Source organism: Streptomyces sp. S4.7, assembly GCF_010384365.1.
GTDB lineage: Bacteria > Actinomycetota > Actinomycetes > Streptomycetales > Streptomycetaceae > Streptomyces.
The window spans coordinates 5941888-6171960 of the sequence record NZ_CP048397.1; the positions used below are offsets into that span (position 1 = coordinate 5941888).

Annotated in this window: 200 protein-coding genes, 21 pseudogenes and 1 riboswitch (2 of these 222 cut by a window edge); of the genes and pseudogenes, 122 read left to right on the plus strand and 99 right to left on the minus strand. The window is 69.8% G+C overall.

Annotated elements, in window-relative coordinates; translation table 11 throughout:
* The 4 genes from SSPS47_RS26490 to SSPS47_RS26505 all read left to right on the plus strand — a co-directional run.
* Positions 1-647: the end of a DNA/RNA non-specific endonuclease gene (locus tag SSPS47_RS26490; RefSeq protein ID WP_164253146.1), read on the plus strand. It extends 3304 nt beyond the left edge of the window; the window shows 647 of its 3951 coding nt (coding positions 3305-3951); the start codon falls outside the window, past its left edge; its stop codon occupies positions 645-647.
* A 235-nt stretch (positions 648-882) separates the two neighbouring features.
* Positions 883-1185: a hypothetical protein gene (locus tag SSPS47_RS26495; RefSeq protein ID WP_164253147.1), complete on the plus strand. Its 303-nt coding sequence runs from the start codon at positions 883-885 to the stop codon at positions 1183-1185.
* 264 nt (positions 1186-1449) lie between these two features.
* Positions 1450-1737, plus strand: coding sequence for a hypothetical protein (locus SSPS47_RS26500; protein ID WP_164253148.1), 288 nt, complete (start codon positions 1450-1452; stop codon positions 1735-1737).
* Positions 1738-1796: 59 nt separating this feature from the next.
* Positions 1797-2129, plus strand: coding sequence for a DNA-binding protein (locus tag SSPS47_RS26505; protein WP_239065338.1), 333 nt, complete (start codon positions 1797-1799; stop codon positions 2127-2129).
* A gap of 304 nt (positions 2130-2433) precedes the next feature.
* Here the strand turns inward: SSPS47_RS26505 and SSPS47_RS26510 are convergent, their stop codons facing one another.
* The 4 genes from SSPS47_RS26510 to SSPS47_RS26525 form a co-directional block, all read right to left on the minus strand.
* Entirely contained in the window at positions 2434-4473 is a 2040-nt protein-coding gene (locus SSPS47_RS26510) for an ATP-binding protein (RefSeq protein ID WP_164253150.1), read from the minus strand.
* Entirely contained in the window at positions 4470-5192 is a 723-nt protein-coding gene (locus SSPS47_RS26515; protein WP_164253151.1) for a DUF4255 domain-containing protein, read from the minus strand. Before SSPS47_RS26515 ends, SSPS47_RS26510 begins: the two co-directional genes overlap by 4 nt.
* 16 nt (positions 5193-5208) lie before the next feature.
* Positions 5209-7350: a VWA domain-containing protein gene (locus SSPS47_RS26520; RefSeq protein ID WP_239065056.1), complete on the minus strand. Its 2142-nt coding sequence runs from the start codon at positions 7348-7350 to the stop codon at positions 5209-5211.
* A 156-nt stretch (positions 7351-7506) separates the two neighbouring features.
* Positions 7507-8133: a response regulator transcription factor gene (locus tag SSPS47_RS26525; RefSeq protein WP_147875222.1), complete on the minus strand. Its 627-nt coding sequence runs from the start codon at positions 8131-8133 to the stop codon at positions 7507-7509.
* A 212-nt stretch (positions 8134-8345) separates the two neighbouring features.
* On the opposite strand from SSPS47_RS26525, the gene SSPS47_RS26530 reads away from it, so the two are divergent.
* Positions 8346-9683, plus strand: a complete 1338-nt coding sequence (locus SSPS47_RS26530; protein ID WP_164253152.1) for a hypothetical protein — start codon at positions 8346-8348, stop codon at positions 9681-9683.
* 48 nt (positions 9684-9731) lie between these two features.
* On the opposite strand, the gene SSPS47_RS26535 is transcribed toward SSPS47_RS26530, so the two are convergent.
* From SSPS47_RS26535 to SSPS47_RS26555, 5 genes are all read right to left on the minus strand, one after another.
* Entirely contained in the window at positions 9732-10604 is an 873-nt protein-coding gene (locus SSPS47_RS26535) for a DUF4157 domain-containing protein (protein ID WP_164253153.1), read from the minus strand.
* 217 nt (positions 10605-10821) lie between these two features.
* Positions 10822-11397 (minus strand): TerD family protein, encoded by a 576-nt coding sequence (locus SSPS47_RS26540; RefSeq protein WP_164253154.1) that lies wholly within the window; start codon positions 11395-11397, stop codon positions 10822-10824.
* Between the two features lie 251 nt (positions 11398-11648).
* The gene (locus SSPS47_RS26545; RefSeq protein WP_164253155.1) at positions 11649-12236 is read right to left on the minus strand and encodes a TetR family transcriptional regulator; all 588 of its coding nucleotides are present in this window, start codon (positions 12234-12236) and stop codon (positions 11649-11651) included.
* Positions 12237-12245: 9 nt separating this feature from the next.
* Positions 12246-13373 (minus strand): NAD(P)-dependent alcohol dehydrogenase, encoded by a 1128-nt coding sequence (locus tag SSPS47_RS26550; protein WP_164253156.1) that lies wholly within the window; start codon positions 13371-13373, stop codon positions 12246-12248.
* Positions 13374-13491: 118 nt separating this feature from the next.
* A complete protein-coding gene (locus SSPS47_RS26555) occupies positions 13492-14901 on the minus strand; it encodes a VWA domain-containing protein (protein WP_164253157.1) in 1410 nt (469 codons plus the stop codon).
* A 163-nt stretch (positions 14902-15064) separates the two neighbouring features.
* Between SSPS47_RS26555 and SSPS47_RS26560 the strand changes: the two genes are divergently transcribed.
* Positions 15065-15331, plus strand: a complete 267-nt coding sequence (locus SSPS47_RS26560) for a UBP-type zinc finger domain-containing protein (RefSeq protein WP_164253158.1) — start codon at positions 15065-15067, stop codon at positions 15329-15331.
* Here SSPS47_RS26560 and SSPS47_RS26565 read toward each other — a convergent pair.
* The 3 genes and pseudogenes from SSPS47_RS26565 to SSPS47_RS26575 all read right to left on the minus strand — a co-directional run.
* Positions 15316-15621: pseudogene (locus SSPS47_RS26565) on the minus strand (ATP-binding protein); the annotation flags it as partial. The gene SSPS47_RS26560 and the pseudogene SSPS47_RS26565 sit on opposite strands and share 16 nt — an antisense overlap.
* Before the next feature lie 173 nt (positions 15622-15794).
* Positions 15795-17696: a Dyp-type peroxidase gene (locus SSPS47_RS26570; RefSeq protein ID WP_239065057.1), complete on the minus strand. Its 1902-nt coding sequence runs from the start codon at positions 17694-17696 to the stop codon at positions 15795-15797.
* Positions 17660-19525 (minus strand): galactose oxidase early set domain-containing protein, encoded by a 1866-nt coding sequence (locus tag SSPS47_RS26575; RefSeq protein WP_164253160.1) that lies wholly within the window; start codon positions 19523-19525, stop codon positions 17660-17662. The genes SSPS47_RS26570 and SSPS47_RS26575 overlap by 37 nt, the downstream gene beginning before the upstream one ends.
* Before the next feature lie 452 nt (positions 19526-19977).
* Between SSPS47_RS26575 and SSPS47_RS26580 the strand changes: the two are divergent.
* A pseudogene (locus tag SSPS47_RS26580) lies at positions 19978-21898 on the plus strand (glycosyl hydrolase family 28-related protein).
* A 443-nt stretch (positions 21899-22341) separates the two neighbouring features.
* Positions 22342-22502, plus strand: a riboswitch (cyclic di-AMP (ydaO/yuaA leader).
* 4 nt (positions 22503-22506) lie between these two features.
* Complete coding sequence (locus tag SSPS47_RS26585; protein WP_164253161.1) at positions 22507-23250, plus strand: LysM peptidoglycan-binding domain-containing protein; 744 nt, start codon at positions 22507-22509, stop codon at positions 23248-23250.
* Positions 23251-23405: 155 nt separating this feature from the next.
* Here SSPS47_RS26585 and SSPS47_RS26590 read toward each other — a convergent pair whose 3' ends face one another.
* From SSPS47_RS26590 to SSPS47_RS26605, 4 genes are read right to left on the minus strand one after another with little or no spacing between them, the layout of a single operon-like run.
* Entirely contained in the window at positions 23406-24305 is a 900-nt protein-coding gene (locus SSPS47_RS26590) for an SRPBCC family protein (RefSeq protein WP_164253162.1), read from the minus strand.
* Positions 24302-24619 carry a metalloregulator ArsR/SmtB family transcription factor gene (locus tag SSPS47_RS26595; RefSeq protein WP_164253163.1) on the minus strand — a complete coding sequence of 106 codons (318 nt, stop codon included), beginning with the start codon at positions 24617-24619 and terminating at the stop codon, positions 24302-24304. Before SSPS47_RS26595 ends, SSPS47_RS26590 begins: the two co-directional genes overlap by 4 nt.
* 56 nt (positions 24620-24675) lie before the next feature.
* Entirely contained in the window at positions 24676-25521 is an 846-nt protein-coding gene (locus tag SSPS47_RS26600) for an alpha/beta hydrolase (protein ID WP_164253164.1), read from the minus strand.
* A gap of 32 nt (positions 25522-25553) precedes the next feature.
* Positions 25554-26831 carry a YeeE/YedE family protein gene (locus SSPS47_RS26605; protein WP_164253165.1) on the minus strand — a complete coding sequence of 426 codons (1278 nt, stop codon included), beginning with the start codon at positions 26829-26831 and terminating at the stop codon, positions 25554-25556.
* A gap of 437 nt (positions 26832-27268) precedes the next feature.
* On the opposite strand from SSPS47_RS26605, the gene SSPS47_RS26610 reads away from it, so the two are divergent.
* Positions 27269-27712, plus strand: coding sequence for an ATP-binding protein (locus tag SSPS47_RS26610; RefSeq protein ID WP_203557932.1), 444 nt, complete (start codon positions 27269-27271; stop codon positions 27710-27712).
* Between the two features lie 28 nt (positions 27713-27740).
* Here SSPS47_RS26610 and SSPS47_RS26615 read toward each other — a convergent pair whose 3' ends face one another.
* Positions 27741-28520, minus strand: coding sequence for a DUF899 domain-containing protein (locus SSPS47_RS26615; RefSeq protein WP_164253166.1), 780 nt, complete (start codon positions 28518-28520; stop codon positions 27741-27743).
* A 431-nt stretch (positions 28521-28951) separates the two neighbouring features.
* Here SSPS47_RS26615 and SSPS47_RS26620 point away from each other — a divergent pair, with 431 nt between their 5' ends.
* From SSPS47_RS26620 to mmuM, 6 genes are all read left to right on the plus strand, one after another.
* Positions 28952-31357, plus strand: coding sequence for an excinuclease ABC subunit UvrA (locus tag SSPS47_RS26620; RefSeq protein ID WP_164253167.1), 2406 nt, complete (start codon positions 28952-28954; stop codon positions 31355-31357).
* Positions 31358-31481: 124 nt separating this feature from the next.
* Entirely contained in the window at positions 31482-31883 is a 402-nt protein-coding gene (locus tag SSPS47_RS26625) for a cell division protein SepF (RefSeq protein ID WP_164253168.1), read from the plus strand.
* 61 nt (positions 31884-31944) lie between these two features.
* Positions 31945-32316, plus strand: a complete 372-nt coding sequence (locus tag SSPS47_RS26630; RefSeq protein ID WP_164253169.1) for a nucleotide pyrophosphohydrolase — start codon at positions 31945-31947, stop codon at positions 32314-32316.
* A 178-nt stretch (positions 32317-32494) separates the two neighbouring features.
* The gene (locus SSPS47_RS26635; RefSeq protein WP_147875199.1) at positions 32495-32980 is read left to right on the plus strand and encodes a DUF6099 family protein; all 486 of its coding nucleotides are present in this window, start codon (positions 32495-32497) and stop codon (positions 32978-32980) included.
* A 97-nt stretch (positions 32981-33077) separates the two neighbouring features.
* Positions 33078-34028 (plus strand): LLM class F420-dependent oxidoreductase, encoded by a 951-nt coding sequence (locus SSPS47_RS26640; protein ID WP_164253170.1) that lies wholly within the window; start codon positions 33078-33080, stop codon positions 34026-34028.
* A gap of 37 nt (positions 34029-34065) precedes the next feature.
* Positions 34066-35040, plus strand: coding sequence for a homocysteine S-methyltransferase (gene mmuM / locus SSPS47_RS26645; RefSeq protein WP_164253171.1), 975 nt, complete (start codon positions 34066-34068; stop codon positions 35038-35040).
* 361 nt (positions 35041-35401) lie between these two features.
* Here the strand turns inward: mmuM and SSPS47_RS26650 are convergent.
* A pseudogene (locus SSPS47_RS26650) lies at positions 35402-35899 on the minus strand (FAD-dependent oxidoreductase); the annotation flags it as partial.
* Here SSPS47_RS26650 and SSPS47_RS26655 point away from each other — a divergent pair.
* Positions 35841-37172, plus strand: a pseudogene (locus SSPS47_RS26655) (SulP family inorganic anion transporter). The pseudogenes SSPS47_RS26650 and SSPS47_RS26655 sit on opposite strands and share 59 nt — an antisense overlap.
* 333 nt (positions 37173-37505) lie before the next feature.
* Here the strand turns inward: SSPS47_RS26655 and SSPS47_RS26660 are convergent.
* Both SSPS47_RS26660 and SSPS47_RS35595 read right to left on the minus strand, forming a co-directional pair.
* Positions 37506-37769 (minus strand): annotated as a pseudogene (locus SSPS47_RS26660) (MFS transporter); the annotation flags it as partial.
* A gap of 32 nt (positions 37770-37801) precedes the next feature.
* A complete protein-coding gene (locus SSPS47_RS35595) occupies positions 37802-38326 on the minus strand; it encodes a transposase (RefSeq protein ID WP_239065058.1) in 525 nt (174 codons plus the stop codon).
* A gap of 161 nt (positions 38327-38487) precedes the next feature.
* Between SSPS47_RS35595 and SSPS47_RS35600 the strand changes: the two genes are divergently transcribed.
* A complete protein-coding gene (locus SSPS47_RS35600) occupies positions 38488-38655 on the plus strand; it encodes a hypothetical protein (protein WP_239065059.1) in 168 nt (55 codons plus the stop codon).
* On the opposite strand, the pseudogene SSPS47_RS35605 reads toward SSPS47_RS35600, so the two are convergent.
* Positions 38595-38897 (minus strand): annotated as a pseudogene (locus SSPS47_RS35605) (helix-turn-helix domain-containing protein); the annotation flags it as partial. The gene SSPS47_RS35600 and the pseudogene SSPS47_RS35605 sit on opposite strands and share 61 nt — an antisense overlap.
* Between SSPS47_RS35605 and SSPS47_RS26670 the strand changes: the two are divergent.
* Positions 38838-39047, plus strand: coding sequence for a hypothetical protein (locus tag SSPS47_RS26670; RefSeq protein WP_164247433.1), 210 nt, complete (start codon positions 38838-38840; stop codon positions 39045-39047). The pseudogene SSPS47_RS35605 and the gene SSPS47_RS26670 overlap by 60 nt on opposite strands.
* Before the next feature lie 156 nt (positions 39048-39203).
* On the opposite strand, the gene SSPS47_RS26675 is transcribed toward SSPS47_RS26670, so the two are convergent.
* Positions 39204-39578 carry a cupin domain-containing protein gene (locus SSPS47_RS26675; RefSeq protein WP_164253172.1) on the minus strand — a complete coding sequence of 125 codons (375 nt, stop codon included), beginning with the start codon at positions 39576-39578 and terminating at the stop codon, positions 39204-39206.
* A gap of 68 nt (positions 39579-39646) precedes the next feature.
* On the opposite strand from SSPS47_RS26675, the gene SSPS47_RS26680 reads away from it, so the two are divergent.
* The 4 genes and pseudogenes from SSPS47_RS26680 to SSPS47_RS26695 form a co-directional block, all read left to right on the plus strand.
* Positions 39647-40102: a MarR family winged helix-turn-helix transcriptional regulator gene (locus SSPS47_RS26680; RefSeq protein ID WP_164253173.1), complete on the plus strand. Its 456-nt coding sequence runs from the start codon at positions 39647-39649 to the stop codon at positions 40100-40102.
* Between the two features lie 261 nt (positions 40103-40363).
* Positions 40364-41419, plus strand: coding sequence for a TerC family protein (locus tag SSPS47_RS26685; RefSeq protein ID WP_164253174.1), 1056 nt, complete (start codon positions 40364-40366; stop codon positions 41417-41419).
* 139 nt (positions 41420-41558) lie between these two features.
* On the plus strand, positions 41559-41834 hold the full coding sequence (locus SSPS47_RS26690; protein ID WP_164247435.1) for a hypothetical protein: 276 nt from the start codon (positions 41559-41561) through the stop codon (positions 41832-41834).
* 154 nt (positions 41835-41988) lie between these two features.
* Positions 41989-42489: pseudogene (locus SSPS47_RS26695) on the plus strand (hypothetical protein); the annotation flags it as partial.
* Here SSPS47_RS26695 and SSPS47_RS35610 read toward each other — a convergent pair.
* Positions 42465-42884 (minus strand): annotated as a pseudogene (locus SSPS47_RS35610) (IS5/IS1182 family transposase); the annotation flags it as partial. The pseudogenes SSPS47_RS26695 and SSPS47_RS35610 sit on opposite strands and share 25 nt — an antisense overlap.
* A gap of 62 nt (positions 42885-42946) precedes the next feature.
* Positions 42947-43642, minus strand: a complete 696-nt coding sequence (locus SSPS47_RS26700; RefSeq protein WP_164253176.1) for a helix-turn-helix domain-containing protein — start codon at positions 43640-43642, stop codon at positions 42947-42949.
* Between the two features lie 99 nt (positions 43643-43741).
* Between SSPS47_RS26700 and SSPS47_RS26705 the strand changes: the two genes are divergently transcribed.
* Positions 43742-44668 carry an alpha/beta hydrolase gene (locus SSPS47_RS26705; RefSeq protein ID WP_164253177.1) on the plus strand — a complete coding sequence of 309 codons (927 nt, stop codon included), beginning with the start codon at positions 43742-43744 and terminating at the stop codon, positions 44666-44668.
* A gap of 266 nt (positions 44669-44934) precedes the next feature.
* Positions 44935-45663 (plus strand): SDR family oxidoreductase, encoded by a 729-nt coding sequence (locus SSPS47_RS26710; RefSeq protein ID WP_164253178.1) that lies wholly within the window; start codon positions 44935-44937, stop codon positions 45661-45663.
* A 549-nt stretch (positions 45664-46212) separates the two neighbouring features.
* Here SSPS47_RS26710 and SSPS47_RS26715 read toward each other — a convergent pair.
* Together SSPS47_RS26715 and SSPS47_RS26720 are read right to left on the minus strand one after the other, a co-directional pair.
* Positions 46213-48027: an ABC transporter ATP-binding protein gene (locus SSPS47_RS26715; RefSeq protein ID WP_164253179.1), complete on the minus strand. Its 1815-nt coding sequence runs from the start codon at positions 48025-48027 to the stop codon at positions 46213-46215.
* Entirely contained in the window at positions 48024-49808 is a 1785-nt protein-coding gene (locus SSPS47_RS26720) for an ABC transporter ATP-binding protein (RefSeq protein WP_164253180.1), read from the minus strand. The genes SSPS47_RS26715 and SSPS47_RS26720 overlap by 4 nt, the downstream gene beginning before the upstream one ends.
* 433 nt (positions 49809-50241) lie before the next feature.
* Between SSPS47_RS26720 and SSPS47_RS26725 the strand changes: the two genes are divergently transcribed.
* Both SSPS47_RS26725 and SSPS47_RS36045 read left to right on the plus strand, forming a co-directional pair.
* Positions 50242-51252 carry a MerR family transcriptional regulator gene (locus tag SSPS47_RS26725; RefSeq protein WP_164255037.1) on the plus strand — a complete coding sequence of 337 codons (1011 nt, stop codon included), beginning with the start codon at positions 50242-50244 and terminating at the stop codon, positions 51250-51252.
* 562 nt (positions 51253-51814) lie between these two features.
* Positions 51815-51990 (plus strand): annotated as a pseudogene (locus tag SSPS47_RS36045) (leucine zipper domain-containing protein); the annotation flags it as partial.
* A 354-nt stretch (positions 51991-52344) separates the two neighbouring features.
* Here the strand turns inward: SSPS47_RS36045 and SSPS47_RS35615 are convergent.
* From SSPS47_RS35615 to SSPS47_RS26755, 6 genes and pseudogenes are all read right to left on the minus strand, one after another.
* Positions 52345-52731: a DUF3159 domain-containing protein gene (locus SSPS47_RS35615; protein ID WP_239065060.1), complete on the minus strand. Its 387-nt coding sequence runs from the start codon at positions 52729-52731 to the stop codon at positions 52345-52347.
* A gap of 68 nt (positions 52732-52799) precedes the next feature.
* A pseudogene (locus SSPS47_RS36300) lies at positions 52800-53165 on the minus strand (DUF3159 domain-containing protein); the annotation flags it as partial.
* On the minus strand, positions 53162-53434 hold the full coding sequence (locus SSPS47_RS26740; protein ID WP_164253181.1) for a hypothetical protein: 273 nt from the start codon (positions 53432-53434) through the stop codon (positions 53162-53164). The gene SSPS47_RS26740 and the pseudogene SSPS47_RS36300, both read right to left, overlap by 4 nt.
* The gene (gene nhaA / locus SSPS47_RS26745; RefSeq protein ID WP_239065339.1) at positions 53431-54621 is read right to left on the minus strand and encodes a Na+/H+ antiporter NhaA; all 1191 of its coding nucleotides are present in this window, start codon (positions 54619-54621) and stop codon (positions 53431-53433) included. The genes SSPS47_RS26740 and nhaA overlap by 4 nt, the downstream gene beginning before the upstream one ends.
* Complete coding sequence (locus SSPS47_RS26750; RefSeq protein ID WP_164253183.1) at positions 54605-55189, minus strand: MarR family transcriptional regulator; 585 nt, start codon at positions 55187-55189, stop codon at positions 54605-54607. The genes nhaA and SSPS47_RS26750 overlap by 17 nt, the downstream gene beginning before the upstream one ends.
* A 52-nt stretch (positions 55190-55241) precedes the next feature.
* The gene (locus SSPS47_RS26755; protein WP_164253184.1) at positions 55242-56306 is read right to left on the minus strand and encodes a PP2C family protein-serine/threonine phosphatase; all 1065 of its coding nucleotides are present in this window, start codon (positions 56304-56306) and stop codon (positions 55242-55244) included.
* Positions 56307-56471: 165 nt separating this feature from the next.
* On the opposite strand from SSPS47_RS26755, the gene SSPS47_RS26760 reads away from it, so the two are divergent.
* The gene (locus tag SSPS47_RS26760) at positions 56472-56987 is read left to right on the plus strand and encodes a nitroreductase family deazaflavin-dependent oxidoreductase (RefSeq protein ID WP_164253185.1); all 516 of its coding nucleotides are present in this window, start codon (positions 56472-56474) and stop codon (positions 56985-56987) included.
* A 233-nt stretch (positions 56988-57220) separates the two neighbouring features.
* Here the strand turns inward: SSPS47_RS26760 and SSPS47_RS35630 are convergent.
* A pseudogene (locus SSPS47_RS35630) lies at positions 57221-57334 on the minus strand (ABC transporter substrate-binding protein); the annotation flags it as partial.
* Between SSPS47_RS35630 and SSPS47_RS26765 the strand changes: the two are divergent.
* Positions 57322-57695, plus strand: a pseudogene (locus SSPS47_RS26765) (DJ-1/PfpI family protein); the annotation flags it as partial. The pseudogenes SSPS47_RS35630 and SSPS47_RS26765 sit on opposite strands and share 13 nt — an antisense overlap.
* A gap of 533 nt (positions 57696-58228) precedes the next feature.
* On the opposite strand, the gene SSPS47_RS26770 reads toward SSPS47_RS26765, so the two are convergent.
* The 4 genes from SSPS47_RS26770 to SSPS47_RS26785 all read right to left on the minus strand — a co-directional run bounded on the left by SSPS47_RS26770 (position 58229) and on the right by SSPS47_RS26785 (position 62465).
* A complete protein-coding gene (locus SSPS47_RS26770; protein WP_203557933.1) occupies positions 58229-59386 on the minus strand; it encodes an acyl-CoA dehydrogenase family protein in 1158 nt (385 codons plus the stop codon).
* Positions 59383-60603: an MFS transporter gene (locus tag SSPS47_RS26775; RefSeq protein WP_164253186.1), complete on the minus strand. Its 1221-nt coding sequence runs from the start codon at positions 60601-60603 to the stop codon at positions 59383-59385. Before SSPS47_RS26775 ends, SSPS47_RS26770 begins: the two co-directional genes overlap by 4 nt.
* Entirely contained in the window at positions 60600-61346 is a 747-nt protein-coding gene (locus SSPS47_RS26780; protein WP_164253187.1) for a class I SAM-dependent methyltransferase, read from the minus strand. Before SSPS47_RS26780 ends, SSPS47_RS26775 begins: the two co-directional genes overlap by 4 nt.
* Before the next feature lie 84 nt (positions 61347-61430).
* Positions 61431-62465, minus strand: coding sequence for a dipeptide epimerase (locus tag SSPS47_RS26785; protein ID WP_164253188.1), 1035 nt, complete (start codon positions 62463-62465; stop codon positions 61431-61433).
* Between the two features lie 99 nt (positions 62466-62564).
* Here SSPS47_RS26785 and SSPS47_RS26790 point away from each other — a divergent pair, with 99 nt between their 5' ends.
* Positions 62565-63314, plus strand: coding sequence for a class I SAM-dependent methyltransferase (locus SSPS47_RS26790; RefSeq protein ID WP_164253189.1), 750 nt, complete (start codon positions 62565-62567; stop codon positions 63312-63314).
* Here SSPS47_RS26790 and SSPS47_RS26795 read toward each other — a convergent pair.
* From SSPS47_RS26795 to SSPS47_RS26840, 10 genes are all read right to left on the minus strand, one after another.
* Entirely contained in the window at positions 63311-64534 is a 1224-nt protein-coding gene (locus SSPS47_RS26795) for an ATP-grasp domain-containing protein (protein WP_164255042.1), read from the minus strand. The two genes, SSPS47_RS26790 and SSPS47_RS26795, sit on opposite strands and share 4 nt — an antisense overlap.
* A gap of 99 nt (positions 64535-64633) precedes the next feature.
* Entirely contained in the window at positions 64634-65419 is a 786-nt protein-coding gene (locus SSPS47_RS26800; protein WP_164253190.1) for an ATP-binding cassette domain-containing protein, read from the minus strand.
* The gene (locus SSPS47_RS26805; protein ID WP_164253191.1) at positions 65413-67404 is read right to left on the minus strand and encodes a dipeptide/oligopeptide/nickel ABC transporter permease/ATP-binding protein; all 1992 of its coding nucleotides are present in this window, start codon (positions 67402-67404) and stop codon (positions 65413-65415) included. Before SSPS47_RS26805 ends, SSPS47_RS26800 begins: the two co-directional genes overlap by 7 nt.
* Positions 67401-68477: an ABC transporter permease gene (locus SSPS47_RS26810; RefSeq protein WP_164253192.1), complete on the minus strand. Its 1077-nt coding sequence runs from the start codon at positions 68475-68477 to the stop codon at positions 67401-67403. Before SSPS47_RS26810 ends, SSPS47_RS26805 begins: the two co-directional genes overlap by 4 nt.
* Positions 68474-70033 (minus strand): ABC transporter substrate-binding protein, encoded by a 1560-nt coding sequence (locus tag SSPS47_RS26815; RefSeq protein WP_164253193.1) that lies wholly within the window; start codon positions 70031-70033, stop codon positions 68474-68476. Before SSPS47_RS26815 ends, SSPS47_RS26810 begins: the two co-directional genes overlap by 4 nt.
* A gap of 212 nt (positions 70034-70245) precedes the next feature.
* Positions 70246-71049 (minus strand): ABC transporter ATP-binding protein, encoded by an 804-nt coding sequence (locus SSPS47_RS26820; protein WP_164253194.1) that lies wholly within the window; start codon positions 71047-71049, stop codon positions 70246-70248.
* On the minus strand, positions 71046-72014 hold the full coding sequence (locus SSPS47_RS26825; RefSeq protein WP_164255045.1) for an iron ABC transporter permease: 969 nt from the start codon (positions 72012-72014) through the stop codon (positions 71046-71048). The genes SSPS47_RS26820 and SSPS47_RS26825 overlap by 4 nt, the downstream gene beginning before the upstream one ends.
* Before the next feature lie 56 nt (positions 72015-72070).
* Positions 72071-73102, minus strand: a complete 1032-nt coding sequence (locus tag SSPS47_RS26830) for an ABC transporter substrate-binding protein (RefSeq protein WP_164253195.1) — start codon at positions 73100-73102, stop codon at positions 72071-72073.
* 83 nt (positions 73103-73185) lie between these two features.
* Positions 73186-73863, minus strand: coding sequence for a sigma-70 family RNA polymerase sigma factor (locus tag SSPS47_RS26835; protein ID WP_164253196.1), 678 nt, complete (start codon positions 73861-73863; stop codon positions 73186-73188).
* A gap of 139 nt (positions 73864-74002) precedes the next feature.
* Positions 74003-74683, minus strand: coding sequence for a hypothetical protein (locus tag SSPS47_RS26840; RefSeq protein ID WP_164253197.1), 681 nt, complete (start codon positions 74681-74683; stop codon positions 74003-74005).
* A gap of 524 nt (positions 74684-75207) precedes the next feature.
* Here SSPS47_RS26840 and SSPS47_RS26845 point away from each other — a divergent pair.
* From SSPS47_RS26845 to SSPS47_RS26855, 3 genes are read left to right on the plus strand one after another with little or no spacing between them, the layout of a single operon-like run.
* A complete protein-coding gene (locus tag SSPS47_RS26845; protein WP_164253198.1) occupies positions 75208-75477 on the plus strand; it encodes a hypothetical protein in 270 nt (89 codons plus the stop codon).
* Between the two features lie 53 nt (positions 75478-75530).
* Positions 75531-77786 (plus strand): heavy metal translocating P-type ATPase, encoded by a 2256-nt coding sequence (locus tag SSPS47_RS26850; RefSeq protein WP_164255047.1) that lies wholly within the window; start codon positions 75531-75533, stop codon positions 77784-77786.
* The gene (locus SSPS47_RS26855) at positions 77783-78316 is read left to right on the plus strand and encodes a copper chaperone PCu(A)C (RefSeq protein WP_164253199.1); all 534 of its coding nucleotides are present in this window, start codon (positions 77783-77785) and stop codon (positions 78314-78316) included. The genes SSPS47_RS26850 and SSPS47_RS26855 overlap by 4 nt, the downstream gene beginning before the upstream one ends.
* 121 nt (positions 78317-78437) lie before the next feature.
* Here the strand turns inward: SSPS47_RS26855 and SSPS47_RS26860 are convergent.
* Both SSPS47_RS26860 and SSPS47_RS26865 read right to left on the minus strand, forming a co-directional pair.
* Positions 78438-79483, minus strand: a pseudogene (locus tag SSPS47_RS26860) (IS3 family transposase).
* A 103-nt stretch (positions 79484-79586) separates the two neighbouring features.
* On the minus strand, positions 79587-80057 hold the full coding sequence (locus SSPS47_RS26865; protein WP_164253200.1) for a DUF6194 family protein: 471 nt from the start codon (positions 80055-80057) through the stop codon (positions 79587-79589).
* 63 nt (positions 80058-80120) lie between these two features.
* Between SSPS47_RS26865 and SSPS47_RS26870 the strand changes: the two genes are divergently transcribed.
* Positions 80121-80840 carry a MerR family transcriptional regulator gene (locus tag SSPS47_RS26870; RefSeq protein WP_164253201.1) on the plus strand — a complete coding sequence of 240 codons (720 nt, stop codon included), beginning with the start codon at positions 80121-80123 and terminating at the stop codon, positions 80838-80840.
* Between the two features lie 45 nt (positions 80841-80885).
* Positions 80886-82196: pseudogene (locus tag SSPS47_RS26875) on the plus strand (metallophosphoesterase); the annotation flags it as partial.
* Here SSPS47_RS26875 and SSPS47_RS26880 read toward each other — a convergent pair.
* Positions 82197-82496, minus strand: a pseudogene (locus SSPS47_RS26880) (polynucleotide kinase-phosphatase); the annotation flags it as partial. It abuts the pseudogene before it with no gap.
* A 132-nt stretch (positions 82497-82628) separates the two neighbouring features.
* On the opposite strand from SSPS47_RS26880, the gene SSPS47_RS26885 reads away from it, so the two are divergent.
* Both SSPS47_RS26885 and argF read left to right on the plus strand, forming a co-directional pair.
* Positions 82629-83861 carry an arginine deiminase gene (locus SSPS47_RS26885; protein ID WP_164253202.1) on the plus strand — a complete coding sequence of 411 codons (1233 nt, stop codon included), beginning with the start codon at positions 82629-82631 and terminating at the stop codon, positions 83859-83861.
* A 170-nt stretch (positions 83862-84031) separates the two neighbouring features.
* A complete protein-coding gene (gene argF / locus SSPS47_RS26890; RefSeq protein ID WP_147875193.1) occupies positions 84032-85063 on the plus strand; it encodes an ornithine carbamoyltransferase in 1032 nt (343 codons plus the stop codon).
* Here the strand turns inward: argF and SSPS47_RS26895 are convergent.
* Positions 85052-85468 (minus strand): ATP-binding protein, encoded by a 417-nt coding sequence (locus tag SSPS47_RS26895; protein WP_239065061.1) that lies wholly within the window; start codon positions 85466-85468, stop codon positions 85052-85054. The two genes, argF and SSPS47_RS26895, sit on opposite strands and share 12 nt — an antisense overlap.
* A 318-nt stretch (positions 85469-85786) precedes the next feature.
* Here SSPS47_RS26895 and SSPS47_RS26900 point away from each other — a divergent pair, with 318 nt between their 5' ends.
* Both SSPS47_RS26900 and SSPS47_RS26905 read left to right on the plus strand, forming a co-directional pair.
* Positions 85787-86614, plus strand: a complete 828-nt coding sequence (locus SSPS47_RS26900) for an enoyl-CoA hydratase family protein (RefSeq protein WP_164253203.1) — start codon at positions 85787-85789, stop codon at positions 86612-86614.
* A gap of 56 nt (positions 86615-86670) precedes the next feature.
* The gene (locus tag SSPS47_RS26905; protein WP_239065340.1) at positions 86671-88968 is read left to right on the plus strand and encodes a bifunctional salicylyl-CoA 5-hydroxylase/oxidoreductase; all 2298 of its coding nucleotides are present in this window, start codon (positions 86671-86673) and stop codon (positions 88966-88968) included.
* A gap of 86 nt (positions 88969-89054) precedes the next feature.
* Here SSPS47_RS26905 and SSPS47_RS26910 read toward each other — a convergent pair whose 3' ends face one another.
* Both SSPS47_RS26910 and SSPS47_RS26915 read right to left on the minus strand, forming a co-directional pair.
* Positions 89055-89879, minus strand: a complete 825-nt coding sequence (locus SSPS47_RS26910) for a PaaX family transcriptional regulator C-terminal domain-containing protein (protein ID WP_164253204.1) — start codon at positions 89877-89879, stop codon at positions 89055-89057.
* 101 nt (positions 89880-89980) lie between these two features.
* Positions 89981-91624 carry an AMP-binding protein gene (locus tag SSPS47_RS26915; RefSeq protein WP_164253205.1) on the minus strand — a complete coding sequence of 548 codons (1644 nt, stop codon included), beginning with the start codon at positions 91622-91624 and terminating at the stop codon, positions 89981-89983.
* A 106-nt stretch (positions 91625-91730) separates the two neighbouring features.
* Here SSPS47_RS26915 and SSPS47_RS26920 point away from each other — a divergent pair, with 106 nt between their 5' ends.
* From SSPS47_RS26920 to SSPS47_RS26945, 6 genes are all read left to right on the plus strand, one after another.
* A complete protein-coding gene (locus SSPS47_RS26920; RefSeq protein ID WP_164253206.1) occupies positions 91731-92867 on the plus strand; it encodes an acyl-CoA dehydrogenase family protein in 1137 nt (378 codons plus the stop codon).
* Complete coding sequence (locus SSPS47_RS26925; RefSeq protein WP_164253207.1) at positions 92864-93268, plus strand: RidA family protein; 405 nt, start codon at positions 92864-92866, stop codon at positions 93266-93268. Before SSPS47_RS26920 ends, SSPS47_RS26925 begins: the two co-directional genes overlap by 4 nt.
* A 145-nt stretch (positions 93269-93413) precedes the next feature.
* Complete coding sequence (locus tag SSPS47_RS26930; protein ID WP_164253208.1) at positions 93414-95879, plus strand: glycoside hydrolase family 2 protein; 2466 nt, start codon at positions 93414-93416, stop codon at positions 95877-95879.
* Positions 95880-95896: 17 nt separating this feature from the next.
* A complete protein-coding gene (locus SSPS47_RS26935) occupies positions 95897-96919 on the plus strand; it encodes a LacI family DNA-binding transcriptional regulator (protein WP_203558112.1) in 1023 nt (340 codons plus the stop codon).
* Positions 96920-96985: 66 nt separating this feature from the next.
* Entirely contained in the window at positions 96986-98020 is a 1035-nt protein-coding gene (locus SSPS47_RS26940; RefSeq protein ID WP_164253210.1) for a glycosyl hydrolase, read from the plus strand.
* 41 nt (positions 98021-98061) lie between these two features.
* Entirely contained in the window at positions 98062-98475 is a 414-nt protein-coding gene (locus tag SSPS47_RS26945; RefSeq protein ID WP_164253211.1) for a nuclear transport factor 2 family protein, read from the plus strand.
* Positions 98476-98541: 66 nt separating this feature from the next.
* Here SSPS47_RS26945 and SSPS47_RS26950 read toward each other — a convergent pair whose 3' ends face one another.
* Complete coding sequence (locus tag SSPS47_RS26950; RefSeq protein ID WP_164253212.1) at positions 98542-98937, minus strand: nitroreductase/quinone reductase family protein; 396 nt, start codon at positions 98935-98937, stop codon at positions 98542-98544.
* Between the two features lie 144 nt (positions 98938-99081).
* Here SSPS47_RS26950 and SSPS47_RS26955 point away from each other — a divergent pair, with 144 nt between their 5' ends.
* The 6 genes and pseudogenes from SSPS47_RS26955 (at position 99082) to SSPS47_RS26980 (ending at position 107430) form a co-directional block, all read left to right on the plus strand.
* On the plus strand, positions 99082-100533 hold the full coding sequence (locus SSPS47_RS26955) for an ABC transporter permease (RefSeq protein ID WP_164253213.1): 1452 nt from the start codon (positions 99082-99084) through the stop codon (positions 100531-100533).
* A 65-nt stretch (positions 100534-100598) separates the two neighbouring features.
* The gene (locus SSPS47_RS26960) at positions 100599-101279 is read left to right on the plus strand and encodes an ABC transporter ATP-binding protein (RefSeq protein ID WP_164253214.1); all 681 of its coding nucleotides are present in this window, start codon (positions 100599-100601) and stop codon (positions 101277-101279) included.
* Between the two features lie 192 nt (positions 101280-101471).
* The gene (locus tag SSPS47_RS26965; RefSeq protein WP_164253215.1) at positions 101472-102953 is read left to right on the plus strand and encodes an MFS transporter; all 1482 of its coding nucleotides are present in this window, start codon (positions 101472-101474) and stop codon (positions 102951-102953) included.
* Positions 102954-103044: 91 nt separating this feature from the next.
* The gene (locus SSPS47_RS26970; protein WP_164253216.1) at positions 103045-104475 is read left to right on the plus strand and encodes a DUF2252 domain-containing protein; all 1431 of its coding nucleotides are present in this window, start codon (positions 103045-103047) and stop codon (positions 104473-104475) included.
* Between the two features lie 951 nt (positions 104476-105426).
* Positions 105427-105561: pseudogene (locus tag SSPS47_RS36050) on the plus strand (histidine kinase); the annotation flags it as partial.
* Positions 105562-106431: 870 nt separating this feature from the next.
* Entirely contained in the window at positions 106432-107430 is a 999-nt protein-coding gene (locus SSPS47_RS26980; RefSeq protein WP_275405195.1) for an aldo/keto reductase, read from the plus strand.
* 53 nt (positions 107431-107483) lie between these two features.
* On the opposite strand, the gene SSPS47_RS26985 is transcribed toward SSPS47_RS26980, so the two are convergent.
* The gene (locus SSPS47_RS26985; protein WP_164253217.1) at positions 107484-108101 is read right to left on the minus strand and encodes a fasciclin domain-containing protein; all 618 of its coding nucleotides are present in this window, start codon (positions 108099-108101) and stop codon (positions 107484-107486) included.
* Between the two features lie 397 nt (positions 108102-108498).
* Between SSPS47_RS26985 and SSPS47_RS26990 the strand changes: the two genes are divergently transcribed.
* The 5 genes from SSPS47_RS26990 (at position 108499) to SSPS47_RS27010 (ending at position 116621) form a co-directional block, all read left to right on the plus strand.
* Positions 108499-109632 carry a MerR family transcriptional regulator gene (locus SSPS47_RS26990; RefSeq protein ID WP_239065062.1) on the plus strand — a complete coding sequence of 378 codons (1134 nt, stop codon included), beginning with the start codon at positions 108499-108501 and terminating at the stop codon, positions 109630-109632.
* Positions 109633-109712: 80 nt separating this feature from the next.
* Positions 109713-110954, plus strand: a complete 1242-nt coding sequence (locus SSPS47_RS26995) for an NAD(P)/FAD-dependent oxidoreductase (protein WP_164253218.1) — start codon at positions 109713-109715, stop codon at positions 110952-110954.
* Between the two features lie 307 nt (positions 110955-111261).
* Entirely contained in the window at positions 111262-112110 is an 849-nt protein-coding gene (locus SSPS47_RS27000) for a hypothetical protein (RefSeq protein WP_239065063.1), read from the plus strand.
* The gene (locus SSPS47_RS27005) at positions 112107-114389 is read left to right on the plus strand and encodes a bifunctional serine/threonine-protein kinase/ABC transporter substrate-binding protein (protein ID WP_164253219.1); all 2283 of its coding nucleotides are present in this window, start codon (positions 112107-112109) and stop codon (positions 114387-114389) included. Before SSPS47_RS27000 ends, SSPS47_RS27005 begins: the two co-directional genes overlap by 4 nt.
* Positions 114390-114392: 3 nt before the next feature.
* Positions 114393-116621, plus strand: coding sequence for a bifunctional serine/threonine-protein kinase/ABC transporter substrate-binding protein (locus SSPS47_RS27010; protein ID WP_239065064.1), 2229 nt, complete (start codon positions 114393-114395; stop codon positions 116619-116621).
* Here the strand turns inward: SSPS47_RS27010 and SSPS47_RS27015 are convergent.
* Positions 116603-116761: a hypothetical protein gene (locus tag SSPS47_RS27015; RefSeq protein ID WP_164253220.1), complete on the minus strand. Its 159-nt coding sequence runs from the start codon at positions 116759-116761 to the stop codon at positions 116603-116605. The two genes, SSPS47_RS27010 and SSPS47_RS27015, sit on opposite strands and share 19 nt — an antisense overlap.
* Positions 116762-116935: 174 nt before the next feature.
* On the opposite strand from SSPS47_RS27015, the gene SSPS47_RS27020 reads away from it, so the two are divergent.
* Positions 116936-118621 (plus strand): GAF domain-containing protein, encoded by a 1686-nt coding sequence (locus SSPS47_RS27020; RefSeq protein WP_164255058.1) that lies wholly within the window; start codon positions 116936-116938, stop codon positions 118619-118621.
* Positions 118622-118653: 32 nt separating this feature from the next.
* On the opposite strand, the gene SSPS47_RS27025 is transcribed toward SSPS47_RS27020, so the two are convergent.
* Entirely contained in the window at positions 118654-119136 is a 483-nt protein-coding gene (locus tag SSPS47_RS27025) for a pyridoxamine 5'-phosphate oxidase family protein (RefSeq protein ID WP_164253221.1), read from the minus strand.
* A gap of 299 nt (positions 119137-119435) precedes the next feature.
* Here SSPS47_RS27025 and SSPS47_RS27030 point away from each other — a divergent pair, with 299 nt between their 5' ends.
* Together SSPS47_RS27030 and SSPS47_RS27035 are read left to right on the plus strand one after the other, a co-directional pair.
* A complete protein-coding gene (locus SSPS47_RS27030; RefSeq protein WP_164253222.1) occupies positions 119436-120128 on the plus strand; it encodes a response regulator transcription factor in 693 nt (230 codons plus the stop codon).
* A gap of 240 nt (positions 120129-120368) precedes the next feature.
* The gene (locus SSPS47_RS27035; protein ID WP_164253223.1) at positions 120369-120983 is read left to right on the plus strand and encodes a DoxX family protein; all 615 of its coding nucleotides are present in this window, start codon (positions 120369-120371) and stop codon (positions 120981-120983) included.
* 301 nt (positions 120984-121284) lie between these two features.
* Here the strand turns inward: SSPS47_RS27035 and SSPS47_RS27040 are convergent, their stop codons facing one another.
* Together SSPS47_RS27040 and SSPS47_RS27045 are read right to left on the minus strand one after the other, a co-directional pair.
* On the minus strand, positions 121285-121953 hold the full coding sequence (locus SSPS47_RS27040) for a hypothetical protein (protein WP_164253224.1): 669 nt from the start codon (positions 121951-121953) through the stop codon (positions 121285-121287).
* A gap of 690 nt (positions 121954-122643) precedes the next feature.
* Positions 122644-123582: a S1 family peptidase gene (locus SSPS47_RS27045; RefSeq protein WP_164253225.1), complete on the minus strand. Its 939-nt coding sequence runs from the start codon at positions 123580-123582 to the stop codon at positions 122644-122646.
* 265 nt (positions 123583-123847) lie between these two features.
* On the opposite strand from SSPS47_RS27045, the gene SSPS47_RS27050 reads away from it, so the two are divergent.
* Positions 123848-124381, plus strand: coding sequence for a DUF6328 family protein (locus tag SSPS47_RS27050; RefSeq protein ID WP_164253226.1), 534 nt, complete (start codon positions 123848-123850; stop codon positions 124379-124381).
* Between the two features lie 52 nt (positions 124382-124433).
* On the opposite strand, the gene SSPS47_RS27055 is transcribed toward SSPS47_RS27050, so the two are convergent.
* A complete protein-coding gene (locus SSPS47_RS27055) occupies positions 124434-125096 on the minus strand; it encodes a type III effector protein (RefSeq protein ID WP_164253227.1) in 663 nt (220 codons plus the stop codon).
* 127 nt (positions 125097-125223) lie between these two features.
* Between SSPS47_RS27055 and SSPS47_RS27060 the strand changes: the two genes are divergently transcribed.
* The 5 genes from SSPS47_RS27060 (at position 125224) to SSPS47_RS27080 (ending at position 129827) form a co-directional block, all read left to right on the plus strand.
* On the plus strand, positions 125224-125658 hold the full coding sequence (locus SSPS47_RS27060) for an Hsp20/alpha crystallin family protein (RefSeq protein WP_164253228.1): 435 nt from the start codon (positions 125224-125226) through the stop codon (positions 125656-125658).
* Between the two features lie 35 nt (positions 125659-125693).
* Positions 125694-126149 (plus strand): DUF2267 domain-containing protein, encoded by a 456-nt coding sequence (locus SSPS47_RS27065; protein ID WP_239065065.1) that lies wholly within the window; start codon positions 125694-125696, stop codon positions 126147-126149.
* 611 nt (positions 126150-126760) lie between these two features.
* Positions 126761-127192 (plus strand): hypothetical protein, encoded by a 432-nt coding sequence (locus SSPS47_RS35640; protein ID WP_239065066.1) that lies wholly within the window; start codon positions 126761-126763, stop codon positions 127190-127192.
* Positions 127147-127842, plus strand: a complete 696-nt coding sequence (locus SSPS47_RS27075) for a sulfatase/phosphatase domain-containing protein (protein WP_164253229.1) — start codon at positions 127147-127149, stop codon at positions 127840-127842. Before SSPS47_RS35640 ends, SSPS47_RS27075 begins: the two co-directional genes overlap by 46 nt.
* 1019 nt (positions 127843-128861) lie before the next feature.
* Positions 128862-129827: a formylglycine-generating enzyme family protein gene (locus tag SSPS47_RS27080; protein ID WP_164253230.1), complete on the plus strand. Its 966-nt coding sequence runs from the start codon at positions 128862-128864 to the stop codon at positions 129825-129827.
* A gap of 53 nt (positions 129828-129880) precedes the next feature.
* On the opposite strand, the gene SSPS47_RS27085 is transcribed toward SSPS47_RS27080, so the two are convergent.
* The gene (locus SSPS47_RS27085) at positions 129881-130900 is read right to left on the minus strand and encodes an SGNH/GDSL hydrolase family protein (protein ID WP_164253231.1); all 1020 of its coding nucleotides are present in this window, start codon (positions 130898-130900) and stop codon (positions 129881-129883) included.
* A 791-nt stretch (positions 130901-131691) separates the two neighbouring features.
* Here SSPS47_RS27085 and SSPS47_RS27090 point away from each other — a divergent pair.
* From SSPS47_RS27090 to SSPS47_RS27155, 15 genes and pseudogenes are all read left to right on the plus strand, one after another.
* Positions 131692-132756 carry a LacI family DNA-binding transcriptional regulator gene (locus SSPS47_RS27090; protein WP_164253232.1) on the plus strand — a complete coding sequence of 355 codons (1065 nt, stop codon included), beginning with the start codon at positions 131692-131694 and terminating at the stop codon, positions 132754-132756.
* Between the two features lie 34 nt (positions 132757-132790).
* A complete protein-coding gene (locus SSPS47_RS27095; protein ID WP_164253233.1) occupies positions 132791-133720 on the plus strand; it encodes an ABC transporter permease in 930 nt (309 codons plus the stop codon).
* The gene (locus SSPS47_RS27100) at positions 133717-134592 is read left to right on the plus strand and encodes an ABC transporter permease (RefSeq protein ID WP_164253234.1); all 876 of its coding nucleotides are present in this window, start codon (positions 133717-133719) and stop codon (positions 134590-134592) included. Before SSPS47_RS27095 ends, SSPS47_RS27100 begins: the two co-directional genes overlap by 4 nt.
* A 303-nt stretch (positions 134593-134895) precedes the next feature.
* Entirely contained in the window at positions 134896-136410 is a 1515-nt protein-coding gene (locus tag SSPS47_RS27105) for an ABC transporter substrate-binding protein (RefSeq protein ID WP_164253235.1), read from the plus strand.
* A 28-nt stretch (positions 136411-136438) separates the two neighbouring features.
* A complete protein-coding gene (locus SSPS47_RS27110) occupies positions 136439-137434 on the plus strand; it encodes an ABC transporter ATP-binding protein (protein WP_239065067.1) in 996 nt (331 codons plus the stop codon).
* Positions 137431-138270 carry an ATP-binding cassette domain-containing protein gene (locus SSPS47_RS27115; RefSeq protein ID WP_164253237.1) on the plus strand — a complete coding sequence of 280 codons (840 nt, stop codon included), beginning with the start codon at positions 137431-137433 and terminating at the stop codon, positions 138268-138270. The genes SSPS47_RS27110 and SSPS47_RS27115 overlap by 4 nt, the downstream gene beginning before the upstream one ends.
* 14 nt (positions 138271-138284) lie before the next feature.
* On the plus strand, positions 138285-139880 hold the full coding sequence (locus SSPS47_RS27120; RefSeq protein ID WP_164255062.1) for an FAD-dependent oxidoreductase: 1596 nt from the start codon (positions 138285-138287) through the stop codon (positions 139878-139880).
* Positions 139880-140803 carry a dihydrodipicolinate synthase family protein gene (locus tag SSPS47_RS27125; protein ID WP_164253238.1) on the plus strand — a complete coding sequence of 308 codons (924 nt, stop codon included), beginning with the start codon at positions 139880-139882 and terminating at the stop codon, positions 140801-140803. The genes SSPS47_RS27120 and SSPS47_RS27125 overlap by 1 nt, the downstream gene beginning before the upstream one ends.
* Before the next feature lie 4 nt (positions 140804-140807).
* Positions 140808-142640 carry a glycosyl hydrolase family 28-related protein gene (locus SSPS47_RS27130; RefSeq protein WP_164253239.1) on the plus strand — a complete coding sequence of 611 codons (1833 nt, stop codon included), beginning with the start codon at positions 140808-140810 and terminating at the stop codon, positions 142638-142640.
* Between the two features lie 37 nt (positions 142641-142677).
* Positions 142678-144546: a fumarylacetoacetate hydrolase family protein gene (locus tag SSPS47_RS27135; protein ID WP_164253240.1), complete on the plus strand. Its 1869-nt coding sequence runs from the start codon at positions 142678-142680 to the stop codon at positions 144544-144546.
* Positions 144533-146335, plus strand: coding sequence for a sulfatase (locus tag SSPS47_RS27140; protein WP_164253241.1), 1803 nt, complete (start codon positions 144533-144535; stop codon positions 146333-146335). Before SSPS47_RS27135 ends, SSPS47_RS27140 begins: the two co-directional genes overlap by 14 nt.
* 314 nt (positions 146336-146649) lie before the next feature.
* Positions 146650-146999 (plus strand): annotated as a pseudogene (locus SSPS47_RS35645) (site-specific integrase); the annotation flags it as partial.
* A gap of 208 nt (positions 147000-147207) precedes the next feature.
* Positions 147208-147366: pseudogene (locus SSPS47_RS27145) on the plus strand (IS5/IS1182 family transposase); the annotation flags it as partial.
* A gap of 542 nt (positions 147367-147908) precedes the next feature.
* Positions 147909-148280, plus strand: coding sequence for a helix-turn-helix domain-containing protein (locus tag SSPS47_RS35650; RefSeq protein ID WP_239065068.1), 372 nt, complete (start codon positions 147909-147911; stop codon positions 148278-148280).
* A 59-nt stretch (positions 148281-148339) separates the two neighbouring features.
* Positions 148340-149581 (plus strand): tyrosine-type recombinase/integrase, encoded by a 1242-nt coding sequence (locus SSPS47_RS27155; RefSeq protein ID WP_239065069.1) that lies wholly within the window; start codon positions 148340-148342, stop codon positions 149579-149581.
* A gap of 204 nt (positions 149582-149785) precedes the next feature.
* Here the strand turns inward: SSPS47_RS27155 and SSPS47_RS27160 are convergent, their stop codons facing one another.
* Positions 149786-151060, minus strand: a complete 1275-nt coding sequence (locus SSPS47_RS27160; RefSeq protein WP_164253242.1) for a tyrosine-type recombinase/integrase — start codon at positions 151058-151060, stop codon at positions 149786-149788.
* A 475-nt stretch (positions 151061-151535) separates the two neighbouring features.
* On the opposite strand from SSPS47_RS27160, the gene SSPS47_RS27165 reads away from it, so the two are divergent.
* The 8 genes from SSPS47_RS27165 (at position 151536) to cutA (ending at position 157799) form a co-directional block, all read left to right on the plus strand.
* Positions 151536-151706 carry a helix-turn-helix domain-containing protein gene (locus SSPS47_RS27165; protein WP_343234907.1) on the plus strand — a complete coding sequence of 57 codons (171 nt, stop codon included), beginning with the start codon at positions 151536-151538 and terminating at the stop codon, positions 151704-151706.
* A gap of 389 nt (positions 151707-152095) precedes the next feature.
* Entirely contained in the window at positions 152096-153037 is a 942-nt protein-coding gene (locus SSPS47_RS27170; RefSeq protein WP_164253244.1) for a hypothetical protein, read from the plus strand.
* A gap of 66 nt (positions 153038-153103) precedes the next feature.
* Positions 153104-154018: a hypothetical protein gene (locus SSPS47_RS27175; RefSeq protein WP_164253245.1), complete on the plus strand. Its 915-nt coding sequence runs from the start codon at positions 153104-153106 to the stop codon at positions 154016-154018.
* Complete coding sequence (locus tag SSPS47_RS27180) at positions 154018-155043, plus strand: ImmA/IrrE family metallo-endopeptidase (protein ID WP_239065341.1); 1026 nt, start codon at positions 154018-154020, stop codon at positions 155041-155043. The genes SSPS47_RS27175 and SSPS47_RS27180 overlap by 1 nt, the downstream gene beginning before the upstream one ends.
* A gap of 151 nt (positions 155044-155194) precedes the next feature.
* Positions 155195-156199, plus strand: a complete 1005-nt coding sequence (locus SSPS47_RS27185; RefSeq protein ID WP_164253247.1) for a nucleotidyltransferase — start codon at positions 155195-155197, stop codon at positions 156197-156199.
* Entirely contained in the window at positions 156184-156729 is a 546-nt protein-coding gene (locus tag SSPS47_RS27190; protein ID WP_164247437.1) for a hypothetical protein, read from the plus strand. The genes SSPS47_RS27185 and SSPS47_RS27190 overlap by 16 nt, the downstream gene beginning before the upstream one ends.
* Entirely contained in the window at positions 156726-157250 is a 525-nt protein-coding gene (locus SSPS47_RS27195; protein WP_164253248.1) for a hypothetical protein, read from the plus strand. The genes SSPS47_RS27190 and SSPS47_RS27195 overlap by 4 nt, the downstream gene beginning before the upstream one ends.
* A gap of 222 nt (positions 157251-157472) precedes the next feature.
* Entirely contained in the window at positions 157473-157799 is a 327-nt protein-coding gene (cutA, locus tag SSPS47_RS27200; protein ID WP_004921029.1) for a divalent-cation tolerance protein CutA, read from the plus strand.
* 51 nt (positions 157800-157850) lie between these two features.
* On the opposite strand, the gene SSPS47_RS27205 is transcribed toward cutA, so the two are convergent.
* Positions 157851-159098, minus strand: a complete 1248-nt coding sequence (locus SSPS47_RS27205; RefSeq protein WP_164253249.1) for a helix-turn-helix transcriptional regulator — start codon at positions 159096-159098, stop codon at positions 157851-157853.
* 248 nt (positions 159099-159346) lie between these two features.
* Between SSPS47_RS27205 and SSPS47_RS27210 the strand changes: the two genes are divergently transcribed.
* The 18 genes from SSPS47_RS27210 (at position 159347) to SSPS47_RS27295 (ending at position 174846) form a co-directional block, all read left to right on the plus strand.
* Positions 159347-159748 carry an ATP-binding protein gene (locus tag SSPS47_RS27210; RefSeq protein WP_239065342.1) on the plus strand — a complete coding sequence of 134 codons (402 nt, stop codon included), beginning with the start codon at positions 159347-159349 and terminating at the stop codon, positions 159746-159748.
* Between the two features lie 98 nt (positions 159749-159846).
* Positions 159847-160314, plus strand: a complete 468-nt coding sequence (locus SSPS47_RS27215) for a hypothetical protein (RefSeq protein WP_239065070.1) — start codon at positions 159847-159849, stop codon at positions 160312-160314.
* A gap of 130 nt (positions 160315-160444) precedes the next feature.
* Positions 160445-160699, plus strand: coding sequence for a hypothetical protein (locus SSPS47_RS27220; RefSeq protein ID WP_164253252.1), 255 nt, complete (start codon positions 160445-160447; stop codon positions 160697-160699).
* Positions 160700-160793: 94 nt separating this feature from the next.
* Positions 160794-161276: a DUF6082 family protein gene (locus tag SSPS47_RS27225; protein ID WP_164253253.1), complete on the plus strand. Its 483-nt coding sequence runs from the start codon at positions 160794-160796 to the stop codon at positions 161274-161276.
* A 31-nt stretch (positions 161277-161307) separates the two neighbouring features.
* Positions 161308-162003: an HAD family hydrolase gene (locus tag SSPS47_RS27230; RefSeq protein ID WP_164253254.1), complete on the plus strand. Its 696-nt coding sequence runs from the start codon at positions 161308-161310 to the stop codon at positions 162001-162003.
* On the plus strand, positions 162000-163847 hold the full coding sequence (locus SSPS47_RS27235; protein ID WP_164253255.1) for a hypothetical protein: 1848 nt from the start codon (positions 162000-162002) through the stop codon (positions 163845-163847). The genes SSPS47_RS27230 and SSPS47_RS27235 overlap by 4 nt, the downstream gene beginning before the upstream one ends.
* Complete coding sequence (locus tag SSPS47_RS27240; protein WP_164253256.1) at positions 163844-164794, plus strand: thymidylate synthase; 951 nt, start codon at positions 163844-163846, stop codon at positions 164792-164794. The genes SSPS47_RS27235 and SSPS47_RS27240 overlap by 4 nt, the downstream gene beginning before the upstream one ends.
* A gap of 8 nt (positions 164795-164802) precedes the next feature.
* A complete protein-coding gene (locus tag SSPS47_RS27245; protein ID WP_164253257.1) occupies positions 164803-166521 on the plus strand; it encodes a carbamoyltransferase C-terminal domain-containing protein in 1719 nt (572 codons plus the stop codon).
* On the plus strand, positions 166518-167570 hold the full coding sequence (locus SSPS47_RS27250; RefSeq protein WP_203557934.1) for a hypothetical protein: 1053 nt from the start codon (positions 166518-166520) through the stop codon (positions 167568-167570). The genes SSPS47_RS27245 and SSPS47_RS27250 overlap by 4 nt, the downstream gene beginning before the upstream one ends.
* Positions 167571-167666: 96 nt before the next feature.
* On the plus strand, positions 167667-168176 hold the full coding sequence (locus SSPS47_RS27255; RefSeq protein ID WP_164253259.1) for a topology modulation protein: 510 nt from the start codon (positions 167667-167669) through the stop codon (positions 168174-168176).
* 31 nt (positions 168177-168207) lie between these two features.
* Positions 168208-169059 (plus strand): class I SAM-dependent methyltransferase, encoded by an 852-nt coding sequence (locus SSPS47_RS27260; RefSeq protein WP_164253260.1) that lies wholly within the window; start codon positions 168208-168210, stop codon positions 169057-169059.
* Positions 169056-169814, plus strand: a complete 759-nt coding sequence (locus SSPS47_RS27265) for a phosphotransferase (RefSeq protein WP_164253261.1) — start codon at positions 169056-169058, stop codon at positions 169812-169814. The genes SSPS47_RS27260 and SSPS47_RS27265 overlap by 4 nt, the downstream gene beginning before the upstream one ends.
* Complete coding sequence (locus SSPS47_RS27270; protein WP_164253262.1) at positions 169811-170467, plus strand: histidine phosphatase family protein; 657 nt, start codon at positions 169811-169813, stop codon at positions 170465-170467. The genes SSPS47_RS27265 and SSPS47_RS27270 overlap by 4 nt, the downstream gene beginning before the upstream one ends.
* Positions 170464-171300: an aminoglycoside phosphotransferase gene (locus SSPS47_RS27275; protein WP_164253263.1), complete on the plus strand. Its 837-nt coding sequence runs from the start codon at positions 170464-170466 to the stop codon at positions 171298-171300. The genes SSPS47_RS27270 and SSPS47_RS27275 overlap by 4 nt, the downstream gene beginning before the upstream one ends.
* 35 nt (positions 171301-171335) lie before the next feature.
* The gene (locus SSPS47_RS27280) at positions 171336-172334 is read left to right on the plus strand and encodes an NAD-dependent epimerase/dehydratase family protein (RefSeq protein WP_239065071.1); all 999 of its coding nucleotides are present in this window, start codon (positions 171336-171338) and stop codon (positions 172332-172334) included.
* A gap of 31 nt (positions 172335-172365) precedes the next feature.
* Entirely contained in the window at positions 172366-173487 is a 1122-nt protein-coding gene (locus SSPS47_RS27285) for an adenosylhomocysteinase (protein WP_164253264.1), read from the plus strand.
* Positions 173484-174044 carry an NUDIX domain-containing protein gene (locus tag SSPS47_RS27290; protein ID WP_164253265.1) on the plus strand — a complete coding sequence of 187 codons (561 nt, stop codon included), beginning with the start codon at positions 173484-173486 and terminating at the stop codon, positions 174042-174044. The genes SSPS47_RS27285 and SSPS47_RS27290 overlap by 4 nt, the downstream gene beginning before the upstream one ends.
* A 31-nt stretch (positions 174045-174075) precedes the next feature.
* Positions 174076-174846 (plus strand): 3-deoxy-manno-octulosonate cytidylyltransferase, encoded by a 771-nt coding sequence (locus SSPS47_RS27295; RefSeq protein ID WP_164253266.1) that lies wholly within the window; start codon positions 174076-174078, stop codon positions 174844-174846.
* A gap of 17 nt (positions 174847-174863) precedes the next feature.
* Here the strand turns inward: SSPS47_RS27295 and SSPS47_RS27300 are convergent, their stop codons facing one another.
* The 3 genes from SSPS47_RS27300 to SSPS47_RS27310 form a co-directional block, all read right to left on the minus strand.
* Positions 174864-176042: a cytochrome P450 gene (locus tag SSPS47_RS27300; protein ID WP_164253267.1), complete on the minus strand. Its 1179-nt coding sequence runs from the start codon at positions 176040-176042 to the stop codon at positions 174864-174866.
* Between the two features lie 4 nt (positions 176043-176046).
* Positions 176047-177222 carry an MAB_1171c family putative transporter gene (locus tag SSPS47_RS27305; protein ID WP_164253268.1) on the minus strand — a complete coding sequence of 392 codons (1176 nt, stop codon included), beginning with the start codon at positions 177220-177222 and terminating at the stop codon, positions 176047-176049.
* Between the two features lie 246 nt (positions 177223-177468).
* Positions 177469-178404, minus strand: coding sequence for a transposase family protein (locus tag SSPS47_RS27310; RefSeq protein WP_203557751.1), 936 nt, complete (start codon positions 178402-178404; stop codon positions 177469-177471).
* 119 nt (positions 178405-178523) lie between these two features.
* Here SSPS47_RS27310 and SSPS47_RS27315 point away from each other — a divergent pair, with 119 nt between their 5' ends.
* Together SSPS47_RS27315 and SSPS47_RS27320 are read left to right on the plus strand one after the other, a co-directional pair.
* Positions 178524-178748 carry a hypothetical protein gene (locus SSPS47_RS27315; RefSeq protein WP_164253269.1) on the plus strand — a complete coding sequence of 75 codons (225 nt, stop codon included), beginning with the start codon at positions 178524-178526 and terminating at the stop codon, positions 178746-178748.
* Between the two features lie 423 nt (positions 178749-179171).
* On the plus strand, positions 179172-180017 hold the full coding sequence (locus SSPS47_RS27320; RefSeq protein WP_164253270.1) for a helix-turn-helix domain-containing protein: 846 nt from the start codon (positions 179172-179174) through the stop codon (positions 180015-180017).
* Between the two features lie 43 nt (positions 180018-180060).
* Here SSPS47_RS27320 and SSPS47_RS27325 read toward each other — a convergent pair whose 3' ends face one another.
* Entirely contained in the window at positions 180061-180507 is a 447-nt protein-coding gene (locus SSPS47_RS27325) for a Secondary metabolite protein (protein WP_164253271.1), read from the minus strand.
* Positions 180508-180938: 431 nt separating this feature from the next.
* Here SSPS47_RS27325 and SSPS47_RS27330 point away from each other — a divergent pair, with 431 nt between their 5' ends.
* The 9 genes and pseudogenes from SSPS47_RS27330 to SSPS47_RS27370 all read left to right on the plus strand — a co-directional run bounded on the left by SSPS47_RS27330 (position 180939) and on the right by SSPS47_RS27370 (position 187989).
* Positions 180939-181256, plus strand: a complete 318-nt coding sequence (locus SSPS47_RS27330) for a transcriptional regulator (protein WP_164253272.1) — start codon at positions 180939-180941, stop codon at positions 181254-181256.
* A 1-nt stretch (position 181257) separates the two neighbouring features.
* Positions 181258-182266: pseudogene (locus SSPS47_RS27335) on the plus strand (hypothetical protein).
* Positions 182266-182973, plus strand: coding sequence for an ATP-binding protein (locus SSPS47_RS27340; protein ID WP_164253273.1), 708 nt, complete (start codon positions 182266-182268; stop codon positions 182971-182973). Before SSPS47_RS27335 ends, SSPS47_RS27340 begins: the two are co-directional and overlap by 1 nt.
* A 115-nt stretch (positions 182974-183088) precedes the next feature.
* A complete protein-coding gene (locus SSPS47_RS27345) occupies positions 183089-183655 on the plus strand; it encodes a WhiB family transcriptional regulator (RefSeq protein ID WP_164253274.1) in 567 nt (188 codons plus the stop codon).
* Positions 183652-184719, plus strand: a complete 1068-nt coding sequence (locus tag SSPS47_RS27350) for a DUF2637 domain-containing protein (RefSeq protein WP_164253275.1) — start codon at positions 183652-183654, stop codon at positions 184717-184719. Before SSPS47_RS27345 ends, SSPS47_RS27350 begins: the two co-directional genes overlap by 4 nt.
* A gap of 102 nt (positions 184720-184821) precedes the next feature.
* A complete protein-coding gene (locus tag SSPS47_RS27355; protein WP_164253276.1) occupies positions 184822-185046 on the plus strand; it encodes a hypothetical protein in 225 nt (74 codons plus the stop codon).
* The gene (gene mobC, locus SSPS47_RS27360) at positions 185043-185708 is read left to right on the plus strand and encodes a plasmid mobilization relaxosome protein MobC (protein ID WP_164253277.1); all 666 of its coding nucleotides are present in this window, start codon (positions 185043-185045) and stop codon (positions 185706-185708) included. Before SSPS47_RS27355 ends, mobC begins: the two co-directional genes overlap by 4 nt.
* Entirely contained in the window at positions 185708-187480 is a 1773-nt protein-coding gene (locus tag SSPS47_RS27365) for a relaxase/mobilization nuclease domain-containing protein (RefSeq protein WP_164253278.1), read from the plus strand. The genes mobC and SSPS47_RS27365 overlap by 1 nt, the downstream gene beginning before the upstream one ends.
* A 104-nt stretch (positions 187481-187584) precedes the next feature.
* The gene (locus SSPS47_RS27370; protein WP_164253279.1) at positions 187585-187989 is read left to right on the plus strand and encodes a hypothetical protein; all 405 of its coding nucleotides are present in this window, start codon (positions 187585-187587) and stop codon (positions 187987-187989) included.
* Positions 187990-188117: 128 nt separating this feature from the next.
* On the opposite strand, the gene SSPS47_RS27375 is transcribed toward SSPS47_RS27370, so the two are convergent.
* From SSPS47_RS27375 to SSPS47_RS27395, 5 genes are all read right to left on the minus strand, one after another.
* The gene (locus tag SSPS47_RS27375; RefSeq protein ID WP_164253280.1) at positions 188118-189299 is read right to left on the minus strand and encodes a Shedu anti-phage system protein SduA domain-containing protein; all 1182 of its coding nucleotides are present in this window, start codon (positions 189297-189299) and stop codon (positions 188118-188120) included.
* 309 nt (positions 189300-189608) lie between these two features.
* Entirely contained in the window at positions 189609-189845 is a 237-nt protein-coding gene (locus tag SSPS47_RS27380; RefSeq protein ID WP_164253281.1) for a MarR family transcriptional regulator, read from the minus strand.
* Between the two features lie 102 nt (positions 189846-189947).
* Positions 189948-190265: an esterase gene (locus tag SSPS47_RS27385; protein WP_239065072.1), complete on the minus strand. Its 318-nt coding sequence runs from the start codon at positions 190263-190265 to the stop codon at positions 189948-189950.
* 100 nt (positions 190266-190365) lie between these two features.
* On the minus strand, positions 190366-190578 hold the full coding sequence (locus SSPS47_RS27390) for a hypothetical protein (protein ID WP_164253283.1): 213 nt from the start codon (positions 190576-190578) through the stop codon (positions 190366-190368).
* A 90-nt stretch (positions 190579-190668) separates the two neighbouring features.
* Positions 190669-191016 carry a DUF317 domain-containing protein gene (locus SSPS47_RS27395; RefSeq protein ID WP_164253284.1) on the minus strand — a complete coding sequence of 116 codons (348 nt, stop codon included), beginning with the start codon at positions 191014-191016 and terminating at the stop codon, positions 190669-190671.
* A 218-nt stretch (positions 191017-191234) separates the two neighbouring features.
* Between SSPS47_RS27395 and SSPS47_RS27400 the strand changes: the two genes are divergently transcribed.
* Positions 191235-191498, plus strand: a complete 264-nt coding sequence (locus SSPS47_RS27400; protein WP_164253285.1) for a hypothetical protein — start codon at positions 191235-191237, stop codon at positions 191496-191498.
* Positions 191499-191502: 4 nt separating this feature from the next.
* Here SSPS47_RS27400 and SSPS47_RS27405 read toward each other — a convergent pair whose 3' ends face one another.
* The 26 genes and pseudogenes from SSPS47_RS27405 to SSPS47_RS27530 all read right to left on the minus strand — a co-directional run bounded on the left by SSPS47_RS27405 (position 191503) and on the right by SSPS47_RS27530 (position 213659).
* Entirely contained in the window at positions 191503-191991 is a 489-nt protein-coding gene (locus SSPS47_RS27405) for a hypothetical protein (protein ID WP_164253286.1), read from the minus strand.
* Between the two features lie 56 nt (positions 191992-192047).
* Complete coding sequence (locus SSPS47_RS27410) at positions 192048-192998, minus strand: DUF317 domain-containing protein (RefSeq protein WP_164253287.1); 951 nt, start codon at positions 192996-192998, stop codon at positions 192048-192050.
* Between the two features lie 115 nt (positions 192999-193113).
* Positions 193114-194817: a winged helix-turn-helix transcriptional regulator gene (locus SSPS47_RS35655; protein ID WP_239065073.1), complete on the minus strand. Its 1704-nt coding sequence runs from the start codon at positions 194815-194817 to the stop codon at positions 193114-193116.
* Positions 194814-195479, minus strand: a complete 666-nt coding sequence (locus SSPS47_RS27425; RefSeq protein WP_164253288.1) for a hypothetical protein — start codon at positions 195477-195479, stop codon at positions 194814-194816. The genes SSPS47_RS35655 and SSPS47_RS27425 overlap by 4 nt, the downstream gene beginning before the upstream one ends.
* Entirely contained in the window at positions 195476-195952 is a 477-nt protein-coding gene (locus SSPS47_RS27430; RefSeq protein WP_164253289.1) for a hypothetical protein, read from the minus strand. The genes SSPS47_RS27425 and SSPS47_RS27430 overlap by 4 nt, the downstream gene beginning before the upstream one ends.
* Positions 195949-196728, minus strand: a complete 780-nt coding sequence (locus SSPS47_RS27435) for a glycosyl hydrolase (RefSeq protein ID WP_164253290.1) — start codon at positions 196726-196728, stop codon at positions 195949-195951. Before SSPS47_RS27435 ends, SSPS47_RS27430 begins: the two co-directional genes overlap by 4 nt.
* The gene (locus SSPS47_RS27440) at positions 196725-197324 is read right to left on the minus strand and encodes a DUF4913 domain-containing protein (RefSeq protein ID WP_164253291.1); all 600 of its coding nucleotides are present in this window, start codon (positions 197322-197324) and stop codon (positions 196725-196727) included. Before SSPS47_RS27440 ends, SSPS47_RS27435 begins: the two co-directional genes overlap by 4 nt.
* Positions 197325-197417: 93 nt before the next feature.
* Positions 197418-197588 carry a hypothetical protein gene (locus SSPS47_RS35660; protein WP_239065376.1) on the minus strand — a complete coding sequence of 57 codons (171 nt, stop codon included), beginning with the start codon at positions 197586-197588 and terminating at the stop codon, positions 197418-197420.
* 282 nt (positions 197589-197870) lie between these two features.
* Positions 197871-198323: pseudogene (locus tag SSPS47_RS35665) on the minus strand (DNA cytosine methyltransferase); the annotation flags it as partial.
* A 100-nt stretch (positions 198324-198423) separates the two neighbouring features.
* Positions 198424-198591: a DNA cytosine methyltransferase gene (locus tag SSPS47_RS36055; protein ID WP_275405174.1), complete on the minus strand. Its 168-nt coding sequence runs from the start codon at positions 198589-198591 to the stop codon at positions 198424-198426.
* Between the two features lie 120 nt (positions 198592-198711).
* On the minus strand, positions 198712-199884 hold the full coding sequence (locus SSPS47_RS27450; protein WP_164253292.1) for a DnaB-like helicase N-terminal domain-containing protein: 1173 nt from the start codon (positions 199882-199884) through the stop codon (positions 198712-198714).
* Entirely contained in the window at positions 199881-200111 is a 231-nt protein-coding gene (locus SSPS47_RS27455; protein WP_164253293.1) for a hypothetical protein, read from the minus strand. Before SSPS47_RS27455 ends, SSPS47_RS27450 begins: the two co-directional genes overlap by 4 nt.
* Positions 200108-201896: pseudogene (locus SSPS47_RS27460) on the minus strand (TraM recognition domain-containing protein). The gene SSPS47_RS27455 and the pseudogene SSPS47_RS27460 overlap by 4 nt, the downstream one beginning before the upstream one ends.
* Before the next feature lie 95 nt (positions 201897-201991).
* Entirely contained in the window at positions 201992-202657 is a 666-nt protein-coding gene (locus tag SSPS47_RS27470; RefSeq protein WP_164253296.1) for a hypothetical protein, read from the minus strand.
* 90 nt (positions 202658-202747) lie between these two features.
* Entirely contained in the window at positions 202748-203458 is a 711-nt protein-coding gene (locus SSPS47_RS27475; RefSeq protein WP_164253297.1) for a hypothetical protein, read from the minus strand.
* Positions 203459-203599: 141 nt separating this feature from the next.
* Positions 203600-204097: a hypothetical protein gene (locus tag SSPS47_RS27480; RefSeq protein WP_164253298.1), complete on the minus strand. Its 498-nt coding sequence runs from the start codon at positions 204095-204097 to the stop codon at positions 203600-203602.
* Between the two features lie 19 nt (positions 204098-204116).
* Positions 204117-204878, minus strand: a complete 762-nt coding sequence (locus SSPS47_RS27485; protein ID WP_164253299.1) for a hypothetical protein — start codon at positions 204876-204878, stop codon at positions 204117-204119.
* Between the two features lie 97 nt (positions 204879-204975).
* The gene (locus tag SSPS47_RS27490; RefSeq protein ID WP_164253300.1) at positions 204976-205539 is read right to left on the minus strand and encodes a hypothetical protein; all 564 of its coding nucleotides are present in this window, start codon (positions 205537-205539) and stop codon (positions 204976-204978) included.
* A 129-nt stretch (positions 205540-205668) separates the two neighbouring features.
* A complete protein-coding gene (locus SSPS47_RS27495) occupies positions 205669-206364 on the minus strand; it encodes a hypothetical protein (RefSeq protein WP_239065074.1) in 696 nt (231 codons plus the stop codon).
* Between the two features lie 32 nt (positions 206365-206396).
* On the minus strand, positions 206397-207902 hold the full coding sequence (locus tag SSPS47_RS27500) for an ATP-binding protein (protein ID WP_164253301.1): 1506 nt from the start codon (positions 207900-207902) through the stop codon (positions 206397-206399).
* A 25-nt stretch (positions 207903-207927) separates the two neighbouring features.
* Entirely contained in the window at positions 207928-208380 is a 453-nt protein-coding gene (locus SSPS47_RS27505; protein ID WP_164253302.1) for a DUF6238 family protein, read from the minus strand.
* 25 nt (positions 208381-208405) lie between these two features.
* Positions 208406-209872 (minus strand): SCO6880 family protein, encoded by a 1467-nt coding sequence (locus SSPS47_RS27510; protein WP_164253303.1) that lies wholly within the window; start codon positions 209870-209872, stop codon positions 208406-208408.
* A 132-nt stretch (positions 209873-210004) separates the two neighbouring features.
* Positions 210005-211408 (minus strand): ATP-binding protein, encoded by a 1404-nt coding sequence (locus SSPS47_RS27515; protein WP_164253304.1) that lies wholly within the window; start codon positions 211406-211408, stop codon positions 210005-210007.
* 28 nt (positions 211409-211436) lie between these two features.
* The gene (locus SSPS47_RS27520) at positions 211437-212117 is read right to left on the minus strand and encodes a hypothetical protein (RefSeq protein ID WP_164253305.1); all 681 of its coding nucleotides are present in this window, start codon (positions 212115-212117) and stop codon (positions 211437-211439) included.
* Complete coding sequence (locus tag SSPS47_RS27525) at positions 212117-212425, minus strand: DUF6112 family protein (RefSeq protein WP_023421641.1); 309 nt, start codon at positions 212423-212425, stop codon at positions 212117-212119. The genes SSPS47_RS27520 and SSPS47_RS27525 overlap by 1 nt, the downstream gene beginning before the upstream one ends.
* 88 nt (positions 212426-212513) lie before the next feature.
* The gene (locus SSPS47_RS27530) at positions 212514-213659 is read right to left on the minus strand and encodes a C40 family peptidase (protein WP_164253306.1); all 1146 of its coding nucleotides are present in this window, start codon (positions 213657-213659) and stop codon (positions 212514-212516) included.
* 580 nt (positions 213660-214239) lie between these two features.
* On the opposite strand from SSPS47_RS27530, the gene SSPS47_RS27535 reads away from it, so the two are divergent.
* Positions 214240-214986 carry a site-specific DNA-methyltransferase gene (locus SSPS47_RS27535; RefSeq protein ID WP_030882221.1) on the plus strand — a complete coding sequence of 249 codons (747 nt, stop codon included), beginning with the start codon at positions 214240-214242 and terminating at the stop codon, positions 214984-214986.
* Between the two features lie 98 nt (positions 214987-215084).
* Here SSPS47_RS27535 and SSPS47_RS27540 read toward each other — a convergent pair whose 3' ends face one another.
* Entirely contained in the window at positions 215085-216020 is a 936-nt protein-coding gene (locus SSPS47_RS27540) for a DUF5655 domain-containing protein (RefSeq protein ID WP_164253307.1), read from the minus strand.
* Positions 216021-216400: 380 nt separating this feature from the next.
* On the opposite strand from SSPS47_RS27540, the gene SSPS47_RS27545 reads away from it, so the two are divergent.
* From SSPS47_RS27545 to SSPS47_RS27560, 4 genes are all read left to right on the plus strand, one after another.
* Positions 216401-217576, plus strand: a complete 1176-nt coding sequence (locus SSPS47_RS27545; protein ID WP_239065075.1) for a serine/threonine-protein kinase — start codon at positions 216401-216403, stop codon at positions 217574-217576.
* A 106-nt stretch (positions 217577-217682) separates the two neighbouring features.
* Complete coding sequence (locus SSPS47_RS27550) at positions 217683-220859, plus strand: DEAD/DEAH box helicase (protein ID WP_164253309.1); 3177 nt, start codon at positions 217683-217685, stop codon at positions 220857-220859.
* Positions 220856-226354: a hypothetical protein gene (locus SSPS47_RS27555; RefSeq protein ID WP_164253310.1), complete on the plus strand. Its 5499-nt coding sequence runs from the start codon at positions 220856-220858 to the stop codon at positions 226352-226354. The genes SSPS47_RS27550 and SSPS47_RS27555 overlap by 4 nt, the downstream gene beginning before the upstream one ends.
* A protein-coding gene (locus SSPS47_RS27560) for a DEAD/DEAH box helicase (RefSeq protein ID WP_164253311.1) crosses the window boundary here: on the plus strand, positions 226351-230073 show its 5' portion. The gene runs 2991 nt beyond the window's last position; only the first 3723 of its 6714 coding nucleotides appear in the window; the start codon lies at positions 226351-226353; its stop codon lies off the right edge, out of view. Before SSPS47_RS27555 ends, SSPS47_RS27560 begins: the two co-directional genes overlap by 4 nt.

Genomic DNA, 230073 nt, shown 5'->3' on the forward strand with positions numbered 1-230073 from the left:
ATAATGGAACAATGCGAATAACAACTTATACTACGGTTGATGGAAAAAGCTTCATCGTCACAGAAACCGATCCGCAGCGAAGCGCGACGCTCGAAGTAACCGGGACGGACTTGAGGCTCAAAACGGGTGGCGGGCCACGTGGTGTGACGAGGGATTCACCCGGATTCATCACTGGAAGGAATCTGAATCGCGCCCACGTCATCGGGGACATGTTCGGCGGCTCCGGGTACCAAGAGGCCCGCAATCTCGTCACAACTAGCAAAGAATACAACCAGATCGAGATGAGCAGGGCAGAACGGGTGATCGCAGCGGACGTTGTCGCCTTTGCCGGAAGTCGACAGACTGCGGGCGAGGTGTCCCTCGACCTGACAGTTACGGTCACCTTCGGCGAGCTATTGCGGGACGTCTACGAGGCAAAGATGAGAAACATTCCTGACTTTCCCAGGAACGACGCGGAGGCGGAACGGAAACTGACGAAATTGCTGGACGATCTCTTCTCTGACCCGGTAAAGCGAGTAACCGAAACCAGCTACGCGTGGACTGTCTCATTGGGCGGACGCAGGCGTAGCGAACCTGGAAGCTTCGAAATCGGCATCGATAAATGGCTCTTCATCGAACGAGAGGCAAGTAGCGGTGGAAATCAGTGAGGTAGCAGAGTTCTTAAACTCGTACTTGGATGCGGAGTACGATGCCGCTGTTGCTGCACGCACAGAGGTGGACAGTGTGCTGGACGAACGCACAGAGGTCGTTGAAAGTTTCTTGCATGCAACCCCAGGTTCCGTTATGTCTCCCACAGTGAGTCGGGGTCGGGGCTGGACTGCTGACAGGTTGGCGAAATCTGCACTTACGGTGGGCCACGTAGCAAGACGTAGCCTGTTCCTGGTGGCCCGGTACAACCATCCGGAATGGCACCCTCTGTTCGCCGGGTATGCCAGCGGACCAACTCCGCTGACCACTGGCTCCTATGGGCAGCTTCTGTATGTCACAGAATTCGACGGAGCGCCAAAAATTATTTCCGAGTATTTCCCGGAGATCCTTGAGCCCGCCCCACCCATGTTGTGGAGTCACGCGCAGGGAGCGGAGATCAACGGGATCGGAAATCCAAATGAGGTTCGCGCGCTTACTGCCCCGACGTTCGGGGAACACCTTGACGATTGGAACGAAATCAAGATCTCTTCCTCCTGATGTACCCCGCATGTGTCAGTCAGGTGGCCCTTCCATCGGTCGATGTGCGGAGCCGTTGGCTACGGCGTTCTGTCGGCCGCCATGGTGTTCCCGTTCTGCGGCACGAAGATCACGTCGAACAGAGGGCTGATTGAGTCGCCGGGTCGGGTTGGTCGGCGTGTCATGTCATCTTCATATGGACGTTGCGCACTGCGTGTGTTGCGGGGCTGACGGCCTCCCTACCGCCACCACACGCTGTCATAGAACTTTTGTTTGAGTTGATTCGTGACGATCTCTTCCTATGCTCCCGGTGAGGGGCCCACCAAATCCGACTCCGTGTCCGTCCACGAGGGCACCATCGAGGCCGTGCGCTCCCGCGTCGGCAAGCGTGGGATCTCCGGATACGTCGAGGCCGCCATACAGCGCCAGATCGAACGCGACGACCTTGCCGAGTTGATCGCCGCGAACGAGGAGATCCACGGCCCGCTGACCCCCGAGGACATCCACGCCGCCGAGGAGAAGCTGTTCGGTCCCACCGACAAGGGAACCGGCACCGCTGAGGCCGCGGCGTGAGCGGTACGTGGGTACTTGGCAGCGAGGCCCTGTCCCTCTATCTGCGTGCCGACAAGGGGATGACGGCGCTCTTGGCCGTGGCGGCCAAACGCGACGTGCGGGTCATCGTCAGCGCGCTCACTCTGGTGGAGGCTGACCCCAGCGGTGCTCACAAGGCACGCATGTCCTGGGCTCTCTCCCGGCTCGTCGTCGAGCCTGTGACGAAGGAGACTGCATCCCGCGCCGTTGAGATCCTCCGGGATGCCGGCGGGCTCGCAGGCCATAAGTACGCCATCGACGCGGTGGTCGCGGCCACCGCTCTCCGTGAACCAGGACCGGTAACCGTCCTCACCTCCGACACCGAGGACATGCTTATGCTGTGTGGCACGGCTGTAGCCGTCGTTGAGGTCTGACCCGCCGGACCTGCTGGCGCCTATCCCTCAGCCGTACCGCCTCGCTTCGCTGTGCCGAGACGACGCACTCGCCCGAACAGCCACGGTCGACACTCCAAGGTCGGCGTCGGCCGCCGTAAACGACGATCGAGCGAATGCTGCGGCGGAGCCCGTCGGATGACAGCCGAGTCCTGAACCCACCCATTGGTAGATGTGCAAGGGACTCGGGCCGGCACGGAGCGACATGGCTGAGCGCCTGCTCGTGAAGCAGGAACGTGTCTGCCACCGGACGTTGTCGCACGACCCTGCCAAGGGCGCTCGCCGCCTACCCCTGCACCAGCCCCAGATACGGCCCGAACTCCGACGCCAGGGTCAGGCGGCCCAGCTTCTGGTACTCCCGTTGGATCGCGTGGATCAGCGTCTCCATCGTCACCGCGCCCCCCGTGTCCGCCGCCAGGTACGCCGAAGTCACCGCTATCGAGCGGATGTTGCCGCCCGCCAGTTCGAAGTTGGACGCGCAGAAGTCCAGGTCCAGGTCCGTGCCGCGGGGGAGGAGCGGGCCCAGGCAGCGTTCCCAGAGCTGGAGGCGTTGGGGTGGGTCCGGGAGGGGGAAGTCGATGACCAGGTCCAGGCGGCGGGTGAAGGCGTCGTCCAGGTTGGCGCGGAGGTTGGTCGCCAGGATGGCCAGGCCGTCGAAGGACTCCATCCGCTGGAGCAGATACGCGCTCTCCACGTTCGCGTAACGGTCGTGCGCGTCCTTCACGTCCGAGCGTTTGCCGAAGATCGCGTCCGCCTCGTCGAAGAGCAGGACGCCGTTCACGCCCGCCGCCTCCGTGAAGATGCGCTCCAGGTTCTTCTCGGTCTCGCCCACGTACTTGTCGATCACCGTCGCCAGATCGACCGTGTAGAGGTCCAGGCCCAGATCCGCCGCGATCACCTCCGCCGACATCGTCTTGCCGGTCCCCGAGTCGCCTGCGAACAGGGCCGATACGCCTCGGCCCCTGCCACCCCCCGGCCGCATCCCCCACTCGCCCAGTACCCGGTCACGGTGGCGCGCGCGGGCCGTGAGTTCGCGGAGTTGGGCGTGGGTGTCGGGTGGGAGGACCAGGTCGTCCCAGGTCACCGTGGGTTCGATGCGGCGGGCGAGGCGGTCCAGGCCCGCCGCGTTCTGGGCGCGGGCTCCCCGGCGTACGTGGTCGGCGGTGAGTGCGCCGCCCGACAGATGGGCCGTCTGGGCCGCGCTACGGGCCGCGGCCGTGACCTGTTCCGGGGTGAGGAGGAACGGGGCCAGCAGATGGTCCGCGTCGACCTCGGGCGGCGGCGGGGCCGGGGACCACTGCTTGTACGCGTCCGTCCACAGGGCCCCGCGCGCCGACGGCTCCACGCGCGGAGCGTGCAGGAGCAGCGGGGGAACGGTGGACCACGACGCGTCCCAGGGCGCTCGGCCCACCAGGATCGTCGGCACCGGGGTGGCGGTCAGGAGCCTGAGCAGGTGCGGGTGTTCACGGCAGATCGCGTCCAACGGGGCGCAGACCAGACCCGCGTTCGTGAGGCGGGCCTCGCGGACCAGGGCGCGTACCGCGTCCGCCGGTGAGGGATCTTCCGCCAGCCGTGCCAGGTCCAGGCCCAGCACACCGAGGCCCGCCGCCGTCAGCGCCGACGCGGCCAGCGCCGTACCCGCGCCGCCCTGGTCCTCACTGAGGTAGACCAGCTGGACGCCGTCGGACAGGACCCCGGCGAGCGGCGCCGGGTCGCCGACGCCCCGTACCGCGCGCCACGGTGCCAGCAGATCCGCGAGCCGTGGGTCGGGGGTGTCGTCGCCCAGGAGATGGGCCGCGACCCGGTCCGGTACGCGCAGCGCGCGGCTCAGGAACGGGCGGTCCAGGTCCTCGACCAGGAGCAGTCCACCGGCCCGCAGTGGCGACCGGGCCGCCAGTCGGGCACGGGCCTCCTGATCCGCCGGCGTCGAGCCGCACAGGCCGAGGGCCAGGCCGACGGACGGGCGCCGGCGGGTCACGTCGTCGTTCAAGTAGCCGTAGAACGCCTCGAACCGGTCGTCCAGATCCGGTACGAGCGCGATGAGCAGGATCTCGGTGTCGAGTGGGGTGAGGGTGAACTCCCCTGCCAGGAAAGTGAGTCGGGAGTCCGAGGAGCCTTCGAGCGGCTTTTCGTCAGGGGGCGGGTACGAACGCGCCCCCTCCTCGTCCAGCAGCCTCGCGACGTTCTCCTCCGTCAGATACAGGCCCCGGAACGCGTCGTCCGGGTCCGGATCGGTGGCCCGCCTCGCCTCGACCGCCCGGCGGACCCGCTGCTCCACCGCGACCGCCCGCGCCAGCAGGTATCGCAGGTTCGAGGCTGCCTTCATACGTCCTCCGGCGTCGTGCCGCGCGTCTCCGTGATGCGGACGGCGCCGGGCGGTCGCCGGGGCGCCGGTTCCCGTTGCGGCCTGCCGGGCCGCGACCCGTACACCGGCTGTCCCGCGCCCTCAACCCGCTCCCGCTCCCGCGCCGGCACGTCCCCGAACCGCGCCCGCAGACCCTCGTCACCTACCGGCGGACCCGCCTCGTAGATCGGCGACGACGTGACCGGAACGCTGATCACCAGGTCCAGCGACGGCTTCAACTCACCGCCCAGCGCGCTCCACACGTCCGCGAACGAGCGGTCCTCCGGTGGCGGCAGTGCGATCGACATCGGCACCGCCGCGCCGATCTCCGCCAGGGATCCCGCCAGCCGTTCCGGCGGCAGCGCCTCGTACCGCAACAGGCACGCCAACAGCGAGGAGAGCAGCCGGTGTTCGTCCTCGGGGCGCTTGGTCCATGCCGTGATCAGATACGACAACTTGAAGTAGCGCGGAGGGCGGCGACGCGCGACGATGGCGCCGCGCTCGTCGTACTCGTTGTGCAGACCGCGCTCCCGTCGCCGCATGTCCTCGCGGATGTCGTAGAGGTAGAGGTTGACCATCGGCGAGTTGACCTTGGCCGCCCACTCCCTCGTCGGCGCGTCGAAGACGACCGCGATCGGGCCGCCTTCGAGGACCTCCGCGCGGATCAGAGCCCGTAGGACGTCGTCCACCTCGTGGATCATTCAGCTACCTCGCCCGTCACGAGCGACCCTTGAAGTCCGGTGGCTGGAGGTTGCGTTGCACCACCAGGACCGGTTTTTGGAGCCGGGGCAGGTCGGTGGCGTCCGCCCGCAGCACGCGCGGGCCGAGCGTGTCCTTGCGCAGCACCAGCATCTGCACCTCGAAGGTGCCGTCACGGCCCACCCGTATGCCCGACCTGTCGGCCGTGATGCCGAGGGACCAGGTCAGACGTACGGTCTTGCCCGGCGGGTAGTCCTTGCCCCGCGCCAGCACGGGCTGCCCCGGCTTGGCGACCAGCGGCGTCACTTCGAGCGAGGGCTTGAGGACGCGCAGCCGGTCCGTGTCGCGGTTGTTCGCCGCACGGCGGTCGGGCAGTGTCCCGCGGACGGTGGCCCGTACGTCACCGGTGATCGCCGCGCGATACGTCGCCGTCTGTGCCACCTCGATACGGCCCCCGGCGGGGATCGTGCACGGCCGGGCGGCCGTGCAGCGGTTCAGCGCCGGCAGGGTCCGGTCACCCGCGCGGGACGGCGCCGGCCAGGCCGCCGAGAGGACCACACCCCTCGCCGCGTCCGGTCCCGCGTTGGTGACCGTGAACTCGGCGCGGGCCGGGCGGCCGATGTACGTACGGTCCGGGCTGACGTCCACCCGTACCGCGATGTCCGACGAAGGCGGCACGGGAGGCTCCAGCACCTCGAACTCCGCTGTGTCCGTACCGGTGTTGCCCGCCGAGTCCGTGGCCGAACAGGTGACGGCCGTCGTGCCGACCGGGAAGAGCGCGCCCGACGCGGGATCGCAGGTGACGGGCAGCTCACCGTCCTGGGCGTCCGTGGCCGTGGGCGTGAATCTGATACGCGCGCCGTCGTCGTCCTCCGCCCTCACCGTGCGGTCGTCCACGGTGACGACCGGGTCGTTGACGTCGTTCACGGTGATGCTGATCTTCTGCTGGAAGTCGGGATCGGGAACGGCGGCGGGGCCGAGCGCGTCCGTCCCCGGTACCTGGGCGCCGAGCTGGAGGAACTGGACCGTACAGGTCAGGGTCGTGCCCTGGGGGGCGTCGGCCGACACGTCGACGGTCTCCGTGAACCGGGCCGTCTGGCCGCTGATGAGCCGCCTCGTCGGCGGGTCCAGGGCGACGGTGAGATGCGGGTCGCAGTCGTCGAGCTGATGACCGACAGAGGTGGGCAGATTGTCGAAGCCGGCGATGATCGCCTCGGCCGTCTCGTCCGGCTGGATGCCCTCCAGCAGGCGGCCACCGGTGGCGTCGATGATCCGTGTGGCCTGGCCGCGGGTGGTCGGCGGATCTTCGATCTGGCCGGGGAAATCAGGGTTGTTGGCGTTCCCGTTGCCGTTCAGGCCGTCCCCGCGGTCGCTGTCCACCTCGACGCCGATCACCCGGACCCCCTTGTCCTGGAGGTCGGCGATCGTGTCGTCGATGGTGTGGCCGTTGCTCGGCGCGTGACTGGAGGCATCGCTGACCAGAACGACGACCGGGCTCGCGCCCTCACGGAACTCCGTCTGGCCCCCGGCGCCGTTGGCGATCTCCCACAGACCGTTGATCCAGTCCTCCGACGGGCCCATGCTGAAGCCGCCGAGGTCCGTCCGCAGCCCGTTGACACCGATCTGGACCAGGCCCATGTCGTTCGTCAGGCCCTGGAGAACCCGGAATCCCGCGTTCGGTTCGTCGACCTCCTGGTCGCCGAACGTGGCGACCGCGAAGCGCGACTCGGGCTCCGCGGCCAGGATCTTGTCGGTGATGGCGGGCAGATTGGTCCGGACGCTGTCGATCGGATCCTTCATGCTGGCCGTGCCGTCCACGTCCTGCATGCTGGCCGTGCCGTCCACGAGCAGGACGACGTCCGGGCTCGGCGGGATCGCGGGCGTCCGCACCTGCTTGGCCACCCCCGTCGAACCGCCCGGGTCGAGCGCCTCGTCAAGCGTGGCCGGCGTGACCCATGGGTCCGGCGGTACGGGGACGTGTATCGCCGCAGGTGTATCCGTCACCGGCGCCGTGTCCGCCACCGCCGACGCGGGCGTCAGACCGGCGCCCAGCAGGAGCAGGACGAGCGCCGCCGCGCGCCGCGCGCCGCCCCGCCGGGGCCGTACGCGCCCGGCCCGCCCACGCGCATGTTCTCCCTGCTCCGGCCGAATCCACGCCACCTGTTCCTCCCCCGTCCCCTGACATGCCCCTGCGCCCCGGACATGCCGCAGCGCCTGTACGGTCCCGTAGAACTCCGTTGCGTACAGCGGAAGTCGAGCCACTGCCACGGGTAAGCACGATTGCCCTTTGGTGCAATCTCAGGGCATTCGCTGACGTCAGATAAGACCTTGGCGCATCGCGTAAGCCACCGCGTGCGAGCGATTGCGCAATTGCAGCCGGGTCATCACGGAATGCAGAACGTTCTTGATCGTGCGCTCGGAATACGCCAGCTTCGTCGCGATATCCGCTGTGTCATAACCTTCGGCGACCAGCCGCAGCACATCGACTTCTCGCGCCGCCAGCCCGGTGAAGTGCAGCCCGCGCGGACCGAGCACCTGGCCCTGGAGTCTGCCGACCTCTTCGAGGAGACGGCCGAGCAGGTCGGAGGGCAGATGTCCCTCGCCCCGCGCCACCGTCCCGATCACCTGGACCAGGTGCTCCGGCGTCGACTCGGAGCGTCTGACCACACCCGCGACGCCGCACTCCGCCGCGCTCACGAGCTTCTGCTCGTCGATGTCCGTGGTGACCAGAACCGTGCGGCAGGTGCTCGTGCGCTGGATGTGGCGCAGTGTTCGCAGCGCCTCCTCGTCGACCGTGTCCACGACGATGACCACGACCTGGGGCGAGACGTCCTCGGCGTCCCATTCCATGACGCTGACCTCTGGACGTGCTCTTAATTGACTGGCGACCCCGGCCCGCGATATCGGATCTTGGGCTCGTAACGCGACAGTGGTGCGTTCCATGCGAATGCTCCCCCTGGGCGACAGCCTGAAGCGTCACAGCAATGCACAAGCCTCACAGCTGCATGTGATTGCCCCATCCGTTGTGAGGCGGACTGAAGATTCCCGCCTTCACCGACAAGGAAACTGAAACGTTGTGGCGGGCATCGAATCTGCCCGAAAGTGTTCCTTCGCGGCCGATGTGACACCGGGTCACCGACCTTACGGTCCCGGGTATGAGTCTCACCGCCAGTCTGGACGAATCGTCCGTCGCCGCCGCACCGGGCGAGGAGACGGCCCTTCCGTTACAGGTCCTGAACTCCGGCCGGACCGTGGAGGAGTACCGCTTCGAGGTGGTCGGCGCGTGCGCCGCCTGGTCGGCGGTGGAGCCCTCGGTCCTGTCCCTCTATCCCGGCGACTCCGGGACCGTGTCGCTCGTGCTGCGCCCGCCCCGCGACTCGACGGTGCCGGCGGGCGAGACAACGTTCGGCGTCCGGGTGGTGCCGACGAGCGAAGAGAGCGGGACGGTGGTGCCCGAGGGCCGGGTGACCGTCCTGCCGTTCACCGAGACGACGGCCGAGCTGGTCCCGCGCAGCTCGCACGGGTCACGGAGCGGACAGCACCGGCTCGCCGTCGACAACCGGGGCAACACACCGGTCACCGTGAAGCTCGGAGCCCAGCCCGGTACGGAGCTGGCGCGGGTCGTCTTCGCCGTTCCCGAGCTCCGCATCGAGCCGGACCGCGCCGAGTTCGGGAAGCTGCGCGTGCGGCCGGCCAAGCGGATGTGGCGCGGTACGCCGGTGACGCACCCCTTCCAGGTGTTCGCCACCCCGCAGGCCGCCGAGGACCAAGAGCCCCTGGAACCAGTCCTGTTGGACGGCTCCTACCAGCAGGAAACGATACTGCCCGGCTGGTTGCCACGGGCGCTCGTCGTCGCCGCCGTGGTACTGATCGCGCTGGTCGGCCTCTGGTACGCGCTGCTGCGCCCGGCGGTGAAGTCGGCGGCCCGGGAGGCGGTCACGCCCGACGCGGTACGGTCGGCCGTCGAGGCCGACAAGAGCGCGTCACCGGACGGGCAGGACCCCGACGGGGGCGGCCCGGCCGGTGCCGGTTCCGCCGGTGGCGACTCCACGGGCTCGGGCGACGGTACGCCGGGATCCAGCGAGTCACCCAGCCCCGGTTCCTCGGCGGACGCCGCGGCGACCACCCCGACCAGCGCGCAGGTGCGGGTCAGTGACTCCGTCGGGGGCGGGGCGAACACGGGGACGGCCCTGCGGGTACCGGCCGGGCAGACCTTCGAGCTGACCGACATCGTCGTGCAGAACCCGCAGGGCGACGCGGGAACGGTCGTCGTCTCGGCCGGGCCGGAGACGCGCGTGCTCAGCCTCGGGCTGGAGAACTTCCGCGACTCCGACTACCACTTCGTGACGCCGATCCTGGTGCCTGCGGGAGGCACGGTCACGATGACCATCGACTGCCGCAGGGTCGGCAGACCGGTGGGCGCGCCGGCGCCGTCGCGCTGCACGGAGTCGCTGTTTCTCGGTGGCAACATGCGCCCTGCCCAGTCGAGTTGAGGGACCATCAGTTAGATCGGCCAACGCCTGAGTTCGCGCCGTACGGGCTCAGGCGGGGGGCGCTTCCTCCTCCTCCTCGGGGCCACCCGTCGCGGCCCGCTGGACGAACGAGCCCTGTACGTCCGCGGGTTGCTCCTCCTCGTCCTCCGTCGCCTCCCGCTGTACGGAGGCGGCGGCGGTCGCCGGAGCCGGGACTGACGCGCCGTCAGATACGTTCGCGGGGGCGGCCGGTACCGGGTCGGCCAGCACGCGGTCCGCGTTCGCGACGGCCTCCCGCTCGAAGCGGTCCGAGGGGTCGCTGACACGGATGCCGCCGGGCGCCTCCGTCCCCTCCACCGGTCCTTCCCGCTGCTGGATCACATGTGTCAGCTCATGCGCGAGGGTGGTGCGGCCCTGCGGCGACGAGGGGTCGTAGGCGTCGCGTTGGAAGACCACGCTGTTGCCCACGGTGTACGCGTGCGCGCCGACGCCCTTCGCCGACTCGTGGGCTGCGGCGTCGTTGTGGACGCGTACGTCGGAGAAGTCCGCGCCCATCCGGTTCTCCATGTCCGCCCGGGTGTCGGCGTCCAGCGGGGAGCCGCCCGACGACACGACCTCGTGGACCGGCGAACGCCGCTCCTCCTCGGCCTCGGCCCGGTCCGGCGAACCGCTCCGTGAGCGCTGGATCATCGGGCCGAGCGCGCTGTTGCCCACGGCGCGCTGGAGAGCGCCCATCCCGGCGACGCCGATCACATCGGCCCGCCCTCCGGCCGCCGCGCGGTAGAGGTGATGAGCCCGCTCGGAGACCTGTCCGGAATCACGTGCGTGGCCATGCCGGCCGTCCTCGTGATCAGCCACTTGCTCACGGTCGTGGCCGTGATCGTGGTCGTGGTCGTGGTGGTGTTCATGGCCGTGATCGAGGTCGTGTGCGTTCATCGTCATCTCCCCTGACCGCACCGGTCGTTCGGCTGCCGGGCCGGGGTCCGCGCCGCGGCGTTCCCCACACTCCACCCTTTGCCGCCGACGCCGTCCCGGTCCAGGCCGCGCACCGGCCCGGCCGGGGCACCCGGCGATGCCCCATCGGGCAACCCGGAAAGCGCGACGCCGCCGGACCCGGAAGCCTGACGGCTGCTCCGGGTCCGGCGGCGCGGTGTTCGGCTCAGACGCCGACGCCGAAGTCGGTGGCGATGCCGGAGAGGCCGGAGGCGTAACCCTGGCCCACGGCGCGGAACTTCCACTCGGCGCCGTTGCGGTACAGCTCGCCGAAGACCATGGCGGTCTCCGTCGAGGCGTCCTCGGTGAGGTCGTAGCGCGCGAGTTCGGCGCCGCCGTCCTGGTTCACCACGCGGATGAACGCGTTGCGGACCTGGCCGAAGCTCTGGCTGCGCGACTCGGCCTCGTGGATGGAGACCGGGAAGACGATCTTGTCGACATCGGCGGGGACACCGGCGAGGTCGACCTTCAGCGACTCGTCGTCGCCCTCGCCCTCACCGGTGAGGTTGTCACCAGTGTGCTCGACCGAACCGTCGGGGCTCTTCAGGTTGTTGTAGAAGATGAAGTGCTGGTCGGAGGGGACCTTGCCGGCCGCGTTGACCAGCAGCGCGCTCGCGTCGAGGTCGAAGTCGGCGCCGGTGGTGCTGCGCGCGTCCCAGCCCAGGCCGACGAGCACCGCCGTCAGGCCCGGCGCTTCCTTGCTGAGCGAAACGTTGCCGCCTTTGGAGAGGGAAACTCCCACGATCTTCTCCTGGTGCTCGAAGGTATGGACTGAGTAAAATCTACAACACTGTAGAAATTGTGAGCGGCGCAGGGGGAGTGGTGCGCGGGCGGGCGGGCGGTTGTGCGGACGGATGGTCGGACGGACGGACGGACGGAGCGGTGCGGGGGGTACGCCCCGCCCCCCGCACCGCCGACTGTCGGCCGTAGCGCTTGCTTCTACAGCACTGTAGAAACTAACAGCACGGGTACGGCGGCACACACCGGACAGCCCTACGGTGTGAACGCCCGCCGCACCGTGAGTGCGAGCGCCGCGCGGCGGCGGTCGTGGGCCGACTCCGGTTCGTCGTCGCTCGCGGCGTACATGACGCTGGCCGGCGACCAGGTCATCGACATGGCCGTGACCATGGCGAGCACTTCTGTCGCCGGGATCGACGGGTCGACGACGCCCTGCGCCTGTGCGTCGGTGATCGACCGCAGTTTCTCGGTGTCGTGCCCCGGCATGAAGTGGAACAGGTCACCGGTGGGGGTGCGTTCGAGGCGGGCCCAGGTGGCCAGGCGGACGAGTTCGGGATGGACGAGGTAGGCGTCGTACAGCCGGACCGCGTAGCCGGGAAGATCGTCGCCCGTGGCGGGGACAGTGCCCACGATCAGGTCCAGGTGCTCGGCGAAGACGGCGTCGAACAGCTTGTCCTTGTTGCCGAAGTACGCGTAGAGCTGCGCCTTGTTGACCTGGGCGGCGGCGGAGATCCGGTCGACGCGCGCCCCCGCGATGCCGTACGCGGCGAACTCCGCCGTCGCGGCGTCGAGCAGCCGCCGCCGGGACGCCTGGCCCGCGCTCGTGATCTGTCCCGTCTTCATGGCTAAAGGCTAAACCAACTGGTTTGTCGCTTTGTCGGCACTGCCGGTGGCACCGGCGCCGGCAGTGGCGCGGACAGTGGCACCGGGACCGGCACCGTCGCCGCCACCCGCCGCCATGTCCAGGACGAACCGGTATCGGACATCGTTGCGTGCGAGCCGGTCCAGCGCCTCGTTGACCTGGTCCGGGCGCATGACCTCCACGTCGGCGACGATGCCGTGCTCGGCGCAGAAGTCGAGCATCTCCCGCGTCTCGGTGGTCCCGCCGCTCCCCGTGCCCGCCAGTGTCTTCGCTCCCACGATCAGGCTCAGCGGGCTGACCGTGAGGTCCTCCGGCGGGATGCCCACCACGCACAGCGTGCCGTCCATCGCGAGCGCGGACATGTACGGCTCCAGCGAATGCGCGGCGCCGACCGTGTCGAGGATGAGGTCGAAGCGGCCGGTCTGCGCGGCCATCTCCTTCTCGTCCGTCGACAGGACGACATCGTCGGCGCCGAGCGCACGCGCCTCGTCCGCCTTTCCGGCCGTGCGCGTGAACTGGACGACCTCGGCGCCCATGTGGTGGGCGATCTTCAGCGCGAGATGTCCCAGTCCGCCCATGCCGACGATGCCGACCGTCCGGCCGGGCGCCGCTCCCCACCGCTTCAGCGGTGCGTACGTGGTGATGCCCGCGCACATCAGCGGCGCGGCGGCGGCCGGGTCGAGCCCCTCGGGCAGGTGGTAGGTGAACTTCTCGGGCAGTACGTACTCCGACGAGTAGCCGCCCCGGGTCGTGAGGCCGTCCTTCGGGTCGGTGCTGCCGTAGGTCAGCGTCGGATACCGCAGGCACCAGTTCTCCCGGCCGGCCAGGCAGGGCGGGCAGGCGCCGCAGGAGTCGATGATGTTGCCCACCGCGACCTTGTCGCCGACCCGGAAGCGCGTCACGGCGTCGCCGGTCGAGATGATCTCGCCGACCATCTCGTGGCCGGGTACGACCGGGAACTCGCCGCCGTGGCTGACGGTCGAGGTGTCGGTGGCGCAGACACCGCGGTACTCCACCCGCACGGCGACGTCGTCGCCGAGCAGATCGCGGCGGGTGAATTCCCAGGGCTCCAGCGGGCCGCCCGCTCGGTGGGCGGCCCATCCGGTGACGTTCCTCATGGCGGATGCTTCCCTTTCACAGGTAACTAACTAGTTTGTTGTCTCATTGGGCAACGCACTCCCCAAGCTTCCGACCGTCAAAAAAACTAGTTTGTTTATTCCCTTCGGTGCGACCGGCTCAGCGCAGGATCCCCGCCTGCCGTGCCTCCCGCAGCCATGACGGGAACTCCGACAGGAGCCGGTCGTACAGCTCCGGATCCGAGACCCGCTCGATGTCGTCCACGGCGAAGAAGCCGACGTTGTCGACGCGGCGGCCCGCCATTGTGTCGAAGCGTTGCAGCACCCCGTAGTTGGCCCTGCCGAGTCCGACGAACTGCCAGAACACCGACTCCTCCACGGCCGCGCGCAGCTCCCGCTCGATCTCGGCGTCGCGGTACACGCCGCCGTCGGAGAAGAACAGGACCAGGGTCGGCGCGGGCACGGGGTTCTCGCGCACGTACGCCCGCACCTCGGCGATGGCCTTCTGCTCCTCGTTCTGGAAACCGACCGCCCGCATGTCGACCTGTCCCGCCACCAGGCCCTTCTGCGGCTTCTTACGGCCGAAGAGACTCATCTGCCCCACCCGCACATGCAGGCTCAGCCACTCGGGCAGCTCGCCGATCACCAGATCGGGCAGCCGGGCCGGGTTGGTGGCGAACGTCCACGCCTGCATCTCGCCGTCGTCGTCGAGCTGCGCCGCGACGGCCGCCATCCGCTCGGCGACGTTCTTCACCACGCCGCGTGTGTAGAGCGCGCTCATCGAACCCGAGGCGTCGAGGACGAGAATGACGCGCGCGACCACACCGGTGACGCCGTGCTTGTCCAGGCTGACTGCGACCTGTTCCTTGCGCAGCGAGAGGCGCTTGCGCATGTCGACGGGAAGCCGCTCCTCACCCTTGGTGAGACGGGCGCCGGGCCCGCCGGACGCGGGAGCGGCGGGGGAGGGGACGGGGGGAGCCGGGGGCAGGACCGGCGCCCGGGGCGGTACCGGCGCCGGGGCGGGAGGCGGCACCGGCGCCGCGACCGGAGGCGGCTCCTCGTCGACCGTGATACCGAAGTCCGTCGCCAGCCCCGCCAGCCCGCTCACGTACCCCTGCCCGACCGCCCGGAACTTCCACGCCCCGCCCCGCCGGTACAGCTCACCGCTCACATACGCGGTCTCCGAGCCGGCCTCCATGTCGAAACGCGCCAGCTCCGCGCCCGACGCCGCGTCCAGCAGCCGCAGCCGCAGACCGGGCACCTGCCCGAACGTCCCGCCGTCGGCGGACGCGCACAGCGCCACGCGCTCGATGCCCGGCTCCAGCCGGGCGAGATCCACCTCCACGGAGTCGGCGCCGGGCTGCTTGCCGATGTGGCGTACGGCGCCGGATGTGTGGTGCGGCTGGTTGTAGAAGACGAAGTCGCCGTCGGAGCGGACCTGTCCCGCGTCGGTCAACAGGAGGGCGGATCCGTCCACGTCCGGTATGCCGGGTCCCGCCGACCAGCTGAGGACGGCCCGCACGGAGGGGACCGTCACCGGGAGATTGGCGCCTTTGCTCAGTGTCGTCACGGCAGCCAGTCTGCCCGCCGACGGATCCGAAGTCTCCGGACTTGACGGACTTCGCGGACTTCTGGGTCCCCGCGGTCTCTACGGACCCGCGTCCCCTCCCTCCCGCCCGTCACCCGTGGCTCTCCGACGCGCCCCCGGCGCCCCGCCGCAGTACGGTGGCGGTATGGGTACATGTACAGATCTCGCCAACGCGACTGCTGACGTGGCGCCCCTTTCGAGCACCGACGAATGCGTCGACTGCGTCGCACTCGACCGCCGGGACTGGGTCCACCTGCGTCTCTGCCTGTCCTGTGGACACGTCGGATGCTGCGACAGCTCACCGCTACGGCACGCGACCGAACACTTCACACAGACCGGTGACCCCGTCATGCGCTCCCTGGAGCCCGGCGAGGAGTGGCGCTGGTGCTTCACGCATCAGCTGCTGGGCTGACCGTCTCCCCGGCCGTCCGACTCTCCGGCCGCCGGGCCGACCGCCTCCTCCTCGATCGGCAGGCACACCTGGAAACGGGTGTCCCCCGGCCGCGAGGTGACTTTGAGGTCCCCGTGGTGCTTGTTGACCACGATGCGGTACGAGATGTCCAGCCCCAGCCCCGTGCCCTCCCCGACCTGCTTGGTCGTGAAGAACGGCTCGAAGATCCGTGGCCGCACGTCCTTCGCGATGCCCACCCCCGTGTCCGCGATCTCGACCATCAGCCGCTTGTTCTCGAGCCAGGTGCGGATGTCGCGGGCGACGGCCCGGGAGACGGCCGGATCGTCGTCGACGGTCAGAATGGTCGGATTTGCCATACCTCCATCATGGCCCTTGGAGGCGCGAGGTGCGGTGGACGGCGGTTGGGGGGCCGCCGTCCACCGCGGTCGGGAGGGCGCGAGTCACACCCCGCGTACGGGGACGGTCAGTGCGCGGTGTCGGTCTGCCAGACCACCGTCCCGCCGGCGGCGCGGATCACCACGTTGCCGTCCATCAGGACGATGAGCTTGGCGTGCGGATTCCCGGTCGTACGGGACTTCCACACCGGCCGGTCGTCGGCCCCGAGGACGACGAGGTCACCGTCCTCCTGGAAGACCGCTTTCACCCCGCCGGTCCCGGCGGTGCCCGACTCCCAGCGCTGCTCGTCGCGCTCGTCCAGGACGACCAGATTGCCGACCTCCCGCATCACGAGCCGGGCCTTGGCCGTGCCGACGGGCCCGTCGGCGGGGCGCAGGGTGAACGGGGCCTCAAGGATCCGGTCGCCGTCGGGGCCGCCACCGCCGTCGAGCTTGCCGTCGGCGAGCAGTTCGATGGTGGTGAGCGAGGGCGCGAACGCGTACACCGCGCCCTCGGTCCTGACGAACTGCTCGAAGTGCACCTTGCAGCCCTTGAAGCTGACATCGGTCGCCGTGCCGACCAGCGGGTCCCGGCCCGGAGGCTGGTCCCTCGCCGGGAAGTTCGGCTCCTCGATCCAGTCCTTCTGGATGAACTCGAACTGCCGCACCAGGTCGGACTGGTAGCAGACGAAGACCAGGCCGCGCGGTGCGTCCGGGCCATTGCCCGCGCTGCCGGCGGGGTCGAACGGCCGGCCGTAGGGAATGCCGCGGCGCATGATGCGCCGACCGTCGAGCGCGCCCTTCTCCGGGACGGTCTGCTCGTCGCTCGACTTGAGCAGCAGACCGTCGCGCGGGCTGCTCTTGCGCAGATGCGAGAAAAGCGGAGTGATCTCGCCCTCCAGGTCGTCGCGGTAGCTGATGTCGTTGTCCGACCACGCCTCCGCGTCGCTGGGGCTGTCCGCGTGCGGGCACTTCGCCACCGGCGTGCCCGAGCGCCAGCGGCCGACCAGGCGCGCGGCCAGCCACTCGGTCGTCGCCTCGGGCGGCACCTTCCCCTGCTCCTTCAGCTCCTTCAGACGCGCCGCGACCTGCGCCCACCAGCCGGGGACGTCCTGCGCGAGACGCCGCAGGACCTGGAACGAGCCGTTCGTCGCCCAGCCCGGCAGGTCGTTCGGTCTGCCGCCGTCCCGCTCGTGGCCGACGACGAACTCGCCGGCCGGGATGATCCGGGTGCCGGGGCTGCCCTTCTTGTGCTCGGGCCGGTCCGGGTCGGGCTGGTCGAAGCCCTCTACGGCGGGCTCGCTGATCCCGTCCTTGAAGCCGAAGTGCTCCTTGCCCCGCCGGCTTCCCTCCAGGGTCGCTCCGTCCTGCTCGAAGACGATCACGACCTTGTGCCGGGCGGCCTCCTCGCGCTCCTCGGTCAGCGCGACGCGCAGATCCTGCGGCCGGTCCGCGGCGACGGTGAGCACCGCGTGGATCGGCTGCCCCGTGCCGTTGCCGAACAGCCAGTGCTCCGGGGCGCACTGCCCGGTGTCACCGAGCAGGTCGGCGCGGGCCGCGGCGCCCTGCTTGAAGGCTTCCTGCGTACTGCCCGGCGGGACGGACGGGAAGGGATCGCGCCCGGCCAGCAGCCGCACTCCGGGATAGGTGAAGCTGACGACCCGCCATACGGCGTTGAGCGCCTTGGGATCGTCACCGCCGGACTGCTTGCGGGCCCTGCTGAACTCCGCGTTGAACGCCGCGACCTGACGGGTCGTGGCGATCCGGGGCCGCAGCCTGCGCAGCCAGGTCCTGGCGAGGCTGTCGTCCTCGAACCGCAGCAGGAGTAACTGGACATGGTCCTTCTTGGCTCCCGCGATGATGTCGCCCTGGATCTCCCGGCTCCTGCGCAGCGGCAGATCGGCCTCCCCGCCACCGGGCGGGTCGTACGCCGTCGAAGGCTGTGCCCCGTAGGTCATGACCGCGCCCCGCTCGGCTCCAGGGAGACCCACTTGGCGATGCTCGGGACGCCCTCCTCGTTGAGCAGGAACAGCATGTACCAGCCCGGCGGGGCGGCCTCGGCGGTGGGCGGCGCCTGTAGCTCCAGCTCGCCGCCGCCCTGCCGCTTGATGCGCAACTCCACATGCCGCTGGCTGGTGTTGACCGAGTGGGTGGCGGTCGTGGGCGCCAGCAGCACGGCACGCTTCACGTCGTCGGTGGTGGAGCTGGTGACGGTGAACCGCTGGTCGAAGACGAGCGGGCGGGACGGCGCCGAGTCGAGCTCGGGACGGGCTCCGTTGTGGAGGTACGACGGCTCGTACATCTCGATGGTGCCGTCGAGATCATCCTTGATGTTCCGGTCGTTGGCGATCTGCTGCGCCTCGTCGCCGGTGACCATGACACGGCCGTCGGGCAGCACCACGGCGTTCGAGTGGTAGCCGCGCGCGAGCCGCTGGACGGGGCCCAGCCGCCAGTCGCCGTTCTCGTCACGCAGCTCCGTGTGCCGGTACTTCAGGTCCGCGTTCGGGTTGTACTGGCCGTTGCCGTAGTCGCGGATGTCGTAGGAGCCGTTGACGGTCAGCAGGTTCCCGTCGGGCAGGAGCAGCGTGTTGTCCTGCGTGCGGCCGAAGGCCCGCGCCTCCTTGGTCTTCCACTTGCCCGCGGCGAGCTGGTAGGTGTTCGGGTCCGTACGGTCGCCGCCGAGGACCAGGACGGAGTCCGGGCCGCGGAAACCGCCGGGGAGCGGGACCGCCGAGCCGTAGCTGCGGTTCACGGCGTCCGGCCGGTGCGCCAGGTCGCTCCGGGTCTCCTTGACCGGGTCGAAGAGCCACTGCTGGTCGTGGCTGCGGCCGAGCCCGTAGATCTTCCCGTCGCGCAGGCTGAACAGGTGCGGGTAGTCGAGCTTGTACGGCGCGTCCGCGCGGAATCGGTCGACGTGTCGGAACCGGGGGACGTCGGTCGTGCGGTACGGCACCGGGTCGCCCAGCGCGGGGAAGCGCTCCACGACCGGGGTGGGGGTGCCCCAGCCCAGTTCGGACTGGCCGGACATGATCAGCATCCGGCCGTCGGGGCCGGTGACGACACTGGGATACCAGCGGCCGACGGACATGTCCTCGTTCATCGCCCAGGTCTCGCTCCACGGGTCGAAGACGAAGGACAGCTTGGCCCCCGAGCCGCCGTTGCCCCCGAGGTTGCCGCCGAAGACGCCGAGCATCCCGTTCGGCAGGAAGGCGTGTCCGGCGCAGAAGATCGGCGCGGGGCGGGAGATGCCCGTGCTGTCGGGCATGGTGACGGCGGGCGGGGTGACCTTCTTGAAGGCTCGCTCTCCGGTGCCCTTCGCGGGGTCCCAGAGATAGGCGCGGCCCCGGTTGGCCGCGCCGACGATCTGGGTCGGCGCGGTCTCCTTCGTGGGGTCGGTCTCGATCCGCTCGAAGGAGAAGAGGAGTACCTTGCCGGTGGGCAGTTGGGCGATGTGGACGCCGAAGTCGGGTGAGTCGAAGTACTCCTTGAAGGCGCCGAATTCCGACGCCTTGTACTCCTTGTTGGTCTCCGCCTGCGTCTCGGTGAGCATCTTCAGCCGGGCGGTGCGGGTCGCCTGCGGGTAGGTGCCGAGATCCTCGGCTCCCGCGCGGGTGGCGGCGTGCTCCTCGGCGTGTTCGCGTCCGAGCGCCGCCTCCTCGGCGGGGTCCACACCCGCCCTGGTCGGGTGCTCGTGGCGGCCCCCGTCGCTGTGGGCGACAGCGGGGGCGACACCGGCGAGAGTTGAGGCCGCGAGGGCGCCGGCGACAGTGCACGCCGCGAGGGCGCTGGACAGCCTTGTGCGAGAGCGGGGAATTCTCATGAGGCTCGGGCCGGGTCCTTTCCGGGATGGATGGAGCGCGTGGTGCGGCGATGCCGCACCCGGAGCGAATGACTACTCGCAGTAATCATGTTCGTGGCGTTCGGGTGCAAAGGTCCAGGAGAACGAGCGATTTTGCCTCTATGGAAGTAACAGGCAGTTGATAGGGTTCGCTCCCCGCGTGAGCGCCCGGCGCGTGAATCGTCCGCCGCCCGGCCCTGTCCGCCCCTGCCGTGCGCCAAGTCCGCTTCTGGCGCGGGCTGTTGACGAACCCGTGACACGCTTGAAAACTCTCACTGTCCGACCGCAGGACCTGAACTGTGACGCTCAATTATTTGCGGTTCTCTTGCAAGATCGGGGCAGTCGATCTGTCCCGTTTGATCGTGGTCCTGCCGTTCCCCCCACCACGGACCGGCATCTCTCACTCTGTCGACCCCACGGAAACAGAGGACACCATGAAGTCGAAGCACCTCCGACGGCGCCTGATCTCCGGCATATCCATGACCGGACTGCTCGTCGTCGGTCTCCGGCCCGCCTCGTCCGCGTCGGCGGCCGGCCCGCCCGCCCGCGAGAGCCGGTGACACGTCGGCGCGGCCGACCGCGGCCGACCGCGGGGCCGCCCTCCCGTACGTCGAGTACGAGGCCGAAGCCGCCGACTATGACGGCACGTTGCTGGAGGCGGACCCGAAGCGCACCTTCGGGCACACCAACTTCGCCAGCGAGTCGTCGGGCCGCAAATCGGTACGGCTGGACAGCACCGGTGAGTTCGTCGAGTTCACCTCGACGAACGAGGCCAACTCGATCGTCGTGCGCAACTCCGTCCCCGACGCGCCCGGCGGTGGCGGTATCGACGCCACCGTCAGCCTCTACGCCGACGGCGCGTTCGTGCAGAAACTGGACCTGTCGTCCAAGCACAGCTGGCTGTACGGCAACACCGACGACCCCGAGTCGCTGACCAACACGCCCCAGACGGACGCCCGCAGACTCTTCGACGAGTCGCACGCGCTGCTGGAGAACAGCTATCCGGCGGGCACGAAGTTCAAGCTCCAGCGCGACGCGGACGACGACGCGTCCTTCTACATCGTCGACCTGATCGACCTGGAGCAGGTGGCGCCCCCGGCGAGCAAGCCGGCCGAGTGCACCTCCGTCACCGAGTACGGTGCCGTCCCCGACGACGGGAACGACGACACCAAGGCCATCCAGGACGCGGTCACCGCGGACCAGAGCGGCGACATCGACTGCGTCTGGATCCCGCAGGGCCAGTGGCGTCAGGAGCAGAAGATCCTGACCGACGACCCGGACAACCAGGGTCAGTACAACCAGATCGGGATCAGCGACGTCTCGATCCGCGGCGCGGGCATGTGGCACTCACAGCTCTACACGCTCACCGAGCCGCAGAACGCGGGCGGGATCAACCACCCGCACGAGGGCAACTTCGGCTTCGACATCGACGACAACACCCAGATCTCCGACATCGCGATCTTCGGCTCCGGCCGGGTCCGCGGCGGTGGAGGCACCGAGGGCGGGGTGGGTCTCAACGGCCGGTTCGGACAGAACACCAAGATCGCAAACGTCTGGATCGAGCACGCCAACGTGGGTGTCTGGGTCGGCCGGGACTACGACAACATCCCGTCGCTCTGGGGCCCCGCCGACGGGCTGGAGTTCAGCGGCATGCGGATCCGCAACACCTACGCCGACGGCATCAACTTCAGTAACGGCACGCGCAATTCGCAGGTGGACAATTCATCCTTCCGCACCACGGGTGACGATTCGCTCGCCGTCTGGGCCAATCGATACGTCAAGGACCCGGCGGTGGACATCGCGCACGACAACTCGTTCACCAACAACACCATTCAGCTGCCCTGGCGGGCCAACGGCGTCGCGATATACGGCGGTTACGGCAACAAGGTGCAGAACAACCTGATCGCCGATACGGCCAACTACCCCGGAATCATGCTGGCGACGGACCACGACCCGCTGCCTTTCTCGGGTGAGACGCTGCTCATCGGAAACGCGTTGCACCGCACGGGCGGCGCTTTCTGGAACGAGGACCAGGAGTTCGGTGCGATCACCATTTTCCCGGCGAGCCGCGACATCACCGGGGTGAAGATCAGGGACACCGAGATCTCCGACTCCACGTATGACGGCATTCAGTTCAAGAACGGTGGCGGCAACGTACCGGACGTCGAGATCAGCAACGTGTCGATCGACAAGTCCAACAACGGTTCCGGCATCCTCGCGATGGGCGGTGCCCGCGGCAACGCGACCCTGACGGACGTGACCATCACCAACTCGGCCGAGGGAGACGTACTGGTCGAGCCGGGATCGAGCTTCGTGATCACGGGCGGCCCCGGCACGGGGCGGGCGGCCGGATGACACGCCACTGACGGCAGGGCGACAGCCCCGCTCCGCGCCTTCCGTACGGCTCTGTGAGGCGAGCCGTACGGAAGGCGATTTTCGTGCGTTCAGGACACTGCTCGCAAAAGGTGGAAGATTGCAATTTGTCCGCTTTGCGGGGTGGGTGTTATGTGTATCCAGGGGATGACTTGTACCTTTCTGGGCGGTGTTGTCGTCGGCCGGTTGCATCAATGCCCCGTGATGTGTGTCACAGATTCGGCGGACGGTTTCTCCCGTGCCCGCTCCCACCTCCCTTGCGGGAAAGGAAAGTTGAGGCCCGTACCGCCGGGTGGGAATTCGCATTGTTCGCCATTGGATCAGCGAATGGCGGGGCGTGGTGAATTCAGGACTTGTTTCGCCCGGACGTTCTCGCTTACGTTCTCGTCATTCCGGGCGGAACGCCGAATCCTGCCGCTGTCCGGAAACCGCACCCACCCATTCACGTACGGCAGGAGCGGGGGACCCAGGTAAGTCGCCGATCCGGCAATGCCGGACCGGCTCGGGGTGAAGCCGCGCCAACAGCGCGGCCGGGCATCTCCCGCCCGAACCCGACAGCTCACCTCGCAGGCGACGGAGAGGATTTCGTCATGCCCGCACAGGGTAAGCACCGCCGTTCCCGCACCAGTCCGCTCGCCCGCCGCCTCATCGCCCTCGGGACGGGCGGCGCCGCACTCGCGCTGCCCCTGGTGACCGCCACCACGGCGGGCGCCGCCCCCGCCCCGCAGCAGCCCGTCAAGGCCCCGACGGCCGCCACGGCCGCCGCGAAGGTCACCCACACCGTCGCGAAGGGCGAATCGTTGGCCAAGATCGCGGACGCCCGTTCCGTGAGCGGCGGCTGGAAGGCGCTGTACAAGACCAACCGCGCCACCGTCGGCGAGAACCCGTCAGTGATACACCCCGGCCTGAAGCTGAAGCTCTCGGGCAAGCCGAAGGCCGCGGCCCCGACCGCGTCGACCGAGAAGGCGTCGGGCGAGACCACCGAAGCCGTCGAGACCGCCGCGAAGTCGTACACCAACGACCTCGACGGCTGGATCCGCGAGGCGCTGGACGTCATGGCGCAGAACGGCATCCCCGGTTCGTACGACGGGATCCACCGCAACATCATGCGCGAGTCCGGCGGCAACCCGCAGGCCATCAACAACTGGGACTCGAACGCGGCGGCCGGCACGCCGTCGAAGGGCCTGCTCCAGGTCATCGCCCCGACCTTCGAGGCGTACCACGTGGCCGGCACCTCGACCGACCCGTACGACCCGGTCGCGAACATCACGGCGGCGTGCAACTACGCGGCCGACCGCTATGGCTCGATCGACAACGTGAACGGCCCGTACTGATCGGCACGGCTGTCGCGTGACCCGGAAGGCCGGGCGGGCCGCATGGAGCGGCCCGCCCGGCCTCCGGCCGTCCTCAACCGCCTGACGGCTCCACGAGCCCGCCCGGCGATCGAGGGCGAAGCGGCCACCGGGCGGACCCGGTCCACCCCCTCGTCCTAGATGTCCAGCAGCCCCGCCGCCAGGTCCCCGACCCGCGCCCGCCACGCCGCCTCCGCTGCCTCCGCGTCGAAGTCGAGCGGGCCCGTCTGGGTGAGGACCAGCCGGGGCCCGTGCCCCGTCCCGGCGCGCAGCTCCCAGCGGACCTCACCCTCTGGGTGCCAGGCGTACGCCAGGACCTCCGGCTTGCGTACGTCCGTGACCGGCCCCGCCGGGATCTTGCCGGCCATGAAGCCCGACGGCACTGGCGAACCGGTCAACGGCTCCGTGCCACCGGTCAGTTGCGCCCAGACAACCTCCGCGGGCCGTACGAGCTGGCGCTCGAACCGGACCCGCCGCCCGCCGTCCTCCGTCTCCTCGACACGCCCCCGCGTCAGCTCATGGAAGCGGGCCAGATACGCCTCGTGCAGCCTGCCGCTCGTGTCCTGGTCCACGTCCACGGGCCGGTCCGCCAGCAGTCGTCCCAGTGCGGTGACGCAGACCTGCCAGCCGGACGCGAAGCTCGCCGCCCCGAACCGGTCGCCGAAGGTGTGGACGAGGCTGAGCCGTGAGCCGTCCCCGTCCGGTGTGATTTCCCAGCGCAGATGGTCCTCGCCCCAGGTGAAGGCGAACAGGCGCGGTTCGTCGACGTCGGTGACCCGCCCGGTCATGGCCGGGCCGGGGCCCGGCTCGCCGGGGAAGTGGAAGCCGATCCCGCCACCCGGCCGCAGATCCACGCTCACCTCGGAGGGGAACCACTTCGCCAGGTGCGCGGGCTGCGTGATCGCCTCCCAGACCCGCTGCGGCGGATGCGCGAGCCGGCGCTCCATGCGCAGAGCGGTCCGCCCGCCGCTCTCGGCCGACAGGGAGGGCGAGAAGCCGTGGTCGTCGGAACGGCTGTCGTCGGGGTGCGCAGTCATGAGGAATCGTCCTCCATCGCGTCGAGATGCCGTTCGAGCGCGTCGAGCCTTCCGGTCCACAGATGCCGGTAGTGCCCGAGCCAGGCGTCGAGCTCGGCGAGCGGCTCCGGGGTCAGTTCGTACCAGCGGCGCTGGGCGTCCTGCCGGACCCGTACCAGCCCTGCGTCCCTCAGCACCCGCAGATGCTTTGAGGTGCCTGGCTGGCTGAGGCCGAGCCGGTCGGTCAGCTCACCGACCAGATGCGGACGCTCCAGGAGCAGATCGAGGATCCTGCGTCTGCTCGGCTCCGCGAGCGCGTCGAACGGTATGGGCATGACCCCACCATACCCATTCGGTTATATAACCTCAAGCGCATATAGGCTGCGAGCGTCTACCGTCGCGCCAGCAGCCAGTCCATCGCCGACGGGCACGTGTCGAGGACCGAGACGTGCCCGTCATCGGGCCGTACCCACAGCTCCGCCCGCGGGAGACCCGCGAGCAACGACGTGGCGTGCGAGGGCGGCACGACGCGGTCGTGGCCGCCCTGCACGAGCAGTACGGGCGCGGCCACCTCCGCCAGGTCGAAGCCCCACGCGGTGGCGAAGGCGACGTCGTCGTCGATCAGCCCGTCGGGCCCGGCCTGCCCCGCCTTCACCGCGTCGTCGCCCAGCGACGACCACGCGCCCGCCAGCGCGGCGAAGTCGGCGGAGGTGAAGCTCGCGGGGTCGAACTCATCGGTCGCCGCGTACAGTTCGCGCGCCTCGCGCCCGTCGGCGGCGGACCGCAGACCGCCGGGCGCCACCATCCCCTCGTACCAGTCGAAGTCCCGCGTGTACGGCGCGAGGCCCGCCAGGCAGACGACACCCGTCACCCGGTCCGGCAGCAGCGCGGCGCACGCCAGCGCGTGCGGCCCACCCCCTGACGCCCCCATCGTGGCGAACGACCCGACGCCGAGGGCGTCCGCCACCCGCTCCACGTCGGCGGCGGCCGATGCCACGTTCCTGCCGGGCAGCGGGCTCGACCCTCCGTAGCTGGGGCGGCCGTACGACACCAGCCGGATCCCGCGCGCCGCCGCCGCCGTGAGCAGCGGCTCCAGCGGGACGCCGGTCTGCGGCGAGCCGTGGTGCCAGACGACGGTCGGCCCGCCCCCCGCGCCCGAAGCCTCCGTACCGCCACCGCTGTCGTACGCCCGCAGCGTGCGCCCGTCACTCAGCTCCACGTCCTGTTCGATGACCACCGCGTCAGCCTACGGCGCACGGTCGGCCACGCTCAGCAGATCCCGTCCCCCGGCTCGGGGTTGCCCAGTGCGAACAGCGGGCGCAGCCGGAGCCCCGCCCAGGTCCCGAGCAGGGCGGTCGCGCCCCAGATCCAGCCGTGCAGACTGCCCGACGCGATGCCCGCGAGGTACGCGCCGATGTTGCAGCCGCCCGCCAGCCGCGCGCCGATCCCCATGAGTACGCCGCCGAGCACCGCCGCCACGGCCGTGCGGCCGGGGATGCCCCGGTGCAGCGCCCACGTCCCGCCGAGCGAGGCGGCGACCGCGGCGCCGATCATGATGCCGATGTCGGTCAGGCTGTTCTTGTCCCTCAGCACGGGCCCCGCGAACATCTCGGCGTTGCCCGGCTGCTGCCAGAACGACCAGCCGGCGGGGTTGCCGCCCAGCGCGTCGACCACTCGCGAACCCCACAGGCTGAACGCGCTGGTGACACCCCAGGGGCCGCCGGACACCAGCAGTACGCCGGCGCCCAGCACGGCCAGCGCCAGTGCGCCGACGGCCAGCGGCCACGAGCCGCGCAGCACGCGCGCCGCGCCCTCGGCGCTCGGCGGGGTGCTGATCGGCGGCGGCGTACGGCGCGCCTGTACGCGGCGGCTCACCAGCACGATGAGGCCCAGTACGGCGATGGTGACGGCCCAGGAACCGAACCAGCCGACATGGTCGGACAGGAGGACCGGGTCGAGCGCGGGCAGGTCCTTCCAGAGGTCGAACTGCCAGGCGGCGACGGTCGATCCGACGATGAAGCCGCCGAGCGTGAGCACGATGGACGACTGCCCCGAGCCCACGGCGAACAGCGTGCCCGACGCGCACGCGCCGCCGAGCTGCATACCGACGGCGAAGACGAACGCCCCGACGAGCAGCCCGACGCCGAGCGGCCCCGCCGACGGCGCGGGCACGGACCCGAACAGCCCGGTGCCGCTGCCGATGATCAGCGCGAAGAGGGTGGCGGTGGTGCCGAGGAGCAGGGCGTGGGCGCGCAGCCCCTGCCCGTTGCCGACGGCGACCAGCTGCCGCCAGGCGGAGGTGAATCCGAACCGTGAGTGAAACAGCGCCAGACCCAGACCGAGCCCGAGCAGCAGGAGCGAGCCTGGCTTGGCGCCGTGCGTGGACCACACGTACGCGGTGAGCGCGACGGCCAGCAGCCCGGATATCGCGAGCGGTACCCGGCGTACCGGAGGCGCGGGTGCGGCCTCGGGGGCGGGTGAGGAGGTCGGGGAGGGGACGAGCAGCGCGGCGGGGCTGGTCCGGCGCGGGGGAGCGGTGGTGGTCACGACTGTTCTCCGAAGTCGGGTGGTCGGCGGCGGCGGGGCGCGGGGGCTCGACTCAGGAACAACAGAGGTTGTCGTCGACGCACCACACCGAGTTCGCGAAGCACGCGAGACAGAGGAAGCGGGCAGGTGCGGACATGGCGGCGAGAGTAGCGCCGAATTTCGATTCCGTGCACACGTATCTCGCGGACCGGACCTCGCGGACCGGACCCCGGCCGGTTGGCCGGGGCTCTGCTCACGTGTGCAGGATCCGCCGGTCGATGTCCGCGGTCATGTTCCGCATCGTCACGCGGAACTGCTCCGCTCGATGCGTACCCTGCACAACTGGTCCAGCATCACTGGTAGTTACTCCCCCAGCCCAGAGGGTGAGCCAGTACAGCGGGCAGGTGTACCGGAGTAGGCCCTGGTGAAGCCCGCAATACGGCCCGGACGCTGGGCGCATGCCATCCCCGCAGGCCCAAGAGGCCGTCACCGTACGTGTGTTCACTCAGCGGTTCTCCGCCACCAGGCGAGGCGCGCGGCTCGCGCGGAGACTCGCCACACAGCAGCTCGACGCGTGGGGCATCCCCTACGGCTCCGAGCCGTCCGACGCGGCGGCCCTCGTCGTCGCCGAACTGGCGGCGAACGCCGTCCTGCACGGCCGGGTCCCCGGGCGGGACTTCGGGCTGCGGCTCGCGTACAACACGGCCAAGGGCCTCGTACGGATCGAGGTGAGCGACACCCACAGCGCGATGCCGGCGCGAGCGCCCCGCGGTGCCGCTCCCGACGAGGAGCGGGGCCGCGGGCTCGTGGACGCCATCGCCGTGCAATGGGGCATCAGCGGACGGTCGGGTCCGGGGAAGACCGTGTGGGCCTACGTGCCGGCCTCGCGGGAGGAGGTCTGAGCGGGCCGACGCCTTCGGCGCGGGCGCGTCAGTGGTGGCCCTGTCGGCCGAGGGTCTGCTCGGGGGTCGCGCCGGGACGGGTCCACTGCGGAACGGGGCGGCCGGTCGGGCCCCAGGTGGCGTTCCCGTCCGCGTCCGAGCGCCAGTACCAGCACGGGTCCTGTCCCTCGGGCCGCCCCTCGGGGTTGTCCTCCCACGCCTCTCCCCGGCCGTAGGGCGTCATGTCGAGCAGGGCGAAGGATCCGCTGGCCGGCTCGTTGCCGCGGCCCGTCGTGGAGTAGGTGAGGAACACGCGCTCGCCGTCGCGCAAGAAGGAGGTGAGGTAACCCATGGCGCCGCCGACCGGCTCGTCCACACCGCGTACCGAGTACCAGGGCTGGGTGTAGCCCATGAACTCGACGAAGGGGGCGACCTCGTCCCACGCGCCCGTGGTCAGCACGGCGTAGGAGACGCCGCGGGCGTTGAGGTAGACGGCGTCCTTCACCTGCCAGGCCGTGACGGTGCAGCCCTCGCACTGCCCCTGGTGCGGCGCGCCGTCGTGCCACATGTGCTTGTAGACCAGCAGCTCGTCGCGGCCCTGGAACAGGTCGATGAACGGGACCGGGCCGTCGGGTCCGACGACCTCGACCGTCCCGTCGAACTCGACCATCGGCAGCCGGCGGCGGGCCGCGGCGATCGCGTCGCCCTCGTGGGTGTGGGCCTTCTCGCGGATCAGCAGCTCGTCGCGCGCCGCCTGCCAGGTGGCCCGGTCGACGACCGGCGGCTTTCCGGGGAGGTCGCTGCTCGCGTTGCCGGATGTGGTGGTCATGGAGTCCTCCGTGGTGTCTGGTGCCGTACGACGCCGTACGACGCTCACCAGTACCGACTCGCGGCCCGGCCGAAACTCATCGCCCGAGTTCACGGACGCGGCGCCGGGCATGTTCGCGACCTCGTGGACGGCCCCCCGTCACGTGGCGCGAGTCGATCGACGAGGCCGCGCGTACGAGCCGTGCGCCCGGACCGCTCGTGCTCCCGCCGGACCGATCCGGGCCACCGGGAGGGCCGGGCGCACGGCGGCGGCCACCGCCGAAATCCAGGCGGCGGCCGGGCTGAGCCGCCCCGGCCCGCCGCCCAGGTCAGGCGCGTACCGGGTGCGGATCTGAAACCGATCAGATATGAAGAAGCGCCGGTCACCGCGCCGCATTAGCGTGACGTCCATGGAGGCCGCGGAGGCGGCCCCTACTGACACATGGAGTCACGATGCGTAAGAGCACGAGGACGGACACGCGCGCGTCCGTGCGGGGCGCGGCCGGCAGCCACGATCTGATCCGCGTGCACGGCGCGCGCGTGAACAACCTCAAGGACGTCAGCGTCGAGATCCCCAAACGCCAGCTCACGGTGTTCACCGGTGTCTCCGGCTCGGGCAAGAGCTCCCTCGTTTTCGGCACCGTCGCCGCCGAGTCCCAGCGGCTGATCAACGAGACGTACAGCGCCTTCGTCCAGGGCTTCATGCCGACACTGGCCAGACCCGAGGTCGACGTACTCGAAGGACTGACGACCGCGATCATCGTCGACCAGCAGCGGATGGGCGCCGACCCCCGCTCCACGGTCGGCACCGCCACCGACGCCAACGCGATGCTGCGCATCCTCTTCAGCCGGCTCGGGCAGCCGCACATCGGCTCGCCCGGCGCGTTCGCCTTCAACGTCGCCTCCGTGCGGGCGAGCGGCGCGATCACGGTCGAGCGCGGCGCCCGCAAGACCGTGAAGGCGACCTTCAGCCGCACCGGCGGCATGTGCACCCGCTGCGAGGGCCGGGGATCCGTCTCCGACATCGACCTCAGCCAGCTCTACGACGACTCCAAGTCGCTCGCCGAGGGCGCGTTCACCATTCCGGGTTGGAAGTCGGACAGCTTCTTCACCGTGCGCGTCTACGCCGAGTCGGGCCTCCTCGACCCGTACAAGCCGATCGCCAGGTTCACGAAGAAGGAGATGCAGGACTTTCTCTACCGGGAGCCGACCAAGGTCAAGGTCGAGGGAGTGAACCTCACCTTCGAGGGACTCATCCCCAAGATCCAGAAGTCGTTCCTCTCCAAGGACAGGGAGGCGATGCAGCCACACATCCGCGAGTTCGTTGACCGGGCGGTCACCTTCACCACCTGCCCCGAGTGCGACGGCACCCGGCTCAGCGAAGAGGCCAGATCCTCGAAGATCAAGGGGATCTCCATCGCCGACGCCTGTGCGATACAGATCAGCGACCTCGCCGAGTGGGTGCGCGAGCTGGACGAACCGTCGGTCGGGCCGCTGCTCGACTCGCTGGCCGGGACCCTCGACTCCTTCGTGGAGATCGGACTCGGCTATCTCGGCCTCGACCGCGCCGCGGGCACGCTGTCGGGCGGTGAGGCGCAGCGCGTCAAGATGATCCGGCACCTCGGCTCCTCGCTCACCGATGTCACGTACGTCTTCGACGAACCCACCGTCGGCCTCCACCCGCACGACATCCAGCGGATGAACAACCTGCTGCTCAGGCTGCGGGACAAGGGCAACACGGTGCTCGTCGTGGAGCACAAGCCGGAGACGATCGCGATCGCCGACCACGTCGTGGACCTCGGTCCCGGCGCCGGTTCGCAGGGCGGCACCGTCTGCTTCGAGGGCACCGTCGACGGGCTGCGGGCCGGCGGCACCCTCACCGGCCGGCACTTCGGCGACCGGGCCGTCCTCAAGGAGTCGGTGCGCAGGCCCACCGGGGCGCTGAAGATCCGCGGCGCGACCACGCACAACCTGCGCGACGTCGACGTGGACATCCCGCTCGGGGTGCTCACCGTCGTCACCGGAGTCGCCGGCTCCGGCAAGAGCTCGCTCGTGCACGGGTCGCTGCGCAAGGGCGCGGGGGACGTGGGCGCGGACGTGGTGGCGATCGGCCAGGGCGCGATCCGCGGCTCGCGGCGCAGCAACCCGGCGACGTACACCGGACTCCTCGACCCGATCCGCAAGGCCTTCGCGAAGGCCAACGGTGTGAAACCGGCGCTGTTCAGCCCCAACTCCGAGGGCGCGTGCCCCAATTGCAACGGCGCCGGCGTCATCTACACCGACCTCGCGATGATGGCCGGTGTCGCGACCGTCTGCGAGGAGTGCGAGGGCAAGCGGTTCCAGGCATCGGTGCTGGACCACCACCTCGGCGGCCGGGACATCAGCGAGGTGCTCGCCATGTCGGTGGCACAGGCCGAGGAGTTCTTCGGCGCCGGCGAGGCGGCCACACCCGCCGCGCACCGGATCCTCGACCGGCTCGCCGACGTCGGGCTCGGCTACCTCACCATCGGCCAGCCGCTCACCACCCTGTCCGGCGGCGAGCGCCAGCGGCTCAAACTGGCCACGCACATGGGCGAGAAGGGCGGTGTGTACGTACTCGACGAGCCCACCAGCGGCCTGCACCTCGCCGACGTCGAGCAGCTGCTCGGCCTGCTCGACCGGCTCGTCGACTCCGGCAAGTCCGTCATCGTCATCGAGCACCACCAGGCGGTCATGGCACACGCCGACTGGATCATCGACCTCGGCCCCGGCGCCGGACACGACGGCGGTCGCGTCGTCTTCGAGGGCACTCCCGCGGACCTCGTCGCGGACGGCTCCACCCTCACCGGCGAACACCTCGCGGCCTACATCGCCACCTGACGGGAGCGGGTCGTTCGGCTTGTTCCGGACTGGTCCGCCCGCGCCCCGTGTCGCTGTTGGGCCGAACGGGTGAGGCGCGGGAGGATGGCCGCATGCAGACACAGCATGCGAGAGGGGTGATCCGGTGAGCAGGTACGGCGGTCACGACAGGTACGACGCCACCGACGAGCAGTGGGAGGGCCTGGCCCAGGTCGTTCCGCTGCGCGGGCGCAACGAGTGGCCCTCGCGCGTCGACCACCGGACGATCCCCGAGGAGTACGCCGAGGAACAGCGGCGATTCGTCGTGCTGCGGGTGCGGGTCTTCGCCGACGCGCGGGATGTCGCGGAGCATCTGATCGCGCAGATCCCGGTGCTCCTCGACCTGACCGGTGCCGAGACCGACGTGGCCAAACGCATCCTGGACTTCAGCAGCGGGGTCGTATTCGGGCTCGGCAGCGGTATGCACCGGGTCGAGCGGAACGTCTTCCTGCTCGCGCCGATCGGCACCGAGGTGGAAGGGATCGCGGCGGCGGTCCAGCAGCCCTGAGGGGAGACCTGGTGGCCCTGATTGACCGGGGGCGCCGGACGCACCTGATACACCTGGATCCGTGACGGAACCGGATGTACAGGGATTGCAGCGCAGGCTGGTGGAGTTCGCGGCGGCACGGGAGTGGGAGCCTTACCACACTCCGAAGAACCTGGCCGCGGCGCTGAGCGTCGAGGCGTCCGAACTGCTGGAGATCTTCCAGTGGTTGACGCCCGAGCAGTCGGCACGGGTGATGGACGACCCCGGGACGGCGCACCGCGTGCGGGACGAGGTCGCGGACGTGCTGGCGTATCTGCTCCAGTTCTGCGACGTGTTGGGGGTCGACGCGCTCACCGCGCTCTCCGAGAAGATCGACCGCAACGAGCTGCGCTTCCCGCCTTCTTCCCCTTCGTCCTCCGCCCCCACCTCTCCCTCACCGTCCACGTCCGACTGATTCGTCACTCTGCGGAGTGGCCGAGTTGTTCACAACCGGCTTCCTGTCCACAGATTTCCGAATTCCTCTGGTCTTCCTGTTGCCGACACCTCACTCTGGGTAATGAAGTAAGTGGGCAGGGTGTTCGAAAGACGGGGACGGACGGACAGAGACGGACATACGGAGACGGGGATGGCGAATGGACGCGGAGAGGCTGATCGGGGCCGGCCGGGTTGCCTTGGCCCGGAGCGGTGCGGCGCTGGACGTCGTGGCGGAGGCCTGGCAGGCACAGGCTCTCGCCCAGGCGATAGGGGACCAACTGGCCCTGCACGGACCGCAGGAGCTGAGGACGGAGGCAAGGGACCTCGCTGAGACGGGCGCGCGGGGCGGCACCTCACCCGATCATCCCTCCCTGCGCGCCGGGGGGATACGGGCGGCACGGCTCTCGGTGGTGACAGACGCGCGGAGCGCACTGGCCGGGCTCGGCGTGCTGCTCGGAGAGGTGGGGATCGCGCTGGTCTCGGTGGCGTGCGGGACGGACGAGGAGGGGTTGTACTGGCAGTGCATCGAGGCCATCGACGCGGCGGACGAGTCGAACGACCGGGTGCTCGGCATGCTGCGCAAGCTCAATGAGCAGGAGGAGGTGCGCGAGCGGGTGCGCGAGACGGAGAAGGAGAGGGGGTGAAGGTGATCGTGACTTCGACGACAGACGCGGCAGAGGAATGCCGAGGGCGCGGCGAGGAGGCGCGGCCGACGGGCGCCGCAAGGTGCAGGATGGATGCATGGATCTTCGAATCTTCACCGAGCCCCAGCAAGGGGCGAGCTACGAGACGCTGCTGACCGTCGCCAAGGCGACGGAAGACCTCGGCTTCGACGCCTTTTTCCGCTCCGACCACTATCTGCGGATGGGTTCCGCCGACGGTCTTCCCGGCCCCACCGACGCCTGGATCACGCTGGCCGGTCTCGCGCGCGAGACCAGGCGGATCCGGCTCGGGACCTTGATGACCGCGGGCACCTTCCGACTGCCGGGCGTGCTCGCGATCCAGGTCGCACAGGTCGACCAGATGTCCGGCGGCCGGGTCGAACTGGGCCTGGGCGCGGGCTGGTTCGAGGAGGAGCACAAGGCGTACGGGATCCCCTTCCCCAAGGAGAAGTTCGCCCGCCTCGAGGAGCAACTGGCCATCGTCACAGGGCTGTGGGCCACGCCGACGGGCGAGACGTTCTCGTACGACGGGACGCACTACCAACTGGCCGACTCGCCCGCGCTGCCGAAGCCGGCCCAGTCCAGGGTCCCGGTGCTGATCGGCGGACACGGCGCGACACGCACCCCGCGTCTCGCCGCGCAGTACGCGGACGAGTTCAACATCCCGTTCGCCTCGATCGAGGACAGTGAGAAGCAGTTCGGCCGTGTGCGGGAGGCGGCGGTCAAGGCCGGGCGGAAGGCCGACGACCTGGTGTATTCGACCGCGCTGGTCGCCTGCGTGGGCAGGACCGACGCGGAAGTTGCCCGCCGGGCCGCGTCCATCGGACGGGAGGTGGAGGAGCTGAAGGCGAACGGACTCGCGGGCTCGCCCGCCGAGGTCGTCGACAAGATCGGACAGTACGCGGCCGCCGGCGCGTCCCGCCTCTACTGCCAGATGCTGGACCTGGACGACCTCGACCATCTGGAACTGCTCTCCTCCCAGGTGCAGTCGCAGCTGGGCACCGGCCCGGTCGAGCAGTCACCGCGCTGAGCCGAGCCGTCCGCCGGTCGAGGGCAGGGAGGCATCCGTGAAGCCCGTCCGTACGCTCGCCGCCGCGCTCGGCGAGGGGAGCCTTGTCCTCGACGGCGGACTCTCCGACCAACTGCGGGCGCAGGGCTGCGATCTCTCCGACGACCTGTGGTCGGCGCGGCTCCTCGCCGACGGGCCGCAGCAGATCGAGGCGGCACACGCGGCGTATGTACGGGCGGGCGCCCAGGTGCTGATCACCGCCAGTTACCAGGCGACGTACGAGGGCTTCGCCCGCCGGGGCATCGGCCGGGACCGGGCCTCCGAGCTGCTTGCCGACAGCGTCAGCCTGGTCCGGCGGGCGGGGGCCGGGGCGGCACGGGAGATCTGGGTGGCCGCCTCGGTCGGGCCGTACGGGGCGATACTCGCCGACGGGAGTGAGTACCGGGGGCGGTACGGGCTGTCGGTGCGGGAGCTGGAGCGTTTCCACCGTCCGAGGATCGAGACGCTGGCCGCCGCCGGGCCGGACGTCCTCGCGCTGGAGACGGTGCCGGACACGGACGAGGCCGAGGCGCTGCTCGGGGCGGCCGGGGGATGCGGAGTGCCGGTGTGGCTCTCGTACACCGTCGCGGGGGACCGCACACGCGCCGGCCAGCCGCTGTCCGAGGCGTTCGCACTGGCGGCGGGCGAGGACGGCGTGATCGCGGTGGGCGTCAACTGCTGCGATCCGTCCGACGCGGACGGCGCGGTGGCGCTCGCGGCCACGATCACCGGGAAACCGGTGGTGGTGTACCCGAACAGCGGCGAGGAGTGGGACGCGAAAGCCAAACGCTGGGCGGGAGAGGGGCCGGGGGCGGGGGAGGGGAGGGGGGAGGGGCCCCTCCCCCCGGCCACCCAGCCCTCGCCCTTCCCGCCCGACCGCCTCCACACCTGGCAGGCCGCGGGCGCCCGCCTCCTCGGCGGATGCTGCCGCGTCGGCCCGGCCCGCATCACGGAGGTCGCGGCGGCGCTGGACGCGGGGCGGGCAGAGCGTTGACGGGCGGTGCCAAAGCGGTTCAAGGACGCGGCGACAGTACGTGACTGACCGCGTAGGGGGCCCGTTCGACGCTGTGCTCCGCGCTCCTCATGGAGCTCGCGCCGATGGCTGCGGCCATCGCCCTCCCCCTTGTCGATCGGCGTGAGCCGCGAGGGGTCTCGTTCATCCACTGGGCCCCGCGTTGTAGAGCGGACGGAGGATGTACCGCGGGCTGCCAATAGCAGCAGCCGCCCGAGGGGCGGAAACTGGACGTACGGCGACCTCCGGCCCCGGACCCGCGCTTCCATGAATCGCTTTGCCGACCAGGACTGCTACACGGCCTTGGCCCAGATTTTTACAGACGGGCTTTCAGGCCGGGCGGTCAGACGCCGGCCGGGGTGTTGTCCGGCTCGGCGGTGTTCGTGCCGCGCGTGGCGTTCTCGGTGTCGGTGAGGGCGGCGAGGTAGCGCTCGGCGTCCAGGGCGGCGGCGCAGCCGGTGCCGGCGGCGGTGATGGCCTGGCGGTAGGTGTGGTCGACGACGTCGCCTGCGGCGAAGACCCCGGGGATGTTGGTGCGGGTGGATGGGGTGTCGACCTTGAGGTAGCCCTCGTGGTCCAGCTCCAGCTGGCCGGTGAAGAGTTCGGTGCGCGGGTCGTGTCCGATCGCGATGAACAGGCCCGTCGCGTCGAGGTCGCGGGTCTTGCCGGTGAAGGTGTCCCGCAGGACGAGGCCGGAGAGCATGCCACCCTTCTCCTTGATCTCCGCGATCTCGCTGTCGAACGCGAAGGAGATCTTGTCGTCGGCGAAGGCGCGGTTCTGCATGACCTGCGAGGCGCGGAGGGCGGAGCGGCGGTGGACGACGGTGACGGAGTTGGCGAAGGTCTGGCGCACCGAGGTCCTGGCCGGCATGGTCGTCGCCCTGGCCCTGATCCCCGAGGCGATCTCGTTCTCGATCATCGCCGGGGTCGACCCGGCAGTCGGCCTGTTCGCCTCGTTCACCATGGCCGTGGTCATCTCGATCGTCGGCGGACGGCGTGCGATGATCTCCGCCGCCACCGGCGCCATCGCGCTCGTGATTGCCCCCCTGAACCACGAGCACGGCCTGGGTTACCTGATCGCCGCCGTCATCCTCGCCGGGATCATCCAGATCGCGCTCGGCATGCTCGGGGTGGCGAAGCTGATGCGGTTCGTCCCGCGCTCGGTGATGGTCGGCTTCGTCAACGCGCTGGCCATCCTGATCTTCATGGCCCAGGTCCCCGAGACCCACGACGTGCCCTGGGCGGTGTACCCGCTGATCACCGCCGGCCTCGCACTGATGGTGTTCTTCCCGTAGGTCACCAGGGTGGTCCCGGCCCCACTCGTCTCGATCGTCATCCTGACCGTGATCACGGTCGCGGCCGGCATCGCTGTGCCGACCGTGGGTGACAAGGGCGACTTGCCGTCCTCGTTGCCGGTGCCGGGCCTGCCGGACGTGCCATTCACCCTGGACACCCTGACGGCGATTGCCCCCTACGCGTTCGCGATGGCGCTGGTCGGCCTGATGGAATCGCTGATGACCGCGAAGCTCGTCGACGACATCACCGACTCCCACTCTTCCAAGACCCGCGAGTCCATCGGCCCGGTCGTCTCCGACATCCCCATGGCCGCCCTCGTCGCCGTCATGGTCATGGTGTCGTTCGCGACCTTCGACCGGCACTCCATCGCACCCAGGACCCTCAAGCGGATGCCGGCCGGTGAGATCGCCGTCATGGCCACCACCGTGATCGTGGTGGTTGCCACCGACAACCTCGCTGTCGGCGTTGTCGTCGGCTCCATCACAGCCATGGTCATCTTCGCCAAGCGCGTCGCCCACCTCGCCCATGTCACCGCCGTCACCGACCCCGACGACGCCAGGGTCGTCTACCGGGTTACCGGCGAGCTGTTCTTCGCCTCCTCCAACGACCTCGTCGGCCGGTTCGACTACGCGGGCGACCCGGAGAAGGTCGTCATCGACCTCTCCGCCGCCCACATCTGGGACGCCTCCTCCGTGGCCGCCCTGGACGCCATCGAGACCAAGTACACCCAGCGCGGCAAGACGGTGGAGATCATCGGTCTGAACGACCCCAGTGCCGACCTCCACGGCAAGCTCACCGGCGAACTCACCAGCCACTGACGCACGCTCACCGCAGAGGACCCCGGCCCAACCGACCAGGGTCCTCTGCTCGCCAAGAGCGGTATCTCACCCACACCGCTGCGCGGTTGTCCTGCGGAGGGCCACGGTAGGTGCCGAAGGCTCACCAGTACCTCTCACCGTGAACGCGCATGCCCGAGGCCCGACCCGAACTCGGTGTCGTGTGGTGGATCGAGCACCTCGCCACCGGCGTTACGCACCTTCCAGCGCATCCACCCGTGCACGCCGTCCGTGTGCCTGGTCGAACCGAACACCAGCGCGCCACCGCCAGGCCGGCGCGCTTAGGCGTGCCAAATGCATTCCGTGGTCGGCGAGCGCGGCGAAGGCGGGTTGGTAGAAGGTCGCTGCCATCGCGAGGCCGGCGAGCAGCCAACCGGCGATGAGGAGCGGGAGGTTCGGGGCGGCGGCGATGATGAGGAGGCTCACGACGCCGAGGACGGAGCCTGTGGTCATGACGGTGCGCGGGCCTCGGTGATCGATGATGCGGCCGACGCGGATGCCGGCGAAAGCGGAGATGAGCAGCGCGGCGGAGAACGCCGCTGTTGTGGCGCCGGGTGGCCAGCCGGTGTCCGCGGTGATGTGGTCGGCTTCGTAAGTCCTTCGGGGGTTGATTACGCTGCCAGGGCGACGGAGGATTCTTCTTGTCGGTTGGCGGGTGTGTGTCGGTCGAGCCGGGCCAGTAGATCGTCCAGGTCGGAGGTGGTGAACTTCCACTGGAATGGCTGTGCCGTGGCGTTGTAGCGGTCTTCGAACGCTCGGAGCCGGTCCCGGACCTGAGTCAGGTCCGTGAAGTCGTTAGGTTGGACGACCTTGCGCTGGACGATCGAGAAGTAGATCTCGATCTGGTTCGTCCAGGAGGCGTGTACGGGGGTGTGGACCATGACTGCGTTCGGAAACTCCGTGGTCAGACGGTCTATGGCCTTCTTCCCCCGGTGGGAGGAGCCGTTGTCGACGATCCAGAAGACGCGTTTGGCGCTCGCGTAGGGCTCGGTGGTCATGACCTGGGTGACCAGGTTCATGAAGGGGACGATCCCCGTCTTCGGCTCGCAGCGGCCGAAGACTTTCGCGCGGTGGACGTCGTAGGCGGCCAGGTAGGCCAGCGCGCCGCCGCGGCTGTACTCGTGGTTGACGCGCATCGCCCGGGGCCAGGGTCGGATGGCAGCGGCAGCGGGCCTGGACGGAAGTCTTCTCGTCGCTGGACAGGACATACTCGTCCTCGCCCAGCGCGACACCATCGACCGCGCGGGCGTAGAGGTCCAGGATCTGCTGGGCCTTGGCACGGAAGTCCGGATCGCGGATGAAGATCCAGGACTGGTACTGCCAGGGCTTGAGTGCGTCCTCGCGCAGCCAGCGGCGCACCGTGGACGCGGAGACGGCATCGGTGATCCCGCGCGCGGTCAGCTCGGCAGTCAGCTCCGGGCAGGACCAGCGCGACAATGGCACGCCGGTCTCGGCGGGTAACTGACAGGCCAGCGCCTTGGCCTCGGCGACCTGCACGGGAGTGAAACGGGTGGGGCGCCCCGAGCGCTTGCGGTCGGCCAGGGCCGGCAGCCCACCATGGGCGAACCGGCCCCGCCAGGCACGGACCGTGTCCAGGTGCAGGCCCGTCTCGCGGGCGATCCGCGCGTTGGAGCGCCCCCGTGCCGCGTGCAGGACGATCTGCGCGCGGACCCGCAGCCGGTGCTCGGTCTTATGGCCGTAGGCCATCTTCTTCAACCGCTCACGCTCGGCGGCGGTCAGGACTATCGGGCAGGCCAGGGCAACGGGCATGACAGGCGGGCCGATCGGGAGAAGTGGATCACGGCGGGCCGCGCCCTGCCGCGTCGGCTGATGCGGCATCATCCACGCCATGTTTGACGACCTTGCTCTGGCCCAGCGGGCGGCTCTTGCCGGAAGCGTGGGTCTGCGCTATTCGCTCTGGTACGTACCCTCACCCAGCGGCAGCAGGTGGACGGTGCGGTTGTGACCGGGGCGGCGCTGATCCGGGAAGCGTGACCACCGGCCCCTGTGGGTCTAATGAGTCCAGGGCGGCGTGATGGTGCTGCCGTCGGCCAGCTCGGCGCTGAGCCCGGCACGTGTAGTGACCCACATGTGCGCGGGCTGGTCGGTGGTATTGGCAACCGCCAGCTCGGAGCCTGCCGGAGCCACCGCCGCGTCGTCGGCGCCGAGTTCGGCGCTCTCGCCGCCGATGGTGAGCCAGAGACGACCGGACAGCACGTAGAACGTTTCCTCGTGACTGATCATGTGGGCCGGACCCACCGTTCCGGCCGGGATCTCGCCGCGCCAGGCGGCGAGATCCCGGCTGCCCGTGCCCGGACGGATGTAGGAAACGAAGCGGGCACCGTGGATCTCGTGCGCGACGGCCTCGTCACTGCGGATGAAGGGCATGTCAGCCTCCTTATAGACAAGAAACTTGTCCATGAAGACAAGCAGGTTGACGAGTTATAGTCAATCCCATGGATGACGCTCTGGCCTTCTCCGCACTCGTACTGGCACTCTCCGGACAGTTGGTGCAGGAGATCCACGCCCGCGTGGCCCGGCAGGGATTCGAGGACCTGCGTCCAGCACACGGCTTCGCCTTTGCCCGCATCTCCCTGGGCGGCGCCACTACGGCCGACCTGGCCGAGCACCTGGGGGTGACCAAGCAGGCCGCCGCCCAGCTGGTCGAGGAGCTGGTCCGCAAGGGATACGTGGTGCGGCATCCACACCCCCACGATGCCCGCGCCCGGCTCTTGGTGCTGACCGAGGCCGGATGGGCCGCCACCCGCGCCGCCGACCAGGCGGCCCGAGCTGCCGTCGCACCATGGAAAGAGGCGCTGGGCGAGGCGCGCTTCAGCGAACTTGTCGCCGACCTGACCCGCCTTGCACCACCGGGGCCGTCCGGGGCCGCCCTCAATCATCGGCAGGGGTAGTAGAAGGTCTCGGCCGTTCGGGTCTCTTTCACTCCGTCCGTGACGCACACCAGGGTGGTGCCGACGGGGAAGTCGCACGATTGGGGGCCGCCGGTGCCCGGCGCGAGGTCCCGTTCCCAGCGGCGCGAGTCTCAATTCGTTCGATGCGCCTTCGGGCCGAGACGGGGGTGTCCTCGCGCCGTGCGGACGACAAGCCGGAACTCCTGGGCAAGACTTTCGACAGAGGCAAGCTTTCGTTCCCGCCGGTGGGAGGAGTCTTCCGTGCTCGATGTGCCGTTCTGGCTGTGGGCGGCTTTCGCTGTCACTGTGGTCGTTGCGCTGGCTGTGGACCTGCTGGCACATCGTGGGGCGCATGTCATCGGGTTCAGGGAAGCTGCGGCCTGGAGCGGGGCGTGGGTCGGTCTCGCTCTCGTCTTCGGCGCGGTCGTTTTCCTGGTTCTGGGTACGACGCCGGGGGTGGAGTACACCACCGCGTGGTTGCTGGAGAAAAGCTTGTCGGTCGACAATTTGTTCGTCTTCGCGCTGATCTTCTCCTATTTCAAGGTGCCACGTGCCTATCAGCACCGCGTGCTGTTCTTGGGCGTGATGGGCGCGCTGGTGTTTCGAGGCGTCTTCCTGGCCGCCGGAGTGGCCGTCGTCAGCCGGTTCACCGCTGTGCTGTTCATCTTCGCGGCCATTCTCTTCTACAGCACGTACAAGATCCTCAAGGGGGAAGAGGAGAGCTTCGACCCGGGCAAGAGCATCGCTGTGCGGCTGTTGCGCAAGGTCATGCCAGTCCGGGACGAGTACGCCGGGATGAAGTTCTTCGTCAGAGAAGCCGGCAAGCGGGTCGCCACCCCGCTGCTCGCGGTCGTCGCCGCGATCGAGGCGGCCGACCTCGTCTTCGCGGTGGACAGCGTGCCCGCCGTACTCGCGGTCAGTGACAGCGCCTTCATCGTCTACACGAGCAACGCGTTCGCCATCCTAGGGCTGCGGGCCTTGTACTTTTTGCTCGCCGGGCTGCTGGACCGGTTCCACTACCTCAGCAAGGGCCTTGCACTGATCCTTTCCTTCATCGCTGTGAAATTGATTCTTCAGGCGTCCCACAAGCTGTTCAGCACCAGCATCCCGGAAATCCCCTCACCGATCAGTCTCGCGGTTATCGTCACGATCCTGGCGCTGTCCGTAGTCCTGAGCGTCCGGCACCCGCGCCCGGCCTCCCAAGAGGACACTGCTCCCGTCTCACGGGACGGGAACGGCATCGCTCCAGGCTCAACAAGTGAACGATCTCCAACGCAGGAAACTCGGGACACCGGTGACCCGCCCAAGAACAGTTAGCTGCGTGCACTTACCGATCTCCCGCGCTCGCCAGGCCCGATGTCCTTCATCAGCACCACGGGATCGGCGGAGGCGCCCCCTGGACAACGGCCTCCTCTGAAATTTACCTCATTTCGCCGAATGTCCTACCATTGGAAACATGGGTAAGCATGAGAACGTGAGGCCCCCCCAGGCCGGGAAGGTCTGCCCCGCCTGCCACAAACCCGTCACCGAAAAGATCACACGGCACCGCACAATGGGTATCTGTGTTCCTTTGTGGAAGCCCGGCCCCTGCCACAACCCGAACTGCCCGAAGTGCGTGCCGCAAGACAACCTGAGTAGTGGTGAACGCGAGGAACTGGCCGCGCTGCGGTGGGAAAACCGTCAACTGCGTGAGGAGCTCATCACCCTGAAACGGGCCACGCCAACTGATTGACGGACAGGCTGAGTCAAACCAGGGCGGTCAGCCCGATCTGCTGACTGCCGAGCGTGCTGAGCTGACATTTCGCTAAGAGGCCGACCGCGAGCAGCAGCTGTTCACCGTCCGCGCCACACCAAGCGCGACGGCACCGAGCAGCGGAACCTCAATCGGGTGTGTCTGGCGGGCGTTACCTACGTGCTTCGGGGCGTCGAAGTCGACCGTGCAGCGCTGTTTCGTCGTGTGGTCGAGAGGCAGGGTGTGGGGTCGACTGCATCGGAGAATGCTCCAGCTCCTGGATGAGCATGACTCGATCGACCTGTCCCGGGCGGTCATGGACTCCGCGCACGTCCGCGGACCGGGCAAGCCAGGTTCCGAGATGCACGTCCTGTCCGACGCGGGCGGACTGCCCTTACGCGTCGGGCTCTCCGCGGCCAACACCCACGACAGCCTTGGGCTGAAGCCCTTGATGTCCCATTTCCACATTGGACACGCCATGTCCTGGCTAACTGGCTACCGCAGACTCAATCACCGCCATGAACGCGACCCCGGCAATTACCTTGCCTTCCTCGGCCTCGCCGCCGCGCTCTGCTACTACAAACGGCTGGACGAACCGACCTTAATGCGGGCGCCGATGTCCCGCCCACGGAGCCATTTCCGCAGGTGGTCGTAGTCGCAACCCTTGTCCGCATGAAGCTTGGCGGGGCGGCGTCGGCGTGGACCACGGTGGGAGCGAATCGGCGGGATGCCGCGGAAGAGGGGTTCCAGGCTGGCGTGGGTATTCGCCGCGGAGGTCGCCATCGAGAGGGGCGAACCGGTCCGCTCGGTGATCAAGTGAATCTTCGAGTCTTTCTTGTCTCGATCCACAGGATTCGGGTCCGTCAGGTCCCCCCTTTCATGCCCTCATGATCACTGAGTCGATCGCGCACGGCGACCAGTCCAGCTTCCCGCGTCCTACCAACCGTCCGGGACCAAGCAGCGGAGCTTGCCCCAGACCCTGGCTCGGCTCCACTCGGTGAAACGGCGGTGTGCGGTCGGCCCGGGCGGACTGAAGGCGGGCGGCAGTTGCTGCCGTGCATCACCATCGCTCTCACAGAGGCAACCTCACGATCACCCATCGAGATCACCGCTTAGCCGAGCATCGCGGGCAGCAGGCGGCGCAGTAGCCGTTCGAACAGGGCGTCCTGGTCGGCCGAGGGCGGTGCGCCTGCCGCGGCGAGAGCGGCGAGCAGGTGAGGGTGGCGTCCCTCAGTGGCGGCAGCGGCCAAGTGGGCCGCCCGGGCTGCCGGTCCGGTGTCCGCCGTGGTGGCGGCGGCTTCGCGTCGGGCGAAAAGGGTGACCATGCCACCGAGGAGTCCGAGGGCTTCCAACTTCCGTCCGCTGGTGCCTGGCGCGGGGGCCAGGATCCCGAGCGCGTGGTCGAGGTAATCGATCGCGTGCGGGCCGAGCACCTCGCCGCGCCGGTCGTTCAGTTCGGCCAGCCAGGGGTGCCGGACGTGCGCGGCCTTGGACTGGAGGGCCAAGCCGACCAGGGCGTCCAGCCAGTCGCCCTCTGGGGCGGCGCAGAGGTCGAGCTCGCCTGCGACCGCGTCCGCCATGAGGTCCAGCAGTTCGTCCCGGCTCCCCACGTAGCGGTAGAGCGAGGCAGGCCCCGTGCCCAGCCGCTGCGCGAGCGCGCGCATCGACACGGCCGCCAGGCCCTCCGTGTCGGCCAGGGCGAGGGCTGCCTCGGTGATCTGTGGGCGGCTGCGTTCGGGCGCGGGTCCGCGTGCGCCTCGCTCGGGGCGTGACCAGACGGTCGTCGGCCGGGTCTCGTGGTCGGCCACGGTCGGCCACCTTTCCTTCTGGCGTGCGGAACTGCCTGTAGTCTAATACCGCGAACATCGATCGCAGTATCTCGCACTTCGCCCCCGAAGGAGTCCGCCATGACCTGGACCGAACGCCGCTTCGCCCACAACGGTGCGGTCGAGCTCGCCCACGACCGGCTCCAGCAGGGGGCGGACGGCGAACCGCTGCTCCTGGTGATGGGTCTGGGGGTCTCCCGGCAATGGTGGCCCGAGGAGCTGTGCGCGGCCTTCGCCGACGCCGGGTTCGCCGTCGCCCGCTACGACCAGCGGGACGCGGGCGAGTCCACCCGGCTGCCGAAGCGCGCCGCTCGGGGCAACCCGTTCGCCGCCCTGGCCGCCGGCCGCGGTGCGACCTACACCGCTGAGGACATGGCCGACGACGCCGTCGCCGTCATGGACGCGCTCGGGTGGGAGTCGGCGCACCTCTTCGGGCACTCGCTCGGTGGTGTCGTCGCCCAGCGCGTCGCTCTGCGCCACCCGGACCGGGTGCGCACGCTCACCTCGTCCGCCGCGCTGCCCAGCGATGTCGGCGGGCTCGGGGCCTTCCGCCACCTGCGGATCGGCACGCTGGCGAGGTTCGTCCGCGTCAAGCCCGCCCGGGGTCGGGAGCAGCGGATCGCGGCGGGACTCGCGGTGGCACGGCTCTGCGCGTCGCCGGGCTACCCGTTCGACGAGGCGGAGGCGCTGAGGCGGATCACCGCCGACGTGGACACCGGCATCGCCGACCAGGACGCCCAGTCCCGCCAGATCGGCGCGGCCTGGCACGGCCCGCCCCTGGCCGAACTGCGCGTCCCCGCATTGGTGCTGCACGGCACGGACGACCCGCTGCTCAAGCCCTCCGCGGGCCGCGCCACCGCCGCGGCGATCCGCGACGCCCGGCTCGTCCTCCAGCCGGGCGTCGGCCACGACATCCCGCGCGAGCGGCACGGCGCCGTCGTTGCCGAGGTGCGGGCCCTCGCGGACCGAGACCGGCCTGCCGCCTGTGATGAACCACCCACCTGGTGAGGGAGAACCCTCGCACTCTCTCCCGGTAGTGCGGTTGCCCACCCTGAACAAGCGCTGAGCATCCCGGCTACGACATGCAGGACCGTCCGTCAAGAAGACAGTCGCTGTGCAACAGCTGGAAGGGCAGGACAACCTCAAGGCAGCCGCGGCGAACAGGTCGTGACCAACGTGAAAGGGGGCTGTCGCGCCTGACGGTGTGACGGGGGCGGTCACACAACGGCACGTAGAATGATCGATCTTGGAGCCGATACCCCGGTAGGTACCCCGTGCAGCAGTCTGTCACCATTGTTACCGGCGGAAGCCGAGGTATCGGCGCCGCGATCTGTGAACGTCTCGCCGCAGATGGCCACCATGTCGTCGTGGGATACCGCTCGGACGACCCGGCTGCGGAGAGGGTCGCCTCTGCGGTTCGTGCCGCCGGACGCAAGTGTCTGACCGTTCGGCTCGACACGGTGAACGAGGAGGACGTCGACCGGCTCTTCGACCTGGCAGCGCAACTGGGAACCGTTACAGGTCTGGTCAACAACGCGGGGGTCAGCGGCCCCAATGGGCGGCTGGCCGACGCCGATGCAGGCGGCATGCGCCGCGCCCTGGAGGTCAACGTCCTTGGTTACCTCCTGTGCGCGCGACGTGCTGTGCGGGATATGTCCCGCACTGGCGGGGGCGCGATCGTGAACATCTCCTCGGCCGCCGCCACCATCGGTAGCCCCGGCCAGTATGTGCACTACGCTGCGGCGAAGGCGGCAGTCGATGCGATGACCGTGGGCCTGGCCAAGGAGACCGCCGTAAACAGCATTCGGGTCAACTGCGTTGCGCCCGGGACCGTCTGGACGGAATTCCACGCAGATCCCGAACGGCCGGCGAAGGTGGCCGCCAGTATCCCGATGGGCCGAGCGGGGCGGCCGACGGAGATCGCCGGTGCAGTGTCCTGGCTCTTGTCCGACGATGCCGCGTACACCACGGGTGCGATCCTGCGCGTCGCCGGCGGTCTATGAGCAACGGGCTGCGCGCGAGATGCCGAGCCTTTGCGAAGTGGCACCGGAGGGGTGACGGCAGCGAGAACACGAACCGCGAGGCATCCGTTGAGGATGGTGCTCGAAGCGCAACTGCGGTAGCGCTTCATGCCGACACCGTCGTTCTTGGCGTCTCCGAACCCGTCGCCAACGCCTTTCAGGAGGCATCTTCGTCCCCCCGGAACTGACGGCGCGGGTGCCTCGGCTGGCCCATGACGAACCGCGTGGCCCCAAGCGCCCGCGGTCATCCGCCCGAGCAGACGGCGGCAGAACCGTTACTCACCTCTCCCGCAGACACGGACACGGACGCCAAAGCGGGGCCTGGCGGGGCGCGCAAGCAGGCCAGTACCGTTGGTCAATCCTTTGGCGGAGTGTGGGCCGTCTGCTGGTCGGGGCGGCCTTGGAGCGGGACGCCCGCGGAGAGGCGGGGTGCTGCGAGCGGAGGTGTGACCAGGGGATAGTGCCTCTTTCGGAGGCGGTCGATCTCGGTCAGCACGAGCAGCGGGTCACTGCGTGCGGGGTTTTCCGTGTTCACGCACCAGCATGGTCCACCCGTTCGCTTTCCGTGCCGGTCTTGTCGGGCCCTTGGCCCCGGCCGTTCCAGGACCGCCAGAGAGCCGCGTACGGGCCCTCCGCCGCGACCAGTTCGTCGTGGGTGCCGAGCTCGACGATGCGGCCGTCCTCCATGACAGCGACCCGATCGGCGTCATGTGCGGTCTGCAGACGGTGCGCGATGGCGATCACCGTGCGATCGGTGCGCACGGCCGCCATCGCACGTTCGGCGTGCCGTGCCGTCGTGGGGCCCAGCAGCGCGGTGGCCTCGTCGAGGATCAGTGTGTGGGGATCGGCCAACAGCACCCGCGCAAGGGTGAGTTGCTGGGCCTGGGCGGCATCGAGATGAATGCCACCAGCACCGAGGTAGGTGTCGAGTCCGTCCTGAAGCTCCTGGGACCAGTCGGCGTCCACCAAGGCGAGCGCGGCGAGCATGGCACCGTCGGCGACGTCCGGCGCAGCGATCGCGAGGTTCTCCCGGAGGGTCCCCCTGAACACGTGGTGCTCCTGGTTGATCAGGATGATGCGGTTGCCCAGCGTGCCCGCCGCGGCCAGGGCCGCGACCGATACGCCGCCCACCTGGATCGACCCCTTGCGCGGGGTCCCCACACCGGACATCAGCTTGCCGAGAGTGGACTTGCCCGCGCCCGAAGCGCCGACTATCGCAAGCCGCTCACCGGGCTGCACTGTCAGATCGACGTCGTCCAGCACGTCATGGGTACCGTGGTACGCGTATCGCACCCCGGAAACTTCGATGCGGTCGTCGGCGGGCTGCGGGGGGTCGGGCACGGTCTCGTCGGCGACCATGCCGATGCCCTTGATACGGGCGAAGGAGGCCCCGCTGCGCTGCAGTTGCTCCACCCAGGCCAGCGCACGGTCCAGCGGGTCGACGAGTTGCCACATGTAGAGGCTGCCTGTCACCACCACGCCCAGGCTGACCGCACCGTCGAGGTAGGCGAAGCCTCCCGCCAGGAGGACCAGTGCCAGGGGCAGTGAGTGGGCGAATCCGGTGACGGGGAACAGTACGGTGCGCAGGAACAAGGTGTGCCGGCCCGCGCGGTACGTTGTGTTGATGGTCCTGTCCGTGTGGAGGACCCGGTTCCTGCGCAGGCCGAATGCCTCGATGGTGCGGGCGCCCTGTGCTGTTGTGTTCAGCGCCTCTGCGACGTCCGAAGCGGCCGTGCCTTCGGCGAGGTAGGCATCCCGGGCCCTGGCGAGGTACCAGCGGCTGGCCAACCAGACGAGCGGCAGGCCCACGAGTGCGCTCGGTCCCAGCAGCGGATGCAGCACGAAGACCGCGGCGAAGATGAACAGCACCTGCACCATGGCGATGAACACGTCCGGCGCCGCGTTGCGCAGCGTCGAGGCCACCGTGCCGACGTCCACGGACGAACGGGTTACGAGATCGCCGGTGCCGACCTGTTCGACCACCCGGGCCGGCAGGGCGAGGGTTCGGTCGACGACCTCCTCGCGCAGCCGGGCGAGCGCGCGCTCGCCGAACCGGTGGGAGTGCGCGCGGGCGTACCGAGTCAGCACCAACTGAGCCAGTGCAGAGACGAGTACGGTCATCGCCAGCCGGTCGACCTGGGAGGTCGTGATGGCGCCCTGCTCGACCTTGGTGACGATGCTTCCCAGCAGCCACGGGCTCACGAGGCCCGCCAGCGAGGCCAGACAGGTCAGAAGGATGATTTTGACCATGGCCGGGCCGTCGTCCTTGAGGAGCCCCCAGCTGGCCCGGCGCACGGCCGGAGTGCCGGCGACCGGGAGCCGCGGTACCTCTTGCGAGCCGCTCATCGGCTGATCCTTTCCTGGGTACCGGCCGCCTGGACGGTCAGATCGTCTTCGTTGGCGCCGCGGAAGACCAAGGTCCGATAGCCGGGCTGCCGCGCGAGCAGTTCACCGTGGGTACCCGTCGCGAGGACTTGGCCGTTCACCAGGTACGACACCTGGCTCGCGTGGCCCAGTAGCAGTGGGGACGTACTGACGACGAGGGTGGTGCGTTGCCGGCGGACGACGTTGACCCGCGACGCGACAAGGGCCTCGGTGTGAGCGTCCAGGGCCGAGGTCGGCTCGACGAGGAGCAGGACCTCAGGGTCGGCGAGCAGTGCCCGCACAAGCCGCAACCGCTGCCGCTGCCCGCCGGACACGTTGAGGGCCCGGTCGTCCAGGCGGGATTCGAGCCCGTCCGGCAGCGACTTCATGATGTCCTCGGCCGCCGCGGCCCGTACCGCCCGCTCGATGTCCTCGTCGGAGTGGGAGTCCCCTACGGAGACGGCGGCGCGCACCGAACCGCCGAAGAGGTACGCGTCGCTGTCGGCCAGGAGAATGTGGCGGCGCACCTCGGCAAGCTCCATGTCGGCCAGCCGGACGCCGCCCCAGGTGACATCGGAATCCGCGTAGCGGCCCAGCCGGCCGACCACCGCACGCGCCTCGTCGAACCGGGCGCTCACGAGAGCCGTCATCCGTCCCGCGGGAACAAGAAGCCCGGAAACCGGATCATGCAGGTCGGCCGAACCGCGCGGCAGGGGCACCGGCGTCTCGCTGTCCGTGATGTCGGACGTCATCGCCAGGACGCCGACCACCCTGCGTGCGGAGACGAGCCCGCGCGGAAGGTCGTCGGCACCCTCGATTATCAGCGTCACGGGCACCAGAAGCGCGGCGACGTATCCGTAGACGGCAACCAGTTCACCGACCGTGATGGTGCCTGTGGCAGCCATCCGCGCGGAGATCCAGGTGACCAGTGCGAGGAAGACCACCGGCAGACACGCCCCGAGAGACTGCACCCAACTGGTCAGAGAGGCGACACGGTAGCCATCGGCCAGCAGGGCCTGGGACCGTTCCCTGTAGCGGCGGGCGAACATCGGCTTCCCGCCGACACCATTCAGCACATTCAGCCCGGTCACCATGTCCACCGCCAGGGCGGTGAGCTCGCCCTGCTTGTCCCGATAGGTCACCTCGGCACCATGCAGCTTCCCCAACAGCGGGCCGATGGTCACCGCCAGCGACGGGACACCCAGCAGGACCACGAGCGCCAGTAGGACGGAGATGTTGAACAGCAGCACGGCAGTTGCGACGTACGCGATGACCGCGCCCACGCCGGGCCCGGTGATGGTCAAGGCCTGTGCGACGCGCCCGATGTCGCCCGCCTGCAGATGGGTCAGCTCACCCGCCGATACCTTGCTGGGCAGCGCGGCACCCACATGAGTGATGTGCCGGACTACGACCTGCACCGTGCGGTACGCCGCGTCGACCCGGATGAGAGTCATGGTGCGGTGCCGCAGGATGCCGAGGACAGCGACAGCCGCACCGACCGTGAGGAGAACCGAGACCCACAGGGCCAGCTGCCCCCGGTCTCCGGCCTTGAGACCGCTGTCGATCGCCTTGGACATGAGGTACGGCGGCAGCATGAGCGCGCACATCCACGAAGTGCCCCACAGGGCTCCGAGGACGACCCGCATGCGTTGCTTCTTGACCAGCCACCACAGGTAGCGCGCCGGGCTGCGGTGGTCCGGCGCCCCCGGATCGGCATAGGGAACCCGGCGCGCATACGTGCGCAGATCCGATCCTTCGGCCATCTCGGCTTCCTCATATCGATTCGTTGAGCGGATTCGTGCCGCGCCTGACTGCCTCGGCTCGACGAGGGGGCGCAGAACGCCAAGGGTGGCAGGGGAGACGATCCTCGGGGCGCATCCCTATGGATCAACTGTCATAGGCGGTAAGACAAAAATAGGGGGCGCCGACGTGGACTCTGACCTGGGGCAACTCGCGGCTCAACAGGCCAGGCTTTGGGAGCCGGCCCGAAGGCTCACGTCTATCAGCCGTCAGCCATGCGTTCTGCACTTCTCGCACAGGAATATCAGTCGGGTCGTCTTCTCAGTACCTCCAGCCGTAGGCCGTCCTGCTGGTTCAGAGACGAGTGCGGCCACGTCACACCGCCCTCCGCGAACCGCCCCGATTCTCCGGCAGCGCTCGCCGGTACCGTAGGAACTCCCCCTGGTGGAGGTTCAAGTGTTCTCGTCGCACGACGGCCTGTGCACCATCGGTGCACTCGCCGAACACGCGGGCGTCAGCGTCAAGACCGTCCGTTTCTACACGGATCGCGGACTGCTGCCGGAGGCGTCCCGCAGTACCGGCGGACACCGCCGGTACGCCCCGGCCGCCGCGGAGCGTCTGAGCCTGATCCGCTCCCTACGCGGCCTCGACCTGCCACTTCCCGAAGTGCGCCGGATCCTCGACGAACAGGACGCTGGAGGTGCGGCTGACGTGCTGGAGGACGCGATCGCCCGCCGACTGCACGTACTTGGACGCGGCCTCGCGGCCCTGCGCTGGCGCGAGGCCGCGCTCCGACTGGTGCAGGAATGCCCGCCGGCCGAGCGCCCCAACAGACTGCGCCTGGTCGGGGCGGTCACCGCTCCACCGAGCACCGCCTCCCTGGTCCGCTTCTGGCGTTCGTGGCTGCCGCCCCGGATGCCTGCCCGGTCCGTCACCGCATTCCTGGAAAGGGCCGTACCGCATCCGCCCGACGACCCACGGCAGGGCCAGGTCCTCGCCTTCGCCCGGCTGCACGCCTTCGTGACCCAGCTGCGCGGCGGGAGCAGCGCGTGCCGGCCCAGAGCCCACAGTGCTGCGGGGGCACGCGAATCGTCCGTGCTGTATACGGGGCTGGCCCAGGCGTACGACTTGGCGGGCGGCGAGATGCGCAGGGGAGCGGCGCCCCGTTCCGGTGAGGCGCTGGACGGGTTCGTAGACGCGTACGCGAGTGCGTACGGCGCTCACGACACACCGGCCTTCCGGCGTGGGCTGGGCGGTAGGCTCGCCGCCGATCCACGCATCGACCGGTACTGGGACCTGACGACCGAGGTGATCACCGCTCCCGGCCGCCCCCCGGAGCCGACCCCGGGGTCCGCGCACGACTGGCTCGTGGATGCGCTCAACGCGAACCTGGGGGCGACGCTTGAGGAAGGCTGGGCCCGGAGCTCGCTGTCACCGACGACTTGTTCAGAAGGGCAGGCCCACTGACAAGGTCCGGCGGGTCGGAGGCTACCGCCCGGGCGTGGCAGTCAGCCCTTGATGACGGCGGCCCCCGTGCCGAGCCCGACTCGGATGCAGGACTGTGGTGAAGCGCTTGGCAGCATCCCCCCTCACCGTGAGCATGGCCACCGCACGACCTCCAGGCTGCCTCCGAGCCGGTGCGGCAAGCGAGGTGACTCCTGGTCCGTCTGCCCGCCGTCGACTCCGCCGCCCTGCAAGGAGTTCAAACATGAACTCACCTTGTAGCGCCAAGCCGTCAACGAGCGCCAGGAGTGAGACCGGGCCCCGGAAGTGCCCGTGCCCAGGGTCAGCGGCTGGCCCTCGCGCCGTCGCATCTGCCCCTGGCAAGCCTCTCCCCGGCGCGGGCAGGCTCAGGCGACCTCGGGCAAGCCCGCGTTGTGGCGGCGGCCGGGAAGGCGGCACGCGAGGCGAACGGTGAAAACGGCTACGCCGGGCGCGGCTTCCTCCTGGACGCCTTCTCCGTATTGATCAAGAGCGTTGTTGACACTGGTCGGGCTTGATCATGGCGAAGACCTCCGGTGTGGTGGAGGTGTCTGGGCTCCACACCACGCACGGAGGTCTTCGTGCCCACCGTAATGCCCGTCTGACCGTGCGCGGCAGGCGACTGCTGGTCGAACGTGCCGGTTCCGGCCGTGCGGTCGCTCAGTCGCGGCGGAGATGGGCATCTCGCGGGCCGCCGCCCACGAGTGGGTGCGGCGGTGGCGGATCGAGGACGTGCCGGCGGGCCTCACCTACAAGTACGCCGCCAAGCACGGGCGGCTGCCCGGCGTGCGCGCCCGCCACGGGATCGGCTGGTGGACCGCGTAGGAGACCTGTCCCGCTCGGCGGTCGACCGAGACGCGAAGCAACGGGTGTTGTGCCTGCACATCCCGCAGTGCCCGCACCAGAGTCTGCTCGGAGACCTTCCGGTCGAACTCCGTGACCAAGGAGAACTGGACGCGGTTTCGATGCATGTAGAAGTCGATGGTCCGCTCGAGAGCTCCAAGTTCTCTCGCCGTCTCCGCGTGCGTGTGGCTGGTCGACATGCGAGGGGCTTTTTCTGGTGATGCGACGGCTTCGCTACTTGGACGCGCCCTGGCGAGGCGGGAGTTCGACTTCTTGATGCGCGATCGTCTCCATCGGTCGGCTGTCCAGCAGGCGCTTCGACGTACTACGGAAGGCCCAGGCGACGACCAGCGCGGCCATCACGGTGAGGGGGGTGCCCATGGCGATCTTCGCGAAGGCAAGCCAGCCGGTGGCGTCGTGCATGTAGAGCCACTGCTTCACCACGAACCGGGCTCCGAGGACGAGCGCCGCGGCGAGCGTGGCGATGTCGTGTGCCCGTAGAACCTGACGGTTCTCGCGCCAGGCGTACGTGCCCCCGTGCAGGAGGTTCCACGCCACGCCGGACAGGGGGCGGCGGAAGAGGACCGAACCGAATGTGGCCAGAAAACCGGCGAAGGCCACCCAGATGCCAAGAAGTAAGAAGTTTTGGCGGAACCGGTGAGTACGACGATGCCTGCCGCGACCAGCACGCCGGTCAGGCTACCGGAGGCGGCGAGGAGACGTTCGCCGCGCACCAGCCGGGCCACGGTGAGTACCGCACCGGTGGCGACGGCCGAGATTACAGCCGCTTTCGTGGACAGCAAGGCGAGCGTTATCACGAACACCGCGACCGGGACGGTCGAGTAGACGAATCCCGCCGTGCCGCCCATGGACTCGAGCAGGGGCGGCTGAGGCGAGGCTGGCGGCGTGCTCCTGGGGTTTCCGCCGCTGATAGGGGAGGAGCCGTGCTGGCCTTCGGGGTGGGACAGTGCTGGGGTGCCGGTGCGGCTGACGTGATCGACTCGGGACATGTCGAGCTCCAGAACAGCGGTGGCCGGGCCCAGCGCCTCCTTCATGTCGCGGGCGTAGCGCTCGGCGTTGACGGTGTCGATCTCGCCGTACAGCCGGACGCGTACCGGCGTCCGCCGGGGACCGGGGCGGAGGACTGGGTGCTGCGCATTTTCGGCCAGATACCGGTCAGAGCCAGACGCAGAGCGGCGGCCGTACCGATCAGGAACACGATCTTCAGCCAGAACGGTTCGGGCAACGCTCCGGCGCCGACAGCCACGGCCGCGACCAGCAGCCAGGCGCAGGTTGTGGGCAGACGGCCGCTACGCCACCTCATGCCGCACCGTCCGGTTCGCGCTGGTAGATGTCGGGGACGCCGTCCAGGTCGTCGTCACGGTTCTCCTCCTCGAACAGCCGTCGGTAGATGCGGTCGCGCCGCTTGACCAGCAACACGGCGAGGAGGGCGGCGATCACGGAGCCGGCCAGGACCGCGGCTTTGATGTGCTCGGCCTGTGCCGGGTCCGGGAAGGCGAGTTCACCGATCAGCAGGGAGACGGTGAACCCGATACCTGCCAGCGCGGCGAGGGCGAACACATCCGCCCAGGCGAGGTCGGGGTTGAGCCGTGCCCGGGTGAAGCGCACGGCGAGATACGTGCCGGCGAAGATGCCCACGATTTTGCCGATGACCAGGCCCGCGATCACGCCCAGCGGTTCGGGGCGGGTGAACACCTCCCCCATCGAGGAGACGGACACGCTGACTCCGGCGGCGAAGAGGGCGAACAAGGGGACGGCGACGCCGGCGGAGAAGGGCCGCAGCAGGTGCTCGGTGCGCGTCCCCGGTGAGGTCTGCTCGGGCTTGCGCCCTCCGGTGTCGTCGTCGGGAGTGGCGCGCAGGATCAGTCCCATCGCCACCCCGGCAACGGTCGCGTGGACGCCTCCGTTGTACATCAGCGCCCAGATGGCGATGCCCAGCGGCACGTACCACCACCAGCCACGCACCCGCAGGCGTTGCAGTGCGTAGAACAGGACCAGCCCTCCCACGGCCCCGCCCAGCGCGAGCAGGTTGAGATCGCTGGTGAAGAACAGCGCGATGACGAGAATCGCGCCGAGGTCGTCGACCACCGCGAGTGTCAGCAGGAAAGCCCGCATGGCGGACGGGAGGTGGGTACTGAGGACGGCGAGGACCGCCAGTGCGAACGCGATGTCCGTGGCCATGGGTACCGCCCAGCCGGACAGCGATCCGCCTCCGGTACGGGCGACCGCGACGTACAGGAGGGCGGGCACCGCCATCCCGCACACCGCGGCCACCACCGGCAGCGCCGCCGCGGCGGGGGTGCGCAGCTCCCCGGCCACCAGCTCACGCTTCAGCTCGATACCCGCGACGAGGAAGAAGACGGTCAGCAGCCCGTCGGCGGCCCAGTGCCCCACCGACAGATCCAGCCCCAGCGCACCGATTCCGAAGTGCGTGTCGCGCACCGAGGAGTAGCTCTCGCTCCAGGGGGGACCGTCAGGGCGCGGGGCGATCTTCTTCGGATGGGCCGGACACTGACTCGGGCGTGGGCGGCACTGCCGTGTCCACCCAGCCCAAGGGGTGGGGTTCAGGCGTATCCGTCGCGGGGACAAGGGGCTCGTCGCCCGCTTCGCTGAACATGTTGAGCGCCCGCACGAGTGAGGCCCGGTCTTCGGGTGCGAGGCGCTCGACGACCACGGAGATCTCGGTACGGCGACGGGCCGTGACGTCCTCGACGATTCGCCGTCCCTCGTCGGTGAGCCGCAGTACCGTCTCACGCCGGTTGTCCGGATTGATCTGCCGGTCGGCGAGACCTGCCGCGATGAGCCGGTCCACCATGCGCATGGCGGTGGACGGTGCCACGTGAAGCAGCTCCGCCAGGGCGACCAGTTTGGTGGACCCCCGCGTCGCCAGGACCACGAGCATGCGGAACTGCGGGAGCGTCACACGGTCTTCGACCGCCGCGATGGACCGTGCCGAGATGGCGACCAGCAAGCGCGACGCGGTCAGCACGGCACGCGTCACGGCATCGACATCGTCATCGCCCTTCGCACCTTCCAGGGCGTCCGCGCTCTTCGGCATTGCTCCTTTGTACCGCGTCGGAGCTGCCGCCTTCTCCGGTCACACAGATCCGTCACGGCTGATCGCGATACCGCAGCAGAAGCATCGCCGCGTCGTCATGCGGCGGCCCGACACCGTGCGCCATCAGATCCGCGCGCAGTGTCTCCAGTGCTCTGCGCGCGTCCTTGTCCTTGAGCAGCTCCACCTTCTCGCCCAAGGGGTAGAAGTCGCCTCTCGCATCACGGGCCTCCGTCACCCCGTCGGTGTAGAGAAGCAGCTGATCGCCCGGTGCGAAGGGGACCTGGAACGGTGTGGGACCGTCGGCGCCGTGCAAGCCGAGCCCCAGCGGCAGTGCGAAGGCGGGTGGTTGGGGAAATTCGGCATCACCCCTCTCCCGTATGACCAGGGGGGCGGGGTGGCCATAGTTGAGGAAGACCGCTTCGTGCTCGGAACCGATCTCGGCGAGGATGGCGGTGACGAACTTCTCCCCCTCCAACTCCCGGTCCACGCTCCGTTCCAGCCGCTCGCCGACGCCCAGCAGCGTCTTCTCGTCGTGCGCCGCCTCGCGGAACGCGCCCAGCACCACGGCCGCCGTCTCCACCGCGGCGAGCCCTTTCCCCTGCACATCCCCGACGATCACCCTGATCCCGTGGGGGGAGGCGACCACCTCGTAGAGGTCACCTCCGATCCGTGCCTCCGCGGCGGCCGAGGTGTAGGAGACCGCTGCCTGCAACGGCCCGGCGGTCAACGGGACGGGACGCAGCAGCACCCGCTGGGCCACCTCCGCGACCGAGCGCACGCTGGCCAGTTCCGCCTCCCGCCGGCTCCGGATCGCCGCCGCCGCCATCCCGGCTGCCGTCACCCCCGCGACCGACGCCATCGCCGTGAATCCTCGGCGCTCCTCGAAAAGATTGTCGTAGAGCCCGAGCCCGACACACAACACCAAGGCCGCCACCCCGAACTGGGCCGTACGCCGCCAGCCGCCCACAAGGCTGGCAAAGGCGGGACCGAGAGACACCAGCGGCAAAAACCCGACACCTGGACCCACCACGATGTCCGCCACGGCCACCGCGGCCATGAGGGCGATCGGCATACAGGCCAGTACAGCCGGACCCACCTGGGCCTTCTCAGGTTCCATGACGTACTCCAGCGGTATCGAGGGCGAAAGAGCCGCCCCGGCCATACGCGGACGTACCTTCACTCAACGTTTAGACTATGCAAAGGTCTGGGGTGGGGAAGCGGTCCGGCGGGCTCTTTACCCAATTGACGCGCAAAGAAGGCATTCCCGAATCTGGGGGCACCGTTGACGCCGCAGGACACCGCACACAACCATCCGCAGCCACCGGCCGGCTGGCGCCGCCTCGGCGCCCGCCTGCCGATTCTCGTCTTCCGGGCAGGCCTGGGGAGCCTCTTCCGAAGACGGCTGCTGATGCTCCACCACCTCGGCCGGGTATCCGGGCTCGGCCGACGGGTCGTTCTGGAAGTCGTGGACTACGACCCGCGCCTCGGCGCCTGGACCGTCGCCTCGGGCTTCGGCACAAAGGCCGACTGGTACCGCAACCTCCGGCGGAGTCCGCAGACCGTGATCCAGGTCGGCAGCCGCCACTACGCGGTCACCGCTGTATTCCTCTCCCCTGAAGAGGGCGCCGGGATCATGGCCCTCTACGCCCGAAGGCACCCACGAACAGCACACCGCCTGTGCACGCTCATGGGATTCCCCGTCGACGGCGGCGAAGCGTCATTTCGCCGGGCGGGCCGCTCCATCCCCTTCGTACGACTCAAGAGTGCCCCCGGAATCCGACTGCCAGGAGCGGCGTGACACGGCGCCCGTCGGAGCAGATCATTGGTTTCCTGCGAGTTCGCCGCCGAGCTTGCGGTGGAGGTAGGTGCTGGGATCGAAAAGACCGGCGATCTCGACGGTTTTTGCCGTCCTGGGTGCCTTTGGTCTTGATCGCATCGAGGGGGACGGACGAGGCGTCCCAGATGTGGGCGACGGTCAGGCCGATGACAACCTTGTCGCGGTCGGTGGCCCAGTTGAGCTGGCCGACGAGGCACGAAGTCCGCCTCGGCGACGGCAGCGAGGTCGCAAGGCTTCGGGGCGTAGTCCGGGGCGTGGTGGACGGACTGCGGCACGACGACCTTGACGTCCTCGGCTCCGGACGATCGATCAGTCGGTCACGTGGATGACCTCCGTCTGTACGGATCCGTGATCCTCGCCGCGGCCGGCTTCCTTTCCGGCCGTCGAGCGACAGCCCACTGGGCCGCGCTGGACCAACTCGCCGATTTCAGTGTGACCCAGACGAAAGAGCGAGTCGTCGTCGACGGTCACTATGCGACCGGCGCTGGTAGCTCGGCCGGTATTGATATGGCCCTGTCCCTGGCCGGCCGGATCGCGGGAGACGGCAGTGCGCAAGCCATGCCGCTTCTCATCGAGTACGCCCCGCAGCCGTCCTACGACGCGGGAACCAGGGAGGCGGCTTCGGCAAAGGTCGTCGACAAACTCGTCACCCTGTTCGGACACGATTGACCGCAGAGCGTGACCGGCCTTTGACGGCCAAGCCTCGGGCTCCCGATCGTTCCTTCTCGGCCGTGACGCGAATTCAGGCGCGGAGCCGTGCGACTTCGCCACGAAGCGGCGTCCGCCCCCGGGGACGGACGCCCGTCCGGCTCCCGGGAGCAGGGTGGAGAGGAGATCGTGATGCGGTTGACGGGCGAGCAGTTCGCCACGATACGAGAGGAGCTCGGCCCCGACTCGCTGGTGCGAGTGGAGGAGACCGTGACCCCGGGACGGTTCCCGGGACACCGTCCGCAGACGGGCGAAACGGCTCCTGCAGGGCATATCGCAGTACCCCGGCATGACCCGCGAAGCGCCCGTTCATCGCCTCGTTCCGTCGACCCGCTTAAGAGGTCCGCGCCCGAACGAGCCGGAGGCGAGCCCGTACCGGAGTCGCCGGACAGACCCACCGCCCGGCCCAGCGCAATCGGCACTGGCCGGGGCGTGAGGCTCACCGTGACGCCGGACGCGTGGTGCGGCGAACTCCCCGCGCCGCCCCGGTCGCCTCAGCTGTACGCCGTGATCGGTGGGACCTCGCCGGTAAGGCGGGAGGTGCCGAGTTCCCGGACCTTGTATACGAGAGGGTCGTGCAGGGTGAGGGTGCGGGCGTCGCGCCAGAACCGGTCGAGGCCCGAGGACCGTGTCGTCGCCCGGGCGCCGGTGAGTTCGAAGATACGGCTGGTCGCCTCGGTCGCTGTACGGGAGGACATCACCTTCGCGGCCGAGATTGTCAGCGCGGCGCGGCCGCGTTCGGCCGAGGTCAGGGCGAGACCGGTGGCGTCGGCCTCCGTGAAGGCACGGGTCGCGTCGTCGGCGAGGAGGCGGGTCGCGCGGAGTGTCGCGTCGAGCTCCCCGTAACCGGCGAGGACGTACGGGTCGTCGGCGGCGTTCTCCAGCCCGCTCGCCGGCCAGGGGCGCGAGCGCTCGCGCGTGTACTGGGCGGCCTCGGCTAGCGCGCCCTCGACGATGCCGACGAGGATCTGCGTGAGTACCGCCTGGAAGGCCAGTGAGACGAGCGACAGGCGTAGCCAGCGGGGGCTCGACTCGTTCTCTTCGACAGGGAACGTGCCCAGCACATCGCTGGGGTCGACCCGGACATCCTGGAAGACGATGCTCCCGCTCGCGCTCAGGCGCTGGCCCAGGTTGTCCCAGTCCGGTGGATGCGAGATCCCGTCGGCGCCTCGATGGGCGACGACGACGAGCCGTGCCTCGCGGTCGGCGCGGGTCGCACTGATGAACAGGCGGTCCGCGACCGCGCAACCGGTGGCGAACGCGCCCCGGCCGGACACCGACAGCACATCGCCGGCCGCGGTGGCGGTCACGGTGTCGCGCGGATTGCTCACGGCGGCCACGAACAACCGGTTGGTGACGACGTCGTGGCGCAGCGAGCGGGACAACTCGCCGTTGTCGTAGAGCGAGGCTCGCCACAAGTGGAGGTAGTGGTAGCCGAGAAGGTGTCCGATCGAGGCGTCTCCGGCGGCCACGAGCCTGGTGACCGCGTGCGTGGTCGGGTGGTCGTCGGGGTCGACGGCGAGCAGCCCGCTCTCACGGAGTAATTCGATCTCGGCCAATGGCGGTTGGTTGGCGTGGTTTCTCTCGACGGCGTCCTTGCGCAGTCGCTCGGCGACGGCACTGGCGGTGATAATGGCTTCTGTCGGATTCAAGATGAACCTTCCCTTTCATGTGGGGGGCGCCGGAATCGGCGGTACACGAGAAGCAGAACCGGGGGTATCAGCACGCTCTGGGCGGCGACGGCCAGCCAGAATCCTGGCAGTTGTCCCGCGGTCTCGAACTGGTAGTACAGCCCTCCGCCGACGAGCCCGCTGAGGAAGGCGCCGACACCTTCGGCCAGCCGCTGGTGGCTGAAGACCACGGCCGGCGAGCGCTTCGTGCGGGCGAGCGCTTCGAGGACGTTCTTGAGCAGGAGTACGGAGTTCCCCGCTCCGATGGCGAGGATGCCGACGGCGATCATTACTTCGTTCCCGCCGGTGAACGCGATCATGCCGACTGCCAGGCCCCCGAAGCCGAGAGCCATCGCGTAGGTGTAGCGCATCCGCTCGACACGGTCGGCGATCAGGGGCTGGATCACTGCCAGTACCAGTGAATACCCCATCATGGCCGCGCCGTAGAACACGGTGGGCACCCTGTCGTCGGCGTAGGACGACAGATACTGGTAGAAGTGCATGTGCAAATAGAGTGTGAGGGCTGTTACGGCGAACGGCAGGACGGCGAGGCCCCGGAGGGCCCGGCTCATCGGCTCGACCACCTCGCGGTCGTCACGGCGTTCCCGGGGCAGGAATACGTGACCGATCATCATCACCAAGTGCAGTGCGGTGGCGGCGACGAACATCCCGCCGGGGTCGCGGATGAACAGCGAACCCACCACGGGTCCGAGCGCGACACCGACGTTGCCCGTGGCGTAGCTCGCGGCCACCAGGCGCGGCCGTTCCTCGGGAGTCGCGCCGTGGACGGTATAGCCCCTGACGCTCGGTGAGTAGAGGGCCGTGGCCGCCGATCGCAGGAACAGCGCGGCGATCGTCACCGCCGGCCACGTTCCGCCGACCACGAATCCCAGCGACCCGAGGGTCTGCAGGGCCATCGAGATCAGCAGGCACCGCTGGAACCCGATGCGCTCGGCGAGGGCGGCTCCCGGCACTCCTCCGGCGAACTGCACGAATGTCGCCAAGCCGAGGACGACCCCCACCTGGTCCATACCGAGTGACATCCGGTCGCGGAGCAGAACCGCCAGGTACGGGTAGACGGAGAAGCTGATGAGGTTGACGAGGAACCCGCTCCCGAGCAGCGCCCGTTGCGTGCCGGTGAAGGAGCGGACGCCGGACAGTGCGGAGGTGCCCGGAGCGTCGCGGGGGGTGGGTGTCACGCCGATGGTGCCTTGCTTCCCCGCACTATCAGGCGGGTGGCCCCGCCGTCGTACGGCCGGCCGTCCCAGTCTCCGAAACACTCCACGTTCTCGAACCCGGCCTGCTCGAACATGGCCCGCAACTCCGTGGCGCTGTAGACCCAGCAGGTGAGCGAGGAGTGTTCGGCCGTGTTTCCCCGCACCAGTGTCCAGTCGGTCCGGTACCGGGACCAGTCGTCCAGGATGTGGTCGCGCATCACCACCATGCCCCCGGGCACGTCGACGATCTTCGGGGGGCCGACCCAGGACGCGTACGTCTCCTTGCTCAGCAGGTCCACGATCAGCTGTCCGCCCGGAGCGAGCGATGCGCAGGCGTTGCGCAGGACCTGGAGATTCTCCTCCGGGTCCTCGAAGTAGCCGAAGGAGGTGTACATGTTCAGCACGACGTCGAACGCGTCCGGCGCCACGTACTCGCGTACGTCCGCCTGGACGAACGCCGCCTCCACCTTCGCCTCCGCGCATACGAGGCCGGCTCGTTCGAGGAGTTCGGGATGGAGATCCACCCCTGTTGTCCGGTAGCCGTGGCGGGCCAGGGGCACCGTGTACACACCGACACCGCAGCACTGGTCGAGCACGCGGGTGCCCGGCGGGAACGCGAGCAGTGGCGAGGTGGCGACCACGTCGGCGGCCTGCCGCTCCCTCTGGGGCGAGAAGAGCACCGCCGAGAAGCCGGACCACAGGCTCAGGTCCTCGTACCAGTCCATCGTTCCTCCCGTCGTGCGGCGCACTCGCGCCCTTCTCACATGTCGTGCCGGGAGCGGGAGAAGTTCCCGCGGCGGGCACGGCGGTCAACCTGTGGGCAGCACGCCCAGACCGGGGGCTTCGCCCAGGACGATGCTGCGGTCTTCGAGGGCGAGTCCGTGGAACGGTGGGTCGCTCAGGTAGAGGTGACCGTCCAGATCGATACGGTCGGCCAGCGGCGCGAGCTGGGCGGCCTGGCTGATGGCGAGCTCCGACTCACACATACAGCTGAGCATCACCTCAAGGCCGGCCTTCCGGCCCGCCTCCATCACCCGTCGCGTGCCCCGGATTCCGCCGGCCTTGCACAGCTTGACGACGATGCCGTCGGCGTACGACCGCGCGGCGAGGACACTTGCCGCGTCGGTGCATCCTTCGTCGAGAAAGACCGGGAGCCGGCCCGGCAACTGCCGGTAGCGGTGGTAGTCGTCGATCGCCGTGGTGGGAAACGGCTGCTCGATGAGCTGGATGCCGAGCCTGCGCAGCCGGGGCGTGAGGGCGCGAGCGGTGTCGAGGTCCCATGCCTCGTTGGCGTCGATACGGACCGGCAGCGTGGTCACTTCCCGTATCGCCTCAAGAGCCTCCAGGTCGTCCGGGCCGCCGACCTTCACCTTGAACGCACCCACCTCCGGAGCTCTGCGGACCGCGCTCACCGCTTCGTCAGGGCTCTCCATGCCGATGGTGTAGACGGTGGGCCCCAGCGTTCTGGGCATGCCGAGCAGCTTCCAGGTCGGCTGCCGGGCCGATTTGCCGATCCAGTCGTGCACCGCGCCGTCCAGCGCCATCCGCGCGCCCGCCGGCGCGTCCCATTCCTCGATGCGGTCGAGGACGCGTCTCGGATCCTTCAGATCCCGGCCGACGAGTGCCGCGCCATCGGCTTCGACCGCGTCCACGACGTGATCCGCGGTCACTCCGCTGTACTCGGTCGGTGTGCCCTCGCCGTAGGCGGTGATGCCGTCGTACGTGAGGGTGACCATGCAGGTGTCGACGGAGGTGATCTCGCCGCGGGAGCTCTTCACCGTCTCGATGAGCCTCAGGGACTCGCGACGGACGGTCAGTTTGATCGTGCCGGAATCATGCGTCATGAGTGGGCCTCTCTTGATCGTTCGGTCCGCTGGAACTTGCCGGGTCGAGCCGGCGACTTGTTACACGGTGGACACGAGTGACGAGTGAAGGGGACAGCGATGGAATGGTTCGAGAACGAGGCGTTGTGGGTCGATTTCTCGGATGTGTTGTTCTCCGCCGGACGTGCCGAGGAGGCCCGTGCCCGGGTCGCCTCCTCCCCGCTGTTGCGGGTCCCGGCCGGCAGCGCGGTGCTCGACCTCGGCTGCGGACCGGGGGCGTACGCGATCCCGCTGGCCGAACGCGGGGCCGAGGTCACCGGCGTGGACCTGAGCGCGGCGCTGCTCGAACGCGCGGAGACGGGGGCTTCCGACGCCGGCGTCGAACTACGGCTCGTCCGGGCGGACATGCGTGAATTCGCCGAACCGGACCGGTTCGACCTGGCCATCAGCATGTACACCTCCTTCGGACTCTTCGCCGATCACGACGAGAACATGCGGGTCCTGCGCAATGTGCTGGCGAGCCTCAAGCCGGGGGGCCGGCTTCTGATCGATCTGTACGGGAAGGAGATCCTGGCCCGTGACGGTGGCCTGCCGAAGATCATTGACATCGAGGGAGGCACGCTGATCGTCCGTGGCACGATCCTCGGCGACTGGGAGCGGTTCCGGGACGACTTCATCCTGGTACGGGGGGACCGGGCGCGAACGGCGTTCGTCGAGCACACCCTCTACAGCGCCTTCGAGCTGAAGACGATGCTCGTCGAGGCGGGCTTCACCGACGTCGAGTGCTTCGGCGGTTTCGACGCGGAGCCCTTCGACAACCACGCCCGCCGACTGATCGTCCGAGGCAGCCGAGGACCAGTGGCCTCCTAGTACCGGGGATGTGTGTCGACGCTGATGACTCCCGCCGCGGTGACCGCACGGTGCGTGGCGATCTCCGCGGTGGGTCCCTCGGCGAGCACGATGCCGACGTAGCCGCGCCCGTCGGTCACGTGCTCGATGTGTGTGCCGATCGCCTTCGTCGGATACCACGTGGGCAGTCCCGGATAGCGGGCGATGTCCTCAAGGCCGTGTACGGCGACCAACTCGCCCGCCTGTGTGGGGTACGCGAGAACGAACGCCACGGCCGGCCCTCCGGACAAGGGAGCGTCGAGCAGTCGTGGACGGCGGCCGAGTGCGAGATCGACGAGGCCGCCGTACACGTTCACGTCCAGCGCCCGGCACATGGATTCACCGACCAGCGCCCCACCGATACGGGGATTCACCTCGATCAACCGAGGCCCGTCGACGCTCATGCACAGTTCAATGTGGGCGAAACGGTCGGTGTATCCGAGGGCTGCCAGAATCTCGCCCAGCCACGCCTCGATCTCGCTCAGTTCCGCGGACGGCAGCGCCACCGGAAACGCCGTCACATCCTCCCGGAACCAGGGCTGCGGCGACATGAGACGGCTGGAGAGCCCCAGCAGCCGGGTCTCCCCGGCCCAGGTCACCGTCTCCGCGCTGTACACCGGACCGGCGAGGAACGGTTCCGCGAACAGCCGTCCGAACAGGGCGGCGCTCTGAGCCTCTTGACGGAAGCGGGAGAGATCCTCGGCGTCACGGACGAGCCACACGTTCTGACTGCTTGTGCCGGCGGTGTCCTTGATGATGGCGGGCAGCCCGACGGTCGAGGCGAGCCATTCGATGTCCACCGCGGCCACCTCCTCCACCGGCGCGGACCCGAACGGGCTGAGACCCTTGCGGTGGAGCAGGTCGCGGACAAGGGCTTTGTCGCGTACCAGTCGGATGGCCGCCGGGTCGATGCCGGGCAGGCCGAACTCGGCGGCGAGTTCGGTGCCGGCCACACCCCAGGTGTCCGTCGAGCTGATGAGTCCCCGGAGGTCCTCGATCGAGGCGAGAGCCTTGGTGACCGCCTTCCGGTCACCGGTGTCGACCGCCACGACGTCGACCGACCCCGGTGGCAGTGTGGCGAGTTCGTGCAGATACAGCGGCTCCACACCGGTCAGCAGCACCAGACGTTCGCCCGACTCGCGCGCGGCGCGGGCGAGGTGGGCGAGGCCGAAGGAGAGCATCTCAAGACACGCGATAGTCATAACTGACATGTCGGCCCGACACCGCGGAAGGTTCCCGTGAGGGTCGAGCTCGGACGTCCTGCCGCCGTGCGGGCCGACATCACCCGGGATCGTCGGCGATCAGCTCTGCAGGGCACCGTTCGCGGCCCGGATGTCCATCGTGGGGATCGCCGCGAGCAGAGTACGGGTGTACGGGTGACCGGGGCGGTCGGTGACGTCCTCGGTCCGGCCCTGTTCGACGATCCGGCCGTGTTGCATGACGGCGATCCTGTCCGCCAACTGCGAGACGACGGCGAGGTCATGGGTGATGAACAGGCAGCCGAAGTCGAGTCGGTCACGCAGATCACAGAGGAGATTGAGCACCTTCGCCTGGACCGATACGTCGAGCGCGGTGACCGGTTCGTCGCAGATGAGCAGCCGTGGCTCCAGAGCCAGTGCCCGGGCGATCGCCACGCGCTGCTGCTGTCCTCCGGACAACTGCCTGGGACGGCGGTCACCCACCTCGGGGTTCAGCCCGACGAGGCCGAGCAGTTCACGTACACGTGCCGACCGCACCCGCGCGTCGCCCACCCGGTGGATGCGCAGCGGTTCGTCAAGCGCCTGACGTACCGTCTGCCGCGGACTGAGCGTGAGCGAAGGGTCCTGGAACACCATCTGGACCTGCCGCCGGTGCGCGCGAAGCGCGCGTCCCCGGAGCTCGTGCACGTCCACCCCGCCGACGCGCACCACCCCCGCGCCGGGCCGGTGCAGCCCGGTCACAACCCGCGCCAGTGTCGTCTTGCCGCAGCCCGACTCGCCGACCAGCCCCACGATCTCGCCCGCTGCCACGCTCATGGTGACGTCGCTGATGACCGGCGCGGTGTTCCGGTCTCCGTAGCGCGCGCTCACCTCGACGATCTCTAGCACGAGAGGTCTCCCTTCCCGACGACGGCCGCCGTTCCACCGGGGTGGCGCAGGCAGGCCGACCGGTGCGAGGCGTTCCGGGCCACCGTCTCCAGGGTGGGCGTCTCGTCCACGCAGGCTGCCACGGCGAGCGAGCACCGGGGGGCGAACCCGCAACCGCCGGCGTCGTCCGGACCGGTGCCCCCTCGGCCCGGCATGGTGCGGAACCGGGTGCCCGGCGCCGTGCCCGGACGGGGCACCGCGTCCAGCAGACCCTGTGTGTACGGGTGGTCGGGCCCGGCGAGCACCGTGGCGAGGGGACCCGTCTCCACGATCCTGCCCGCGTACACGACAGCCACGGTGTCGGCCAGGCGCGTCACCACCGCGAGGTCGTGGCTGACAACGATCATGGACATCGCCAACTCCTCCCGCAGGCGTACCAGCAGGTCCAGCAGCTGGGCCTGCACCGTGACGTCGAGCGCGGATGTGGGCTCGTCGGCGACCAGCAACTCCGGCTCGCACGCCAGGGCCATGGCGATCTGCGCCCGCTGACGCATACCGCCGGACAACTGGTGAGGGAACTCCCGCGCGACCGCGGCGGGATCGGGCAGACCGGCCAGGCCCAGCAGTTCCTCGGTGACCCGGCGGGTCGCCGGGCGCCGACCCCCGCGGCCCGCGTTGCGTACGGCCTCGTCGACATGCGCGCCGATCGTTCGCAGCGGATTGAGGACGGCGCCGCTGTCCTGGAAGACCACCCCCACCCGGCGGCCGTTGATGTCGCGGCGTCCCCCCGGCGGCAGTCCCACCATCTCGCGCGTCTCGGCTCCGCCCCCCAGCAGGGCGGAGCCGGTGACCACCGCGTACGGGTCCAGCAGGCCGAACGGGGCCAACGCGGCCGTGGTCTTGCCGCTTCCGGTCTCGCCGACAAGAGCGAGGACCTCTCCACGAGCGACCTCGTACGACATTCCGGCGACGACGCGACGACGCTCGCCGTCCTGCGGGTACGTGACGGTCAGGTCCCGCACCTGGAGCACCGTGGTGTCCCCGGGATGTTCCCGAGTGTCCGCCGGCGCGGCGGCCGGCGGCCGTTCCGCGACACCGGCGCGTGCGGACGGTGCGGCCTTCCTCCGGCCCGGCCGCGCCGAGCCGGTCCGCGTCGGACGGACCAGGCGCAGGACCGAGGGGCGCTCCTCGCCGGCCGCCAGCCGCTCGCCGAACAGGTTGCTGGCGAACACCACCGCCGTGATGGCGATGCCGGGCGGATAGGCGAGCCACCACGCGGAGTCGAGGAACGCCCGTCCTTCAACGAGCATTTGGCCCCACTCGGCGCTCGGCGGAGCGACACCCAGGCCCAGGAAGCTCAGCGTGGCCACGCCGAGGACGATGGTGCCGACATCGGTGCTGGCATAGACCAGGCAGGGCGCGAGCGCCGGCGGGAGCAGGTGCCGGCCGATGATGCGCGCGCGGCCCGCTCCGAGCAGGCGCAGCGCGTCCAGATGAGGGCTCTTGCGCATGTCGGCGACGCGGGCGCGCGCGATCCGGGCGTACGGCGCCCACGACCAGAGCGACAGCGCGAGGATGAGGTTCTCCACTCCCGGCCCCCGCACCCCGATGACCGCGAGTGTGACCAGCATGCCGGGCAGCGAGACCACCACGTCGATCACCCGGGAGACGACCCGGTCGACCCATCCGCCGAGGTAGCCGGCGGTCGCCCCGATGAGGGTGCCGGCTGTCAGCGCGACCGCCAGCACGGCAGCGGTGACCGAGAGCGAGATCCGCGCGCCGTAGAGAATCCGGCTGAGCTGGTCCCGGCCGAGCTGGTCGGTACCGAGCAGGTTCTCCGACGACGGGGGCAGCAGCCCCGCCGCCAGGTCGTTGGCGGTCGGGTCGGCCGGAGCGAGGACCGGGGCGAGGACCCCGACGATCACGAAGAGGATCAGGGGCAGGGCGAGCAGAAGGGTGCCGAGCCACGCCCGGCCGCCTGCCGAACGCCCTTGTTCGCCGGTCATGACGCCCCCCGCCGGGTCCGTGCGCCGAGCACGCCGACCGGGTCACGGAGCGGTGTGTCCCGGTCCGGGGGCTTCCTGCCGGGGAGCGTGGGCCGACGGCGGGCACGCGCGTCCCGACCGCGCCGGGAGCGGGGATCGATGAGTCCTTGCAGGACGTCGGCGCAGCGGTTGGCGAGGATGAAGCCGCCTCCCATGACGAGTGTGGCCGCCTGCAGCGCCGGAACGTCCCGGGCACCGGCGGCGTGGACGAAGTAGGCACCGAGACCGGGCCAGCCGAAGATCTGCTCCACCACGACGGTGGCCACGAGAAGGGTGCCGATACCGAACCCCGCGACGGACAGGATCGGTCCGGCGGCATTGGGCAGACCGTCCCGCAGCACGATCGACAGCGTTCCACTGCCCCGTGCCTGCGCCGCGCGTACGTAGGGGCGGTCCAGGGCCTCGCGCAGCGTGACGGCGACCACCCGACTGAGCACGCCGGCCACCGGAAGCCCCAGTACGGCCATGGGCATCAGCCATGTCGAGGGGCCCGCCATCCCCGACGTCGGCAGCAGTCCGAGACGGATCGCCAGGTACAGGACCAGGAGGTAGCTCAGCCAGAACGACGGTATCGAGGTGACCAGGAGCGCCCCGGTGCGCAGGGCGCCGCGCAGCATCCCGCGTCGCAGCACCGCGCCGGCGACGCCGACGCTCACCCCGACCACGACGGCGACCACGGCGGATCCGGCCACCAGGCCCAGCGTGACGCCCAGCCGGTCCGCGACTTCGGGGCCGACGGGCGCGTTCGTCCGCAACGAGAGCCCGAAGTCGCCGGTGCAGGCGTTGACCAGCCACCGGACGTACCGCACGGGAGCCGGATCGTCGAGGCCGAGTTCCACGCGGACGGCCTCGATCTGCTCCGGCATGGCGGGGCGGCCGGCCCGGGTCGCCGCGAGCACCGCCGCGGGGTCTCCACGTGCGAGCAGGACGAGGGCGAAGGTGCCCACCGACATCGCCAGCAGGACGCCGACGGTGTCGACGGTCCACCGCGCGACGTGCCCGCCGGCGGTCGCCAGCCGCCCCAGCGAGCTCACCCGACAGTCACCCCGGTGAGTTCCAGGTCGACGTCCGTGGGCGGCACGGCGAAGCCCTTCACCGTGTCCCGGGCGGCCCAGACCCGCGGCCGGTAGACCAGAGGGACGAAGCCGGCGTCGGCGGCGACCTCGTCGTAGAGCTTCTGGTAGGCGGCGGCGCGGGCGGTGGGGCCGTCCGCGAACAACGCCGTGTCGACCAGGTCTTCGGTGGCCGGCGTCACCCAGAGCGGACCGCGGGCGCCCGAGGTGAACATCGACACGATCGAACCCGAGGGGTCGTACGGCGCACCGAGTCCCTCGAAGAAGGTGATGTCGTACGTACCCTCGGCCCGCTCGTCGTAGTAGGCGGCGGCGTCGACCGGGGAGATGTCGACGGCGATGCCGATCTCCTTGAGAGACCCGGCGACGGCCTCGGCCATCGAGCGGGGATCGAGCTGTCCCTGGGCCGGAGTGGCGGGGATGAGGAGCTTCAGGGAGAGCCGCTTGCCGTCCTTGGCCCGGCTGCCTCCTTCCAGGGTGTACCCGGCCGCGTCCAGCGTTCTGCGGGCCTCCGCCTGGTCGAAGTACGTCGGCTGGTCGGTGCCCGAGTCGGGCACGTTCGGGGGGAACACCCGCCGCGCGGGCTTGCCGTAGCCCTGGAACAGCGCTTTGGTCAGGGCCGTGGTGTCGATGGCCTGGCGCACCGCCTCACGGACGGCTCGGTCACCGGCCGGACCGTCGGCGTTGAAGCCGAGCATGATCGAGACATCGGGCTCGCCGACGTGCGACTTGATGTCGCCGCGCCCGCTCAGCGTCTTGGCCTCAATCGGTGTGATCGGGGCCATGTACGCGCCACCGATGAGGTCGATCTCACCGTTGGTGAGGGCGTCGAGGCGCGCCTGGGAGTCCGGTACGACCTTGAATTCGACCCGCTCCAGCTTCGGTTCGGTTCCCCAGTAGTCGTCGTTGCGCGCCAGCTTCGCTCCGGTCGCGGAGTTGGACTCCAGCTTCCACGCCCCGGTTCCGACGGCTTTGCGGAACGTGCCGTCGGCTGTCGCGGCCTTCGGACTGAGCAGCCGCACCGGACGCACGATCGACAGTTCTTGCAGCAGCGGCTCGTACGGCTCCGAGAGGGTCAGCCGGACAGTGTCCTTGTCCGGGGTGTCCACGGCCGAGATCACCTGCGAGGCGCGGAAGAAGGTGAACTCCTTCTTGCCCACCCACCGGTCGAAGTTCCATTTCACGGCGGCGGAGTCGAACGGAGTCCCGTCGGTGAAGGTGACGCCGTCGCGCAGGTCGAAGCTGACGCTCCGGCCGTCCTTGGCGACGGTCCACGACTCAGCGAGCCCCGGCTTCAGCTTGCCGCCCGCCGCGTAAGTGACGAGCGGCTCGTACACCGCGTCGAGCAGCAGGAAGTTACCGGTGAAGGCATGCGGGTCCACGGCGCCTGACTCCTCGCTCAGCCCGACGCGCAGCACCGTGGTGGTGGAGCCGGGGTCATCGGGGCCGGCGGCACACCCGCCGATCAGCACGATCGAGGCAGCGAGGACGGCGAGAGGGGGACGAGGTCGTAGCACGGACACTCCTGGCAGACAGTAGCCATGGCACAGTGGGCGATCTCCCACCACGCGAGTAGTCGGTGGCCCCGTGCGATTAGTTCCCCGCGTGCGCGAGAAATTCTTCGCGCGGTACGGCGGAACCGCTTCACCGTCGCCCCGGAGGCGATGGAGGGCTGGGGGCTGTGCAGGTCTCGGACCGCCCTCGGCGGGCCGCCTCGCCGCCGTTCCGGTCACCGGTCGGCTGTTTCGGCCGTCCGGCCGGTGCTGAGGGGTTCGGCCGCGTAGGTGATGCGTACGACTCCGTCCGCGTGACGTTCGGCTTCGGCCGCCACTCCGAAGACGTCGGCCAGTATTCGCGGGGTGAGCACGTCGAGAACGTGACCCGCCGCCACGACCGTTCCCTCGTCGAGCACGATGATCCGGTCGCAGAGCCGGGCGGCGAGGTCGAGGTCGTGCAGGACGGCGAGTGTCGTGGTGCCGGTGGACCTGATGAGTTCCAGCACCTCGAAACGGGCCCGGATGTCGAGGTGGTTGGTGAGCTCGTCCAGGACGAGGACCTGCGGGGTCTGGGCCAGGGCGCGGGCGAGCAGTACGCGTTGGCGCTCCCCGCCGGACAGTGAGGCGAAGTCACGGTCCGCCAACTGGTGTGCTCCGCAGCGCCGGAGGGCGTCGTCGACGGCCTGGTGGTCGTCGGCGCCGTCACGGCCGAGCAGCCCGTGGTGCGGGGTGCGGCCCAGGGCCACGATCTCGGTGACGCTCAAACTTGTCGCGCTGCCTCCGCCATCCTGGAGAACGGCCGCGGTACGACGCGCCGCGGTCCGGGAGGAGAGTGTCCAGACGTCGTCGCCACCTACGCGGACCACGCCTCTCTCGGGCCGCAGCGAGCGGTAGACGGCGCGCAGCAACGTGGACTTGCCGCTGCCGTTCGGCCCGACGAGCCCGACGATGTCGCCGGGCTGTACCTCCAGGGCGACGTCACGCAGGATCGGCTGGCGGTCAAGCGTGATGTGGAGCTGTTCGACGGTGAGTCTCATACGGAGTCCAGCCCCTTGTTGCGGCGCAGGAGCCACAGGAAGAACGGAGCGCCCAGCAGGGCGGTGAGGATGCCGATGGGCAGTTCGTTGGGGCGGTTGAGCGTGCGGGACAGCAGGTCGACGAGGACCAGGTAGATGGCGCCCACCACGGCGGTCAGGGGAAGCAGTCTGCGGTGGTCGGCGCCGGTGGCGAGCCGTACGAGGTGGGGGATCATCAGGCCGACGAAGCCGATACCGCCCGCGACGGCGATCACCGTGCCGGTGACCAGGGCGGACATCACCAGCAGGAGGCCCCGCAGCCGGTGGACGTCGACGCCCAGTGCTGTCGCGGACTCGTCCCCGGCCAGCAGGGCGTTGAGCCTGCGGCCGAAGAGCGACAGCGCGAGGGCGCTGGCGAGGACGACCGTGGCGACCACGGGAAGTTGATCCCACCTGGCTCCCGAGACGCTTCCGAGCATCCAGAACATGACGGTGCGCAACTCGGTCGGCGTCGCCCGCAGTTGGAGGAAACTGGTGGCCGCCAGGAAGAGGTAGCCCACCGCGACTCCTGAGAGCACCAGCCGCGTTGGTGCCATGCGTCCTCTCTTCTGCCCCAGGACGAAGGCCAGAGCCCCGGCGGCCAGAGCGCCGACGAAGGCCGCGGAGGAGACGCCGAGCCCGCCGAGCGTCGCGCCGCCCGCCGCGGTGATGGCGAGGACAGCACCGAGCGACGCTCCGTAGGAGAAGCCCAGGACGGTGGGGTCGGCGAGCGGATTGGCCACCACCGCCTGGAGGATCACCCCGGCGACCGCGAGCCCGGTGCCGACGAGAGCGGCCAGGACGACGCGGGGTGCGCGGAAGTTCCACACGATCTGGTCGGTGGCCGGATCGCCCGTCGTACCGCCACCGGTCAGGTGACGGAGGACGATGCGCCACACCTCTCCGACGGGGATGGTGACCGCCCCGATACTGATGCCCACCACCATCACCCCGGCGAGCAGGGCCAGGAGCACCGTCAGGAGGAGCGGCAGGGGAACCCTGTTCAGAACGCGTCGGGGTGAAACGTCCTTGCCAGCTTGTCGACCGCCACGTCGTTGCTCGGGCCGAGGTAGATCGAGTCCGACAGGACGGTGTACGTGTTGGTCTTGGCGGCCGGCCACTGGGGGAACTCCTTGAGCAGTTTCTTGGCGTACGCCTCGGGGTCGGGGTCGTTGTAGCTGATGACGACGAGCGCGTCGACGGAGGTGGCGGCCACCTTCTCCTTGCTCAGGTCGGCGAAGGTGCTCCTGGAGGTGTTCGCGAAGGCGTTGGAGCCGCCGGCCTTGGTGAGGATGTCGTTGATGATGCCGTTGGCGACGACCGAGCTGAAGTCGTTGCCGCCCATGACCATGTTCGAGAAGAGCACCATCACATTCGGCTTCTCCTCGCCCGCGACCTCCGCGGAGATCGCGGCGATGCGCTTCTCGGACTCGGCGATCAGCTTCTCCGCCCGGTCGCTCACGCCGAAGATCCTGCCGAGATCACGCAGGAGCGTGTAGCTGTCGGCGACGGTCATCTTCGCGGGGTCGTCGTCGCAGCCCTGCGGCGAGATGTAGCTGTTCGCGCTCACCGAGCTGAGATCGTCGCGGGTGGCGAACCCGTTCTTGGCGTCGAACCCGTAAGAGGTCACGGCCAGCACAAAGTCGGGACGCAGCCCGAGCATTGCCTCGCGGGGGATGTCGAAGGCGTCGTTCAGCTTGACGTCACCCTTGGGCAGAGCCTTGATCGCCTCGGCCCGCCCTTCGACCTCGGAGCGCCCGTACGATTGCTGGTTGGCAACGATCCGATCGCCGAGGCCGAGCGCGAGGAGCGAAGAGACCTCGGCCACGGACGCGCCGTTCATGACGACGACGCGCTCGGGCGCCTTCGTGAAGGTCTGCTTCTCAGCGCAGTTCTCGACGGTCACCGGATAGCCCGATCCGGAACCGGACTTGGGCGACTTGTTGCCGACCGCCTCGGTCGAGGAGTCGGCGCATCCGGCCATGAGCAGACAGAGCGCGGTGACCGCGATGACGACTGGCCGTTTCCTGGACATACTGGCTCCTTGGTGCTGCCTGATCGGATCTTCTGTCCGAGTAGTCGGACCGGGGGACGCCGTAGTTCCCGCTACCCGCCCCATCAGGCCGCCGCGGCCGTCAGATCCGGCGTCGGCGCCCGGTGGGAGGGGCTCGTCCTCTCGACCGCCGAGCGCTCGGCCGCGGTGAGCATGCCGATCAGTTGGGCGCGGGCGCGGGACACTCGCGAGCGGACCGTGCCGACCGGGCAGCCCATGACCTGTGCGGCTTCCTCGTAGGGCAGGCCGATCAGTTGGGTGAGCACGAAAGCGTCGTGCCGTTCCGCCGGCATGGACGCCAGCAGCTCCGCGAGGACGACTCCCTCCTCAAAGCCCGGAGCACCCTGAGGTCTTGCCTTCTCCGCCGCGGCACACCAGTCGACGGCGTCCGCGACGACCGGGCGAGCGGCGGCGTGGCGGAGGCTGTCGACGAAGGACCGCCGGGCGATGGACAGCAGCCAGGTGCGGGCGGAGGAACGGCCCTCGAACCGGTGCAGACTGCCCAGGGCTCGGAGAAAGGTGTCCTGGGTCAGGTCGTCGGCGGCCTGCGGGTCGGCGCTCAAGAAGGCCATGTAGCGCCAGATGTCGCGCTGCAGGGCGCCGACGAAACGTTCCACGGCGTCCGGGTCACCTTCCCTCGCCGCAAGAGCCCAGTTGGTGATGGTCTCCTCCTTCGTGCGGGAAGGATTCGCCGTCCGCGTGTGGCTGTCTCTCTGCGCGAGTCGGGGCAGGGCATGCGTCATCGCCTGGTGTCCTTCTTCGGAATTCGGGGGTCGACCGGGCACGGCTTCGAGGCGGCACCGGCCGCTGCTTCGGCCCCGAGCGGGCAGGGCCGACTGCCCTGCCGCGCCAACCGGTCGGCGAGACAGGGGGAACTGGCTGTCAGAGGACAGCGGTTCCCGTCGGCGGGCCCCGTGAGGTGATGGCATGAGCGAGCAGCAACCGTCGCGGTCCGCACGTTCCGTGCGATGAACCGGCCCGCACGCGCGGCCGGTCCGGCGGTGTCGGCAGTACGCCGGGCAGGCGCAGCGGCGCCACGATCCAGCCGGCGCAGGCCCGAATACACTGGAAGGCCGCCCGTTCACCGAAGGCGAGCCAGATCCCACAGAGCAGCGCGGCCAGCAGGTGGGCGGAGAGCATCCCCAGCGACGCCGTGCCGGCGGCACTGTGACCGGAGTCCATCGCCGTGCCTGGCATTCCCGGCATCGCGTGCTGGGCGTGGCCATCCATGGGAGCCATGGGCGCTCTGCACAGAACGTGGCCCAGCCACTGTTCCGCGAGTGACCCACCGGCGGAATCGGGTCGAAGTACCACCTGGGCGAGGGAGAACCAGGCGTGCAGGACGGCCTGGACGGCGAGGGTCGCGGTGAGGACCGTGCGGAACCCGCGTTCCCGTCCCGTGAGAGCCCATCCGGTGACGCCGACGGCGCCGAAGGCGGGGAGCATCGCCGCCCAGGGGATGGTCATTTCCGACATGAGCACGTGCCCCAGGACAGCGAAGAGCACACAGACGGCCGCGAACAGGGCGGCCCTCGCTCTGCGGAAATACGGACCCGAGGTCATGGCGGACTCATCGTTGCACCGGAGCCACCCCCGGAAAAGCCCGGTGCGCGATGTCTCGGACCGCAGGCGGCCCCGTTCTCCGTGGTGCCGGAAAGACTCGGCAAGGCGGGGAACTCAACCGCCCCGCCAACCGACTCATCAAGCATGCGTCTATCGAGAAGGCTGATCCGGGCGACCTCACGACGTCGCGCTCCCGGCACGCGCCGGGCATCGCGCGAGGGTGCGCAGGTCACATCAGACAGCGGCTTCCCAGACGACGCCGTCGCCCGCGCCGGACAGCGGCCCACCGGCGAGCGACCGCGATCAGCGCCGGTCGAGTTTTCCCAAGAGGCAGTCGGTCGGCCGGCCGACAGGGTTCCCGTGGCACCGCGGGAGAATCCTCACAGCGGGACAGGTCAGCGTAGCGACCGCCCGCCCGCCGGCCGCATGTCAACATGGCACCCCGGCTCTCGCGGGCCGAGTACACGGCAGCGCGATACGGCTACCGCCCGGCAGTTGGCGGAACTCTCTTCTCTGGAGCGGTGATGGCGGACCGGCGTGAGCTTCTCTCCCTGCGGACGGTGACGACGCTGAAGCGTTACGCGCCGCCGCCGGCGCTGATCGGATTCCTGGTCCTGCTGATGGTGGTGTTCGGTGTGTCGTACGCGGTCGGCTCGGCGGTCGGCCCGGTCGCGCCGGGCATGCACTCCACCGACACTGATACCCGGCCCGGGGAAGGGCCCGGAACCCAACCGGGAGACGGCACGGGGGACATGAGCGACATGGGCGGCATGCACTCGGACGGTGGGCGGTGACGTCGGAGACCACGGCTTCTCCGGCCGTCACCACGGACCTCCTGGTCGGTGGAATGACCTGCGCCGCGTGCGTGAGCCGCGTGGAGAAGCGGCTGGCCAAGCTCGACGGCGTCACCGCGACGGTCAATCTGGCCACCGGGAATGCCCGGATCAGCCACCCTCCGGAGATCACCCCCGGGATCCTGGTGGCGACGGTCGAACGCGCCGGTTACACCGCTGAACCGCCCCGCCCGCCGGAACCCGAGGCCGGCAGCGAGCCGTCCGAGTCCGCAGAAGCGCGGGAGTCGGCCGAGGCACGGCGGCGACTGCTCGTGACGGCTCTGCTCTCCGTACCCGTTCTTGTCCTCTCGATGGTTCCGGACCTTCAGTTCCGTAACTGGCAGTGGCTGTGCTTCGCCCTGGCCGCACCGGTCGCGACGTGGGGCTCCTGGCCTTTCCACAGTCGTGCGCTGCGGGGATTGCGGCACGCGTCGGCGACCATGGACACCTTGGTGTCGCTCGGCGTGACCGCTGCGTTCGCCTGGTCCACCTACGCACTCTTCATCGGTGGCGCGGGCGATCCCGGCATGCGTATGCCCTTCTCCTTTCTCCCCTCGGCGGGCGACGACATCCCTCACATCTACCTGGAAGCGGCGGTCGGAGTACCGCTGTTCGTCCTGACCGGCCGGTTCCTGGAAGCACGGGCGCGTAGCGGCACAGGTCAGGCGATGCGCGCCTTGGCCGGACTGGCCGTCAAGGACGTAACGGTGCGGGTCGACGGCAAGGAACGCCTCGTCCCCGTCGAACAGCTCCGTGTGGGGCAGGAGTTCGTCGTCAGGCCGGGAGAACGGGTCGCCACCGACGGCGTCGTGGTCTCCGGCAGTTCCGCGCTCGACCTGTCGCTGGTCACCGGGGAGAGCGACCCGGTCGAAGTCGCCCCCGGCCAGGCGGTCGTGGGCGGCGCTGTCAACGCCGGGGGCCTGCTCACCGTGCGCGCCACGGCGGTCGGCAGGGACACTCAGCTCGCCCGCATCACCGAGCTGGTCACCGAGGCCCAGGCCGGCAAGGCCCGTGCCCAGCGGCTGGCCGACTCCGTGGCGGGCGGCTTCGTCCCGGTCGTCCTGACGCTGGCCGTCACCGTGCTCGGATTCTGGCTCGGTGCCGGAGCCGATCCGCAGGCGGCGATCACCGCGTGCGTGGCCATCCTGGTCGTCGCCTGCCCGTGCGCGCTCGGCCTGGCGACCCCCACCGCGCTGCTGGCGGCGACCGGGCGCGGCGCGCAACTCGGCGTCCTCGTCAGTGGTCCTCAGGCGCTGGAGACACTGCGCCACATCGACACCGTGATCCTCGACAAGACGGGCACCCTGACCACCGGCCGCATGAGCGTCACCCAGGTCACCGTGGTCCCCGGCGGTCTCGGAGAGCGGACCGTGCTCCGTCTGGCCGGAGCGGTGGAGCGCGGCTCGGAGCACCCGCTCGGGCGCGCGATCACCGCGTACGCCGAACGAGCCTTTCCGGACGAGCCCTTGCCCGAGGTGACCGAGTTCGCCGCCACCGCCGGTGTGGGCGTCCGCGGCCTCGTCGAAGGACACCAAGTCGAGGTGGTCACTCCGGGCGACGACCTCCCGGAAACCCTGACGCGGGCACTGGCGGACGCGGAGAATTCCGCCCGCACCGTCGTACGGGTCAGGGTCGACGGGGTGGACGAGGCGCTCATCGCCCTGGGTGACGTCACGCGCCCCGGCAGCTACCGCGCCGTCGACCGGCTGAAGCGACTGGGGGTGACACCCGTACTGGCCACCGGTGACCGCGAGGCCGTCGCCGATGCGGTCGCCGAGGAACTCGGCATCGACGAGGTGTACGCGCGCTGCACGCCCGAGAGCAAGGCCGAGCTGGTTCGGCGTCTGCGGGCCGAGGACCGCCGCGTCGCGGTGATCGGGGACGGTGTGAACGACGCCGCCGCCCTCGCCGGCGCAGACCTGGGCATCGCGATGGGAAGCGGCACCGATGTCGCCATCGGCGCGGCCGACGTAACCCTGGTGCGCGGCGACATCGAATCCGTCGCCGACGCGATCGGCCTCGCCAGACGCACTCTCGGCACCATTCGCGCCAACCTGATCTGGGCCTTCGGCTACAACGCCGTCACCGTGCCGCTCGCGGCCGTGGGATGGCTCAACCCCATGGTCGCCGCCGCAGCGATGTCTCTGAGCTCCCTGCTCGTGGTGGGCAACAGCCTGCGGCTGCGCGCCTGGCAGCCATCGGCCTACCGGAGAACCGGCGCACGTGTCGGTCAAGCCGGCCAAGTCCGCCAAGGAGAACAGCGCTCATGACGGAACCGTCCACCGCGGACACCTCCTCGGGCTGGAACATCACGCGGGAGCGCGTACGTGACGGCTTCTACGCGGCACTCGTCCTGTGGACGGCGTGCGTGCTGGCGCTCGCGGGCCTGACGCAATGGACCGCTTCGGGGGCGGCGGGCACGCCCCCGGCCCTGGCAGTGAGCGACCCGCACGTCTTCCTCCCGTACAACGACAACACGCAGACCGCCGCCTTCTTCACGGTGACCAACACAGGCGGCGCGGACGATCAGCTTCTGTCCGTCACGTCGCCCGCCGTAACCGACGCCATGCTGAGCCTGCACCAGAACAACGGCGACGGAGCCGACTCCATGGGGATGACCGAATCGGCGAACGTGGCGGCGGGGTCGACCCTGACCATGTCACCCTTCGACCTCGACGTGATGGTGACGTTGAAGAGCGGCATGCGTTGGCAGGAAGGCGACGCGGTGAAGTTCACCCTCCACTTCCGCCACAGCGGCTCCATGGAAACAGTCGCAACGGTGGTCCGGCCAGGAAGCTGACTGATTCCGGCCCGATCTCGACGGCAAGAGCGTCGTCCAGCCAGGAGACGGCCCCGACAAAGGATTCGGGACAGTCTTTGGCTGAGCCGCCCCGAGTTGCGTAGAGTCCGCCGGTCATGTTTCAGGCGGTCTGCGGTTCTTCTTCCAGGCTTCGCTGGAAGTCGCGTTCGTACTCGGCGGGCGGTACATAGTCGAGCGCGGAGTGGAGACGTTCCTCGTTGTACCACGTCACCCACTGGAAGATCGCCCGCTCGACCTGCTCGAAGTCCCGCCAAGGGCCCTGCATCTCGATCAACTCGGCCTTGAAGGTGCCGTTGAGGGCCTCGGCCATGGCGTTGTCATACGAGTCCGCGACGGAGCCAACCGAGGCGGAAGCGCCGACATCCGCCAGCCGCTCGGTGTAGCGGATAGACACATATTGACTGCCGCGATCCGAATGGTGGATGAGGCCGGAGTCCTTCTTGATCCGCCGTCTCCACAGTGCCATCTCCTACACGTCCAGGACGAACGCCACATACGCCCAGCCCGACCAGGTTCTGACGTAGGTCATGTCCGCGACCCAGAGCTGGTCCGGGCCCGGAGCGGTGAAGTCACGGTCGACCAGGTCCGGCGGGCGGGGCGCCGACGGCTCGGGGATCGTAGTGCGGCGGCGCCGGCCGCGGATGACGCCCTCGATGTCCAGCTCGGCGCCGCCGGACTCCTCGTGGAGCTCTTCGATCAAGGGCATGAGCTGCTCGTCCCGGAGCTGGCGCGCCGACTTCGGCCGCTTCTTGCGTGCGTGATACGCGGACTCCGACAGGTCCAGCTCCCGGCATACGGGCCCGACCCCGAGGCCGCTCTCGCGCAGGTGGTTGATCACCGCGTCGGCCTCGTCCGGGGACGGTCGGGCTCCTGGGCAAAAAAGACACTCGCGGCTTTGAGGATCTCGTTCGCCCGCTTCAACTCCGCGTTTTCCTTGTGGAGTTGCCTCAGCTCGTCGCGCTCGACGGTGGAGAGACGGTCTTCCCGCTCACCGTGGTCGGCCTCGGCCTGGCGGACCCAGCCGCGCAGGGCTTCCTTGTGGATGCCCAGGTCCTTCGCGACGCGCGCGATCGGGCGGCCGGCGGTGCGGATCTCGCGGATCGCGCGCTCGCGGAGCTCGTCGGGGTATTTACGGGGTGCTGGCATGGTGCTGGTGAATCTCCTTCGCCAGGATCGTAACCCTGGCATCAGGGACTCCACCAAACTCAGAGCAGTTCAAGGGCCCTGTCTCAGCCGGCGGCGTTCGTTATCAGCTTGTTGAGCCCGCTCGTCGCTCATAGCGCGAACGTGCGAGGTGATGGGCATTGCGGATCAGCTCACGGACCGCCGCGTCGGTCCGCTGGCCCGGATTCACCACCGCGAGCCATGCAACGGAGCCGTAGACGGGGTGTGCAATCACGGCATCGGTGACGCTGGGGTCGTCGTCGATGACTGGTTCGCGCGGCGCGTGGCCGGTCCAGTTGATGAACGATTCCTTCCCAGCGGCCATATTGACGCGGAACGCATCTGGGCGGTCCAGGCGCGACCTCTCGTCGCCCGGCTGGTTCTTCGTCACGATCGTCGTGAACGGTTGAGTCGCTTTCGGAATGACGCCCTCAGGAGAGTAGAAGAAGAAGGTATCCCCCCAACTGATCTCTGGTGAGCCGTCACCGGGTCCGGGCCTGATAGCCAGGGCTCCATCCAGGCCCTCTGCGAAGTCGATGATCTCTTCTATGGTCATGTGCTCAAGCGTTTCATTAAGGTGCACGTGGAGACTTTGAGCCGGAAAACAGAGGATTGCCAGGTGTCAACTCTCAAGTCATCGGCGCTGCGCACAGTCGATGTCGCGCGACGTGCCGGGTACTCCGTTCAGCAGGTACGCAATCTCGAACGCGACGGTGTCCTGCCGCCAGCGACACGCTCAGCTGCGGGCTACCGGATCTATGGGGAGATTCACTTTCAGTCCGCTTTGGCCTACCGGGCCCTCGCAGTCGGCACGGGTCCGATTGCGGCCAAGCGGATCGTGCGTGCCGTGCATGAGTGCCCGACCTCGGAAGTACTTGCACTCCTCGACGCGGTACACGCCCAACTCGACCGGGAGCGTACGGATCTCAGACTTGCCAAGGAGGCTGCTGCGGCGATCTCTGCCGAACTGGTCGAAGACGTACGCCCATCGGATTCGATGAGCGTCTCCGAACTTGCCGCCGCGCTCGGAGTGCGCCCATCGACATTGCGGCACTGGGACGCCGAGGGGCTTGCTGTTCCTGACCGGGTCTCCCCGCGAGAAACGCGACGATACTCACCGGCCCAAACTCGGGACGCCCGGATTGTGCACCAGCTACGCAGCGCCGGGTACCGCATTGACCACCTCCGGGCCTTGATGCCGGGCCTGCGGCGCGGGCACCGGTCGGAAGACATCGGAGCCGCGCTGGCAGCCCGAGATGTGAGCATCGCGGCTCGCTCCCGTGCCCTCCTCGACGCCACCGTCGCACTCAGTGCAGTCCTCGCTGCCACCCAGACGTGAGGCTCCGCCAACAACGAATGAACTGAACAGAAGAACTCGACGGGGAACGCCACCAACGTCCAGCCCGAGAGCCGCGGACAGCTCGTGCGGCTCGCCAGGGAGTACGACGTGCTGCCCATCGCGATCGTCCTCGACCTGCCCGAGGCGGTCTGCGCCGAACGCAACGCCGCCCGTCCCGACCGGGCCGGCATGCCACGCCATGTCATCAAGCGCCACCAGCGGGAACTGCGCCGTTCGCTGCGCGGACTCGAACGCGAGGGCCTCCGCAAGGTCCACATCCTGCGCGGTGCCGAGGAGGTCGAGCGCGCCGAGGTCGTCACCGAACGCCGTTACAACGACCTCACCCACCTCGCCGGCCCCTTCGACATCATCGGCGACGTCCACGGCTGCCGATCCGAACTGGACACGCTGCTGGCCGGGCTCGGTTACGCGGACGGGGACGGCGCGCACCCCGAAGGCCGTACGGCGGTCTTCGTCGGCGACCTCGTCGACCGCGGCCCGGACAGTCCCGGCGTGCTGCGCCGCGTGATGCGCATGGTCGGCGCGGGCAGCGCGCTGTGCGTACCGGGCAACCACGAGAACAAGCTGGGCCGCTGGCTCAAGGGCAGGAACGTTCAGCTGACCCATGGACTCGCCGAGACAGTCGAGCAGTTGGCGAAGGAGGACGACGCCTTTTGTGAGCGGGTGGGGACCTTCATCGGCGGCCTCGTCAGCCACGACGTCCTGGACGGCGGCAAGCTGGTCGTCTGCCACGCCGGGCTGCCGGAGAAGTACGACGGCCGCACCTCGGGCCGGGTCCGTCCGCACGCGCTGTACGGGGACACGACCGGCGAGACCGACGAGTTCGGCCTGCCCGTCCGCTACCCGTGGGCGGAGGACTACCGGGGCCGGGCGGCGGTCGTGTACGGCCACACCCCCGTACCGAACACCTCCTGGATCAACAACACCATCTGCCTCGACACCGGCGCCGTCTTCGGCGGGAAGATGACGGCCCTGCGCTGGCCCGAGCGCGAGCTGGTCGACGTACCGGCGGAGCGCGTCTGGTACGAGCCGGTCAAGCCGCTCGGCACTCAGGCGCCGGGCAGCCGCGAGGGCCGCCCGCTCGACCTCGCCGACGTGCACGGCAGGCGTGTCGTGGAGACCCGTCACATGGGCCGGCTCGCGGTGCGCGAGGAGAACGCGGCGGCGGCTCTGGAGGTCATGAGCCGCTTCGCCGTCGACCCGCGGCTCCTCGCCTGTCTGCCGCCGACCATGGCACCCACCGCGACATCGCGCGAGGAGGGTTTTCTGGAGCACCCGGCCGAGGCGTTCGCGCAGTACCGCGAGGACGGCGTGGCGCAGGTCGTGTGCGAGGAGTCAGAGCCGGGGGTCGACCGGCTCCGACTCCAGCGCGAGCACCGCGAACACCGCCTCGTGGACGCGCCACAGCGGCTCGTCGTCCCCCAGCCGGTCCAGCGCTTCGAGCCCGAGCGCGTACTCCCGAAGCGCCAGCGACCGTTTGTGGCCGAGGAACCTGCCGCGCAGCCGCTCCAGATTCGCAGGCCGGGTGTACTCCGGGCCACAGACGATCCGCAGGTACTCACGCCCGCGCACCTTGATCCCGGGCTGGACCAGCCGCCCCTTGGCGTCGTGTACGAGCGCCGCGAGCCCCGGCTCTGACCCCCGGCCCCGACCCTCGGCGCCGACGCGGCTCCGATCCTCGGCCCCGCGGCCCGCCCGGCTGCGGGGCCCGCCCGGTCTCTGCGCCATTCGCCGTGTGAACGGCGCCCGATCCGAGAGGATGGGGGCATGGGATTCCACGTCGACTCCGAGACCGGGCGCCTGCGCCGCGTCATACTGCACCGCCCCGACCTGGAGCTGAAGCGCCTCACCCCCACCAACAAGGACGCGTTGCTCTTCGACGACGTGCTGTGGGTGCGCCGCGCGCGCGAGGAGCACGACGGGTTCGCCGACGTCCTGCGCGACCGCGGGGTCAAGGTCCATCTCTTCGGCGACCTGCTGCGGGAGTCCCTGGACATCCCGACGGCCCGCGCGCTGGTCCTGGACCGGGTCTTCGACGAGAAGGAGTACGGCCCGCTCGCCACCGGCCACCTCAGATCCGTTTTCGACGAGCTGCCGACGGCCGATCTCGTGGAGGCGCTGGTCGGCGGGATGACCAAGCGGGAGTTCCTGGAGAGCCACGCCGAGCCGTCGTCCGTCCGCTTCCACGTCATGGACCTGGACGACTTCCTGCTGGACCCGCTGCCGAACCATCTCTTCACCCGTGACACCTCCGCCTGGGTCTACGACGGTGTGACCATCAACGCGATGCGCTGGCCGGCCAGGCAGCGGGAGACCGTCCACTTCGAGGCGATCTACAAGCACCACCCCCTGTTCACCGGACCGGAGGCGGGCGCCTTCCACCACTGGTCGGAGGGGCAGGACGACTACCCCTCCACGATCGAGGGCGGTGACGTCCTGGTCCTCGGCGAGGGCGCCGTGCTGATCGGGATGAGCGAGCGCACCACACCGCAGGCCGTCGAGATGCTGGCGCGCGGGATGTTCGACGCCGGTTCGGCCAGGACGATCGTGGCGCTCGACATGCCCAAGCGGCGCGCCTTCATGCATCTCGACACGGTGATGACGATGGTCGACCGCGACACGTTCACCCAGTACGCGGGCCTCGGCATGCTCCGCTCGTACACCATCGAGCCGGGTGCGGGCGGGAACGGGCTGAAGGTCACCGACCATCCGCCGGAGCACATGCACCGGGCGATCGCCGCGGCCCTGGGGCTCGACAGGATCCGGGTGCTGACGGCGACGCAGGACGTGCACGCGGCCGCGCGGGAGCAGTGGGACGACGGCTGCAACGTGCTGGCGGTGGAGCCCGGCGTGGTGGTGGCGTACGAGCGCAACGTGACCACCAACACCTATCTGCGCAAGGAGGGCATCGAGGTGATCGAGATCCGGGGCAGTGAGCTGGGCCGGGGGCGGGGCGGGCCGCGCTGTATGAGCTGCCCGATCGAGCGGGACGCCGTCTGACGGCCCCCGTCCGCGACGCCGCCCGCCGGCGGTTGCCGTGGCACGGCGCCCGCCCGGGATCCGGCCCACCCGGCGCTCTGTATATCAATACGGAAGGTCGTATATAGTTCCAGGGTCTCTGTATCTGTCCCCGTACAGGTCTCCGTATTCGCGACGCAGGAGCAGCCACCATGGCGATACACCTCGCAGGCCGCCACTTCCTCAAGGAGCTCGACTTCACCGCCGAGGAGTTCCGCGGGCTGGTCGAGCTGGCCGCCGGGCTCAAGGCCGCGAAGAAGTCGGGCAACGAGGTGCAGCTCCTGCGGGGCAAGAACATCGCCCTGATCTTCGAGAAGGCGTCGACGCGCACGCGCTGCGCCTTCGAGGTGGCCGCCGCCGACCAGGGTGCCTCCACGACGTACATCGACCCGGCCGGCTCGCACATCGGGAAGAAGGAGTCCGCGAAGGACACCGCGCGGGTGCTCGGCCGGATGTTCGACGGCATCGAGTTCCGCGGGGACGCGCAGTCGACCGTCGAGGAGCTGGCCGCCCACGCCGGGGTGCCCGTCTTCAACGGGCTCACCGCCGACTGGCACCCCACCCAGATGCTGGCCGACGTGCTCACGATGACCGAGCACACCGACAAGCAGCTGGATCGGATCACGTTCGCCTACCTCGGTGACGCCCGCTACAACATGGGCAACTCCTACCTCGTCACCGGCGCGCTGCTCGGCATGGACGTACGGATCGTCGCGCCCCGCGCCTACTGGCCGGCGGACGACGTGGTCGCCCTGGCCCGTAAGTCCGCCGAGGTCAGCGGCGCCCGGATCACGCTCACCGAGTCCATCGCCGAGGGCGTGAGCGGCGCCGACTTCGTGGCCACCGACGTGTGGGTGTCGATGGGGGAGCCGCAGGAGGTCTGGGACGAGCGCATCGCGGCCCTCGGGCCGTACAGCGTGACGATGGACGTGCTGAGCGCGACGGGGAATCCGGACGTGAAGTTCCTGCACTGCCTGCCGGCCTTCCACGACCTGGGGACCGTCGTCGGATGGGAGATCCACGAACGCCACGGGCTCACGGAGCTCGAAGTGACCGACGAGGTCTTCGAATCCGCTCACTCGGTGGTCTTCGACGAGGCGGAGAACCGGCTGCACACCATCAAGGCCGTACTCGTCGCGACGCTGGCTCCCGACCAGGTCGCACCGCGGGGTTCAGCGCGCTGACAGCGTGAACCAGACCGCCTTGCCCTGCTCGGTCGTACGGTGGCCGCAGTCGGCGCTCAGCGTGCGGATCAGCAGCAGACCCCGGCCGTGCTCCTGCCAGGGGTCGGGCGTGCGGCCGGGAACGGGCGCCGACAGATCGCCCGGCGGGTCCGGGTCGCCGTCGTGGACCTCGATCTGACAGCCGGAGGGCAGCAGCGCCACGACCAGCTCTATGGGGACGTCCGGGCTCGTGTGCTCGACGGCGTTGGCGACCAGTTCCGCCGTCAGCAGTTCCGCCGTGTCGCTGTCCGCCGTGGGCCCGATGTCGGCCAGTGCCGTACGGATCAGGGCACGCGCCATCGGCACCGCGGCCGCGCTGTGCGGCAGGGTGATACGCCAGAAGGCGGTGTCCGATGCTTCGCGCAAGGCGGGGAGTCCGTTCGGGGGCTGTGCGGGGTGCCGTGCGGCCCTGAGTGAGGGGGACGGGCTTCGGCAGGGCCGGGGTACCGCCCAGCCTTACGGAGCGTAAGTGGCTTAACAAGGGGCAGCGGACTGCCGGAAATGGGACCTCCGCCACATATTGACCGGGACCTTCGGCGCGGGAGGGCGGGGACCCGCTTACGGTACGGCGACTTATCGCGTACTCGTGACGGCGGTCACGGACGAGTGATATCTTGCTCCCGCAGGGTCCGCCCCGCGCCCCGGGCGACCGGCACACAGCATTCGAGCTGAAGGAGGCCGCCCATGAGCCCGTTCTCCGGCTCCGCCCCCCGTACCGAGGAGTGGCGGCATCTGCGGCTGACGCGCGAGGACGGGGTCGCGACCGTCACCCTCGCCCGCCCCGACAAGCTCAACGCCCTCACCTTCGGTGCCTACGCCGATCTGCGCGACCTCCTCGCCGAACTGTCCAGGGAGCGCTCCGTCCGCGCCCTCGTACTGGCGGGTGAGGGGCGCGGCTTCTGTTCGGGTGGCGACGTGGACGAGATCATCGGTGCCACGCTCTCCATGGACACCGCCGAACTCCTCGACTTCAACCGGATGACCGGCCAGGTCGTCAGGGCCGTTCGCGAATGCCCGTTCCCGGTGATCGCCGCCGTGCACGGAGTCGCCGCCGGCGCCGGCGCCGTCCTCGCGCTGGCCGCCGACTTCCGCGTCGCCGACCCCACCGCGCGCTTCGCGTTCCTCTTCACCCGGGTCGGCCTCTCCGGCGGCGACATGGGCGCGGCGTATCTGCTGCCGCGCGTCGTCGGGCTCGGCCACGCCACGCGGCTGCTGATGCTCGGCGAACCCGTTCGCGCTCCCGAGGCCGAACGTATCGGTCTGATCAGCGAGCTGACCGACGAGGGCGCCGCCGACAGCCGGGCCGCCGAACTCGCCCGGCGGCTCGCCGACGGCCCGGCGCTCGCGCACGCGCAGACCAAGGCGCTGCTCACCGCCGAGCTGGACATGCCGCTCGCCGCGTCCGTCGAACTGGACGCCGCCACCCAGGCGTTGCTCATGAACGGCGAGGACTACGCGGAGTTCCACGCCGCCTTCACCGAGGAGCGGCCCCCCAAGTGGCAGGGCCGCTGACCGTGACGGCCGACCGGACATCCGCGCAGCCGCCCGGACAGGCCCCGCGGCCCGCGCTGAAGGTCGCGGTCATCGGTGGCGGACCCGGCGGGCTGTACGCCGCCGTCCTGCTCAAACGGCTCGACCCCCGGCGCGAGATCACCGTCTGGGAACGCAACGCCCCCGACGACACCTTCGGCTTCGGGGTCGTCCTCTCCGACGAGACCCTGGGCGGCATCGAGCACGCCGACCCCACCGTCCACCGCGCGCTCCAGGACGAGTTCGTGCGCTGGGACGACATCGACATCGTCCACCGGGGCCGCACCCTGACCTCCGGAGGCCACGGCTTCGCCGCCCTGGGGCGCCGCCGGCTCCTGGAGATCCTGCACGGGCGCTGCGCTTCCCTGGGGGTACGGCTCCGCTTCCGCACCCAGGCGCCGCCCGCCGCCGAACTCGCCGCCACCCACGACCTGGTGATCGCCGCCGACGGCGTGAACAGCCGCACCCGTGAGACCCACGCCGATGTCTTCCGGCCCACCGTCGGCACCGAACGGTGCCGCTACATCTGGCTCGCCGCCGACTTCGCCTTCGACGCGTTCCGGTTCGAGATCGCCGAGACCGAGCACGGTGTGATGCAGCTCCACGGCTACCCGTTCTCGCCCGGGGACAGCACCGTCATCGTTGAGATGCGCGAAGAGGTCTGGCGCGCCGCCGGCTTCGACGCGCTCGACGAGAGCCGGTCCACCGAACAGTGCGCCAAGATCTTCGCCGACGCGCTCGGCGGCCGTGCGCTGCGCGCCAACAAGTCGTCCTGGGCGGCGTTTCGCACCGTCGTCAACGAACGCTGGAGCCACGGCAACACGGTCCTCATCGGCGACGCCGCCCACACCGCGCACTTCTCCATCGGCTCCGGCACGAAACTCGCCGTCGAGGACGCCCTGGCGCTCGCCGCGTGCGTCGAGGAGCAGCCGGATCTGCCGGCCGCGCTCGCCGCGTACGAGACCGAGCGGCGCCCCGTCGTGGAGTCCACGCAGCGCGCGGCGGCGGCGAGCCTGCGCTGGTTCGAGGAGCTGGCCACCTACACGGACCAGCCCGCCCGGCAGTTCGCGTTCGGCCTCCTCACCCGCAGCCGCCGCGTCACGCACGACAACCTGCGGCTGCGCGACGCGACGTTCACCGGCGCCGTGGAGGAGGACTTCGGCTGCGAGCCCGGCACGCCCCCGATGTTCACCCCCTTCCGGCTGCGCGGACTGACGCTGCGCAACCGGGTCGTCGTCTCGGCGATGGACATGTACGTCGCCGAGGACGGCATGCCCGGCGACTTCCATCTGGTCCACCTCGGCGGGCGCGCCCTCGGCGGGGCGGGGCTCGTCATGACGGAGATGGTGTGCGTCGGCCCCGAGGGCCGCATCACCCCCGGCTGTACGGGACTCTGGACGGACGAACAGGGCGCCGCCTGGCGGCGGGTGACGGACTTCGTGCACAACGGCGCGCCGGCCGACGCCGGTTCACCCGGAGCCGCGATCGGGGTCCAGCTCGGCCACTCGGGGCGCAAGGGATCCACCCGCCTCATGTGGGAGGGCATGGACCGGCCGCTGCCGGACGGCAACTGGCCGCTGGCCGCCGCGTCGGCGCTGCCGTACCTGCCGGACGTCGGACAGATACCGCGCGCGCTCGACCGGGCCGGACTCACCGACATACGCGAGCAGTTCGCTTCGGCGACCCGCCGGGCCGCCGAAGCGGACTTCGACCTTCTCGAACTCCACTGCGCGCACGGGTACCTGCTCTCCGGGTTCCTCTCACCGCTGACCAACACCCGGACCGACGCCTACGGCGGCGACCTCGCGGGACGGCTCCGCTATCCGCTCGAAGTCTTCGACGCCGTACGGGAGTTGTGGCCCGAAGACCGGCCGATGACGGTCCGGATATCCGCCACCGACTGGGCGCCGGGGGGCAACACCGCCGAGGAGGCGGTCGAGATCGCCCGCGCGTTCGCCGCGCACGGAGCCGACGCGATCGACGTGTCGACCGGGCAGGTCGTGACGGGGGAACGCCCCGAGTTCGGCCGGTCCTACCAGACGCCGTTCGCCGACCGGATCCGCAACACCCTCTCGGTGCCGGTCGTCGCCGTCGGCGCCATCTCCTCCTGGGACGACGTCAACTCCCTGCTGCTGGCGGGCCGTGCGGACCTCTGCGCGCTGGCCCGCCCCCACCTCTACGACCCGCACTGGACCCTGCACGCGGCGGCCGACCAGGGGTACAGCGGTCCGGGCGCACCGTGGCCGCTGCCGTACCGCGCGGGCAGCCGCCCGCCACCCACGGGCCGCACGGACGGCCCGAAGCCGAGACTCACCCTCACCCGGCCCGACGCCTGATCACGTCTCACGGCTCCAGCGTGGTTCGGGTGTCTCGTCCATGACCCCGATGATGACCGCGTCCGTCCCGGCCGGTCATCCGGATTTCAGGCCGGGCGTACGAAGTGCGCCCCGATGTCTCGCAGTTGGGTGTGCAGCGCGGTGAAGACCTGCGCCGAACGTCCGCCGGGCCAGTCCGCGGGCAGCAGCTCCACCGGCAATCCGGGATCGGCGTAGGGAAGTTGGCGCCAGGAGTCGAGCGCCGTCAGATAGTCCCGGTAGGCGTCCTCGGCCGGGACCGAGGCGGCGGCCGGGGCTCGTGTCTCCCACCGGCGCAGCACCGGCTCGTGCGCGTCCAGGAACTCCCTGTGCAGCGCGGCGATCTGATCGAGGTCCCACCACCGTCCCACCGCCTCCGCCGTCGCCGCGAAGCCCAGGTGCTCGCCGCGGAACAGATCGACGTACGGGTCCAGACGCAGCCGCTCCAGCGCGTGCCGCGTCTCCTCGTGCAGATGGCCGGGGGCGATCCACACCCCCGGCGCGGCCGTACCGAACCCCAGCCGGGCCAGTCTTGAGCGCAGCAGATGCCGCTTGTGCCGCTCGGCCTCGGGGACGGAGAACACCGCGAGCACCCAGCCGTCCGACAGCCGTGGCGGGGGCCGGTCGTAGATACGCCGGTCGCCGTCGTCGAGCAGTTGGCGGGCGTCGGCGGAGAGCGCGTAACCGGCCGCGCCCTCCGGTGTGCGCTCGGCGATCAGCAGCCCCCGGCGCTTGAGCCGCGACACCGACGAGCGTACGGACGGCGCGTCGACCCCGAGCACGCCGAGCAGCCGGACCAGCTCGGCCACGGCGAGCGGCGCGCCGTCCGGCGTCCGGCCGTACGCGCCGTAGAGGGTGACGATCAGGGATCGCGGGGTGTGCTGCTCGGCCACGTGATCACTCTAGAGCCTGGCTCCCGAGCGCCGCCGCCCTCCGGTCTGTCCGTCCCCGCCGCCCTCCGGTCTGTCCGTCCCCGCCGGCCCGCCGGGCGCGCTCAGGCGTCCGGCCGGAGGCGGAACCGCTGGAGCTTGCCCGTCGGGGTGCGGGGGAGCGCGGTGGGGAACTCGAAGACGCGCGGGCATTTGTACGGCACCAGCCGGGCCGTGACGAACTCACGCAGCGCCTCCTTCATCTCCTCGCCGGGCCGTGCGCCCTCGCGCAGGACGACGTACGCCGCCACGATCTGCCCCCGCAACTCGTCGGGGTGCCCCACGACCGCCGCCTCCGTCACATCGGGATGGGCCAGCAGGACCTCCTCGACCTGCGGTCCCGCGATGTTGTAGCCCGCCGAGATGATCATGTCGTCCGCGCGGGCGACATAGCGGAAGTAGCCGTCCGGCTCGCGCACATAGGTGTCGCCGGTGAGGTTCCAGCCGTCGTGCACATAGACCGACTGGCGCGGATCGCAGAGATAGCGGCAGCCCACCGGGCCGCGTACGGCCAGCAGCCCCGGCTCCCCGTCGGGCAGCGGATCGCCCGCCTCGTCCACCACCCGCGCCTGCCAGCCGGGCACCGGCACACCCGTCGTGCCGGGACGGATTGCCGCGTCGGCCGCCGAGATGAAGATGTGCAGCAGTTCCGTCGCACCGATGCCGTTGATGACGCGGATCCCGGTCCGCTCGTACCAGTCCTGCCAGGTGGCGGCGGGCAGATTCTCCCCGGCGGACACACAGCGGCGCAGACCGGAGATGTCGTACGCGCCCCCGCCGGCCGCGGCGAGCTCGCCCAGCATCACGCGGTACGCCGTCGGCGCGGTGAACAGCACCGACACCCCCCGCTCGGCCACGGCAGCCAACAGCTGTCTGGGACCGGCCTGTTCGAGCAGCAGCGTCGACGCGCCCGCCCGCATCGGGAAGACCACCAGACCGCCGAGTCCGAAGGTGAAGCCGAGCGGCGGGCTGCCGGCGAACACGTCGTCCGGCTCCGGACGCAGCACATGGCGCGAGAACGTGTCGGCGATGGAGAGCACGTCGCGGTGGAAGTGCATGCACCCCTTGGGCCGCCCCGTGGTCCCCGAGGTGAACGCGATGAGCGCGACGTCGTCCGCCGCCGTGTCCACCGCCTCGTACCGCTCCGGCATCCCCTCCGCCCGCCGCAGCAGATCGTCCGGCGCGTCCCCTCCGTACGTCATGACGCGCAGCCCCGGCACCTCCGCCTTGACCAGCTCGTCCACCGACCTGATGTCGCACAGCGCGTGGCTGACCCGCGCGATCTCGCACATCGTGGCCAGCTCGCGCGCCCGCTGCTGTGCGAGCACCGTCACCGCCACCGCGCCCGCCTTCAGCACGGCCAGCCAGCACGCGGCCAGCCAGGGTGTGGTCGGTCCGCGGAGCATGACCCGGTTTCCCGGCACCACGCCCAGCTCGGAGGTGAGCACGTGCGCGATCCGGTCCACCCGGGTGCGCAGTTGACCGTAGGACCAGGTGTCGCCCGACGGGAGGTGGAAGACGGGGCGGTCGGCGCCGAAGCCGTCCACCGTGCGGTCGAGGAGTTCGACGGCGCAGTTGAGCCGGTCGGGTCCGCGCAGTTCGGGCGGGTCGAAGACGAGCTCCGGCCACTGTCCGGCCGGCGGCAGATGGTCGCGCGGGAAAGTGTCGCGGTGCGCCGAGGGTGTGAGAACCGCCGGTGTCAGCTCCATCGTTCGCCCCCTCGTGGGGTGGCTTGGTGGCCTTGTGCATCGAGCGTATCGTGTGGGTGACGACAGTCAACAGTCCGCGATAGACGCGATACAAGTGAGGGCCCGGATGCCCGTATTCTCGCTCGATCCGGCACAAAACTCCTGGTGCGACGAGCTGCGTGCCGTCGCCGCCGACCGGCTGCGCCCACTCGCGGAGAAGGGCGAGCCGGGCCACGTCAACCGCCCGCTCGTCGCCGCACTCGGCGAACTGGGGCTGCTCGACCGCATGCTGACCGCGGGAGCGCTCGACCTCTGCCTGCTGCGCGAGTCCCTGGCCCACGGCTGTACGGAGGCGGAGACCGCGCTCGCCCTCCAGGGGCTCGGCAGCTACCCGATCGTCCAGGCCGGCACCGCGGAGCAGCGCGACCGCTGGCTTCCCGAGGTGGCGGCGGGCCGCGCCGTCGCCGCGTTCGCGCTGAGCGAGCCTGGCGCCGGGTCCGACGCGGCGGCGCTCGCGCTCGACGCCGTGGCGAACGACGGGCCGGACGGTTCCGGCACGCCCGGCCCCGGCTGGCTGCTCACCGGCGAGAAGCGCTGGATCTCCAACGCGCCCGAGGCCGACTTCTACACCGTCTTCGCCCGCACGACCCCGGGCGCCGGGGCGCGCGGCGTCACCGCCTTCCTCGTCCCCGCCGACCGGCCCGGACTGACCGGCTCGCCGATCGAGATGCTCTCACCGCACCCCATCGGCGCCCTGGCCTTCGACTCCGTACGCGTGAGTGCCGCCGATGTCCTCGGCGACGTGGACCAGGGCTTCCGTGTCGCCATGAACACCCTCAACCTCTTCCGCCCGAGCGTCGGCGCCTTCGCCGTCGGCATGGCGGGCGCCGCCCTCGAAGCGACCCTCGCCCACACCGCCGGACGCACCGCCTTCGGCGGCCCGCTCAAGGACCTCCAGTCGGTCGCGCACCAGGTCGCCGAGATGGCGACGCGTACGGAGGCGGCCCGGCTGCTGGTGTACGCGGCGGCCAAGGCGTACGACTCCGGCGCGCCGGACGTACCGCGCCGCTCGGCGATGGCGAAGCTGTTCGCGACGGAGACCGCCCAGTACGTGGTCGACGCCGCCGTCCAACTGCACGGCGCCCGCGCCCTGCAACGCGGTCACCTGCTGGAACACCTCTACCGCGAGGTCCGCGCGCCCCGTATCTACGAGGGCGCGACCGAGGTCCAACGCACCATCATCGCCAAGGAGTTGTACGGATGAGCCTGGAGCGGACCAACCCCGGGGAACTCGCCCCGCCCAGCGGCTTCTCGCACGCGGTCAGTGTGACGGCGACCGAGGGCCGACTGGTCTTCCTGGCCGGCCAGACCGCGCTCGACGGGACCGGCGCGGTGGTGGGGGAGACCCTGGTCGAGCAGTTCGAGACGGCCCTCGGCAACCTGCTCACCGCGCTGGCCGCGACGGGCGGCTCCCCGGCCCATCTCGCCCGCGTCACCGTCTACGCCACCGACGTGGCGGACTACCGCGCGCACGCCGCCGAACTGGGCCGGGTGTGGAAGCGGCTCGCCGGCCGCGAGTACCCGGCGATGGCGCTGATCGGCGCGGTCAGACTCTGGGACGAGAGCGCCCTGGTGGAGCTGGACGGCATCGCGATGGTGCCCTGAACGCCGGTGAGTTGAGTAAAGGTTAAGTAATCTCACCTCAACTCCCTCTCCCACAACGGGGAAATATGCTTGACCGGTCTATGGACTGAACCAGGCCGCCGCCTCTACGTTGAGCGGCACGCCGTCCGAGATCGGAGCATCCCGTATGAAGGACGTCACCCCCCTCACCGAGGGGTGGACGCTGCGCCACGCCCCGGCCGACACCGTCTCCGCCCCGGCCGAGGCGCCCGCCGACGACGTCCCGGCGACCGTTCCCGGCTGCGTCCACACCGATCTGCTCACCGCCGGGCTGATCGAGGACCCGTTCCTCTCCCGGAACGAGACCGCGGTCGCCTGGGTGGGCCGCACCGACTGGCGCTACGACACCGCGCTCGGCCCCCACGACACCGCGCACGAGCGCACCGACCTCGTCTTCGACGGCCTCGACACCGTCGCCGCCGTCCGCGTGGGCGGCGTACGCGTCGGCAACACCCGCAACATGCACCGGAGTTACCGCTTCGACATCACGGACCGGCTGGACCCGGCCACCGCCACGCCGCTGTCCGTGGAGTTCACCTCCGCCTATACGGAGGCCGAGGCCGTACGCGCGCAGGCGGGCGACCGGCCGGGCGCCTACCCGGAGCCGTTCCAGTACATCCGCAAGATGGCCTGCTCCTTCGGCTGGGACTGGGGGCCGACCCTCGTCACCGCCGGCATGTGGAAGCCCGTCCGCCTGGAGCACTGGTCCACGGCCCGCCTCGCCACCGTCCGCCCGCTCGTCACCGTCGACGGCCCGACCGGCCGCGCGGAGCTGCGCGTCGGCGTCGAGCGGACGGCCACGGGCGGCGGGGTCCTCACCGCCCGCGCCCGCGTCGGCGGCCACACCGCGTCCGCCGACTTCGACGGCGACGGCACCACGCTCACGGTCGAAGTCCCCGACGCCGCCCTTTGGTGGCCCCGGGGCTACGGCGAACAACCCCTCTACAGCGCGGAGTTGGAGCTGCTCGACGCCACCGGCGCGATCCTCGACCGATGGGAGCGCCGGCTCGGATTCCGTACCGTCACCCTCGACACCGGCGCCGACGCGCACGGCACCGCGTTCACCCTGGCCGTCAACGGGGAGCCGGTCTTCGCACGCGGCGTCAACTGGATCCCCGACGACGTCTTCCCCTCCCGCGTGGGCCCCGACCGCTACCGCGCCCGCCTCAGCCAGGCCGCCGACGCGGGCGTCAACCTCGTACGGGTCTGGGGCGGCGGCATCTACGAGAGCGACGACTTCTACGACGTCTGCGACGAACTCGGCCTGCTGGTCTGGCAGGACTTCCTCTTCGCCTGCGCCGCCTACCCCGAGGAGCAGCCGCTGCGCTCCGAGATCGAGGCCGAGGCCCGCGAGAACGTCACCCGCCTCATGCCGCACGCCTCCCTCGTCCTGTGGAACGGCAACAACGAGAACCTGTGGGGCTTCCGAGACTGGGACTGGGAGCCCGCGCTCGACGGCGACTCCTGGGGCGAGGGCTACTACCTGGGCCTGCTGCCCCGCGTCGTCGCCGAGACGGACCCCACCCGGCCCTACTGGGCAGGCAGCCCCTGGTCCGGCGGCTGGGACCACCACCCCAACGACCCCGCGCACGGCACCGCGCACTCCTGGGACGTCTGGAACCGCACCGACTACACGGACTACCTCGGCACCGTCCCCCGCTTCGTCGCCGAATTCGGCTGGCAGGCCCCGCCCGCCCACGCCACCCTGCGGCGCGCGCTGCCGGGGGAGGAACTGTCCGCCACCTCGCCGGGCATGCTCCACCACCAGAAGGCGCACGACGGCAACGGCAAACTGGAGCGCGGCCTCGCCCACCACTTCTCGGTGCCCGCCGCCGGGCCCGCGCACTTCGACCGCTGGCACTACCTCACTCAGCTCAACCAGGCACGGGCCGTCGCCACCGGCATCGAACACTGGCGCTCCCACTGGCCGGTGTGCGCGGGCACCGTGCTCTGGCAGCTCAACGACTGCTGGCCGGTGACCTCCTGGGCCGCCGTCGACGGCGACGCACGCCCCAAGCCGCTCTACTTCACGCTGCGCCGGCTGTACGCGGACCGGCTGCTCACCGTACAGAAACGCGACGGCCGGCCCACCGTCGTCGCCGACAACCAGTCCCCCACCCCGTGGGAGGCGGCCGTACGGCTGCGCCGCATGGCCGCCGACGGCCGGACCCTCGCCGAGACGACCGTGACGGCGCGGGCCGGAGCGCGCTCGGTCGCGCTCGCGACCGTGCCCGGCGAACTCCTGCCGGACGCCGGGTCCGGGAAGGAGTTCCTGGTCGCCGACGCGGGCGAATTGCGGGCGCTGCACTTCCCCGTACGCGACCACTCCTTCGCCCTCCCCGCCCCGCGCTACGACGTGGCGACCGTCCGCCAGGGCGACGAACCCGATGCCGTGGACGTCGTCGTCACCGCCCGCACGCTCCTGCGCGACCTGCTGCTCCAGGCCGACCGGCTCGCGCCCACCGCCGTCGCCGACCAGGGGCCGCTGACGCTGCTGCCGGGCGAGAGCGCCACCATCCGCGTACGCGGATGGGACGGCGAAGGCGCGCCCGACGCCGTACGCGCGGCGCTGTTCATGGTGGAGCCGACGTGAGCGCGGACGGGCGACGGATGACCATCCGGGACGTCGCCGCCCGCGCCGGTGTGTCGCGGGCCGCCGTCTCGCTCGCCTTCAACAACAAGCCGGGCGTCTCCGAGACCACACGGGCGCACATCATTCGGACCGCCGAGGTGATGGGCTGGGAGCCCAACCGCTCGGCCCGCGCGCGAGGTTCCCGGGGCACCGGCGCCGGTACAAGCGCCGTCGGACTCGCGATCCGCCGCCCGGCCCGCCAACTCGGCCTGGAACCCTTCTACATGGACTTCATCTCCGGTATCGGCAGCGTGCTGACCGAGCACGACGGCGCCCTGCTGCTGCGCCTGGTACGTGACTTGGACGAGGAGATCGAGCTCCAGCGGCACTGGTGGCGATCAGGCCAGATCGCCGGATCCGTCCTGGTCGACCTCCAGCGCGACGACCCGCGCGTCCCCGCCCTCGCCGCGCTCGGCATGCCGGTCATCGCGGTCGGCCACCCCTCGCTCACCGGGCCGTTCACCGCCCTGTGGACCGACGACGGTACGGCCGTCACGGAGGCCGTCCGCTATCTCGCGGCCCTCGGCCACCGCTCCATCGCCCACGTCGGCGGACCGCCCGAGCTGGGCCACAGCGCCCTGCGCACCGAGGCGTTCACGGCCGCCATGACGGAACTGGGACTCACCGACGCGCGCCGGCGCGTCACCGACTACTCCGGCGACGACGGCGCCCGCGCCACCCGCTCGCTGCTCGCCTCCGCCGCCCGCCCCACGGCGATCATGTACGACAACGACCTGATGGCCGTCGCCGGGCTCTCCGTCGCCGCCGAGATGGGGCTCCGGGTCCCCGCGGACGTGTCCCTGCTGGCCTGGGACGACTCCCAGCTGTGCCGGCTCACGCACCCGTCGCTCTCCGCGATGAGCCACGACATCCACGCGTTCGGGGCGGAGGTGGCACGCGCGATGTACGACCTACTGGGCGGCGAGCGTATCGCCGGCCGGCAGGTCCCCACCCCGTCCCTGACCCCACGCGGCTCGACCGGCCCACCGCCGCCTCCGTAACACCCACTTCCACCGAACAGCGCGCCCCCGCAACCCCCCTCACCGAAGAGGAAGGCCCGCTTCGCCATGCGCGGAAACCGCACCCGTCCCCGTCCCCGCTCCCGTCCCCGTTTCCGGCTCGTCGCCCTCGCCACGGCGGCGCTGACCACGGCCGTCGTGTCCCTCACCGCATCACCCGCCCCCGCCGGGGCGTTCCCCGCCACCCCCAAGCAGGACGTGCTCAACTACCTGACGTCCATTTCCGGTTCGAGTGTCGTCTCCGGACAGCACAACAAGGAACCGGCCGCCGCCCCCGGCCGCTACACCCAGCTCGTGAAGGACATCACCGGCCAGTACCCCGGACTCTGGGGCGGCGACCTGATGTTCCGCGCGGAGGACGTCGCCAACCGGCAGCGCGTCATCGACCAGGCGAAGACCGAGTGGGCCAACGGCTCGCTCGTCACACTCACCTGGCACGTCTGCCCGCCCACGGTCGGCAGCTCGTGCGAGTTCGAGGGCGGCGTCAAGTCCAGCATCTCCCAAGAGGAGTTCGAGGCGACGGTCACCGACGGCACGGCGCTCAACACCGCGTGGAAGCGCCGCCTCGACGAGGTCGTCCCGTACCTGCGGCAGCTCAAGGACGCGGGCGTCCCGGTCCTGTTCCGCCCGCTCCACGAGATGAACGAGTCCTGGAACTGGTGGGGCAACCGTCCCGGCTCCGACGGCGGCGCGCGGCTCTACCGGATCACCCGCGACCATCTCGCCGGCAAGGGACTCGACAACCTGATCTGGGTGTGGAACGTGCAGGACAACCCGGCCGGCGGCTGGAGTTCGTACTATCCGGGTGACGCCTACGTCGACGTCGTGTCGCTGGACGTCTGGTACAAGAACCACCCCAGCCAGTCCGACTACCAGCAGCTGAGCGGGATCGCGGGCAACAAACCGATGGCCCTGGCCGAGCTGGGCAAGATGCCCGGCGCGGCGCTGCTCGACAGCCAGACACGCTGGTCGTACTTCATGCTGTGGTCCGAGCAGTTGCAGGGCAACAACTCCAACGCCGAGATCCAGGCCGGATACTTCCACCCGCGCGTCCTCAACCAGGGCGAGGTGGTGCTCCCTTAGGGTCTGTCCACCGAAGGAACGAGGGAGCCGCGCCGATCCCGATGTCCGACGACGAGCAGCAGATCCGGGCCCTGATCGAGGGGTGGGCGGCGGCCGTGCACACGGGTGACATGGACCGTGTCCTGGCCGACCACGCCGCCGACATCGTGATGTTCGACGTGCCGCCGCCCCAGGAGGGCGTACGGGGCATCGACGCCTACCGCGACGTCTGGCCCGGCTTCTTCGGGTGGCAGGCGAGCGGCGGCACGTTCGACATCCTCGAACTGGACGTCACCGCGGGCGCCGATGTCGCCTACGCGTACGCCCTCCTGCGCTGCGGTTCGCCGCGGGAGGTGGCCGAGCGGTCGGCCACCCGTCTGCGGCTCACGATCGGGCTGCGCAAGGAGCGGGAGCGCTGGGTGGTCGCGCACGAGCACCACTCGTTCCCGGACACCGGAGGCGAGGCGCCGGCCTGAGGGAGTCCGGCGCGCGCCGGCCGGGTCCGGGTCCGGTCCGGTCGGGCCCTGGTCCGACCGGGCCCGTCAGTCGGCCAGATCGACGCGCACCGTCAGCAGGTTCGTGCCCATCAGCCGGACCACCGCGCTGTTGCCGGCCGGCAGTTTCCGCAGACGTGCGCGGGGATCGTCCTGCGGCATCGGGTGGGCGGTTCCGGTGTGCCAGGTGCCCTTGATACGGACACGGACCCTCGGGTCGGCCAGGATGTTGCGTACGTACTGCGACTTGTCGCCGTACTCCGACACCAGCCAGAACTCCTGGCCGACCCGGCTCCCGCCGACCGGGGTCCGCCGGGGCAGCCCGGACGTGCGCCCCGTGGTCTCCAGAAGGATCTGCCCCGGCAACCGCGAGGAGAGCGGATTGGCGACCCGGCGCTGGAAGGCGGTGACGACCCGGTGCTTGATCTCGTGGTAGCGCGACATCCGTGACTCTCCCTCTCGCGGTGCTGACATTGCGGACGGTACCGACGATGCTCACGGCGCTGACCGTGCACGTGCCGAGGGCTTCTCATCCTTCTCTTACGCCGCTCATATGCTGCCATCACGCGCCGTGCATATCTTCGCGCCATGTTCTTCACCTACCTCCGGCGCGAACTGCGCCGCCGCCGAAAGGCCGCGCTCGTCGTCGCCTCGGGGCTCGCTCTCGGTATCGCGCTGGTCATCGTCGTCGACTCCGTCTCCTCGGGCATGCGGGACGCCCAGGGAAAGGTCCTGGAGTCGCTGTACGGACTCGGCACGGACATGACCGTCACCAAGGCCGCCCCGCCCGCCTCGGAGGGCGGCCGGGAGAGACCCCGCTTCAACTTCGACGCGCAGGACGGTGACGAGGAGCAGAGCAGCGACATCGTCATGCCGCAGGGCTTCGAGACCCTCGCGTCGAGCACCGTCGACGAGGTCGCCGACCAGTCCGGTGTGGCCACCGCCGTGGGCGGCCTCAGCCTCTCGGTCGTCAAGGTCGACGGGGAGTTCAGGCCCGGCAGGCTCCAGCCGGGGGAGGACAGCGCGAACGGCGGCGGCGGCGGCATCGGTGGTCCGCAGGGTGAAGTACGGGGCGGGGGAGCCGAGTTCGACGTCAACTCCTACACGGTCTACGGCACCGACACCACCCGTCAGGACCTCGGCCCGCTGACCTCCTCCAGGATCACCGACGGCCGTACCTTCAAGACGGCCGAGACCGACGCCGAGGTGGCCGTCGCCGACGCCGCCTACGCGAAGGAGAAGAAGTACAAGGTCGGCAGTGAAGTCACCGTCAAGGGGACGAAGTTCGAGATCGTCGGCATAGCGACCCCCGACAGCGGCGACGCGGCGGCCAATCTGTACATCCCGCTGAAGCAGGCGCAGACCCTGTCCGACTCCAAGGACAAGGTCACCACGGTCTACGTCCAGGCCGACGACTCCCAGCAGATCGGGGCCGTCAAGTCGGCCATCCGGAAGAACGTCCCGGGCACCACCGTCACCACCTCCGCCGACCTCGCCGACACGGTCTCCGGCTCCCTCACCACGGCGTCCGACCTCGCCACCAACGTCGGCAAGTGGCTGTCCGTCGCCGTTCTCGTCGCCGCGTTCGTCGTCGCCGGACTGCTCACCGTGTCGGCCGTCAGCCGCCGCGTACAGGAGTTCGGCACGCTCAAGGCCCTCGGCTGGAAGAGCGGGCGCGTCACCCGGCAGGTCGTCGGCGAGGCGATGGTCAACGGGCTGGTCGGCGGTGCGCTCGGCATCGCCGTCGGCGTGGCCGGCGCCTACGCGCTGACCGCCGTCAGCCCCTCCCTGACCGCCCAGCTCGGCGCCGCGGCCGGCGGCCCCGGCGGCGGTCCGGCCGGCGGTCTCCTCCGAGCGGGCGGCCCCGGCGCGCAGAGCGCCGACAAGGCCATCGAGATCGCGCTCACCGCGCCCGTCTCCGCCTCGACGATCGCCCTGGCGGTCGGCCTCGCGGTGACGGGCGGACTGATCGCCGGCGCCTTCGGCGGCTGGCGCGCCTCCCGCCTCCGGCCGGCCGACGCGCTGCGCCGCGTCGAGTAGCGCCCGAGGACGCCCTCGTACCACCCGTACTCATCGCAGCATCGCAGCAGCCCAGGAGTCGCACCATGTATGAACTCAGCGGCGTCACCAAGCAGTACCGCAGAGGCAAGGACACCGTCCACGCGCTCGCCGGGGTCGATCTGACCATCGGCGAGGGCGACCGGCTCGTCATCAAGGGCCCCACCGGCGGTGGCAAGTCCACCCTCCTCCAGATGCTCGGCGGCCTCGACCGGCCCACCGCGGGCAGCGTCAGGCTCGACGGCACCGACCTCGCCCGGCTCGGCGAGGCTAAACTCACCGGCCTACGCGGCCGGTCCATCGGCTTCGTCTTCCAGAGCTTCAACCTCATCCCCACCCTGTCCGCCCAGGAGAACGTCGAGACGGCGCTCGTACCGCTGGGCACCAAGGCCGGGGAACGCCGCGACCGCGCGGCCGAGGCCCTGCGCTCCGTCGGGCTGGGGGAGCGCCTCAACCATGTGCCCTCCGAGATGTCCGGCGGGCAGCAGCAGCGCGTCGCCATCGCGCGGGCGCTCGTCAAACAGCCGAAGGTGCTGCTGGCCGACGAACCCACCGGCAATCTCGACGAGTCCATGCGTGACGAGATCATGGACCTCCTCGAAGGGCTCTGGAAGGAGCACGGGCTGACCTTCGTGATGGTCACCCACGACAGCGCCATCGCCCGCCGCGCGACCCGCCTCGCCACCATCAGGAACGGGAAGATCACCATCACCGAACGCTCGAAGTAGCGGGGGAGGCGACGGGGCGAGCGACGGCCCGGCCGACTGCCGACAGGGCCGGGCCGGGAAGCGCGGGGGCCGGGGTGGGCGTGTCAGAGCGGGGCGGGGGGCGCGCGACCGTACACTGAGCCGGTTCGCGGGCCGTGCCCCGCCGCGTGCCCCGCGTGCCCCGCGTCCCCCGCGTCGGCCCCGGAGGCGTTCTTGCGCTTCAGCTCACCTTCGACCCGTCTGCTCACCCGGCTTCCACTGGCCGGCAACTACCCGGCGGCCGTCGCCCTCGCGCTGCTCGCGCTGAGCCCGTACCTGATCCTCACCACCGCCACCTCCCTCGCGGAGCCGCAGATCATGGGGGGCATCGGCGCCACGGCGTACGAGCTCCAGCTCAGCAGCGGCATGTCGAACGCGGCGTACGCCTTCGGCGCCGTGGCCTGCGCCGACCTCGTGCAGCGGTTCGCACGGCGCCGGGTCTATCTCATCTGCGAATGCGGGTTCGTGCTGAGTTCGGTGCTGGCCCTCAGCGCGCAGAACATCGGCATGTTCGCGACCGGAGTGGTGCTCCAAGGACTCTCCACCGGCATGCTGCTGGTCGCGGCGCTGCCCCCGCTGATCATCGGCCACCCCATCGACAAGCTCCGGACCACCGCCGCGGTCGTCAGCCTCGGCCTCTTCGGCATGGTGGCGTTCGGGCCTCTGGTGGGCGGGCTCGTCGGCTCGCTCGGCGGCTGGCGGCCCCTGTTCGCGGGCATCGGCACCCTGGCGCTGATCGGACTGGTGATCGGCTCCCTGACCTTCGAGGGCAACGATCCGCCGGACCGCCGGGCGAGGTTCGACTGGACCGCGATCCCGCTCGCCTTCGGCACCACGGCGCTGCCGTTCTTCGGCGTCTCGTGGCTGACGCGCGGCGACTTCAGCGATGCCGAGTTCTATGTGCCGGTCGTCGTGGGGCTGGTCTGCGGGGTCTTTCTGGTGGGCGGCCACTACCGCAAGGCCCGACCGCTGATGCCGGTGCGTCCCATCAGCGACACCCTGCCGGTCGTCGGCACGCTCAACGCGATGCTCGTCGGGGCGTGCTTCACCACCCTGCTGGAGCTCATCGAGGTCTATCTGACCAGGATGGCGGACTACTCCCCGCTGCGGATCGGGGCGCTCGTCACTCCCCAGATCCTCGGCGTCCTCATCGCGGCCCTGCTGTTCCGCCGGCTGATGTCGACCCGCTGGACGCCGTATCTGGCCCTGTGCGGCACCATCAGCGTGGCCGTCGGGGCCGCCGTCCTGCTCGCCACCTCCACGTCGAGCGCGACGGTGACCGTCCCCATCGCCTCGTTCTTCCTCGGCTTCGGCGCGGGCGCCGGCGTCACGCCCGGACTCTTCCTGGCCGGCTTCTCCGTCCCCGCCGCGCAGATCGGCCCCACCTTCGCCCTGGTGGAACTGCTGCGCTCGGAGGCGGCGTTCCTCATCGGTCCGGTCCTGCTGCACTTCGCGCTCGTCCAGGGTCTCGCCGACGGGTTCCACCAGGCGGTGGGGATCACGCTGGGAATCACCGTCATCGGCACCCTGAGCCTGGTGACCCTGTACGCCCCGGGCGGCGCCCGCCCGGAGGCACCGGACCTGGTGTCCTGGCACGCGGGTACGTCGACGGGCTACCACTCACCGGCCCTGCTGGCGGCGGTCCGTAACCGCTGACCACGCGCCCCGCACCCCGCCGACGTGCGGGGCGCCGGTGGGCGCCGGATAGTGGAGGGGCGGGGCGGGCTCTTCGAGCGGAGGCGCAGCGATGAGCAAGCGAGGCCGGAACCCCGGAACGGCCGCGCGGCGGCAGGCCCCGTACCTGTCCCCCCGCGAGCGCGCGGAGCAGGGGAGGGCCGCGCGCAAGAGCGCGCCGAGGAGGAGCCACGCGGGGTTCGACCCCGGCGACCGGCCCGATCCGGTGTCGGTCGTGGAGGCGCAGTCGCAGACGCGGGTGCCCGATCTGGTGCCCATCCGGTACGGGCGGATGACGGAGTCGCCCTTCCGCTTCTACCGCGGCGCCGCCGCGATCATGGCGGGCGATCTGGCCGGCACCCCCGACACGGGCCTCACCGCGCAGCTCTGCGGGGACGCGCATCTGATGAACTTCCGGCTGCTCGGGTCGCCCGAACGACGGCTGGTGTTCGACATCAACGACTTCGACGAGACGCTGCCGGGACCGTGGGAGTGGGACGTCAAACGGCTGGCCGCGAGCCTGGTGATCGCCGCGCGGGAGAACGGGTTCTCCGCCGGGGACAGGGCGACGATCGTGGGGACGGCCGTACGGTCCTACCGCGAGCGGATGCGCCTGTTCGCCGGGATGGGCAACCTCGACGTCTGGTACACACGCGCCGACATGGCGGACCTCCAGCCGCTGGCCGACCGGCAGCTCAGGGCGAAGGGCCGGAAGCGGCTGTCGGCGACGATGGCGAAGGCGCGCACCCGCGACAGTCTCCAGGCGTTCGAGAAGCTGACGCGAGTACAGGACGGGGAGCGCCGGTTCACTCCCGATCCGCCGCTGGTCGTGCCGGTGGACGAGCTGCTGGGGGGCGTGCGGCGCGACTCGTTCGTCACCGAACTCCACGAGCTGGTCGAGCGGTACGGCCGGAGCCTGTCCACCGAGCGCAGACACCTGCTCCGGCAGTACCGGGTGGTCGACATCGCCCGCAAGGTGGTCGGCGTGGGCAGCGTGGGGACACGCTGCTGGATCCTGCTCCTGCTGGGCAAGGACGACACGGATCCGCTGATCCTCCAGGCGAAGGAGGCGGACCGCTCCGTGCTCGCCGAGCACGCGGGCCGCAGCGAGTACCGCAACCAGGGGCAGCGCGTCGTCGCCGGTCAGCGGCTCATGCAGTCGGTGGGCGACGTGTTCCTGGGATGGGACCGGGTGCGGGGGCTGAGCGGACACCAACGGGACTTCTACGTGCGGCAGTTGCACGACTGGAAGGGCGTCCTGGTGCCGCAGGAGATGGTGCCCAACGGGATGCGGGTGTTCGGCGAACTGTGCGGCGCCACCCTAGCCCGCGCGCACGCCCGCTCGGGCGACCGGATCGCCATCGCCGCCTATCTGGGCGGCGGCTCCGCGTTCGACGACGCGCTGATCGAGTTCGCGGAGGCGTACGCCGACCAGAACGAGCGCGACCACGCCGCGCTGGTGGCCGCGGTGAAGTCGGGGCGGGTGCGGGCGACGGCGGGGTGACCGGCCCGCGCACCGCCCGGCCCCCGACGGCTCGACCACGACGGTCCTCCGCACCCGGCGCGACGGCGACGTCCTGAACCTACGGGCGGCCGGCACGCAGAACTCCCCGGTTCTCGGCCGAGCGCACGCTGCTGACCGCCCCCCGGGAACGGAGCCACTGACGGCGCGACTCGGCTGAACAGCGCCTGGCCACAGAGAGGTTCGCACCGTCCGGACGGGACCGGCCGCCGCCGCTGCACGCGCGGGAGACGTACCGGCCACAGTCCTCGCCCCGGCCCGGCGGGAGGACGAACCGCACCACGCCGGCGCAGTCCGGCGGGCCCCGTCTCTATCTCCGGACAGAGACGACGGTCGCCCGGTGGGCTGATGTCCGCGCCGTACGCGAGCCGTAGCGTGGAGCGCATCATGAAACGAACCGACGACCGGTTTCTCCCGGTCCTGCTGCTCGGTGTCCAGGCCGCGGTGCGGCCCGGATACGCGCTGACGCGTGGCGCCGCGCCGGATGCCGCGGACCTCCTCGCCGTCGCACTGGCGGGTGGTCTGGTGGCCGCCGCGCTCGCCGCCCGCCGTACCCGTCCGGTGCCCGTCCTCACTCTCGTCGCCGTCGTCTGCGCCATCGGCGCGGGACCGCTGCCGACGGGCGCCGTGGCGGTGCTCGGCACGGCGGGAGTCGCGCTGGCCCTGTTCACGGTGGCCACCGAACGGGACACCACCACCGCGCTGCTGTGCGTCGCCACGCTCACCGTCTGGCAACTCACGTACGGCATCAGCCTGCACGGGCTGAGCGGCGGCCAGGGACTCGATCTCGTCCTCACCGCGTTGCTCTACGCGACAGCCACCGGAACGGGACTGTTCGCGCGGCGGCGACGGGCCGAGCGGAGCGCCGCCGAACGGCGTCTGGAACGGGCGGAGAGCGAGCGGCACCGCCTTCCGGCGGCGGAACAACGCCGGATGGAGAGGGAGTTGCACGACGTCAGCGCCCATCACCTCACGGCGGTGGTCGTGACGGTCGAGGCGGCGCTGGGGCTGCGGGAGCGACGGCCCGAACTGGCCGGCGAGGCGGTGGAGTTCGCCGCCGGGACCGGCCGCGAGGTGACCCGGGCACTGAGCGCCGTGCGGGCCCCGGCGCCCTCACCGGGGGATCTGCCCGCGCAGGAGCGACTGCGTGCACTCGTCGCCGGATTCCAGGCCCTCGGGCTGCCGGTGACCTGTGAGACCGAGGCCCTGCCGGACGGTTCCGTCGGCGACGCCGCGTACGGCATCGTCCGTGAGGCACTGACCAATGTGATCCGCCACGCCCCCGGCGCCCCCACCACCGTGCGATGCGTCTACGGCGACACGCACACGGACGTCGTGGTGCGCAACGCGCCACCGAAGGTGCCGGGCACGGGCACAGCCACGGGTTCCGGCGCCGCGCGAAGTGACGGACCCGTCAAGGGACTCGGTGGCGGGCGCGGCCAGAACTCCCTTCGCGGGCGGGCCAGGGAGGCGGGCGGCACGCTCACCAGCGGGCCGACGCCGGACGGCGGGTGGGAGGTGCGGGCGGTCCTGCCGGGGCGGAACCGGACGGTGCACGCGGCGGCAGTGCCGCGCGAGTACCGGATCGCCCAGTTCGTCACGGCCGCCGGCCTGTGCTTCCGCCGCCCTCATGACCACCGCACACCGGGAGACCACCGCCATGACCGACACCGGACCGTCCCACCGCGCCGTACGCACCCTGCGCCACGCGCTCAGCAACGTCTTCGCCCGTGTCTACCTCGTGGCGATCGTCCTGCTGTCCGGCTGGGCCGTCGTGGTCAGCGTGGGCGACAACCCCGACGCGTCCTTCGCCGGAGTGGTGCCGGTGATCGCCACCCTGCCCGTCAGCCTGCTCTTGATCGTGCTGCCCGACCACTGGTCCATGATCCTGCTCCCGATCTCCCTGGGCGCCCTGGTCAACGCCACCGTCATCGGCTGGTGCGCCCACGCCCTGACCCGGCCGCGCCCCGGCTCGGGCCCTCCGCGCTGGGCCTGGGCGCGATGGGCATGTCCGGCGCCTACGGCGAGGCCGACCGCGCCGAGAGTGTCGCCACCGTGCACGCCGCGCTGGACGCCGGTGTCACGCTGATCGACACGGGCGACTTCTACGCGATGGGCCACAACGAACTGCTGCTCGCCGAGGCCCTGCGCGGCCGGGACCGGGACAGCTACCAGCTGAGCGTCAAGTTCGGCATGCTGCGCGGACCCGGCCCGGATTTCGGCGGGCACGACTGCCGCCCCGAGGCGGTGAAGAACTTCCTGGCCTACTCGCTGACCCGGCTGGGCACCGACCACATCGACATCTACCGTCCCGCCCGGCTCGACCCGGCGGTACCGATCGAGGAGACGGTCGGCGCGATCAAGGAGATGATCGACGCCGGGTACGTACGGCACCTCGGCCTCTCGGAGGTCGACGCCGCGACGATCCGCCGCGCGCACGCGGTGCAGCCGGTCGCCGACCTGCAGATCGAGTACCCACTGATCTCCCGCGCGATCGAGGCGGAGGTCCTGCCGACGCTGCGGGAGCTGGGCATCGGGCTGACCGCGTACGGCGTTCTCAGCCGCGGTCTCATCTCCGGTCACTGGACGGCCGGGCACACCGCCGGCCCCGGCGACATGCGTGCCGTGAGCCCGCGGTTCGCCGCGGGGAACGTGGAGCACAACCTCTCCTTCGTGGAGACGCTGCGCCGGATCGCCGGGGCCAAGGGGTGCACCGTCGCCCAACTGGCGATCGCCTGGGTGGCCGCGCAGGGCGACCACATCGTGCCCCTGGTCGGCGCCCGCACCCGGGAACGGCTGGCGGAGGCGCTGCCCGCGACGGCACTGACCCTCACCGAGGCCGACCTCGCCGAGATCGAGAAGGCGGTCCCCGCGGGCACGGCGCGCGGCGACCGCTACCCGTCGGCGTTCATGTCCGGCCTCGGCGTGGGCAACTGAGCCCCGCCCTCCCCTTGGGCGGGGAAGGCGGGGCCGGGGGGAGAGGCCGATGCCTACTTCGGCATCAGGACCGTGTCGATGAGATTGACCGTGGCGTTGGACGTCGTGATGCCACCGCACACGATGTTCGCCGTGTCGTTGACCTTGAACGTCGAGCCCGAACCCGACGTCGAGAGCGTGGCGCCCTCCAGCGTCTTGAACGTGCCGTTCGACAGCTGCGACTTGCTGATCTTCTCACCGACCACGTGATAGGTCAGGACCTTGGTCAGCTGCGCCTTGTCCGCGAGCAGCGCGTCGAGATCCGCCTTCGGGATCTTCTCGAACGCCGCGTTGGTCGGAGCGAACACCGTCAGGTTCTTCGCGTTGTTGAGCGTGTCCACCAGTCCGGCCTGCCGCAACGCCGCTGTCAGCGCGGACAGTTGGGGGTTCTGGGACGCGGCGGTCGCGACGGGCTGCGTGGCCATGTTCGCGGCGCTTCCCTCCCCGCTCTGGGGAAGCGACGAACATTGCGGCCCGAACGGGTCCGTCGCCGTGGTGCTCGCGAGGGCTTGGGGTGCCAGCACTCCCATGGACACGGGGAGGACAACTGCGGCACAGGCCGCCACCGCCGTGCGGCGGGCGCGGGAGCCGCGCGAGGAACGAGGACTGCGGGGGTTGCGGGAGATGTTCATGGGGGGACTCCTCCTGCGGGGGAGAGCGGGAACGTCGGGGCGGGCGGGGTCGCCGTCCGGCCCTGTCCTGCTGCTGCCGTCCGGTCGAACGACATCCCTCACGTTCGCACGGTCCGGCGAACGGGGCATTTCGTGACGGCGGCGCCCTGCGCGCCCGGCCCCGGCCGGTGTGCGGCTCTTTCCCTTCGCGCCACTGGCCTGCGGGCGTCTCTCGTATCGCCTCCGGAGTGGGGTCGCGCACCCCGCGTTTCCGTGCGCCGCGTCGCTTCTGCGTCGCCTGAGCCTCAGACGATGCACAAACGATGCGTATTGCCCCGAACGCGTCGTTCTCTCCAGAGTGACCGCGTGGCCAGCGCTGTTCCGAAGTCGCGGCCGCTTCCGCTCGTACAGTGATCAAGTGAGCGAGTCGATGCACGAGGTCGAGTTCGGGAACGAGAACACATACGCCTCGTCCGGGGCCCCGGTCGCCGTCGGCCTCTCCACCGGCGCCGTGGCCCGCAGGCTCGGCGTCTCACCGACCACGCTGCGTTCCTGGGACCGGCGCTACGGCCTCGGGCCCGCCGCGCGCCAGGACGGCCGGCACCGCCGCTGGACCCCCGGTGACGTGGCGACACTCGAAGAGATGTGCCGCCTGACCGCCGCCGGGGTGCCGCCCGCCGAGGCCGCCCGCGCGGTCCGCGACCGGTCCGTGGCGCCCGCCCCGCCCCTGGGACAGGCCCCGACCCCGACTCCGGCCCCCGCCCTCCGGCGACCGGGACGCGAGGGCGCGCCGCCGCTCGGCGACGTCCGGGTGGAGTGCCGGGGGCTGTCCCGCGCCGCCGTACGCCTGGACGCGCCCGTCATGGAGAAACTGCTCAGCTCGTTCGTCGAGGAGTACGGACTGGTCCGTGCCTGGGAGAACGTGATGATGCCGACCCTGCGCGCGGTGGGCCGCAGGTGGGCGTCCGCCGGTGACAAGTACGTCGAGGTCGAACATCTGCTGTCATGGCACATCTCGTCGGCCGTGCGCCGCGTACCGGCCGGCCCACCCCTGCGGACCGACGCCGGGCCGGTGATGCTGGCCTGCGTACCGGGCGAGCAGCACACCCTCCCCATCGAGGCACTGACCGCCGCTCTGTCGGAACTCGGCCTGCCCACAAGGATGTTCGGCGCCGCCGTACCGGTGACGGCGCTCGACGATGCCGCCCGGCGCATCGGCCCCCGCGCCGTGGTGCTCTGGTCCCAGTCCCGCTCGACCGCGAGCCGCCCGCTGGCACAGCACATCGCCGCCGCCAGCTGGGGCGTGAAGGGGGCGCGGCGCAGCCCCGAGGTCGTGCTCGCCGGGCCGGGGTGGGCCGGGCTCCCGCTGCCGGGACTGGCGCGTGTCCACGGACTGCGCGAAGCGGTCGTCGGGCTGGCAGGGCTCTACGGCGCCGAACCGGCCGCGCTCATGGTTCGGGGCCCGGACGCCGAAGAGAAGGAGAAGCGGGGAGGGCGGCGGACAGGATCCTCCCCGTACGCACCGCCCGCACTGTCCGCACCGGACACCTGAGCACCCGAGGGGTGACAGGTGGAACCGACAACCGCACGGCGCCCCGGCCGCGCGGCCCCGACACGAAGGAGGGTCCTCCCATGTCCGCATCCCGTGGCGCCCCCGAGATCCTGGTGGTCGGAGCGGGCCTCTCCGGTCTGGCCTGTGCGCACGATCTGCTCGCGGCCGGTCTGAACGTCGCCGTACTGGAGGCGTCGGACGGCGTCGGCGGGCGCATGCGTTCCGACCGGGTCGACGGTCATGTGATCGACCGGGGCTTCCAGGTCTTCAACACCTCCTACCCGCAGGTGAAACGCCGTCTGGCACTGCGCGATCTGCGTCTGCGCCCCTTCACACCGGGCGTCCTCGTCCACACCGACCGCGGCCGGTTCCACTTGGCCGACCCCACCCGAGCGCCCCGCACAATCCGGAGCCTGCTCGGCGCCGGGCCGGCCGGCCCGCGTGATCTGCTCGCGCTCGGCGTGCTCTCCGGCCGCGACATGCTCGGGCCCGTGGGCCGGTTGAAGCGCGCCGATGACCACACCACGCGGACCGCCCTCGCGGCGGCCGGGATCTCCGAGGAGTTCACCGAACTGTTCTTCCGGCCGTTCCTGTCCGGCGTGTTCCTCGAAGAGGACCTGGAGACCTCCGGCCGCGTCTTCCATCTGGTGTGGCGCAGCATGCTGCGTGGCACGCTCTGCCTGCCGTCGGACGGAATCGGTGAGGTGCCGCGGCAGTTGGCCGACACGCTGCCGGCGGGCACCGTACGGTTCGGCTCCCCGGTCGACCGGCTCACCGACGACGGTGTCCTGCTGGCCGACGGCACCGAGAGGGCGGCGGACACCGTGGTCGTCGCGACCGGGCCGGGGCCCGCCGTACGTCTGCTGCCGGACCTCGACATGCCGCCCTACCGCGTGGTGACCACCTACTTCCACGCCGCGCCGAAATCGCCCCTGGCCGGGCCGACACTGCTCACCGACACGCGTCTGCGCTTCCTCAACAGCTGTGTCCTGAGCGAGGTGGCGCCCGGCTACGCGCCGGCCGGCTCCTCGCTCGTCGCGACCTCGGTCCTCGGCGAGGACACGGAGGGCGGGGAGAGCGCCCTGCGCGACGCGCTCTCGGAGGCGTACGGGACGGACACCGCGGGCTGGGGCCTGCTGACGGTACGCACCGTCCACGAGGCGCTGCCCGCGATGCCTCCTCCCCAGCCGCTCACCCGGACCTCCCGCGCCGGGGCGGGCCGCTATGTGTGCGGGGACCACCGGACGACCGGCTCGGTCCAGGGCGCGCTGGCCTCCGGGGCCAGGGCGGCCCGCGAGATCCTGCGAGACCTGGGCCGGTAGGCACCTGTCAGCTGTCGCGGAAGAGGCGGGCCGGCGCGGTGGCCGGCCGCTGACCGACCGCTTCCGCTCTGGGCCCGTTACCGGGTCCTGAGGCCCTGTGTCCGGGCTCGGCCCCCTCCTTGGTCTCCATTCCGCTCGGGGGAACGGGTGACGGTCTGAGCGAGGAGTCCGAATGAGCGACGCGGAGCGCCTGCGCGGGTCGCGTTGTCGGCGCTGTGAGCGAGAACTGATTCCGGTTCAGGTGCGTCCCACTGGTTACGTACGGGGATGGAGGAGCGAAGTGCGGGGTTCGGCAGATGAGTTCGGGGTGTACGGCAGATCCGGACGGTGGCGTCACGGCGCTGCCGGTCTCGCCGTCGGAGTACTGCTGACGGGGTGTTCCGGGGGCGGCGGCACCGACACCGAGGACGCGGTGGACCGGGCGAAAGCCGGTACGACCGCTTCCGGTGCCACCGACGCCGGTTCGGAGGGGAAAGGCGGGGATCCGACACCGGGTCCGTCGGTCTCCGGCGGACCGGACTTCACACCCGACGAGAGCCGCATACCCCGGACCCGCGGCGAGGCCCTGCGACTGGCGCGCGCCGTCGCCGCCGAGCCCGGCCGGTACGGGCCCGGCTACGTGAAGCGGAGCCCGTACGAGAGCGATCCCGGCTCGCTCGCCGTGCTCGACGAGGACTGCGTCTGGCAGCGCGAACCGCTCCCACCCTCCGTACTGACCAGCTTCACCCGCTACAGCGAACTTCCCGCGAAGGGCGGCAAGGGCCCGATCCGGATAGCCGCCACCGTCGTCGTGCACCGCGAAGTGGACGACGCGGAGTGGGAGATGGCGCGCACGTTGGAAGAGGCGCTGCGCTGTCCCGAGCAGCAGCTCAGCGGCAGCGAGCGGATCACCGGACTGCTGTCGGCGGGTCTGCCGTTCGGCGCGGGCAACTTCTCCAGCGACGACGCGGTATCCGAGCACGGCGAGTACCACAGCGATGAACTCGGCGGCCCCCACTACTACATATGGGGCCAGAGCCGCCTGGACCAGGTCACTGTCTCGGTGGTCGGCAAGGGCTCCGAGGGCCGGACCGAGGAAGAGATCGACACGGCCGTCACCCAGGGCACGGGCGACATGCTCGCCGAGGTCGAGAGCGAACTGGAGGCGTCGCAGTGAGCGAGCCGCTGCTGCCCGCCGACCCCGCGTCGATCGGCGGCCACCGGCTGCTGGCCCGTCTCGGCGCCGGCGGCATGGGCGTGGTCTATCTGGGCCGTACGGGGTCCGGGGCGCTGGTCGCCGTCAAGGTCATCCAGGCCGAGTACGCGGACGACCCCGCCTTCCGTGCCCGCTTCCGCCGCGAGGTCGACCTGGCCCGCAGGGTGTCCAGCCCCTGGGCGGTGCCCGTCACCGGCGCGGAACCGGAAGCCGAGGAGCCCTGGCTGGCCACCGCTTTCGTCCCCGGCCCGTCGCTCGGTGAGGCGGTCGCCCGGCACGGTGCGCTGCCGGTTCGCAGCGTCCGTGCACTGGCCCGGATGCTCGCGGGGGCACTGAGTGCCGTGCACGACGCCGGTCTGGTGCACCGGGACGTCAAGCCGGGCAACGTCCTGCTGGCGGTGGACGGACCGAGGCTGATCGACTTCGGGATCGCCCGCGCGACGGACGAGACCGCGCTCACCTCACCCGACATGGTGGTCGGCACGCCCGGCTTCCTCTCACCCGAGCAGGCCGAGGCGCGGGGCGCCGGGGTGGGGCCGGCGAGCGACGTGTTCTCCCTCGGGTGTCTGCTGGCGTACGCGCTGACCGGGCGGCCCCCCTTCGGCGGCGGTACGGCGGACGCGCTGCTCTACCGCACGGTGCACGACGAGCCGGACCTCGACGGCTCGTGGGGCGGACAGGACCCGGAGCTGCGTCAACTGCTGCTCTCCTGCCTCGCGAAGGACCCGGCCGCCCGGCCCACGGCCGAGCGGATCGGCGCGGATCTGGCCGAGGACGCCGTGCCGGGGCCGCACGGCGGCAGTGCGGCCGACTGGCTGCCGGAGGACGTCGTACGAGGCATCGCCGAGCGCGCGGCCGAGATGCTGGCGCTGCCGGACATCGAGCCGACGGCGGCGGGGGTGCAGGCTCCCGAGCCGGGAGCCGCGAGCGGCGGTGGCGGCGGCGGTGGAATCGACGGGACCGGGGGCGACGACGGTCAACACCTCTCTCGCCGAAGGCTGTTCGTCATGTCCGGCGGCGCGCTGCTCGCCGCCACGGCCGGTGTCGGAGCCTGGGCCGTACTGCGGGACGACGACTCCCGTGGCGACGAGAACACCGGCCCGCGCTGGGCCATCGGCGTCCAGGCAGACCTCTCCGGCACGGGCAGGGCGGCGGGCCGGGCGCAGGAGCAGGGCGCGCGGCTGGCGATCGAGCAGTACAACGCCCGTGAACCGGGCAAGGACAGACCCTTCGAACTCACGCTGAGGGCCGCCGATGACGGCGGCTCCGCGCAACGGGCCCCGGGCGCCGCCAAGAAGCTGATCCGGGACCCCGACGTCCTCGCCGTGATCGGCCCGACGAGCGACGTGACGACCGAAGCGGTCATGGGCGCGTACGACGAGGCGCTGCTGCCGATGCTGACCGTCTCGGCCGGCGGCATGATGATGACCTCACGGCAGCCCCGGTCCCTCGTGCACTGCCGCCCCGGCGACGCCGCGCTCTCCGTTCCCATCGCCGTCCATCTCGCCCAACAGGCCGCGAAGGACAAGGAGATGGGCCGGCCGGGACTGCTCCAGGACCGTACGGCGCAGACGTACGCCTGGGAGTCCGCCACCATCACCTCGCTCCTGCTGCGCGAGTCCGGCATACCGGCCTACCCCCGGGTGATCCCGGCCGGCGTCAAGGACATGAAGCCCGTCGTCACCGACATCCTGAAGGCCGGTACGGGCTCCTTCGTCTACGCCGGCTACGCGCCGGGGGCGGCGAAGGTGGCGCGTGAGCTGGCGGCGGCCGGGTTCGACGGGCCCCGGCTCGCCTCGCAGGCCGTGCTCGACCCGGAGTTCCTGGAACTGGCGGGGGACGCGGCCGAAGGGTGGCTGCTGACCTCGTCCTTCGTCTCCGCGGCCGACACCCCGAAGGCGGCGGACTTCAGCGCCGCCTTCCGCGAGCGTTTCGGCAGCGCGCCGCCGTACTTCGCGGCCGAGGCGTACGACACGGTCAACCTGGTCATCCGGGAACTGGTCAAGGGCGCGAAGCCGGAAGCTCCGGTGCAGGGCTCTCCCGCTCCCTCTCTCACGGGACGACGGCCCCCGAAGCGGGCGGAGCTGGTGGGCCTGCTGCGCAAGACCACCTACCAGGGGATAACGAAGCGGTTCGCGTTCGACGCGGAGCGGGGCAGCTTCTCCGGCGAGGGCGTGTTCCTCCACGAGGTCAGGGACGGCGGTTTCCGCTTCCTCGGGCCCGCACCCACCGGCGCGTAACGGGTGGCCGGGATCCAGCCCCTCAAGGCGGCCGACCCGCTCGCCGTCGGCGGCCACCGGCTGCTCGGGCGGCTCGGTGCGGGCGGGATGGGCGTGGTGTATCTGGCCCGTTCGCCGGGCGGCGCGCTGGTCGCGCTGAAGGTCATCCGCGCCGAGCACGCGGCCGACCACGGCTTCCGCGTCCGCTTCCGCCGCGAGGCGGAGGCGGCGGGGCGGCTCACCGGACGCTGGGTCGTGCCGGTCACGGCCGCGGCGGCGGAGGAGCGCGAACCCTGGCTGGCGACCGCCTTCGTCCCCGGACCCTCGCTGGCGGAGGCCGCCGCACTGTACGGTCCGCTGCCGCCGGAGGCCGTACGCACGCTCGGCGCCCGGCTGGCCGAGGCGCTCACCGAGGTGCACGGGGCGGGGCTGGTGCACCGCGACGTCAAGCCGGGGAACGTGCTCCTGGCCCTGGACGGCCCCCGGCTGATCGACTTCGGCATCGCGCGCTCCACCGGCGCCACCGCGCTGACCGAGAGCGACGTGGTGATCGGCTCGCCCGGCTATCTCTCGCCGGAGCAGGCGCAGGCGCGCGCCGGTGAACTCGGGCCGCCGAGCGACGTGTTCTCGCTCGGGTGCGTGTTGGTGTACGCGACGACGGGGCGGCGGCCCTTCGGTACCGGCTCGGCGGCGGCCGTCCTGTTCCGTACCGTCCACGAGGAGCCGGACCTCGACGGCGTACCGCCGGAACTTCTCGGCCTGCTGACGCGCTGTCTGGCCAAGGACCCGCGGAACAGACCGGGGGCGGCGGAGGTACGCGAGGCGCTGGGCGGTGACGGCGGTGAGCCGGGGGGCTGGCTGCCGGGCACGCTGACCCGGCTGGTGGCGGAGCGGTCGGCGGCGGTGCTGACGCTGCCGGACCCACCCCCGGACCAGGGCACCGAACGTACGACTGTCGCCGACTCCCTCTCCGACGCTGTCCCTGTCGCGGACGCGGCCACGGTCACCGCTGCCCCGACGTGGCCACCGGCTTCCGGGCCGTCGCGGCGACGTGTGCTGGCGCTCGCCTCCGCCGCCGGGGTCGTCGCGATCGGCGGCGGACTGGCGGCATGGGCGGCCTCCCGCCCGACCGGCGGCGGCCCAGGCACGGGCGGGACCCTGCCGCGCTACGCCGTCGGTCTGCACGCCGACCTCTCGGGCCGGGACAAGGCGGCGGGCCGCGCGCAGGAACGTGGCGTGCGGCTGGCCGTCGCCGACCACAACGCCCGCGACGACCGCACCTTCGATCTGACGCTGCGCGTGCGCGACGACCGAGGAGACGCGAAGCGGGCCGAGACAGTGGCGGGGGCGTTCGCCGCGGACCCCGAGGTGTACGCGGTGATCGGCCCGACCGGGGTTGCGGGGGTCGAGCCGGTCGCTGCCAGGCACGAGAAGGCGCTGTTGCCGCTGGTGAGCGTTTCCAGCGAGAGCGACGCGGTCACGACAGCCGACACCAGGTCGTTCTTCCAGCTCAGACCGGACGGCAACAGCATGAGCGCCGGCTTCGTCGACTTCCTCGTCCGGGCACGGGGCGCTCGCAGGACGGTCCTCGTCGACGACCGTGCGTCGGGCCGCGCGAGCGAGCAGCTGATGGTGGACCTCGCCGGAGTCCTGCCCGAGGACGACGACGCGACGACGACCCGCACCGTGCCCGCCGACAGCGACGACTTCGGCCCGGTGGCCGCGGCGTCCATGTCGGCGGACGCGGTGGTGTACTGCGGCACGTCCCCGAGCCGGGCCGCCCGCTGCGCCCGCGCACTGTCGGAGTCCGGCTTCCGTGGCACCCGTATGGCGCGCGAGCCGGTGCTCCAGGCGCCGTTCGTGGCCGAGGCGGGGCCCGCGGCGGACGGCTGGGCCGTCGTGACGACATACGTCGACCCCGGGGAACTGGCCCCGGCGACAGGCTTCGTGACGGCGTATCGCAAGCGCTACGGGCCGCGCACCGGCGAGATGTTCGGAGTGGAGCCGTACGCGGTGGAGGCCTGGGATGCGCTGAACTTCATCGCACAGGGGATGCGGGAGCTGCTGGCCGGCACCGGTGTCGAGCGTGGCGCGATGGTGAGCAGACTCCGGTCCCTCACCTACGAGGGCCTCGCCAGGACCATCGCCTTCGACGACTCGACGAACGCCTTCGTCTTCACCAACGGTCTCTTCGTCCACGAAGTACGGAAGGGCGCCCCACACTTCCTGGGCCGCTACGGCGAGGCGAAGTAACCGGTTGCCCCACGGGCCGCGCCGGGGCGGGTGAGGTGCTGTTCGCCGTCGGAAGCGACGCCGACGTCGAGGCCGCCGGCGTCGCCTTCGGGGAAGCCGTACGCCGCGGCGCCCCTCTGCGCTTCGTGTGCGCCGCGCACCACCGGCCCTCCGCGGCTGCCGGGCCGTACTCCACGGCTCCTGCCGCCGCGGTGGAGTACCCGTCAGACGCTGTACTCCACGAGCGGGCCGAGGGGCCCGCTAGTCTGAGTTCCGGTCCAGGCGGTGGAGGAGTAGCGGTGGCTGAGCGGGACCCGTTCTCACAGATGCCGAAGATGCGGCTCGATGAGCTCCTGGACGAGCTGCAGGTCCGCATCGATGCCGCCCGAGGGACCAGGGACCGGGTCCACAGTCTGCTGGAGGCGGTCGTCTCGGTGGGCCGTGAGCTCGATCTCGCCCAGGTGCTGCGCCGGATTGTCGAGGCTGCCGCGGTTCTGGTCGATGCCCGCTACGCGGCTCTCGGGGTGATCGGGCCGGACGGCCGGCGGCTGTCGCAGTTCCTGACGGTCGGCCTCACGGACGAGTCGATCGAGTCGATCGGTCCGCTGCCCGCGGGCCACGGTCTGCTCGGTGAGCTGATACGCAATCCCGAACCGCTGCGGCTCACGGATCTGGCCGGGCACCCCGCCTCGTACGGTTTCCCGGCCCACCACCCGCCGATGCGTACCTTCCTGGGAGTGCCGATCCGTGTGCGGGACCAGGTCTTCGGCAATCTGTACCTGACGGACAAGAGGGGCGGGCAGGACTTCGACACCGAGGACGAAGGGGTCATTGCCACCCTGTCGGTGGCGGCGGGTGTGGCCATCGACAACGCCCGCCTGTACGAGGGGGTCAGGCGCCAGCAGAGGTGGCAGCGGGCGAACACGGAGATCACCAACAGTCTGTTCTCGGGCAGCCCGCGGGCGAAGGTGCTCGGTCTCATCGCCGGCCGGGCGGGAGACCTCACCGGTGCCGAGGTCGCCGACCTCTTTCTTCCCGTCCCCGGAACCGACAGCCTCGTCGTGGAACTTGCCGCCGGAGGCCGGGAGGAGGAGCGGCGGGGTCATGTTGTCCCGGTCGACGGCACCCTGCCCGGCGCCGCGTACCGCCGAGGTCTCCCTGTCTCGACGGCATGTCCGGCGGACGACGACCGCTTCACCGGGAAAACCGGCGATCTCACCGGGCTGGGGCCCGCCGTCGCCGTTCCCCTGGGCACCGCGGAGCATCGTCTCGGGGTGCTGCTGCTGGTGAGACCGGCGGGGGAGCCGGTCTTCACGGACAGTGAGATCGATCCGCTGCTCGTTTTCGCCGGACAGGCCGCCGTCGCCCTGGAGCTGGCCGAACGGCGCCGTGACACCGAGCAGTTGGCGCTGCTGGAGGACCGCGACCGTATCGCACGTGATCTGCACGATCTGGCCATCCAGCGGCTCTTCGCCACGGGGATGACCCTGCAGAGCGCCGCCCGGCTGGTGGATCACGCCGGGGCCGCCGAGCGGCTGAACCGGGCCGTCGGCGACCTGGACGAGACGATCAAAATCATCCGCAGTACGATCTTCGGCCTGCGCGTCAGGGACGAGGAGGCCGGGCGCAGCCTGCGGGCCCGGGCCGCGCGCACGGCCGGTGAAGCGGCATCGGTCCTTGGATATCCGCCCCGTCTGAGCATGGAAGGTCTCCTCGACACCGACGTGCCGCCGCCGGTCGCCGACCACGTCCACGCCGCGCTGGGCGAGCTGTTGAGCAACGCCGCACGCCACGCACACGCCACGCGGGTCGGGATAGACCTGCGGGCCACCACCGACGAGGTCGTCCTCACCGTCACCGACAACGGCCGCGGCATGGGGAGCGAGGAACGACGCAGCGGTCTGCGGAATCTGTCCGAGCGAGCCCTGGGCGCCGGAGGAGCCTTCACGATCGAGACGCCGGACGCCGGCGGCAGCCGGTTCGTCTGGCGCGCCCCCCTGCTCCAGCGGGAACGCCACTGACCACCGGCCCCCGCTGCGGCCGGTGTCCGAGTTCAGCCGGCCGTCGGGGGGCCTGCCGCAGGCGTGAGCCGGAACCCGGTGACCAGCTCGGGCCGGATGCGCAGCACATCGGTCATCGCCCGGTCCACCCATGGACGGAGAAGATCCCGGTAGCGGCCGAGGTCGGCGGGGTCCTCCACGGGGCGCGCGTATCCCGTGACGACCACGCTCCAGCCGACGTGCAGGTCAAGGTCGATGGCATCCGCCTCGTACGCCACGACGGCCCCGGGACTGCCGCGCGGAGCGGTCAGGGACGCGAGCGCGGAACCGTCGCCCAGCCGGACGATGATGTCCTCCCCGTCCAGCAGATGGTTCAGCGGACGGATCGCCGGCAGAGCCTGTTGGGTGAACACCAGGCGGCCGAGAGGGACGGAGCGCAGGAGATTCAGTGCGTCACCACGGTCCAGCGCTTCCATGAGCCGGGGCACCCGCGTGTCCCCGGCGCCCGGCGACGGCCCCGCGATCCGCTCGCTCATCATCCACAACCTTTGCTCTTGCCCTGCCCTGTCCGGGCACGCACGCGCCCGCCGGACAACCAGCGTCCCCTCGGCACCGTGCCGGTGCCAGGGCCGAACGGTCCACGCCAGGCTGCTGTTTCGCATCCCGTGGTGAGGTACGCGGGTGCCGGCGGGCTGCCGGACGGTACGCGACGGCGGCCCCGCACGCCGCGATCGCAGGGAGCGCCCGGCCGGCCGTGGATTTCGGCACCCTCTGCGGCGAGGATGCACGGGAAGGGCGATGATGACGGAGCCCGGAGGGCCGAGGGGGAGTGGCGATGACGGACAGTGAGAGCGACACAGGATCGACAGTGCCGGTGAGCGTTTTCCTGCTGGACGACCATGAAGTGGTTCGCCGGGGTGTACGCGATCTCCTCGACGCCGAACCCGATCTGACGGTCGTGGGGGAAGCGTCGACGGCCGAGCAGGCCCTGGTCCGTATCCCCGCGCTGCGCCCGCGGGTGGCCGTGCTCGACGTACGGCTGGGTGACGGCGACGGGGTGGCGGTGTGCAGGGAACTGCGGTCACGCATGCCGGAGCTGGCCTGTCTGATGCTCACCTCGTTCGACGACGAGGAAGCGCTGCTCGACGCGATCATGGCCGGGGCGTCGGGCTACGTCCTGAAGCAGATCACCGGCACCGACCTGATCACCGCGGTCCGTACCGTCGCCTCGGGGCAGTCCATGCTCGACCCCGGCACCACCTCACGCGTCATGGCACGGCTGCGCGGTGGGACGGAATCCGAGCGGCAGCCGCACGGGCTGGCGGACCTGACCGAGCGCGAGCGGGAAATCCTCACGCTCGTGGGAGAGGGGCTGACGAACCGGGAGATCGGCAAACGCCTCTACCTGGCGGAGAAGACGGTGAAGAACAACATCTCGCGGCTGCTCGCCAAACTGGGCGTCGAACGCCGGGTCCAGGCCGCCGTCCTCGCCACCGAGGCGAAGGCCGCGCGCGACCAGCACCGGTAGCGGGACCAACGCCGCCCGGTTCCGTGTCGTTCTCCGGCGTCCCGGACACGGTGCGTCGCGGTGCCCGGCCGGACCGCCGAGGCGACTGCCGGTCCCCGGCATCTCAACGGCCTGGAGGGTGAGGGCCGTTCGGCCCTCCGATGAGGGCCGCTCGCCGCTGTGAGCCGCCCCTGGACGGCGGGATATTGAGTGTGCAAGCAGCAGGCACACCGTATCCACCGTCCCGAAGGGGTCAACACCATGGCAGTTCACGAGGGTTCGCACCGGCCCGTGACCTCACGGCCCGGACACACGCGGCCGGCCCCGGGCACCGCGGACGCCGCCCGGACCGAAACCGGTGTCCTCCTCGCGAGGACCTTGGCCGTCGTGCGGCTGGTCCTCGGCGGGGTCTTCCTCTGGGCGTTCGGTGACAAGGCGTTCGGCTGGGGATACGCGACTCCCGGCGGCGCGGCCTGGACCGACGGAGGCTCACCGACCAAGGGATTCCTGAGCGGCGTCTCCGCAGGCCCGTTCGAGTCCACCTTCCACACATGGGCAGGCCAGGGCTGGGTGGACTGGCTGTTCATGCTCGGCCTCCTCTCGATCGGCGTGGCCCTGGTCGCGGGGTTCGCACTGCGGTTCGCCGCGGCGGCGGGCACGCTGATGATGAGCCTGATGTGGCTCGCGGAGTGGCCGCCCGCCAGACACCTGTCCGACGGTGCGCCCAGCATGTCGAGCAACCCCCTGCTCGACTACCACATCGTGTACGCCGTGGTCCTGATCGTGCTCGCCGTCGCCTACGCCGGCCGGACCTGGGGGCTGAGCGCGCTGTGGGAACGGCTCCCGGTCGTCAACCGCAACCGCTGGTTCCACTGATGAGCCGCCGGTCCGGGACACGGTCGCCGTGTCCCGGACCGGTATCACGTCACCGCGAACCACGGAGCGCTGTCCGGTCGCCTCGGCAGGAACCTCTCTGCCGGGGCGACCGCCGCGTCCGGGCCAATGTCGCCCTCCCGTCCCGTGGCGGCCGGCACTTGTATACGTCGCGCAGGTGCGGCCGGGTCCTGGGGCCGACTTGGCCGTCGACGTCCAGGACCTTCCTGCCGCGGAGTTCGCCGATCCCGGCTCGGTACCTCTTCGCGGTCGCCCGGGAGTCAGGTCACCGCCCGGAGCGCGCTCAGGCGTGAACGATCTTGGGGAAGGCCTTGTCCGTCTCGACGTAGTACTTGCGGACCAGCGGGCCGAATGCGTCCTGCGCGTCGCCGAGGATCATGGCCTTGACGACCTGGACGCTCTTCGCGTCATCGAACCTCTGCGCCCTCGCCTCGGTGCCACCGAGGACCAACGGTTTCCACTTCGCCCGGGACTCCGCCGTGGCGCTGACGTCCGGGTCGAAGCCCAGATAGTAGCGGCGACCGGCGGGCTCCTGCCCGACGGCCAAGAAGACGATCACATGAAAACCGGTGTTGAGCTGGTTGTTGAACTTGCTCTCGCCCCCGCCCACGTGTCCGGTCGAACCCTTGATGATCACGGCACGGTCGCCCTTCACGGCTTCGTCGACAGCGGCCCATCTGCCTTCGATCTCCAACGGCACCGAGAGATCCGAGGATCCGTACGGTCCCCCTGCCCCAGGGCTCAACTGAGCGCCGACCCTTTGAGCGCGCACCTGGCAGTCGTTGTCCATCATTCCCAGGAACATGGAATCGGTCGGCATCTGCAACCAGAACTTGAGGCGATCGAGGACGGGGCCCGCCGTCGCATCCACCGCCTGCGATATTCGAGTTCTGATGTCCTGGATCGTCGGTGCGGTCAGGTCGGCGGTTTGAACGGACGCCTGCTCGATCATGAGAGATCCCCCCTATTTGACTCCCTTGTTCCACTATGGCGTACGGAACGTGCCTCCGGCAGAGCGGAGAGTGAAAGAGCGGGGCGGGCGCCCTCAGGGCGCCCGGTCGGCGTGCGGTGTTCCCGGGTCGGCTGCATCGGCAGCTCGGGTTCAGGCCCGCCGGCGGCGCACGATCAGGAGCGCGCCCGCGCCTTGTTGCCGACCTGCGCCTTGCCCGCGGGCCCCGGCGGTTGGGATCGTGGTCCCATCGGCGATACACACTCGCGCGGGGTTGTGCTCGCGGCTCGCAGGATGTTCTGGTCCGGGATACCGCTGTTCGGTCTCGGTCTGGCCGTCGCGTGGGTTGCGGACGGGAGGTTGGTGACGTGGGAGTGCGAATCGACGGGATGCCGGCGCACGACCAGCGCCGGCTGGGAAGCCATCCAGATCGGGGCCCTCACGACTCTCGTGCTCGGGGTCGCGCTCACGGCGGCCGGTTTCCTGATGATCACGCTCCGCCGGCCGCGTAGCGGGTCGTCCTGAACGGGTTGGTCCGCACAGTTCCTCACCTGACGTCGGCACCCAGAACCTGGTGGTGGTCCGGGTGCCGACGTTCGTACGTACCTCCGGCGGGCTCACGGCGAACCGTCCGCGCCGGTACGAAGGGCCGGGTCCGGCCCCTGCGACCGGTGCTCGCCGGGCGAGGTCGGATCAGGTGAGGACGGCGCCGTAGGCGGTGAGGATCTCGTTGATCGGCTGGACGAAGGATGTGCCGCCCGAGGTGCAGTTGCCGGAGCCGCCCGAGAGCACCCCGACGGCCAGCCCTGTCGTGCCGTCCCCGGTGAGGATGAACACCGGGGCGCCGCTGTCGCCCGGCTCGGAGCAGAGGGCGGTGCGGATGAGTCCGCTGACGATCACGTTCCCGCCGTAGTTGACGGTCACGTTGAGACCGGTGATGCCGCCGCTGTGGCAGCCGGTGGTGCTGCCGGCCAGCGAGACCGTCTGGCCGTTGGCGGGGTTCGCAGGGCCGGTGATGTCGATGATCGTGCCGTTGCAGTTGACCGTTCCGGGCCGGGGCACCGCGGGATTGGCGTATCGGACGATGCCGTAGTCGTTGCCCGGGAAGCTGCTTCCCGCGGTCGGGCCGACGGGCGTGGTGAACGATGAGTTCGTGTACCAGGTGGAGACGCTCTGGGTGCAGTGGCCCGCGGTCACGAAGTAGTCGCCGCCGCCGGCCCGTACGTTGAAGCCGGCGGTGCAGCGGGCGGCGTTGCCCCAGACCGGCTCGCCGCCCTGGAGATGAGGCCGGAAGATGCCGGCGGTGCGCTCGAAGGTCAAGGCGTTGGCCCGCGCGCCCGCGCTGTTGCGCAGCTCCGCCATGTCGGCGGCCGACACGCGCTCGTCCACCGTGACCACAACGGTGCCGGTCGCCGGGTCGACGCCCCAGGCCGTGCCGGCGATGTCGGCGTTCCGGACGGCGTCGCCCGCGGCTGCGAGCTCGGTGGCGCCGAACGTCCGCGGCTGGGCCTGCGCCGCCTGTGGGCCGACCGGCCCCAGTGCGGCCGACAGAGCGAGCACGGCCAGGGCGGTCGCGGGCCGCCGGCAGCGTTGAACGGTTCGTCTGAGGGGGTTGGTGCGCTCGGTGCTCACGTCTTCCTCCAGCGAGGAGTCGGGAACCGGGTGAGACGTACCGGGTAATAGCGGCATGTCCCTGACAAGTGGCATTCTCTCATCGCATCCGGCGTCACCAAGGCCGTCTTCAGGCCACCTGTCGACCGACCGACCCACCTGCCGCCGACCGCCGCTTCCCGGAGCTCACCCGGCGCGGCTCCCGCGTGGGGTGCTCCGCCAACCGCATCCTTCGACGTGGGCGCGGAGCGGTGCCGGACCCGACCGCGCCGGGAGGTGAAACGGCATGCCTGATCACGAGAGCGACGAGAGCGTTGCGGGGCGAGGGCGAACCGGCGCACATGATCGCGGGCGGGGTGACGAGACCCCGGAGGAGCGCGCCGACCGGCGCTGGGCCGATCTGCTCCAGGAGTTGAGGGTCGCCCAGACAGGGGTCCTGATCCTTTTCGGATTCCTGCTCACCGTCGTCTTCCAGCAGCGCTTCACCGACCTCTCGGACACCGACCGGCACATCTGCACCGTGACCGTGGTCCTGGGCGCTGCCACCGTCGGGGCCCTGGTGGGACCGGTGGCGCCGCATCGCCTTCTCGCGGGCCGACGGCTCAAGCCGGAGACGGTGATCCTGGCCTCCCGCCTGACCGTGCTCGGACTCCTCCTCCTGTGCACCATGGCATCGTCGCTGCTCCTGGTGCTGCGGCTGGCGGTCCAGGACCCCTGGGCCGCGGCGCTGGTCGGTGCGTTGGCCGCCTGGTTCCTGCTCTGCTGGTTCGTGGCCCCGCTCTGGGCGCGCCACCGGGGCAACCCCGCGGACGACGACTGAGTGCCGGCCCCGGGCTCTCGGTTTCGGGCTCCTCACCCGCCCCGCGGGCGGCTCACCTGGTGTTGTCGTGGCGGAGGTGGTCGGTGTGGCGCGTGATGGCGTCGACGCGGTCGGCCAGGTCGGGGTGGCTTGTTTCGAGGTGGGGCCGGGCCGCCGTGAGGGGGGCCACGAGGGCGGCCGGGTCGTTGTCGGCGAGGGCGGTGGCGAGGAGGGTCAGTCGTGCCCGGGCGTGCGGGGGGAGTCCGGTGAGGGCGGTGATCTGGCCGGCGAGCTGTCGCAGGTCGGAGGAGTTGTCGCGGGCCCAGTGGCTGACGCTGCGGTCGCCGGCCCGGCGGTCGCGGGTGGCCTGCACGCGTTGCTCTCCCGTAGCGCCCGGAGCACCGGGCCGTACGCGCAGATAGCGGCGTTCGGCCGCTTGGCGGCTCGCGACGCCGAGAGGGCCGGCGAGATCGGCCCAGCTGGCCCCGGCCTCCCGCGCGGCTTCGATCAGGCCGGGTTCCCAGGCGGCGAGACGTTCGCGTACCTCACGGAGCAGGAGCAGCGCGGCCAGCGCCTGTTCGCTGCTGGCGCCGGCGTTCTCCCCCGGTGGGCCTTCGGGGGTCTGTGCGGTCTGTACGGCTTCGTCGATCGCGTTCAGGGCCGCCGACGCGGCGAGGAACGTGGCCGGGGTGGGGGTGGACCGGGGGCGTGGGGAGGGCTGGTCTGCTGCGGGCACGGTCACTCCTTCGTCATGTCACCCTTTCGACGACATCGCAGTTGTCATCGTTTCGATGACATGTTACAACAGTGGCAGCCGCAGCGCATTGGCAGTTTCTGCCCGAACCAACTGGAGGTGTTCCGTGATGTTGATGCGCACCGAATCGTTCCGTGAACTCGACCGTCTCTCCCAGCAGTTCCTGGGCGCGACCGGTACCTGGTCCAGGCCGTCCGCGATGCCGATGGACGCCTACCGGGACGGCGACGTCTATGTGATCGCGCTGGACCTGCCCGGTGTCTCGCCCGAGGCGATCGACATCGACGTGGAGCGGAACATGCTGACCGTCAAGGCCGAGCGGCGGCCCGTCGCCAACTCCGACCAGGCACGCATGGACCTCTCCGAGCGGCCCCTGGGGGCCTTCTCCCGCAAGGTCGTGCTGGCCGACACGCTCGACACGGAACGCATCGAGGCGGACTACGACGCCGGTGTCCTCACCCTTCGGATCCCCGTCGCCGAACGTGCCAAGTCCCGCAAGATCACCGTCGGCGCGGGAGCACGGCACAAGGAGCTCCGCTCCTGACCACGCTCACCACCGTCTCCGCCACCAACTCACCGATGAAGAAAGGCATCCGCCCGATGCACCCCCAGGCAGAGGTACCGACGTCGGCACCGGCCATGACGTACGACCAGATGCTCGAACGAGTGCGGTACGACGGCGCGTACCCCACCAGGGAACGGGCCGAGCGGACAGTACGTGTCGTACTGGCGGCATTCGGCGGGCAGCTCAGTGCTGACGAGCGCGGCGAAGTGGCCGCGAGCCTGCCCGTCGAAGCGGCGCGCATCCTGATGGCCGAGCCGCCCGCCGCCGAACCGCTCACCGGCTGGGGCTTCGTCAAGGACCTGGCCACGCGTACCGGGGGCACACCCGCCACCGCCCGCTGGGACGTGGGCACGGTCCTGGCCCTGGTCGCCCACCTCGCGGGAGACGATCTCCGCGACCGCGTCCTCGCACGGCTCCCCTCCGGCTACGCCCTTCTGTTCGGCCGCGCCGAACTGCTCCAGGCAGCCTGAACACCTGTCGCGAACCCAGGGCGGTGTCCTGCCCCCGAGGCGGCCCAAGGTCCCGGAAGAAGTCCCAGAGATGCCGCCGCACCCCTCCCCGACCGGTAAAGTAGCAGGTCGGAAGGGGTGCGGCGGCATCCGCACATCAGATGTCCCGGAAGAGACCAGCGAACGCGGTGACCTGCTGCGATGAGTGGCTGACACCGCTGACCTGCGCGAATAGCCTTTCAGCTGTTTCAGGTTCGTGCCGGTTGATGGGGCCGAAAGTCCCAGAAAAGTCCCAGAGGCCCCCACTCCTGATGGACGCCCTCTCGGCTTTATTCAGGGTGGGGCAGCAGGCGCGCGTACCGTGGCGGTCGCCTTGATGGGGCGACCGCCACGGTACGCGCGCCTGTCCAGCTTCGGCCCAGGCCATGGCGTTGTGATGCTGATGCCCCCGGCGACCGCACCGCAGTTGCTGGCCGACCGGCTGAAGGCGACTGGGGGCGAGGCCCCGATCAGCAGCCCGTTCGGCTGGCTGACCCGTCGCGGCATGGTGCAGAGGCAGGCATGCTCGGACACCAGATGCGACGACGGGATCCGCTTGGACACCGGCAGCAAGTGCGTACAACTGCGGCAACGTGATCCACATCCGCCGCAGCAGCCGTGTCCGGATCACGGCAGAGGTCGACTGGGAGATGCCCGGCCTCGGTGACGACAAGCGCCGCCAGACCATCGAGAACCGCCTCCGTGAGCAGGCCGCCTGCGAGGCGGAGGACTTCGTGCGGCGCCGCGAGCAGGCCGCCGAGAAGCAGGCCCGCCGTATCGCGGCCCGCGCGGCCGCCCAGGAGCGGGCGGATGTCGAGCGCCAGGCCATGGCCGCTGCTGACGCGGTCCGGCAGGCCCGGCCGTGCGAGGACTGCGGGCAGTCGCAGGCGGCCGGGCTGTGCGAAGCGTGCGGATACCGGCGTGAGGCTGAGACCCTGACCGTAGAGGCCGGCCTGGTCACCGCGGCGCGGTCGGTCATATGGACGCGGCGGCCGGCCGGATCCTGGACCGCCTGGAGGAGCTAGGCATAGCCGAAGAGACACTCGTCGTCTTCACCACCGACCACGGCCTTGCACTCCCCCGGGCCAAGTGCTCGCTGTACGACCCGGGGCTAGAGGTGGCGTTCCTGGTGCGCTATCCGGACCGCGGCTGGTCCGGCGGTCGGGTGGAGGACGCGCTGCTGTCGAACATCGATGTGCTACCGACGCTCTCCGCCCTGCTCTCTCTGCCCGTGGACGACGCGGTCCAGGGCCGGAGCTTCCTGCCGCTGCTGGATGGCGCTCCGTACCAAGCCCGCACCGAGATCCACGGTGAGATGACATATCACGACTACTACGACCCGCGGCGCTGCGTGCGCACGGGGACGCATAAGCTCGTCGCCAACTTCAGCTCCGCCTATGCCTTCATGGACCCGAGCCAGTCCTGGCACCGCCGCTGTACCCCACTCGTGCAGCTCTCGGGCGCCCAGGTGTACCATCCCGCGCTGGAACTCTACGACCTGCGCACGGACCCGGACGAGCTGAGCGACCTCGCCGACGACCCGGACCAGGCCGAGACGGTGGCGGACCTGTCGGCGCGGCTGTACGCCTGGATGCGGGAGACGAAGGACCCGCTGCTGAACGGCGCGGTGACCTCGCCGCTGCACGGCAAGACCATCGGCAGACTGGCGTCATGACCGGGCCCCGACCCGACGCGCCCCCGAGACGCCCAACATCGTCCTGATCATGACGGACGACCAGGCCGTCCAGGGCACCGGCTGTTACGGCAGCTCGCAAACAAGACCCCGTCGGTGGACCGCGTCGCCGCCGACGGCGCTTCGGCTCACCACACTGGGCGGGTGACGACTCGACCAGCTTCTCCCACGACTCTCCGTGCTGTTCTCTTCGACTCAGGCGGCGTTCTGATGCGGCCGATCGGCGGCCGTTGGAACCCGCCAGCCGACTTCGAGCAGTCCGTCCTCGTTCACGCCCCGTCCATCACACCGCAGCAGTTCCCCGCGGCAATCGATGCGGGCGACGACTTCTTTGCCGCCTCGCCATCGACACCCGACTACGACGATTACCACCGGGTGGTGCTCCGTCATCTCGGTGTGGACGCGACCTCGCGGCTGCTGGCCGACTTGCGACGCGAGGTCCCGCCGTCAATGTTCCTGGAGACGTACCGGAGGTCGAAGAGACCCTGGAGGAGCTGAGCCGGCGGGGAGTGCGGTTGGCTGTGGCCATCGGACTCGGCTGTGCGGGACGTGCGGTGTGTCGCGGCTCGGCCGTCTCGGACGTGCCGTCCATCACCTCTCTGACGGAACTATTGGATCTCTTCTGACACCGCCGCCCAGGCAGCCGTTCACTTGATGCTGGGACCGCAGGACTCCGAAGTCGTTGCAGTACAGCACTGAAGTACAGCCACTGTGATGACCACAATCGGCCGTGCTGACCCTTAGCGTCCTCGTGACCAAGACGGATGACCTCACCGACCCGTCGGTAGTTCACATCGGGGGGCACCTGACATCTACGCTCGGCATCAACGACATCACACCGCAGCGCGCCGGTCGGCTGGTGATCGGCGCCGCTGAGGTGGGAAATTCCTGGGACCGCCGTCGGGTGGGTGCCAACTTGATAGTCGGGCCGGTCGCCGTACTGTCTGGCGGGTGGGTCCCGGGTGTTCGGCCCGTACCGGATACGCATCGCAGGAGGGCATATGACGACCGCAGAACCGCAGCCGAGGCCGGCCTGCTGTGCGCCGCAGCGGGAGACTTCGAGACTGGTGGAAGCTCCGGCCGCGGAGCCATCGCGGTCCGCTGCCCCTGGGCGGGAGCCCCTCCGCGGCTGGCGGGAGCTGCCCGGCGGTACGTTCCTGATGGGCTACGACCACGGACCGTACCCGGCGGATGGTGAGGGCCCGGTGCGTGAGGTGACGCTCGACGCGTTCACGATCAGCGCCGGGGCGGTCAGCAACGAGGAGTTCGCGGCCTTCGCCGAGGCGACCGGGTACGTCACTGGCGCCGAGCGGTACGGCTGGTCCTTCGTCTTCGAGGGTTTCCTCCCGAAGAGCTTCCCGCCCACGCGCTCCCCGATGGCCACCCCTTGGTGGCGTCAGGTGCACCGGGCCGACTGGCGCCACCCGGAAGGCCCCGGCTCCGGCCTGCGCGGCCGGTGGGACCACCCGGTTGTGCACGTCTCACATCACGACGCGCTCGCCTACTGCCGCTGGGCGGGCGCGAGGCTGCCGACCGAGGCGGAGTGGGAGTACGCCGCGCGGGGCGGGCTGGTCCGGCAGCCGTATCCGTGGGGCGCCGAGCGCGATCCCGGGGGCGAGTACCGGATGAACATCTTCCGGGGGCGCTTCCCCGGTCACAACACCGCGGCCGATGGCTACCGCGGCACCTGCCCGGTGGACGCCTTCGCGCCGAACGCGTACGGCCTGTACAACACCACGGGCAACGTATGGGAGTGGTGCGGCGACTGGTTCAACCCGCGCTTTCACCGTCAGGGCTCGCGGCAGAACCCGACGGGGCCGAAGTTCGGCGAGGCGCGGGTGCTCAAGGGCGGCTCCCACCTGTGCCACGAGTCGTACTGCCTGCGCTACCGCACGTCCGCCCGGATGGGCAACACCCCCGACAGCTCCAGCGGCAACACCGGCTTCCGCGTCGCCCTGACCCGCTGAGCGTCGCATCGCGCCCGGGACCGCGACCGCGACCGCGACCGCGAACAGGGACGTCAATGGTGGGCCATCAGGTTCTTCAGTTCAGGGGCCAGCCGGCGCGCCATCAGCTCGTGGCCTTCCGGACCGGGGTGGACGCCGTCGGTCAGAAGACCGGCGTCCGGTTGGCCGAGGATGTCCGGGCCGTCGATGAGATGGAGGTCGGTGTCCCCGTGCTCGCCCAACAGGGTCACGGCCTCGCCGACGGCGCGGCGGATCTGGGCCAGAGTCATGCCGCCCGGGCCCGTGGTGTTCTCCTTGGACGGGGAGACGATCGGGGAGATGACGGCGAGAGGCACGCCGGGGTGGCCGTCGCGGACGGAGCTGAGGAAGCCCAGCACGGCCGGCAGGAAGGAGCGCTCGGTGAACGTGCCCTGGCTGCGGACGTTGATGCCGAGGCAGGTCACGATGAGGTCGGCAGGCCGGTCGCGGACGAGGCGGGCAACCATCGGGTCGAGGTGGCACTCGCCGGCGTAGCCGAGGCAGGTCAGGTCGTACCCGAGGGCCCGGGCCGTGAGCGCGGGCCAGGTGCGGGTGGGTGAGGCCGCCTGCCTGCCATGGGTGATGGAACTGCCGTACACGACCAGCGCGGGCCGGCTGGGTGGCTCGGCTCGCCAGACCCGGGCGTGGGCATCGACGGACAGCCCGCGCAGGCGCGATTCGCCGAACTGCGGCAGCCACAGCTCAAGGGTTCTGTCGCCGGCCGGGAGTCCGTCGAAGCGGAAGGATCCCTCTGCCGTCAGCGTCCGGGTGCGGACGGGCTCGCCGTCCACGAGCAGGTCGACCGGGGAGAGTTCGTCCCCACCCACCGGGGAGAACCGGCCGGAGAAGTGTGTGCTGTCCGTGCCGAGCACGATCCGTATCCCCGCCGCCATCGCCGCGCGCCTGCGCAACATGTCCCCGGGGAAGAGGGAGATCCGGCTGTGGGGCAGGCGCCACGGGCGGGAGAAGCCGGACGTGTGCTCCACCTCGATCGCGCCGGCCCACAGCAGAGCAGGGTCGTCGGCACGGATCTCACGCCTCCGCTCATGCTTCACACGCGCACCGCCCGTCCACTCGACCGGCTCTCGTTCGGCACTTCCATGAAGCGGACCACCTCCAGCAGTTTTCCCGGCGGCATGGGTGCTCTGCCGGTGGCACATCGCCACGATCCCGGGCGGCAGCCCTCCGTGGAGTACGTCGCCACCAGCCCTGACCTCCAGGACCGGGACGTGGTACCGCGACATGCGGCACCCGCAACCGGGCTCCGGGCGCGGACGCACCGGATCGTTGCAGTGCGGCCCTCCGGCCACACGGTGCTGACCTCCTCGCCGCATGACCGCTCGGCCCCGGCAACTTCCGTGCCGCGCCCGGCTTTCGTGGCGGCCTCGCCGTATCCCGCCACGTAGCGCTTGGCTGAGGCACAGAGGCACAGAGGCACAGAGGCGCGGGGCGTGCCGTGCCGTGCCGCTCGGCGAGGTTGATCGTGGCCCTCGCATCCCGCGTTGTCAATGTCCGTCTTCGGCAAGGACGAGAAACGGGATCTGCGACGCGGAGGTCGCCGAGGCCGAGCACACCGTGTTCAACGGCAAGGCCCGGAACTGCCGTACGAGCGCCTGTCTCCTGGTCCGCCGAGTCGCACGTTCTTCGGTGGCCGGTGTCCCGGAGAGACAGGCGGGTTGTTCGCCGCCCGGCGTTTCCACGCGCGGTATTTCAGCGACCTGCCCCGGGCCGCGCCGGAGGCCGAAACCGATCGTTCTGAAAAGTTGGCGACGACCCGTTGACGGCCTTGGACATCTGTACGTAGCGTCCTTGCCATCCTCGCTTCATACGTATTAGGGATTCCGGCATGGCAGCACAACGACGGCGCCCCACCCAGGTGGACATCGCCCGTCGCCTCGGTATTTCCCAGGCGACCGTGTCCCTGGTGGTGAGCGGTGGCCCGGCGAGCTTCCAGGTAGCCCCGCACACACGCCAGGCCGTGCTGGAGGCTGCCGCCGACCTCGGTTACACGGTCAACGCCGCTGCGCGCAGTCTCAAGGGCGGCCGAAATCGCCTCCTTGGCCTGTATACGTTCGAGCCGGTCTTCCCGGTCGGCCAGCGCGACTTCTACTTTCCGTTCCTGCTCGGCGTCGAAGAGGCGACCGCCGAATACGGCTACGACCTCCTCCTGTTCAGTTCGGCCAGCTCGCGCGGCGACCGCAGCATCTACGCCGGTGGGGCCAACCGGCTCAAGGTCGCCGACGGATGTGTCCTTCTTGGGCGCCACATCGACCGCAACGAACTGGCCGAACTCGTCCGTGAGGACTTCCCGTTCGTCTTCATCGGACGACGTGAGGTCCCCGGCGAGGAGTTGTCGTACGTCGCCCCCGACAACGTCGGGGCTACCCGGGACACCGTACGATCCCTGGCCGGCCTCGGGCACCGGCGCCTGGCGTACCTGAAGATGGCTGACGACCAGGAACCCACGCGGGACCGCGCGGCGGGCTTCCGGCAGGGGATCGCCGACGCCGGGATCGGCGAAGACCAGGTCCTCGTCCACGCCATGGGCGAACCGGCGGCCGTCACCGGCGAATTGCTCCAGGAGTGGCTCGCCGGCGGGATCACCGCGCTGCTGGTCGAGCCGAGCGAGGACGATGCCGCGGTCGCGGCCGTCGAACGGGCCGCCGCCGAGGCGGGGATCCGCGTCCCGGAGGACTGCTCGGTCGTCCTCCTCGGCGACCCGCCCCTCAGCGAGAGCACGCGTGACTGGACCCGGTACACCCCGCCGCGGGAGCAGATGGCCCGCGAAGCCGTCCGGCTGCTCCTGGAGTTGCTGGACGACGAGGAGGGCCGACCGCGCCACCTTCTCCTCGGCTGCAGGCCGATCGCCGGAGAGACCGTCGCCGCACCGCGCGCGGGGCGCCCGTCATGACCCATGGGCACGCACCGCTGAAAGGGCTGCCGCAGTGATCCACTACCTTGTCAAGCGGCTGGCGATCGGCCTCCTTACGATCTGGGGCGTCGTCAGCGCGGTGTTCGTTGTGATCCGGTTGGCCCCGGGTGACCAGGCCACGGTCGCGCTGGGGCCGGGCGCGACGGCCCAGGAGATCGCGGATCTGCGCCATTCGCTGGGTCTCGACGAGTCGCTGCTGGTCCAGTACTTCTCGTACCTGGGCGACGTCGCGACGCTGGACTTCGGCGAGTCGTACCGCTATGGGCGACCGGCGATGGACGCGGTCCTCGAGCGGTTCCCGGCGACCATCGAGCTCACCCTTGCGGCCACGGTGATCGCGATCGTCGTCGGCCTCGTGCTCGGGATCATCTCCGGTCACCGGCCCGGCAGCGTGCTGGACCGTGCCGTATCGACGTTCGCGCTGGGGTTGCAGGCGCTGCCGCCGTTCTGGGTCGGCATCATGCTGATCCTGGTTCTCGCGCTCCAGGCCCAGGTGCTCCCCAGCGCGGGTGGCGGGAGCTTCGCCCACCTGGTGCTGCCCGCGATCACGCTGTCACTCCCGTTCACGGCGCTCGTCGCCCGGATGACGAGGAGCGGGGTCGCCGAGACCATGACCGAGGCGTTCGTGCAGACCGCCCGGTCGAAAGGGCTCACCGAGACCCAGGTCCTCCGCGGGCATGTCCTGAAGAACTCGCTCATCCCGGTGGTCACGGTCGTGGGCCTCCAGGTGGGGACGCTGCTCGGCGGCGCGGTGGTGATCGAGACGGTGTTCGCCTGGCCGGGGCTCGGATCCCTTCTGGTGAGTGCCGTCGGCAATCGCGATTACGCGGTGGTCCAGGGCGCGACGTTCCTCATCGCCATCTGCGTGATCGTCCTCAACCTGGCCGCCGACGTGGTCAACGCCAGGCTCGACCCCCGGATTCGTTTGGAGGCACGACGATGACCCAGTCCGTCCTGGTGGCCGGTCCGGCGCCGAGCCCGGCGAAGGCCGGCCCCCGCCGCCGTCCACTCGCCGCGCTGCCCTACGTGATCATCGGTATCTACGTGCTCGCCGCGGTGTTTGGGCCGCTCTTCATCGACTACGACCCGGTGGCGACGTCGGTGAAGGGCCGTTTGCTTCCGCCCGGCTCCGAGACCTCGTCCGGCACCGCGTGGCTCGGCACCGACGGTGTCGGCCGCGACGTCCTGGCCCAGGTCGTCTACGGTGCCCGCACCTCGTTCGTCATCGGGATCGCGGTGGTCCTGGTCTCCGGTGTCGTAGGCGTCGCGCTCGGGGCGATCGCGGGCTACATCGGCAGGCTCGCGGACATGGCCGTCTCGCGGATGATCGAAGTGCTGATGGCGTTCCCGGGCATCCTGCTGGCGATTGTCATCTCGGGCCTCCTCCAGCGCGGCACGCACGTCGTGATCATCGCGCTGTCGGTCGGCGGCTGGGTCGGATTCGCCCGGCTGTCGCGCAATATCACCATGTCCACGCGAGAGCGTGACTGGGTCGACGCCGCCCGCATCATGGGTGTGTCGAAGCCGGCGACGCTCGCGCGGCACATCGTGCCGTTCCTGGCCGGATCGGTCATCGCGCTCGCCACGATCGAGCTTGCCTCGGCCGTGCTGTCCGAAGCGGCACTCAGCTTCCTCGGTCTCGGGCTCCCACCCGACGTCGTGTCGTGGGGGCAGAGCATCGCCAACGGCCGGGACTATCTCGCAACCGCCTGGTGGATCACGGTCTTCCCGGGCCTCGCGCTCACCATTCTCATCATTTGCATCGGACTGGTCGGCGACAAGCTCACGCGGCGATACACCCGCAACCGGGGCTAGGCCGTGTTTCAGAAGTCCCGGCTGCCCCGCGACGCCCGGCACGCACGCTCTCCCCGTAGCCCCGAGGGGGCACGGGAGGTGCCCCGTGCGTTGTCGTCAGTCGCCCAAGTACGGCCGGTCCATCCGCAAGGCCGATCCTCCGCCTTGCGATCGCACGCACCAGACACGGTGAGCCCCGCCCTTCGGACGGACGGCGCTATTCGCCAGACCCGCCCAGTGCCCCTCCCGGCAAGTTTCGCCCCGTCGCGCCGCCCCGCGCGCTGTGGCCCGTACTCCACCTCCACCCATCGAAAGGAACCCGGCATGAGAATCGGCTCTCAGAGACCAACCGCGGCGATCGCCCTCTCCCTGGCCATGCTTACGGGCGCGGGCGCCTGCTCATGGTCGGATACGGCCGGCACGGCGGCGGGCGGCGGCCACCTGACTGTCGCCGGGCCGCTCCCGATCGAGAACCTCGACCCCCATGGCGCGGCGAGCATGGATGCCGGGACGCAGCTGGCGGCCAGGGCGATCTTCAGCCCGCTCCTCAGCGCCACCGGCCCCGGCAAGTTCGAGGGCGACCTGGCAACCAAGTGGGTGCCGAACAAGGACGCCACCGAGTGGACATTCACCCTGCGCTCGGGTGTCGAGTACACCGACGGCACTCCGGTGACCGCCAAGGAGGTCGTCGCCTCCTTCGAGCGCGTCCTCGCCGCGAAGGGACCGCTGGCCGGCAACTTCGGCGGGTACAGCGCCGCCGCGCCGGACAAGAAGACGGTGGTCTTCACCTCCAAGACGCCGGACGCCGCGTTCCCCGGGAAGATCTCGTCGTTCTTCGTCACCCCGAAGCAGGCCTCGGACAAGGGCTTTTTCCAGAAGCCTGTCGGCTCCGGACCCTTCGTGGTCAAGTCCTTCGAACCCGGCCAGGCGCTGAAGCTTGAGCCTAACTCCGGCTACTGGGACGGAAAGCCGGAGCTGAAGGAGCTGGAGTTCCAGTCGATCCCCGAGACGTCGGCCCGGATGACGGCGCTCAAGACCGGCGAGGTCGACGTGACCTGGAGCATGGCCGACGACCAGATCGCGCAGCTCAAGTCCGACACGAACATCACCGTCGACACTGTCCCGAGCCTGGGCGTCAACACGATGTGGATGAACAGTTCCACCCCGGCGCTCAAGGACGCCGCTGTCCGGCGGGCGCTGTGGCAGGCCGTCGACTTCGAGTCGATCATCGAGTCGTTGTACCCGGAAACCGGATCGCCCGCGGATTCGGTGATCAGTCCGGTGGTGCTCGGCTACGTGCCGCAGAAGCCGGTGAAGTACGACAAGGCCGCCGCGAAGGCGGCGCTGGACAAGGCCGGGTTCGACTACGACAAGAAGATCCGCTTCCAGTTCTCGCAGCCGAACTTCCGGCAGTTCGTCGAGGCGGTGGCATCGGACCTGGCGGAGATCGGCGTCAAGGTCGAGCCCCTGGAGAAGGAGCAGGCGGTATTCCTCGACGACCTGCTGGCGATGAAATGGGACCTGAACATTCAGCAGATCGGCTCTCAGGGCTTCGACGCGGCCACCAACCTGGGCCGCCTCTACCCGTGTGCGGCCAAGCGCACCGGCTACTGCAACCCGGAGCTGGACAAGCTCCTTGCCACAGCGGGGGCGAGCACCGACGCCGCCGAGCGGAAAGATCTCTACGCGAAGGCGACCGAGATCATCTGGACCGACGCGGTCGGCATGTACCCGATGTTCGTCGAGCAGCCGTACGCCTGGCGCAAGAGCGTCAAGGGCCTCAAGCTCGCTCCCGACGCGATGCCTACCTTCGCGCACGTGAAGGTCTCGGATGACTGATCCGCACCCGTCCACCGCGGCGGCATCCGTGGCAGCTGACGAACCCACCACTCCCGCGACACCACTGCTCCAGGTGGAAGAGCTGGAGGTCGCCCTCACCGGGGGCGCCAACACGGGCACAGTGATCGACTCGGTGTCCTTCTCGGTGGACGCCGGCCGTACGACCGGCCTGATCGGGGAGTCCGGCAGCGGCAAGACGATGAGCGCGATGTCGATCGTCGGGCTGCTGCCATCCGGGGCGAAGACCTCGGGCCGGATCGCGTGGCAGTCGGAGAACCTGCTCACCGCTCCGGCCCGCCGGCTCCGTCAGGTGCGCGGGCACGAGATCGGTGTGATCTTCCAGGATCCGCTCGCGGCCCTGAACCCGATCCAGACGATCGGGCGTCAGGTCGGCGAGATCCTGCGCCGCGGCGGCATGGGGCGCCAGGATGTCCGCGCGAAGGTGCTGCGGCTGCTCGACCGGGTCGGCATCCCGGATCCGGAACACCGGATCGACGTCCACCCGCACGAGATGTCCGGTGGCATGCGCCAGCGCGTGATGATCGCGATGGCGCTCGCCGGCGGGCCCCAGTTGATCATCGCCGATGAACCGACGACCGCCCTGGACGTCACCACCCAGGCGCGCATCCTCCAGCTGCTGTCCGATCTGCGCGAGAAGGAGGGCGTGGCCATGCTTCTGGTGAGCCATGATCTGCGGGTCATGGCCCACGTGGCGGACGACGTCGTCGTCATGTACGCCGGCCGGGTGGCCGAGCGCGGCCCGGCTCGCGAGGTCCTCGAGCATCCCCGTCACCCGTACACCCGGGCGCTGGCCAACAACGTGCCCGCGGTGAGCAGGAAGACGGCGATTGCCGAGCCCTTGCAGGGAGCGCCGGCGAACCCGTTCGAACGGCCCGCCGGGTGCGCGTTCCATCCCCGCTGTCCGATGGCGCGCGAGCGCTGCCGGACCGAGGTACCCGAGCTGCGCGAGGTCGATCCGGGCCGCTTCAGCGCCTGCCATTTCGCGTCGGAGGTGAGGCCATGAAGTCGCCGAGCACCATGGTGGAGATCCGCGATCTGCGGGTGGCGTTCCCCGGTCCCAAGCGGTCGTTGCGCAAACCCGGGACGATGGTCCAGGCCGTCGACGACCTCAGCCTGGACATCCACGCCAGGGAAATGCTGGCGCTGGTCGGCGAGTCCGGGTCGGGCAAGTCGACCGTCGCACGCTGCGTGCTCGGGCTGCTCCGCCCCCAGGAGGGCACGATCACCTACGAGGGCCGGGCGCTCGGGCCGATCGACAAGCGGCCGGCCGAGCTGCAACGCGCCATCCAGATGGTCTTCCAGGACCCCGGCTCCTCACTGAACCCGCGGATGACCGTGGGCTCGATCATCCGCGAAGCCTGGAAGGTCCACCCCGCGGTGGCTCCGGCCGGCGATCACCGGCAGGCGCTGCGGGAGGTGCTCGCCGACGTCGGACTCGACGAGGGTGTCACCGACCGGCGCCCCTCGGCGCTGTCCGGCGGCCAGCGCCAGCGGGTCAGCATCGCGCGAGCGCTGGCGCTGCGGCCGCGTCTGCTGGTGTGCGACGAGGCGGTGTCCGCGCTGGACGTGTCGGTCCAGTCGCAGATCCTGCGGCTCCTCGTCGACCTCCGGCGGACGCGGGAACTGACGGTCCTGTTCATCACCCACGACCTTGCGGTGGTGCGGCAGATCGCGGACCGGGTCGCGGTGATGAAGAAGGGCGAACTGGTCGAGTGCAGCTCGGCCGAGCAGTTGTTCACGGCGCCGTCCCACGCCTATACGAAGAGCCTCCTGGGCGCCGCCTACGCCCTGGAGGGCGCGGACGCGCCGGTCAGGGAAGTACAGGAGCAGATCAGTTGAGTAACGAGCAGAACATGCGAGCGGACATCCTGATCGTCGGGGGAGGCGTCGGCGGTGTCGCCGCGGCCCTCGCGGCGCTGCGCCGCGGCCGGTCGGTCATCATGACCGAGGAGTACGACTGGCTCGGTGGCCAGCTCACCAGCCAGGCCGTCCCGCCGGACGAGCACGCGTGGATCGAGCAGTTCGGCTGTACCCGTTCCTACCGTGCCTTCCGCGAGGGTGTCCGTGCGTACTACCGCACCTGGTACCCGCTGACGTCGGCCGCGCTCCGGCAACCGGATCTGAACCCGGGCCTGGGCCGGGTAAGCCGGCTGTGCCACGAGCCGCGCGTCGCCCTCGCCGTCCTCGAAGGCATGCTGGCGCCGTACCGGTCCGCGGGCACGCTGCGCGTCCTGACAGGGCACCGCGCCGTGACCGCGCGCGTCGAAGGCGACCGGATCACCGCCGTCACCGTCGTGTCCCGGGCCGGCGAGGAACGCACCGTCGAAGCGCCCTATGTCCTCGACGCCACCGAACTCGGGGACCTCCTGCCACTCGCGGACGTCGAACACGTCATGGGCTTCGAGTCCTCGGCCGAGACCGGTGAGCCCAGCGCGCCCAGCGAGGCGCAGCCGCTCAACCAGCAGGCGTTCTCCTGGGTGTTCGCGGTTGAGCATCTCGAGGGCGAAGACCACACGATCGACCGCCCGGCCCAGGCCGGCTTCTGGCGGGAGTACCAGCCGGAGTGCTGGCCGGACCGTCTGCTCAGCCTCACGGCGCCCGATCCCCGGACCTTGGAGACACTCACCCGGACGTTCGTGCCGCACGCCCATTCCGGCCCGATCGTCGCCGATCAGAGTGCCGACCCCGGGGACCGGGACCTGTGGCTGTTCCGCCGCATCTTCGCGCGCGAGCAGTACGAGCCGGGCTTCGCGGCGAGCGACATCACCGTCGTCAACTGGCCGATGATCGACTACCTCCCCGGCCCGCTGCTCGGCGTCTCCGAGGACGAGCGGGACAAGCACCTGCAGGGAGCGCGGCAGCTCTCCCTCAGCATGCTGTACTGGCTGCAGACCGAGGCGCCGCGGCCCGACGGCGGCACCGGCTGGCCGGGCCTGCGACTTCGGCCGGATGTGATGGGCACCTCCGACGGTCTGGCCATGGCGCCCTATATCCGGGAGTCCCGCCGGATACGGGCGCACACGACCGTCGTGGAGCAGGACCTGTCGATGGTGGTCCGCGGCGATGCCGGTGCCGTGCACTATCCGGACTCGGTCGGGGTGGGCATGTACCGGATCGACCTCCACCCCTCCACCGGTGGCGACAACTACATCGACGTGCCCAGCAGCCCGTTCCAGATTCCCTTGGGGGCCCTGCTGCCGGTCCGGATGCGCAACTTCCTGGCCGCCGGAAAGAACATCGGCACGACGCACATCACCAACGGCTGCTACCGGCTCCATCCGGTCGAGTGGAACATCGGCGAGGCAGCTGGTGCGCTGGCGGCGCACTGCCTCACGAACTCCCTGACGCCCGAGCAGGTCCGAGCCGACTCCCGGCTGATCGAGTCTTTCCAGAGCGAGCTCACGCAGGACGGGTTCGAGCTCGCCTGGCCCGAAGTGAAGGGCTACTGATGACCGACGGCAGATCCCTGCTCGGCGGGGTGACCACTCCGCTGATCACCGCGATGGACGAGACCGGCCGACCGGCGGCCTCCCACGCCGGAGACCTCCTCTCCGCCCTGTCCGGTGCGGGAATCGAGAAATTGATGCTCCTCGGCAGCAACGGTGAGGGCCCGCTGCTGCCGACATCGGTCATCAGACCGTTCCTCGACGGTGTGATCAGCCAGTGGCGTTCGCTCACGGGAAGCGGCGTGATCACGGTGAACGTGACCGCGGCCGGCACGCTCGAGGCCCTGGAGCGCGCCGAGATCGCGGCGGCGGCCGGAGCCGACGCGCTGGTCATGAGCCCGCCGATCTACTTCCACCACAGCGAGGACGAGATCGTCGCCCACTACGCCGCGCTCGCCGGCATCGGTCTTCCGGTCATCGCCTACAACGCGCCGCGCTACAGCAATCCGCTGACCCGTCAGGTGGTCGACGCCCTCCTGGACCTCGACCACCTCGTCGGGATCAAGGACAGCTCCGGCGACATCGAGTTCCTCGGCCATCTCGTCGAGCGTGCGCGGACCCGGCCTGGTTTCGCCGTGAGCCAGGGCGCGGAAACCCAGCTCGCCGTCGCTCTCGAACTCGGCGCCGACGGCATCGTCCCCGGCATCGCCAACATCAGTCCTGGGCTGGCACTGCAACTGGCCGCCGCTCACCAGGCGGGCGAGCGCGAGGAGATGCAACGGCTCCAAGCACTCATCACCGATCTCACGAAGCTCCACGCCATCCGCCGAGGGACACCGGGCGTCAAGGAGATCCTGGCGCAGCTTGGCCTGTGCCCTCCCTACGTCGCGGCACCCCTGCTGCGCAGCGAGCCGGCGGAACGCGAAGCCCTCCACGAGTTCATCACCAGGCACGAGGACCAGCTCATCCGTCCGACGAAGGGATAGCAGCATGAACGTCAACAGACGTCGTCTCCTGCGCACGGCCGGCCTCGCGGGTATCACCACCGCGACCGTCGGAGCCTTCAGCACACCCGCGCAGGCGGAAACGGTCGACGTGGCGAATGCCACGACACCGCAGGACTTCGGCGCCGTCGGTGACGGCATCGCCGACGACACCGAGGCCATCCAGCAGGCCATCGACGCGCAGCGCGAGCGGAAGAACAAGATCGTCTATTTTCCGCCGGGCACGTACCGCGTCACCCGGACACTGGTCATCCCCGACGCGGAGACCTCGGGGGCGGGGCACTTCAACCGCACTGTTCTGGCCGGCGCCGGGACCATGGGCTCACGGACCTCGGTCATCGATGTCGACTTCGACGGCACCGGCCTCCTGGTGCGCGCACCGCTGGCGGCGATCCGCGGTCTCTGCTTCGTCGTCCAGCCGAGTCTGAAGAACACGACCGCCGTCAACATCGCCCGGGACCCTGGCGCCGAGCCGCCGAACACCGACGACATGGACGCGACGATCACCGAGTGCACGTTCATCGAGTTCTACACCGCGGTGAAGCACGTAGGCCGAGGTCTGGTCTTCACGAACAACCTGGTCGCGGTGGGCGACTTCGGGCTGGACATCTCCTGGCCGACCTCGGGGGTCGGGGGCAGCGGTGTTCACGTGCTGCCCTATGGGATGCGTAAGTGGCTCATCGAGGGCAATCACTTCCACAGCATGGGCACGGCCATCGTCACCAGCGGTGCGGACGCCCACAACTTCCGTGGCGCTGTGATCGCGAACAATATTCTCGACATCGGCCGGCGACTGTTCTCCGGCGGGATCATCAACTCGACGTTCAGCGGAAATGTGGTCGAGAACGGATCCAGCGGCTCGGTCGTCGCCATCACGTCCGGTGGCACGAACATCACGTTCACCGGCAACATCCTCGGGGGCGGCGAACCGGACGGCGGCGGGCGCCCCTCGCACGCGATCGAGTTCCGTCCCGAGGCGAGCGCGCGCAACGTCACCATCACCGGCAACAGCTTCAACTGGATAGAAGGCTCGCCGGTCTACTTCGCCACCGCCGCGTCCGAAGTCACGCTTTCCGCAAACGTGTTCGACAACTGGAACCTCCTCAAAGAGGAGCGGTGGAGCGCGATCCGGATCAACGGCGACGCCAACGGCGTCGCGGTCCTGGCCAACGCCTTCGGGGAGAACCCGTTCGCGAAGGCGCCGCCCGTGCGCGTGATCGGGAAGCTGTCCGGATCCACGATCACCGGCAACATCTTCGGCAACACCGGCGGCGTGCTGTACGCCGAGGCGGTCGGCGACGAGAACTACATCGAGCGCAGCAGCGCCGGCGCCAACAAGCACGAGCTCACCGCGGCGAAGAACGGCGCCTTCGTCGTCCGGGCGACCACGACCGGTGCCCCCGGCCTCGGCTCCGACGCGTACGGCAGCTTCGTCGCCGCGTCGGAGCAGGCGGCGGGCGCGGGGCCCGGCGTGAAGGGCGGCGTACGGGTCGTCCCGGCCAACGATTCCGGCTCCGCGGCCGTCGAACTGCTGTGTTCGACGAACAGGTCCAATGGCGTCGCGGCCATGAGGGTGGACATCAACGGGCTGATCCCAACGGCCGACAACGCGCGCGACATCGGCTCCAAGGAGAAGAGGGTGCGGACGGTCTACGCCCACACCCTCCAGCTGGCGACCCTGTCAGCCGCGGACCTGCCGGAGCCGGCTCCCGGAGCGGTGGTCATGGTGAACGACCCGTCCAACCGCGCCATGCTCGCGATCTCCGACGGCAAGGGCTGGCACCACATGCCATTGGGCGATCCGATCGCCAACACCTGAGACACCTGAGACACCTGAACACCGAAGGAAACAGCACGTGAGACTCGCCAGTTACCTCTTCGAAGGCACGGAACGGTGGGGGTTTGTCATCGAGCCTTCCGACGGAACGGCGTGGGTGATCGAGCCCGGCCGGGCCGAAACCTTCCTCACGAACTACGCATCGATCCCGTCCTCAGGCTACGTGGCCACGCGTCCCCGGTTCCTCGGGGACGCGTGGCCGGACACCCTGGTGGATTTCCTGACGCTTGAGGACGCGGGCATGGCGGCGCTCTCGCGGTTGGTCGCCTACGCCGAGCGGTTCATCGCCCAGACGGATGCGACGCTCCTGCCGCGGGCCGGGCATCCGGTCGACGACATCGAGCTTCTCGCCCCCATTCCACGGCCGCGCCTCTACTGGGGACTGGTCACCAACTCCCCGTCGTTCGTCCGGAACAACCCGAACATCGGCATGCTGAACCTGTTCCCACTCGGGCATCAGCGACCGCAGGGTGCGGCGATCGGCCCCGGCGAGCCGGTGACCATGAAGCACGACCATCATGTGCCGCACATGGCCTACAACGTCGAGCTGGCGATCGTGATCGGCAAGGGCGGCCGCTACATCCCGGTCGATCGGGCGATGGACCATGTCGCGGGCTACACCGTGGTGAACGACGTGTCCGGGAGCTACTACTACCGGGTGGTTCCCGGCAACGCCGACAACGGCTACGGGCTCCCGGACAGCTACAACGACTGGCTTTACCAGGCCACCGCCTCCTGGGGCGGGAAGAAGGCCGACACACTGTGCCCGATGGGCCCCTACCTCGTGACCAAGGACGAGGTGGGAGACCCGTACAACCTGCTCATGTACACCCGGCAGTCGGGGCGGACGCGGGACCGTGCCCACAGCGCGGCGACGCTGATGGGGATCGAGCGGGTCATTCACTGGTACTCGTCCTTCGCCTCGCTGTATCCGGGCGACGTCATCCACTTCGGCACGATGGGAGTCGACGGGCTTCCGGTCTTCCCGGACGACCTCGCCGACCCTCGGACCCGTCTCGAGGTCGAGATCGAGGACGTAGGCACCCTGGTGAACCCGGTCCGGGTCGCCGACGAGGGGGCGCGCCCACGCGTGCCGATGGAGTCCCATCCCTCGTACGCCATCCGGGAGGTGGCCGCTTCCGGCGCGAGAGCACTGGACTCGCCGGACGAGTGGAGGGTGAACTCGGCGCGCCACTTCTACACGTCGTTCGGCAACGACCGATCAGCTCAGGAAGCCGCCGGCCTCGCACAGCTCCAGGTGCCACGGTTCCTGAACGGTCCGGCCAGCTCACTCACGTCAAGTGGATCCGCCGTCGAAATTCCGCCCCGGGCCGGCGACATCATCGTGAGCGTCGAACTCGCCGCGGTCGTAAGTGAGCTGGCGGCAGACGTCGAGGACGGCCGGTCGGTCATTCTCGGCTACGCGCCGATCGTCGCGCTGTGCGACCTCTCCTTCACCGACGCGGTGGTCGGACCCGCGAGGGCGGGTGAACGCGGCATCACCGCGGTGTACGGGCGGTGGGCGGACGCGTTCAACCTCATGGGTGAGACGCCCGTCCCGCTCCCCGAGCACGACTGGCGCGGTCGGGCCATGTCTCTGAAGATCGGCGACCAGGTGGTTCACGGCACGACCTCGCAGTACATCGCCGGTCCGGACGACCTGATCACCACCATCTCAAGCATGATCACACTGTTCCCCGGCGACGTGATCACCCTCGGCGCCACGGCGGCACAGATCCGCGTCTCCCGCAAGGAGTACGAGAACGGGCTGGTCGTCACGGGCGAGATCGAGGGCCTCGGCGCGGTACACGCGCAGCTGGCGCCGGGCTTCACCACGCCACCCGTCGTGCGCTGTGTCAACGACCGGGAGCACCATGCCCAGCACTGACCGGAGCCGGCGCCCGAAGCGGGCGATCCTGGTCTTCTTCGACACCCTGAACCGGCGCTTCCTGCCCCCGTACGGCAACGACTGGGTGCACGCCCCGAACTTCCGCCGCCTCGCGGAGCGCAGCGCGACCTTCGACAACTGCTATGCCGGATCCATGCCCTGCGTCCCGGCCCGCCGGGAGATGCAGACCGGCCGCTACAACTTCCTGCACCGCAGCTGGGGCCCGCTGGAGCCCTTCGACGACTCGATGCCGCAACTGCTCGGGGAGCACGGCATCCACTCCCACCTGGCCACCGACCACCAGCACTACTTCGAGGACGGCGGCGCGACCTATCACACCCGCTACAGCACCTGGGAGTTCTTCCGCGGCCAGGAGGGCGACCCCTGGAAGGGCCGGCTCGCCGCGCCGGACATCCCCGAGGCGGTCAGGCTGCAACGCAATGAGCTGTGGCGACAGGACTGGGTCAACCGCGGGTATTTCGAGCGTGAGGAGGACCACCCGCAGACGCGCACCTTCGAGGCCGGCCTGGACTTCATCGAGACCAACCACACCCAGGACGACTGGTTCCTGCAGATCGAGACCTTCGACCCGCACGAGCCCTTCTTCACCTACGAGCAGTACAAGAACCTTTACCCGCACCCCTACGACGGTCCGCACCTCGACTGGCCCGAATACAAGCGCACCACCGAACGCCCGCAGGCCGTGGAGCACGTGCGCTACGAATACGCCGCACTGCTGAGCATGTGCGACCGCTCGCTGGGCCGGGTGCTGGACGCCATGGACACCCATCGGATGTGGGACGACACCATGCTCATCGTCGGCACCGACCACGGCTTCCTGCTCGGCGAGCACGGCTGGTGGGGCAAGAACGTCCAGCCCTGGTACGACGAGAACATCCACACCCCGCTGTTCATCTGGGACCCCCGCACCGGCGTCCGCGACGAACACCGCGACAGCCTCGTGCAGACCATCGACCTCGCCCCGACCCTGCTGGAGTACTTCGGCGTCGAACGCCCGGCAGACATGCAAGGCGCACCCCTGCGCGAAACGACCGCAAGCGACGCCCCGGTGCGCGAGGCCGCCCTCTTCGGCTCCTTCGGCGGCCACATCAACGTCACCGACGGCCGCTACGTCTATATGCGCGCCTGCGTCAGCGAGGACAACGCTCCTCTCTACGAATACACTCTGATGCCCACCCATATGCGCGCCCGCTTCGCACCCGCCGAGCTGCGCGATGCCGAGCTCGCCGCGCCCTTCACCTTCACCAAGGACTGCCCCGTCCTGCGAGTGCCCGCCCACGGCCAGCGCAACGCCCACCACCACGGCTCGCTGCTCTTCGACCTCGAAGCCGATCCCCGGCAGGAACACCCGCTCCTCGATGACGAACTGGAACTGCGGATGGCGGGCCTGATGGTCCAGCTCATGCGCTCCAACGACGCGCCCGCCGAACAGTTCCGGCGCATGGGACTCCCGGCGGAGGGCGAGGCGGGCCGCGAGCACCTGCTCGTGCGCCGGCAACGCGAATCGGCCGAACGGGCCGCCGCAGCCCTCCCCGCCGAGGACGAGCTCCCCCAGGGCCGTATCGACCTGCACAGCCCCCTGTCGGCGATCCTCGCGGAACCGGCGGCGACCGCTGCCATCGAGGGAGCGGTCCCGGGGCTGCTCAGCAATCCGCGAGTGGCCACGCTCGGCCACGTCACCCTGCGGGAACTGGCCGCTCTCGCCCCGGCGGTACTGGACGGCCCTCGGCTGCGCGCACTCGCCGAAGCGCTCGCCGCAGTGCCGTAGGGCCGCATCGCGTCAGCCGTCACCAGGTCCAGAACCCTGACCGTTTAAGATCTCTGGTGAAGCCGTGCGCCACGGCACAGCCGTGCGCCACGGCCGACCGCGACAGCCGGAATTGCGGCCGGCCGACAGCGATACCTCCGCTTCACGACAGCTGGCCGTGGACCAGCCTCACCACCGACGCGATCACCCGGCTGCGGCTCCTGCCGAGCCCACCCCCGCCTGACCAGCACAGTTTCCGTCCGCACGAACCGCACCATCCCACCGGAGCCGTGGAACCCGGCGCCCACCTGACGCGACAGCCGGGCCACCGCGCTAATACCCGAGGGGCGGCGGTGCCGTCATGGCTCGCCTGGTGTGGGGAACGCGGCCATGACGGACCGGTGGTGCCGGCTTTGGGCGAAGCGGCTCACCGTGCCGGGCTCCGATAGCTTGGCCCGCTCCCGGATCGCGATCGACCGGCTGATCGGCCGCCGGGAGGTGCACCTGCGGGAGAGGCCGCTGTGGCGGATGCTACGAGACCGCAGGCCGGGCGGAGGAGATTGCGGGCGCCAGCATCGAGAACCTCGACCTGGCCGGCCGCCGCTCTCCGGTGAAGGCGAAGGGCGTTCAGCCCAAGGCCCGCCGCCGCGGCGGCGCCCGCGAGGTCTTCGTACTGCGGACCGTGCCCTGCTATCGCCGTGTTTGTTCGGTGTGATGGTGTGGTGTTGAGGGGGCTGGCGGGTTGGTCGGTCCTGATGTGCCGAGTGGGCTGGCAGCTGGGGCTGGAGGCGGTTCGCGCCTGTCTCATTCCAAGACGCCCGGTTCTGTGCCGTGCTTCCTCGGGGTGAAACGCACGCCTGGGCGCACTCGCAGGTGGGCGGTATGCGCGCAGTATGGCTGAACGTCGTGCGTATCCGAGTGATCTGTCCAATGCGCGCTGGGAGTTGACCGAGCCGGTGCTGGCGGCCTGGCGCTTCGAGCGCCGAGGCCGGGCCCTGGACTTCGGCCGGCCGCCCGAGCATGACCTGCGCGAGATCATGAACGCGATCCTCTAAAGAAGGCGCCTGCTCTGTTCCGGCGCTTTCACCCGGCGCGATCTCCGTCCCGATGACGCCATCTTCGTTCTCGACGACGGGCGACCGCTGACCGCCCCGGTCTACTGGAAGATCTGGCAGCAAGCGCGGGCGGCGGTTCTGGAAGCGCACGAGGCCGACGAGTCGCTTGGCAGGAATATCTCCGCTCTGCGTGACGCGTGCATCGCGACGTGGCTGAAGAACGGTGACCAAAGCGCGGCGCATATCTTCCTGGTGGCCGAGTGCGCCGGAATGAGCCCTCCTCGCCTCGCCGGACGCTTCGCGCACTGCCTTCGTAAGCCGACACGGGATGAAATCGCTTGGGACCGGCTCGAAGCTGCCCTCGCCCTTCCTGACCTGTCGAGTGAGCCGGCCCGACCGCCGTGAGCCGTCCGTAGCGCTGTTCCGCGTTGCGGATCGTCTGCGATTCCCTTCCTGTCGCATGACAAGGCGACGGGTGGGCGGAATTGTATTTCCGCCCACCCGGACTCACTCCGCCCCTGCCTCACAGAGAACCACCGATGCCTGGACGATCTTTGCTGGCCGCTACCGCTTCCTCAGGCGTCATATCCGCCGCCTTCCTGACCGTGAAGGACGCCGCCGACTATCTCGGCCTCTCACCCCACACGCTCTACGTCTGGCGCCACCGTCGCCAGGGGCCCCCGAGCTTCCGTATGGGACCCCGAGGTCGCGTCATGTACCGGCTCGAAGCGCTCGACGCCTGGGTCCGCGAACAGGAACAGGCCGACTCCCGCTCCAACCCGGCCCTCAACCCGCTCAACACTCCTCCGCAGGAGCGGTCGAGCCGCTTCCTCGGCGACTGGAAACCCAAGCGCCGTGGAGCGTTGCTTCCATCCCCATCACCAAGGAGTTCCACCTGGCCGGCCACATAGAAGACCGATGGCTGAAGAAGCGCCCCAACCCGAAGACCGGCAAACGTGACCCTACCGCCATGTACGGCAAATGCACCCGCTACCGCGTCAAGGGCATCCCCGGCGTCAAGGACCGATCCTTCGACGCCCTCCAGGACGCCAAGACCTGGCTTGCGCAGGCTCAGACCGACGCTCGCCGAGGCGAGTTCGTCGATCCGCGAGATGGAGCCATCTCCCTCAAGGACTACATCGCCACCCACTGGTGGCCCACCCAGAGCGGTGACCCGTCCACGATCGAACGGATCGAGCAGAGGGTACGCCGGCACATCGTTCCCCACCTGGGCGCTCAGCCGCTCAACGCCAGTGGCACAGAAGTCCTGCGCCACTGGAAGAAGCGGCCGGAGAAGGCTCGGTCCGACCTCGATCCGTCTCGTCTGGGCAACGCTCTCCAGCATCCTCCAGGCCGCCGCCGGGGACCGTCGCCTCGGACGCAATCCATGTCGGTCCAGCACGTTGGCCCTCCGGCCGCCACACCCGGCAGGGTCGAGGCGTGGCCACCCGAAGGGGTGCTGGCGGTAAGGGCGGCCCTGCCCGATCGCTACCAGCTCCTCCTTGTGATCGGAGCGGGCCTTGGGCTCCGGCAGGGGGAGGCGCTCGGGCTTGCCCTGGAGGACATCGACTTCGCCAAGGAAGTCGTCCACGTCCGGCGGCAGGTCAAGATGGTGCGGGCGAGGCTGTGTTTCGCCCTTCCCAAGGGCCGCAAGGTACGGGACGTGCCGCTGCCATCCAGCGTGGCTCGGGCCATCCAGCAGCACACGGAGCAGTTCGCGCCGATCCCGGTCACGCTGCCTTGGGACGACCCGACTCCCGCCGAGACGCCGGTGGAAGCCAAACACCGGCGGCCGAGGGCCTATTACAGCCTCTTGGTGACAGGACGCGAACGGAAGGCCATCAACCGGAACTACCTCAACTCCTGCGTGTGGAAGCCCGCTCTAGCTGAGGCTGGCGTGATCGCTCCTCTGGAGGAGGGCAACACAAACGGCGCTCGCGTGCGGGAGCCATCCCGGGAGCACGGCTTCCACGCCCCGCGCCACTTCTACGCCTCCGAGGAACTGGAGGCTGGCGAATCGGTCGTCTCCCTGGCCTGCTGGCTGGGGCACTCCGACCCCGGGTTCACGCTGCGGAAGTACTCCCACTTCCTGCCCCGCGCGGCGCACACGGGCGCGCCGCCCTCGACGCGATTCTCGCGTAGCCGTAGCCGTAGCCGTAGCCGTAGCCGTAGCCGTGGCCGGTCGGCAGGACCTGTGGAGCGTGGCTCGTAGCCCACCGCGGGCCCAAAGTCCCAGAGAAGTCCCAGAGATGCCGCCGCACCCTCCCTGACCCGCTAAGCTGCAGGTCAGACGAGGTGCGGTGGCATCCTCATGTCAAATGTCGCGGAACTCATGAACGAGGCTTCTGACCTGCGCAAACAACCCTTCTCGAAGATCGTCTTGCACGGTTGTTGCACAAGCCGAACGGTGCAGGAGTCACGCGGCCCGGGTGTAGGCGCTCCGGACCGCGATGCGGACCTTGGAACCGGCTCCCACGACCCGGTGCACGTATTTACGCAGGGTGAACGCGGGATCGGCGTGTCCGAGTCGGTCCGCGAGCGTGTACACGTCTACACCGCCGCTGATCATCATCGACGCGTACAGGTGTCGGAGCGCGTGCATCATCACGTCGCGGGACTTCTCCCAACGTCGTCCCTTCGCGTCGGATTCAAGGGGCTTGATGAGGCCGGCCGACGCTAGGGCGGGCTTCCAGCGGTAGGAGTTGAACCAATTCGACTGAATGGCGGTCTTCTCCCGGGTGTAAAAGATCAGCCGCACCGTGACCGGGTCGCCGCCTTTGCTGCCCCACGGTCGGGTCACCTCGACCGGCGGGTACTTCTGCATGTGCTCGCGCAGGGGGATGGCCACGTCGTCGGTCAGCTCAACCCACCGGTCCTTCGGGTCCTCGTCGTCTCCGCCCTTGGGGAGGGCGTATACGAGGAACGAGCCGTCGTGGACTACCTGCCGTTGCACGTGGACCATAGCGCCGTCCGGATGTGCCCAGTCGATATCTTCTGGTGACAGGCCGAATATTTCTCCTTGCCGAAGACCCAGGCCACGACCACAGTCGACGAGCGCTTTGTAGCGGTCGGGAAGTTCGGCACGGATCTTCTCGGTGTCCTCCCATGTCAGGGTCAGCTCTGCCCGGCCGCCGCCTCCTCGCTTCGGCTTGGCGTCCTGCACCGATTTGGCGAGGCACGGATTTTTGTGTATCAGGCTGTCGTCCACGGCCAGGTCAAAGACAGCCCGAAGGTTGTCGAAGACCAGGCGCAGTGTGGAACTTTCGAGCAGCCTGCGACGGTCGTGCAGCCAGTCCAGCAAAGATGAGGCGTTCACGTCCTTTACGCGCATCTTCCCCACTGCGGTAGGAACGACGTGCAGGAGAATCCGCTCCTTGTGGCGTCGGTAAGTTCGTGGATTCTTGTGTTCGTGCCCCTTGAGCCACGTAAGGGCGAGCTCACCGACCCTGACCTCTCCGGCGCGAGGGTTGATATATGAACCGTCGTCCACCCCGGACCGCATCTTGGTCTCGTGCCTGCGGGCTTCGGCCTCGGTGCGGAACAGCTCTGTCTGTTGGACACCTTCCCGATTGCGCCAACGGGCCTGCCACCGCTTGCCGACTCCGTGATCGGCTGTCGGAACCTTGCCGTGCTCCCGGCAGGCCGACTCTCCGGCTTTCGGACGCGACTTGTGCCAGCGGTCGTACGGCATGGACTCAACTCCTATTTTTCGGCGGGCCTTGCAGTCTCTTGTGGGTTCCCGTCTCAAGGTCGTCATCGAGGTGAGATCTCGTGCCCGCTCATCGCATCCTGAGTTAATGGGATGTTGATCCAGGCGATCCGAAAATGTCAAACGTATTCTTGGGGTCTTTGTGACAAAGGGTGCAGAGCGGTGGGGGAGATCTCACTCGGAGAATCCTCGCTCACATGTCTCCGAGGATTCGACGAGCCCTCGCCAGGATTCGCCGGTGTCTTCCGAGAGTTCGGGGGAGTCGTAGGCGTTTCGTCGAAAATTCTTCTATTTGGTTCGGCTGGAATTTCGTGTCACTGTTCCGTCTGCCACGCCAGCGGACTATCGCTCACGTGGTTCTTTCCTGCCCGCTCCGAGCCGTTTTGGAGTACCCATGCGTCGAACCACCGCCCTTGTGGCAGAAGCCGCGAGTGGCGCGGGGAGCCGTTGTCCGTTGATGAGTGCTAGGGAACTGGCCGACTTCCTGGGCGTGCCGCTGAACACGGTCTACATATGGAATCACCGACACCAGGGTCCGCGAGCCCACAAGGTAGGCCGCTATTTGCGCTACCGCTGGCCGGAGGTGGAGGCATGGCTGGAAGCTCGGGCGGTGGATCGAGTGGCCTGAATCGGCGAGGACGCCTGTTCGTCTATGCAGGGAGGGCGACAGAACCCGGCGTATAGCTCGGCTCGTCTGCCGCTACCTGCGGCTTTGCCTTGGAAAGGGCCTCTGACCTGCGCCGGAGGCCCTTTCCGGTCTTTCAAGGGCTTGCCGCGTTAGGCCGCGAAAAGTCCCTCGGAAGTCCCTCGGACAGCGCTGAAAGTCCCTGAAAAGTCCCTGGGATGGAGAGACAGGGGGATGGCCCGCGGGGAACTGCCACGCATCGCCGTTCGCAGCCGGGCGAGCATTCTCGTGCTGAGCCAACGGCGTGGCGGACCTCCGTCGGCGCCTCGGGAGGTGTATAGGAAGAGGTCAGTGCGGACGGCGCAGTCCGCAGGGTGAGGCCGAGGTGGTCGATGGCGGGCGGGGCGCATGAGGAGCTGGCGCAGTACGGCCAGCTTGGTGATCTGGGTCTTGAGTTGCTCCGACGTGTCGGTCGTCAGGTGGCGAGATCCCAGGGATTCCCACCGCCCGAAGGTCATGCTGCGTGGACGGACGAGGCCGTCGACGAGCTCCTGTTCGAGATGATCAGCAGGAAGGGCGAGAACTTCCTCCTGACCTGCTTTCTGAAGACGGTCGACGACGCTTCCCTGGAGAAGATGTTCTTCACGTCGATCAGGAATTTCCTGATCGACGAAGCCAAACGTACCGAGCGGGGGAAGCTGCGGCGGCGCTTCGCCGCGCGCCTTGGCGCGGACAGCCGGTTTCGCGCGGTGGCCGGTACTTCGCCCCGATGGGCCCTGACCTCTCACCCACCCGGCGCCGTCTGGCAAGGCGATCTTGATGAACTGGTCAAAGCCGCCTGGGAAGTGCGTGGAGTATGGATCACTGCCTGGAACCACTCCGGGCCGACTCCCAGGGAAACCGTGCGCGCCCTGATGGCCGTACTCACCGGAGTGCTGGAGGCAGCAGGTGGAGCGGTCCGGGAGGAAGAACTGGCCAAGGTTCTTGAAGCCCGCTTCGAGCTGCTCGCTCCTGCCGAGTACACGACGCTGTACGCGGATGATGGCGCGCTCATCGACTCTGCCACCAATCAGGAACACGGGACCGTTCCCGTGGAGGCCGAGACCATAGCCGGGGAAATCTGGGCGGACATGTCCCCGCAGGAGCGGAAACTGCTGTCGTTCCTGGAGGACGATCCGGCGGAAGTCTCCGTCCTGCTTGGACTCGGGCGTCGACAGACGTCCGCGATCATGGATGCGCTGAGTGAGAAGCTCATGCTGGCTCTGACCGCTGCGGGTAGTGATCCCCGAGAGGTAGCCGCAGCGTTGCTGCGCCGCAGCAGTGAACCCCCCTGACGTTCGGCGAGTGACGTCGTTTGTCCATAGTGGGAACAGACCGCCGAGAGGAATGGGGGCCGCCCGATGATCCAGGCATCGAGCAGCGCATATGAGCGGCTTCGCGCTGCAGCCGCCCAGCTGCATGTTCCCGATGCGGTCCGTACCGTGGCGGCGGCAGCGCCGGGTGATCCCCGACCGGGCCAGATCTGGCGCGCTGTGTGGGACGGCGTTGTCGAGGTTGTGGCTATCGCGGCGGTCGATGACACCACGGTGCACGCCTTGCCCGTCTCCCTGGAAACGCGCTTCAACGACCCCGACACGGTGCTGCTGCCCGCAGAGGCTTCCACCTTGGAGCAGCCGCTTGCCCTGTGGTGCGGTCTGGGCAGGCGTCTTCCGTGGTATGTCCTGGACCGGCAGGTCAGTGAGCTGTCCGTTCCCTTGGAAGCCGACGGCTCACCCGCCCCGGATGCCTCTGGGTACCGCTATGGCAGCCCCCTTCCCAGCCCCGCATCGCAGGCGGCCGAGTTCCGCTCGACCCTCGCCGACACCATGGACGTGCTGGCGACGGCGCGCTGGGCGCCTTCGGGCAGCGGCGGTCTGCCTGCCCTGCTGAAGCAGTGCGGCCTGGGCCCCACCGAACTGATCCATCGCTTGAGCATCAGGCCACCGCGCGCCCTCGCGCTGCTGCGCGCGCAGACACCTCTCACCCCGCCCGAAGCCCACCTCCTCGCACCGACCCTGGGCATGTCTGCGGACGCGATCCTGGCTGCCAATCCGCCGTTGCCCGACCGTTTGGTACACGAGCTGAGTCGCCCCGCCCGCCGCCAACAGATCCGTCGGCTCGCCCACCTCACCGGAACCGCTGAACAGGAAGCCCGCCGACAGGCACTCTTTGCCACGCTCACACTGGCAGCGCGTCAGGAGCGCCCTGCGGAAGCGGACTGGCCTGCTCGGGTAGACCGCTATTTCCACGTGCACCTGGGCCCGGAGAGCGAGTGATGGACTACCTGCGCCGCGCCGCGGCCCGTACCCAGGCCAAGGCCATGCTCACCGTCCTGCAGCGCGACCACCCCGGCGCTGCCCAGCGGCTGGGCGACGGCGCCCTTGACGAGCTGCGGCAGTGGCCCGGCCTTCAGGTCAGGGACGTACCCGACGATCGCTCTGGCGGCGGCTGCAGTGTCTCCGGTGCCTATTTCGCCGGTACTCCCGCCGTCCTCGCCGTCGCCACCTCTGCCAGCCTGGCCCGCCGCGAGTTCACCGGTCTCCATGAGCTGGGCCACCACCTGCAGCAGACCGTGGTGGAGCTGATGGACGTCCTGCTTGCCGAGCCCGACGGTGGCGCCGCCCTGGAGGATGCTGCCTGCGATGCCTTCGCCGCCGACATCCTCCTGCCCGACACACTCACCGATCGCCATATCACTGCCGCCGGCCCCACGGCGGACGCCGCAGTCGCACTGTGGCGGGTGAGCAATGCCTCCCGTATGGCGGCGTGCGTGAAAGCCAGCGAACGCCTCCCAGCTCCCGGTCACATCCTGCTCCTCGATCGCGACGGCATCCTCGCCTTCAGTGCCTCCCACGGCCTGCCCCCACTTCGGCGCGGCAGCGACCAGAGCCAGGTCCCGGTCCTGCGCACGGCCCTGTCGGGCCAGGGACACGCCGAGGGACGTGGCCGGCTTGCCTACCGTGACGGCGCCGTCGCCGGTGAGGAGCTGTACCTGCAGACCGCGGCCATGGACGGCTACGTCCTCGCCGTCGCCGTCACCGACCTCGCGCCTTGGAGGACCTTCGCGCCCTCCGTTCGATACAACGGCCCCGTGGCCGCCAGCTATACCTGCGCACACTGCGGGGAGGACTTCACTTCCTTCGCCCGCGCCTGCGCGCGCTGCGAGTCCGCCCCGTGCCCCGACTGCGACCGCTGCGGCTGCGACCGCAAGGTGTTCGAGCGCCAGTGCACGGCCTGCTTCGTCGTCCATCCGGCGGCCATGTTCGACGGCGCCAGCAGCCGCTGCCGCGACTGCGACTGAACTCTTGTCACACCCGTCGCGCTACCCCCGAGTTACGTCGTCTGTCCCCAGTGAAGGCACCCACCCCGGGCGCCCCACCACGTACGGGACCCCGGAGCCGGCACCGGGCACCACGATCTACCCGGCCGGCAGAAACGAGCACGACAGCACGATGAACGACAGCACCAAGGGCGCCTTCGATGCCTTCGACGAGGAGCTCAACCTCGATGGCCGCGAGCGCAAAAGCGCCCAGAAGCGGCACAACGAGATCACCGAACACCTGGTGAACGCCGGCCTGGCCATCGCCACCTTCCTGCAGGGCAGCTTCGCCCGCAAGACGATGCTCAAGCCGCTCAAGGACGTCGACATGGTCATCCGGATGCACCCGCGCCTGGAGAAGACCCTGCGTCAGCCCGGCGGCCCCGCCCAGGCGATGAGCCTCATCCGCGAGGTCATCGCCGAGAAGTACCCCGACGCCCTCTTCGACGTGGATGACGCCCCTGCCCACGCCCTCCAGGTCACCTTCGCCGAGCTGGACTTCACCTTCGACCTGGTCCCCGCGCTCGACGTTGAAGACAGCGAGATCGTCTACATCGCTGACAGGGAGAACGACACCTGGGAGTGGTCCAACACCCGGACGCTCAACCGGATCATCAGCACCCGAAACCAGGCCACCGGCGGACGGTTCGTCCACCAGGTCCGCATGCTGAAGTCGTTTAAGAAGGGCAACCCCGTCCTCGACGACACCTGCGGGCTGCTGTGGGAGGCCTTCGCCTACGCGGCCGTCACCGGCCCGCTTGAGCACTCCCAGGCCCTCGCCACCACCCTGGCTCACGCCGCCCAGGCGGTCAACCACCCGGTGCTCGACCCGACCGGTGTTGACGACCTCACCGCCGACTGGACGATCGACGAGCGCGATACGTACGCCACCACGCTGGCCGCCACCGCCCGACGGGCGGCCGAGGCGCGACGCCTGGAAGAGGACGGACAGCACGCTGCGGCCATCGAGATCTGGCACACCTTGATCGGAGACCCGTTCCCACGGTCCGAGTCCCAGAACGCTACCGACGCGCTGCGCGCACTGGCTGCCGGCAGCGTCACCTCCACCGGACGCGCCGTCATCTCCCCGCGCGGGCAGCAGCCCGCGCGACCGGCCCGGTCATGGCGTACCCGCTGAAGGCGGTGCTCGCCGACCCAGGCGCAGCCGCCGAGCACCTGCTCCACGCCGATACCGTCTACGGCGTGGAGCAGGCGGCTGGCCGCGTCGGTCCGGGCGGAGCCGCGCTCCTCGAACTCACCTTGCGCCCGCTGCCCGCCCTGGAACGCGAGAACTACCCCACCGAACGTGTCCGCCTCGTCATCCGACCCGACTACACCGTGCACGCCTTCCCGCTCGACTCGGCCGACCGTGCCTTCAAGCACCGCAACCCGCCGCCGCTGAGGGACTTGTGCCTGCAGTACCCCAGCGATGACGCGGCCCTGCGCTGGATCCCCGAGGACGGCCTGGAGGCGCTGATCACTCTCGTTCACCGACATCTGCTTTACGAAGAGGCTTGGCGCCGCTCAGGCACGTGGCCGGCCGAAGACGCACCACATGGCCAACCCGCCCACGGCACCCACCCGCTGCGTACCGCCGAGACACAACAGGAGGCTCGCCGATGGGCCCGGCACCCTTCACCGCACCAGAAACGGCATCCACATCTGTGATCACGATCCTCGCGCTCGTCCTGGGCTCCTCCGTCGTCGCGGGAGCCCTCGGACACATCCTCACCGGCCTGCGCGCTGGAGCGACCGTCCGCCGAGACCGCTACGCCGCCGCGGTGAAGGTTCTGGTCGCACGTATCGAGTACCCCTACCGGATACGCCGCCGCACCAGCGACGATCCCGAGGTCCTGAGCACGCTCGCAATCACCGGACACGACCTCCAGGAGACCCTCGCAGAGAGCCGCGCCTGGATCGCGACGGAGAGCACGGTACTCAGTGAGGTATTCGACAACTGCCTCACCAACCTCGACGCTGCCTTCAAGCAGGCCTGTAGCGATGCCTGGAACGCCACACCTGTCACCGCCGCCGCCGAGATGAACCTGGGCGGCTTCGGGGTGGGGAACCAGCAGCACATCGTGACCACGATGGAGCGCGCCCTTGGCTACCGCTTCGGGCTCCGACGCCTGATCCCTGCGTTCGTACTTCGGCGCCTTTTCAGGCGACTCCAGCTACTCCGGGCCTGATGCGCGATCCGGTTCCCTACGGCTCGCTGGTTTCGCACGAGCGCTGATGAAGGATGACTGGCTTGCGTTCCCGTAAGCGATCGATCCCGACACATTGAACAACTGATCGTCCGAGCGGTCTGCTGGGCAACGAATCGCCAAGCCCTGCCGGTAACTACCTCCCGCCCGCCTTCATCGGACTAGTGGATAGGGTCGCGGTACCCGAGCTGGAGAGGTAGCCGCATGGACCCCGAAATCGTGATCGCGCAGACGACGAGTGACGACGAGGAGCAGGCGAAGACCCTCGCCAGAGGCGCTGTTGAGAGCAAACTGGCGGCGGGCGTCCACATCGATGCGCCCATCACCGCCTTCTACTGGTGGCAGGGGAAGGTCGAGGCGGCTCAGGAGTGGCGGATCTCCTACATGACGTCGTCGGATCGCCTCCCCGCGCTAGAGGCATGGCTGCACGAGAGGCACCCGTACGACGTCCCCCAGTGGGTCACGCTGCCTGTGACCGGAGGGTCGGAGGCGTACCTGTCGTGGGTCGTCGACGAGACGCGCCCGGGGTAAGGGCCCCCACTACAGTGCCTCGCTCTCACCGAGCCTGTGCGCTTCGACGCTTCACAGCGTCGCGAACGTCAGCAGGTGGCTGGCCAGGTCATGCTCAGTGTCGGGGAGCCCGGCAGCGATGGCCTGAGCCCGCTGCCGGCCCATGGTGTTGGGCTTCGACTCCGCCGCTGCGGCGAACTGGTGCGCTACGTAGGCCCCGCGATCTACGTCACCGCCGCGCAGAAGGGCGGACGCCAGGTCACCCAGGACGACCACACCGGACTCGGGTAGTTCACCGCCGAGGCGCTCGACTGCGGAGTCGGCCGTGGCGGTCAGCTCCTGACGCTTGAGTTCGCCGTAGACCGAGAGGGTTAACGAGTCCATGCGGTATGGCGTCACGAAGCGGACCCACGCCTGCTCGCTCGTATGGTCGGCGAAGTCATAAGCGAATTTCGCCTGGTCGAGAGCACGAAGGGCGCCAGCGTCATCGCCTGATTGAGCGGCTTCCTCCGCATACCGGCCCAGAGCCCACGCTGCGGCGGTTGCGTTGCCACGTCCGCGTACGTCCTGAGCTGCCTGAGAAAGCATCTCCAGCGCCTTCGGTGGGCTGGGGGCACCGTAGCTCGCATAGCCCAGAGCGAGAGCGCGCAGCGGGGGGTGTCCAGCCTTTTTCGCGCACTCCGAGGTCACTCCGTAATAGGAAGTGGCCTTGTCGTGCTCGCCGAGGTCCCAGGCGACCCACCCAGCAAGAGCGGCAGTCTCCCCGGCCGCGATGGTCAGGGCTCGCTCGTGGGCCCCGGCGCGGGGAAGGGCTGCGGTGATCGCGTCCAAGTGCGCCTCGACGCGGGACTGCAGGCTGAGCGCGCTCTCGTTCAGCTCGTCCACGTGCAACCGGGCCGCATGATCAATAAGCACCCCCGCGGACTCGGGGTCGATCTTGGACCCCTTGCTGAGTGCGTAGGCCAGCCGGCCCCACGGCTCGGCAGCCGCAGCCGCACCGATGACTGCGCCTCCCAGCAGCGTTCGGCGTTTCATGTCGTCCAGGTCCTCCGCCTCGGCCTTGTTCTTCTCTCGCCGCCTGGCGCGGGCGGCTTTCGCCTCGCGCAGCAGCGGCTCCAGCGGGACGCCACAGGCCAAAGCGATGTTCCCCAGGGTGTGATCCGTCGGAACGTTCGCACCGTTCTCGTACCGGTTCACCTCTCGGCGGGTCACCGTTGCCCGGCCGGAAGCGGCGTTGATCGCACCGGCCTGCTCGTCCTGCGTCCGATTCGCGTTACGCCGCAGGTGACGGAGCAGCTCGGCAAATGGATCCACTGCCATGAGTCTGACCCCTATCCGTGGGAGAAAGCCAATACTCCCCTCAACTCCCCCCTGATTTTCCCCCCTTGACAAAGATTTCCCCCCTCCGGTTTCCCCTGTCCCGGATCGCGCAGCCACGGTGCGATGTGCTCATGACCACGCACCGGACAGCAATGCCGCCCCGACCTCGGGGCGACGACGGTGGCGCCCACGTCGTCGGCGCCGCGACCGCTCGGTGTCCGCTGGCCTCTCACGTCTTCGAGATGGCCATGGAGCCGGTAGATGCGCACGTCGCTCAAGCGCGACGAACGACGGCCACCGTGCTGAAGCATTGGTCGTTGCCGGAGACGCCGGCAGAGGACGCCCGGCTCGTCGTCTCGGAGTTGGTGTCCAACGCGATCATCCACGGTTACGGGGACGTCCGACTGCGACTGCGACACGACGAGCACGAGCTTCGAATCCGAGTCACCGACGACAGCACGGCACCGGCGAGGCGACGACGTGCAAGTGCCGCGGGCCTCGGCGGTCGAGGGCTGCACCTCGTCGCCTGCCTGTCGCTTCGGTGGGGCATCGCGGACGGCGGCCGGACGACGTACGCGGTCATCCCCACTCTCACGGAGGCACCCCCATGTCGCCGCACAACGCAATCAAGCACGGAGCCGACGTGTTGAGCCTCGTCGCTTTTGATCGGGGGCGAGAGAAGCACACGGGCGGTGGGGTGCCGACCGCTGGCCGTGACCACTCCAGCTGGCCTCGCACCTCTGCCCAGGTGAAGCGCCAGTCCCGAGCTGGCCAACTCCGAGGCTTCCGTCAGCACTTCTACCGTCAGGCCGTCAACGCGCAGGCCGATCAGCGGCTGCGCGTCCTGGCGTACAGCCTGGTACCGAGTCCGAGGGCCCGACCTGACGAGGACTGGGGGACGCTACAGGCTGAGGCCGACCAGCTCGGTTACGCGATCGCCTCCCGGCTCCACGATGTGGCGGTCCCGGTGACCACGACGTACTTCCCGGCATCCAGTGCGAGCCAGGGCGTCTACTCGCCGCCTTGGGATCGACCTGGTTGGCGGGAAGCCGAGCGGCAGCTCCGAGAGGGCTTGGCCGACGGCGTGCTCGTCCTCGACCGGTACAACATCAGCTCCGATGACGACGAGTACCACGCCGTGATCAAACACCTAGGCGAGCACTGCCAGGCGTTTCTCCACCTCGTGATCTCCGAGGAGCCCGTCGCGCCGACTTGAAGGCGTCCACTGCGCTGGATGGACAGGAAGGGCTGGGGCTGGCGGCAGATCAGCGCCCAGATCGCCCTGATCGTCACCGTGAGCGTCGTGCTCGTCTTCACCTTCAAATACACCTGACCGAGGGCTGACCATGACTTTCGAGGGACACATCGATCGTGCGCCGCGCCTCCTTCCGCACCGCGAGCAGGGCGAAGCGCTCCTCGCCATCAGGGAGGCCGCCCCTTCGGCACCCAGCGAAGAGGGGATCGACCTCTTCGCCGTGCCCGCTGGTGAGGTTCAGGGGCGTGGCTTCGACCCCTCGCGCTTTCACCGACTCGCGCGCCTGCCGGCCGTGCCGGACGGATCGACCTCGCCTTCGGCTGACGGTCCGCCGGACGCGGCCTGACTCTCCTCAAACGAGCACGACGGCGACCACCACTGCCCCGGATGCCGCCGCCGGTTGCCACACCGTCCCATCCATCCTCGAGTAAAGGTCGCAGATGAACCGTCCCGTTCTCGCTCTGGCCACCACCATCGCCCTCGCGTCCGCGGTGCACATCGCCCAGCGTCGCCAGCAGCACCGCCAGTCCCTGGAGTTGGCAGTGCACCAGGCCCACGGCCGCATGCTCGAAGTCGCGACCACACACCCGGACTTGGACCCGATCTGGGTGCGTAACCATCCCGATCACGTCAAGGACGACGAATCGGGTCCGCTCCTGATGTGCCAGTGGTGGCTTGAGTTCTGGCGCACCGGCCTCAATCTCAGGGTGTTCACCCCCGCCGTCGTGCGGCAGAACGCGCGGAACTTCATGCAGGACCCGATGGCCCTCAAGGCGTGGGCCCTGACCCGCCACGGGCGTGCTCTGCAGTCCCGAGGGCGATGGGACCGCTTGCACGTGGCGTTGCTCGACGCGGCGTTCGAGGAGGCCGGCGGTCCGGCCCAGTACCCCGAGTTGGAACTTGCCCCGGCTTCGGCCCTCTGAGGCACGACGACACCCTGACGAGAGGACGATCATGACCGTTCCCGCTTGTGGATCGCCACCCGCTCCAGCCGCGCCGAGCGACCACGGGTCGCGCGCTCTTCTCCTCGACCTCGACGGGGTCCTCCTCGACACGCGTCCCGTGATGCGGAGGGCGTGGCAGAGGGTCCAGGAGGTCCATGGCGTCGCGCTCCCGTTCCGTGACTACGAGCGCCACCTGGGTCGCGAGTTCGGGGACATCATGCAGCGGCTGGGCGTGACCGACGCCGAAGCGGTCCGCCAGACGTACGAGGCGGAGTCCGTGGCCACCGCGCACCTCGCGGAGGAGTTCGCCGGCATCGTCGAGACGCTCCACGCCTTCGTGGCCGCCGACTGGCGGCTGGGCGTCGTGACGTCCAAGCACGTCGACCGGGCGGCCCCGCTCCTCGCGCGCCTCGGATGTCCCTTCGCGACCATCCGCACGCCCGCCGGAGCGGGCCGGACGAAGCCGGCACCGGACCCGCTCCTCCTGGCGCTGGTCGACCTGGGAGTCGACCCCGCCGCCGCCGTCTACGTGGGCGACATGGCGGTCGACCAGGAGTCGGCCGCACGCGCCTGCGTCCCCTATGTACACGCTGCATGGGGCTACGGGCAGCCGACGGCTCCCGACCCCGAGACGGCCGCGTCGCCCAAGGAACTGCTGAGCCTCCTTCTCCCCGCCAAGCAACTCGTCGAGGGGAGCACGGTGTGAGTCCCCGCCCGACTGGCGGCCTCGGCCTGGTCCGCTCCTCCAACGCCGGGAAGCCGACGTGGGCTCTCGTTGGAACCGGTGCCCTGGCGCACGCGCGAACCGACCACGTCCACACCACGGACCTGGAAGCGACGACCGTCGACAAGCAGGTACTGCGTGCCGGTGTCGAAGACGTCATGGCCGCCCTCGCCCACTACAGCGCCACACTGGCCTCTACCCCGGGCGGAGCCGGCTGGCTTCACGTCCAGCACGTCCCCGTTCGACGCTTCGTCGCCGAGATCGTGCGCAAGCTCCTGGCCCTGAACGCCTGGGCACCGTTCGCCTCGGCCCCAGGGCCCCTGACCCTGGCCCCGTACGAAGGGCTCGTGGGACTGCGTTCGAGCAGCTCGCGTGAGTACCTGGCCTACACCGTGACGTGGTCCGGCGTCGCGTACCTGCTCGGGGCTGCGGCATCGCACAACCCGACCCGCTCCACCCAACTCCGCAACCGCGACCGTACGAGTACGGCGAACACGGAGCCGAGTCCACTCCCCTCGGATCTCGGACGGCAGGACGTTCTGGCGCTGTCGTGGACCTCCCGCCACGCGGCCACGCTGACCCCGGTTCTCGCCGAACTGGCACGCGGCAGGCAGAGGAGCCTCCTGCTCGATCTCGCCACTGATGCCGCCGAGCGGTGCAGCGCGGGATCGACCACGGGTACCGAGCTGCGCTCGGCTCCGAGCGACCTCTTCACCCTCTCCGGCACCGCCGAGGGCCTCCACCGTCGCGACGACGAGCACGTCGTCCAGGTGGGAGGCCACGATGTCCAACTTGCCCGGCTCATAAGGCTCTTGTCCGTGCTCTTGGAGACCAGCGGGGGCTGCACCCAGCCGTCATGGCGGACGGTGGTGCGGGCGGAGAGCTGGCTCGACGACATGTTGTCGAGCACCCGGCCGCACACCGTCCTGCTGAGCAACGACACCAGCCCCCTAGGCGTACTGGCTGCGCACGCCGCCGAGCGGCACGGGGCGAACTCGGTGCACGTCCAGCACGGGGCGTGGACGGCGGAATCGGTCGCCTGGCCAGCCCTGCACAGCCGCGACATCATCGTCATGGGCGAGCGGGACCTCGTCCTGGGCCGTGGGTGGGCGCGCCACCCCGAGGCCGAGGTGCACGTCCTCGGACAGCCCCGCTTCGACGTCCTCGCCGGCCTGAGCCGCCAGGCACAGCGCAGATACCTGGAGAAGCTGCTCGCTCCGGGTGGACGGCGCGCGCCCGCCCGGATCGCGGTGTGGGCCTGCCAGCCCTTCAACCCCGATCACCTCAAGTCCCACGCGGACCTCCTCCTGGACGGGCTCGCCGAGGCGGACGGCGACTGGGGGCTCGTCATCGCTCCATACCCGGCGCAGGGAGCCGACGCCTTCACCGCTCTGGTGAAGGCGGACGCCGGGCCGCCCATCGCGGTGGCCGATCCCCGAGTCGGAGCCCGAGGCTGCCTCGCTGGCGCGGACGTCCTGGCGAGCGCGTACTCGACGTGCGGGATCGAAGCCGCGCTGCTCGGCATCCCGGTCCTCGAAATCGGCTCGCCGGGCGAACGCACCCTGGGCCTGACCGGTCACGGACTGGCGACCCGGTGCGAGGCCGCCGGTGAGGTCGCCGAAGCACTCTCCGGCTTGCGCGCGGGCCCTGCGCCGATCCCGCGGGCGGCCTTGGACGCGGTCTGCCGGTGGCGCGGCGACAGCGCCACTCGGATCGCCCGGCTCATCACCGACCGCGCCACCTCCGGCCCGAGGGCCGACGACTCCACCCACCACCACCCGGGCGCCGCTGCGTCGCCCAAGGACGAAGGAGCATCCGTCCGATGACATCCCTCACAGCCGACAGCATCGCCGAGCTGTTCTCCGGCGCCGTCACGCTGGCCAAGTCCGGCGAGAAGATCAGCCCCCGGGGCATGGCCACCCACGAAGTCCGCGATGTGCACCTGCTGCTCACCCAGCCGCGTGCCCGCCTGCTCTACGCCCCGGCTGCCCGCATCGTGAATCCGGCCTTCGCCGTTGCCGAGACGGTCTGGCACCTGTCCGGCTCCGACGCCCCGTGGATCTTCGACTACAACAACCGGCTGCGGCAGTTCGCCGACGAAGGCGTCCTCCTGGGGGCGTACGGCCCCAGGATGCGGAACTGGGTGGGCAAGGTCGACCAGCTCGCCCGCGTCGTCGAGATCCTCCAAGCCGACCCCGACTCCCGGCGAGCCCTGATCCAGCTCTACGACCCGGCCCAGGACGCCGCAGGGCACAAGGACGTGCCGTGCACCCTTGGGTTCCGGTTCCACCTGCGCGCCGGCCGCCTGCACATGGCGACCATGATGCGCGGCCAGGACGTATGGATCGGCATGCCGTACGACGTGTTCTTCTACACCGTGTTGCACGAGCTGGTCGCCGGATGGCTCGATGCGGAACTCGGCGAGTTTCACCTGCACATCGGCTCGCTGCACATCTACGACGAGCACATCGAGCAGGCCGACATGCTCACCTCGCTCCCGGCGAGCGAGATCATGCCCGACCTGCGAACACCCTGGAACGGCTTCGGCGGCCTGCTCGACCAGGTCGAGGCCCGTGACGTGACCGGTCACCCCGGCTGGGACGCGATGGCCGAGACGCTGCGCAGCTACCGGCTGTGGAAGGACGGCAAGCGAGAGCAGGCGTGGCGGGCGGCCGACACGATCGACGGACCCCTCGGCCAAGCCCTCACCGCCTGGTACGGAGAGCTTGAGCGGCGCTCGACCAATCGCGCCGCGACGGCCGGGACAAGTTGACCGCCGCCATGAAGCGCACCCCCTCCGTGATCCTCGGCCTGTGCTCGTACACCCACGACTCGTCGGCCGCCCTTCTCGTGGACGGTGAACTCGTCGGCTTCGTCGAGGAGGAACGCCTCTCCGAGCAGAAGCACACCAAGCTCTACCCGGCCCGCGCCGTGGGATGGCTCCTCGACCAGGCCAAGCTGAGCGCCACCGACGTGGACGCCGTCGCCTACAACTTCCAGCCCACTCGCTACCTCGCCGAGTCGCCCGCCGCCCTGCGCATGGCGCTCTCGCCAATGACACGCGACCGGAGCCTGGCCCGCGCCCACGGGTTCGCCAAGGTCGCCCTGCGCACCCGGCGGCGGCTACGCGTCCTCGGCAGCCAGTTCCCCTCGGCCCGCGTCACACCGGTCCTGCACCACCGCGCCCACCAGCTCACGGCCTACGCCGCCTCCGGCTGGGACGAAGCGGCCGTACTCGTCGTCGACAGCCTCGGCGAGCGGCAGACCACCACGATCGCCCACGGCCACGGCCTTCAGCACCCCCGCGTCCACACCCTGGAAGCGATCAACGACCCGGCCTCCCTCGGCTACGTGTACGGCGCCGTCACCGAGCACCTGGGCTGGCGGCGGGGCGACGAGGAAGGCACAGTCATGGCGCTGGCCGCCCTCGGCGACCCAGCCCGCTTCCGGCACCTGTTCACCACGGCCGTCCGCACGACGGCCACGGGCTTTCGCATCCACCCCGGCTACTTCCCGACGCGCACCCTCACCTCGGGATACCCGAGAACATCTCGGCGGTTCGTCGCCGAGACCTGCTCGGAGCGGCACCCGAGCGAGCCGCTCACCGACGTCCACCGAGACCTGGCGGCTGCCCTTCAGGAGCGGACCGAGCAGGTGATGGTTCACCTTGCCCGCCGCGCCCGTGTGCTTACCGGCTCCCGGCGTCTGTGCGTAGGCGGCGGCGTCGCCACAAACTGCGTCAGCATCGGGAAGATCATCGAGGCTGACATCTTCGACGAGGTGTTCGTCCCGCCGGCGCCCGGAGACGCCGGAACCGCCATCGGGGCCGCCCTCGCCGTGCATGTCGATGGGCGCAGCCCTCGCCCGGTCGCCTGCATCGCCCGCCACTGTTACCTCGGCCCCTCCTACGAGGACCAGCCCCTCGACCTGGCCCCCTGGCCCGGCCTCCGCCAGAAGACCCTCGGCATCGAGACCGCCGAGTTCCTCGCCGACCAGCTCGCCCACGGCGTGATCGCCGGACTGTTCCAGGGAGGGGTTGAGGCCGGGCCGCGTGCCCTGGGCAACCGCTCGATCCTCGCCTCCCCGCTGGAGCCCGGCGTCGTCGAGCGGCTCAACGCCACCGTGAAGTTCCGCGAACCGTTCCGGCCCTTCGCCCCTATGGTCCCGGCCGAGCGCGCCGCCGAGTTCTTCACCCTCGGCCAGCCGGCCCCGTACATGTCCATGGCCTCCGGGGTGACGGACCTGACGCACGAGCGGGTGCCGGCCATCGTGCACGCCAACGGCACCTCCCGCCTGCAGACCGTCACCCGGTCGCAGAACCCCTTCATGCACGCGGTGCTGACCGCCTTCGGCCGCCGAACCGGCATCCCCGTGCTGATCAACACCTCCCTCAACGTCAAGGGCAAGCCGATCTGCGGGACACCCGAGATGGCCCTGGACTGCCTGGCCAACTCCGGCCTCGACGCCCTGCTCCTCGAAGGGCGGTGGATCACCAAATGAAGATCGGATACAGCTTCTGGGGCTTCCTCGGCAACGGCGTCACCGACACCCCCGACGGAGGCCGCAGCCACCGCCGCCCCTTCATCGACGCCCTCCTTGCCCGCGGTCACGAGATCGTCTTCCTCCAGCCCGACCGTGACCGCCTCGAAGCCGATGACGACCTCGGCGGCGCGTACACCTTCGACGACGGCCTGCCCGGCATCGACGCTCTGTTCCTGGAGTGGCGCTGGGCGATCCCCGGCCGCAACACCACCGTGTGCGGCAGCGAGGGGCACACCTGCGACCTCCACCGGCAGGCCCAGCTCATCAACCACTACACGGCCCGGCACCGGACGCCCACCGTCATCTGGGACAAGGACCGCACCCTGCGCGCCGAGAGCGTGTGGCGCCGTACAGCCCACACCCGCGTCTGCGAGGCCGCGCTCGCGCCAACCCCCGGAGCGCACTCGCTGCTCTTCCCCGTCGCCGAGGGCCTCCTCGCCCAGGCCGATGCCCTCACCCTGGCGGCGCGGCCCCGGGATCTCGCGCTCGGCTACGTGGGCAATCAGTACGACCGCGACGAGTCCTTCGACCGCTTCTTCGCCCCGGCAGCCGCTCGCGTCGAGCACCTGGTCGCCGGGAAGTGGACCAAGACCGGCCGCTGGCCGCACGTCCGGTTCGCGGGCCGGATCCCGTTCAAGGACGCCGCTGGAGTCTACGGCCGGTCCCTGGCCACGGTGCTCATGCTGCCCGAGCGGTACGCCGCCGTCGGGCAGATGACCCAGCGCATCTTCGAGGCCGTGCTCGCCGGCTGCCTGCCGCTGGCCCCGGCGGACATCCGCTTCGCCGACCGGTTCGTCCCCAAGGAACTGGTCGTGCGCTCCGGCAGCGACGTCCTCGAACGCCTCTCCTACCTGAACGAAATCGCCGGCACCGAGCAGCACGCCGCCCTGATCGCCGCAAGTGTGGACCGCCTGCGCCTGTTCGGCCTGTGCAAGCAGGTCAACACCCTGGAGTCCGTCCTGCATGGCCTCCTCCAGACCACCGCGACCGAGCGGGGAGCTGCCTGATGCAGACCGCTCGATCGACCACGGCGCGCGGATCCTCCGGGCGCGTCCCGGAGGATGGGTCCGCCGGACACCCGAACCTCTCTACGCTGGAGCACCATGAAGAAGGTCGCCATCGTCGGCTGCGGAGGCAGCGGCAAATCCCACGTGGCCCGCGAACTGGGCAGGATCCTCGACGCCCCGGTGACGCACCTGGACGCCGCGTTCTACGACGACGAGTGGAACGCGTTGCCCATGGACAAGTTCACCGACGTCCAGCGCGAGCTGGTCGCGCAGCCGCGGTGGGTGATCGACGGCAACTACAACTCGACGCTGCAGGTACGGCTCGAAGCCTGCGACACGGTGGTCCTGATGGACGTGTCGACCGTGGCGGCGCTGTACGGGATCTTCTCCCGGCAGATCCGGCACGGGGCCGGGCACAAGGGCAACGGGGTGCACAACCGCATCCACTGGGGCGTGATCAAGTACGTCGCCACGTACCGGCACAAGATGCGGCCCCGCGTGATGGCGAAGATCGAGGAGTTCGGCTCCGGCACCGACGTGGTGCTGCTGGCCAACCGGCGTCAGACGCGTCGCTGGCTGCGGAAGGTCGCCGCCGAGCAGTCCTGACCGGTCCGCGCCCCCGGCCAGGGGGTGCGGCATGAACGAGCCCAACCCGTTCCTGGACCCCGCCCGACAGTCGGAGCTGTACGGACACGCCTCTCGGCTGGCCGGGCGCACCAGCGCCCTGATGCGCGCCAAGACCGCCGGCCACCCGGTGCCCGAGACGATCGTCAGCCTGGTGCAGGCCCATCACGCCCGGCCCGACCGGCTCGGCGTGGTGCTCGACATCGGCTGCGGTCGTGGCACGAGCAGCCGCGTCATCGCCGAGCAGCTCCGGCCCGAACGCCTCGTGGGTCTGGACGCCGCCCCCTCCCTGCTCGCCCAAGCCCGCGAGCGCGCCAAGGACCTGCCCGACAGCACGGTGGACTTCGTCGAAGGCGACTTCCACGACCTCCCTCTGCCCGACGGGTCGAGCGACATCGTCGTCGCGGCGTTCTGCCTCTACCACTCGCCGCGCCCCCAGGACGTCGTCGGACAGATCGCCAGGGTCCTCGCCCCCGGAGGTGTGGCCGTGCTCGTCACCAAGGGCCTCGACAGCTACCGGGAGATGGACCAGCTGGTCGCCGCCGCCGGCCTCGATCCGCGCGCCGCCCAGCACGAGAGCCTCTACACCGCAGCCCACAGCGGCAACCTCGCCGACGTGGCCGCCTCCTCGCTCGACGTGATCGCCGTCCTGGACGAGGAGCACGTCTTCACCTTCGACGGCCACGACCACACGGCGCAGTACCTGGCCACCAACCCCAAGTACGACCTGGCGCCCGGCCTGTACGGCAACCCCGGTGCCCTGGCGGCGACCCTGCACGAGTTCCTTCCCGACCAGCCGCTGACCACCCGGTCCCGGATCACCTTCGTCGTCGCCCAGCCGAAGGAAGGAGGAAAGCCGGCATGAGCCACGCCTCGTTCACCAAGCACTACGCGGATCCGGAGCGCGCGGCGGGGGCGGTGCGCCACTACCGGTGGCTCACCGCGCACGCCAAGCCGCTGCGGCAGCCGGCCTTCCACACTGCCGGACCGCGGTTCCTGACGTTCGAACGGATCGAGGGCCGCCCCGTACGTCCCGAGGACCTCCCGCGCGTGGCGGAACTGCTCGGTCACGCCCACGGTGCCGCCTGGGCCAGCGACCTGCACTCCGCGTCGCTGGACACCCCGCACCACTTCGTGGACGGCACGCTGCTTGACGACTACCTCGGTCCCCGGAAGGTCGCTCTACGGCGACGCCACGAGCAGGGCTACCTGCCCAACAAGACGGCCCTGCACGCGATGCTCGGCCTGCTGCAGGCGACCGCCGAGGGCCCGTGCGCCTTCTACAAGGACAGCAACCCGCGGAACTTCATCATCACCGCGCAAGACATCGTCGCCGTCGACACCGACGACCTGTCCCTCGCCCCGTTGGGCTACGACCTCGCCAAACTCGTCGCGACGCTCCACCTGACCTACGGGCCGCTCACGGACCAAGCCGTCACTACCGCCCTGCTCGCGTACAACGCGGCAGCCCGACGCTACGACGCCCGGCTGGGCACGACGGACCGGGGCCAGCTCGACAGCTTCCTGGGCCTGCACGCCGTCCTCACCGCCCCGTACGTCGGCCGCAACGGCTACCACTACAGCCTGCCCCTCCGTTTCACGCACCGAGGAGCCTCATGATCACCACCGAACTCGTCTTCGTCCGGCACGGCCAAGCCCAGTGCAACGCCGACGGCCTGGTCGGGGGCCCGCGCACCTGCACCGGCCTGACCAACCTCGGGTACGCCCAAGCCGAACAGGCCGCACGCCGCCTGGCCACCGAGCACCTGAAGCAGCCCTTCGACGTCATCTACACCGGCCCGCGGATCCGCCTCGTCCAGACCGGCGAGATCCTCGCCCAGACGCTCCAGATCCCCGTGCACCACGACGAGCGACTCGACGGCCCGGTCCACGGCGACGCCGACGGCCAGCCCTGGGACGCGGTGAAGACGGCCGCCGACGGCGGCCCGCATGCCCACCCCGACACGCCCTGGGCCAAGGGCTCCGACACCTGGAACGGGTTTCTGGAGCGCGCCAGCAGGAACCTCAGCCAGCTCATCAAGGAGAACCACGGCAAGCGCGTCGTCTTCGCCGCCCACGGGGAGACGGTGATCACCGCACACACCCTGCTGCTGGGCATCCCGATCGGCTCGCCCGCCGGATTCACCCACAACCACGCCTCCATCACCCGCTGGCAGCACCACCGCAACCGCCTGGGCCAGACCCGCTGGATGCTCGACCGGCACAACGACACCGAGCACCTCAGCCTCCTCACGCCGGAGCCGACCCCGTGATCGCGACCTCGCGCGACCCCCGGATACAACTGGCGCACCTCCTCCTCGGCACAGTCGACGTCGCAGCGGACCCCGCGCTCCCGCCCCGCGTCGTACGCCTGGTGGCCGGCGACGGGCGTCAGTTCATCGCGAAGCAGCACGCGGAGCGAGACCGGTACGCCGGAGAACTCCACGCCTACGGGGCGTGGGTCACCCATCTGACCGGCCATGCACCGGTGTTGGTCGGCCGGGATGATGCCACCCACACCCTGCTGCTCACCGCACTCGCAGGCGACCGCGCGGACACCTTCGCTCCGGGCTCGCCCGAGGAGGAGCTGGCCCACCACGAGGCCGGGCACGTGCTGGGCAAGCTGCACCGGGCCACGGCCATGCCCCAGGGCGGTGCCGTCGGCGCCTCACTCGCCGAGCGGTTCCAGGGGTGGATCGACCGGGCCGTCCGAGCCGACCTGCTCGACGCGGCCGAGGAGAACCTGCTGAAGCACCACGCGGTCATCCTGGGCACGGGCCACATGGACAGCGCGATCTGCCACCTCGACTACCAGCCGCGCAACTGGCTGCTCGGCGACACCTTCGGCATCTACGACTTCGAGCACATGCGACGCGACGCCAGGGTCCGCGACTTCGCCCGGCTCGAATTCCGACGCTGGCAGGCAGCCCCCCACCTCCGCACCGCCTTCTTCGACGGCTACGGACGCTCGCCCAACGACCTCGAACGACGCCTCCTGGAGTCCTTCGGCGCCGTCGAGGCGGCCACAGCCCTGGTCAAGGGCCACCAGGAGGACGACGCCGCGCTCAGCGCGCACGGCAGAACCGTCCTGTCGCGGCTCACCTGACCAGCCCCTTAGACGACACCACTCTGGAGATCTCCGTGCCACAGCACGAGCAGCCCCCGACCAACGCTTCGCCCCGACGGGCCGTGGTGACCGGCTCCGCCGGATTCATCGGCTCCCACCTCGCCCACGCCCTCGTCCAGGCCGGCACCACCGTGATTGGCGTGGACCGCCGAGACCCGTCTACCGCCCCGACGGCCGCCGCCAACCTCGCCGCGCTGCGGGGTCGCCCGGGATATCACCACGTCACGGCCGACCTCCTCCACTGCGCGATCGACCCGCTCCTGATCGACGCCGACACCGTCTTCCACCTCGCCGGCATCCCCGGCGTACGGCCCTCGTGGGGACCGCAGTTCGGCGACTACCTCGCGTCCAACGTGCTGGCCACCCACCGCGTCCTCGAAGCCTCCACCCGGATCGGCGTATCCCGGCTCGTCGTAGCCTCCTCCTCCAGCGTCTACGGCCCGACCGACGGCGACGCGAGTCGCGAGACCGACCGCCCCAACCCCGCTTCCCCGTACGCCGTGACCAAGCTGGCCGAGGAGCAGCTCTGTCTCGCCTACGCCGAGCGCCCCGTCGGCCCCAGCGTGGTCGCCCTGCGGTACTTCACCGTCTACGGCCCCCGGCAGCGTGCCGACATGTTCACCCACCGCGCCCTGTACGCCGCCCTGACCGGACAACCCCTGCGCCTTTACGGAGACGGTCACCAGCGCCGCGACTTCACCTACATCGACGACGTGGTCGCCGCCACGATCGCCGCCGGCACCATCCCGAACGCGCACGGCACCATCAACGTCGGCGGTGGCTCGAACGCGTCCCTGCTGGACGTGATCAACATCGCCAACAGCCTCACCGGCCGCGAGATCCAGCTCCATCAGGACCACGTGCGCAACGGGGACGTCCTCCTCACGCGTGCCGACCCCGGCCGTGCGGAAGAGGTCCTCGGCTGGCAGCCGCGCGTCGATCTCCACAGCGGACTGCGCGCTCACATGCAGGCGCTGGCCTCCCCGGTGCCGGACTACAGCCGCGCCGCCTAGGCGCACCCGTCGGATCACGAGAGGAGTGCTCATGGAGACCCCCGAGCGAGCGCGGCTGGACGCCTTCTTCCGAAGGATCACCGCGCAGTTCCCCGCTGGCCAGGCGATCACGACGCTGGTCATCACGCACCTGCTTCAGGAACGACCTGCGTTCTTGCGCGCCATGACCGCGGTGTCCACTATCGGCGCCGTCCTCCCCAAGCCCCGGTCGATCCACCAGCCGACCCTCGACACCGTCCGCCACACCCTGCCGGTCCACGACCTGACCCGGGAGCGGTTCACCGACGAGACCCAGGCCCTGCACTATCTGGAGGACACGGCCGGCGGCCAAGACGTCGTCCTGGTCGACATCGGCGGGTACTTCGCGCCCAGCCTCGACACCCTCGTGAACAAGTTCTCCGGCCGCATCCTCGGCGTCGTCGAGGACACCGAGAACGGGCACCAGCGGTACGCGGCCCTCGGCTCGCTCCCGTGCCCGGTCGTGTCCGTGGCCCGCTCACCGCTCAAGGACTGCGAGGACCACCTCGTCGGCCGGTCCATCGTGTTCTCTACCGACGCCCTCGTCCGCGCCCGCGGGGACATCCTCACGAGCCGCAGCGCCTGCGTCATCGGCTTCGGCAAGATCGGTCGCTCGATTGCGCAGACCCTGCGTGCCCAGGACCTGCGCGTCACCGTGTACGACAACGACGCGGTCAAGCGGGTACAGGCGCACGCCCTTGGCTTCCACACCAGCGCGTCCACCACCGAGGCCGTCCACAACGCGGATCTCGTCCTGTGCGCCACCGGCAATCTCGCCCTCCGGCACGACGATTTCGCTGCCCTGCGCAACGGCGCGTACCTCGGATCGGTGACCTCCTCCGAGGACGAACTCGAACTGGGCAGCCTCGACGACCTCTACGAACGTCAGCCCGTCGGAACCCAGTTGACCCGGTACGAGGTCACCGGCCACTACTTCTACGTTCTCGCCGACGGCGGTGCCGTCAACTTCGTGCACGGCGCCGCCGTCGGCACCTACATCCACCTCGTCCAAGCCGAGATACTCGCCGCCACCGCCGCACTCAGCCACGCGCGGCTCCAGCCCGGACTGCACGAGATGCCGGCGGCCGACCGCGACACCATCGCCAGAACCTGGCTCCGCCACTTCGAAAGGTGACCCCGTTGCCACCCTCCACCGGACACGTCCTTGCCGTCACCGAGGCGTACCTCGCCCGTCACCCGGACGAGCGCGCCTCCCTGGCGATGCTGTTCGACGTACTCGCGGGCGCGGACGATCCCACCAGCCGCAAGACCTTCCCCGCCCACGTGACCTGCAGCGCCATCGTCATCAATGGTGAACGGCACGTGCTCCACATCCTGCACAAGGCGTCCGGGGAATTTCTGGCGCCCGGCGGGCACAACGAACCGTCCGACCAGCGCCTGCGCGACGCCGCCCTGCGCGAACTGCACGAGGAGGCCGGCATCCCGCCGAGCGCCGTGGTTCCCCTCGCCGGCTACGAGGACATCCCCCTCGACATCGAAGTGCACGCGATCGACGCGAACCCGTCGAAGAACGAGCCGGCCCACCACCACGTGGACTTCCGCTGGGCCTTCCAACTCGTGACCGATCACGCGGTGGTGCTGCAGGAGGAGGAGGTCGACGGCTACCAGTGGCGGCCGTTCGCGACCACTGCCTCACCCACCGTCCGCGCCAAGCTCGCCCAGCTCACCTGAAGCCCTCGAACCCGACCACCAGGAGGACGCCGTGGCCGCCACCACAGCCCGACAGACCGACGCCGAACGACGCCGGCACATCGCCGTCATACCGTGCCGCTGGGGTGCCTCCCGCTTCCCCGGCAAACCACTGGCCCTCCTCGGCGGCAAGCCGCTGCTCTGGCACGTTCACCAGCGCTGCCTGGAAGCCAAACGCCTCGACGGAGCCATCGTCGCCACGGACGACGAACGCATCGAAGCGGCGTGCCGCGAACTAGGCATCGACTGCATCCGCACCGGGGAGCACCTCACCGGCACCGACCGCGTCGCAGAGGTCGCCGAGCGCCTCCCGGCCGACGGATACATCAACGTCCAGGGCGACGAGCCGTTCATCGCACCCGGTGCGATCGACGCCATCTCGGAAGCTCTGGAGCACCTGCCTCCGGGCACGCTGGCCGTGAACGCTTACACCGAACTGGTCGACATCGCCGCAGCCCTGGACAGCAACGTCGTCAAGGTCGTCGTCGCCGCTCAGGGCGACGCCCTGATGTTCTCGCGCCACCCCATTCCCTATCCGAAGGGGGAGCGGCCGAAGTACGCACGCCAGCTGGGCCTCTACGGATTCGCTGGCCACTCTCTCCAGCGCTTCCGGCAACTTCGGCAGGGGCCCTTGGAGCGCGCAGAAGGAGTGGAGATGCTGCGCTTCATCGAGCACGGCCACGCTGTACAGATGGTGCCTGTTACGGACGACGGCGTTGCGGTGGACACTCCAGAGGATCTCGCGCGAGCCAGCATCCTGCTCGCCCGGTACGCAGAAGCATGACTTGTACTTACCATCTGCTACACCAGGACAGGAAGAGTTGCCAGTCCGCGAACGAGACGGGTGCGCCGCCAGTCCAGTTGGTCAGTTGGCGCGGCAAGCCGGATTCCGGGAAACCGAGTCAGTACCGCTCGGAGGGCGATCTCCACCTCAGCTTTGGCCAGGGGAGCACCGACACAGCGGTGGATGCCATGGCCGAAGCTGAGATGAGCGGCGGCGTCTCGGTCCAAGTCGAGCAGGTCCGGCGACGGGAACCGCTCTGGGTCGCGGTTGGCGGCTCCAAGAGCGACTAGTACCGGGACACCGGCAGGGATATCGGTACAGCCGAGCGTGACGGCCTCCGTGGTGAACCGAAAGGTTGCTGTACTGACGGGAGAATCGAACCGAAGCAGCTCGTCCAGCACGGCTGGGACATCGTCCGGATTCTGCCGAAGGCGATCCAGCTCGGCACGGTGCTGGAGCAGCGCCAGGGTGGCGTTTCCGAGGAAGTTGGTGGTGGTCTCGTGCCCGGCCACAAGCAACAGCACCGCCAGCGAGACCAGCTCCTCCTCGCTCAGATGGTCGTCTCCGTCGCGCTCCGAGATGAGCCGGTCGAGAAGAGAAGCGCCGGGGGCCAGGCGCTTGGCGGCGATGAGGGTCGTCATGTAGTCGGCCATGGAATGCGAGGCCGCGTCGATGACGTCGGACTTGCCTGCCGCGAACAGCTCTCCTGACCAGCGTTGGACGTCGGGTCGGTCCTCCTTCGGAACTCCGAGTAGCTCGCAGATCACGATGACCGGCAGCGGTACCGCCAGACTGGCCACGAAGTCGAACCGCTCTCCGACGGGCCACTGATCCAGCAGCTCGTCGGTGACCCGGGCAATGAACGGACGCATGTCCGTGACTGCCCCAGTCGTGAACGCTTTGGTCACCAGCCTGCGGAGGCGGGTGTGCTCGGGCGGGTCGCTGGCCAACATTGTGTGCGCCACCGCAGGGTGTAGTCGACGCCGTGACCCGTTGCCCGCGAAGAAGGCGGCAGTGTCCTTCGAGAGCCGTGCGTCGCGGAGAGCTTCCCTCGCTTCCGCGTAGCCGGTGACCAGGTAGCTGATGTGCCCACCGGACCCAGTGGGCACGGACTGTACCGGGCACCTGGACCGCATGGCCGCATAGGTGGGGTAGGGGTCCTGGAGAAAGCGGGGGTCTTGAGTCGGGTCGGTCATGCCATCAGGCTCCAACCGGCTCTGGCTGACTGTCATCGGCGACACGCCCAACTCGGTGCGCGTAGGCGTCGGCCACCAGGAGGAGCCACTCCGTGTCCGCACGGAGGTCCTTGCGCGAGGCGGCCTCCGCCGACGGCAGGGCAACCTTGTCGGCGTACCGGCCGGCCTTCGAAGCGGCCAGCGCTGCCTTCACGACAGCCGCCTCGACCGCTGCGGCTCCCGCCTCTGTTCCAGCGTCGAACGTGCCCTGGGCCACCTCCTGCACCCTGCGGGACCGGTACGGACGAAGGGCGAGGATGCCGTCGTTGATCTCGATGACCCTACGTTGGAGCAGGAAGTCCGAGTCGTTCGAGGCGGCCTCGTCGAAGGCCGGGTCGATATTCGGCATCGCGGCGGATAGGTCCTGCCAGAGAGAACTGAGGGCTTCGAAGGATTGTGCCTCCCAGCGGCGACGTCGGGCCTGGCTGACCGGGTAGACGACAGCCGGCAGGGTGAGACCGACGCAGATCAGCAGGACGGCGAGCGCCGGAGACGTCACGCTGAAGACGCACGGCCTAGACACGAGCGACGAACACTCCGAATGGTCGGACACCAGGTGGAAGCCCAGGCCCAGGGAGATGAGGACCGTCAGCTTGTACACCGCGTAGACCAGTGCGAAGACGCACCCTGCTGCCGCCATGCGCAGACCTATCCGGACGCTGCTGCGGCGGGTCGACCTCGACTGGCTTACGGCCTGCACCAGGAAGTCGACGATGCCGAAACCGAGGTAGGAGATGAAAAGCAGCAGATAGAGCGCATACACCTGCGGAGAGCGATGCGTCATCTGCTCGTACGTGAACAGCACGGTCATGCCGAGGGCAGACGTGGCGAAGAGGACGAGACGCAGCCGGACTCGCCGTTGCGCTTCCGCGGGTTCCAGGTTGAGCTGGAAGGAAACAGCCAGGACCGCTGTGGCGGCGGCCAGTGAAGCACAGTTGCTCAGCAGCCGGGCGACGTGCGGCACGACGCCCTCAACGGCGTTCTCGAACAGCGGGGCGTAGGTGGCGAAGGCCAGGGCGAACGAGCCGAGGAGCGCGCCCATGGCCCATGTGCCGGTCGGACGGGGCGTCCCTCGACCGAGGACCCAGTAGGCGGCAGCCGCTGCGAGCAGGCAGGCCATGCCAAGGAAGACGGAGTTCATCGTGAGCGGAACCGAGCTTTCTTAATGGGCTGGGAGAAAAGCGCGTCCCAGCTGTCCGATCCCCTCGTCGGCTGATGAGAAGGGGATTCGCGTTCACGGTAGATGCGCTGGCGGATAACCGTCGCCATCATTTCCGCTTCGCGTTCGTCGGCCGTCGAATAACTCGTGCGTCCCGACATGCGCATCACTAACGAGCTCGTGCATGGTTGGCGGTGAGACGTCGAGGACTTCGGTGGGGCCCGGGGGTCACATCTGCCGTGCCGATGTCAGGTCTGCGCCCTGCTGATGAGACAGCAGGCCGGCGATGGCCTGGACCGTGTCGCTCATGTGCTCGCGGCGGCCGAGGTGGCGTGCGAGTGCCCGCCAGTTCTTGAGATGTGCGATGCCGTGCTCGACCCGGATACGGCGTGAGGAGTGCGCCTTGCGCTGGCGCTCGTACATATCCTCGTACCAGTCCGGGGCGTTCTTCTTGAACTTGCGGTGCGGTGGCGTCACCACGCGTCCGCCGGTCTGTGCGCCGAGCCCCTGGTAGCCGGCATCGGCGAGGATCTCGACCGCAGGCCCACCGGCCAGGAGCTCCACCAGCCCCAACTGGCGTGCGTGGGTGATGTCCGCGCAACTCCCGGGCTTGGTCGGGCTGCACCACAGCATGCGTCCTTCGCCGTCCGTGACCACCATGGATTTGACGGCGTTCTGCTTGTTCTTGCCGGAGATGAACTTGTCCCGGTCCTTGCGTCCTTGGGCCGGCCGCCGGACCCGGATCTCGGTGCCGTCGATGATGCCGGTCTTCCCTGTCGCGCCGAGATGGTCGACGACTTCGGCCAGAGTCCGCAGCCGTACGTCGGGGCTGATGGTGCACCCTCGCTCGGCGAGCAGGGGCCGCACCTCGTTGATGGCCCGGGTGATGGTGGAGCGGTCCACGCCAAACCAGCAGGCCAGCACGTCGTGGGTAGTCCCGTGACGGAGATGGACGAGAGTGGCCAGCAGCCGGTCGACAAACACCAGCCGGTGCTTCGCGCCGGCGCCCATGGCCCGCTTGCGCGGCCGGGAGGCAAGCCTGGCCTGGTGGCGCTCGTGCCACAACGGACCCACTTCGGCGACGAGTTCAGCGATCACATCGGCCGTCAGGCCCGTGATCCGCCGGTTGCTGATGACCAGTGCACGAGCCGAGTTCCCCACCACGCAACCATGATCAACGATCAAGGACTCGGCGTCTCACCGCCAACCATGCACGAGCTCGTAAGCGTGGGGTTCACCCCGAGGGCCTGTGCCGTATCCGCGTCGACCTGCAGGCTTCCGGGGTGGTCGCAGAACACGTGGCACAGTTCGTGCGTGAGAATGTGTCGCTGGTGGTGAACGGACGTGCCTTCCTCGTAATAGAGGAGGTCGGCGGACGGCGTCTCGACCCTTATGCCACAGGGCGCTTCGACAGCGTCGAGCGTGCTCAACGGTTTCAGGATGATCGGTTTTCCGCGAAGGGCGGCTATCGCCTCGCGCAGTTCGCGCGTGCTGAAGCGATGCGGTAGGTGCAGGAGATCTACCTGCTCCTCACATGATTTGCGCAGTCGACTCTCGTCGATTTCTGGAAAGGGCATGGAAAGCCCCCCTCGGCCTCGGCTGTGCGCCAACTTGCTACTGAGCGACAGCCAAGAGGATGCCAAGAAGAAGGGGGAACTCACGCTTCCCGGAAGCGTCAGTTCCGGTTACGGATGGTGACTTGATCCCTGTGAGGAGGATGGATGAGTGCCAGGCTGGGGGATTCCTTCGACCTTGATCGACAGTGGGTGAAGCCCGTGATCGCGGGCCGCTGTGGCTCACGACGCAGATGATTGAACGGTCGACTATCCGTTATGTCTGACTACGCTGGATGACCATTTCATGATCTCTTGATGTTGTTTTCGGGCGTGTTGTGATGCATGTCACTTCATCATGGGATCTAATCTCGGGTCATGGACTCTCGGGGCGGGCAGGTCGAGGGCGACGAACCTGACGGTGAGTCCCTGCCTGAGCTGCTGCGATCATGGCGGAGCCGCACGGATCCCCGCGAGATTATGGGCCTGGCGGCCTCGGGGCGCAGGAGTAAAGGGTTGACGCAGCGTGACGTGGCTCGTCTGACCGGAGTGAGCGAACGTTGGTACGGCGCACTGGAGCGCGGCAACGAGGCCAAGTACTCGGCCGACTTCCTCGATCGGCTCTCGTCGGCGCTGAGGCTGAGCCCGGCAGAGCGTCGCGCGTTGTACCTGAGGGCGGTCGGTCGTCCGCCGGCACTTGCCTCAACGCCGGATGTGGACGCGGCAACAGATGTGGACGAGGTGCTGCTCCAGCAGTTCCTGGACAATCAGTCCCCCGCTCCCGCCTTCGCCACGGATCTCGCATGGAACGTGATCAGCTACAACGAGCCGCTGCTTGATTGGTTTCCGTGGGCTGCCTATCAGGCCAATCAGATGCGATGGGCTTTTCTGGAGCCGGAGGCTCGTGAGCATCTCGTGAACTGGGAACAGGACTGGGCCCGCCCATTTCTCGGGCAGATCCGCTATGAGCGGGCTCACCACCCGAAGAGCGAGGCCCTGCGGCAACTGGAGCGCGACATCCTCGCGGGATCGCCAGCCGCGCGACAGATGTGGGATCGTCGCGAGATGGTCGAGCACTCCCACGGTGCTCTGCGCCGGCTCAGGATTCCGTATCACCAAGGACGGGAAGTTGCTGTCCGCATCGTCGCCCTGCGACCGATGCGCAGCGACCTCCTCCGAGTGATCGTGCTGCTGGAAGGCCGCCACGGAAGCGATGCCGTCTGACCGCGACGGAGGGCCGCATGTCGCGGTTCGGGCGGCACTGAACTCATTCGTCGTCGAGCAGCCCGGAGTCGTCCGACTCCTCCGGCATTCCCTCCAGTCGGCGAGCCTGGTCGATCACGGTGTTCAGCATGTGCAGGCTCGACGTGCTGAGCCCGTTGGCGCGCAAGGCGACCCGGCGCACCCCCTGGTCGCGCATGGCGGCAATCACCTGGATCTCTGCACGCTGCCGTTCGGCTTCTTCCCCGTCGAAGAAGTAGCCCGGGTTCACCCCGAAGAATCCGGCCAACGCCCGGATGGTCTGCATCTTCGGGTTCGTGTTGGTTCCGGTGCGGAGCTGCTGGATGGCGCTTGCGGAGATGGTCACGCCCGAGGTGTCGCGGATCCCCTGTGACACCTCCGCGTACGTGTACGGACCGCGCCCCTTCGGATGCACCTCCCGAAACAGGTAGTCGAGCAGCTCCGCGAAGGTGCGCTCGTTCTTCTCGGTCATCCCCAACCCTTCGTCATGGCGACCATCCTATCCACCCCAGTGGTGATCATGGCTAGCGTCGTCTCGCACGCCGACATTGCAGTTGACGCAAGGGCGCCACTGCGGTGTACGTTGACCCAGTAGTTCGTCCAGTTCAGTGTTCCGTGCCTGTTCGGAGCAGGTGTGGAGAAGCTGGACTTGTGCCAGCGGTCGCCATACGGTTCTGGTCCCTGCACAAGCGGATCACCGGCCGGGGACCGGCCAGGAGGGGAGGGGCGATGTACCCACAGGGGCCATGACGCCCACCGGGGTGGATGAGAGCGGCGCCCGGGAGCTACCAACTCCCAAGCGCCGGGCCGGCACCCCGAAGAGTGCCGATTCACATCTCGCGGGCGGCGGGGCTTTTGCACGAGAACCGCCGCACCGCACTCCTACGAACAACGGAGTATCGCATGCTCGCCATGCCGAGTGGAACCCCGGCCTGCCCGGATACCGACCGCCAGCGCCGCCTCGCCGCCCAGCTCGCAGACATGATCCCGGGCGCGGCCACTGTCCGGGTCAGCCTCAACGACCCGAAGGAGGCGTGGCCCCACCCGCACGCCATCGTCAAGGACGAGCCCCTGGAGCTGGGGCCGACGACCGCAAGGGTCGCAGCCCGCTGGATCCTGCGAGCCTGGCCGGAGGCGGACTGGACTAGGCCGCACACCTTCGACGTCGCCGCCGCGACCCTCACCCGCAGCGACCTGGTCGCCGCCGGTCAGGGCTGCTGACATGGCGCGGATACGAACCATCAAGCCGGAGGCGTTCGTCTCCGAGTCGCTCGCCGAAGTGAGCGTCGAGGCAGAGCGCACCTTCTTCGGCCTGCTCACCCAGTCCGACGACCACGGTCGCCACCGGGACAACGCCGCGATCATCGCTGGGCTGCTCTGGCCGCTGCGCGCCGAGCACACCTCGGTCCACGTCGAGGACGACCTCCACCAGCTAGCGAACGCCGAACTGATCTGCCGGTACCGCGGATGCGACGGCCGCCTCTACCTCCATGTCGTGACCTGGTCCGAGCACCAGAAGATCGACAAGCCGAGCCAGTCCCGCCTGCCCTCGTGCCCGCAGCACCAGGCTGCCGACCGGTGCGCACCGTGCAAGGGCTCCTGCACCCGGAGGGCGGAGGGCTCGCCCACTACTCCCCGAGGATTCGCCGAGACCTCGGCGAGGGCACCCCGAGCCCCCGATCTGCCTGCCGTACCCGCCTCGACGGTGCCGGACCAGTCAGATGGGCCAGCCGCCGACCGGCCGGAGGCCGCCGCCGAAGCCATCAGCGCACCCGGGCCGGACAAGGTTAAAAGTCCAGGTCAGAGGGTTGTATCCGAAGGCTCCCCGAAGCCTCCCCGAAGCCTCGGCGCCTGGATCTAGGATCTTGGATCCTGGATCTCTTGTCCCTACGGGGCGCATAGCGCCCGCAGCCGGCATCTCCGCCAAGGACCTCGTCGGCGAGTACGTGGCCGGGTGCGACCAGCGCCCCCCGAGCGACGTGATCGGGCACCTCGGACGGATCATCAAGAAGCTCCTAGACGAGGGCATCGCTCCGGTGCACATCCGAGCCGGGCTGGCGAATTTCACCGCCAACCCCAAGCACCCGAGCGTCCTGACCAGCATGGTCAACGAGGCGATGAACGCTCGCCCCGGCGGTTTGGCGCGGCCGGGAATCCGGCCTAACGTGCCCGCCCACCAGGCGTGGACCAACCCGGCCAACGCTTCCGCCGCCTACGCCGAGGAGCTGTGATGCACACCCGTCACCGCGAACCGCAGCTCCTCGGCAACGAAGGCACCCTGGAGCGCATGGCCCGGATCCTGGCCGCCCGCAACATCGACCCGGCCGACGCCGCCGCGCTCCCCGACGACCCCGAGCCGTTCTCCCCGCTCGACGCCCTCCTGGCCGGGATGCCCCCGCGCTACCAGGCGGCCGTCGCCGACCACCCGAGGGTCCTGGACTGGGTCGCGGAGGTCACCGAGGCGGCCGTCGCCCCCAGCCGGGGAGCCCGGCGGCAGGTCACCACCGGGCCCAGCCTCCTGATGGCCGGAGTCGTCGGCGCGGGCAAGACGCACCAGGCGTACGGCGCGGTCCGAGCGCTCGTGGAGAGCGGGGTCGGCGTGCGCTGGCGCGCGACCACCGCCGCCGACCTCTACGCCGATCTCCGCCCCCGGCCCGGGGTCGACAGCGAGCGGGAGCTGGCGGCCGTCTGCCGCTGCCCGCTCCTGATCATCGACGACCTCGGCGCGGCCAAGGCCAGCGAGTGGGTCGAGGAAGTGACGTACCGGCTGATCAACCGGCGGTACAACTACGAACTCCCCACGCTGATCACGACCAACCTGGCGATCAAGGACCTGCGCTCGTACCTCGGTGACCGCGTCGCCTCCCGACTCGCGGAGATGACCGACCGGGCCGAGTTCGAGGCCGTCGACCGCAGACGCCACAGCGCCGCCGCCTGACCCCCACAGGCCACCCCGCCGGACCGCGCCCCCGCAGCGCCGTCCGAGGGGGCCTACCGCCAGCGCACCTCTCCGCCGACGCCCCTGCGCGCGGAGAGCGATCGGAGCACCCCGCATGACCAGCACGATGAACGGCCCCGCCCACCACCGTCAGCTCGGCGACCAGACCTGGCAGGCCGAAGCCATCTGCCAGAGCACCGAGTACCACCCGGTGGACCCCGAAGTCTTCTTCCCCGAACCCGACGAGACCGCCAAGATCGCCACGGCCAAGGCGCTGTGCGGCCAGTGCCCGGTCCGCCGTACCTGCCTGGACGCCGCTCTCGAAGGGGGTGACACCGACGGGATCCGTGGCGGCCTGACGGAGGAGGAGCGCGGGCCGCTGCACGACAAGCTCGCCAGCCGCCTCGACTACAGCCGCGTCAACGCCACCATCGCCGGGCGCGACGTGCACCTCACCCACGCGGAGCGCCGTGCGGTCGAGTACGCGGCCTACCGCCACGGGGTGAGCGAGCAGCGCCTGGCCTGGCTTCTGAAGGTCACCGAGGAGCACGCCAAGAAGCGATACCGCGAGATCCGCCGGGCCGAGCGCAATCGAACCCTGAACCAGCCCACTACGAACACCCCACCCCCCGAGACCAGCGGCGAGCGCCTGATCCGCGACGACTTCGGGACGGCGGCATGAACACCGCAAGCGCGCCGAAGACGGCGCACATATCCGGGTGGGACCGCGCGGCTGTCGTGGCCCTCGGGAGCGCGGGATGCGCGCTGTCGTATGACGCCCTGCAGCAGATGGCCGTCGCCATCCACATCCGAGGCTTCCTTACCTACCTGTTCCCCCTGGTGATCGACGGGTTCATCGCGTACGGCATCCGAGCCCTCCTAGTCCTGCGCAACGCGCCCTTGCGCGCCCGGCTCTACGTCTGGGCCCTCTTCGGCACGGCCACCGCCGCCAGCATCTGGGCCAATGCCCTCCACGCGGTCCGCATCAACCAGGACACGGTCGCCGGCACCAGCCTCCGGCTCGGCGACGCGGTGGTCGCGGTGCTCTCCACCATCGCCCCGCTGGCCTTGGCCGGAGCGGTCCACCTCTACATCCTCATCGCCCGGGGCCCGGTCACGGACGCTGACCGACAGAACCTCGGTGAGCCCGGTCACCTCGGTCAGACTGACCGGGGCGAGGCCATCGAGGTCACCCGGACCGACCGGGCCGGTCAGCAGCGGTCAGCGGTCGGTCAGGTCGAGCCCGGTCAGTCGGTCACTGCTCTGACCGACCGGTTGCCGCTGTCCCCGACCAACGAGGACACCGCCACCCGGTCAGTGACCGGGGACTCGACCCCGGCGGCCAACGGCCAGTCGGTCACCGACCACCACAACCGGAGGCACGGTGCCCCTGACCTGCCGGGACAGGTGGACAAGGGGCGGACGGGCGCTGACCGCCCCGACAGCGCTGCCCCGGTCGGTGATGGCCAGGGCAGCCCGGCGGCGGTCAGTGCCCCGCCGGTCACCTCGCCGCCGGTCACTGACCGGGCTGCTCAGCCGACTGATGACCGGCGACCTGACCCGGACACCGAGGAACTGCTGAAGATCGCCCGGTCGGCGGTCAGGGCCGAGGACAAACTCACCCGCAAGGTGGTCGCCCAGGCGATCCGAGGTCAGCAGATCCCGCTGTCCAGCGACACCCTGACCGCGCTGATGGCCCAGCTGCGCGAGCAGCACCGCCAGCCGGTCACTTCCTCCCGGCCCTGACCGAACCTCCACGGAGTGGGTGACCGAGTCGGTCACCCCGGCCGGTCACCCACTCCGCATGTCTCCGAGACATCCCGCCACAGCAGAAGCGGAGAGCATCCGATGCGCGCTCACCCGGCCACGCCCGCCGAAGTCGACTCCTGGCTGACCGTCCTGCACCAGCACGGACACCTCCACCGCGCCCAGTCCGGCCCCGACACCACCTGGATCGTGCAACGCGAGCAGCACGACCGGCCCTGGACCCTGCACCACCCCGTCCTGGCCATGGACTGGATCGAGGAACTCGTCCGCGAAATCCAGCAGCAGGACCCGGAGACGAGCCGGTGAACACCAACGACCCGGTGGCCACCTCCGCTGGACAGCAGCGTGCCCCCACCACGGCTCCTGGCGGAGCAAGCTATCGCGTACGACGGTCCTACGGCCCGACGTACGCACTTGCCCCCGCCCAGGAGGGCGGGGGAAGCCCGGCGGGTCCCCGCGCGAGGGCGCGCGGGGACCAGCCAGGCAACCGGCACCAGGGGGCGCCGGTCACCGGGGGAGAAGCAGACGACCCTGCCGACCCCGAGCAGACGAGCCCGAGCACGCCCGCCTTCCCCGACCGCACCCCGCGCCGCCGCAGCCGCAACCCGAGCGAGCGCGCCCGCAAGACGACCACCCGCCTCTCCGACACCGAGAAATCCGAGATCACCGACGCCGCCACCCAGCGCGGCGTCACCGTCGCCCGCTTCCTCGCCACCGCCGGCCTGAGCGCCGCCCGCGGACACGCCGCCGTGCACAGCAACGACCAGCTCGACGCCGCCATCGACGAACTCGCCGCACTGCGCACCGCGCTGGCCCGGATCGGCAACAACATCAACCAGATCGCCTTCGTCCTCAACAGCGGTGGCCATCCGCGCGCCGGTGAACTCGAACACGCGCTGGGCACGCTGACCGGACTTCTCGCCCGAGTCGATGACGCAGCGAACGACCTGGTGACCAGGCGGCTGTGATGGTTCCCGACATCGGACGCGGCTCCCGCACCCACGGCCTCCTCGTCTACCTGTACGGCCCCGGACGGCGCGAGGAGCACACCGACGCACACCTCGTCGGCTCCTGGGACGGCTTCGCCCCCGACCCCGGCCGCGACACCGGCCTCGACCCCGACCCGAAGGTCACCCTCGCCCGGCTCACCGCCGCCCTGGACCTGCGAGTCAAGCAGGCCGGCGACCGCGCGCCCGCCAAGCACGTCTGGCACTGCTCGGTCCGCACCGCCCCCGGGGACCGGCGGCTGGACGACGAGGAGTGGAACGCCGTCGCCCAGCGCATCGTCCACGCCACCGGCATCGCCCCGGACGGTGATCCCGACGGCTGCCGGTGGATCGCCGTCCGCCACGCGGAGGACCACATCCACATCGTCGCCACCCTCGTACGCGGCGACCTGCGCAACCCACGCCTGAACTACGACTTCAACAAGGCCCAGGCCGAATGCCGCCGCATCGAGAAGGAGATGGGCCTGCGGCGCCTGAACGCCGGCGACGGCACCGCAGCGAAGAACCCCAGCAGCGCCGAGAAGTTCAAGGCCGAGCGCACCGGCCGCCCGGAGACCTCGCGCGAGACGCTCCGGGAGGCCGTCCGTCGAGCCGTGGCGGGAGCGGATTCGGAGGAGGAGTTCCTCACGCGGCTCCGCGCGGCGGGGGTGCGCGTGAAGCTGCGGCACGCTCCGTCCGGTGACGCGCTCGGCTACAACGTGGCCCTGCCCGGCGACCGCAACCGCGACGGAGACCCGGTCTGGTACCCCGGCTCCAAACTGGCCCCCGACCTCTCCCTTCCGAAGATCCGCCTACGCCTCACCGACGGGGCCGCCGAGCCGAGCGCGCCCGCGGTCGCCGCTGACCGGACGAACTGGTCACCGCCCGCCCGTCAACGACGCAACGCAGTCGTCATCGCCGAGCACTCGGCCACGCTCCTGGAACGCGATGAGGACGACGAGGTCGCCGCCCAGCTCGTCGGCGTTGGAGAACTCCTCGACGCGGTGGCCCAGACCTCACCAGCCACCACCCGCGCCGAGCTGGCCGCCGCAGCTCGCGCCTTCGAGCGGGCGACCCGCAGTCATGTCCGCCCCGAACGCGCCGACACCCGGGCGCTCCGCTCAGCCGCCCGGGGCATTGTCCAGGCCGGCGGGGCGCTCGGCCGAGGCGAGGACGGCGGCACCACCGCCATGCTCGTATCCACCCTCGTCCTGGTCACCCTCGCCGCCGCCCGCTGGCACTCCGCGCGCGGACACGCCCAGCAGGCCCACGCCTCCCGCCAAGCCGCCACGCACCTGCGCACCGCCTACCGACAGGCCGCCGCCACGCCGATGCGAGTGCTGCACGACCAAGGTCGGGCCCTTCCAGAAGCTCAGCGCCGCACGCACGAAGCCACCCTTCGCGCCGTCCTGCCAGAGAAGGTCGTACGGGCGGGGGGCATGGAAGCGAGGACCGACGCCTTGGTCGCCACCCTCGCCCAGACCGAGCGAGCGGGCCACGACTCCGAAGCCCTCCTGCGCCAGGCCATCGACATGCGCGAACTCGAAAGCGCCGATGACGTGAGCGACGTCCTGGTCTGGCGCCTGCGGCGCATCGCCCAGCTCCCGGCACACCCGGGCGAAGGCGCCCGTCGTCCGCAGGTCGCCACTCGCCAGGCCACCACGCCGAGCAGCCGCACGAGCGAAGGGAACGCGACGGCAGCCGTACCGCTCGGGACTGTTCAAGACCCCAACCGCCGCTCGCCGGGTCGCTGACCAGGTCGAACCGGTAGCCGATCACCGACCGAGCGGACGCCGCGAATGTATGGACAGCCGGTCTACCGGCTGTTACGGATGAAGACAGGACCGAAAACCGGGAGATGACGCTCGTGCTCAGAACCACCACCCGCACCACGGAGTCGGCACCCGCGCTGCCCGTCCTCCCCACTGGTACCGACCCCCTGCTGCAGCTCCAGGCCGAGACCCGGCCCGCCGACGGACCCGGGGCGATTCGCTGCGTCGGCCACTCACGCGAACTCGCTCTCAGGGGAATCCCCGTGATGTGCTCCGCCTGCCGTGCCCGACGCGACTGGCTGCTCATCAACCACGGGCGCTACGTCTGGGTCCACTGCCGGTGCGGCAACCAGCGGCTCGAGCCCGAGATCAGCCGCGCCGACTTCGACACCCTGGTCGGCGGCCCGCACGGGACGACCTACCCAAGTGTCGAGGCGGGCTTGGCCGCGCTTGGGTTCGACGGCGTATTCGCCGGCATCTACCTGGAGTAGCGAGCGCTGCTGCAGCGCACACAGCGGCAGGATCTGCTTGCCGCCCGCGCTGTTGAGGCGAGGTACGGCTCCACCTTTCGGGGGCGCCCCCGCATCCACGAAGCCTAAAGAGAGTGTGGCGGCTGGTGTCACGCGAGACGGAGGCGCTGGTCGGGGGCGTCTCGACGCAGAGGGTCGGGGGATTCGTTGATGCGCATCAGCCAGTCATAGGTGCGTACCTGGATGTGGGAGCGTCGGGCCTGCAACTCCCGGATCTCGGAGGCTGCGTCGTCAGCGGTCTCGCGAGCCATGATGATCAAACCTGGGACTTCGGCCGTGATGCCTGGCAGGCCCAGTCCGTCGGCGTCGCGTGCGGAGCGAGCGTAGTGCAGATTGGTGGACAGCCACCTGCGCCAGTCCTCGATCTGGTCGACCGCGTGCCGCAGGGTGGCTGTCGCCCGCTTGTTGCCGGGGTTAGTCAGGCGACTGACTGGGCTCTCAAGTTCGACCAGCGTCCACCGAACTCCGAGCGAGGTCTGCCCGGCGATCATAAAGTCGGCCATGTAGTGGTTCCCGAGCTGGACCTGTGGCCGGATCCAGGTGTCGTGGGTGCCTACCACGGTACCGGCCAGCAGTGCTGGGTGCTTCTCCAAGAGCCGTTGCATCGCGGCTTCGTCGTCAGCTGTCTCCAGTGCGTCGCGCAGCGCCTCGATCGCCGCTGGGGTCGCCGGAAAGTTGATCCGCCAGCGTTCCAGCTGCGCTTCCTGGGCTCGGGTGATCCGAGCCGGGTTGCTCTGAATAGCAGCGGCGTATTCGCGGGCCAGACGGAGCTGATCGAGATAGTCATCCTCACCGGGGCGGGTGAGGCGGGTGACCCTGTGCGGGGCAGTGCCGAGCCCGTGGCCGCCCCGGAAGTACAGTCGGCCATTGGAGCCGACTGATGAAATCTCGCCGTGTACATCCGGCCCCTTGCGCCGGTCGCGAGCGGTGACAACGTCATCGACCGCAGGCTCCAGCCGACGTAGGGCGGCGGCGGACTCGCGGTCACGCGCGACGCGCAACCAGGCGTTGAGCACCTCTCGGCTCCCGAGTTTGTCCATGTCGGGAACTGCCAGATCGGTGCGGCGCGCGAGATCGACGAGGACGTCGTACTCGTCGTCGCCGAAGTCCCCGGCGAGCGTCAGGTCCAGAGGCCCTCGAAGCAGGACTCGCAGCTCAGCGGCAGCGACCAGCGAGGGCGTGGCCTGACCTACGGGTAGGGCCAAGGCGCGGGCGATGTCTATTTGTTCGGCCGTTGGCGCCTTGCACTTGCGTTCGAGACTCTCGGCCACGACACGCCACCGTAGCTCTGGCACTGACCCTCCTTTGGAACGACCAGCTCACCGTAGCCGCAAGCAGTGACGTGGTGTGGCGGTTTCTTCCGGCTGTGGTAGTGGACTGCCAGAGAGGTCAAATGTCGGATCCGTCCGCTGCATAGGCTTGAGACCGTGCTGGATGCCCTCCTCTGCGATGGCTTCACCGCTTCGGACCGACTCGTGGCGTTGCTGGCCGAGCGTCGCGGTGTCGGTCGAACGGAACGGTAGGGAGAGGATCTGCCAATCGGGCGTCGTACGCGCACCCCACGGCGACTAGGGAACCGGTCAGATGGCGGGTGTGTCCTCCGGTCGGGCGGCGCGGTGCAGGTCGCTGCGAAACCCCCGGCCGACCGGACTCCAGTTATGGAATGTGGACGGCTTCCAGCGGGGACGGTCCGGCACGCTGTCGTCGTCGGGCGAGGGCAGGCTTACCCGGCTCTTGCGGCTGCGGGTCGCGCCGACGCTGATACCCAGGTGGGCGGCGACCTCCGGGTATCCCCAGAGCCTCTGGTCGTCGGCCATGGTGTCCTCCTTCGTCGGGCCGAGCGTACGGAACGAACGGGTACACGCACGACGAGGCCGCCCCTGCCTGAGCGGCGTGGGGCGGCCTTCGGCGGTCCTCGGTCAGACTCCGGAGAGCCGGTTGGAGATGTCGAGGGCGTCGGTCGCGACAGAGAGGGCGGCGCACAGGCCGGTCACCTCGTACAGGGTCGGCCGGACTAGGCGCGGCCAGTCGTCCGGGGCGGCGGGCCATGAGCCGAGGAGCACCTCGGCCGTGGTCAGCCCCAGGTATGTCGTGACGTCCCAGCCGCTGCACGAGGCAGGCTCCCAGCGCAGTCGGATGCGCCCGAGGGGAAGTTGAGGGGTCTCGGCAGCGAGCCAGGTGATGTCGAGGGGGCCGTCGGGGCGGGCGGAGATGCGCTGGAGAAGCGCGCTGTGCACGCCGTCCGGCATGGGGCGCGCGGCGACATCGTGCAGCGCGAGACGAGGCGCGGGGCGCGATAGGGACGAGATGGAAGCCTCCGTGGTGGTAGGGAAGCGATCAAGCCCAGGTGAGGGCGTCGCGCGCCCCCACCGGGAGGTAGTCCTCCTGGCCGTCGTCCGCGATGTACGCCTTGCCGTCGCGGACGACGACTTCGGCTCCGACGAAGTGGGCGAAGGAGAAGTCGGGGTTGATGGCGAGACGGACCGGCAGGTTGGGGTCGAGTTCCTGGAGCTGGCGGAGCAGGTGGCCGACGGTCAGATACTGAGGCAAGGGAAACTCCGAGAGCAGTGTGGGGGACGGGGCCGGAACGAGCGCGGTGCACGGGGCGGGCCGTCGTCGGCCCGCCCCGTGCACCGGTGGTCAGCGCGAGGAGTGGGTGACGAGGGCGGCGAGGAATCCGGCGACGGCCTCGGAAGGGGTATGGACACCGAACTCCTGGACCCACACCTCGCCGTCGGCGGGCAGCACCTGGACGCGCCAGACGATCTCGCGCGCCCAGGCGGAGGGGTCTTCGGGAAGCCAGCCGACGTAGACGCCGCCTTCCGGGCTGGTCATGTGGATGTTGGCCTCCGGGGTCTCGGTGATCGCCCAGCCCAGACCGTCCAGGAGGTCGAGCACTGGAGCGGCGCAGTGGTCGGAGGAGAGCCAGTGGAGGTCTTCCACGGCGGGGCGGACGACGGCGGGCAGGAGGGTGGCAGAGGCGTTCAAGGTTGGACGATCCCTTCGTTGACCTGCGGTTTTCCCGGCACCCGTACGTTGGCATGCGGCATGCCGAAGTGCGTAGTCGTTTCTCCGAGGACGCCGTCTGCCGTGGGCGAACTGGAGGCCACCAGCAACCGTCGGCGGGACGGGAATGGATCGGCGTCCGCAGTTGTCGTACGTGGGTTGCGGCGACGGACCGCACGACGGCGAAGGGGGAGCAGGGGATGGCCGAGGCGAGCAGACACTGGGACGGCGCCGGACTGGAACGCAAGATCCGCGCCGCCGGACGGCCCTGGACCGTGGGCGACATCGCGATGGTCGCGGACGGCCAGTGGGAAGTCGGCGCACAGCGCGACCCCTGGCCGGACGAGGAGACGGTGGAGCACTGGGTCGCCGAAGGCCGGCGAGTGGAGCTGACGATGGAGGAGCTGGCCCGCGCGGTGGGCCCCCGGGCCGAAGGGGACCACCGCGACGAGAATCGGAGCTAAGCGTTCAACGTCGGGGCCCCGCTGTGGGGGCCGACGGCCCGACGACGGCCGTCGGAGAGGACGGATCGGGCGTGGCCCCCGGGTCATGCGGAGTCTGCCCGGAGCGGGCGACAGCGGCCTGTGCCAGCCGAACCGCCGGTGCCTCAACCTCGGGTGCGGCGGCCTCCCGAGCCTCCACCACGCGTCGGATCGCCTGGAGGTACGCACGGCTCTCCGCGTCGGCGACGCGGAGGCTGACCGCCGTTTCGGTGATCCGGTCGAGTTCGTAGAAGTCAGGCACGTACCCATGCCGGGACAGGGCGTGAAGACGGTCCTGGTGAACGGTTACCGCGTTGTCCGTAATGGCCAATGCCGTTCGGGTGTGCATGGCGCAGCGCAGGAGCGGGTCGTCGCTGGGGCGGCGGACCCCAAGAACCTCAAGAGCTTCGATGGGCTGGCCCCAGGCGTTCTCGATCATGGCCGTGGCCTGGTCGAGCATGGTCGTGGTGAGCACGGTGAACTCCTGTTGTGCAGGGACGGTCGAGGGTGGAGGGCGGCTTGGGATGGGCGTCAGCGCCCGCGCCGTGGCACCGGCGAGCTGGCCGGCAGCCGGGCAGAGGTCGCGGGGGCGGGGTGACCCGTCCGTTTCTGCGCCGCACCCGTGGAGCGGCTCTGGGCGGCCATCACCCGTAGGTCGGCTGCTGTGCGTGGTGCCCGCGCGGCACGGTGTACGGCCTGGGTGACCGCGGTGCGGCGTACGTCCAGCGGAGTCGGAGCGCGCGAGACCTGAGCCTCGGGGATCGGCGTGACCGAAGCGACAGGGGTCATCGTGACCAGGTGCTGCATACGCCGGTCGATTTGGTGGCGTTCGCGGACCACCGGGGTCGACTTCGCCATCACAGCGGCGGTCGCGGCGATCAAATGGGACGGGGTGCGGGCCGTGAAGGTCGCTTCGGCACGAGTGCCCCAGCCCGGTGGGCCCGCCCACAGCTCGACGGTCGTGCGGTCGGAGCCGTAGCCCCGCCGATCGATAAGGATGCCCGCTTGGTCGTCAGGAGCGATGATCTCGACGGTGCCGAGTTCAGCACCTCCGTCAAGGGCCCAGCCGGCATCGGTCAGCGGCCGGACGGTGTCCCTCCAGGGGACGGTGGGCCCCGTCAAGAAGCGGCCGAGGGTGTCGGAAGCGATGGCTTCGTCGTAGTCCTGGACCAGTGCGGTGGTGAGGCCGGCGACCATCTCGGCCGGGGTGACGTGGTTGAACGTTGCCGTCCAGCGAGGCGCGGAAAAGGCGTCCTCGGCTGCGCTGATCTTCCACAGCTCGAAGTCGTCGCCGAACCAGCCGATCCGAATCCGTTGGTCGGGAGAGGTTACGAGGAGCTGGCAGGGGCCCTCATCGAGGTACTGGTGAGGCCACTGGGCGACGGGTGCGAAGCCAGCTTCGCCGGTCCCGTTGGAACCAGCCAGATACATGGGGCTGACCAGCACCTCTTGGTACTGGTATGAGTCATCAGGGGCGTGCATGGTCGAGTCTCCGGAAGCGAAGGAGGGGAGCGGATCCGCGTGTGCAGCGGCGGGAGTCGCTGGAGTGAACGCGTATGCCGTGGCGGCGCCGAGTGGCCTCTGGTTCTCACGCCCGTCACTGGCCCCGGCCCGGTGCCGACTGAGCGGTCACGGCCGCCGGCACCCGCGGTTGCGGCTGAGGCGCGTGGCTGAACATGACGTTGGACGCGGCGGCGCTCCGCCGCAGGGCAGCCGCGGTCCGGGCGCCGTCGGCCCCCGCCCCCAGCGGAATGCCGACGTGGGTGCGCGTAGCTGCCTCTATCGGACGCGACGCCGCTGCTTCACTTCGCAGCGCGAACGGCCGGCTCCAGTGCTCGACACTCGCGTAGACGGCCCCCAACGCCTGGCCGGCATCCGTGAGCGCATAGGGGTCTCCGTGCCGGGAGCCCGTCCGTGCGACCAGGCCGTCGGCCTGAAGCCGCAGAAGTCGCTGCCGCGCGGTGCCGTTGTCCAGTCCGGCCGCCTCGGCGATGTGAACGAACCGCATAAGGCCTTCAGCGGAGTCGAGTACCTGAATCACGCCGGTCGAGTGCCGAAGGTGCAGGCGGCGCAGCGCATCCTCGACCCGCTCGGCTTCGGCCATCGGCTCCTGTGTCACGTGGGTATGGGACCAGTCCGACACCGTGCGGAGCACGGGGGCCAAAGACGCGCCGAGTCCGCTGAGCCGGTACGGCGCCGCCCGTCGGTCGTAGCCACGGACCACCAGTCCGTCGGCGTGCATCGTGGCCAGCCGTTTGCCGATGAACTGCTCGCTGACGAAGGGGAGCTGGGCAGCAACATCGCGGACGCGCATAGGCCCGTTCACCTGGGCCAGGGTCATCGCGGTCCAAGCGGTCCACTTGGGTCCGATCCGGGCGAGAGCCTCCTCGACGCGCTGGGCGTCGATGGAAGCGATGGAGAAGGTGGGAGGCAGGCCGGCGGTAGGCATGGTGGGGTCCTTTTCGGGATGAGGCCAGCGTGAGCGGGGGGCCGCGAGGGAGGTCCTGGCGGCGGGCGCGGCGACCGAGTCGGCGAGCGTGCCTGACGTGGCCTGCGCGGTGGTGCGGCCGAGGGCGGCGGACACCCGTGAGGTCGTCGCGCGACCATCACGCAAGGCGGCTTCACCCTGCGAAGTGAGCAAGAGGAGCTGGCCGGGCCGGTACACGCTCTCGGTGGTGTCCTGATGCAGTAGCCCGTCGGCGACCAGCCGCTGCACGGTCTGCGGGAAGCCCGCTGGGTCCTGCCGCTGGGCCTTCTTGCGTGAGACGTACGGGTCCTCGCCGATCGCGTTGCGACGAAAGCGAACGCCTCCGGCCGCAACGGCTTCGAGGGCCACCAGCCCGCGCTGCCCGGCGACGGCCCAGTCGTCGTCCCGGTCGGGCCTCGTCTTCTGGCCCTGCCAGTGGCCCCTGTTGGTCGCGCGTTGTGCAGGCTCGGACGAGGAAGGCAGCCGACGGTAGGCGGACAGGGACTCGACGAGCTGGCTGTACGCCCGGTCTTGCCGCGCCAGAACGTCTCCGAGTTCGGGGAGTGCGGTCCGCAGCAGCGCGTACGAGACCTGGGCGCGGCCGACTTCACCGCGACCAGCACCTTCGAGCAGCCGCTGCGACCGCCGGACCGCGTCGAGCACGCTCTCGTGTCGCTCGTCCAACGCCGCCGCGGCTTCGATGACGCGCGTAGCGGCCTGGTGCAGCGGCTCCCCCGGACCAGGCGCGAGGGCGGGCACGCTGACGTCCCCGACACCGAGCACTTCGACGACGAGATAGGGACCAGGGTGTGTGTCTGCGTCGTACGGGTTCACTCCGTCGCCTCCATCCGGGCGAGCAGGGAGCGGACCAGAGCGGGCAGGCTCCCGGGATCGTCACCGAGCCGAGGGCGGTCGCTCGATTCGCGGAGCAGATCGGCGTCATCGAGCAGGCCGCTGGAGATCTCCATGCAGGCGTCGGTGATCCGGGCGGCGGCGAGCAGCGACTGGGAGAGAACTTCGACGTAGTCGTCCGGCGCGAGGCCGGCGGCCTCGGCTGCGTTGCGGACCGCCTCCAACTCAAGCGCGCTGAAGGCGAAGTCCAACTCGTCGTCCTGATCGGTTCGGCCAGTCGGGGCGCCGATCGTTGCGCAGGGCTCCGCAGGGATGCCCACGCGGGTGCAGATCTCGTCGACCGAGGAGGTCAGCTCGGCGAACGACTCGGTGAGCCACCCCAGCGCGGAGGCGTATGAGGCCAGAGCGAACAGGCCCGCCGAACCAGCGGGGCGTGGCTCGGCGGCCAGGAAGCCCTCGAACCGGTCGTTCAGCCCGGTGATCACACGGGGCCCAGCGGCCAGCGGCCCCAAGACGGGATGCAGGTAGGAGCGGGCGGCGGCCGTCGGGTACTCGGCGGCAGGGATGCCGCTGACGTTCTGTGCGGCCTCGGTGAGGAGATTCGCCAGCTCTGAACGGGTCAGCGCAGTACGGTCGTTGGTCATCGCTGGGCGGCCTTTCGAGGGGCAGTGGCCGAGGGCGGTGCTGTTGACGGGGTAGTCGCGCGGCCTGCTGTCGGCCGTTCGGCGGTGAGCGTGGAGTGGGACCGGGCGGCCTGCACGCGGGCCTCCGTGGCGGAGTCCGGGCCGACCTCTTGCTGGGGGCCGGTCCGCAGGTGGGCCGTGCGGTAGACCGCGTAGTCCTTCCGGCTGCCAGCGGCTACGAGGTAGATCTCGCGCTTGTGAGTCGAGGTCGGTGGGGCCTGACGGAACTGGATGACCAGCCGGTAGGCGACCTCCGGGTCGACGTACACCTTGTGGAAGCCGGCGAGTCGACCCTTCAAGGGCAAGCAGTCGTCGCTTCCGTAGACCAGGTTCTGTAGCTCCAGCAAGGCCAAATCGCGTATCCCAGCAGGGAGTTCGCGCAGGTCGGTGATGGCGTCAGGGTGCGCGGCGAAGGCGAAGCGGGCGCGGCTCACAGCAGCCTCCCCTGGACCGCGCGCTGAACCGGCACCGCCGCGGTCGCGCGGGGCGCGTCGAGACCGGTCTGCGGTGTCGGAGAGGTACCGGCGGACCGGGAGAGGGCGATGCGGGCGATGCGGGCCCGGACGACAGCACCGTTGTGGTCGCTGTACTCAGGAGGCTCGGGCAGCGGTTCGCTGCGCTCGTCCAGCCAGGACTGGGCGACGCCGACGTCGGGGAATGCGCCCTCGCGCATCGTGTACGTGCCGGCACCGTGGTTCCACTCCTCGAAGAAGAGGCGAACCGGTGCCTGGGTGGCCTGGGAGTCGTTGACGAGTGTCCACGCCTCGCTGGGACGGTCGTCGGAGGTGTAGGTGTCGAGGACCTCGTAACGGGTGCCCGACTTCTGGATCTGCTGTTCCACCTGGACGGTGAGGTCGTCGGCGGGCTCGATGTAGTCGCCACCGCGCAGGGCGATCCGGTCGAGAGGGCAGCCGCGTTCTGCCAGCCAGTTCTGGGCGAAGGACGCCGTGGCGTGGTGACTCGTCTCGAAGGTGAACGTGGACTGCCGCAGATCCCGAGCGACAGCGATCGCAACGAGCTGTGGCTCGCCGGGTATCCCCCAGGTGACCGATCGGTCGTGGGCGAGGACGAAGCTGTGTGAACCGTTGGGCTTGGTGTGGTGCTGGGACAGCACCGTCAAGTCGCCAGACCAGAGGGCCTCCATCGCCTCTTCGGAGTCGTCGTCGACCGGCGCGAGATCGTCGAGGTCGAAGTCGAGGACGCTGTTCACGCCGCCACCCCCGACTGCTCGGGCGCCGGGGTGGCCAGCACCCGGTGGTTGGGGCGAGTTGCGCTGGTCGTACAGGCCGCGAAGGGTCCGTCGGGTGCACGCAGGTGCGCCAGGGTCTGGTCCAGGTGGTCGCGGTGCCAGGTCGACGGGCCGGACAGGCCGGCCTCCGTGTCGGTGAACTGCTGCCAGGCGAGCCAAAGCGCGTGCAGCCGAGCGACGGCTTCGGGATGGTCATGCCAGTGCGCGCACCAGGGTCGGCTCGTGCTGATCTCCCGGCCGTACACCGGCAGGAAGAGGTAGTTCACCCAGTCGCTGAGGGCGGCGAGTTCGACGGCGTACGCCTCGCCGCCCAGAGCGAGGATGAACACCGAGGCGGGGCCGTCGGCTTTCTTGCTGTTGGCCGCCTCGGTTTCCGGAACGCCGTCCATCGGCTGGCTGCCGGTGAATTCGGGTTCGGAGCCGAGGCGGTCGAGGATGACGCCGTGCTGCCTGACCTCGGCCATGGTCTTGGCGAGGGTGCTGGCGAGGTCGTCGAGGTCTGCGTCCGGGACGCGGTACGGCTCGGGGCCGGGGGCGGTCGGGCTGGTGTCGGCCATGAGGGTGTGCTCCATCTGTGAGACGGCGACATGCCCGAGAGGATCCGGAGAATCAGCGGTTTGGTCCGGCCGGAAGAACGCGGTAGTAGAGCGCTATCGGCTGGCGCAGCGGTGACAGCGAGGGAAGGGCGGTGCCAGCAACTGCAAGGCACGCGCCGCCTGTTGCGGGACGACGCCGTTGCCGAGTGCGGTGAGCTGCGCGGGGCGGCCGAGCCCCGGAGTCGCGGTGACCCAGCCGGCGTCGAGGCCCTGCATCCACTCCACGAAGTCCGAGCGGAGCCGACCGGCCGCGTCCGTGGGAGCCGGAGCAAGACGGGTGAGCCTCTCCCATCGGGTGATGGCGGATCCGTACGCTCCCCATCGCCGGTCCGCGCCCCTGCCTCCGGCGCCTCCTCAGCCCAGAGGGGCAGGACCACCGCTGACAAGGGAGGTCGCCATCCCTTCCCGGGGCGGCGGCCCGGGGTGCCCGTGTCGCTGGCCCTCGGCGTGGGCAGCAGCGACGCCGCCGCGCTGGGCAGTGTCATGTCGCCGTTGCCGTGCCGCTGGTTAGGCGAGCCCTTGATTCCGTCCGACGCCTTCGGGGTCGGCAGCAGCAGCCACTCGACCTCGTCGGCCAGGTTCGGACCGTGCCCCCCGCTCTTCCTCTTCGACGGATGCTGCGAGCCGCCGTTCTTCCCGATGTTGCTGGTCGGCGTCTTCAGCAGGGTGCCCGGCGGGCCAGGCGGCGAGGAAGGTCCGCTCGCGGCGGTGCGGGGCCCCGACGTCGGAGGCGCGAAGCACGAGCCACTTCGCGTCGTACCCGATGTCGGCCAGGGATCCGAGTACGGCACCGAGTGCCCGCAGAGCAGGCTGACCTGCGGTGTCTCCCAGACACCACGGGCAGAATTCCACGTCGCCAGGGGAACCGGCGGGGGAGGTGAGGAGGCCGCGCACATTCTCGATCACAACCAGGCAGGGCCGGAGGGCCTCGACCGCACGGGCGACGTGCAGCCAGAGCCCGGAGCGGGTCTGGGCGTTGAGTCCGGCCCGGCGGCCGGCAACGGAGACGTCTTTGACAGGGGAAGCCGGCCGTCAGGACGCACACCCGACAGGCGGTGGACTAGTCGACGGCGGTGATATCGCCCAGGTTGGGGACGCCGGGCCAGTGGCGGGCCAGGATGCGTGAGGCGTTCGGGTCCACCTCGGCGTGCCAGGCCAGGGTGCCGCCGAGAGCGGCCTGCACGCCCAGGTCGAGGCCGCCGTACCCCGAGCAGAGAGACCCGATCAACGGAGAGCGCAACGGGGCGGCGAGGCTCGGGTCCAAGGCGCGTAGGTACGGCGCGGCTGTGGAGACGGGGTAGATCAAGGCGAGTTCCAGGGGCAGAAGTGGGCTGGTGGGGAGGGCGTCTCAGGGGTGGCCGCGCGAGGGTGGTCGGCCTGCTGACAGCGTGGGGAGACGGCTGGCCGGGGCTGAGGGTGACGCGGCTGGGCGGGGTGTGCTGCGGGCGCGGGCGGCCTTGACTCGGTCGGGCGGCGGATCGCCCGCCGACGCAGCGGGTGCCGTGGCCTTCGGAGCCGGACCGCCGTTCGCGGTAGCCCAGCGGGTGCGGACCTCGTCGAGAGGACCGAGCGCATGCAGGGCGTGGTTGATCAGCCGGCCGGGCCCCAGAACCTCGTCCTGAGCCAGGGTCCGGATGGCTCGCGCGGAGGCGGCGGCGGTGCGGGTGACGGAGGAGCGCATTACCCGCTGCCCGAACCAGTCAGCGCTGCCGGGGACCATGCCTTCGCACACGGAGGCCAACTGCTCGCTCGACACAGTGCCGTCGGCCAGCAGACCGCGTCGCTGGGCCTCCCAGAGCAGGGTGATCCGGTCGATGGATTCACCCCGGTGGTGCAGCGCGCCCAGGCACCGGTAGAGCTGCCCGTGGGCCGGGTCGGCGAAGTCTCCCGGACGCAGCCAGGCCACCACCTCGCCCATGGCCCCCGGCTGTTCGGCGAGTACGGCCAGGAGGAACCGCTCGTCCTCGGCGACCTGGCCGCTCCGTGCTGGAGGCAGGGTGTCCGAAGCGGCGGAGGGCTCAGCGGTGGGTGGGACCGGTCGAGGATCGGTTCCCCAGCGACGCGCAAGATCGGTGAGTACGCCGGCCAGGGCGTCCGCCGTACGCAACGCTCCCTCGACCTCACCCTGGACGGCGTCGGCCCGAGCCGCCTGGTGGAGACGGATCGCATGCTGGGCGACGGTCCGGTGAATCGCCCCCTCCAGCACCATGCGGCCGTACACCGGGGCGTGCTCGGTTCGGGGACACGCCTGGATCAGGGTGTGGGCGTACGCCGCGGTCAGCCCGCGCACGTGCTGTCCGGCCTCCCCGACCGCGTCGGTCACCCACGACAGCGGCAACGGACCGTCGGCCGAGAGCGCGGGGTGCCCCTCGTCGCGCAGCTTGCGGAGAGCGTCGAACAGCGCTTGATGGACGGGCCGGTAGAAATGGCCCGCAGCGAGCCACTCCAGGTGCGTGAGCTGCTCGGGGTCGAGGAGCACGGCTCCGAGGACCGCCTGCTCGGCACTCATCAGCGGGTTCACCGCATGCCGCCGGGATCAACGGAGGGCGTCACGTCCTGCCGGATATGGAGGTTGGCGACTGCCCGGTCGGCAGCGGCCATCGACAGGGCGAAGTCGTCCAAGGCGGCGGTGAAGGCAGGGTCGGAGGCGGGGATCGAGCCGGCACCGCCGTCAAACCACCACCGGCCACCGCGCAGAACGACGGGAGCGTGGGCCAACCGCCCCTGCTGTGGTGTGGGCGCGCTCATGCCGACAGTCCAAGATCGTCCTGGCCGATGCTCTTCGCGAGGGCACGCTCGGTGATCGCCTTCGTGGCACGTGCGGAGGCAGGCCCGACGACCTTGGCGAAAGGCTCCTTGTACCAGGGCTTGAGGTTGAGCATGGCGACCCGGATACCGGTGGCCAGCAGCAGCACCTTGCCCTTGGGCAGGGCGCGGATGGCGTCCGGCGGCAGGATCCGCTCGGTGCGCATGCTCACCGAAATGGACTTGCCGCCCTCGCTCGTCGACACCGAGGTGGTCTGGACGTCGTGGTCGCCCACCTGACGGCTGAGCCGGTCGGCGAAGTCCGCATCATCGATGCCCGATCCGATGATCTTGATGGTGGCGGCGGAGTACAGGGCGTCCATACCGGCCTCGCCCCAGCACCGCTGGCCCTGACGGTAGGACTGCAGGATCGTCATCGGGATGACGCCTCGGCTGCCCAGGTGCGAGTACAGGTCGGGGAGGTCGCTGATGCGGCAGACGTTCGCGGCCTCGTCGAGGACGCACAGGGCGGGCGGGTCGAGCCGTCCGCCGGAGCGCTCGGCGACGATCACGGCCGCGCGCATCACGGCGTCGGCCGCCGCCGCGATGATCGCGGACGCACTGCCGCCGCCGTCCTTGCTCAGCAGGTACAGGGTGTCGCGGGACGTGGCGAAGGTGAACGGCTGGAACTCGGGGAGGTCATCGTTCGGGGTGACCCAGGCGGCGACGTCCGGGTCGAGCAGGCAGCTCGCGTACTGCCTCGCGGTCTCATAGATTCCGTCGCGGGTTTCGGTCGCGCCGGAGACGGTGCCCTGGAGCTGGGCGGCGACGGCATGGTGGCCGGCGTCGGTGAGCAGGTCCACCGGGGTGCGGTCGGCCGGCATCGCGAGCCAGGCCAGGACATCGGTGATCGGCCGTCGGTGGGAAGCGGCGGCGAGGAAGAGGGCGCCGAGGGTGTTGCTCGCGGCGGTCGACCAGAAGTCGGAGCCGCTGGACTCGTCCACGCTCGCTGTCACGAAGTGCCCCGCCAGCCTCTTCGCCCCGGTGAGATCACGGGCGTCAGCGAGGATGTCCCACCACATCTCGCGCGGGTGGTGGGCGATCTGTTGCGGATCGAGGGTCCAGACCGTGCCGACCTTGGCGCGGGCGTCCACCGTCGCGGTGAAGGCGTCGTTCGCGGCCTTGTTACTGGTGAGCAGGACTGGACCCGGTGCCGAGAGGATCGCGGGGATCGCCAGCCCGGACGTCTTGCCGGAACGCGGGGCCATGATCGCGACGATCACGTCCTCCCAGGACGCGCGGACCTCCGCCCGACCGGGATCGAGGGTGCCGAGCAGGATGCCGCGGTCAGCGGGCGGGACCTCTTTTACTCTCCCGGCCGCCCAGGCTCGGGCGCAGGCTCTTCGCCTTGGCGACGATCTCCTTGTCCAGCAGCGGCGCCAGGTCCGCCTTGCGGGCGAGGCCGGACTTGGATCCGGCACGCCAGCGCATCCACAGCACCGCAGTGGTGACGACCAGGGCCACGGTGAACAGGCCGGGGACGACGCGGGCACCGACCATCAGCATGCTGGTGCTCAAGGCCGGCCACAGCACCTCCGGGTGCAGCAGTGCGTCCGTGACGCGGAAGGGGGCCCATGTCCCGCTCCCGACAAAGGTATTGGTGAGATTTCCGGTCAGCCAGGCGACAGAGCCGAAAGCCATGACGGCGCCGAGGACGCCGAACAGCAGGTAGAGGAGCGCGTCCGACCCGGTGGTGGTCGAGGGCGCGCTGGTGCGCGGAGAAGGCACGGCGGTTCCTTGGGTGTGCGAGCGGGCGGGGGCGGGGCGCGCTCGGCTCTCGTGCAGCTCATGGGGGTACTCCTGGAGGTCTGAAGCGGAACGTTTCAGCGGGGTCGGCCGGCAGAACGAGGCGTGGGTGGAGGTGCTGCGGTAGCTGGTGGACTGCCGGCCGACGCCGATGTTCCGGCGTGCGGCGAGGAGGCGCGGGCAGCCCGCTGCCGGTCTGAATCAGCGTTTCGGGCAGCGGACGGCGCCGGGGCAGCCTCGGCACCGAGGACGTCGTCGAGCAACTCCCGGCTGCGCAGGACGTTGACCATCTGGTGGTGCCGGGGGTCCGTGCGCTCTGCGGGACAGGCGGCCAGACCGTCCTCGGCGACTTCCAACTGCTCACGGACGTCCTGAAGCATCCCGTACGCGGCTGCCAGTCGGGTCCACGTCTCGAACGTCGGATTGTGCTGCGGGTCGTCGAAGTCGAGACGGGCGCGAGTCCAGTCGGCGGCAGAGGCGACGAGTTCGGTCAGCTCGGGCAGAGCCCCGACCAGTGCGCCGTTGACCTCCTCGATGATGCCCGCCACCTCATCGGGCGAGGCATCCTCGTGGAGGCGGGAAATCATCCCGCGGACCGAGTACGGGTCGGCGGAAGCGCTGGGCAGGTGCCTGACCTGCAGCGGCTTGTCAGAGCCCGGTGCCGCGCTGCGGTGGGCGAGCCGGACGTTGTGCTGCATGGCCGCACCGACGGCCTCGCCGATGCTGGAGTAATACTCGGGCACGTTTGCCTCTTCGGGTGAGCGGTCTTTGACGGGTGAGTCGAGCGGGGGTGCGCGACGTACTGGTGGCCGACGGCGAAGAGAGCGGCCGGGTCACCGTCGGGGGGCTGAGGCGCGCGGCGGGTGACCCGACGTAGTGAGCGGCACCGTCGGAGATGTGGACGCCGAGGAGACCTTGGCCTGGTCCGCCGCAGGAGAAGTGGCCAGAGCGGCACCACGGTGATCACGCACGGTCCGTGCTGCGGAGTAACTCGTCGAAGCGGTGCCGACGCGGCGTAGTTCGGCCTCGGAATCGACAAGTTCAGACTGGGCCGAGCTGACGAACTCCGCGGCGAAGCCGAACCGGTCAGCGAGCGCATACGCGTCGTCGTCCAGGTCGTTGACCTGTTCTCCCGCCGCTTCCAGAGCCTCCCGGACACGCTCCAGGGCACCGTGCTCGGGGTGAAGGAGGTGGTCGACTGCGCGCTGAAGGCTGGCCCCGTCCTCGGCCGCACGAATCTGGTCCGTGATGCTGAGAAGTTCGGCTCCGGCGGTGTAGGGCCCGAGCGTCTTCCGTGGCGTTTCGAGACTGGGCGGAAGGGTGACGTCATAGCGAGCGGCTCGGAGCATCTCGGCCGCATGGGTGGAGATGGCGATCCGGTCGGCGAGCGGTGCGGTGGTGGGAAGACGATGGCGTCGGCCGTGCCAGTCGTCGATCTGCTTGAAACCGGCGTGGCGGAGGAGCTGCGCGGAGAGGTCATCGGAAGCGCCCTTGGCGACGACGCTGCCGCTGAACTCAAACGAGATGGTGATCGAGGTGGGCACGAAACTCTCCGGTGTAGAGGGGGGCGAAGGACCCGTTGGAGGTGGGCCGGTGGGCAGAGCGTCCGGTAAATCCGGGGTTTGGTCCGGCCGGGAATCGCTGGTAGAGGCCGCACGGTGGCGGTCAGCCGGGCGCCCGGTCGGTCAGAAGAAGGGATTCTCTGTCGGCCGGTCGGCCCCGGTGGCGGCTCGGAGCAGTTCGGCGAGGTCCTCCGGCTCGGACGACCTCTGGTCTATCCACCATCCGGCGCGGGTCACCGTACGAGCGCTCTCCTCGATCTCCGCCCACTCCGCTTCGCTGGTCGTGCCTTCGGTGACCAGTGCGGTGTAGGCGTCGGCAAGGATCTGGTGACGACAGCGCACGCCCCAGGGCACGGCCCGCTCGGTCCCCTCCAGGGGAGGCATGCGGTACTGCTCGGACCAGGCTTCGGATGCAGTCTGCTCCTCGGCGCGCTTCGCCTTGAGCCAGGCGGCCTTGTCCTGCTCGTCGCCCTCGTTCGAGGCGCGCCAGCAGTCGGTGCATTCCTGCCTGGAGAGCCATTCGGCGAAGCCGGCGCGGCGGTAGGCCGGCCGGTCGGACAAGTCGCGGTCGGCATGGTGACCGCAGGTGTGGTCGATAGGCCAGATCGTCTTCACGGCCATGGGGGGCCTCCTTGTTGGATCAGCGGTTGCGGGAGTACGCGATGCGGGGGTCAACCGGCCGGACCGCCGCTGTGGTGACGGCGGCGGGGACCGGCGCCCTGCCGGGGATACCGGCGCGGGCCGGGCTGGCGGCGAGCGCCGTGGCGCTCAACGGAGACGCGCGAGCCGGACCATGGCCTCGCGCCCGCGCGGCGGTCGGCGTCGCGGCAGGGCGGGGCCGGGCCGTCACCTCTTGAGCGCGGCGGGGCTGCACCGCGACTTGCAGCCCCGAACGGTGCAGGGCCACCGTGGCGTCGGCGACTTTCCCCAGCGCCTCGACGCGATCGGTGGTCGCGGGGAGCATGTAGATGTCCAGGCTCGAGTTGTGCTGCCAGCCGTCCTCCACCAGCGCGAGCCCGCTGAGGCCGGAGACACGGTCTTCGAGGGCTGCGACGATGCCGAGCTGCGGGTGATAGGCGAAGGCAACGTCTGGTTCGCCAAGCGGACCGCGGTCGCGTACCTGTGCCGTGTCGGGCACCAGTGCCGGGTCAAGTGCGGCGTCGACATCGACCTGGTAGCCGGCCTTGCGCAGCAGCTCGATGGCCCGGCTCGTACGGCCGTGTCCGTCACGGTTCTGGTCGGCCAGCGCGTACAACGTCGGCTGGTCGGGGACGGGATGGAAGTCGAATCCCTTGAGCATCCAGGTGCTGGCCGCGAGGTTCTTCGGGTTCGCGGCAACGATGCCGTGGACGGGGTGGTGGCCGAAGGCCAGGTCGGGCAGCACGTCGTAGTGGCTGGGCATGGCAGATCCATCCGAGGCGGGTGCGGGTACAGGTGCGGGCGGCGGGCGGATCGGTTCTGGGGGTGCGGTGCACGGAGGACTCCTGGGTCGCGGTCGGTCAGAGCCGGGAAGCGGATGAGGGACGAGCCGGTGACGGCGCGGCCCGCGCGGAGGACTCCGTCGGCGGACCAGTCGGGAGCACGCGTTGGCCGATCGACGGTGAAGGGGCGAGAGCGACACTCGCCCGGGACGGAGTGGAGCCGGGCGGGAGCACGGTGGCGGCGCGCTCCTTGCCAGATCGTTCCTGCTCCTGGCGTGGCGGTACGCCAAGCTGGTCCAGGCGGGCGTCGACGGCGGCGAGGAGATCCGGCACGCTGCCGCCGTGGCGCGCATGCGGGCCGTCCGGCTCGGAGTCGTAGACCACTTCGTAGACGGCAGGCTCGACGGACCGGTGGCGGGTGACCATCCAGCTTTCCGGGGACTCGGGGCGCTCGGAGGGCGGCTCCTGTGGGGGCGAGATGATCAGCGAACTGCCGCCAGGAAGCTCGGCGTGGACGATGTAGTCGCTGAGGCCGTACTCGACGGTGCACTCCAGGCCGCGCTGCCCGAGCGCGGAACAGAGGGCGGCCTGAAGGTGACGCGGATCGGACGCGGCGGTCGGGGGCGGGGTTTCGTGGTGCATGGAGTTCTCCGTTGCGAACGCCCCGTCGCACGGCGGGAGCCGCCGGGGCGTGGAGCTTGAAGGAGTGCGGTGGTCCACGAGGATCCGGTGATCGGGCAGTTTGGCGCTGCCGTGACTGCGTGCTAGGGATCACCGCGAGCGACCGGGAGCCGGCGGATGCGCTGCCGGTGGGGCCTGGGGCGAAGCAGGTGACACGGCAGGGGTGTTGTGCGTCGACCGGGTCAGGGCGACGCGAGCCCGCTCGGTCTGCGCCGGCCGTTCGGTATCCGCCCGGTGAGCGAGGTATTCACCGACGCGCACCAACGCCGGTCCCTTGGAACCCAGTTCGTGTGAGTAGTGCCAGCCTTCGGTGTTGCGGTGCTCCTCGGCACGCTCCTGGTAGAGGTGGAGCACGCTCGGCTGCGAACCATCCATAAGCGCCATGACACCGTCCCATTCGTGCCGCAGCTCCTGCGCCCGGAGCAGGATGGTGTCGATCCCGCGCAGCCGACGGAGGTCGTCACTGATCGGCCCCTCGACGTAATCGGGGCCGTCGGCGGCAGCGCGGACCCCGGTCAGCACCTCGGGTCCGTGGTCGAGGAACACCTCGGCGTGCTTCCACGCTTCGGCGTCCCGCTTGACCTTGCCGTCCCCGTAGACCTTGTCGTCCAGCGGCCAGCCGTCCGCGTCACAGAGCGAGTCCGAAACCGCGTCCCAGGCGTCGCCCGCCTCGTTGATCCCGGCGGCGGCCGAGGCCAGTGCCGGGAGGTGTCGTCGCCACGCCAAAGGGTCGGTGGCCTGCGACGGCTGGTTGTCACCGGAAGAAGGAGTGGAAGAAGCAGACATGATCGATTCCCGTTGCTGTGCTGGTCGTTGGGCTAGGCCGCCATGCGGGCGTCTGTGTCGAACAGCTCCCGCTCAGCCGGGTGGAGGATGTGCTGGGTGATGAACGAGCGGCCGGCGACCTTCCACAGGCCTCGGCCCTTGGTCAGGGCGGACACCGCCTGGGTCTCGACGCCGGTCAGGCCGAGCAGAGATGCAGCGGCGGCGAGCTGGTCGGGCTCCTGGCGGTAGATGATCCGGGTGGAGCAGTCGGCCAGCAGGCCCTCAGCCAGAACACGGCCGCGCGAGCCGGCATCGCCCGCCGAGAGCAGATCGCTCAGGCGGTGGATCACCATCAGATTCGCGATGCCCAGACCTCGGGAGAGCTTCCACTGGCTCTGCATCCGCTCCAACAGCCCGACGTGCCTCATGAGCCTCCAGGCTTCGTCGTAGATCACCCAGCGCCGACCGCCATCGGGAGCGCTGAGGGCGGACTCCATCCATGCACTCGCGCAGGTCATCGCGAGCACCAGTGCCGTGTCGTCACCGGATCCGCCGAGACGGGAGAGGTCGATGGACAGCATCGGCGTCGTTGGATCGAACGACACCGTCGACGGAGCATCGAACATGCCGCTCAAGTCGCCGTGCACGAGACGCCGCAAGGCGTGGGCGAGGTCCTGGGCGGCTGACCCGAGGTGCCCCGCCTGATGGCCGAGGGCCTGGTCGAGGCGTTCGGGGGAGCCGAGTACGTGTGCGATCTCGCCGAGCAGCGGCACGGTGTCTCGGGCGGCGGAGTCAGCGACGACCAGATCCAGGGCCAGGTCGAGGGCGGTGTGCTCCATCGGCAGCAGGTCGCGCTTCAACACGGTGCGGGCGAGGCTGGCCAGCAGCAGCAGACGGCGCTTGCGAACCTCCGTGAACCAGTCCTCTTCGCTCACGGAGGCGGGCCGGGCCGGGGCGTCCAGCGGGTTCAACCGGCCGGGGAGCCCCGGACCCAGGGCGATGCTGTAGCCGCCGAGGGCCTGCGAGACAGCGGTCCACTCCCCCTTGGGATCGCAGGGGATGTAGATCCGGTAGCCGTGGGCGATCGACCGGGTGGCGATCGACTTCGCCAACGCCGACTTCCCCATGCCGATGATCCCGGCCAGGACCGCGTTGGGGTTCGTGAAGCCCTCCACCCTGCCGCTGTTGTAGAGCGAGAACGGGTCGAAGCAGAAAGCCGCCTCCGCGTGCACATCGCGGCCGATGAACACCCCTTCGGCGCCCAAGCCGCCCTCGGCCACGAACGGGTACGCGCCGCTGGCTGTCGCGGTGGTCATCCGGTGGGCGGGCAGGTCGAGCTTGCCGCCGCGGGCGGAGGCCGGACCGGGGCGACCGGAGAGCGGGTAGGTGGGCCGCAGTTCCGGGTCGAGGGTCTGCTCGGCGCTGTGCTTGGGCGGGCTTCCGGCGAGGCGTGCCTGGCGGCGGGCCTCGGTCAAACCGGCTCGGGCGGCCCGCTGCTCGGCGCGTGTCGTCTTACGGGGCACGAACAGAGGGGAGGCACTGGCGCGAGTACGGGGCATGACGTTTCTCCAGGTGAGGGGTGGATCAGCGGCGGACGAGGCCGGTGAACGGGGCGTGCAGGTCGGCCGGGGTGGTGCGCCGCCGCACGAGATGCGCGGTGCGCTGGTGGCGCTGGCAGATGGTCAGTTCCGGTGCGCCCTCTGGAAGGCCGGCCTGGCACTCCTCCGGTTCGGGGACCTCGCCGGAATCCGGCCGGGGCGCCGCGTGGTAGGCGGCGTGGAGGTGCTCGGCGGCCTGCCAGATGCGAATGCGGGCGGTACGGAGCTGGTCGCCCTCGACCGCCACGAGCTGCCCGGTGCGACCGGCGTGGGCGTCGAGCAGCCCGTACAGCGAAACGAGGTGGGCGTGCAGGGCGTCCAGCTCGGCCCGGGTGGTGACCAGCGGGCCGCCCGGGATGTTGAGCGCCCGGTGGAAGTCGAGCGCGGCGGTGGCGAAGGGCACGAAGTCCTGCGCGGTCGTGCTGGCGGTGCGGGACATGAGGGTGCTCTTTCGAAAGGAAGGGTCAGGCAGCGAGCGCGAGCGGCAGGGCGGCGGCGGTGAATGCTTCGGCCTGCTGCCAGGTCAGGGGCCGGAGATCGAGCTGGGCGCCGACAGCGGCGGTCTCCACGACGGCGCAGGCGGTGCGCAGCTCGTCCACGGTGTCGGCCGAGACGGTCAGCAGACCGGTCAGGGCGACATCGGCGTGCCCGGCGATGAGCTGGCGTTCGCGGGACTTGATGTCCTGGTACTCGATCGAGTCCGCCTCGGAGTCGACCTGACCGCGCCGGGCCCGTTCGGCGGCATCCGCGATCACGCTGGACTTCTTGCGCTGCACGTCGCGCAGGGCGGCGTCGAGGTTCTTCGGCTCATAGGAGAGCGACAGCGTGCGCCGGACGCCACCGGTGAACAGGAGCTGGTGCAGGAACCCGGCCGACGTCTCGGTGCGCGGCCAGTTCTCCACCCAGTAGGTGGCGTGCACGGCGGAGTCGGTGGCGATGTGGTCCGCCTTTTCGACGACCACGACGGGGCCGGCGGCGGCGGGCTCGGCCTCGGGGCGACCGGCCGTGGACCAGCGGTCGAGTGTCGCCAGCGCCTTCGGGTCGTAGGAGGTACGCACCACGGCGGCGATCTCGCGGGCGGTGAGCCAGCCCGTCGGGGTGAGACCGGCGGTTCGCGCCGCCTGGTCGAACGTGGAGGTGAGCTGGGCGAGGACACTGAAGGCACCGGTCAGACCACCACCGGCCTGGTTGATCAGCCGACGGGCCGCCTTGGTGTCCAAGGACACCGCGACGTACGCCTCGTGCGGGGCGGCTGCGGGGCCGGCGCTCTGGATCAGCTCACTGTAGATCGCGCCGGCCATCGGGGTGTCGGGTCGGCCGTGCTCTTCCCAGTAGCGGCGCAGCGCGTCGCCGGAGTCGGGGATGGTGCGCTCGATCACCTGGATGCGGGCGATCTGTCCGGTACGGGCGAGGGCCGCCAGCGCGCGTCCCCAGCCGCCGACGTTGGCCTGCTGGGTGCCCGGGTCGAGCAGGGCATAGGCGCGGGAGGAGACCTTGACCACCGCGGTCAGCGTCCCGGTGTGCGGGTTGTGGACGGCGCCGTACTTGCCGTCGGGGGCGGTGGTCACGCGCAGGCTGGCAGCGGTGCCGGGAAGGTGGAGCAGTCCCTCGCGGGTCGGCCGGCGGGAGGGCCGGGTGAGCCAGACGAGCTGGCCTCGCATCCGGCGCAGCGCGTAGCGGACGACGATCGGGGCCCAGTCCGCCAGCGCGCGGCCTCGGTGGCGGACGAAGACGAGCAGGGCGATGACCGCCCACAGCGGTATGAGCTGGAGAGCGCCGACCACGCCTCGGGTGAGGATGACGGCGAGAAGGAGAAGGCCGGTGAGTCCGGCGACGGCCAACTGCGGGACGGTCAGGCCGAGCAGGACGCCGCGCCTGCTGCGGTGGGGAAACTTCACGGTGGGCGTGGAGGACTGGTGCTTGCCGGACATGGTGGTTCCAGACGGTGGGAGCGGGCGGAGGACGGGGCGCGCGGCGCTCTTCTGGACGTCATGGCGAAACCTTCCTGCTGGTGGGGAGGCGGGGGCGGGCCGTAGAGTGCGGCCCGCCCCCTGGGGTGTGGGTCAGGAACCCGACGGCGGCTGGGTGGGATACACCCAGTTCGGCGGCGTCGCGGAGCCGGTGGCCGATGGCCCGGACGCCGGAGTGCCCGAGGCCGAAGGTCCGGGGTCGGCGGGCGGCATGGAGGTCATGTCGGCGCCCGGAGCCGATGCGCCTGTGAGGTGACCGGAGCTGCCCGCGACGCCTTGGGCAGTCGAGTCGGACCCTTCCGGTTCGTCCTCGCCGGGCCGGGTGATCAGCGGCGGGATCCCGGGGCGCTGGATCAGGGCACGGCCCTTGTCGCCGGAGGCGTTGGGGTCCTCGCCGTACCGGAAGCGGGTCTGCTGCTTGGGCGGGCCGGCGTCGATGCCCTCCTTGCTGAGGTTGGTGCCCGAGGGGTTGATACCGGAGGCGACGCCATCGGTCCCTGCACCGGGGACCTGGTTCGGCCCCTGCGGAGCGGGGGTTCCGGTGCTGGCCCGCATCGCGAGACTGCCCGCGGTCTTCGCGGCTCCGGCAGCGACTGCCATGCCGGCGACGCCGGTACGGTGCATGTCGTCGTGTCCACCGCCGTCGCTGGCCCAGTGCACGAACTTGTACGTCGCGTAGGGGCAGAGCAGCACCAGGACCATCACGACGATGCCGGCCATCGCGTCGGACAGGGCCGCCATTCCGTCGCTGGCGTCGGTCTTGCCCATGGCGGAGACGCCGATCAGGAAGACAACGGTCATCAGGAGCTTGGAGACGATGAGGGTGCCGGTGGCCTCGATCCAGCCGCGCCGCCACCGCTTCGCGACCTCCCAGCCGCCGCCGGCACCCGCGAACACCGCGAGCGCGACCATGATCAGGACGCCGACCTTGCGGGCGACCATGACGCCCCAGTAGAGGAAGGCGCCGATCGCGCACCCGAAGGCGACCAGCGCGGGCACACCCCAGCCGAGGCCGTACATGGCCCCCATCTGATCGACCTTGATCACACGGCGGATCGCGTCGTCGATCGAGGTGTTGGCGGCTTTGAAGAGGCCGTCGGACAGCGCGTCGACCACAGTGATGGCGACGGTGGTGAAGGCGATGGCGGAGAAGCTGAACAGGACTCCGGTCATGGTGCCGAACGCCGCCTTGGCGAGTGCGCGTTCGTCTCGGCGCCAGGCTGCGGTCATGAGCTGGATGCAGAAGATGCCGACGGTCAGGGCGAGGCCGATGGGCAGCAGCAGCTCGTAGTTGTCGCGGAACCATCCGGCGTTGAGGTCGATGGCCGTCGTCTTGTTGACGGCCTTGGCGGCCAGGTCGGCCGCGCTGGACGCCAGCTCGCCCGCCGACTTCGCGATCCACGCGCCGAGGCCGTCGGTGACGGTGCCGGCGGGGTTGGTGGCGAAGTCGACAGCACCGCACACCTTGTCCATCAGCGGGAAGTCGCAGACTCCCATGGGTCGTACCTCCGTTCTGGGGCGAGGGTCAGGGGGCGACGGACGGCATGACGCCGACCAGGGCGCATGGGTGGTCGGGCCGGCACTGGACCGCGAGGGTGGTGGAACGGCTCTCCGCGCCGCCGGCGGCCGAGCCCTTCCAGCGAATCGACTGCTTGCCGGAGACCGTGACGGCGTAGACGTACGCCTGGGTGATCGCCCCGGGGTCGTCCTGGAGGGCCTGGGTGAAGGCGTGCGGGAAGTGGCCCTCGTTGATCTTGGCGGTGGCGACCTGCTTGTTGGCGGCCATCTCCTTCCACAGCACGGCCGAGGGGACCGCCTGGTCGACGGAGGCCGGGTCGGCGTACTTCGACTCCGTGGTCAGCCAGTCGCGCAGCGCCTTGCGCAGTTCGGGCTGCGAGTACGCGCGGGTGTCGTACGACCACAGCGCTGCTGCGGCGGCCTTGCCGTACGTGATCGGGTCGTGGGTTTTCGGCGGAACGGGGAGAGCGCGGGGCCGAGCGTGCGGCCCAGACGGTGCCGCGGACGGCGGGGACGCCGTGGGCGAACTCGGCGGTGGCGCCGCAGTGTCGGAGGGGCTTCGGCCCTCGCGGGTGAGGTAAGCGGCCAGGCCGGCGAGGGCGACGAGGACCGCCAGGACGGCAGTGCCGAGCAGCGCCCGGCGGCGCACGCGAGATGCGCCGCCGGGGTGGGTGGAGTGCTGAGCCATCAGTGGACCTGCGTCCCGAGCGTCGAGAAGAAGGCCACCACGCCGTTGGCCGCGCCGAGCAGAAGGGCCGCGCCCGCGCTCACCAGCACGCCCTTCTTCCCGTTCGCCTCGGCCTGGTGACCGCCCGAGTGGTGACCCCAGGCCCACACGCCCGCGCTGACGGCGAGGGCGCCGACCACGGCGATGAGCCCGAAGAGGTTGATCGAGCCCATCACCTGCTTGAGGACGTTGAGGCCCGGAAGCCCGCCCTCGTTCGGCTTGATTCCGGGGTCGTAGGCGAGCTGTATGACCTGGTCAGCGAGATATATGGGAACTCCAGTTCGAATAAGCGCACGCCAAAGCCCGGCGGGGCGAACCAGCGGTGCGAGGGGAGGTGAGGAGGGGGAGGAGCGCCGGTCAGACGACTCGGCGGGCCGCGAGAATCCGCGATTTCCAGGACGCGACGGTGGTGATCCGTACGACGTCGCCCGTGTGCGGGGCGTGGACGATCAGGCCCTGGCCGATCGCCATCCCGACGTGTTCCGGTACGGCGGCCGTCCCCTCGGTGAAGAGGAGGTCGCCCGGCTTGAGGGCATCGACCGAGACGGCCTTGCCGTCCTTGACCTGCGTGTACGTGGTCCGCGTCAGGGTGACCCCGGCTGCCTTGTACGCGCCCTGCATCAGGGAGGAGCAGTCGCAGCGGCCCATCGGGTTCTTGCCGTGGGAGTCGGCGCACGTGCCGCCCCACTGATACGGCGTGCCGAGCTGACCGAGCGCCCACCGGATCGCCGTCTGCACCTTCGGCGGCGCGGAGGCGGGGATCTTGTACTCGTCCGGCAACGCGCCCGCCGGGATGGTGCCGAAGTCCGTCCCGTCACCGTCCGCCCAACAACCCCCCGCGGAATCGAGAGAAGGGCTGCCGGTGTCGGCAGAACCGGACGGCGACGGGCTCGGCGATGCACCGCCGGCCTCCCGCAGCAAGGGCTCGATGGCCTTCTGCAGCGCGGTGGCCAGCGGCTCCCACTTGGCGTACGCCTCGGGGAAGCCCGACTTCTGCACCGCCTGGGCGGCCTGGGTGACAGAGAGGGACTGCCAGCCGGAGACCTTCTTGAGCCGCTCGTAGAACTTCGTCGAGGCGTGCACCGGGTCAAGGATCTGGCGGGCCGTGCCCCAGCCCATCGACGGCCGCTGCTGGAAGAGACCCAGCGAATCGCGGTCGCCGTAGGTCAGGTTTCGCAGGCCGCTCTCCTGCAGAGCGGTCGCCAGGGCGACGACCTGCCCTCGGGCGGGGATGTTCATCGCGACGCCCGTGGCCTGGATCGTCTTGGCGTTGGGCACCTGGTCGGCAGGAGCGCCCAGGCCCGGCACGGAGACCGAGCCCTTGTCGCCGCCGTCCAGGATGGCCTTCACCTGCTTGGCGACGGCGGAGGTGTCCACACCTTGTGCACCGCCGGTCGAGCACGAGGCCGAGGCGGTCCCGGCGCCGATGCCGAGAATCGGCAGTGCCAGCAGGAGTGGTCCGGTGGCGCACAGACCGACGAGGGCTCCCGTCGTCTTCTTCACGACCGCCGCCGTTCAGCACGACGGCGGTGCGGACCAGTCGACGGAGGTGGGCCGGGGCGCGGGTGTGTCAGGGCATGCTGCATCGCAGCGGCTCCTTGGTGTTCGTAGGAGGCGCGGTGCCGACTTCTCGTGCAAAGCCGTCGGCACCGCGCCGATGTGCATCCGCCTCTCGGCGGGCCCGGGTCAGAAGAGTTGGTAGCTCCAGGACGCCGGTTTCAGGTCACGCGCGGCAGCCAGCCGCGCTCGTAATCTCAGGCAATGCACGTGGGCCTCCTCATGGCGCTCGCGGGCGGATGGGCAACATGCCTCCGACGCTGCCCGATTGGACGAGACAGCACGGATAAGCACAGCTCAACGGGGGTGGAGCAAGGCTCCTTCCCGGTGGCACGGCGAGACAGTAGACCGGGATTCCGGCCGCACCAAACGACTGCCCTCCAGGGGCTCGAAGCTGGGAACCACCTCGTTAGGCGCGGCCGGAATTCGCCGTTAACATCCGCTGCAACCTCGCACCGGATGCGCGCCGTTGAGCGCTGCCCGGAGCAGGTCCAGACTCCGCCGCGCCCGAAGAGAGGCCCTCCCCATGAGCTACACGCTGCACCGAGGCGACGCCCTGACCGTCCTGAAGTCCCTCCCGGACGAGAGCGTCCAGGCGGTGATCACCGACCCGCCGTACAACTCCGGAGGCCGCACCAGCTCCGATCGAACCGGCCGCACCGCTCGCGCCAAGTACGTCACGAGCAACTCGGCGCACGACCTCGCCAACTTCCCCGGCGAGAACCGCGACCAGCGCTCCTACCGCTCCTGGCTCACCGAGCTGCTCACCGAGGCGTACCGGGCCTCGACCGAGCACGCGGTCGCGATGGTCTTCACCGACTGGCGACAGGAGCCGACCACCTCAGACGCCCTCCAGATGGCGGGGTGGACCTGGAGCGGCACAATTCCGTGGATCAAGCCGTCCAGCCGGCCCCGCAAGGGCGGGCCCAAGCAGGACTCGGAGTTCATCATCTGGGGCGTCAAGGGCTCCCTCGACAACACCCGCGATCTCTACCTGCCGGGGCACTACATCGCCTCCCAGCCCCGCAAGGGCCGGGTTCACATCACCCAGAAGCCGGTCGAGGTCATGCAGCAGCTCGTCCAGGTCTGCCCCGAGGGTGGCACCGTCCTTGACCCGTTCACCGGCAGCGGCTCCACCGGGGTCGCGGCCCTGCGCGAGGGGCGCCGCTTCGTGGGCGTCGAGCTGTCCGCGCACTACGCGGACGTCGCCGAGGAGCGGCTGCGGGCCGAACTGACGAAGGGCGACTTCGAGCTGGCCGGACCGGAGGCATGAGCGTGAGAGCGGAGAGAGGCCAGGGCCGGCGGCCCACAGACGCCAGAGGGCGGCTGATGCATCGACTAACCGATGCACCAGCCGCCCCTCCTGTTACGTCAGGCCGCCTCGAACGCCCGCCGGATCAGCGGCGCCGCCTTCTCCAAGTCGGCTGCCGAGACGACGCGGGCCTCCAGGTCGCCGGTCCCGAGGTGTCCGATACCGCGCATGTCCCGGGTGAAGCCCTCCTCCAACTTGACCGTGTCCGGGTCGAGTCTGAGGTACACCAGGATCGCCTCGTGCTTCGGACGGAAGATCACCGACGCCACGTTCGCCAACCGCCGGTAGGCGATGTAGTGCCGCAGGGACGCCACCTCCACCTCGCCCCATGCCGTGAGCGCCTCGTCCAGTTCCGCGTACAGGTCCCGCAGGCACTCCGGCACCACTCCTCCACCCGCAGGCGGAGAGACCGTCGGAGCCGTCGGCACGCTGTCCGCCACGGGTGCCCGCTCCCGGCCCCGGCGAGACGAGGCAGCGCTCGGGAAGCCGGTCGCGGAGTCCACGAGCAGCAGCCCCAGCAGGCCACCGTCGAAGATCCGGTAGCGCACCAGGTCGATCCGCTCGGGCAACCGCTGCACCGCCACCCGGTCGTGGTGCGAGAAGCCCGCCGCGATGCAGATCATCCGCGGACGACGCCAGTCGACGGACTCGGCGGCCTCCGCCCCCAGCACCTTCCGCACAAGCGCCTCGAACTCGTGGTGCGCCGACTCCAGCCAGGACAGGTAGGAGACCGCCTGGGACATCACCCCGCTGTCCGAGCCCTTCTTGAACTCGATCACCACCGGGCTGCCGTTCTCATCGAGCCCCAGGGTGTCGATCCGCCCCCGGTGCCAGGGGCCAGTCGGATACTCCGATGCCAGGAAACGGACGCCCAGCATCTGCTCCAGGCCGGCCTCGACCCGCCGCTGCAGCTCCACCTCCAGCGCCACCGTCGAACCGGCCAGCTCGACGTCCCGGCCGTCGGCATCGAGCCGGAACAGCTTCAGGTCGATCACCAGCGTCCCCCTCTGCGCGATCTCTACAGGAGGAGCAAGTGAAACCGGGCACGTGACTATTCCGGCTAGGCTTTTGAACCTCTTCCGCCGTCGCCCCTCGGGAGAGACCGTGCAGTCCTGTTGGCCCTGACATGCGATATGGGGCGGAGCGGGGCGAAACTCCCTGCATCCATGGCCAGCTTTCGGATTCGAGCCCGGGAGCTGGTTCCGGCCGATGCGATCAGTTCCTCCCATGCGAGCCGATCAGTAGGCTGTAGCGGTCATTCGTCGGTTTCCTGGCCCATGGTGCTTTGCTTCTTCCACGGCAGAGTGGGGGCACGCGCCGTGCGAAGCTGGTCTTTAACTGGGGGAGTCGGGGGTGAGCGGTGAGCGGCGCGTCTATGCCATCGCGTATCGGTCCGTACCTGGTCGAGCGGCAGCTCGGCGCGGGCGGGATGGGGGAGGTATACCTCGCCTACTCGGTCGCGGGGGAACCGGTCGCCGTGAAGGTGATCCGGCCCGACCGCACGGATCCGCATACTCGCGCCCGCTTCGAACGTGAGGCGACCATGGCGCGCACGATCTCGGGAACGGGCCGTGTGGCCCGTTTCATTGAGGCGGATCCGTTCGCCGAGCAGCCTTGGCTGGCCATGGACTACGTTCCGGGCCGTCCGCTCTCCGATGTCGTGAAGGACCAGGGTCCGCTGTCTACGCCACTCGTGGCGAGCCTCGGCGCGCTGCTGGCCGAGGGGCTGGCCGCTGTTCACGCCGCGGGTCTGGTGCACCGCGACCTGAAGGCGCAGAACGTCGTCCTCGGTGACTTCGGTCCGGTGATCATCGACTTCGGTCTGGGCGCCTTTGTAGGGGCGTCCAATGGGTCGCTCACGCAGGCCGGCATGGTCATCGGCACGGTGCGTTGCATGCCGCCCGAGCAGGCCCTGGGTGAGCTGGACGTGACGCAGGCCGCTGACGTGTACGGCCTGGGCACGGTCCTTCTGTACGCGGCGACCGGGCACTATCCGTACGACGGCGCCCGGTGGGAGGCGGTGGCCGCTCAAGTGGTCAACGCAGAGATCGGCCCCGACCTGTCTGGACTGCCTGCCGAACTGACCCCCGTCGTATCGGCCATGCTGGCGCACAGGGCGGAGGACCGCCCCTCTCTGGAGGAGGTGACCCGGCAGTGTGCCGATCTGCTGCGTCTACTGGGTACGAGTCCGGCCCGGGCACGGCGCGCTCTGATTCAGGAGACGACGCCGAAGGACCATCCCACGATGGTGCTGCCTCAGCCTGACACGCCCATGCTGGACCGGCTCGACTCGCTGGAGAGGCTGCTGCGCGAGGAGTCGTCGTCCCCGGCGGAGAACGTCCCCGCCTCGTCGTCCGACCGTGAATCCAGCCCGGACGCTTCGGCCGAGAGCGACGTCGCAAGCTCGCTCGTGTCCGTGCAGGAGCCCCCCAGCGAACGCCCGGCCGAACCCGCGCCGAAGAAGGGCCGTCCCCCTGCTTCCCGGCGGGTCGCTGACGAGCTGCGCAAGCGCTACGCGATGGGACCGGCACTCGCCTGGTCGAAGCGCTGAACCGCTCTTCCTCACCTTTCGCCGACGGGGCCGGTCCAGGGCGATACAAAGGGTGGGCAGCAGCACACCGCACATCACGAGCACACAGTCCACAGAGGAGCACCACGTGACCACGGCGATGCAGCCCGAGGTTCCTGAGGCGCGCGACGCCGATGCGGCGCGGTCGGCATTTCCGGCCGGTACGAAGCCGACCTTCGCTCCCGGCGCCCAGGTGCGCATCCGCCACGAGCAGTGGCTCGTGAAGTCCGTCGACGAGTCCCTCGATGGACTGATGGTCGAGGTCAGCGGGGTGTCCTCGTTCGTCCGTGGCACGGACGCGGTGTTCTACTCCGGCCTTGACCAGATCGACGTACTCGATCCGCGCAAGACCCGGCTCATGCCCGACGACACCTCCAGGCACGCCAAGGCCCGCCTGTATCTGGAGGCGGTCATCCGCAAGACTGCGCTGCCTCAGACTGAGCACGGCATCGCGCTCGCCGACTCCTTCCTCATGGATCGGCAGGAGCACCAGCTGCGCCCCGCCGAGCTGGCGCTGTCCATGCGCAACCCGCAGCCCCGGCTGCTGATCGCCGACGTGGTCGGGCTGGGCAAGACGCTGGAGATCGGCATCACACTCTCGGAGCTGATCCGGCGCGGGCGCGGCGAGCGCATCCTCGTGGTCACGCCCGCCCATGTGTTGGAGCAGTTCCAGCGCGAGCTGTGGACCCGTTTCGCCTTGCCGCTGGTGCGCCTGGACTCCACCGGCATTCAGCGCATCCAGCAGGAGATCCCGGCGGGCCGGAACCCGTTCGCTCACTTCAAGCGCGTCATCGTGTCCGTCGACACCCTCAAGTCGGCGACGTACTCCCACCACCTGGAGAACATCACCTGGGATGCGGTGGTCATCGACGAGTCGCACAACCTCGTGAACAAGGGCACCCGCAACAACCGCCTGGCCCGACGCCTCGCCGAGCAGACCGATGCGCTGATCCTGGCCTCCGCAACTCCGCACAACGGTGACGCCGAATCCTTCGCCGAGCTGATCGGGATGCTCGATCCGTCGGCGATCGCCGACGCCAAGAACTACAAGGTCGCCGACCTCGATCACCTCTACATCAGGCGTACCAAGACCGACCGCGAGGTACGCGACGGCCTCAAGGGCAAGCCCTGGGCCGAGCGCGGCCCCTCCTTGCCGGTACAGGCTCCGGCGACGGCGAAGGAGATCGTCGTCCTGGAGAAACTCGCGAGCGAGTGGACCCCGGGAGACCCGAACCGTTCGTCGGTCTGCGCCGATCCGCTGGTCGGCTACAACTTCCTGAAGGCCTTCCTCTCGTCCCACGTCGCCCTGCGGAAGTCCCTCACCGCTCGCCGCACCTACCTGGACAACCCCAAGAGCGGCATGGTGAAGGGCAAGGACGGCAAGAAGGCGGACTCCCCTGAGCGTCGCGCCGCCCTGGCGGCCGAGGGCAGGGCCCTCGCAGAGTTGGAGTCACTGGTCGCGGACTTTACCGACCAGGACTCCGCCAAGCTCGACGCACTCGTTCGCACGCTGAAGGACGACCTCGGCGTCGGCCCGCACTCAGAGCGCCGCGTCGTGATCTTCTCCGAGCGGGTCCACACCTTGGACTGGCTGGCCCGGGAGGTGCCGGCCCGCCTCGGCTTCAAGAAGAAGAACCTGGCCAAGCCCGACGCGACGCGTCCCTGGAAGGCGTACGACGGCGTCGTCGAGGTCATGCACGGCGACACCACCAACGACCAGCAACAGCGGGAGATCGTCGACCGCTTCGGCAGGCGCGAGGAGCCGGTGCGGTTGCTGTTCACCGGTGACATCGCCTCCGAGGGCGTCAACCTGCACCACCAGTGCCACGACCTCATCCACTACGACCTGCCCTGGTCCCTCATCCGCATCGAGCAGCGCAACGGACGTATCGACCGTTACGGGCAGGCGGTCAGCCCCGAGTTCCGAGCGCTCACCCTCACCGCCGACGTGCCCTGGCGGCGCGACGAGGAGAGCGGCGAGATGCTCACGCTCGACGACCGGCTCGTCGGCACCCGTCTGTTGCGCCGCGAGGCCCAGGCACACGAGATCGAGACCGGCGAGGGCAGTGCCGAGGCCGTTACCGGCCTCTACAACGACAAGAAGGAAGAAGACCGCCTCACCTACGACCTCATCAAGGGAGGCACCGTCGAACGCTCCATCAAGCAGTCCCAGCAGGAGTCCGGCGGGGTCCTCGCGGGGTTGCTCGCCGGCGCCAACGCACGGCTCGCCGACCCGACGGCCACTCCGGCCACCCTCGGCACGGCCGCGGTGCCAGAGGCCGACGTTCCCCACGTGTTCGCCGATACCAAGGCGTACTTCCACACAGCCGTGGACCTTATCTACCCACAGGCCGAGCGCGAGGCCCTCGCCTGGAAGCCCGAGACGGCGGGCGGCCGCATCGAGTTCACTCCGCCCGACGACCTGCAGTACCGCTTCCGGGAGCTGCCGAAGTCGTACCTGGAGCAGGAGAAGATCCTCACGACGCCCAAGTACGACGGCACGCTGCGTCTCACCTTCGACAAGCAGTACGCCGCCGACCGCCTGGAGGCCGCCCGCAACGCCAAGCAGGGCAAGACCGACGAGCCCACGTCCCAGTGGCCCAATGTCTCTTATGTCTCAGACATCCACCCGGTGCTTGACTGGGTGACGGACAAGGTCCTTGCCAAGCTCAAGTACGACGAGGCGTTCGTCCTCGCCTACCAGCCAGACACCGCCAAGGCCAAACGGATCGACGCCGCTCTGCCCGCGGCCCTGACCGGCCCGGTCTATCTGCTCCAGGGCGTCTACTCCAACGTGGCGGGCAAGCCAACGGTTGTGGAGTGGATGGCTGTCACCGGTCTCGCCGAGGCCGCTCCTCGCGTGTGGCGCATGGACTCGGCGTTCCTCGCCGCCTGCGGCGTGGGCCCCGACATGCCCGGCCGCGCCCAGCCCATCGACCGCGACCTCCTCCAGGAACTCGTCCCCGCGGCCGTCGACGCCGCCGAGACCCACCTGCGTGAACGCCGTGCCGACTACGACAAGCAGGTCGACTCCTACCTGGCCCCGTACGAGGACCGGGTACAGGTCTGGGAGCAGGGCGCCCTGATCGCCGTCGGCAACCAGGAGCGCCGCCGCAAGCAGGTGTCCGACACTGCCAAGCGCCGCCGCGACCTCGTACGCCGTCTGCGGACCGACGGGGACCCGATGCTGCGGGTCCTCGGCGTCCTCGAACCCCTCCACCCCACCACCGTCACCGCCGCACACGCCGAGGAGTCCGCGCGATGAGCTACACCTACGACTCCTTCGCCAACCGCGGCGAATACCTTTCTGCCCACTACTTCAGTGAGGAGCTGGAGAACACCCTCAAGAAGAGCAAGGCCGGCGACGAGGGCCTGTTCACCCTGTGGACCAGCCGTGAGACCGACCCTCACGACCCGCAGCCCACCCCGCGCGAAGTCCTCCCCCGGCTCCGCGGTGAGTACCTGTCCACCGTGCGCCCCTTCTTGGCCGCCCGCGCCCAGCAGGAAGAACTCGGCAGCACCTACGACGACCCCACGGGCGAGTGGCCCGAGCGCATCACCACCTGGCACACCGCCGTCCTCAAGGCCCTCGGTTACGACGGTGACCGGCCCGAGCCGATCACCGTGCACAACGCGGGCAAGGAGTACGAACTCCGGGTCGCCTGGCACGGAGACGGCATCCTCGCCGTCGACTGCGGCTGGACCGCCAAGCTTGACGACGCCCTCGACCCCGACGAGGCCGGACAGCTCCTCCACCCCCTCAAGACCGCCGACGGCGTCCTCGAAGTCGGCGAGAAGCTGGCGGGCTGGCTCTTCCAGAGCGAACTGCACGAGCCCGGCGGCGACACGCCCCGATTCGTCCTGCTGCTCTGCGGCGGCGTACTCGTCCTCGCCGACCGCAACTCCTGGGCCGAAGGCCGCTATCTTGCTGCCAGCCTGGATGCGGCCCTCGCCCGCAACGACACGGCGAAGGCCGGCGAACTCGCCCTCCTCGCCGCCCTCTACTCCCATGACATGCTCGCGCCCCGCCCCGACGGCAAGGGTCGCCGAATTGACGACCTGCTGAAGGCGTCCCGTGACAACGCCGTCGGCGTCAACTCCGAGCTGCGCAAGGGGCTCCAGCACTCGGTCGAGATCATCGCGAACGAGGTGCTCGCCCGCCTGCGTGAGGCGGAGGTCGAGCCGCGGGAGATCGAGGACCTCAAGAAGGGCCCGTTCGCCAAGCAGCTCACCCGCGAGTCGCTGCGCTACCTCTACCGCATCCTCTTCCTCCTGTACGCCGAAGCGCGCCCCGAGCTGGGCATCCTGCCCGCCGACGACTCGACGTACCAGACCGGGTACTCGATCGCCCGGTTGCGCGAACTGGTGGCGCGCGAGCGAAAGCTGGTCGAGGAGGACAGCCGGATCGGCTTCCACCTCTACGCCTCCCTCGACGTCCTCTTCAACAAGGTCAACTACGGCCACCGCCCGCACGGCACCGAAACAGACGACGACAAGCCCGCCGAGGAACGCAGCGAACTACGCGGCCTGCGCTTTGAGCCGCTCCGCAGCGAACTGTTCAACCCCAAGGCGATCACCCTCATTGGCCGCCGCATCCTCCACCCCCACTGGGACGAGGACGGGGACGAGCCGCCGCGGTGGCTGGACCTGCGGCTGCGCAACGACGCGTTGCACCAGGTGCTACGTCTGCTGACCATGAAGGAGGCTGGCCAGAAGGGCCGACAGGGCGGCTTCATCTCCTATCGCAACCTCGGCATCAACCAGCTCGGCGCCGTCTACGAGGGCCTGATGTCCTACACCGGCATCATTGCCAAGGACGAGCTGGCCGAGGTCGCCAAGCCCGGCGCGAAGAAGGGCGGCAAGCAGTACGGTGACCCGGAGAAGGGGTCCTGGCTCATCCCCGCCGACCGGCTGAAGCTCTACGAGGAGAACACGTACGTCGTGTACTCCGCCCAGGACGCCGAACAGTACGGTCTGCGCGGCCCCAAGAAGTACGCCAAGGGCACGTTTGTGTACCGGCTGGCTGGCCGTGACCGCGAGACGTCCGCCTCGTACTACACCCCTGAGTCTCTTACGAAGGTCACCGTCGAGCTGGCCCTCAAGCACCGCCTCGACCAGGAAAAGGACGCCGACGGCAACACCGTCCAGACTCGCGCGAGCGAGCTACTGCGCTACACGATCTGCGAACCGGCCCTGGGATCTGGTGCGTTCCTCAATGAGGCGATCAACCAGGTCGCCAAGGAGTACCTGAAGCGCCGTCAGGATGAACTGGGCGTCAGCTTGGATACATCGAAGACGCTCGATGCCGAGCAGAAGGTGAAGGCGTACATCGCCCTTCACAACGCGTTCGGCATCGACCTCAACGCGACGGGCGTGGAGCTTGCGGAGGTCTCGCTGTGGCTAAACACCATGCACCCCGGCATGCGTGCGCCATGGTTCGGACTGCATCTGAGGCGGGGCAACTCGCTTATCGGTGCGCGGCGTTGGGTGTATGAGGCCGAGCGCATCAAGAAGGAGCGGACGATCGGCGCTCAGACGCCGACCAAGCTGCCGTTCAGGGCGGCTGAGGATGGCGCGGAGCAGTTGTTGCCGGATGGGGCTGTGCATCAGTTCCTTGTGCCGACGCCTGGGTGGGGTGCCATCGTCGGGGCGAGCGGGGACGCGAAGAAGTTGGTAGAGCAGCTTGCCGGGACGCAGGTGGAGCAGCTGAAGGCGTGGAAGAACAGCATCAAGGCAAAGCCCAAGGCGACAGGTGGCAAGGGCAGCCAGCTCGCCCGGTTGCAGGCAGCGGCAACTCGCGTCGAGTTCCTGTGGAAGCTGGTCGCCAAGCGCATGGAGCTGAGCGAGCGAGAGATCGCCCGCACCATCGATGTGTGGGGGACGGATCGCGAGGACGACACGGAGGAGTACGCCTTCCTCCGCCGCGACAAGCAGACCCCTGACCAGGGCCTGCCGCTGAGCAAGGAGCAGGTTTTCAAGGACCTCTTCACGGCGGAGGGCTCCCCATACTGGCGGCTCAAGCAGGTCATGGACGCGTGGTGCGCGCTGTGGTTCTGGCCGCTGGAGAAGGTGGGGCTGCTCGATGGGTCCGATGCGGAGTACGACACGGCCGCGGTGGTGACGGCGCAGGCAGGGGCCGACCTGGACATGTTGCTGTCGTCGGTGGCCGGGTCGACGGTGGAGGTCGCGGAGCGCACGCCCGAGCCATCGCCTGTGCCGCAGTTCCTTGAGCCTGGCCTGCTGTTCACCATGGACGGCGACCAGATTTCCCTGGGTGAGGCTGAGAACGACGACGAGGCCGGGAAGAAGGAGGCCAAGAAGAAGCGCGCCTCCTCCGCTCCCAAGAAGCCCAGTGGATCGGCACGCCGCCGCGATGTCATTCCGCTGGCGGACGTGGACGACTGGATTGCCTTCCTGGAGTCCATGCTTGGCACGGGACCGGTGCCGGAGGAAACCTTCGCCACGACGGTCGACTCCCTGGACGAGCTGAAGAAGCTCGAAGACCTGATCCAGGCAGAGATGGGCATGGACGACGCCCGCAAGGCGGTGGAGACGCGGTATCCGTGGATGCGAGTTGTCCGCGACATCGCCGAGGAACAGGGTTTCCTTCACTGGGAGTTGGACTTCGCTGGTGTCTTCACCGGTAAGGCGGGAGGCTTCGACCTTCAGGTGGGTAACCCACCGTGGGTGCGGCCGGAATGGAAAGAGAATCCAGTACTCGCGGAGTACGAGCCGTGGTTCATGCTCACGGAGAAGCCCAAGGCGGAGGACAAGAACCGGCGGCGGGAGGCCGAACTCGCGCGCGACGAGGTACAGGAGTACCTGCTCGGCGAGATGACAAACACGGTGACGACGGCGTCGTACCTGGCGGCGTCACCGGTGTACCCACTCGTGGCAGGCACTCGGCCCGATCTGTATCGGGCGTTCATGTGTGAGATTTGGGACCACGCTGGGCGTGGCGGGACGGCTGGGATGGTGCACCCTGACACCCACTTCGCGGGGGACAAGGAGGCCTCGCTGCGGGCAGCGGCGTACCGGCGGCTACGCGTGCACGGTGACTTCGTCAATGCAGGCAACCGCTTCTTCCCGCCGCCGGTGGGGCGGTCCAGTCACTTCGGCGTGCACATCTACGGGGCCCAAGGGGAGATCTCCTTCGACTCGTTGTCATGGCTCTTCACGGTCGACGCGCTTCGGTTGTCCGCCTCTGCCGAGAACGTCGGCACCGACCCCGGCGTCAAGTACAACGGAGACTGGGACGAACGCCCCCACCCGAAGCGGGTCGTCCGTGTGACCCCCGGCACCCTCAAGCGTTGGCAGAAACTCGCCGGTGATGAAGGGCCCCTGGAGCACACACGCCTGCTCACACCGGTGAGCACAGCGGAGGACACGGCGATCGACGCGCTGGGGGCCTATCCCCTGCGCCTCGGCATGCCGAAGCTCAGAGTTTCCGTCGGATTCGATGAAGGTGCTTCTAAGAAGGCGCAGTTCGGCCCGGAGAAAGACCAGCGACTCATCGACTACAACACGGGAATCAACGGCCAGGACGACTACCAGGCGACAGCTTGGAGCGACGTCATTCTCAAGGGGCCGCAAATCGGCGTTGCGAACCCGATGTACAAGCAGCCCAGCCAGGGCAGCGGAGAGGTATGCGGCCTCGACCCGAAGGCGCTCGTGGACGACGCGGTACCCGAGTCCGAGTACCGGCGCGTGGCACCGCACGCCGTGTTCGTGGGCGAACAGGACAGGTGGACCGACTGGGAGAAGTACGAGGCGCTGCTCGCGTCGCCGGAGGAGTGGGCACAGGCCCGGCTGCAGCTCGCGGAGAGGCGTGAGGTGCAGCCGGAGGAGATCGAGGACGAGCAGGTCAAGAAGCTCCTGCTGGCCAAGGCCAGTAGGCCATACACCCATTACTACCGAATCGCTTGGCGAAGGATGATCGCGCCTGATACCGAACGCAGTCTCTACGTCGCGTTGCTGCCACCTGGGGTAACGCACATCGACGGTATGTGTAGTGCTTCGGTTAGTGACCGTCGTAAAGATGTCTTGAACGCTGGTCTGTGGGCGGGAATCCCAAGCGATTACTTGCTACGTACAAGTGGTGACAGTCACCTCAATCCCGCTCGGGCTGCAGGCATGCCTGCAGCACATGTTGACCACCCCCTAGCCCCCGCCCTCCTCCTCCGTACCCTCCGTCTGAACGTCCTCACCGCCGCCTACGCCGACCTCTGGGCAGAGCTCTACGACCCCAAGTGGCCCGGCTACGAGCCTTGGGCGATCAACTGGCCCAACCTCAAGACCGAGCTGCGCAACGTCACCCCCACCTGGCAGCGCGACACCCCTCTCCGTACCGAGTACGCCCGCCGCGCCGCCCTCGTCGAGATCGATGCCCTCGTCGCCGTATGGCTCGGCATCGATGCGAACACGCTCATCGCCATGTACCGGGCCCGTTTCCCGATCATGCAGGACTTCGACCGGGTGACCTGGTTCGACGCCGAGGAGCGGAAGATCGCCGGAGACCGGTACACATACGGCTTCGACCAGACCAAGGACCACTGGACCCAGTTCGAGGAATACCGCGAGGCCTACGACAAGGACCCGCACACCGACACTCCCGTCCCCGATGGCTACACCGCCCCCTTCTACAAGGCCAACCGAGAACGCGAAATGCGCCAAGCCCACGCCTACTTCAAGCAGCGCCTCGATGAAGCCGTAGCCAAGGGTCTGTGGGACCCGGAGAAGATGGAGGTCCCGACCCCGTGAGGCCGACCCTCGAAGCACAGGGACTCAAGGAGAGCCTGCTCCAGTACCTGTCCACGACGTACGGTCTGGCGGACGAGGGTGCCCGAAAGGCCCTGAACGCCTTCCTCGGGGACGAGACGACGGGCATGTTCCGCGGCCCGTACCTCCGCCTGCGTACCCCGTTCACCCCGGCCGACGACGGCTGGCAGCAGCACCTGGACTGGGTACGTACCGACGGTTGGACGCCGTACGCCCACCAGGCCCGCGCCTTCGCCCGGCTCACCTCCAAGGACGGCCACACACCCCAGCCCACGCTCGTCACCACAGGCACCGGTTCCGGCAAGACCGAGTCGTTCCTCTACCCCGTACTCGATCACTGCGCCCGCGAGCGCGCGGCCGGGAACAACGGGGTCAAGGCGGTCTTCCTCTACCCGATGAACGCCCTGGCCACCGACCAGGCGGCCCGTATCAACGATCTGCTCACCGATTACGACGAGTTGAGCGGTGTTCGCGCCGGCCTGTACATCGGGGAGAAGGCGGCGACGCACTATGACCGGGTCTACACCCGCCGCCAGGACATGCAGCTGTCCCCGCCGGACATCCTGATTACCAACTACAAGATGCTCGACCTGCTGCTCCAGCGCGCGGCCGACGCACCGCTGTGGGACGGCAGCGACATCCGCTACGTGGTTGTCGACGAGTTCCACACGTACGACGGCGCGCAGGGCACCGACGTCGCCATGCTGCTGCGCCGTCTCGCCATCGCCGTCGATGCCAACCGGCCCGGCACGCCGCTCGGCTTGATCACCCCTGTCGCCACCTCCGCGACCCTCGCCTCCGGCACCGATGAGGACGGGGTACAGCAACTCCTCTCCGTGGCCACCAACGTCTTCGGCACAGAGTTCACCGAGGACGCGATCGTCGGCGAGGACCGGCTGACGGTCGACGAGTTCATCCTGGGTGAGGACGAGTCGATCCCGGACGCGAGATTCCTTCCCGGCCAGGCCACGCCCCCCGAGACCCTGACCGCTCTGCCAGACCCGGCATCCGGCCCCGAAGAGCTCGCGGACCTCGCCGAGGCTGTCACCGGAAGCCGTGTCACCGACCCGGTCGCCCTCGGTGCCGCGCTCAAGCGCAACCGGCTCACGTACGCGGTCCTGAACGCCTTCGACGGCACGGTGCGCACGTACGACGAGGTGCTCGACGTGATGCGCCGCAGTGGTGCGAAGAGCTGGGACGAGGCGATCACGACGCGGCCGCAGATCGCCGCGCTGGCCCTCGCCCGCTTCGTGGCCCTGCTGTCCGTGGCGCGCGACCCGGACGCGCCGGCCGCGCTCAGCCGCCCCTTCGTCCAGATCGAGGTGCACCAGTGGGCGCGGTCCGTCACCCGCATGCTGCGTGGCGTACTGCCGTGGCCGAAGGCCGAGTTCGCGTGGGACACAGCGGGGGCGCAGAGCCAGTCGCGTACGACGCCGGACACCACCACCTCCCGCGACACCAAGATCTTCCTGCCCGCGGTGTACTGCCGTGAGTGCGGGCGTTCCGGTTGGTCGGTCCTCGCCCCCGAGTCGGACTTCGAGGAGCTGAACTTCGAGGCCCACAAGATCCGTCGGGCCACCGTCACCGCGGAGAAGGCGAAGGTGCGCACCCTGGTGGCGGCCACCGACAACGAGGCCCGCGAGGGCAACGGCCGTACCGCCATGGATCCGGCGGCGCAGAAGTCGCTGACCACCGGCGGCGCGGGCGTGCTCATGGTGCTCGACGGCCTGTGCCAGCGCCTGCGACTGCCCGACCCCCAGGGCGACTACGACGACGAGGGCAACCCGGCGCCCGGCGGCACCGACTCCGCCTTCGTCCTCGTCCAGCTCGGCGACACCGCGGAACGGGCCGCCAAGGACGACTGGTGCCCGGCCTGCGGTACGCACAACGCGATCCGCTTCGTCGGTACGGGTGCCGCCGCGCTGGCCGCCGCGTCCGTCACCCAGCTGTTCACCGGCGGGGAGATGGACAAGGAGCAGCGTGAGACGAAGACACTGATGTTCAACGACTCGGTGCAGGACGCTGCGCACCGGGCCGGGTTCGTCGCCTCCCGCTCGTACACCTTCTCTCTGCGGGCTGTGTTCACCAAGCACCTGAGCGAGCAGCGGCCCAGCGCGCTCAACGACCTCGTCGCCGATGTCGTCGCGGCCACGACCGACCGTGAGACGCTCGCCGCCGTTGTCCCGCCGGACCTGCACGACGACACGGGTGTGGCGCGCCTGCTGTCCGGCCAAGGACGCGGCGGGGACAAGAAGACCTGGGACCTGATTGGTGAACGGTTCGCGTTCGAGGCCGTGATGGAGTTCGGGCACCGCTCCCGCAACGGCCGTACCCTCGAACTGACCCGTACCTCAGCCGCCTGGGTGGACGTCCCCGACGAGCAGGCGGCCGTGGCGCTCGTGCGCGCCGCTCATGAGGAGGCCGCCCACCGCGGGTTGACGCTTACCGAGCACGATGACGCCCGCTATCTGGCTTTTCTGCGCGGCCTGTTGGAGCGGCTGCGTACGCGTGGGGCGGTTGGGCACCAGTGGCTGGAGAAGTTCCTCGACGAGGCGGGCACCAGCCGTTACTTCATCTGGGGAGGCCGCCCGCGCGGCATGAAAGCCTTCCCCAAGGGGGTCTCCGCACCGAGCTTCCTGCTCGCGCGGCCCAAGCCGAGCAGCGAGTTCGACTTCGCCGCCGGACGTCTGTCCTGGTACCAGACCTGGGCCCAGCGTTGCCTCGACATGACCCGTGAGCAGGCCGACGAGTTCTGGGTGCGGCTGCTGCCCCGGCTCACTGACGCTGGGCTGCTCGCTGCGCGCACCCCGAGCGACACGGCCGCCCGTCTGTACGGCCTTCAACCGGGCGCCATCCGGCTGCAGTTGCTGACCGACGCGCAGGTCAACGAGGCGTATGTGCGCTGCCCGAAGTGCTTCTGGGAGCAGACCGTCCACCCCTCGCTGCTGGCGCAGTACCACGGGCAGCCCTGCCAGGCGTATCGCTGCACGACCGGGCGGCTGGTCGCGGGGGACCGGTGGCTGGAGACCGTGGACCGGCACGACCGGGACCGCGACTACCGCGACGACTACTACCGCAGCCTGTATCGGCGAGCGGGTACCTATCAGGTCATCACTGCCGAGCACACCGGTCTGCTCTCCCGCGGCAAGCGTGAACGCGTCGAGGACGCCTTCCGCAACGGCGAGGGGTTCAACGATCCCAACGTGCTGTCCTGCACGCCCACCCTGGAGATGGGCATCGACATCGGCGACCTGTCCGCCGTCGTCCTCGGTGCCCTGCCACGCCGCCCGGCCAACTACGCCCAGCAGGCGGGCCGGGCCGGACGCCGTACCGGTAACGCCTTCCTGCTGACCATCCCCGACCGCAAGCGCCGCGACCTGTACTTCCTCGACCGGCCACGGGACATGATCGACGGACGGATCGTGCCGCCGGGCTCGTATCTGTCGGCCATCGAGATCCTGCGCCGGCAGTACACCGCCCACCTCCTCGATCTCGCCGCGCGCGGACGGCTGCTGCGCGAGGACGGCAGGCCGCTGGCCGCGCTGTCGCGGCGGGTTGACGAACTCTTCGGCCCCTCCGGCTACCTCGCCGACTTCACGGACGCCGCCCTCGCCCACGGCGAGCAACTCGTCGCGGGCTTCCTCGCCCTGTTCCCGACCGGTGTGAGCGACACCGCCAAGGAGGAGTTGGAGAAGTACGCG

Bases quoted from the DNA above. Each gene is read 5' to 3' on its own strand.
- SSPS47_RS26505 (WP_239065338.1), top strand. From the start codon at position 1,797: ATGACGGCGCTCTTGGCCGTGGCGGCCAAACGCGACGTGCGGGTCATC.
- SSPS47_RS26510 (WP_164253150.1), bottom strand. From the start codon at position 4,473: ATGAAGGCAGCCTCGAACCTGCGATACCTGCTGGCGCGGGCGGTCGCG.
- SSPS47_RS26515 (WP_164253151.1), bottom strand. From the start codon at position 5,192: ATGATCCACGAGGTGGACGACGTCCTACGGGCTCTGATCCGCGCGGAG.
- SSPS47_RS26525 (WP_147875222.1), bottom strand. From the start codon at position 8,133: ATGGAACGCACCACTGTCGCGTTACGAGCCCAAGATCCGATATCGCGG.
- SSPS47_RS26530 (WP_164253152.1), top strand. From the start codon at position 8,346: ATGAGTCTCACCGCCAGTCTGGACGAATCGTCCGTCGCCGCCGCACCG.
- SSPS47_RS26535 (WP_164253153.1), bottom strand. From the start codon at position 10,604: ATGACGATGAACGCACACGACCTCGATCACGGCCATGAACACCACCAC.
- SSPS47_RS26545 (WP_164253155.1), bottom strand. From the start codon at position 12,236: ATGAAGACGGGACAGATCACGAGCGCGGGCCAGGCGTCCCGGCGGCGG.
- SSPS47_RS26550 (WP_164253156.1), bottom strand. From the start codon at position 13,373: ATGAGGAACGTCACCGGATGGGCCGCCCACCGAGCGGGCGGCCCGCTG.
- SSPS47_RS26560 (WP_164253158.1), top strand. From the start codon at position 15,065: ATGGGTACATGTACAGATCTCGCCAACGCGACTGCTGACGTGGCGCCC.
- SSPS47_RS26575 (WP_164253160.1), bottom strand. From the start codon at position 19,525: ATGAGAATTCCCCGCTCTCGCACAAGGCTGTCCAGCGCCCTCGCGGCG.
- SSPS47_RS26585 (WP_164253161.1), top strand. From the start codon at position 22,507: ATGCCCGCACAGGGTAAGCACCGCCGTTCCCGCACCAGTCCGCTCGCC.
- SSPS47_RS26590 (WP_164253162.1), bottom strand. From the start codon at position 24,305: ATGACTGCGCACCCCGACGACAGCCGTTCCGACGACCACGGCTTCTCG.
- SSPS47_RS26595 (WP_164253163.1), bottom strand. From the start codon at position 24,619: ATGCCCATACCGTTCGACGCGCTCGCGGAGCCGAGCAGACGCAGGATC.
- SSPS47_RS26610 (WP_203557932.1), top strand. From the start codon at position 27,269: ATGCCATCCCCGCAGGCCCAAGAGGCCGTCACCGTACGTGTGTTCACT.
- SSPS47_RS26615 (WP_164253166.1), bottom strand. From the start codon at position 28,520: ATGACCACCACATCCGGCAACGCGAGCAGCGACCTCCCCGGAAAGCCG.
- SSPS47_RS26620 (WP_164253167.1), top strand. From the start codon at position 28,952: ATGCGTAAGAGCACGAGGACGGACACGCGCGCGTCCGTGCGGGGCGCG.
- SSPS47_RS26635 (WP_147875199.1), top strand. From the start codon at position 32,495: ATGGACGCGGAGAGGCTGATCGGGGCCGGCCGGGTTGCCTTGGCCCGG.
- SSPS47_RS26640 (WP_164253170.1), top strand. From the start codon at position 33,078: ATGGATCTTCGAATCTTCACCGAGCCCCAGCAAGGGGCGAGCTACGAG.
- SSPS47_RS35595 (WP_239065058.1), bottom strand. From the start codon at position 38,326: ATGCGCGTCAACCACGAGTACAGCCGCGGCGGCGCGCTGGCCTACCTG.
- SSPS47_RS35600 (WP_239065059.1), top strand. From the start codon at position 38,488: ATGAAGATCCAGGACTGGTACTGCCAGGGCTTGAGTGCGTCCTCGCGC.
- SSPS47_RS26675 (WP_164253172.1), bottom strand. From the start codon at position 39,578: ATGCCCTTCATCCGCAGTGACGAGGCCGTCGCGCACGAGATCCACGGT.
- SSPS47_RS26680 (WP_164253173.1), top strand. From the start codon at position 39,647: ATGGATGACGCTCTGGCCTTCTCCGCACTCGTACTGGCACTCTCCGGA.
- SSPS47_RS26690 (WP_164247435.1), top strand. From the start codon at position 41,559: ATGGGTAAGCATGAGAACGTGAGGCCCCCCCAGGCCGGGAAGGTCTGC.
- SSPS47_RS26705 (WP_164253177.1), top strand. From the start codon at position 43,742: ATGACCTGGACCGAACGCCGCTTCGCCCACAACGGTGCGGTCGAGCTC.
- SSPS47_RS26715 (WP_164253179.1), bottom strand. From the start codon at position 48,027: ATGAGCGGCTCGCAAGAGGTACCGCGGCTCCCGGTCGCCGGCACTCCG.
- SSPS47_RS26720 (WP_164253180.1), bottom strand. From the start codon at position 49,808: ATGGCCGAAGGATCGGATCTGCGCACGTATGCGCGCCGGGTTCCCTAT.
- SSPS47_RS26740 (WP_164253181.1), bottom strand. From the start codon at position 53,434: ATGAGGTGGCGTAGCGGCCGTCTGCCCACAACCTGCGCCTGGCTGCTG.
- SSPS47_RS26750 (WP_164253183.1), bottom strand. From the start codon at position 55,189: ATGCCGAAGAGCGCGGACGCCCTGGAAGGTGCGAAGGGCGATGACGAT.
- SSPS47_RS26755 (WP_164253184.1), bottom strand. From the start codon at position 56,306: ATGGAACCTGAGAAGGCCCAGGTGGGTCCGGCTGTACTGGCCTGTATG.
- SSPS47_RS26780 (WP_164253187.1), bottom strand. From the start codon at position 61,346: ATGGACTGGTACGAGGACCTGAGCCTGTGGTCCGGCTTCTCGGCGGTG.
- SSPS47_RS26785 (WP_164253188.1), bottom strand. From the start codon at position 62,465: ATGACGCATGATTCCGGCACGATCAAACTGACCGTCCGTCGCGAGTCC.
- SSPS47_RS26790 (WP_164253189.1), top strand. From the start codon at position 62,565: ATGGAATGGTTCGAGAACGAGGCGTTGTGGGTCGATTTCTCGGATGTG.
- SSPS47_RS26795 (WP_164255042.1), bottom strand. From the start codon at position 64,534: ATGACTATCGCGTGTCTTGAGATGCTCTCCTTCGGCCTCGCCCACCTC.
- SSPS47_RS26805 (WP_164253191.1), bottom strand. From the start codon at position 67,404: ATGACCGGCGAACAAGGGCGTTCGGCAGGCGGCCGGGCGTGGCTCGGC.
- SSPS47_RS26820 (WP_164253194.1), bottom strand. From the start codon at position 71,049: ATGAGACTCACCGTCGAACAGCTCCACATCACGCTTGACCGCCAGCCG.
- SSPS47_RS26825 (WP_164255045.1), bottom strand. From the start codon at position 72,014: ATGGTGGTGGGCATCAGTATCGGGGCGGTCACCATCCCCGTCGGAGAG.
- SSPS47_RS26830 (WP_164253195.1), bottom strand. From the start codon at position 73,102: ATGTCCAGGAAACGGCCAGTCGTCATCGCGGTCACCGCGCTCTGTCTG.
- SSPS47_RS26835 (WP_164253196.1), bottom strand. From the start codon at position 73,863: ATGACGCATGCCCTGCCCCGACTCGCGCAGAGAGACAGCCACACGCGG.
- SSPS47_RS26840 (WP_164253197.1), bottom strand. From the start codon at position 74,683: ATGACCTCGGGTCCGTATTTCCGCAGAGCGAGGGCCGCCCTGTTCGCG.
- SSPS47_RS26845 (WP_164253198.1), top strand. From the start codon at position 75,208: ATGGCGGACCGGCGTGAGCTTCTCTCCCTGCGGACGGTGACGACGCTG.
- SSPS47_RS26850 (WP_164255047.1), top strand. From the start codon at position 75,531: ATGACCTGCGCCGCGTGCGTGAGCCGCGTGGAGAAGCGGCTGGCCAAG.
- SSPS47_RS26855 (WP_164253199.1), top strand. From the start codon at position 77,783: ATGACGGAACCGTCCACCGCGGACACCTCCTCGGGCTGGAACATCACG.
- SSPS47_RS26865 (WP_164253200.1), bottom strand. From the start codon at position 80,057: ATGACCATAGAAGAGATCATCGACTTCGCAGAGGGCCTGGATGGAGCC.
- SSPS47_RS26885 (WP_164253202.1), top strand. From the start codon at position 82,629: ATGGGATTCCACGTCGACTCCGAGACCGGGCGCCTGCGCCGCGTCATA.
- argF (WP_147875193.1), top strand. From the start codon at position 84,032: ATGGCGATACACCTCGCAGGCCGCCACTTCCTCAAGGAGCTCGACTTC.
- SSPS47_RS26900 (WP_164253203.1), top strand. From the start codon at position 85,787: ATGAGCCCGTTCTCCGGCTCCGCCCCCCGTACCGAGGAGTGGCGGCAT.
- SSPS47_RS26915 (WP_164253205.1), bottom strand. From the start codon at position 91,624: ATGGAGCTGACACCGGCGGTTCTCACACCCTCGGCGCACCGCGACACT.
- SSPS47_RS26920 (WP_164253206.1), top strand. From the start codon at position 91,731: ATGCCCGTATTCTCGCTCGATCCGGCACAAAACTCCTGGTGCGACGAG.
- SSPS47_RS26925 (WP_164253207.1), top strand. From the start codon at position 92,864: ATGAGCCTGGAGCGGACCAACCCCGGGGAACTCGCCCCGCCCAGCGGC.
- SSPS47_RS26930 (WP_164253208.1), top strand. From the start codon at position 93,414: ATGAAGGACGTCACCCCCCTCACCGAGGGGTGGACGCTGCGCCACGCC.
- SSPS47_RS26935 (WP_203558112.1), top strand. From the start codon at position 95,897: ATGACCATCCGGGACGTCGCCGCCCGCGCCGGTGTGTCGCGGGCCGCC.
- SSPS47_RS26940 (WP_164253210.1), top strand. From the start codon at position 96,986: ATGCGCGGAAACCGCACCCGTCCCCGTCCCCGCTCCCGTCCCCGTTTC.
- SSPS47_RS26945 (WP_164253211.1), top strand. From the start codon at position 98,062: ATGTCCGACGACGAGCAGCAGATCCGGGCCCTGATCGAGGGGTGGGCG.
- SSPS47_RS26950 (WP_164253212.1), bottom strand. From the start codon at position 98,937: ATGTCGCGCTACCACGAGATCAAGCACCGGGTCGTCACCGCCTTCCAG.
- SSPS47_RS26955 (WP_164253213.1), top strand. From the start codon at position 99,082: ATGTTCTTCACCTACCTCCGGCGCGAACTGCGCCGCCGCCGAAAGGCC.
- SSPS47_RS26960 (WP_164253214.1), top strand. From the start codon at position 100,599: ATGTATGAACTCAGCGGCGTCACCAAGCAGTACCGCAGAGGCAAGGAC.
- SSPS47_RS26970 (WP_164253216.1), top strand. From the start codon at position 103,045: ATGAGCAAGCGAGGCCGGAACCCCGGAACGGCCGCGCGGCGGCAGGCC.
- SSPS47_RS26985 (WP_164253217.1), bottom strand. From the start codon at position 108,101: ATGAACATCTCCCGCAACCCCCGCAGTCCTCGTTCCTCGCGCGGCTCC.
- SSPS47_RS26995 (WP_164253218.1), top strand. From the start codon at position 109,713: ATGTCCGCATCCCGTGGCGCCCCCGAGATCCTGGTGGTCGGAGCGGGC.
- SSPS47_RS27020 (WP_164255058.1), top strand. From the start codon at position 116,936: ATGCGGCTCGATGAGCTCCTGGACGAGCTGCAGGTCCGCATCGATGCC.
- SSPS47_RS27025 (WP_164253221.1), bottom strand. From the start codon at position 119,136: ATGAGCGAGCGGATCGCGGGGCCGTCGCCGGGCGCCGGGGACACGCGG.
- SSPS47_RS27030 (WP_164253222.1), top strand. From the start codon at position 119,436: ATGACGGACAGTGAGAGCGACACAGGATCGACAGTGCCGGTGAGCGTT.
- SSPS47_RS27035 (WP_164253223.1), top strand. From the start codon at position 120,369: ATGGCAGTTCACGAGGGTTCGCACCGGCCCGTGACCTCACGGCCCGGA.
- SSPS47_RS27040 (WP_164253224.1), bottom strand. From the start codon at position 121,953: ATGATCGAGCAGGCGTCCGTTCAAACCGCCGACCTGACCGCACCGACG.
- SSPS47_RS27050 (WP_164253226.1), top strand. From the start codon at position 123,848: ATGCCTGATCACGAGAGCGACGAGAGCGTTGCGGGGCGAGGGCGAACC.
- SSPS47_RS27060 (WP_164253228.1), top strand. From the start codon at position 125,224: ATGTTGATGCGCACCGAATCGTTCCGTGAACTCGACCGTCTCTCCCAG.
- SSPS47_RS27065 (WP_239065065.1), top strand. From the start codon at position 125,694: ATGAAGAAAGGCATCCGCCCGATGCACCCCCAGGCAGAGGTACCGACG.
- SSPS47_RS27075 (WP_164253229.1), top strand. From the start codon at position 127,147: ATGGACGCGGCGGCCGGCCGGATCCTGGACCGCCTGGAGGAGCTAGGC.
- SSPS47_RS27080 (WP_164253230.1), top strand. From the start codon at position 128,862: ATGACGACCGCAGAACCGCAGCCGAGGCCGGCCTGCTGTGCGCCGCAG.
- SSPS47_RS27090 (WP_164253232.1), top strand. From the start codon at position 131,692: ATGGCAGCACAACGACGGCGCCCCACCCAGGTGGACATCGCCCGTCGC.
- SSPS47_RS27100 (WP_164253234.1), top strand. From the start codon at position 133,717: ATGACCCAGTCCGTCCTGGTGGCCGGTCCGGCGCCGAGCCCGGCGAAG.
- SSPS47_RS27105 (WP_164253235.1), top strand. From the start codon at position 134,896: ATGAGAATCGGCTCTCAGAGACCAACCGCGGCGATCGCCCTCTCCCTG.
- SSPS47_RS27115 (WP_164253237.1), top strand. From the start codon at position 137,431: ATGAAGTCGCCGAGCACCATGGTGGAGATCCGCGATCTGCGGGTGGCG.
- SSPS47_RS27120 (WP_164255062.1), top strand. From the start codon at position 138,285: ATGCGAGCGGACATCCTGATCGTCGGGGGAGGCGTCGGCGGTGTCGCC.
- SSPS47_RS27125 (WP_164253238.1), top strand. From the start codon at position 139,880: ATGACCGACGGCAGATCCCTGCTCGGCGGGGTGACCACTCCGCTGATC.
- SSPS47_RS27130 (WP_164253239.1), top strand. From the start codon at position 140,808: ATGAACGTCAACAGACGTCGTCTCCTGCGCACGGCCGGCCTCGCGGGT.
- SSPS47_RS27140 (WP_164253241.1), top strand. From the start codon at position 144,533: ATGCCCAGCACTGACCGGAGCCGGCGCCCGAAGCGGGCGATCCTGGTC.
- SSPS47_RS35650 (WP_239065068.1), top strand. From the start codon at position 147,909: ATGCCTGGACGATCTTTGCTGGCCGCTACCGCTTCCTCAGGCGTCATA.
- SSPS47_RS27155 (WP_239065069.1), top strand. From the start codon at position 148,340: ATGTACGGCAAATGCACCCGCTACCGCGTCAAGGGCATCCCCGGCGTC.
- SSPS47_RS27160 (WP_164253242.1), bottom strand. From the start codon at position 151,060: ATGCCGTACGACCGCTGGCACAAGTCGCGTCCGAAAGCCGGAGAGTCG.
- SSPS47_RS27165 (WP_343234907.1), top strand. From the start codon at position 151,536: ATGAGTGCTAGGGAACTGGCCGACTTCCTGGGCGTGCCGCTGAACACG.
- SSPS47_RS27170 (WP_164253244.1), top strand. From the start codon at position 152,096: ATGGCGGGCGGGGCGCATGAGGAGCTGGCGCAGTACGGCCAGCTTGGT.
- SSPS47_RS27175 (WP_164253245.1), top strand. From the start codon at position 153,104: ATGATCCAGGCATCGAGCAGCGCATATGAGCGGCTTCGCGCTGCAGCC.
- SSPS47_RS27180 (WP_239065341.1), top strand. From the start codon at position 154,018: ATGGACTACCTGCGCCGCGCCGCGGCCCGTACCCAGGCCAAGGCCATG.
- SSPS47_RS27185 (WP_164253247.1), top strand. From the start codon at position 155,195: ATGAACGACAGCACCAAGGGCGCCTTCGATGCCTTCGACGAGGAGCTC.
- SSPS47_RS27190 (WP_164247437.1), top strand. From the start codon at position 156,184: ATGGCGTACCCGCTGAAGGCGGTGCTCGCCGACCCAGGCGCAGCCGCC.
- cutA (WP_004921029.1), top strand. From the start codon at position 157,473: ATGGACCCCGAAATCGTGATCGCGCAGACGACGAGTGACGACGAGGAG.
- SSPS47_RS27205 (WP_164253249.1), bottom strand. From the start codon at position 159,098: ATGGCAGTGGATCCATTTGCCGAGCTGCTCCGTCACCTGCGGCGTAAC.
- SSPS47_RS27210 (WP_239065342.1), top strand. From the start codon at position 159,347: ATGGAGCCGGTAGATGCGCACGTCGCTCAAGCGCGACGAACGACGGCC.
- SSPS47_RS27220 (WP_164253252.1), top strand. From the start codon at position 160,445: ATGACTTTCGAGGGACACATCGATCGTGCGCCGCGCCTCCTTCCGCAC.
- SSPS47_RS27225 (WP_164253253.1), top strand. From the start codon at position 160,794: ATGAACCGTCCCGTTCTCGCTCTGGCCACCACCATCGCCCTCGCGTCC.
- SSPS47_RS27230 (WP_164253254.1), top strand. From the start codon at position 161,308: ATGACCGTTCCCGCTTGTGGATCGCCACCCGCTCCAGCCGCGCCGAGC.
- SSPS47_RS27240 (WP_164253256.1), top strand. From the start codon at position 163,844: ATGACATCCCTCACAGCCGACAGCATCGCCGAGCTGTTCTCCGGCGCC.
- SSPS47_RS27245 (WP_164253257.1), top strand. From the start codon at position 164,803: ATGAAGCGCACCCCCTCCGTGATCCTCGGCCTGTGCTCGTACACCCAC.
- SSPS47_RS27250 (WP_203557934.1), top strand. From the start codon at position 166,518: ATGAAGATCGGATACAGCTTCTGGGGCTTCCTCGGCAACGGCGTCACC.
- SSPS47_RS27255 (WP_164253259.1), top strand. From the start codon at position 167,667: ATGAAGAAGGTCGCCATCGTCGGCTGCGGAGGCAGCGGCAAATCCCAC.
- SSPS47_RS27260 (WP_164253260.1), top strand. From the start codon at position 168,208: ATGAACGAGCCCAACCCGTTCCTGGACCCCGCCCGACAGTCGGAGCTG.
- SSPS47_RS27265 (WP_164253261.1), top strand. From the start codon at position 169,056: ATGAGCCACGCCTCGTTCACCAAGCACTACGCGGATCCGGAGCGCGCG.
- SSPS47_RS27270 (WP_164253262.1), top strand. From the start codon at position 169,811: ATGATCACCACCGAACTCGTCTTCGTCCGGCACGGCCAAGCCCAGTGC.
- SSPS47_RS27285 (WP_164253264.1), top strand. From the start codon at position 172,366: ATGGAGACCCCCGAGCGAGCGCGGCTGGACGCCTTCTTCCGAAGGATC.
- SSPS47_RS27300 (WP_164253267.1), bottom strand. From the start codon at position 176,042: ATGACCGACCCGACTCAAGACCCCCGCTTTCTCCAGGACCCCTACCCC.
- SSPS47_RS27305 (WP_164253268.1), bottom strand. From the start codon at position 177,222: ATGAACTCCGTCTTCCTTGGCATGGCCTGCCTGCTCGCAGCGGCTGCC.
- SSPS47_RS27320 (WP_164253270.1), top strand. From the start codon at position 179,172: ATGGACTCTCGGGGCGGGCAGGTCGAGGGCGACGAACCTGACGGTGAG.
- SSPS47_RS27325 (WP_164253271.1), bottom strand. From the start codon at position 180,507: ATGACCGAGAAGAACGAGCGCACCTTCGCGGAGCTGCTCGACTACCTG.
- SSPS47_RS27330 (WP_164253272.1), top strand. From the start codon at position 180,939: ATGCTCGCCATGCCGAGTGGAACCCCGGCCTGCCCGGATACCGACCGC.
- SSPS47_RS27340 (WP_164253273.1), top strand. From the start codon at position 182,266: ATGCACACCCGTCACCGCGAACCGCAGCTCCTCGGCAACGAAGGCACC.
- SSPS47_RS27345 (WP_164253274.1), top strand. From the start codon at position 183,089: ATGACCAGCACGATGAACGGCCCCGCCCACCACCGTCAGCTCGGCGAC.
- SSPS47_RS27350 (WP_164253275.1), top strand. From the start codon at position 183,652: ATGAACACCGCAAGCGCGCCGAAGACGGCGCACATATCCGGGTGGGAC.
- SSPS47_RS27355 (WP_164253276.1), top strand. From the start codon at position 184,822: ATGCGCGCTCACCCGGCCACGCCCGCCGAAGTCGACTCCTGGCTGACC.
- SSPS47_RS27365 (WP_164253278.1), top strand. From the start codon at position 185,708: ATGGTTCCCGACATCGGACGCGGCTCCCGCACCCACGGCCTCCTCGTC.
- SSPS47_RS27370 (WP_164253279.1), top strand. From the start codon at position 187,585: ATGACGCTCGTGCTCAGAACCACCACCCGCACCACGGAGTCGGCACCC.
- SSPS47_RS27380 (WP_164253281.1), bottom strand. From the start codon at position 189,845: ATGGCCGACGACCAGAGGCTCTGGGGATACCCGGAGGTCGCCGCCCAC.
- SSPS47_RS27400 (WP_164253285.1), top strand. From the start codon at position 191,235: ATGGCCGAGGCGAGCAGACACTGGGACGGCGCCGGACTGGAACGCAAG.
- SSPS47_RS27410 (WP_164253287.1), bottom strand. From the start codon at position 192,998: ATGCACGCCCCTGATGACTCATACCAGTACCAAGAGGTGCTGGTCAGC.
- SSPS47_RS27425 (WP_164253288.1), bottom strand. From the start codon at position 195,479: ATGACCAACGACCGTACTGCGCTGACCCGTTCAGAGCTGGCGAATCTC.
- SSPS47_RS27440 (WP_164253291.1), bottom strand. From the start codon at position 197,324: ATGGCCGACACCAGCCCGACCGCCCCCGGCCCCGAGCCGTACCGCGTC.
- SSPS47_RS27455 (WP_164253293.1), bottom strand. From the start codon at position 200,111: ATGAGCGCGCCCACACCACAGCAGGGGCGGTTGGCCCACGCTCCCGTC.
- SSPS47_RS27480 (WP_164253298.1), bottom strand. From the start codon at position 204,097: ATGGCCGTGAAGACGATCTGGCCTATCGACCACACCTGCGGTCACCAT.
- SSPS47_RS27485 (WP_164253299.1), bottom strand. From the start codon at position 204,878: ATGCCCAGCCACTACGACGTGCTGCCCGACCTGGCCTTCGGCCACCAC.
- SSPS47_RS27490 (WP_164253300.1), bottom strand. From the start codon at position 205,539: ATGCACCACGAAACCCCGCCCCCGACCGCCGCGTCCGATCCGCGTCAC.
- SSPS47_RS27495 (WP_239065074.1), bottom strand. From the start codon at position 206,364: ATGTCTGCTTCTTCCACTCCTTCTTCCGGTGACAACCAGCCGTCGCAG.
- SSPS47_RS27500 (WP_164253301.1), bottom strand. From the start codon at position 207,902: ATGCCCCGTACTCGCGCCAGTGCCTCCCCTCTGTTCGTGCCCCGTAAG.
- SSPS47_RS27505 (WP_164253302.1), bottom strand. From the start codon at position 208,380: ATGTCCCGCACCGCCAGCACGACCGCGCAGGACTTCGTGCCCTTCGCC.
- SSPS47_RS27510 (WP_164253303.1), bottom strand. From the start codon at position 209,872: ATGTCCGGCAAGCACCAGTCCTCCACGCCCACCGTGAAGTTTCCCCAC.
- SSPS47_RS27515 (WP_164253304.1), bottom strand. From the start codon at position 211,408: ATGGGAGTCTGCGACTTCCCGCTGATGGACAAGGTGTGCGGTGCTGTC.
- SSPS47_RS27520 (WP_164253305.1), bottom strand. From the start codon at position 212,117: ATGGCTCAGCACTCCACCCACCCCGGCGGCGCATCTCGCGTGCGCCGC.
- SSPS47_RS27535 (WP_030882221.1), top strand. From the start codon at position 214,240: ATGAGCTACACGCTGCACCGAGGCGACGCCCTGACCGTCCTGAAGTCC.
- SSPS47_RS27545 (WP_239065075.1), top strand. From the start codon at position 216,401: ATGCCATCGCGTATCGGTCCGTACCTGGTCGAGCGGCAGCTCGGCGCG.
- SSPS47_RS27555 (WP_164253310.1), top strand. From the start codon at position 220,856: ATGAGCTACACCTACGACTCCTTCGCCAACCGCGGCGAATACCTTTCT.